Origin of the sequence: Deinococcus cellulosilyticus NBRC 106333 = KACC 11606 (genome assembly GCF_007990775.1) — a bacterium.
In the GTDB taxonomy this organism is placed as follows: domain Bacteria; phylum Deinococcota; class Deinococci; order Deinococcales; family Deinococcaceae; genus Deinococcus_C; species Deinococcus_C cellulosilyticus.
Window position 1 is genome coordinate 115,343 of sequence record NZ_BJXB01000001.1, and the last position, 230,686, is coordinate 346,028.

General features: G+C 56.7%; 204 protein-coding genes (2 of these 204 cut by a window edge). 100 read left to right on the top strand and 104 right to left on the bottom strand.

Going from position 1 to position 230,686, the window contains the following annotated elements; genetic code table 11:
* Positions 1-266: the 5' end (the start) of a MerR family transcriptional regulator gene (locus DC3_RS00460; RefSeq protein WP_186815739.1), read on the bottom strand. It extends 727 nt beyond the left edge of the window; the window shows 266 of its 993 coding nt (coding positions 1-266); it begins with the start codon at positions 264-266; its stop codon lies beyond the left edge, outside the window.
* 146 nt (positions 267-412) lie between these two features.
* Between DC3_RS00460 and DC3_RS00465 the strand changes: the two genes are divergently transcribed.
* The gene (locus DC3_RS00465) at positions 413-1,318 is read left to right on the top strand and encodes a DUF2268 domain-containing putative Zn-dependent protease (RefSeq protein ID WP_146881619.1); all 906 of its coding nucleotides are present in this window, start codon (positions 413-415) and stop codon (positions 1,316-1,318) included.
* Between the two features lie 62 nt (positions 1,319-1,380).
* Here DC3_RS00465 and DC3_RS00470 read toward each other — a convergent pair whose 3' ends face one another.
* From DC3_RS00470 to DC3_RS00500, 7 genes are all read right to left on the bottom strand, one after another.
* Positions 1,381-2,055: a response regulator transcription factor gene (locus DC3_RS00470; RefSeq protein WP_146881620.1), complete on the bottom strand. Its 675-nt coding sequence runs from the start codon at positions 2,053-2,055 to the stop codon at positions 1,381-1,383.
* Between the two features lie 3 nt (positions 2,056-2,058).
* The gene (locus DC3_RS28865; protein WP_186815740.1) at positions 2,059-2,589 is read right to left on the bottom strand and encodes a hypothetical protein; all 531 of its coding nucleotides are present in this window, start codon (positions 2,587-2,589) and stop codon (positions 2,059-2,061) included.
* 148 nt (positions 2,590-2,737) lie between these two features.
* Positions 2,738-3,418 carry a prepilin-type N-terminal cleavage/methylation domain-containing protein gene (locus DC3_RS00480; RefSeq protein WP_186815741.1) on the bottom strand — a complete coding sequence of 227 codons (681 nt, stop codon included), beginning with the start codon at positions 3,416-3,418 and terminating at the stop codon, positions 2,738-2,740.
* Between the two features lie 11 nt (positions 3,419-3,429).
* Positions 3,430-3,837, bottom strand: a complete 408-nt coding sequence (locus DC3_RS00485) for a type II secretion system protein (RefSeq protein ID WP_186815742.1) — start codon at positions 3,835-3,837, stop codon at positions 3,430-3,432.
* Positions 3,824-4,285 (bottom strand): prepilin-type N-terminal cleavage/methylation domain-containing protein, encoded by a 462-nt coding sequence (locus DC3_RS00490; RefSeq protein WP_146881623.1) that lies wholly within the window; start codon positions 4,283-4,285, stop codon positions 3,824-3,826. The genes DC3_RS00485 and DC3_RS00490 overlap by 14 nt, the downstream gene beginning before the upstream one ends.
* Positions 4,285-5,904 carry a hypothetical protein gene (locus DC3_RS00495; RefSeq protein ID WP_146881624.1) on the bottom strand — a complete coding sequence of 540 codons (1,620 nt, stop codon included), beginning with the start codon at positions 5,902-5,904 and terminating at the stop codon, positions 4,285-4,287. The genes DC3_RS00490 and DC3_RS00495 overlap by 1 nt, the downstream gene beginning before the upstream one ends.
* 322 nt (positions 5,905-6,226) lie before the next feature.
* A complete protein-coding gene (locus DC3_RS00500; RefSeq protein ID WP_186815743.1) occupies positions 6,227-7,954 on the bottom strand; it encodes an NAD-dependent malic enzyme in 1,728 nt (575 codons plus the stop codon).
* A gap of 370 nt (positions 7,955-8,324) precedes the next feature.
* On the opposite strand from DC3_RS00500, the gene DC3_RS00505 reads away from it, so the two are divergent.
* The 6 genes from DC3_RS00505 to DC3_RS00530 all read left to right on the top strand — a co-directional run bounded on the left by DC3_RS00505 (position 8,325) and on the right by DC3_RS00530 (position 13,740).
* The gene (locus DC3_RS00505) at positions 8,325-8,576 is read left to right on the top strand and encodes a hypothetical protein (RefSeq protein ID WP_146881626.1); all 252 of its coding nucleotides are present in this window, start codon (positions 8,325-8,327) and stop codon (positions 8,574-8,576) included.
* A complete protein-coding gene (locus tag DC3_RS00510) occupies positions 8,557-9,378 on the top strand; it encodes an HNH endonuclease (protein ID WP_146881627.1) in 822 nt (273 codons plus the stop codon). The genes DC3_RS00505 and DC3_RS00510 overlap by 20 nt, the downstream gene beginning before the upstream one ends.
* Positions 9,379-9,583: 205 nt before the next feature.
* A complete protein-coding gene (locus tag DC3_RS00515) occupies positions 9,584-10,210 on the top strand; it encodes a recombinase family protein (RefSeq protein WP_146881628.1) in 627 nt (208 codons plus the stop codon).
* A 346-nt stretch (positions 10,211-10,556) separates the two neighbouring features.
* Complete coding sequence (locus tag DC3_RS00520; protein ID WP_186815744.1) at positions 10,557-11,924, top strand: sensor histidine kinase; 1,368 nt, start codon at positions 10,557-10,559, stop codon at positions 11,922-11,924.
* Positions 11,921-12,598 (top strand): response regulator transcription factor, encoded by a 678-nt coding sequence (locus DC3_RS00525; protein ID WP_146881630.1) that lies wholly within the window; start codon positions 11,921-11,923, stop codon positions 12,596-12,598. The genes DC3_RS00520 and DC3_RS00525 overlap by 4 nt, the downstream gene beginning before the upstream one ends.
* Before the next feature lie 35 nt (positions 12,599-12,633).
* Entirely contained in the window at positions 12,634-13,740 is a 1,107-nt protein-coding gene (locus DC3_RS00530; RefSeq protein WP_146881631.1) for a cellulase family glycosylhydrolase, read from the top strand.
* Between the two features lie 54 nt (positions 13,741-13,794).
* Here DC3_RS00530 and DC3_RS00535 read toward each other — a convergent pair whose 3' ends face one another.
* Positions 13,795-14,313 (bottom strand): hypothetical protein, encoded by a 519-nt coding sequence (locus tag DC3_RS00535; RefSeq protein ID WP_146881632.1) that lies wholly within the window; start codon positions 14,311-14,313, stop codon positions 13,795-13,797.
* A 370-nt stretch (positions 14,314-14,683) separates the two neighbouring features.
* Between DC3_RS00535 and DC3_RS00540 the strand changes: the two genes are divergently transcribed.
* The 6 genes from DC3_RS00540 to DC3_RS29910 all read left to right on the top strand — a co-directional run bounded on the left by DC3_RS00540 (position 14,684) and on the right by DC3_RS29910 (position 20,503).
* Positions 14,684-15,577 (top strand): DUF1206 domain-containing protein, encoded by an 894-nt coding sequence (locus DC3_RS00540; RefSeq protein ID WP_146881633.1) that lies wholly within the window; start codon positions 14,684-14,686, stop codon positions 15,575-15,577.
* A gap of 96 nt (positions 15,578-15,673) precedes the next feature.
* A complete protein-coding gene (locus DC3_RS00545; protein WP_146881634.1) occupies positions 15,674-16,585 on the top strand; it encodes a diacylglycerol/lipid kinase family protein in 912 nt (303 codons plus the stop codon).
* Entirely contained in the window at positions 16,578-17,336 is a 759-nt protein-coding gene (locus tag DC3_RS00550; RefSeq protein ID WP_246130494.1) for a PHP-associated domain-containing protein, read from the top strand. The genes DC3_RS00545 and DC3_RS00550 overlap by 8 nt, the downstream gene beginning before the upstream one ends.
* Before the next feature lie 199 nt (positions 17,337-17,535).
* Positions 17,536-17,943, top strand: coding sequence for a hypothetical protein (locus DC3_RS00555; protein ID WP_146881635.1), 408 nt, complete (start codon positions 17,536-17,538; stop codon positions 17,941-17,943).
* A 319-nt stretch (positions 17,944-18,262) separates the two neighbouring features.
* Complete coding sequence (locus DC3_RS00560; protein WP_146881636.1) at positions 18,263-18,736, top strand: SRPBCC family protein; 474 nt, start codon at positions 18,263-18,265, stop codon at positions 18,734-18,736.
* Positions 18,737-19,012: 276 nt separating this feature from the next.
* Positions 19,013-20,503 carry a chitosanase gene (locus DC3_RS29910; RefSeq protein ID WP_146881637.1) on the top strand — a complete coding sequence of 497 codons (1,491 nt, stop codon included), beginning with the start codon at positions 19,013-19,015 and terminating at the stop codon, positions 20,501-20,503.
* A gap of 65 nt (positions 20,504-20,568) precedes the next feature.
* Here the strand turns inward: DC3_RS29910 and DC3_RS00570 are convergent, their stop codons facing one another.
* Positions 20,569-20,832, bottom strand: coding sequence for a hypothetical protein (locus tag DC3_RS00570; protein WP_146881638.1), 264 nt, complete (start codon positions 20,830-20,832; stop codon positions 20,569-20,571).
* 155 nt (positions 20,833-20,987) lie between these two features.
* Here DC3_RS00570 and DC3_RS00575 point away from each other — a divergent pair, with 155 nt between their 5' ends.
* A complete protein-coding gene (locus DC3_RS00575; RefSeq protein ID WP_146881639.1) occupies positions 20,988-21,464 on the top strand; it encodes a GNAT family N-acetyltransferase in 477 nt (158 codons plus the stop codon).
* 50 nt (positions 21,465-21,514) lie between these two features.
* On the opposite strand, the gene DC3_RS00580 is transcribed toward DC3_RS00575, so the two are convergent.
* Together DC3_RS00580 and DC3_RS00585 are read right to left on the bottom strand one after the other, a co-directional pair.
* Positions 21,515-23,233: a PRC and DUF2382 domain-containing protein gene (locus tag DC3_RS00580; RefSeq protein WP_146881640.1), complete on the bottom strand. Its 1,719-nt coding sequence runs from the start codon at positions 23,231-23,233 to the stop codon at positions 21,515-21,517.
* A 348-nt stretch (positions 23,234-23,581) separates the two neighbouring features.
* Positions 23,582-24,664, bottom strand: coding sequence for a YihY/virulence factor BrkB family protein (locus DC3_RS00585; protein ID WP_146881641.1), 1,083 nt, complete (start codon positions 24,662-24,664; stop codon positions 23,582-23,584).
* Between the two features lie 144 nt (positions 24,665-24,808).
* Between DC3_RS00585 and DC3_RS00590 the strand changes: the two genes are divergently transcribed.
* The 3 genes from DC3_RS00590 (at position 24,809) to DC3_RS00600 (ending at position 29,123) form a co-directional block, all read left to right on the top strand.
* A complete protein-coding gene (locus DC3_RS00590; RefSeq protein ID WP_146881642.1) occupies positions 24,809-25,039 on the top strand; it encodes a hypothetical protein in 231 nt (76 codons plus the stop codon).
* A 76-nt stretch (positions 25,040-25,115) separates the two neighbouring features.
* Positions 25,116-28,382 (top strand): PAS domain S-box protein, encoded by a 3,267-nt coding sequence (locus tag DC3_RS00595; RefSeq protein WP_146881643.1) that lies wholly within the window; start codon positions 25,116-25,118, stop codon positions 28,380-28,382.
* Between the two features lie 117 nt (positions 28,383-28,499).
* Positions 28,500-29,123, top strand: coding sequence for a DUF2382 domain-containing protein (locus tag DC3_RS00600; RefSeq protein ID WP_146881644.1), 624 nt, complete (start codon positions 28,500-28,502; stop codon positions 29,121-29,123).
* A 58-nt stretch (positions 29,124-29,181) separates the two neighbouring features.
* On the opposite strand, the gene DC3_RS00605 is transcribed toward DC3_RS00600, so the two are convergent.
* The 5 genes from DC3_RS00605 to DC3_RS00625 form a co-directional block, all read right to left on the bottom strand.
* Positions 29,182-29,385 carry a hypothetical protein gene (locus tag DC3_RS00605; protein ID WP_146881645.1) on the bottom strand — a complete coding sequence of 68 codons (204 nt, stop codon included), beginning with the start codon at positions 29,383-29,385 and terminating at the stop codon, positions 29,182-29,184.
* A gap of 10 nt (positions 29,386-29,395) precedes the next feature.
* On the bottom strand, positions 29,396-29,851 hold the full coding sequence (locus DC3_RS00610; RefSeq protein ID WP_146881646.1) for an SRPBCC family protein: 456 nt from the start codon (positions 29,849-29,851) through the stop codon (positions 29,396-29,398).
* 116 nt (positions 29,852-29,967) lie between these two features.
* A complete protein-coding gene (locus DC3_RS00615) occupies positions 29,968-30,438 on the bottom strand; it encodes a GNAT family N-acetyltransferase (protein ID WP_146881647.1) in 471 nt (156 codons plus the stop codon).
* Positions 30,439-30,444: 6 nt separating this feature from the next.
* Complete coding sequence (locus DC3_RS00620) at positions 30,445-32,037, bottom strand: sensor histidine kinase (protein WP_146881648.1); 1,593 nt, start codon at positions 32,035-32,037, stop codon at positions 30,445-30,447.
* Positions 32,034-32,723, bottom strand: a complete 690-nt coding sequence (locus DC3_RS00625) for a response regulator transcription factor (protein WP_146881649.1) — start codon at positions 32,721-32,723, stop codon at positions 32,034-32,036. The genes DC3_RS00620 and DC3_RS00625 overlap by 4 nt, the downstream gene beginning before the upstream one ends.
* A gap of 72 nt (positions 32,724-32,795) precedes the next feature.
* On the opposite strand from DC3_RS00625, the gene DC3_RS00630 reads away from it, so the two are divergent.
* Together DC3_RS00630 and DC3_RS00635 are read left to right on the top strand one after the other, a co-directional pair.
* Positions 32,796-34,151, top strand: coding sequence for a serine hydrolase domain-containing protein (locus DC3_RS00630; protein ID WP_146881650.1), 1,356 nt, complete (start codon positions 32,796-32,798; stop codon positions 34,149-34,151).
* Positions 34,148-35,323, top strand: a complete 1,176-nt coding sequence (locus DC3_RS00635; protein WP_146881651.1) for an alpha/beta hydrolase family protein — start codon at positions 34,148-34,150, stop codon at positions 35,321-35,323. The genes DC3_RS00630 and DC3_RS00635 overlap by 4 nt, the downstream gene beginning before the upstream one ends.
* A gap of 45 nt (positions 35,324-35,368) precedes the next feature.
* On the opposite strand, the gene DC3_RS00640 is transcribed toward DC3_RS00635, so the two are convergent.
* Positions 35,369-36,514 (bottom strand): S1C family serine protease, encoded by a 1,146-nt coding sequence (locus DC3_RS00640; protein WP_186815745.1) that lies wholly within the window; start codon positions 36,512-36,514, stop codon positions 35,369-35,371.
* A 288-nt stretch (positions 36,515-36,802) separates the two neighbouring features.
* Here DC3_RS00640 and DC3_RS00645 point away from each other — a divergent pair, with 288 nt between their 5' ends.
* Positions 36,803-37,468 carry a response regulator transcription factor gene (locus DC3_RS00645; RefSeq protein ID WP_146881653.1) on the top strand — a complete coding sequence of 222 codons (666 nt, stop codon included), beginning with the start codon at positions 36,803-36,805 and terminating at the stop codon, positions 37,466-37,468.
* Positions 37,465-38,766 carry a sensor histidine kinase gene (locus DC3_RS00650; protein ID WP_146881654.1) on the top strand — a complete coding sequence of 434 codons (1,302 nt, stop codon included), beginning with the start codon at positions 37,465-37,467 and terminating at the stop codon, positions 38,764-38,766. The genes DC3_RS00645 and DC3_RS00650 overlap by 4 nt, the downstream gene beginning before the upstream one ends.
* A gap of 6 nt (positions 38,767-38,772) precedes the next feature.
* On the opposite strand, the gene DC3_RS00655 is transcribed toward DC3_RS00650, so the two are convergent.
* From DC3_RS00655 to DC3_RS00665, 3 genes are all read right to left on the bottom strand, one after another.
* Positions 38,773-40,014 carry a sensor histidine kinase gene (locus DC3_RS00655; RefSeq protein WP_146881655.1) on the bottom strand — a complete coding sequence of 414 codons (1,242 nt, stop codon included), beginning with the start codon at positions 40,012-40,014 and terminating at the stop codon, positions 38,773-38,775.
* Positions 39,999-40,691, bottom strand: a complete 693-nt coding sequence (locus DC3_RS00660; protein ID WP_281292425.1) for a response regulator transcription factor — start codon at positions 40,689-40,691, stop codon at positions 39,999-40,001. The genes DC3_RS00655 and DC3_RS00660 overlap by 16 nt, the downstream gene beginning before the upstream one ends.
* A gap of 122 nt (positions 40,692-40,813) precedes the next feature.
* Complete coding sequence (locus DC3_RS00665; protein ID WP_146881656.1) at positions 40,814-44,191, bottom strand: PKD domain-containing protein; 3,378 nt, start codon at positions 44,189-44,191, stop codon at positions 40,814-40,816.
* A gap of 221 nt (positions 44,192-44,412) precedes the next feature.
* Here DC3_RS00665 and DC3_RS00670 point away from each other — a divergent pair, with 221 nt between their 5' ends.
* The 4 genes from DC3_RS00670 (at position 44,413) to DC3_RS00685 (ending at position 50,310) form a co-directional block, all read left to right on the top strand.
* A complete protein-coding gene (locus DC3_RS00670; protein ID WP_146881657.1) occupies positions 44,413-44,832 on the top strand; it encodes a globin domain-containing protein in 420 nt (139 codons plus the stop codon).
* Positions 44,829-48,035, top strand: a complete 3,207-nt coding sequence (locus DC3_RS00675; RefSeq protein ID WP_146881658.1) for an ATP-binding protein — start codon at positions 44,829-44,831, stop codon at positions 48,033-48,035. The genes DC3_RS00670 and DC3_RS00675 overlap by 4 nt, the downstream gene beginning before the upstream one ends.
* 20 nt (positions 48,036-48,055) lie before the next feature.
* Entirely contained in the window at positions 48,056-48,775 is a 720-nt protein-coding gene (locus DC3_RS00680; RefSeq protein WP_146881659.1) for a DUF3159 domain-containing protein, read from the top strand.
* 95 nt (positions 48,776-48,870) lie between these two features.
* Positions 48,871-50,310 carry a hypothetical protein gene (locus DC3_RS00685; RefSeq protein ID WP_146881660.1) on the top strand — a complete coding sequence of 480 codons (1,440 nt, stop codon included), beginning with the start codon at positions 48,871-48,873 and terminating at the stop codon, positions 50,308-50,310.
* Positions 50,311-50,364: 54 nt separating this feature from the next.
* Here DC3_RS00685 and DC3_RS00690 read toward each other — a convergent pair whose 3' ends face one another.
* Positions 50,365-51,213, bottom strand: coding sequence for an MBL fold metallo-hydrolase (locus DC3_RS00690; protein ID WP_186815747.1), 849 nt, complete (start codon positions 51,211-51,213; stop codon positions 50,365-50,367).
* Positions 51,206-51,763: a flavodoxin family protein gene (locus DC3_RS00695; protein WP_146881662.1), complete on the bottom strand. Its 558-nt coding sequence runs from the start codon at positions 51,761-51,763 to the stop codon at positions 51,206-51,208. Before DC3_RS00695 ends, DC3_RS00690 begins: the two co-directional genes overlap by 8 nt.
* Before the next feature lie 141 nt (positions 51,764-51,904).
* Here DC3_RS00695 and DC3_RS00700 point away from each other — a divergent pair, with 141 nt between their 5' ends.
* Positions 51,905-52,612 carry a GntR family transcriptional regulator gene (locus DC3_RS00700; protein WP_146881663.1) on the top strand — a complete coding sequence of 236 codons (708 nt, stop codon included), beginning with the start codon at positions 51,905-51,907 and terminating at the stop codon, positions 52,610-52,612.
* A 43-nt stretch (positions 52,613-52,655) separates the two neighbouring features.
* On the opposite strand, the gene DC3_RS00705 is transcribed toward DC3_RS00700, so the two are convergent.
* On the bottom strand, positions 52,656-53,894 hold the full coding sequence (locus DC3_RS00705) for an MFS transporter (protein ID WP_146881664.1): 1,239 nt from the start codon (positions 53,892-53,894) through the stop codon (positions 52,656-52,658).
* Positions 53,895-54,150: 256 nt separating this feature from the next.
* Positions 54,151-56,070 carry an RICIN domain-containing protein gene (locus DC3_RS00710; RefSeq protein WP_146881665.1) on the bottom strand — a complete coding sequence of 640 codons (1,920 nt, stop codon included), beginning with the start codon at positions 56,068-56,070 and terminating at the stop codon, positions 54,151-54,153.
* Positions 56,071-56,479: 409 nt separating this feature from the next.
* Between DC3_RS00710 and DC3_RS00715 the strand changes: the two genes are divergently transcribed.
* The 4 genes from DC3_RS00715 (at position 56,480) to DC3_RS00730 (ending at position 61,647) form a co-directional block, all read left to right on the top strand.
* Positions 56,480-58,495 carry a beta-galactosidase gene (locus tag DC3_RS00715; protein ID WP_146881666.1) on the top strand — a complete coding sequence of 672 codons (2,016 nt, stop codon included), beginning with the start codon at positions 56,480-56,482 and terminating at the stop codon, positions 58,493-58,495.
* A 10-nt stretch (positions 58,496-58,505) separates the two neighbouring features.
* Positions 58,506-59,771, top strand: a complete 1,266-nt coding sequence (locus tag DC3_RS00720; RefSeq protein WP_146881667.1) for an ABC transporter substrate-binding protein — start codon at positions 58,506-58,508, stop codon at positions 59,769-59,771.
* 143 nt (positions 59,772-59,914) lie between these two features.
* Positions 59,915-60,778 (top strand): carbohydrate ABC transporter permease, encoded by an 864-nt coding sequence (locus tag DC3_RS00725; protein WP_146881668.1) that lies wholly within the window; start codon positions 59,915-59,917, stop codon positions 60,776-60,778.
* Positions 60,775-61,647 (top strand): carbohydrate ABC transporter permease, encoded by an 873-nt coding sequence (locus DC3_RS00730; RefSeq protein ID WP_246130495.1) that lies wholly within the window; start codon positions 60,775-60,777, stop codon positions 61,645-61,647. The genes DC3_RS00725 and DC3_RS00730 overlap by 4 nt, the downstream gene beginning before the upstream one ends.
* Positions 61,648-61,710: 63 nt before the next feature.
* Here the strand turns inward: DC3_RS00730 and DC3_RS00735 are convergent, their stop codons facing one another.
* Both DC3_RS00735 and DC3_RS00740 read right to left on the bottom strand, forming a co-directional pair.
* Entirely contained in the window at positions 61,711-62,730 is a 1,020-nt protein-coding gene (locus tag DC3_RS00735; protein WP_146881669.1) for a LacI family DNA-binding transcriptional regulator, read from the bottom strand.
* A gap of 107 nt (positions 62,731-62,837) precedes the next feature.
* Positions 62,838-63,053, bottom strand: a complete 216-nt coding sequence (locus DC3_RS00740) for a hypothetical protein (protein ID WP_146881670.1) — start codon at positions 63,051-63,053, stop codon at positions 62,838-62,840.
* A 50-nt stretch (positions 63,054-63,103) separates the two neighbouring features.
* On the opposite strand from DC3_RS00740, the gene DC3_RS00745 reads away from it, so the two are divergent.
* A complete protein-coding gene (locus DC3_RS00745) occupies positions 63,104-63,592 on the top strand; it encodes a GNAT family N-acetyltransferase (protein ID WP_146881671.1) in 489 nt (162 codons plus the stop codon).
* Positions 63,593-63,594: 2 nt separating this feature from the next.
* On the opposite strand, the gene DC3_RS00750 is transcribed toward DC3_RS00745, so the two are convergent.
* The 9 genes from DC3_RS00750 to DC3_RS00785 all read right to left on the bottom strand — a co-directional run bounded on the left by DC3_RS00750 (position 63,595) and on the right by DC3_RS00785 (position 72,061).
* A complete protein-coding gene (locus DC3_RS00750; protein WP_146881672.1) occupies positions 63,595-64,029 on the bottom strand; it encodes a type III secretion system chaperone family protein in 435 nt (144 codons plus the stop codon).
* Between the two features lie 108 nt (positions 64,030-64,137).
* The gene (locus tag DC3_RS00755; RefSeq protein WP_146881673.1) at positions 64,138-64,542 is read right to left on the bottom strand and encodes a helix-turn-helix domain-containing protein; all 405 of its coding nucleotides are present in this window, start codon (positions 64,540-64,542) and stop codon (positions 64,138-64,140) included.
* Complete coding sequence (locus tag DC3_RS00760; RefSeq protein WP_146881674.1) at positions 64,539-64,934, bottom strand: hypothetical protein; 396 nt, start codon at positions 64,932-64,934, stop codon at positions 64,539-64,541. The genes DC3_RS00755 and DC3_RS00760 overlap by 4 nt, the downstream gene beginning before the upstream one ends.
* A gap of 190 nt (positions 64,935-65,124) precedes the next feature.
* The gene (locus tag DC3_RS29500) at positions 65,125-65,484 is read right to left on the bottom strand and encodes a DUF4180 domain-containing protein (RefSeq protein WP_222594659.1); all 360 of its coding nucleotides are present in this window, start codon (positions 65,482-65,484) and stop codon (positions 65,125-65,127) included.
* Positions 65,465-66,031 (bottom strand): PadR family transcriptional regulator, encoded by a 567-nt coding sequence (locus DC3_RS29505; protein WP_222594660.1) that lies wholly within the window; start codon positions 66,029-66,031, stop codon positions 65,465-65,467. Before DC3_RS29505 ends, DC3_RS29500 begins: the two co-directional genes overlap by 20 nt.
* Before the next feature lie 138 nt (positions 66,032-66,169).
* Positions 66,170-67,888, bottom strand: coding sequence for a putative glycosyl hydrolase (locus DC3_RS00770; protein WP_146881675.1), 1,719 nt, complete (start codon positions 67,886-67,888; stop codon positions 66,170-66,172).
* Between the two features lie 73 nt (positions 67,889-67,961).
* A complete protein-coding gene (locus tag DC3_RS00775; RefSeq protein ID WP_146881676.1) occupies positions 67,962-68,759 on the bottom strand; it encodes a DUF6544 family protein in 798 nt (265 codons plus the stop codon).
* 235 nt (positions 68,760-68,994) lie between these two features.
* Positions 68,995-70,560 (bottom strand): choice-of-anchor I family protein, encoded by a 1,566-nt coding sequence (locus DC3_RS00780; protein ID WP_146881677.1) that lies wholly within the window; start codon positions 70,558-70,560, stop codon positions 68,995-68,997.
* 49 nt (positions 70,561-70,609) lie between these two features.
* Positions 70,610-72,061 (bottom strand): pyruvate kinase, encoded by a 1,452-nt coding sequence (locus DC3_RS00785; protein ID WP_146881678.1) that lies wholly within the window; start codon positions 72,059-72,061, stop codon positions 70,610-70,612.
* A gap of 134 nt (positions 72,062-72,195) precedes the next feature.
* Here DC3_RS00785 and DC3_RS00790 point away from each other — a divergent pair, with 134 nt between their 5' ends.
* Positions 72,196-72,420: a hypothetical protein gene (locus DC3_RS00790; protein ID WP_146881679.1), complete on the top strand. Its 225-nt coding sequence runs from the start codon at positions 72,196-72,198 to the stop codon at positions 72,418-72,420.
* A 5-nt stretch (positions 72,421-72,425) separates the two neighbouring features.
* Here the strand turns inward: DC3_RS00790 and DC3_RS00795 are convergent, their stop codons facing one another.
* Positions 72,426-73,025, bottom strand: a complete 600-nt coding sequence (locus tag DC3_RS00795) for a ParA family protein (RefSeq protein ID WP_146881680.1) — start codon at positions 73,023-73,025, stop codon at positions 72,426-72,428.
* A gap of 155 nt (positions 73,026-73,180) precedes the next feature.
* Here DC3_RS00795 and DC3_RS00800 point away from each other — a divergent pair, with 155 nt between their 5' ends.
* From DC3_RS00800 to pdxY, 12 genes are all read left to right on the top strand, one after another.
* Positions 73,181-73,501 (top strand): hypothetical protein, encoded by a 321-nt coding sequence (locus tag DC3_RS00800; RefSeq protein WP_146881681.1) that lies wholly within the window; start codon positions 73,181-73,183, stop codon positions 73,499-73,501.
* A gap of 496 nt (positions 73,502-73,997) precedes the next feature.
* The gene (locus tag DC3_RS00805) at positions 73,998-74,999 is read left to right on the top strand and encodes a phosphotransferase enzyme family protein (protein WP_146881682.1); all 1,002 of its coding nucleotides are present in this window, start codon (positions 73,998-74,000) and stop codon (positions 74,997-74,999) included.
* 197 nt (positions 75,000-75,196) lie between these two features.
* Positions 75,197-76,057, top strand: coding sequence for an AfsR/SARP family transcriptional regulator (locus tag DC3_RS00810; RefSeq protein WP_186815748.1), 861 nt, complete (start codon positions 75,197-75,199; stop codon positions 76,055-76,057).
* A gap of 469 nt (positions 76,058-76,526) precedes the next feature.
* A complete protein-coding gene (locus DC3_RS00815; RefSeq protein WP_186815749.1) occupies positions 76,527-77,759 on the top strand; it encodes a DUF4388 domain-containing protein in 1,233 nt (410 codons plus the stop codon).
* A gap of 204 nt (positions 77,760-77,963) precedes the next feature.
* Entirely contained in the window at positions 77,964-79,277 is a 1,314-nt protein-coding gene (locus DC3_RS00820) for a TolC family protein (protein WP_146881685.1), read from the top strand.
* Complete coding sequence (locus DC3_RS00825) at positions 79,274-80,317, top strand: TolC family protein (protein WP_146881686.1); 1,044 nt, start codon at positions 79,274-79,276, stop codon at positions 80,315-80,317. The genes DC3_RS00820 and DC3_RS00825 overlap by 4 nt, the downstream gene beginning before the upstream one ends.
* The gene (locus DC3_RS00830; RefSeq protein ID WP_146881687.1) at positions 80,314-81,681 is read left to right on the top strand and encodes an efflux RND transporter periplasmic adaptor subunit; all 1,368 of its coding nucleotides are present in this window, start codon (positions 80,314-80,316) and stop codon (positions 81,679-81,681) included. Before DC3_RS00825 ends, DC3_RS00830 begins: the two co-directional genes overlap by 4 nt.
* Positions 81,678-82,367 carry an ABC transporter ATP-binding protein gene (locus DC3_RS00835; RefSeq protein ID WP_146881688.1) on the top strand — a complete coding sequence of 230 codons (690 nt, stop codon included), beginning with the start codon at positions 81,678-81,680 and terminating at the stop codon, positions 82,365-82,367. The genes DC3_RS00830 and DC3_RS00835 overlap by 4 nt, the downstream gene beginning before the upstream one ends.
* Positions 82,364-83,659 (top strand): ABC transporter permease, encoded by a 1,296-nt coding sequence (locus DC3_RS00840; protein ID WP_146881689.1) that lies wholly within the window; start codon positions 82,364-82,366, stop codon positions 83,657-83,659. The genes DC3_RS00835 and DC3_RS00840 overlap by 4 nt, the downstream gene beginning before the upstream one ends.
* A gap of 12 nt (positions 83,660-83,671) precedes the next feature.
* Positions 83,672-84,289, top strand: a complete 618-nt coding sequence (locus tag DC3_RS00845; protein ID WP_146881690.1) for a hypothetical protein — start codon at positions 83,672-83,674, stop codon at positions 84,287-84,289.
* A 256-nt stretch (positions 84,290-84,545) separates the two neighbouring features.
* Complete coding sequence (locus DC3_RS00850; RefSeq protein WP_146881691.1) at positions 84,546-85,325, top strand: DUF6683 family protein; 780 nt, start codon at positions 84,546-84,548, stop codon at positions 85,323-85,325.
* A gap of 18 nt (positions 85,326-85,343) precedes the next feature.
* On the top strand, positions 85,344-86,243 hold the full coding sequence (pdxY, locus tag DC3_RS00855) for a pyridoxal kinase PdxY (protein ID WP_146881692.1): 900 nt from the start codon (positions 85,344-85,346) through the stop codon (positions 86,241-86,243).
* A gap of 52 nt (positions 86,244-86,295) precedes the next feature.
* On the opposite strand, the gene DC3_RS00860 is transcribed toward pdxY, so the two are convergent.
* A complete protein-coding gene (locus DC3_RS00860) occupies positions 86,296-86,874 on the bottom strand; it encodes a cupin domain-containing protein (RefSeq protein WP_146881693.1) in 579 nt (192 codons plus the stop codon).
* Between the two features lie 278 nt (positions 86,875-87,152).
* Here DC3_RS00860 and DC3_RS00865 point away from each other — a divergent pair, with 278 nt between their 5' ends.
* The 3 genes from DC3_RS00865 to glpK all read left to right on the top strand — a co-directional run bounded on the left by DC3_RS00865 (position 87,153) and on the right by glpK (position 91,806).
* Entirely contained in the window at positions 87,153-87,512 is a 360-nt protein-coding gene (locus DC3_RS00865) for a hypothetical protein (protein WP_146881694.1), read from the top strand.
* Positions 87,513-87,635: 123 nt separating this feature from the next.
* Positions 87,636-89,954 carry a glutamine--tRNA ligase/YqeY domain fusion protein gene (locus DC3_RS00870; protein WP_146881695.1) on the top strand — a complete coding sequence of 773 codons (2,319 nt, stop codon included), beginning with the start codon at positions 87,636-87,638 and terminating at the stop codon, positions 89,952-89,954.
* 358 nt (positions 89,955-90,312) lie between these two features.
* A complete protein-coding gene (gene glpK, locus DC3_RS00875; protein ID WP_146881696.1) occupies positions 90,313-91,806 on the top strand; it encodes a glycerol kinase GlpK in 1,494 nt (497 codons plus the stop codon).
* 114 nt (positions 91,807-91,920) lie between these two features.
* On the opposite strand, the gene DC3_RS00880 is transcribed toward glpK, so the two are convergent.
* From DC3_RS00880 to DC3_RS00895, 4 genes are all read right to left on the bottom strand, one after another.
* The gene (locus tag DC3_RS00880; protein WP_146881697.1) at positions 91,921-92,895 is read right to left on the bottom strand and encodes an ABC transporter permease; all 975 of its coding nucleotides are present in this window, start codon (positions 92,893-92,895) and stop codon (positions 91,921-91,923) included.
* Between the two features lies 1 nt (position 92,896).
* Positions 92,897-93,895 (bottom strand): ABC transporter permease, encoded by a 999-nt coding sequence (locus DC3_RS00885; protein WP_222594661.1) that lies wholly within the window; start codon positions 93,893-93,895, stop codon positions 92,897-92,899.
* On the bottom strand, positions 93,882-95,423 hold the full coding sequence (locus DC3_RS00890; protein ID WP_146881698.1) for a sugar ABC transporter ATP-binding protein: 1,542 nt from the start codon (positions 95,421-95,423) through the stop codon (positions 93,882-93,884). The genes DC3_RS00885 and DC3_RS00890 overlap by 14 nt, the downstream gene beginning before the upstream one ends.
* Positions 95,424-95,488: 65 nt before the next feature.
* Positions 95,489-96,442: an ABC transporter substrate-binding protein gene (locus DC3_RS00895; RefSeq protein ID WP_371863429.1), complete on the bottom strand. Its 954-nt coding sequence runs from the start codon at positions 96,440-96,442 to the stop codon at positions 95,489-95,491.
* 651 nt (positions 96,443-97,093) lie between these two features.
* Here DC3_RS00895 and DC3_RS00900 point away from each other — a divergent pair.
* Positions 97,094-98,056, top strand: a complete 963-nt coding sequence (locus DC3_RS00900) for an ArsR/SmtB family transcription factor (protein WP_146881700.1) — start codon at positions 97,094-97,096, stop codon at positions 98,054-98,056.
* An 11-nt stretch (positions 98,057-98,067) separates the two neighbouring features.
* On the opposite strand, the gene DC3_RS00905 is transcribed toward DC3_RS00900, so the two are convergent.
* The 4 genes from DC3_RS00905 to DC3_RS00920 all read right to left on the bottom strand — a co-directional run bounded on the left by DC3_RS00905 (position 98,068) and on the right by DC3_RS00920 (position 101,196).
* Positions 98,068-99,057, bottom strand: coding sequence for an NAD(P)-dependent alcohol dehydrogenase (locus DC3_RS00905; RefSeq protein ID WP_146881701.1), 990 nt, complete (start codon positions 99,055-99,057; stop codon positions 98,068-98,070).
* Between the two features lie 53 nt (positions 99,058-99,110).
* Positions 99,111-99,830 carry a DUF4386 domain-containing protein gene (locus DC3_RS00910; protein WP_146881702.1) on the bottom strand — a complete coding sequence of 240 codons (720 nt, stop codon included), beginning with the start codon at positions 99,828-99,830 and terminating at the stop codon, positions 99,111-99,113.
* A gap of 30 nt (positions 99,831-99,860) precedes the next feature.
* Entirely contained in the window at positions 99,861-100,085 is a 225-nt protein-coding gene (locus tag DC3_RS00915; protein ID WP_222594662.1) for a DUF8691 family protein, read from the bottom strand.
* 232 nt (positions 100,086-100,317) lie between these two features.
* Positions 100,318-101,196 (bottom strand): SDR family NAD(P)-dependent oxidoreductase, encoded by an 879-nt coding sequence (locus DC3_RS00920; RefSeq protein ID WP_146881703.1) that lies wholly within the window; start codon positions 101,194-101,196, stop codon positions 100,318-100,320.
* A gap of 87 nt (positions 101,197-101,283) precedes the next feature.
* Between DC3_RS00920 and DC3_RS00925 the strand changes: the two genes are divergently transcribed.
* Entirely contained in the window at positions 101,284-101,880 is a 597-nt protein-coding gene (locus DC3_RS00925; RefSeq protein ID WP_186815750.1) for a CGNR zinc finger domain-containing protein, read from the top strand.
* Positions 101,881-101,897: 17 nt separating this feature from the next.
* Here the strand turns inward: DC3_RS00925 and DC3_RS00930 are convergent, their stop codons facing one another.
* Entirely contained in the window at positions 101,898-104,519 is a 2,622-nt protein-coding gene (locus tag DC3_RS00930) for a winged helix-turn-helix domain-containing protein (RefSeq protein WP_146881705.1), read from the bottom strand.
* Between the two features lie 183 nt (positions 104,520-104,702).
* Between DC3_RS00930 and DC3_RS00935 the strand changes: the two genes are divergently transcribed.
* From DC3_RS00935 to DC3_RS00950, 4 genes are all read left to right on the top strand, one after another.
* On the top strand, positions 104,703-105,443 hold the full coding sequence (locus tag DC3_RS00935; RefSeq protein WP_146881706.1) for a hypothetical protein: 741 nt from the start codon (positions 104,703-104,705) through the stop codon (positions 105,441-105,443).
* A gap of 184 nt (positions 105,444-105,627) precedes the next feature.
* Complete coding sequence (locus tag DC3_RS00940; RefSeq protein WP_146881707.1) at positions 105,628-106,311, top strand: response regulator transcription factor; 684 nt, start codon at positions 105,628-105,630, stop codon at positions 106,309-106,311.
* On the top strand, positions 106,312-107,655 hold the full coding sequence (locus tag DC3_RS00945; RefSeq protein WP_146881708.1) for a sensor histidine kinase: 1,344 nt from the start codon (positions 106,312-106,314) through the stop codon (positions 107,653-107,655).
* Positions 107,656-107,904: 249 nt separating this feature from the next.
* A complete protein-coding gene (locus DC3_RS00950; RefSeq protein ID WP_146881709.1) occupies positions 107,905-109,167 on the top strand; it encodes a GGDEF domain-containing protein in 1,263 nt (420 codons plus the stop codon).
* Here the strand turns inward: DC3_RS00950 and DC3_RS00955 are convergent.
* The 10 genes from DC3_RS00955 to DC3_RS01000 form a co-directional block, all read right to left on the bottom strand.
* Positions 109,147-111,015 (bottom strand): hybrid sensor histidine kinase/response regulator, encoded by a 1,869-nt coding sequence (locus tag DC3_RS00955; protein WP_146881710.1) that lies wholly within the window; start codon positions 111,013-111,015, stop codon positions 109,147-109,149. The two genes, DC3_RS00950 and DC3_RS00955, sit on opposite strands and share 21 nt — an antisense overlap.
* Positions 111,003-111,440, bottom strand: a complete 438-nt coding sequence (locus DC3_RS00960) for a response regulator (RefSeq protein ID WP_146881711.1) — start codon at positions 111,438-111,440, stop codon at positions 111,003-111,005. The genes DC3_RS00955 and DC3_RS00960 overlap by 13 nt, the downstream gene beginning before the upstream one ends.
* Positions 111,441-111,443: 3 nt before the next feature.
* Positions 111,444-113,708, bottom strand: a complete 2,265-nt coding sequence (locus DC3_RS00965) for an ATP-binding protein (protein WP_146881712.1) — start codon at positions 113,706-113,708, stop codon at positions 111,444-111,446.
* The gene (locus tag DC3_RS00970) at positions 113,705-114,283 is read right to left on the bottom strand and encodes a biliverdin-producing heme oxygenase (RefSeq protein ID WP_146881713.1); all 579 of its coding nucleotides are present in this window, start codon (positions 114,281-114,283) and stop codon (positions 113,705-113,707) included. The genes DC3_RS00965 and DC3_RS00970 overlap by 4 nt, the downstream gene beginning before the upstream one ends.
* Positions 114,284-114,511: 228 nt before the next feature.
* Complete coding sequence (locus DC3_RS00975) at positions 114,512-115,189, bottom strand: hypothetical protein (RefSeq protein ID WP_146881714.1); 678 nt, start codon at positions 115,187-115,189, stop codon at positions 114,512-114,514.
* A 104-nt stretch (positions 115,190-115,293) separates the two neighbouring features.
* A complete protein-coding gene (locus tag DC3_RS00980) occupies positions 115,294-117,426 on the bottom strand; it encodes a hypothetical protein (protein ID WP_146881715.1) in 2,133 nt (710 codons plus the stop codon).
* A 1-nt stretch (position 117,427) separates the two neighbouring features.
* The gene (locus DC3_RS00985; protein WP_146881716.1) at positions 117,428-117,829 is read right to left on the bottom strand and encodes an ExbD/TolR family protein; all 402 of its coding nucleotides are present in this window, start codon (positions 117,827-117,829) and stop codon (positions 117,428-117,430) included.
* The gene (locus tag DC3_RS00990; RefSeq protein ID WP_146881717.1) at positions 117,826-118,527 is read right to left on the bottom strand and encodes a MotA/TolQ/ExbB proton channel family protein; all 702 of its coding nucleotides are present in this window, start codon (positions 118,525-118,527) and stop codon (positions 117,826-117,828) included. Before DC3_RS00990 ends, DC3_RS00985 begins: the two co-directional genes overlap by 4 nt.
* Before the next feature lie 264 nt (positions 118,528-118,791).
* Positions 118,792-119,298, bottom strand: a complete 507-nt coding sequence (locus DC3_RS00995; RefSeq protein WP_146881718.1) for a hypothetical protein — start codon at positions 119,296-119,298, stop codon at positions 118,792-118,794.
* A gap of 253 nt (positions 119,299-119,551) precedes the next feature.
* Complete coding sequence (locus tag DC3_RS01000) at positions 119,552-120,046, bottom strand: hypothetical protein (protein ID WP_146881719.1); 495 nt, start codon at positions 120,044-120,046, stop codon at positions 119,552-119,554.
* 290 nt (positions 120,047-120,336) lie between these two features.
* Between DC3_RS01000 and DC3_RS01005 the strand changes: the two genes are divergently transcribed.
* Positions 120,337-120,705 carry a hypothetical protein gene (locus DC3_RS01005; RefSeq protein WP_146881720.1) on the top strand — a complete coding sequence of 123 codons (369 nt, stop codon included), beginning with the start codon at positions 120,337-120,339 and terminating at the stop codon, positions 120,703-120,705.
* On the opposite strand, the gene DC3_RS01010 is transcribed toward DC3_RS01005, so the two are convergent.
* Positions 120,702-120,950, bottom strand: coding sequence for an HPr family phosphocarrier protein (locus DC3_RS01010; protein ID WP_186815751.1), 249 nt, complete (start codon positions 120,948-120,950; stop codon positions 120,702-120,704). The genes DC3_RS01005 and DC3_RS01010 overlap by 4 nt on opposite strands.
* Positions 120,947-121,681 (bottom strand): DeoR/GlpR family DNA-binding transcription regulator, encoded by a 735-nt coding sequence (locus DC3_RS01015; protein ID WP_146881722.1) that lies wholly within the window; start codon positions 121,679-121,681, stop codon positions 120,947-120,949. The genes DC3_RS01010 and DC3_RS01015 overlap by 4 nt, the downstream gene beginning before the upstream one ends.
* Positions 121,682-121,904: 223 nt before the next feature.
* Between DC3_RS01015 and DC3_RS01020 the strand changes: the two genes are divergently transcribed.
* The 3 genes from DC3_RS01020 (at position 121,905) to ptsG (ending at position 125,828) form a co-directional block, all read left to right on the top strand.
* On the top strand, positions 121,905-123,398 hold the full coding sequence (locus tag DC3_RS01020) for a putative PEP-binding protein (protein WP_146881723.1): 1,494 nt from the start codon (positions 121,905-121,907) through the stop codon (positions 123,396-123,398).
* Positions 123,395-123,802, top strand: a complete 408-nt coding sequence (locus tag DC3_RS01025) for a PTS-dependent dihydroxyacetone kinase phosphotransferase subunit DhaM (RefSeq protein ID WP_146881724.1) — start codon at positions 123,395-123,397, stop codon at positions 123,800-123,802. The genes DC3_RS01020 and DC3_RS01025 overlap by 4 nt, the downstream gene beginning before the upstream one ends.
* Positions 123,803-123,878: 76 nt before the next feature.
* On the top strand, positions 123,879-125,828 hold the full coding sequence (gene ptsG, locus DC3_RS01030; RefSeq protein ID WP_146881725.1) for a glucose-specific PTS transporter subunit IIBC: 1,950 nt from the start codon (positions 123,879-123,881) through the stop codon (positions 125,826-125,828).
* A gap of 94 nt (positions 125,829-125,922) precedes the next feature.
* Here the strand turns inward: ptsG and DC3_RS01035 are convergent, their stop codons facing one another.
* Both DC3_RS01035 and DC3_RS28870 read right to left on the bottom strand, forming a co-directional pair.
* Entirely contained in the window at positions 125,923-126,969 is a 1,047-nt protein-coding gene (locus DC3_RS01035) for an NAD(P)/FAD-dependent oxidoreductase (protein WP_186815752.1), read from the bottom strand.
* A complete protein-coding gene (locus DC3_RS28870) occupies positions 126,957-128,858 on the bottom strand; it encodes a LodA/GoxA family CTQ-dependent oxidase (protein ID WP_186815753.1) in 1,902 nt (633 codons plus the stop codon). Before DC3_RS28870 ends, DC3_RS01035 begins: the two co-directional genes overlap by 13 nt.
* Positions 128,859-129,064: 206 nt before the next feature.
* On the opposite strand from DC3_RS28870, the gene DC3_RS01040 reads away from it, so the two are divergent.
* The 4 genes from DC3_RS01040 to DC3_RS29510 all read left to right on the top strand — a co-directional run bounded on the left by DC3_RS01040 (position 129,065) and on the right by DC3_RS29510 (position 134,533).
* Positions 129,065-131,233 carry a heavy metal translocating P-type ATPase gene (locus DC3_RS01040; RefSeq protein WP_146881727.1) on the top strand — a complete coding sequence of 723 codons (2,169 nt, stop codon included), beginning with the start codon at positions 129,065-129,067 and terminating at the stop codon, positions 131,231-131,233.
* A 66-nt stretch (positions 131,234-131,299) separates the two neighbouring features.
* Entirely contained in the window at positions 131,300-131,812 is a 513-nt protein-coding gene (locus DC3_RS01045; protein WP_146881728.1) for a thioredoxin-like domain-containing protein, read from the top strand.
* A 218-nt stretch (positions 131,813-132,030) separates the two neighbouring features.
* Positions 132,031-132,393: an ArsR/SmtB family transcription factor gene (locus DC3_RS01050; protein WP_146881729.1), complete on the top strand. Its 363-nt coding sequence runs from the start codon at positions 132,031-132,033 to the stop codon at positions 132,391-132,393.
* Entirely contained in the window at positions 132,380-134,533 is a 2,154-nt protein-coding gene (locus tag DC3_RS29510) for a helix-turn-helix transcriptional regulator (protein ID WP_222594663.1), read from the top strand. Before DC3_RS01050 ends, DC3_RS29510 begins: the two co-directional genes overlap by 14 nt.
* On the opposite strand, the gene lpdA is transcribed toward DC3_RS29510, so the two are convergent.
* Positions 134,517-135,938 carry a dihydrolipoyl dehydrogenase gene (lpdA, locus tag DC3_RS01060; protein ID WP_222594664.1) on the bottom strand — a complete coding sequence of 474 codons (1,422 nt, stop codon included), beginning with the start codon at positions 135,936-135,938 and terminating at the stop codon, positions 134,517-134,519. The two genes, DC3_RS29510 and lpdA, sit on opposite strands and share 17 nt — an antisense overlap.
* 266 nt (positions 135,939-136,204) lie before the next feature.
* On the opposite strand from lpdA, the gene DC3_RS01065 reads away from it, so the two are divergent.
* A complete protein-coding gene (locus DC3_RS01065; protein WP_146881730.1) occupies positions 136,205-136,594 on the top strand; it encodes a hypothetical protein in 390 nt (129 codons plus the stop codon).
* A 4-nt stretch (positions 136,595-136,598) separates the two neighbouring features.
* Here the strand turns inward: DC3_RS01065 and DC3_RS01070 are convergent, their stop codons facing one another.
* Positions 136,599-137,819 carry a DUF790 family protein gene (locus tag DC3_RS01070; RefSeq protein ID WP_146881731.1) on the bottom strand — a complete coding sequence of 407 codons (1,221 nt, stop codon included), beginning with the start codon at positions 137,817-137,819 and terminating at the stop codon, positions 136,599-136,601.
* Between the two features lie 138 nt (positions 137,820-137,957).
* On the opposite strand from DC3_RS01070, the gene DC3_RS01075 reads away from it, so the two are divergent.
* Entirely contained in the window at positions 137,958-138,188 is a 231-nt protein-coding gene (locus DC3_RS01075) for a hypothetical protein (RefSeq protein ID WP_146881732.1), read from the top strand.
* Between the two features lie 2 nt (positions 138,189-138,190).
* On the opposite strand, the gene DC3_RS01080 is transcribed toward DC3_RS01075, so the two are convergent.
* The 4 genes from DC3_RS01080 to DC3_RS01095 form a co-directional block, all read right to left on the bottom strand.
* Positions 138,191-139,636 carry a DEAD/DEAH box helicase family protein gene (locus DC3_RS01080; protein ID WP_146881733.1) on the bottom strand — a complete coding sequence of 482 codons (1,446 nt, stop codon included), beginning with the start codon at positions 139,634-139,636 and terminating at the stop codon, positions 138,191-138,193.
* Between the two features lie 156 nt (positions 139,637-139,792).
* Positions 139,793-140,200 carry a hypothetical protein gene (locus DC3_RS01085; protein WP_146881734.1) on the bottom strand — a complete coding sequence of 136 codons (408 nt, stop codon included), beginning with the start codon at positions 140,198-140,200 and terminating at the stop codon, positions 139,793-139,795.
* Entirely contained in the window at positions 140,197-141,159 is a 963-nt protein-coding gene (locus tag DC3_RS01090; protein ID WP_146881735.1) for a cytochrome-c peroxidase, read from the bottom strand. The genes DC3_RS01085 and DC3_RS01090 overlap by 4 nt, the downstream gene beginning before the upstream one ends.
* 1 nt (position 141,160) lies before the next feature.
* Positions 141,161-141,880 (bottom strand): MbnP family protein, encoded by a 720-nt coding sequence (locus DC3_RS01095; RefSeq protein WP_146881736.1) that lies wholly within the window; start codon positions 141,878-141,880, stop codon positions 141,161-141,163.
* A 296-nt stretch (positions 141,881-142,176) separates the two neighbouring features.
* On the opposite strand from DC3_RS01095, the gene DC3_RS01100 reads away from it, so the two are divergent.
* From DC3_RS01100 to DC3_RS01110, 3 genes are all read left to right on the top strand, one after another.
* Complete coding sequence (locus DC3_RS01100; RefSeq protein WP_146881737.1) at positions 142,177-143,151, top strand: GlxA family transcriptional regulator; 975 nt, start codon at positions 142,177-142,179, stop codon at positions 143,149-143,151.
* A gap of 25 nt (positions 143,152-143,176) precedes the next feature.
* Complete coding sequence (locus DC3_RS01105) at positions 143,177-144,439, top strand: DJ-1/PfpI family protein (RefSeq protein WP_146881738.1); 1,263 nt, start codon at positions 143,177-143,179, stop codon at positions 144,437-144,439.
* Positions 144,440-144,563: 124 nt separating this feature from the next.
* On the top strand, positions 144,564-144,857 hold the full coding sequence (locus DC3_RS01110; protein WP_146881739.1) for a hypothetical protein: 294 nt from the start codon (positions 144,564-144,566) through the stop codon (positions 144,855-144,857).
* Between the two features lie 105 nt (positions 144,858-144,962).
* Here DC3_RS01110 and DC3_RS01115 read toward each other — a convergent pair whose 3' ends face one another.
* The 5 genes from DC3_RS01115 to DC3_RS01135 form a co-directional block, all read right to left on the bottom strand.
* The gene (locus DC3_RS01115; RefSeq protein ID WP_222594665.1) at positions 144,963-148,457 is read right to left on the bottom strand and encodes a DEAD/DEAH box helicase; all 3,495 of its coding nucleotides are present in this window, start codon (positions 148,455-148,457) and stop codon (positions 144,963-144,965) included.
* A 90-nt stretch (positions 148,458-148,547) separates the two neighbouring features.
* Complete coding sequence (locus DC3_RS01120) at positions 148,548-149,108, bottom strand: DUF4384 domain-containing protein (RefSeq protein WP_146881740.1); 561 nt, start codon at positions 149,106-149,108, stop codon at positions 148,548-148,550.
* 140 nt (positions 149,109-149,248) lie between these two features.
* Positions 149,249-150,193 carry an ABC transporter substrate-binding protein gene (locus DC3_RS01125; protein WP_146881741.1) on the bottom strand — a complete coding sequence of 315 codons (945 nt, stop codon included), beginning with the start codon at positions 150,191-150,193 and terminating at the stop codon, positions 149,249-149,251.
* A 31-nt stretch (positions 150,194-150,224) separates the two neighbouring features.
* Positions 150,225-151,223, bottom strand: a complete 999-nt coding sequence (locus tag DC3_RS01130) for an ABC transporter permease (protein ID WP_146881742.1) — start codon at positions 151,221-151,223, stop codon at positions 150,225-150,227.
* Positions 151,210-152,715 (bottom strand): sugar ABC transporter ATP-binding protein, encoded by a 1,506-nt coding sequence (locus DC3_RS01135; protein ID WP_146881743.1) that lies wholly within the window; start codon positions 152,713-152,715, stop codon positions 151,210-151,212. Before DC3_RS01135 ends, DC3_RS01130 begins: the two co-directional genes overlap by 14 nt.
* A gap of 181 nt (positions 152,716-152,896) precedes the next feature.
* Here DC3_RS01135 and DC3_RS01140 point away from each other — a divergent pair, with 181 nt between their 5' ends.
* Complete coding sequence (locus tag DC3_RS01140; protein WP_146881744.1) at positions 152,897-153,928, top strand: AraC family transcriptional regulator; 1,032 nt, start codon at positions 152,897-152,899, stop codon at positions 153,926-153,928.
* Positions 153,929-153,933: 5 nt separating this feature from the next.
* Here the strand turns inward: DC3_RS01140 and DC3_RS01145 are convergent, their stop codons facing one another.
* Both DC3_RS01145 and DC3_RS01150 read right to left on the bottom strand, forming a co-directional pair.
* Complete coding sequence (locus DC3_RS01145; RefSeq protein ID WP_146881745.1) at positions 153,934-154,953, bottom strand: LacI family DNA-binding transcriptional regulator; 1,020 nt, start codon at positions 154,951-154,953, stop codon at positions 153,934-153,936.
* 101 nt (positions 154,954-155,054) lie between these two features.
* Positions 155,055-156,743, bottom strand: coding sequence for a glycoside hydrolase family 26 protein (locus tag DC3_RS01150; protein WP_186815754.1), 1,689 nt, complete (start codon positions 156,741-156,743; stop codon positions 155,055-155,057).
* Positions 156,744-157,270: 527 nt separating this feature from the next.
* Between DC3_RS01150 and DC3_RS01155 the strand changes: the two genes are divergently transcribed.
* Positions 157,271-158,197: a LamG domain-containing protein gene (locus DC3_RS01155; protein WP_146881747.1), complete on the top strand. Its 927-nt coding sequence runs from the start codon at positions 157,271-157,273 to the stop codon at positions 158,195-158,197.
* A 57-nt stretch (positions 158,198-158,254) separates the two neighbouring features.
* Here the strand turns inward: DC3_RS01155 and DC3_RS01160 are convergent, their stop codons facing one another.
* Entirely contained in the window at positions 158,255-159,031 is a 777-nt protein-coding gene (locus DC3_RS01160; protein ID WP_146881748.1) for an alpha/beta fold hydrolase, read from the bottom strand.
* 81 nt (positions 159,032-159,112) lie between these two features.
* Between DC3_RS01160 and DC3_RS01165 the strand changes: the two genes are divergently transcribed.
* Together DC3_RS01165 and DC3_RS01170 are read left to right on the top strand one after the other, a co-directional pair.
* Entirely contained in the window at positions 159,113-159,559 is a 447-nt protein-coding gene (locus DC3_RS01165; RefSeq protein WP_146881749.1) for a hypothetical protein, read from the top strand.
* A 23-nt stretch (positions 159,560-159,582) separates the two neighbouring features.
* Positions 159,583-160,281 carry a hypothetical protein gene (locus DC3_RS01170; protein ID WP_146881750.1) on the top strand — a complete coding sequence of 233 codons (699 nt, stop codon included), beginning with the start codon at positions 159,583-159,585 and terminating at the stop codon, positions 160,279-160,281.
* Between the two features lie 22 nt (positions 160,282-160,303).
* Here the strand turns inward: DC3_RS01170 and DC3_RS01175 are convergent, their stop codons facing one another.
* Positions 160,304-160,708, bottom strand: coding sequence for a hypothetical protein (locus DC3_RS01175; protein WP_146881751.1), 405 nt, complete (start codon positions 160,706-160,708; stop codon positions 160,304-160,306).
* Positions 160,709-160,717: 9 nt separating this feature from the next.
* The gene (locus DC3_RS01180) at positions 160,718-161,257 is read right to left on the bottom strand and encodes a BON domain-containing protein (protein WP_146881752.1); all 540 of its coding nucleotides are present in this window, start codon (positions 161,255-161,257) and stop codon (positions 160,718-160,720) included.
* A 250-nt stretch (positions 161,258-161,507) separates the two neighbouring features.
* Between DC3_RS01180 and DC3_RS01185 the strand changes: the two genes are divergently transcribed.
* Together DC3_RS01185 and DC3_RS01190 are read left to right on the top strand one after the other, a co-directional pair.
* Complete coding sequence (locus DC3_RS01185; protein WP_146881753.1) at positions 161,508-162,476, top strand: ParA family protein; 969 nt, start codon at positions 161,508-161,510, stop codon at positions 162,474-162,476.
* A complete protein-coding gene (locus tag DC3_RS01190; protein WP_146881754.1) occupies positions 162,473-163,357 on the top strand; it encodes a ParB/RepB/Spo0J family partition protein in 885 nt (294 codons plus the stop codon). Before DC3_RS01185 ends, DC3_RS01190 begins: the two co-directional genes overlap by 4 nt.
* Before the next feature lie 126 nt (positions 163,358-163,483).
* Here the strand turns inward: DC3_RS01190 and DC3_RS01195 are convergent, their stop codons facing one another.
* Entirely contained in the window at positions 163,484-164,197 is a 714-nt protein-coding gene (locus tag DC3_RS01195; RefSeq protein ID WP_146881755.1) for a hypothetical protein, read from the bottom strand.
* A gap of 41 nt (positions 164,198-164,238) precedes the next feature.
* Between DC3_RS01195 and DC3_RS01200 the strand changes: the two genes are divergently transcribed.
* The gene (locus tag DC3_RS01200; protein WP_146881756.1) at positions 164,239-164,847 is read left to right on the top strand and encodes an HD domain-containing protein; all 609 of its coding nucleotides are present in this window, start codon (positions 164,239-164,241) and stop codon (positions 164,845-164,847) included.
* Between the two features lie 30 nt (positions 164,848-164,877).
* Here the strand turns inward: DC3_RS01200 and DC3_RS01205 are convergent, their stop codons facing one another.
* The gene (locus DC3_RS01205; RefSeq protein WP_146881757.1) at positions 164,878-167,121 is read right to left on the bottom strand and encodes a diguanylate cyclase domain-containing protein; all 2,244 of its coding nucleotides are present in this window, start codon (positions 167,119-167,121) and stop codon (positions 164,878-164,880) included.
* A gap of 203 nt (positions 167,122-167,324) precedes the next feature.
* Between DC3_RS01205 and DC3_RS01210 the strand changes: the two genes are divergently transcribed.
* Together DC3_RS01210 and DC3_RS01215 are read left to right on the top strand one after the other, a co-directional pair.
* Positions 167,325-168,296, top strand: a complete 972-nt coding sequence (locus DC3_RS01210; RefSeq protein WP_146881758.1) for an aldo/keto reductase — start codon at positions 167,325-167,327, stop codon at positions 168,294-168,296.
* A 324-nt stretch (positions 168,297-168,620) separates the two neighbouring features.
* The gene (locus DC3_RS01215) at positions 168,621-168,872 is read left to right on the top strand and encodes a hypothetical protein (protein WP_146881759.1); all 252 of its coding nucleotides are present in this window, start codon (positions 168,621-168,623) and stop codon (positions 168,870-168,872) included.
* Positions 168,873-168,928: 56 nt separating this feature from the next.
* On the opposite strand, the gene DC3_RS01220 is transcribed toward DC3_RS01215, so the two are convergent.
* The gene (locus DC3_RS01220; RefSeq protein WP_146881760.1) at positions 168,929-169,360 is read right to left on the bottom strand and encodes an ester cyclase; all 432 of its coding nucleotides are present in this window, start codon (positions 169,358-169,360) and stop codon (positions 168,929-168,931) included.
* 114 nt (positions 169,361-169,474) lie between these two features.
* On the opposite strand from DC3_RS01220, the gene DC3_RS01225 reads away from it, so the two are divergent.
* The gene (locus DC3_RS01225) at positions 169,475-170,278 is read left to right on the top strand and encodes a helix-turn-helix transcriptional regulator (RefSeq protein WP_146881761.1); all 804 of its coding nucleotides are present in this window, start codon (positions 169,475-169,477) and stop codon (positions 170,276-170,278) included.
* Here the strand turns inward: DC3_RS01225 and DC3_RS01230 are convergent.
* Both DC3_RS01230 and DC3_RS01235 read right to left on the bottom strand, forming a co-directional pair.
* Positions 170,256-170,840: a helix-turn-helix domain-containing protein gene (locus DC3_RS01230; protein WP_146881762.1), complete on the bottom strand. Its 585-nt coding sequence runs from the start codon at positions 170,838-170,840 to the stop codon at positions 170,256-170,258. The genes DC3_RS01225 and DC3_RS01230 overlap by 23 nt on opposite strands.
* Positions 170,837-171,247 (bottom strand): RidA family protein, encoded by a 411-nt coding sequence (locus DC3_RS01235; protein ID WP_146881763.1) that lies wholly within the window; start codon positions 171,245-171,247, stop codon positions 170,837-170,839. Before DC3_RS01235 ends, DC3_RS01230 begins: the two co-directional genes overlap by 4 nt.
* 60 nt (positions 171,248-171,307) lie before the next feature.
* Between DC3_RS01235 and DC3_RS01240 the strand changes: the two genes are divergently transcribed.
* A complete protein-coding gene (locus DC3_RS01240) occupies positions 171,308-172,105 on the top strand; it encodes an ATP-grasp domain-containing protein (protein WP_146881764.1) in 798 nt (265 codons plus the stop codon).
* Between the two features lie 33 nt (positions 172,106-172,138).
* Here the strand turns inward: DC3_RS01240 and DC3_RS01245 are convergent, their stop codons facing one another.
* The 3 genes from DC3_RS01245 to DC3_RS01255 form a co-directional block, all read right to left on the bottom strand.
* On the bottom strand, positions 172,139-173,092 hold the full coding sequence (locus DC3_RS01245) for a PrsW family intramembrane metalloprotease (protein ID WP_186815755.1): 954 nt from the start codon (positions 173,090-173,092) through the stop codon (positions 172,139-172,141).
* Positions 173,093-173,456: 364 nt separating this feature from the next.
* Positions 173,457-174,830, bottom strand: a complete 1,374-nt coding sequence (locus DC3_RS01250) for a replication initiator protein A (protein ID WP_146881766.1) — start codon at positions 174,828-174,830, stop codon at positions 173,457-173,459.
* Between the two features lie 1,023 nt (positions 174,831-175,853).
* Complete coding sequence (locus tag DC3_RS01255; protein ID WP_146881767.1) at positions 175,854-176,711, bottom strand: AraC family transcriptional regulator; 858 nt, start codon at positions 176,709-176,711, stop codon at positions 175,854-175,856.
* Positions 176,712-176,970: 259 nt separating this feature from the next.
* On the opposite strand from DC3_RS01255, the gene DC3_RS01260 reads away from it, so the two are divergent.
* The 4 genes from DC3_RS01260 to DC3_RS01275 all read left to right on the top strand — a co-directional run bounded on the left by DC3_RS01260 (position 176,971) and on the right by DC3_RS01275 (position 181,052).
* Entirely contained in the window at positions 176,971-177,690 is a 720-nt protein-coding gene (locus DC3_RS01260) for a ThuA domain-containing protein (protein WP_146881768.1), read from the top strand.
* Entirely contained in the window at positions 177,690-178,715 is a 1,026-nt protein-coding gene (locus tag DC3_RS01265) for a Gfo/Idh/MocA family protein (protein ID WP_146881769.1), read from the top strand. Before DC3_RS01260 ends, DC3_RS01265 begins: the two co-directional genes overlap by 1 nt.
* A 196-nt stretch (positions 178,716-178,911) precedes the next feature.
* Positions 178,912-179,913 carry a sugar phosphate isomerase/epimerase family protein gene (locus DC3_RS01270; RefSeq protein ID WP_146881770.1) on the top strand — a complete coding sequence of 334 codons (1,002 nt, stop codon included), beginning with the start codon at positions 178,912-178,914 and terminating at the stop codon, positions 179,911-179,913.
* 5 nt (positions 179,914-179,918) lie between these two features.
* Positions 179,919-181,052 carry a Gfo/Idh/MocA family protein gene (locus DC3_RS01275; RefSeq protein WP_222594668.1) on the top strand — a complete coding sequence of 378 codons (1,134 nt, stop codon included), beginning with the start codon at positions 179,919-179,921 and terminating at the stop codon, positions 181,050-181,052.
* A gap of 59 nt (positions 181,053-181,111) precedes the next feature.
* On the opposite strand, the gene DC3_RS01280 is transcribed toward DC3_RS01275, so the two are convergent.
* Positions 181,112-182,344 carry an aminopeptidase gene (locus DC3_RS01280; protein ID WP_146881771.1) on the bottom strand — a complete coding sequence of 411 codons (1,233 nt, stop codon included), beginning with the start codon at positions 182,342-182,344 and terminating at the stop codon, positions 181,112-181,114.
* A gap of 72 nt (positions 182,345-182,416) precedes the next feature.
* Positions 182,417-184,807: a transglycosylase domain-containing protein gene (locus tag DC3_RS01285; RefSeq protein ID WP_146881772.1), complete on the bottom strand. Its 2,391-nt coding sequence runs from the start codon at positions 184,805-184,807 to the stop codon at positions 182,417-182,419.
* Between the two features lie 202 nt (positions 184,808-185,009).
* Here DC3_RS01285 and DC3_RS01290 point away from each other — a divergent pair, with 202 nt between their 5' ends.
* Positions 185,010-185,999, top strand: a complete 990-nt coding sequence (locus tag DC3_RS01290; RefSeq protein ID WP_222594669.1) for an SDR family oxidoreductase — start codon at positions 185,010-185,012, stop codon at positions 185,997-185,999.
* 46 nt (positions 186,000-186,045) lie between these two features.
* Here DC3_RS01290 and DC3_RS01295 read toward each other — a convergent pair whose 3' ends face one another.
* A complete protein-coding gene (locus DC3_RS01295; protein ID WP_146881773.1) occupies positions 186,046-189,084 on the bottom strand; it encodes a starch-binding protein in 3,039 nt (1,012 codons plus the stop codon).
* 275 nt (positions 189,085-189,359) lie between these two features.
* Positions 189,360-189,569, bottom strand: coding sequence for a helix-hairpin-helix domain-containing protein (locus tag DC3_RS01300; protein WP_146881774.1), 210 nt, complete (start codon positions 189,567-189,569; stop codon positions 189,360-189,362).
* Between the two features lie 360 nt (positions 189,570-189,929).
* On the opposite strand from DC3_RS01300, the gene DC3_RS01305 reads away from it, so the two are divergent.
* Positions 189,930-191,000: a GGDEF domain-containing protein gene (locus tag DC3_RS01305; RefSeq protein WP_146881775.1), complete on the top strand. Its 1,071-nt coding sequence runs from the start codon at positions 189,930-189,932 to the stop codon at positions 190,998-191,000.
* 12 nt (positions 191,001-191,012) lie between these two features.
* Here the strand turns inward: DC3_RS01305 and DC3_RS01310 are convergent, their stop codons facing one another.
* The 3 genes from DC3_RS01310 to DC3_RS28875 form a co-directional block, all read right to left on the bottom strand.
* Positions 191,013-191,366 (bottom strand): hypothetical protein, encoded by a 354-nt coding sequence (locus DC3_RS01310; RefSeq protein ID WP_146881776.1) that lies wholly within the window; start codon positions 191,364-191,366, stop codon positions 191,013-191,015.
* A gap of 216 nt (positions 191,367-191,582) precedes the next feature.
* On the bottom strand, positions 191,583-192,611 hold the full coding sequence (locus tag DC3_RS01315; RefSeq protein ID WP_146881777.1) for a helix-turn-helix transcriptional regulator: 1,029 nt from the start codon (positions 192,609-192,611) through the stop codon (positions 191,583-191,585).
* Positions 192,612-192,810: 199 nt separating this feature from the next.
* On the bottom strand, positions 192,811-192,972 hold the full coding sequence (locus DC3_RS28875; RefSeq protein ID WP_186815756.1) for a hypothetical protein: 162 nt from the start codon (positions 192,970-192,972) through the stop codon (positions 192,811-192,813).
* A gap of 478 nt (positions 192,973-193,450) precedes the next feature.
* Here DC3_RS28875 and DC3_RS01320 point away from each other — a divergent pair, with 478 nt between their 5' ends.
* Entirely contained in the window at positions 193,451-193,852 is a 402-nt protein-coding gene (locus DC3_RS01320; protein WP_146881778.1) for a hypothetical protein, read from the top strand.
* Positions 193,853-193,995: 143 nt separating this feature from the next.
* Here DC3_RS01320 and DC3_RS01325 read toward each other — a convergent pair whose 3' ends face one another.
* Entirely contained in the window at positions 193,996-194,913 is a 918-nt protein-coding gene (locus DC3_RS01325) for an NADP-dependent oxidoreductase (protein WP_146881779.1), read from the bottom strand.
* A 90-nt stretch (positions 194,914-195,003) separates the two neighbouring features.
* Here DC3_RS01325 and DC3_RS01330 point away from each other — a divergent pair, with 90 nt between their 5' ends.
* Together DC3_RS01330 and DC3_RS01335 are read left to right on the top strand one after the other, a co-directional pair.
* Positions 195,004-195,657 (top strand): TetR/AcrR family transcriptional regulator, encoded by a 654-nt coding sequence (locus DC3_RS01330; RefSeq protein ID WP_222594670.1) that lies wholly within the window; start codon positions 195,004-195,006, stop codon positions 195,655-195,657.
* Positions 195,658-195,697: 40 nt separating this feature from the next.
* Entirely contained in the window at positions 195,698-196,543 is an 846-nt protein-coding gene (locus DC3_RS01335; RefSeq protein WP_146881781.1) for a fumarylacetoacetate hydrolase family protein, read from the top strand.
* 60 nt (positions 196,544-196,603) lie between these two features.
* On the opposite strand, the gene DC3_RS01340 is transcribed toward DC3_RS01335, so the two are convergent.
* Positions 196,604-198,265, bottom strand: coding sequence for a tetratricopeptide repeat protein (locus DC3_RS01340; protein ID WP_146881782.1), 1,662 nt, complete (start codon positions 198,263-198,265; stop codon positions 196,604-196,606).
* An 85-nt stretch (positions 198,266-198,350) separates the two neighbouring features.
* Positions 198,351-198,683 carry a thioredoxin gene (gene trxA, locus DC3_RS01345; protein ID WP_146881783.1) on the bottom strand — a complete coding sequence of 111 codons (333 nt, stop codon included), beginning with the start codon at positions 198,681-198,683 and terminating at the stop codon, positions 198,351-198,353.
* 248 nt (positions 198,684-198,931) lie between these two features.
* On the opposite strand from trxA, the gene DC3_RS01350 reads away from it, so the two are divergent.
* Positions 198,932-200,035: a kanamycin nucleotidyltransferase C-terminal domain-containing protein gene (locus DC3_RS01350; protein WP_146881784.1), complete on the top strand. Its 1,104-nt coding sequence runs from the start codon at positions 198,932-198,934 to the stop codon at positions 200,033-200,035.
* Position 200,036: 1 nt separating this feature from the next.
* On the opposite strand, the gene DC3_RS01355 is transcribed toward DC3_RS01350, so the two are convergent.
* Positions 200,037-201,407, bottom strand: coding sequence for a sensor domain-containing diguanylate cyclase (locus tag DC3_RS01355; RefSeq protein WP_146881785.1), 1,371 nt, complete (start codon positions 201,405-201,407; stop codon positions 200,037-200,039).
* Positions 201,408-201,447: 40 nt separating this feature from the next.
* Positions 201,448-202,731, bottom strand: a complete 1,284-nt coding sequence (locus DC3_RS01360; RefSeq protein WP_186815757.1) for a phosphotransferase — start codon at positions 202,729-202,731, stop codon at positions 201,448-201,450.
* 225 nt (positions 202,732-202,956) lie between these two features.
* Between DC3_RS01360 and hrpB the strand changes: the two genes are divergently transcribed.
* The gene (gene hrpB / locus DC3_RS01365; RefSeq protein ID WP_146881787.1) at positions 202,957-205,446 is read left to right on the top strand and encodes an ATP-dependent helicase HrpB; all 2,490 of its coding nucleotides are present in this window, start codon (positions 202,957-202,959) and stop codon (positions 205,444-205,446) included.
* On the opposite strand, the gene DC3_RS01370 is transcribed toward hrpB, so the two are convergent.
* Together DC3_RS01370 and DC3_RS01375 are read right to left on the bottom strand one after the other, a co-directional pair.
* Entirely contained in the window at positions 205,443-206,039 is a 597-nt protein-coding gene (locus DC3_RS01370) for a hypothetical protein (protein ID WP_146881788.1), read from the bottom strand. The two genes, hrpB and DC3_RS01370, sit on opposite strands and share 4 nt — an antisense overlap.
* Positions 206,026-206,697, bottom strand: coding sequence for an ankyrin repeat domain-containing protein (locus DC3_RS01375; protein ID WP_146881789.1), 672 nt, complete (start codon positions 206,695-206,697; stop codon positions 206,026-206,028). Before DC3_RS01375 ends, DC3_RS01370 begins: the two co-directional genes overlap by 14 nt.
* 116 nt (positions 206,698-206,813) lie before the next feature.
* Between DC3_RS01375 and DC3_RS01380 the strand changes: the two genes are divergently transcribed.
* From DC3_RS01380 to DC3_RS01400, 5 genes are all read left to right on the top strand, one after another.
* Positions 206,814-207,188, top strand: a complete 375-nt coding sequence (locus DC3_RS01380; protein ID WP_186815758.1) for an ACT domain-containing protein — start codon at positions 206,814-206,816, stop codon at positions 207,186-207,188.
* A 259-nt stretch (positions 207,189-207,447) separates the two neighbouring features.
* Positions 207,448-208,398, top strand: coding sequence for a quinone oxidoreductase family protein (locus DC3_RS01385; RefSeq protein WP_246130496.1), 951 nt, complete (start codon positions 207,448-207,450; stop codon positions 208,396-208,398).
* Between the two features lie 74 nt (positions 208,399-208,472).
* Positions 208,473-208,952, top strand: a complete 480-nt coding sequence (locus tag DC3_RS01390) for a MarR family winged helix-turn-helix transcriptional regulator (protein ID WP_146881792.1) — start codon at positions 208,473-208,475, stop codon at positions 208,950-208,952.
* Positions 208,953-208,971: 19 nt separating this feature from the next.
* Positions 208,972-209,931, top strand: coding sequence for a ring-cleaving dioxygenase (locus DC3_RS01395; RefSeq protein WP_146881793.1), 960 nt, complete (start codon positions 208,972-208,974; stop codon positions 209,929-209,931).
* An 86-nt stretch (positions 209,932-210,017) separates the two neighbouring features.
* A complete protein-coding gene (locus DC3_RS01400) occupies positions 210,018-210,635 on the top strand; it encodes an alpha/beta hydrolase (RefSeq protein WP_146881794.1) in 618 nt (205 codons plus the stop codon).
* A 285-nt stretch (positions 210,636-210,920) separates the two neighbouring features.
* Here the strand turns inward: DC3_RS01400 and DC3_RS01405 are convergent, their stop codons facing one another.
* From DC3_RS01405 to DC3_RS01420, 4 genes are all read right to left on the bottom strand, one after another.
* Positions 210,921-211,898: a ring-cleaving dioxygenase gene (locus DC3_RS01405; RefSeq protein WP_146881795.1), complete on the bottom strand. Its 978-nt coding sequence runs from the start codon at positions 211,896-211,898 to the stop codon at positions 210,921-210,923.
* A gap of 72 nt (positions 211,899-211,970) precedes the next feature.
* Positions 211,971-212,432 carry a MarR family winged helix-turn-helix transcriptional regulator gene (locus tag DC3_RS01410; RefSeq protein ID WP_146881796.1) on the bottom strand — a complete coding sequence of 154 codons (462 nt, stop codon included), beginning with the start codon at positions 212,430-212,432 and terminating at the stop codon, positions 211,971-211,973.
* 197 nt (positions 212,433-212,629) lie between these two features.
* Positions 212,630-213,409: an inositol monophosphatase family protein gene (locus DC3_RS01415; RefSeq protein WP_146881797.1), complete on the bottom strand. Its 780-nt coding sequence runs from the start codon at positions 213,407-213,409 to the stop codon at positions 212,630-212,632.
* Between the two features lie 84 nt (positions 213,410-213,493).
* The gene (locus DC3_RS01420; RefSeq protein WP_146881798.1) at positions 213,494-213,937 is read right to left on the bottom strand and encodes a hypothetical protein; all 444 of its coding nucleotides are present in this window, start codon (positions 213,935-213,937) and stop codon (positions 213,494-213,496) included.
* 429 nt (positions 213,938-214,366) lie between these two features.
* On the opposite strand from DC3_RS01420, the gene DC3_RS28880 reads away from it, so the two are divergent.
* From DC3_RS28880 to DC3_RS01445, 6 genes are all read left to right on the top strand, one after another.
* A complete protein-coding gene (locus DC3_RS28880; RefSeq protein WP_186815759.1) occupies positions 214,367-214,513 on the top strand; it encodes a hypothetical protein in 147 nt (48 codons plus the stop codon).
* A 71-nt stretch (positions 214,514-214,584) separates the two neighbouring features.
* Positions 214,585-221,004, top strand: a complete 6,420-nt coding sequence (locus DC3_RS01425) for a beta strand repeat-containing protein (protein ID WP_146881799.1) — start codon at positions 214,585-214,587, stop codon at positions 221,002-221,004.
* A gap of 375 nt (positions 221,005-221,379) precedes the next feature.
* Positions 221,380-222,546, top strand: a complete 1,167-nt coding sequence (locus tag DC3_RS01430; RefSeq protein ID WP_146881800.1) for a HEAT repeat domain-containing protein — start codon at positions 221,380-221,382, stop codon at positions 222,544-222,546.
* A gap of 7 nt (positions 222,547-222,553) precedes the next feature.
* A complete protein-coding gene (locus DC3_RS01435) occupies positions 222,554-223,963 on the top strand; it encodes a glycosyltransferase family 2 protein (RefSeq protein WP_146881801.1) in 1,410 nt (469 codons plus the stop codon).
* Positions 223,964-224,152: 189 nt separating this feature from the next.
* Positions 224,153-226,012 (top strand): HD domain-containing phosphohydrolase, encoded by a 1,860-nt coding sequence (locus DC3_RS01440; RefSeq protein WP_146881802.1) that lies wholly within the window; start codon positions 224,153-224,155, stop codon positions 226,010-226,012.
* 253 nt (positions 226,013-226,265) lie between these two features.
* Positions 226,266-227,639 (top strand): LLM class flavin-dependent oxidoreductase, encoded by a 1,374-nt coding sequence (locus DC3_RS01445; RefSeq protein WP_146881803.1) that lies wholly within the window; start codon positions 226,266-226,268, stop codon positions 227,637-227,639.
* Positions 227,640-227,707: 68 nt separating this feature from the next.
* Here the strand turns inward: DC3_RS01445 and DC3_RS01450 are convergent, their stop codons facing one another.
* Positions 227,708-229,936, bottom strand: a complete 2,229-nt coding sequence (locus tag DC3_RS01450) for a tetratricopeptide repeat protein (RefSeq protein WP_146881804.1) — start codon at positions 229,934-229,936, stop codon at positions 227,708-227,710.
* A 237-nt stretch (positions 229,937-230,173) separates the two neighbouring features.
* On the opposite strand from DC3_RS01450, the gene zwf reads away from it, so the two are divergent.
* Positions 230,174-230,686, top strand: the beginning of a protein-coding gene (gene zwf, locus DC3_RS01455) for a glucose-6-phosphate dehydrogenase (protein ID WP_222594671.1). Its footprint extends 924 nt past the window's final position; the window shows 513 of its 1,437 coding nt (coding positions 1-513); the start codon lies at positions 230,174-230,176; its stop codon lies off the right edge, out of view.

Sequence of the window (230,686 nt, forward strand, 5' to 3'; positions counted from 1 at the left end):
TCCAGGGTTTCCATGTGGAGGCGCAGGGCCTCTGAAATCGCATCTTCCTGCTGCATCAGTTTCTGGATGGTCTCCAAACCCACACCCACATCCCTGAGGCTGCGGATGGCTTCCAGACGGGCATGGTCTCCATCGGTGTACCAGCGGTGCCCGGTCTCACTCACCCCACTGGGCGGCAAAACACCCAGATCTGAATAATAACGGACCGTTTTCACTGGAACCCCACTCAACTGGGCCAGTTCACCGATCTTGTACCGTCTTTCCATACAGAGCATTTTAGCCAATGATGCTCCGCAGGGCTTCCACTTCCTGCCTGTTCAGCTTGATCACCCAGAGGGCTCAGGCAAATGGCTTAAGCATCTTGAATCTCCAGTTGCTGGAGGTTCTAGGGTAGAGGCAGAAAGGAGTCGACATGAACATTCACATCGCACCCACCCTTGAAGGCCTCAGGGCCGCCCTGAAAGCAGAACCCAGTCAGCAGATGCCCATTTTCCTGCAGGAGGTCATGGAACCCATCCGGCCCTGCTGGGAACCTTCCCTGAGGTTTTTGGGCGCGCCTCAAAGTGACCAGAATCCAGCGCAGATTGCGGCAGAACGCTTTTTGTTCTACACCCCCACCCAGGGGACCGATCGAGGCCTGGATGCCCTGGACCGCATCGAAGCCTCCGGGGCAGCTCAGGAGAGCCTTGAGGGATTGCAGAAGGCCATTGAGCTGCTGCAACCGGCAAACCACGGCATTGGCTTGCAAGTCATGAACTTCGTCTTTGTGCTGGGAGATCCAGACCGCATGACTCCCCCCTATTACACCGGTGTGGGCAATGTCCCAGGCTGGATTCTGCTGATGGCCTTCCCCACAGCAGACAACCTGTCCAGGCTGTCCCCCATCACCGTGCATGAATTCCATCACCAGATTCGCTTCCAGTACGAACCGTTCTTTCCTCTGACCCTCGGAAAATACCTGGTGGCAGAGGGTCTCGCAGAGTGCTTTGCCGCCCACATGTATGGCGAGGAGAAACTGGGTCCGTGGGCCACCACCCTCCGTCCAGAAGAACTGGAAGCCATCAAACCCAGATATGCAGACGCCCTGATGCTCTCCGATTTCACAGAAGTGCGCGGCTACATCTTTGGAGACTGGGCTGCAAAAGACTGGGGCACGCCTGCAATGGGCATCCCTGACTTTGCAGGTTACGCCATCGGATACCGCATGGTGGAAGCCTTCCTGAAGCGCACAGGCAAAAGCATTGTGGAAGCCACTTACCTCCCCTGGCAGGAAATCGTGCAGGGCAGTGGGTATCTGGACACCCAGGTTTTGCAGTAACGTGCAGCAGGTCAACCACCACAAAAAAGAGCCACCTGAGTGGCTCTTTTCTCTTTTTTCGATCAGTCTTCCACAAAAAGAGCGTAACCGGCTTTCCTGAGGGCCCGGATGTTGAGCTGGCTGCCGATCTGGCGCAACTTCTTGCGCAGCAGGGACACCCGCACCTCGAAACTGTTGGAGGCTGGAGAGTAATACCCGTACACATGCTGCTCGAGCACCTCCCGGCTCACCACCCGGGAGGCGTTCTGCATCAGGTACTCCATGATCCGCACTTCATGGTCGGTCAGCAACACATTGCCCTGATCCGTACCAAGCTGGCACTTGCTGGTGTCCAGGGTGGTGCCAGACAGAAAAAGCACCTGCTCCTGCGGATGAACACGGCGGAGCAACGCTTTGATGCGGGCATCAAATTCATCCATCGCGAAGGGTTTGATCAGGTAATCATCCGCTCCCTGGTTCAGTCCCTGCACCCGATCACCAACCGAACCTCTGGCTGTGATCACCAGCACAGGCAGGTTTCCAAGGCTCTGGATGGTGGGGATCAGGTCCAGTCCATCCCCATCAGGCAGGTTCAGATCCAGCAGCACCAGATCGGGTGTGTTGTCTTCAAGGTACCCATATGCCTCTTCCAGGGTGCTGCAGGGCTGAACCTGGTAACCCGATTTCTGCAACTGGGCTGCGAGCAATTCTTGCAAGCTGGGGTCATCTTCGAGGAGGAGAATGTGCCATTTGCGCATGTTTTATTTGTTCTTGCCTTTTTCTGGAGGAGGATTTTTGCCACCAGTGTTGTTGGAATTTCCTGAATTGCCGTTGTTCCCAGCATTCCCGGGAGGGTTGCCTCCAGCGTTTCCTGAATTGCCATTGTTGCCAGCATTCCCGGAAGGGTTGCCTCCAGCGTTTCCTGAATTGCCGTTGTTCCCAGCACCTCCAGGATTGTCTCTGGCATCCACATCAAGCTTGGGTGCTTTGACCACAGTCAGCTTCAGGTCCACCCCAAGGCTGTCAAGCAGGTTTGAAAGGGTGGTGGAACCATTTGTGGTGCTGAGCGTCAGCTGTCCTCCCACCAGAACCCCCTGAACACTGGAGACTTTGTTCTGCAGAACCATGGCGACCACAGGGCCACTGTAACCATCGAGCAATTCCACCCTGAGCTGGTTGCCGGATTGCTTGCCGTAACCCACCACCCGCTGGAGGCTGCTGTCAAAAACAATCACCTCCACAGGTGAGACACTGTAAATCAGGGCGGTCAGGAACAGGGCTGCAGGCAACATGTCTAATCCCATTCTAAAAATGAAGCTGATTGCAATCTGACGGGCATCTGGCCTGAATCCATGCCCAGAACATGGGCATCAAAACAGATCAAGGGCACCAAAAAACAGCCACTGCTGGTGGCTGTTTTCGTGCTCATCCATGCTGGCCTCAGAGGTTTCTCGCCACCACTCTGGCTTGATACGTGTTGGTGTAGATGCTGCTGGTTCCTGCTTTCTTGTATCCCCGGAGGCTCAGAGAAATGCCTTTCTGGGTTCCCTTGACACTGTCAATGTAGGGGGTGACCACAAAGCCGTCGCTGGCCAGGGAAGGATGCAACAACCGAAGCTGGGTGAGGGCAGGGTAGCTGGAGGTGCAGGTGTAACTGCTGGCTGTTCTGGCTTCAATGAGGCTGTAGGCCCCTGTGGTGGGATTGTTGAGCCTGCGTTGCACAGGGAGGGCAGAAGCGCTCAGGTTTTCGGAAGGCACCACATAGTAAGCAAAGAGGTCACACAGGCTGGCACTGTTTTTGGTGGGAACCCGGATGATCACGATCTGGGTGCCAGTCAGAGACGGCGAAGGCAGATAGGCCGTCGCTCCAGAGGTCTGGGCGTCTTGAATGGTCACATCTGTGGTGCTCAGAAAACGGTCTGCTTCCTTGATGCGGCTGAGCATCAGCTGCTGAACCTTCTGGGTTTCCGTGTCCAGATCAGCCCGTGCGGAGGACCGCATTGAAGTGTCCAGACTGGAACTGAACAGCTGGTAAATGGACACGAAGAGGATGGAGAGCAGCGCCATGGCGACCAGCAATTCCAGCAGGGTAAAGCCATTTGTGGCTTGAGATCTACTCATGCTGATCCTCCTCATGTGGGTTTCGCGATGTCCAGAAACACAGTGATGGTCTTGTTGTTGGTGCCCGTGACCACCAGTTTTACCCGTTTCAAGTAGGAGGCACCCACGCATGCACTGCTGAAACTGGTGGGAGCACTGGCGAAGTTGGTCCAGTTGGCACAGGAGAAAGCCACCTGGGTGTTGCTGGGCGTGTAAACCCCCAGTTCCCAGCTGGACAGCTGGGACCAGGACTCTTTGATGTTCTCCAGTTCGTTGGCAGCCAGGGTATTGACGGACAGCACACTGGTGTTCTGTCGGTTGGTTTTGAAGAGGTTGGAGACCTGTACAACTGTGGTTCCCAGAATCAGGCCCACAATCAGCAAAGCCATCAGGATCTCCACCACGGTGAATCCCTGTTGGGAGCGCTTATTTGAGGTCACGGATCGCAGCATAACCGAAGACTCCTTGGAACACGAGATTGGCTGAAAAGGTGTTGCGGGTGAACGTGACGTAAGCGTCGCTGCTGGTGCAAGCAGAACTCCAGCACATTTCCCCGTGGGGGGACTTGTAGGTGACCTGGGCAGTGGTGCCACAGGCAGATGGAACACAGAAAGCCAGGTTGGTGAACCTGCGCGTGGTGGTGCCATAGGTGAGGGTCACCACATTGCCACTGCTTGAGATCTGCACGGTCTGGTCGGTTGAGGTTTTGACACTGGTGGACCGGGCCTGATCGAAGGTGTAGGTCAGCGAGGTGAGCTCCTGATAGAACTGGCGTTTCTGGGCTTCACGGATGTAGTTGCTGATCCCCAGACTGAGCAGAATGCCCAGCAGGGTGATGGCCACCAGAATCTCGATCAGGGTGAATCCCAGAAGACCTTGTTTGTTCATCAGAGGTCCCCGTGGGCCAGTTGAATCCAGCGTCCTTTGAACATCAGGTCTCCGTTGGTGGAGATGGGCTGGAACTGGTAACCTCCGATGGAGGTGCGTGTGGTGGCAGGTACCGTTTGGTTGATGATGTCGTAGATGTTGCTGGAAGAGGCTTCGCTGCAGAAGTCACTGGGCATGGTCAGTCCCGTGGTGATGTCGCTGTCTCCACTGTTGCCGTTGCCATTCCCATTGCCCACAAAACGCTGTTCGTAGGCAGCAGCAAAGTACAGACCTGGGGTTGTGGGGGCAGAAGCGTTGCCGACACCTTTGCAGTCCCCGATGAAGATCATTTTGCTGATGTGGTCTGCGTTCCCTGAATCGATCAGACCGAGGTTGTTGCCGTCTGTCTGCCAGCGTGCAACCGTATCATTGCCAGTGGTCTTTCCACCCAGGATGAACACCAGGTCGTTGTTCTTGTCTCTGATGAAGTAGATGTAGTCGTTGTGGCTGGCAGCGTTGGATTGTGAGCGCACCTGGCAGTAATACAGGGTGTTCTGCAGGGCAAGATTCACGGTGATGTCTGTGCCGGAACTGTTCTGCAGGCAGCGCACAGAGTAAGCAGAAGATCCAGCGAAATTGTAGGTGATGGTGTAATCCCTGTTGTTGCCACATGCCCCGGAGTTTCCGTTGCTGGTCTGTCCGCACATCTCATAGGTGACAGAATTGGAGTCCTGACTGACTTTCTCAATCCCCACAGCACCAGCGATGTTGTCGACATCAATGCCAGAAGTGATGGGAGGGGTGGTGGTGGTGCTGGGAACGCCGACCACATCCACTTCAATGTAGTTGCGGTTGGGGTCTGTTGCATCTCCTGTCCCACTTCCACTGCCTCCTGCCCCTGCACTGGCAGCAGCAGGGCATTTGCTGTCTGTGCTGGCCTGGCCTGCCTGTGGGAACTGTCCAACCACGCGTGAACCGTTTTTGTTGGTGGTGCCTTTCGAGACGTAATATCCCACGTCATAGCAGAAACGGAAATTGTTCATCAGGTTGAAGGTCTGACCCTGGTAGGTTTCATCGGCATAATCCCACTCAAGACGGGTGACCGAAAAGAGGGGTTTGCTGGAAGTCACACCATTGGCCTTGTACACGTTGTACACAGTGTATTGTTGTCCTGATCCCAGGTTGATGGTGTGCTGGGTGTCCGAAAAGACCCCAGACCAGAAGGTGTCTGTGGTTGGAGCACCTTCCCAGGTTTTGAAGAACGTGGAGATGGCATTTCTGGCATAGGTGGCATCGGGTTCTGTGGTGGGGAGGTTGCATCCACTGGTCACAGCAACATTCTGTCCACTGCCACACACGGCTGAGACCAGATTGATGAAATCGTCTTTGCTTTTGCTGGTGGGAGGCAGGGAAGAAAACCTGGACTTCAGTTGCAGGACATAAGCCTTGGCCCATGCCAGTCCTGACTCACTGACATACTGGGCCTCCAGGGTGGTGGACTGGTCACCCACTGTTCGCATCCCTTTCAAGGTGTACTGGCTTGCGATCAACAAAACCACCACCATGATGAGCATGATCCCAAGGGTCATCACCAGGGCCGCTCCAGACTGACGCTTGCGGAGAGATTTAGGGGTATCCATATTACCATCAATTATACACCCAAAACAGAAGAAAATATCATCCAGCACAGTTGTTTTTTTGTTACATTTGGGTAACAGTGATGATTTTTTGTCAGATTCATGAAGATTTTCACCCTCATGAGAAAACTGTGAAACTTCTCAAGCTTAAACACAATGGGCTCATTGTTGGGTCCAGAAACCTGTTTCTCCAGAAGTCCAGCAAAAGCGCCAGAACTCTGGTCCCTGAACTTGTGAACACCCAGCTGAAGTTTTGTACCGGGTCCAGACATGCTGACCCGGTACAAATGGCATCTTGAAAAGGGGAGGCTCCAGAAAAAGCGCTTCAAGTGACTGGATTATAGGTGCGGTACACCGGAGCCCACTCCGGTTCCAGCAGGGCCTGTTGCATCTCTTCAGGTGTGCGGGTTGCCAGACCCATTGCTGCTGCTTTTTCAGCCACCCGAATGGCAACCTGCTGATTGGCCTGGAAAAGATCGGCGATGCGGGGAAAAACAGCCCCATCTGCCAGACGTTCAGGGGTCACGGCAGCAGCAAGGGCAAACGCTGCGGCTGTGAAGAGTTCACTGGGAATGGATGTGGCCCCTGCCGCCTGCACGCCCCAGCCCACCCCCGGGAAAATGAAGGTGTTGTTTCCCTGCCCGATCTTGAAGATCCTGTCCTGGTGGTACACATCTGGGAATGGGCTGCCCGTGGCCACAATGGCCTGACCATCGGTCCATTGAAGGGCCAGTTCGGGTGTCACCTCTGCCAGATGGGTGGGATTTGAGAGGGCGAAGATGATGGGTCTTGAGGTGTTGGCATGCACCGCCTGAACAATCTCCTCACTGAATGCACCTCCTGCACCAGACAGGCCCAGCAACACGGTGATTCCTGCCTGCTGAATGGTTTCCAGCATGCTGGGGATGGTGCCTGAAAAAGTCCAGCCTGCGATGTCCTCTGGTGTCTTCGCAAAAAATTGATGGTGAGGTTCAACCCTGGGGTGGCCCTGCATCATCAGGCCATTTCTGCCCATCAGGTGGATGCGGCTCCGGGCCTCTTCTGAGGTCAAACCCAGCTGAACCAGACCATGGTAGACCTGCCAGGCCACTCCCATCCCCCCAGCACCTGCCCCGAGAATCAGGAATTTCTGCTCTGTAAGGGTCCTTCCATGATCTGTGGCTGCAATCAGACCAGCAAGGGCAGTCGCTCCTGTACCCTGAATGTCATCATTGAAACTGGGAAGCTGATCCTGGTACCGTTCCAGAACAGCAAAAGCATTTCCACGGCTGAAATCCTCCCACTGGATGATGGCCTGCGGGAAACGTTTCTTGAAGGCCGTCACGAATGCATCCAGGATTTCAAAATAGGCTTCTCCCCGGAGGCGTGGCTCACGGATTCCAAGGTAATAAGGATCATTCAGGAGATCCTGGTTGTCTGTACCCACATCAAACACCACAGGAAGGGTGCGGGCAGGATCAAAACCTGCCACCAGGGTGTACAGGGTCAGTTTGCCAATGCTGATCCCAATGCCTCCAAAACCCTGGTCCCCGATGCCCAGAATGCCCTCTGCATCTGTGGCCACCACCAGTTCGGTGTCATCATATTCCTCAAGCATTGCATCCAGTCGGGTGTAATTTTCGCGGGTCACCACCAGACCACGGGGTTCACGAAAATTGGTGCTGTAGGTCTGGATGGCTTCACCCACCGTTGGGGTGTAGACGATGGGGAGCATCTCCTCCACATGGCGGTTGAGGAGGGCGTAATAGAGGGTGCGGTTGTACTCCTGCAGGGACCTCAGGAACAGGTGTTTTTCCAGAGGGGTGTGGTTCTCCCGGTACTGGGCATACATGCGCTCCACCTGCTCTTCGAGGGTTTCCACCCTCGGGGGCAGGCGGCCTTCGAGATGAAACAGAATGCGCTCTTCTGGCGTGAAGGCCGTTCCTTTGTTTAAAAAAGGGTCCTGCAGCAGGGCGCGGCCTTGAAGGGAAACAGTCAGCTTTGTTTTCACATCCACCTCCGGGCGGGCTCCAGAGTGGCTGACGGCGGTCAGGAGAAGAGACGGTGTTGCCATGCGGCTGCAGAACATCTCGTGCCGGGGTCAGAAAAAACGCTCTGGGCGAAAGGTTGCAACACAATACCTTTTTAGGGGCAAAAGGCAAAACCGTGTAGTGACACATGACTACACGGCTCCAGCACTGAAGGTGGAGTGTCCTGGCCACCACATCTTTTTCATTCTGTCTTGAGGCACCAGGGGATTCAACACAACTACCGTTTTGCACAGGATTCTTCACAACAATGGTTGTGAACACAGGGACTGGTAATTCTGTTAAAAACATAATATAATGGTTGTACTTCGCAAGGAGGCCCGACTCTGGCCTCCCCCAAGACCTCTACACAACTCGACCCAGTACCGCACTGGGAACACCATTCAGGAGAACTGCATGACCCAGTTGGCCACCATTGATGCTTTTTCACCCCAGCGCTTCCAGGTGATGTGCCAGATGGCAGAAGTCTTCATTCGCTCCCGCATGCTGCCCCCCTCCATCCAGACACCCGAACAGGCCATTGTGATCATGGTCAAGGGTCAGGAACTCGGGCTGCAGCCCCTGCAGGCCCTCAACGGCATCAACGTGATTCAGGGGATATTGGGGGTTACCAATGGTAAAATGAGCCATGCCCATTCCTTTCCATGATTCAGAGAACAATCCAAGTGATTTAGATAATATTTACTCGAAACAATGCAGACGCTGCCAAGAAGAAAAATCATTAAACGAGTTTAGTCCCAACAAGAAACGGCGAGATGGCAGACAAAGTTATTGCCGAAAATGTACCAGGGAATATATGAATAAGAAAAATCATGAAAATCTCGAACAAACTCGACAAAAACACAGAGAATACTATCAGAAAAATTCAGATTCTCGCCGCGCTTCAGCCAAACGTTACGCCGATAGCAATCGAGAGCAAATCCGCTTTAAGGCAAAAACAAAGCGCTCAGAGAATTTAGAGCTTTTCAGATCTCAAGAACGCATTCGCTACTGGAAGTGTCCAGAAAAACACCGCATGGCCAAACTCGCATATTGGCACAACAATGAAAGCACTCGATTAGCACGCCAAAGAAATAGACAAAGACCAGAAATAAAAGCAAAAGGCAGACAAGCCATTAAACAATGGAGATTACGAAATCCCCATATAGTCAAGAGACAAACCCAAAACAGGCGTGCTCTATTACTTAAAGCAAATGGATTCTTTAGCAATCAGGATGTTATTTCTATATATAATCAGCAAAATGGGTTATGTTTATATTGCTATAAGGAACTACATGGGAAGTATAGCTTAGATCATAAAATTCCTCTTAGTCGCGGCGGCACCAATTGGCCTAGCAACCTAGCCTGTACCTGCATGCTCTGTAATTACTCGAAGGGGAACAAGACCCCCGAAGAATACATCCTTTATCGCCAATCTCTCAAGGAGGAATCACATGAAGCAAAACCCTAACATCATCGAGGTCATCTCGAAGCTCGAAAATTTCCACGCCTTTGGTCGTCTGCTGATCAATAGTGGCCTTTTGTCGCCAGCAGTTAATACTCCAGAGAAAGCTGTAGTGATTATTCTTAAAGGTGCAGAGTTAGGAATTGAGCCATTAGCAGCTCTAAACGGTATCTCTATTATTCAAGGAAAGCCTGTTGTTTCACCCCAGCTGATGCTGTCTCTGATCAACCGCAGCGGAAAACTTGAAGACATCAAGTTCGAGATTGGGGCAGATTATGTGTCCTGCACCATGAAACGCTGGGACCGCACACCGCACACCGAACGTTTCGGAGCCAAAGAAGCCCAGATGATGGGTTTGATCGGCAAAGACAACTACAAACGCCAGCCCCTGGTGATGTACAAATGGCGAGCAGTGGCCGCATGTGCCCGTGTGAGCTTCCCGGACATCATCGACGGCCTGTACACCCCCGAAGAGATGGGCGCAGACGTGGTGGTTGATGAAGAAGGCACCATGACCATCCAGACTCCACAGGTTCAGGAAAAAACCCTGAGCCCAGAAGCTGCCCAGCGACTGACCGCCGCCCTGGTGAAATTCGGGGTGGAGGATGCCGCAAAACTCGCCACCTCTGTGCTGGGACGCGACATCAGGGAACTGACCAGCCTCACCAAAACCGAGGGCACCCAGATCTTCGAGTTCGCCAAACAGAACTTCGAGACCGCCCAGAAGGCCCTGGAAGAGCAGGCCAGCGAAGAGAAACCTGAAGCAAAGGCCCCAAAAGCCAGCAAAAAGACCAAAGAAGACAAGGCTGAAGACAGCGAAAACCTCAAAGCAGGCTGATCCCTCATCTTGCCCCTCTCCCCTGTTCATCAGGGGAGTTTTTTTGTTCCCCGATCAGGGTCAGCGCAAAGTCGCTGATGGGTCGTTGTCGCCTGAAAAAGCCGTCAGCCCTCAGCGGTCAGCGCAACAACACCTGTATGCTCTCACTTCAGCCAGACACTATGGCTGCTTTGTCCTCCAGTACAGTTCAAAATCTTTCATTGGCCTCTTGCAAGAGCATCAAAACCTCTTGTGCTGATGGCTGAGCGCTGAACGCTGATCGCTCCACGCCATCTGCATGGCCGGACTTTGCTCTGACCTGTGCCCCCGATTGACATTCCTCTCTGCGACCCTGCATGGTAAGGCGATGTGGAGCATCCAGAACAAACTGCTGCTGCTCTGTCTGGGCGTGGTGCTCAGCGGGTTTGCTGTGGCTTCTGTGCTGACCGGGGTGTTCTACCAGCGGATGGTGCAGCAGTACAGCCAGGAACGGGCCACCCGACTGGTCACTTTCATGTCGGGGGTCATGCAGTGGTGGTTTGATGGAGACGAAGCCCCGGAGCCTGGAGATGAGGACTGGCTCCGTCAGGAACTCGGACCTGCCCAGGCCATGGTTTACCGCCTCAACCTCACCACCCGAAAATACAGTGAAATTCCGGTGTGGAAAAGCATGCAGGCCAGGCTGCCCCCCATGGACCCACAGGGCCTCAGGAAGGTTGCCCTGGACCCCAGTGTTTCCGATGTGATGTGCACCTGCGGGGAATACCGGGTGGCCACCCGCCGTGAGTGGAAATACATTGTTCAGGTGGCCTTGCCCCTCCGCCTGGACCGGGAGAACATGGCTGGTTTCCGCCAGACCACCCTGCTGGTTGGCGGAGGGATCTTTCTGCTGGTCGGGCTTCTGGCCTCTCTGGTGGCCCGCAGCATCACCCGGCCTCTGGTGGAACTTGCTGCACAGGCCAGATTGCTGCAACAGGCCCCGAATTTCTCTCACAGAGACCGGCAAGATGAGGTCGGTGTGCTGTCCCGTGCCCTGCAGGAAGGAGTACAGGAAGTTCAGCAGGCAAGGGCCAGAGAACAGCAGTTTCTGGCGGCGGCTTCCCATGAGCTGAGAACCCCCATCACGGCGCTTCTGCTGTCCATCGAGCAGGACAGCAGGCGGGCCAGAAATCTGGAAGACCACCAGAGCATCTTGCAACGGGTGCATGCCACGGCCCTGAGGCTGAGGGCGCTGAGCAGCAACCTCCTGACCCTGGTCAAACCGCAAACCGATCTGAAGGTGAAGGTCGACCTGACTGAACTCACTGCATCGGTGGTGGATGAACTGATGCCCCTGGCAGCAGAAAAAAGCCTGTGGCTGGAATTCACCGGAGAGCACGTCCAAATGACCGGGGACCCCCATGCACTCAGGCAGATGGTCACCAACCTGGTCTCCAACAGCATCAAATTCACCTCTGAAGGGCAAATCACCATTCATCTGCATGCGGAGGGGCAGCAAGCCCACCTGACCATTGAAGACACGGGGATCGGTCTGCCAGAGCACCATCAGGACCTGTTCCAACCCTTCAAAAGGGGACGTGGAGCCGCACAGCACACCCCTGGCTCCGGTCTGGGTCTGGCCGTGGTGCAGGAGGTTGTACGGTCCCACCACGGAAAGGTGGTCTTGCAGAACAGGCCCCAGGGAGGCACCAGAGCTGTGGTTTCCCTGCCGTTGACCCCTCAAGGAGCACCATGAAAATCCTGATTGTTGAAGATGATCCTGACATTCGCGAAGCTCTGGGAGAAGCCCTGCAACATGCCCACCACCAGCCTGAACTTGCCGCTTCTGCGCAGGAAGCCTGGGGGCTTCTGGAACTCTATCCTTTTGATGCCATCATCTGCGATGTGGGGCTGCCAGAAGGAGAACGGGCAGGTTTTGAACTGGTCCGTGAACTGAGGCACCGGGGGATTTTGACACCTGTTCTGTACCTCACAGGCCTGGACAGCCTGGAAGACACCGTGAAAGGACTGGACGCTGGAGGGGACGACTACATCCTCAAACCTTTCCGTGTCCCTGAAATCCTGGCAAGGCTGCGGGCCCACCTGCGCAGGGCCAGACCGGCCAGCATGGTGGATCTTGAGCAAGACGGTCTGACCATCGAATGGAAACACCAGAAGGTCTGCAAGGACGGAAAAGAGGTTCGGCTGACGCACAAGGAGTACCAGTTGCTGGAACTGCTCGCCTCGAATCAGGGGAGGATCTACAGCCGGGATGAACTGCTGGACCGGATCTGGGATGGCGAGTTTCAATCTTCCACCAATCTGGTGGACGTGTACGTGAGCATGCTGCGCAAGAAGATCGGAGAGGAATTCATCGAGAACGTGCGCGGCAGAGGGTACCGGTTCCCCGATGGAGCATCAGGCATTTAAGTTTTTTTTAAGTTCATCCCTGCACACTGACAGCCATGAAGAAACTGTTATCTGCAACAATCTTCTCAGCTGTTTTGCTGGCCTCCTGCGGGACCCTTCAGGCCCCCAGCATCAATCAGGCCGCTTCCATCCAGCCCCAGGCAACGGGATTCACGGTTCAGGGAGACCAGATTCTGGACCCCTCAGGCCAGCCTTTCACGGTCAAAGGGATGAGCGTGGCTTATCAGACGTTCATCTTCAATGGTCAGAACCACGGCGGTTATGACCGCGCCAATTTCAAATACCTGGACCAGATGCTGGATGACCTGAAGGCCCGTGGGGTCAATCTGGCCCGCATCTTCGTCACGCAGCCCATCGTCAGCAGAACCGCCTCCTGGAATGGAGGCAAGGGTTACCTGACCATGCTGGACGAGGTGGTCTCCAAAGTGAATGCCAGAGGCATGGTGGCCCTGGTGACCAATTCCTACCGCTCTTTTTCCAGCACAGACCTGAACTTCGTGTCCACCCTGGCCTCCAGATTCAAAAACAACCCTCTGGTGTGGCTCACCCCGATGAATGAGCCCAACTGCGCCGGGAACACCTACTCTGAAACCAAATGCGAGAACTGGGCAGTCTGGAAAAAAGAACAGAACCAGTACATCCAGACCATTCGCAATGCTGGCTTCACAGGTCCCATCCTGATCAACAGCATCCGCTACTCCTGGGACCTGACGCAAGTCCTGAATCCCACTTACAAACTGTCCGATCCTTTAAATCGCCTGATCTACGGTGCACACCGTTACGGAAATGAAAACGAAACGTGGGACGCAGATCAGGCTGCAGATGCAGATGCCCTGTGGGCCAACCTCGCCAGCACAGTCCCTGTGGTGCTTGATGAGGTCGGGGCAGACAACGGTGAGGGGGAATTCGACACGCCCTTTGTGAACAGCCTTCAGTGGGCAGATGGATTCATGCAGTACGTGAGCCAGTGGATCATGAACCGTGGGGGAGATGGGGTCATTGGCTTCACCAGTTACACCTCGGATGGGAACACCATCTATCAGGACGCAGGTTACATCACGGGCAACGTACCTCAGCCTGTCTTGCCGCTGAAACTGACCCGATGGGGAGAGATTTTCTTCAGCAGGCATCCCTTCCTCTGAGTCAGGGACATGAAAGACCGGGCATCTCGCTGCCCGGTCTTTTTGTGGGTTTGTTTAATGCAACAGTTGAGGAGGTGGGGGAGCAGTGACCGGCAGCAGGGTGGTCACCAGTTCTCCACCCAGTGTCTTGAGCAGGTCCTGGACTTTCAGGACATCCTCGGGGGTGTGGGTGTCCACGGCGATCATCAATTTGCCTTCATACTCAGAGCTGGCCTGCACGGCCTCCTGGTGAACTTTGCACCGGAGATCGTAGGCTGTACCGATCATGCTTCCCACAACTCCTCCCAGAACGGCCCCGACCAGGGCGGTGATGGACGTTCCAATCCATCCTGTGAACAGCAGGGGACCAAAGGAAGTCCAGAGGGCAACAGCCACACCCAGCAAGATGCCCAGAACCGTGCCCATCATGATGCCTCTGGTGCAGCCTTTTGAGATGTCCTGTTGCAGGATGCTCATGACTTTGCTGTTCTTGACGGTGGTGAGGGTGGCATCCGTGATCCCCACACTGCGCAGCTTGTCCATGGCGCATTCTGCGGTTTCGATGGATTCAAAAATTGCGGTGATGCGTTCCACTGTGAACCTCCTCTGCTCAGAGATGTGTTGCAGGGTGATGCCTTTGACCTGCGGTGCTTTGACAGGGGGTGCTTTTCGCGGTCCCTCAAAGTCCATTCAGAACGTTCTTTCAGGCAGCCTACAGTCTTGTGAGCATTCAGACTGATCAAGATTGACTTCATTGTAGAGGGGGCTTCAAGCAAATGGTTCAGAAAATTCATCAAAAAACTGAGCATGCCTCCATCAAACCATCAGTTCATGAACAGGTGTTTTTCAATTGATCTTCAGCTTGCTGACAATTCGTCAGAAAAATCCGAAGGAGACAGGGTGCCTAAACAAACGTTTATTTTTTCCATATCTTCCCCTCTTCCTCATCAATCACCATGAAAACATGACCCCTGAACATCTGGAACCTGATTTAAAATCTGACATCAAATCCCATGCCAGAAAAACCAAAGCGCAAGTGGAAGCCAGAGTCGAGGAGGCTGCCCCCTGGCTGGTGAGGCTCGCCCGTTTCGGTTATTTCTGCAAGGGCCTGATGTACCTGACCATCGCCTTCCTGGCCATCCGGGGTGCCCTGCACCTGGGAAACAACCAGACCGATCCCAGAGGAGCCCTGGATTACCTTGGCCGCAACACGGCTTCAGATGCCCTGCTGATCACCCTTGCTGTCGGACTGGTGGGCTACAGCATCTGGCAACTCATCCGGGCCTTTGTTGATCCCGAGCAGCAGGGGCACAAAGCCAAGGGGATGATGAAACGCATCGGGTACGGCATCAGCGGCATTGCCTACCTGACCCTGGCCTGGGCCGCGTTGCGGGTTTCGTGGCTTGAAGACAGGGTTTCCAACCCACAGTCAGAAGAACAGTGGGTGGCCCGCATCTTCGAGTGGCCTGCTGGGCGGGAACTGGTGGCTGTGGTCGGAGTGGTCTTCCTGGCCGTTGCCCTGAACCAGCTGTATGTTGCCATCCGGGCTTCTTTCATGAAGCGCATCAAGAGCTGGCACCTGAAACCCCAGGAACAGGCCCTGGTGGTGGGCATTGGCAGAATTGGCATTGCAGCCCGGGGACTTGTCGCAGGCATGGTGGGCTGGCTCCTTTTGAGAGCGGCCTGGTATGTGGATGCCAGTGAAGCTGGAGGCATGTCTGAAGCCCTTCGAAATTTCGAGAAGGCTCCTGGAGGGGCCATCACTTTCCTGATGATTGCCATTGGCATGCTGCTTTACGGTCTGTACGCCTGGATTCAGGCCAGATACCGGAAAATCCCCATTGGTCAACACGATTGAGCCTGCAGGAAACCCCACTCTTGACACACAGACGCAGCTCATAGATCCGGTATTTTGATTGCATCTCCTGAAGTTCACAACTGAAAAGGACCCTTTATGGAAGCAACCCTGATTTTCAACCAGAACGCTGGAGGCAGCAACAGAGTGACGCCGGAAAGGCTGATTCAGGCCCTCGAAGGGATTGGATACCATCCCGTCTATGAGGCCACAAGCAGTGAAGCAGACCTGGAGAAAGCCCTGGAAAGAGCGCAAGGAACGGTCTTTGTGGCGGGTGGAGATGGCACCATCCGTGCCACAGCCCTGCACCTCATCGGACGGGACCTGCACCTGGGCATTTTGCCGATGGGCACCGCCAACAACATTGGACGGACGCTGGGCATTGTGGGTGAGCCACTGGATGTGATTGACCAGTATTCAAAATCCATCTCCCTCCCTTTCGATGTGGGGCATGTGCGTGCCCCCTGGGGAGAGGATTACTTTCTGGAAGCCTGCGGGTGCGGCCTGTATGCTGACATGCTGGCGGCCTACAACCCGGAGAATGGCAAGAGCCCCATGCGGGCCTTGCAGGTGATGAGCACCACCCTGGCAGGCTACCAACCCCTGCCCGTGGTGGCGTGTCTGGACCACCAGGACATCTCAGGCAGTTACCTGATGGCCGAGGTGCTGAACACGCAAGCCACCGGTCCCCGCATGCGCCTTGCCCCGGAAGCCCACCCTGGAGATGGCCTGTTCGATGTGGTCACCGTCAATCCTGAGCAGCGAGACAGCATGTTCAGTTATCTGGGGGCCCTGATCGGAGGCAGTTTCACAGACCTTGCCAGTGTGTCCCACCAGCAGGGCAGACTTGTGGAATTTCACTGGATGGGGCAGCCTTTCCATGTCGATGGAGAGGTCCGGCCACAGGGTGCCACAGGCCCTCTGGAAGGTGCAGAAGGGCAGGTGGTGATCGAGTTGCTGCAGGGGGCCCTGCACATGCTGGTTCCGGCAAGAGAGGAGCACCATGTCTGACCCGACCATTCACACACCTTCGGGCAAAGTGAGACCCACCATTGCACCGGTCATGCGGGAAGGTGTTCCCGTGATGCGCATTGATCTGCACTGCCATTCCGAGGCTTCCCACGATTGCAAAACCCCTCTGAAACTGATGCCTGGTGCGTGCCTCACCAGCAACATTCGGGTGCTGGCCGTCACCGACCACGATCAGGTGTGGGGCGGGCTGGAGCTGCAGAAAATCGTGCGGGAGGAAGGCCTGGAAGACGACTTCTGGGTGATCCCTGGCGAGGAGGTCACCACCAGGGAGGGGGAACTCAATGCCCTGTTTCTGAAGGAACGCATTCCTCCCAACCTCACCCCCGAAGAGACCGTCAAAGAGATCAAGGCCCAGGGAGGCCTGGTGATGTTGCAACACGGCTTTGATCCGCTCAAACGGCACCGCCTGAGGCCCGAGGCCACCCTGCGCATTGCAGAATCCATCGACATCGTGGAGACTTTCAATTCCCGTCTTTCTCGGAGACGCTGGAATGCAGCTGCGGTGGTGTGGGCCAATGAACGGAACCTTCCGCAAGCTGCAGGCTCAGATGCCCACACCATCCAGGACATTGGAGAGGCCTGGGTGGAAACGCCCCTCCGGCCCGTGAAGACCCCGGAAGACCTCATTGCGGCCCTGCGGGCAGGCACCGTGGGTGGAGCATGGACCCATCCGGTGGAAGCCTACCTGAAGAAACAGTGGCGGCAACTGAAGCAGAAATACCGCTGGTGATCCACAGGCAAAGCCATGTAAAGCTGCCTCATCTCATGATGGATGGCTGGCTTCCATTGGAGGGAACCCCTTCTGCTGGGCAGGCACAGTCATTGTATTGGCCTGACTTAAGTCAAACTGTTGAATTCATGAACGTCAGAAGATCGGGGGCAGGTGTTTTTCTCCAGTGCACTTCAGTTTGATTCCTTACACTTCTGACATGCACCACCTGAACACACCTTCCCACGGAGATGAATTTCAGAGTTTCCTTCCCACCCGTCATGTGTATGGAGTCACCTCTGGAGCTGCACAGGAGCTGTGTTCAATTGCGGACTTTTATTATGCTTTTGGACCCAGGGACATGCCTTTCAGCCAGTCCAACCTGGCCCATGCTGCGAGGCTTTTCGAGGTGGATCTGGCTCCACAGCCTCACCTGACCGCTTCCCAGTACCCTTTTTCGCTGGAAGCAGCCATACTGCAGAAAGCTGCGCTGGGACAGGGACACACCCTTTACGTGCTGCAACGTTTTGGTGGCTTTGACTCGGGCTGGAGGTGCCTGATCCCCAACCACCGCACCCCTGGATTCCTGCGGATCATGGAACTGTATCGCTTGCATCTGGAGGATTGATCTCTGCAGTTTCCTGCAATAAAAACGTTTTATGACTGCACATCAAGCAGACTCTGATTCTGTATTTATGCCCATTGTTCTGCGTCCTGGTGAACAGGTTTCCACGTGGCAGAGGTGCATCTGAGCATGTGAAATTCTGAACAGCCCGTTTGCTTTTCGCGGAAGCTGGAAACGCTTTTTGCTGTAATACTTCAGAAAGATTGGCACTGCTATCCTGACACCACTTGTCCATCCACAGGAAGTCTGTTTCTCTGTGCCCCCTTTTCCTGCGCCCACGAGCAGGAAACAGATCCTCTTTGTTGTCACCTGAAGGAGCACCATGAACATCAGCACCTATACCGCCACCACCACTGCTTCTCCTCAGGCCATCTGGCAGCTCTGGACCAATCCCAAACAGTGGCCCGTCTGGGACCCTGCCCTGAAATCTGCTGAACTGCATGGACCTTTCCGGCAGCATGTCAAAGGCACGTTCACCTATCAGGATGGGAAAACCGTTCCCTTTGAAGTGGTGGCCTGCCACATGCTGGAAAACTTTGTGCTGGCTGTTCCCTACCTGCAGGGCACCCAGTTGCTGATCAAGCGTTCCCTGAAAACCCACGGTGAATCGGTGGAGATTGAACAGGAAGTGACCCTGCAGGGGTCGCCTCTGGCCAAATTGATGCTGAAAGGCAAGAAAGATGCCCTGGTCAAAGAGACCGGAGTTCAGATCACCAGATTCTTTGAACTGCTGGAAGGCATTTCCAGTCAGGACAAAGGACGGGTGGATGTGGCAGCATCAAGACAAGCCTTCTGAGTCACCTTTGATTTCTGACCCTGGTCCATCCTGACCAGGGTTTTTTGATGCCCCACCAGGATCAGGGGCTGGATGAACACCTGGGGTTCTGCCTGACTTGAATTTATTAATAAACAAACTTAATATATTGAAAGTTCTCCCCTTCCCTGCTGGACCAACCCACAAGATGGCCCATCGTCCCAGACCCTTGCTGCATCTGGGCTGTTCGGGTTGTTTCTGGCCTCTGCACCCAGAGAACGGTCAAACCAACTTACCCGATTCATACAAGGAGGACGGATGTTTCGATTCAGCAGAGGATTCAGCCTGATGGCCCTGGCCATCACACTTGCTGCCTGTGGAGGGAACAGCAACAAAGAATTCACCCCCCAGGCCACTTTTGATGCCTTCAGCCAGATTGAGGCTGAACAGTATGATGCGCAAACGGGCACCCAGCGGGAAACCACCCGGGACACCGGCCTGGGTGAAAACGTGGGATACATCGACCCCGGAGACACCCTGACCTACAACAGTGTGAGTTTCAGCAGCACAGCCACCCGCATGCAGTTCCGTGTGGCGAGTGCCTCAAGCGGTGGAACCATTGAGGTGCGTGAGGGATCTGCCACAGGCACCCTGCTGGGCAAAGTCACGGTTCCCAGCACCGGAGACTGGCAAAACTGGACCACGGTCTCCTCCACCGTGAACATCTCCCCTGCCACCCGCAAACTGGTGCTGGTCTTTCGGGGAACAGAGCTTTACGGCCTGATGAACATCAACTGGTTCAGATTTCTGAAGGCAGACACCACTGCGCCCACCAGACCTGCCTCACTCGCGGGCAGCAATGTCACCTCAAGCAGTGTGAAGCTGAGCTGGAGTGCCTCGACAGACAATGTGGGGGTCACCGGGTACAACATCCTGAAAAATGGCAGCCATGCAGGAAGTGCTTCTGGAACCAGTTTTACAGTCACTGGCCTTGCAGCGAACACCTCTTACACCTTCAGTGTGAAGGCCAGAGATGCTGCAGGCAACCTCTCGGTGTCCTCAGATGCAGTGACGGTCAAAACACTGCCTTCCTCTTCTGGAGCAGACCTCACCGACCCCGGAAAGAAAGACATCGCCATGCAACTGGTGTCCAGTGCAGAAAACTCCTCACTGGACTGGCGTGCGCAGTACAAATACATCGAGGACATTCAGGATGGACGGGGATACACGGCTGGAATCATCGGATTCTGCTCTGGAACCGGAGACATGCTGGAGCTGGTGGAGGCCTACACACGCATGAAGCCTTCCAATGTGCTGGCAAAGTACCTCCCTGCACTCAGACAGGTCAATGGCACCGACTCCCATGCAGGTCTGGACCCCAATTTTCCGGCAGACTGGAGAACGGCAGCCCAGGACACCACCTTCCAGCAGGCCCAGGACAGTGAAAGGGACCGGGGGTATTTCAATCCGGCCGTTGGGCAGGCCAAAACAGATGGTCTCCGTGCCCTCGGGCAATTCATTTACTACGATGCCATGGTGATGCATGGTCCCGGCACAGACCCGGTGAGTTTTGGCGGCATCCGGGCCACCGCCATGAGGAATGCAAAAACACCTGCACAGGGGGGCAGTGAGGTCACGTATCTGCATGCTTTCCTGAATGCCAGAGTGGCCGCAATGAAGACCGAGGAGGCCCACAGCGACACTTCACGGGTGGACACTGCCCAGAGGGTGTTTCTGAACAATGGCAACCTGGACCTGAACACCCCCCTGACCTGGCAGGTGTATGGAGACACCTACAACATTCCCTGATAGATCAGGTTGCTGGCCTTTACAGCAAAATTCAGCAGAACCCGCGCATGGTGCGCGGGTTCTCTTCATTGTGTGGTGGAATTCAGGGGTTCCACTTTGAAGTGTTGACGCAAGACCGAAAGAAATTCCCTGGCCTGCTGACCTGTTCCTTCAAAAGAGAGTTCAAAGGTCATGACCTTCTTGACCACAAACCAGGAATTGCGGGTTACGTCCGTCACCTGCACAGGATGCCCGGTCAGAACCTCCACCCAGGACGCCAGCGATTGGGCAGTCCACTGGCTGCTTCCTGCCCGTGAAGTCAACCTGAATTGATGAACACTCAGCACCATGCGAAAAGTGTGCCAGATCCAGATGATGTGAAAGTGAAGTGCAGGGCATTCTCCTGACCCACACTTCAGAGCTTTCCCTGAAGACTGAAGTTCAAACATACGTTTGTCTATGCAGAACGGGTTCTGATGTGAGCACTCCCGGAGCACACTGAACCATGACACATCCCATTCATCTGGCACGCCCTGACTGCGCAGCAGAACTGCTGGCCCTGCAACGCCTGTGCTTTCAAAGTGAATCCGATCTGATTGGTGGGAGGCCCATTCCACCCCTCACCCAGACCCTGCAAAGCATGGAAGAGGACCTGAAGCACCAGACGGTTTTGCTGATTCAGGACATCTCTGGTCGCATTGTGGGATCGGTGCGTGCATTTCTCAAAGCGGGCACCTGTCATGTGGGCCGCCTGATGGTGCATCCAGACCTGCAAGGCAAAGGACTCGGCAGGGCCCTGATGCAGGCCATCGAACAGCACTTTCCTCATGCAGAACGCTATGAACTCTTCACAGGCAAGGTCAGCACCCGCAACATTGCCCTCTACCAGAAACTGGGGTACAGCATCTTCAAAGAGCAGGACGTTGCAGAAGATGTCACACTGGTTTTCATGGAAAAACCCGGTCTTCAGGCAGCCCTGTAAAACCAGAAAAAACCACCAGTGAATTTCACTGGTGGTGATTTGAAATCAGATCACTTGCGGCCGAGGTTGTCGTCGCGCAGGGTGCTCTGGCGGGTGTCGATTTCCTCTTCTTCAGCAAGGCGGGTGCCTTCGGGGAGGCCAGAGGAAGCAGGGCGGTCAGCACGCACATCCACTTCACCCGTTTTGTTGACTTCCAGCACTTCTTTGCCCACCTGCTCAGTGAAGGTCTGGCGCTCGGTTTCGGTGCGTTTTCCCACCTCGACCTCTTCGGTGACGTAGGCGCGTTTCTCCACATCGGCACGCTCTGCTTCGAGGTCCACGCGGATGGTTTCGCTGTCTGCACCCAGACGCACATCCCCTTCCACAGGACGGGTGTCGCTGACGCGGTGGCGTTCAATCACCACTTCTTCGCGTTCCAGTTCAACGTTCACATTCTCGGTGCGGGTTTCAACGCGTTTGCCCACTTCCACGGTGCCTGCACGGTAGCGCTCTTTGTCCACAAACAGGCGCTCTTCCAGAAGCTGCAGGCGGTGAGGGCTGTTGTACAGGCCTTCTCTGCGGAACTCGGTTCCGGTCTCACGGTAGGCGGTGTTCTCGGTGCCTGCGTGGGCGTGATTCCCGGGATGCAACCAGGTGCTTTCATCGGCAAGCTGGGCGTCGTAGGTGAATTCCTGTCCTGGGGTGTAAGCACGGAGGTTGTGGACCTGATCGCGGCTCAGGGTGTCGAAGAACACCCCATCGTCTTCAATGCGGGCAAGTCCCACAGGAATCGCGACAATCTTGTTGCTGGTCCAGTTGCCCACATCCACCAGCAGGTAGCGGATGCGGCCATTTTCCTGGGCCAGGGCTTCATGCACTGTACCCACTTTTTCGCCACCCTGCCCGTAAACGGTCTGGCCCACGGGATTGTACACGCCAGAAATATCATGTCTGTGGGTGCTCACCAGATCCCCGAGGGGAAACAGGCGGGGACGGCCCGGGTGGTGGCTGTCTCCAGTGGTCTGCATTCCAGAATTCACGGTTCCAGCGTTGTAGCTGTCCTCGCTGCGGTCATGGCTGCTGCCAGATGTGGTGCTGCCCCTCAGGGAGGTGTCTCCCCGACTCGCACCGGACAGGCTGGAAGCCAGGCTGCCCTGACCGGAAACACCAGAGCTGATCTGGCCATTGTCCTGACGGTCATCGGTGCGGCTGTAGTCACTGGAGGCCACCTGTCCCAGTGAAACGGGATTTCCGGTGGTGGTGCCCATGTCCGTGCCTGCACTTGCACTCAGCGTACCGCCATGGCGGCGCAGGATCTCGGTGACTTCACCCCGATGGATGGTATCTGGAGCGTTCACCGCAACCAGCACACCCCCTTCGTTCAGGCGACTTTCGTAGTAGGCAGCTTCTTCACGGTCATAGCCAGCGTCAGCGAGTGCCCCTGCCAGGGTTCCGGTGACCCCACCAATGATCGCTCCGGCCACTGCACCCCCTGCTGCGGCCCCCAGAGAAGTCGCCAGGAAGCCTGCAGTGATGAAAGGTCCCACACCGGGGATCAACGCTGCAGCCAGACCAAAAATGGCCCCTGCGCTGGCTCCAACGGCCAGACCACGGGCTGCGCCCTTCCCATCGTCATGCACATCGGCTCCGGTGCCTGTGGTCACTTCGTTGTCATTGTGACGGGCAATAAAGGAGAGGTCATTGTCACTGATCCCTCTGGATTTCAATTCGTTGACTGCGTCCTGGGCTTGCTGTTGGCTGGGAAATACGGCAGAGATTCGATAACTCATGATGTTCCTCCATGGTCCTGCTTTTGATCAAGCAGACCTGATGTGGTGTTGTTGCAATCTCAATCTAGATCTTTCAGTGAAAAGAGACTGGACGATATATTCCTTTATGGCCCTCTCAAAAAACTGTCAGGTTTCGTGCACATTTGCTACAATTCCACTGGAACTCAAAATCATCAGACCCTTTTCATTTTGCTCATGGAAATCAAGCAGGTTTCTCCAGTGTCTGGTGAAATGGGCAATAGAACTGTACTCTGACGGAGCGGTTTCCCAGCATGCATGAAAAAGTGATGAGGTGCAAAAACCGGAACGCAAATGCGTTCCGGTTCAAACCCACCTGTCAAAGGGAGATCAGGTGCTGTGTTTGCGAATCTGGTTTTTGACCGCGCGGGTGAGCCCAATGGCAGCCGCCACGGGAAACGTCAGGGCTGTGATGACAATGCCTCCGATCAAACCAGCAACGCCACTGATCACCTGCATGATCAGCGAAGTGGCAGGTCGTTCCTGAACCACTTTCGTCTCCGGGTGCATCTCCGACTGAACAGCAGCATCTGCCTGGGTCACCAGCACCTTCTCTTTTTCTGCCAGGGTGCCATACCTGTGGCTGTAGGCCCAGGTGACTTCTGCTCCAAAGAAAAAGATCTGGCCACTCAGGTACACCCACAAAATGAAGACCACCAGGGTTCCGGCTGCCCCGAAACTCCCTGCAGGTGAAAAATGGGCCAGATACAGACTGATCAGGTACTGTCCTATCACGAACAGCACTGCCGTCATGAAAGCCCCGAACTTCACATCTTCCCAGTCCAGATGCACACTGGGCAGGAAACGGTACAGCAGCATGAACAGGCCCGTGAAAATCCCAATGCTGATCAGGAAACTGACCAACTTGAGGAGCATGCTGAGCAGCACGGCCCCACCAAAAAGCTCATCGGCCTGCACAGACAGGTAAACGTTCAGACCCAGGAAGGCCACAATCACCACACCAAGCACAATGGTCAACAGGGCAGCCACCAGACGGCCAATGATCATTTTCACCAGGCCAGTCTTCTCGGGTTCCACCTCCCAGATCTTGTTGATCATGTCCCGGATCTGCACAAAGAGGCTGGAAGCCGTCCAGACCAGCAACAATGATCCAAACACTGTGGCCCCCACGCCCGTGCTCTGCGTGCCATTCATGAAGTCCATCAGGCCAGGGAGGGCATCGGTACCGAATCGGGAAGCCACCTGCTGCTGGATGCTGTTTTCAATGTCGGTGCGGCTCAGGAAGAGGCCTGCAATCCCCACTGCCAGCAGCAAGAGAGGGCCAATGGTGAAAATCGTGCGGTAGGCCAGTGCTGCTGCCATGGTGGGCACATCGTCTGATTTGAAGGCCTGAAAAGCATCCCGGAACACCGGGAGCACCTTTTTGAATCCGGTGGGCTGCGTGTCTTTCATGGCTCTGATTGTAGAAAGGGCACACTGTCACTGACGTAAGGATTGCTACGGGTTCGACAAGAGCAAAGGAACACTAAAACTGTTTTAAATCCAGCAGAACCCTTCATGACTTTGACGCAAGATGCAAAACCAGAAGGAGGCCCCATGGACATCCATCCCAGAGACATTGAAACCACCACCGGAGGATCACAGGACGGAACGACGCCTGCAGGTGACCTCAGCCTGCCTGACCACACCCCCGGTATTGGAGGCAGTGTGGGCAATCCCAGTCCTGCGCCTCTACCCGACACTCCAGATGTGGATGGAGACCTTGAAGAGGGGTCACGTACAGGCCGTCAGGTGGATGTGCCCTCTGGCCCGGACCACGGCGTCTGAACCCGCCACAGGCTGCTGAATGCTGCCTGAGGAAGCCCTGTTTTTCGCATCAAGGACTGAATACACTGGATGAGACATGGACCCTTCCAGGCTTGAAAAGGATGCACCTGTACTGCCCGATTTGCGTGCCCTGGGACGGGCCATCCGGCAGAGCCTGACTGCACAAGAAGTGCTGGACAATGTACAGCGTGCCCTGACCCCTCTGGATGCAGGGGGGTGGCTTTTGCTGTGTTCCTCACGTCAGACGGTTCTGGCCTCGACAGGGCACGCTCCAAAAGGCCCCCTGAACCTCCCAGATGGAGGTTTTGCGGCAGCTGAAGTGACCCAGGTCCTCCGAACACCCTGGCTTCTCTCGTTGCTCCCTTTGGGCAACTGTCTACTTGTGGCAGGAAGCACCCCGGAAGCCGCCCCTGAGCTGGCAGCGGTCCTGGAGGTCATGCAACCGCACCTTCTGGTGGCCCTGCAACGCATGGAACAGCAGAAAAGGCCAGAGCTGCGGCCTGAATTTATGGACACCCTGTTCGCCCACATGCAAGAAGGTGTGGCCATCTGTGATGCCACAGGCACCCTGCAAACCTTCAATCCTGCCCTCAGGCACCTGCACGGGGGCAATTCCGGTGCAGTGTCCCATGCACAGTGGCCAGAGAAATTTCACCTGCACACTCCAGATGGCAGCCGCATGCTGACACCAGAAGAAGTGCCCCTCTACCGGGCCTGGAAAGGAGAGGTTGTGGACCAGGCCCTGCTGCTGATTCGACCTCCTGGATTGCCTGACCGCTACGTGCAATTTCAGGGGGGTCCAGTGCGGTCTGCGCAGGGTGAACTGCTGGGAGCTCTGGTGACCGGAATTGACATGACGGGCACCTTCCAGCAGGAACAGCAACTGCACACCCAGCACCGCCTGATCCAGCACGAGCACCACGCCCGGGCCAGCAGTGAGCACACGCTGAGGTACACCTCGGCCCTGCTGCGCATCTCTGAGGCCCTGCTGGAAGGCAACTCTCCAGCGGAGATGGGACAGGCGGTGCTGTCGGAGAGCAGAGAAATTCTCGACGCCCTCACTGCAAACATCTACGTCACCGACCCGGACCACAGGGAGTTGAAGCTGTTCTCCTCACTGAACGTCCATGCGAGCCTGGAAGAAAAGATCAGAACCTTCCCCCTGGAAGGTCACAATCCTGTTTCAGAAGTGGCCCGCACAGGCAAACCTCTGATTTTTTCCAGCAAAGAAGCCCTTTGTGAGGCCTATCCTGACCTGCTCCCCCTGAAAGAGGACATTCAGGGTCCGGTGATCGTGCTGCTGCCTCTGGCACTTCGAGAAGAGGTGCTGGGTGTGCTGCACTTCGGCTTTGGTCCCGGACGCAGACTGGCTGAAGAAGAGCATTCCCTGATGCGCAACATTGCAAAGCAGGTGGCCCAGGCCCTGGAGCGCACCCGCCTGTACCAGCAGCAGGATCGCCTGATCCACCAGCATCAGGAAACCCTCGCCATGCTGCAGGCCCTGATGCACAATGCACCCATCGGTCTGGCCTTCCTGGACGATCAGCTCTCTTTCAAGATGGTCAACCGTCCCATGGCCCGCATGCTGAACAGCACCATAGACGATTTCCTGGGGGCAAGGCCCACCGAGCGCTTCCCCCTTTTCGGGCAGCTGATCGAACACCAGTTGAAAAAAGTGCTGGACTCAGGCGAATCCCTGCTGAATCTGGAATACAGCATGCCCCCCGGGATGGGCAGGCCCCTTCAGGACTGGCTGGTCAATTATTTCCCTGTGCGCACCCCCGAAGGTGAGACCCTGGGGATTGGGGCCACCATCCAGGACATCACCCACCAGAAGGCTTCAGAGCGCATCCTGCAGGAATCGCAGCTGTTCCGGGAAAAGATCATGCAGACGGCCCCGGTGGTCATCTACCTGATGGATCTGCAGGCCCAGCACATTGTTTATTCCAACCAGCACATGGCAGAAGTGCTCGGGTACACCCCGCAGGAAGTGGAGCACATGTCCATGCGCAACATGCTCTCTCTGGTGCATCACGAAGACCTCGCACAGACACGTGAGGTGCTCTCCCAGATGCAGGACCTGCAAGGTGGAGATGTGATCAGCCTGGAAGCCCGCTTCCGGCACAAGAGTGGAAGCTGGCGCTGGTTTTTCGTGAAGTACACCCTGTTTTCCAGAACCGAAGAATCCCTGCTGGTGCTGGGGCTTGCCCTGGACATCACAGAACAAAAGCAGTTTCAGGAGGCCCTGAACGAGAGCGAACAGCGCTTCAAAGATGTGTCCAACAGCGTGCCCATCCTGATCTGGATGAGTGACGCACAACGCAACCGCACGTTCTTCAACCGCACCTGGCTGGAATTCACCGGAAGCACCACGGCAGAAAGCGCCGGAACTGGCTGGACCGCCCTGGTGCACCCCGAGGACATTGAACGATACCTGCACATTTACCACCAGAATTTTGAGGCCCGCACAGAATTCCAGATTGAATACCGACTGAAGCGCTTTGATGGACAGTACCGCTGGATTCTGGCCCGGGGCGTGCCACGCTTTGACCTGAATGGGAATTTTCTGGGATTCATCGGGGGCTGCATCGAGATGCATGACCGCAAGGTGGCCGAGGAAGCCCTGAAAGAGCGGGAAACCGAGTTGCAGCAGGTCATGAACGTCCAGAAACGCTTTGTGGCCGATGCTGCCCATGAGCTGAGGACCCCCCTGACGGCCATCCAGGGGAACCTTGACATTCTGATCCGGCACCCCCACATTCCAGAAGACGAGAAGAAGGAAATCGTGCAGGATGTGCAGCGTGAAGCCACCCGCCTGGGCCGACTGGTCAACGACATGTTGCAACTCGCCCGTGGGGACTCCGGCCTGGCCTTCAAGGAAGAGGAGGTGGACCTGCATCGGGTCCTGCATTCTGCCTTCAGGGATGCCGAGCGCTTCTCTGAAGACCACCATCTGGAACTGGGCAAGGTGGAAAATGTGACCCTTTACGGAGACCGGGACCGCCTGAAGCAACTGCTGCTGATCCTGCTGGAAAATGCAGTGAAATACACCCCTGCTGGTGGCACCATCAGAGGCACCCTGGTGTGCAGTGATTCCCGGGCAGAAGTGCGCATTTCAGACAATGGGATTGGCATTGCCGAAGAAGACATTCCCAGGGTCTTCGAGCGATTTTACCGGGTGGACAAAGCCAGACAGCGCAGTGAGGACCCTGGTGGTACAGGGCTTGGCCTCCCGATTGCCCGCTGGATTGTGGACCAGCACGGTGGAAAAATCTGGATTGAAAGTGAAGTGGGCAAAGGCACCACAGTGGTGGTGCAGCTTCGGGCAGAGCCTGTGACCTGAGCTGCGAAACGGGCCTTTCGCTGTTTTTCACATTCAAAGATTTCGTACATAACCCACTCTGGTGGGCTTTTATGCTTGAATTGAACGCCATACAATCCTTTCAAATCGAGGACAACCATGTCAGATTTCAAATCTTCAGAACTGCAAAACAACAGCGACACCCGCACCGACATCACCCCCACCGAGAATGAGCAGCAAATCGTGGTCTCTGCCCATCCCCACCTGACTGCATCCCAGGAGTCCGTCACAGAAACCGAACACCATCATGAGCACAGGCAGCGCAACATCGACCAGACGGTGGCCTTTCAGAGTGCCCTGGAACAGGACCTGAAACAGAAACTGGTGGGCACCCTGGAACTCCGTGAAGAAGTCCCTGAAGTGCACATCCTGCGTGAAAAACTGGGTGCAGTGACCGTTCGTCGGGAACGCCGGGTGCGTGAGGAAACCGTCACGGTGGATCTGGTCACCGAAGTGCTGGTCATTGAGACGGTCTCTGGACAGCCCAGCGTGAAATTCCTGGGTGTGGACCTGCCCGTGGGACAGACCATGGAACTGGAAATCTACAGGGAAGAAGCTGACGTTTCCAAGAAAGTCGTTCGTGCTGAACACATCGAGATCTACAAGGATCAGGTGGTGGAGCAGGTCAGCATCCCTGTGGAACTGGCCCGGGAGGAACTGGTGGTGGACCAGCACACCCATGTGGTCCCTTCAAAAAGCGAGGACCTGGATCATTCTTCCTGAACGAAAATTCCTGAAACCAGAAAACACCGGGAGTTCCCGGTGTTTTTCATTGTGGGGCTCAGAGGGCCGGTTCGGGGTTGACGTTCACGTTCAGGCGGTGGGCATTCCACTGCAAAAGCAAGGGCAGGGGGAACCAGAATTCCCGGCGGGCGTCTTCTGCGACAACCTGCACGTACTGGCCATCGGTTTTTTGCACCGTGCCCTGAACAAAGCCGGGACACATCACCAGGGTTCCTGCGGGAATGAACAACAGGTCGTTCATCTCATCTCCTTCAGGTGAATTGGGGCCTGGGGGCGGTCTGGAGGGAAGCTGTCCCTTCCAGTTGCTGCTTGAGATTGGAGAGGGCCGTGTCGGTCATGGCACGGAAGGTCTCGCGGCGCAGACGCAGGGTCAGGGCAGACATGGGACCGATCAGCGTGACCTCCTGGGTGATCCTGACGCCGTCGGAAACTTTCTCCCAGCTCCTTTTGATGTTGATCTCTACTCCAATGTTATATTGAAACGCCAGCATCAGGCTGGAAGAGGGATCACAAAGGAGCACTTTGAAGGTCCGGTCTCCCCGGTCGCGCGTGGTGAGTGTTCCTGTGGTCCCGATGCGCAGATGCGACTCACTGGAAGCCTTTACAACCTCAGGGTCCCAGCTGGACCAGGTGGCAGGATTCACCCATTGTGCCCAGATCTCCTGAGGTGAGGCCTGGACAATCAGGCTGTTCTGGTAAGCATGCATGTGGTACCTCTTTCCTTCAGAGGATACCTTTTCAAGTCTTAAAGCATCCTTACGGCTGCTGAACAGAAACTGAAACGCTTTCGCCACAGCACATGCATTTTTTTGAAATGCAGCATTTACTTGCCAGGCCCGAGCATGCGATGATCCACCACCTGAAAACCGTTCCTTTCATACACCCGCACTGCAGCAAGGTTGGCTGCGGTCACGAACACTTCCCTTCCAGCCACCTGCTGCTCTGTGAACCAGTGCAGCAAACCCTGGATCATTTGATCGGCCACCCCGAGGCCCCTGCTGGCGGGGTCCACATAAATCCAGGAGAGTTGCCCAATGGGAAGGCCCAGGTAAGGGTCCTGCCTGATGCGGCCATAGATGATCCCCAGGGGTTTTTCTCCATACACCATTACATGCTGGTCCTCACGGGCACTGGCCTGCATCAATTCATCCCAGTCTTTTTCAGCCACCATTTGAGGGGTGTTTTTCGCGGTGGTCTGGTAGGCTTCTTCCCACCAGGCAATGTGCTGGGCCACGTAATCTTCCTGCCACACCTTGATGGTGTCACGGTCCTCTGGGGTCAGGTTTCGGAGCATGAGGCATCATACCTGAGGTGAATTCCCAGGGGATATAGGCAAAAAAACGGAGAAGGTGCTGCCCTCCCCTTTCACGCTGTTGACCGTGATGCTGCCCTGCATGCGCTGAATGAGCTCACGCGAGATGGTGAGCCCGAGCCCGGCATGGCGTTCTGCGCGACTGGCCTCTGCACGGTAAAACCGCTCAAAGACATGTGGGAGGTGCTCTGGTGAAATGCCACTTCCCGTGTCCTGCACCTGAACCTCTGCCTGCCCATCTTTGCGCTGAACGGTCAGGCTGATGTTGCCCCCTTCCGGGGTGTGCTGCAGGGCATTGTTGATCAGGTTCGAGAGCACCTGCCTCAATCTGTCTGGATCGGCCTGCACCAGCAGGGGCTCAGCGGGCAGAACGAACAACCTGATGCCCTTCTCCTGGGCCTGTTTTGCAAAAGAAAGGGCACAGGAAGTCACCACCGTGTCCAGCTGAACAGCCTGCAACTGGAGTCGAAACCCGGGGTGCTCAAAACGCAACAGGTCGAACAGGTCATCCACCATGCGTCCCAGTGCCAGGGCTTCCCGGTGGATGATGCGGGCTTTTTTCAGGTGGGCCTCCTGCTCCAGACGGTGTGAGAGGTCCTCACTGAAGGCCAGAATGTGACTGAGGGGCGTTCTCAGATCGTGCGAAATGCTCTGCAGGAAATCTTTCTGGTGGTCCAGCGCATCTTGCAATTGCTGCATGCTGCGGGACAGGTTCTCGCTGATGGTGTTGATGTCCCGGGCCAGGTCCTGCAGTTCGCGGGGTCCCTGCGGTTCCACCCGGGTTTTCAGGTTTCCTGCAGCGATGCTGCGGGCCACTTTAGACAGGGCTTCAATGGGCCTGCTGAGCGTGCGGGCCTCCCGTCCTGCATACACCGACGAAACCACCACTGATCCCAGTGTTGCAGGGAGGGCAATCAGAAAGGCCCACGTCAGCAGAATCACCAGATACAGCAGGACCATCACGGCAGTGAGAATTTCCGAGCGGGGCTGGAATGCAGTGACCGCCAGAAACTGCTCCCTGCCCAGTGGGGTGATGAGCGTCGCTGCATTGAGGCTCTGGGACACCCAGGCTGGAACATCTTTGAGCAGCCTGCGGATCACCTGCGGGTCCTGTTCCTGAAAAGTGACGGCATGTGAGGTCTGAAGGTGCGGTTTCCATCCCTCGGGGACCGGACCTTTCTGGAGGCCCTGGCTCCAGATCACCCGTCCATGGTCGATCAGGGTCACCTGATCGTTCTGGGTGAACACATCCACCTGAAAAGCACCAATGTAGATCTGACCGGCATTCTGCGGAGAGTCTTTTTTGAGGAGTTGCATCTGGCCGCTGTTGAGTCCTTCCAGCACCTCTGCTTGCTGTTCCAGCGGGAGGTTCTTCAGGAGGGAAATGATGCTGCTGGCGTCCTGCTGCACCACCTGCAGATGCTCTTCAAGGGTGGACTGCAGCAGACGTCCAATCAGTGGAGGCACGCTCAGCAGCATGAACAGCACCACCGTGGACATCAGGGTCACCCGGAAAAAGGACCTGCGCAGGGTCCCCTGAATGGAAAGGGGAGCACGCTTTTTTCGCCAGAATCCCTTCATGCCTGGAAACGGTACCCCACGCCCCGCACCGCCTGAATGGCCTTTGCCACCTCGCTGTCCTTGCCGAGTTTTTCCCTCAGGCGTTTGATGTGGGTGTCCACGGTGCGCTCGAACCCATCGAAATCATCTCCCCAGACCTGCTCAATCAGGGTGTCCCGCGTGAGGACCCGCCCGGGGCGTTGCATCAGGTGGCAGAGCAGGTCAAACTCCCTGCGGGTCAGGTCCACAGGAGCGCCCTGAACCTGCACAGTGCGTTCCTCTGGGTGCAAGGTGCAATCCAGCAAGGTGATGGACGAAACGACTGGAACGACTGCAGTGCTCTGCAGGGCTTCCTGCCTGCGAAGCTGCGTGCGGGCACGGGCCACCAGTTCCCGGATGGAAAAGGGCTTGGCCACATAATCATCCGCACCGAGTTCCAGACCCACGATGCGGTCTGCCTCTTCGGTGCGGGAGGTGAGCATGATGATCGGGGTGAGGCTCTCCTGCCGGATCTTGCGGCACAGGGTGAATCCATCCACTCCGGGCAGCATCACGTCCAGAATCACCAGATCGGGATGAAAGGCCTGGAAGACCTCCAGAGCCCCTGTTCCAGTGCCCCACCATTTCACTTCATAACCGTATTCTTCCAGGTGCTCCTGAATGAGCTCCCCGAGGTCTTTTTCGTCTTCAATGATCAGCACCCGCATGAGCAAGATTATGACACCGGATGGACATCAAACGGTCTTCAGGAGGTCACAGCGTTTTTCTAGACTCTGGCCATGAAAAGGATTCTGATGCTGACTTCGCTTTTGACTTGTGGGTTTCTGTCCTCTGGTGCCCTTGCCCAGGAAGCCCCAACACCTCCCGATTACCCTGGCATTGTTGAGGCGTTCGCAGAGGCCCGTGGTTTCATGGGCACGGTGATTCTGGAACACGACCAGAAACTGCTCTTCAGAAAATCTGTGGGGAAAGCGGACCTTGAAGGGCCCCTGTCTTTTGTGAACCGCTCTGTTTTTCCCATCGGGTCCCTGACCAAGAGCTTCACTGCTGCGGCCATCCTCAAGTTGCAGGAAGATGGGAAACTGAACGTCACCGACACCTTGAGCAAATTCCTGCCTGATTTTCCTGGAGGGGAGAAAATCACCCTGCAGCACCTGCTCACCCACACTTCAGGCATTGGTGGGCTGCAGGACATCGAGAACTTTGACAACGTGCAACGGCATGCCCTGACCCTGGACCAGACCATTGCCCTGTTCAGCAGCAAGCCTGCCCATTTTGAGCCCGGTGCCCGTTTTGAGTACAGCAATGCTGGGTATCTGCTGCTCAGCAAAGTGGTGGAGGTCACGTCAGGACAGCCTTTTCCACTGTATGTGCAGAGCCAGATTCTGCAACCTCTGGGCTTCAAAAGCACAGGTTTTCCCACCCGGACAGGCATCATTCCCCGTCTGGTGAAAGGGTACCTCTTTGATGGCACCACTCACCAGAAGGCCCCTTATGTGGACCCAGAGTTGCCCTCTGGAGGGGGAGGCATGGCTTCCACAGGGCCAGAACTTGTACGGTGGCTTCCCCTCTTGCTCTCAGGCAAGGTGCTCAAACCTGAAACGGTGCAGGAACTCATCACGCCCAGGGTCCCTGTGGGCGAGGGCATCCATTACGCATATGGTCTTCAGGTGGGCTCCCAGGACGGCAGAGACGTGGTGCTGCACGGAGGAATCATCAGCGGGCACCACGCTCTGACCCTGTACTTCCCGAAAGAGAAACTCAGTCTATTGATCCTGTCCAATGTGGAAAACGCCCCTGTGGAGGAACTGGGCAAGACCCTGGAGAAAGCCCACTTTGGCGAGCCCTACACCCTGCCCCAGAAAAAGACTTTCGTTGAAGTGGACCCTGCAGTGCTGCAGAAACACCTGGGAACCTACACCCTGCCAGACATCGGCCTGACCCTGACGGTGGTGCTCAAAGACGGTCAATTGATGATGCAGGACCCTGCGGGCAACCTCTACCCCCTGAGAGCAGAAAACGCCAACACCTTCTATCAGGGAGAAGCAGGAATCCAGATCCGGTTCACGGAAGACGGAAACATCGAATTGATCGATGGGGGTCAGACGGTTCCAGGGAAGAGGGTGCAGCCATGAAAAGGCTGCTTTTCGGTCTCCTGCTGCTGAACGCCTGCCAGAGGGCTCCTGTGCAGGCAGAAGCCCTGCAGTTCCCTGAGCCAGATGGACCGTACAGCGTTGGACGGACCGAACAGCAGTTTCAGGACCCTTCCCGACCAGAGATGTTCACGAAAGATCCCAATGACGTGCGGACCCTTCCTGTGACGTACTACTATCCAGTGTCTGGTGCAAAAACGCTGCATCCCTGGGTGTCCGGAAAAGTGCTGGATGCCCTGGTTCAGAGCAGTGGTCTGGACCGAACCCTGCTGTCCAGAATTCAGAGTTACGCCCTCAGAGAAGCCCCCATCGCTCAGGGACAGTTTCCGCTGGTGGTGCTCTCACACGGAATGGGAACCACCCCTTACCTGAACACCACCCTGGCAGAAGAGGTGGCAAGCCAGGGGTTCATTGTGGCGGCGGTCAGTCACACCCACAGTGCACTTTTTGCGGTCACAGATGCAGGGACCATCTACCGGAGTGATGCCGCAGACACCCAGGTGCCAGACTCACCCGCAACAGACCCCATTCAGATCACCCGTGCACTGCACGAAAAATCCCTGAGGGTTCAGGACATCTGGGCTAAAGACCTGCAGTTCCTGCTGAGGAGCATCCCTGAACAAAGCCCACTCAAGGATCACCTGAACACCCATTTCACTGCTCTGATGGGCCACTCTTTTGGTGGGGCCACCACCATGAAAATCTCCGGGCAGGTGCAGGCCGCAATCAATCTGGATGGGAGCCTGTGGGGAGAACTGAAAGACCACCTCAATTCCACCCCCTCCCTTGTCCTGGTTGAGGAGGGAACCCCGAGAGAGATTCAGGTGCCTCCCCAACTTGAAGAGATCCGGCCCCTGATTGAGATCACCAGCATCGGGAACTGGCAGAAAGCCAAAGCCTCCACCTCTTACGCAGGATACGCCGAGGTGAAGGGCAGCAAACACGACAACTTCACCGATCTGAATGTCCTGGGCACCCTGATTCCTGATCTGAAAGAAAGTCCTCTGGTGTCTCTGGGCACCGCAGACCCCCTGAAAACCCAGAACCTGATCAACCGCATGGTGGTTCATTTCCTGAAATCCGTTCACGCTGGGAAGACCCCGGACCTGAAAGCCTTAAATCTGGACGCGCAATTCAACTTCCTCTATCCATGAAAAAACGCCCCCTGAGGGGCGTTTTTGAAGCAGGTGTTGTGTGGCTCAGACTTTGTGTTTCGCGGTCAGGGTGACTTTCAGGGTGAGGGTCTGCTCTCCTCGCCTGACCTTCAGGGTGACCTGATCTCCGGCTTTCTTGCTGCGCAGCACACCGATCAGGTCATCTGAATCGTTGACGTTCTTGCCTTCCACCGCAACGATCACATCCGCACCACTGATCTCCTGGCGAACCCGGCCAGAGTCGTCCCGGTACTCGCGGATCTGGGGGTCTTTGATGCCCGCTTTGTGGGCACCGAGACCGGGCACCACTTCGGTGACGAGCACCCCCTCGGCATCCAGGTAATCCCGGGCATCGGCAATGCTGACACCAATGATGGGCACGGATTTCTTCAGGCCTGCCTGGAGGTCTTTGACAATCTGGCTGCTGGTGGTCAGGGGCACAAAGTAACTGCTGAAATGCCCAGCACCACTGCTGATGGCGGTGCTGACCCCGACCACTTCACCCCTGTCGTTGAGCACCGGGCCACCCGAGTCACCGGGAGCCAGCGGCATGCTGGAAGCCACCATGTTGCTGGGGAAAGAAGCGCTCAGGCTTGCCCCCAGACGGGTCACCTTGCCTGCACGGCCTCCATCGAAAGATCCTCTGGAGTTGCCAATGGCAACCACACCATCACCCACTTTGGGGGTGGAGGAAGAAAATTGCAGGGTTGGGAAGTTGTTTCCCTTGACCTTGATGATGGCCAGATCCTTCAGTTCGTCGTAGCCCACCAGGGTTGCAGGGTACTCTTTGCCCTGGGAGGTCAGCACAGAAAGGGGTTCGCTGGTGTCCCCGAGGGCCACATGGGCGGCGGTCATGATGTAGCCATCACTGGTGATGAAAAAGCCCGTTCCGAGCCCGGCGTTGCCGATGATCACCCGCACCGCTCCAGGAATGGATTTCTCGTACACCTCTTCCAGGGTGCTGCTGGCAATGAGGCTCCTGCGCTCCTGCCAGGAGTTGTAGGGGGTCTGGTCTGACAGTTCACTGCGGAAAGGGGACTCGGATGGCCCTTTGTCAGGAACAGAGGCTGGCCTCCAGGGCTGCTCCTGTTGAGCCTGAACCTGTGGAATCACCGGGCTCTGGTGGGAAAAGTAGGGCACGGCGGCCAGGGCTGCGGTGACGGGAATCAGCAAAAGGGGGAGTCTGCGCACAAAACTTCTCCTTGTAGAAGTGAAAGAGGATGGAAGCCAGACCACACCGCCTGAGCGGAGCAGCCTTGCTGTTTTCTGCTGAAATTGAAACGGGGAGATCAGGCACCCAGAGGGTGGAATCCTTGCGATTCTGCACTGCATTATGGTGGAAGGCAGTTATCTGGCAGTTATGTCCTCCATAACCCCCCCTTAACCCCAATCGGGTAAAATGCAGCCACCAGATGAGTTTTGCTCACCTCTTTCACAGGGTGAACTCAGAAATCCAGATCTGCCCAGAAAGGGTGACCCTTGCGCCTGCTCCTCGTGGAAGATGAAATCAACATTGCACGCCCCCTGATCCGTGCCCTGGAAGCACAGGGGCACCTTGTTCAGCATGGACCGGACCTCACCACTGCCCGTGCACTTCTGCTGGAATCTGAGCCCGACCTGATGCTGCTCGACGTGCGTCTTCCGGAAAGTGAAGATGGAGGGTTCATTCTGGCCCGCGAGGCCCGCAAAGCGGGTTACAGTGGCCCCATCCTCTTCATGACCGCCCGGGATGCCCTTGAGGACCGGGTGATGGGCCTCGATGAAGGGGGCGATGATTATGTGGTCAAACCTTTTGATCTGCCTGAACTCCTCGCCCGGGTGCGCGCCCTGCTCAGACGGGTCCATGAGGTGCGCACCAGTGTGATCCAGCGTGGAGGCCTGGAAATGGATCTGGCGAAACGCAGCGTACGCTGGCAGGGCACCCTGGTGGAACTCTCCAGCCGGGAATACGCCCTGCTGGAACGTTTCATGATGTCCCCTTCCAGGGCATACACCCCGAACGAACTGGTGGATCTGGTGTGGGGCGATGAGGCCAGTGATGCAGGGGTGGTGAAAGTCTACGTGCACCACCTGCGCAGCAAACTTGCTCCACAGGTGGTCAAAACCATACCAGGAGGGTACCGTCTGGGGCTGGAGGAAGTGTGACCCTCCGCCAGAGGCTTGCAGTGTTCATCGCGGTCACGACCCTGGTTGCTCTGGTCATTCAGGGGGGCCTCGGGTACTTCAGTTTGCAGCATCAGGTGTATGCCAGTCTGGACCGTGACCTCAACATCTATGTGCAGCGCCTGACTGGACTGTTGCGAAAAAAGGGCCTCAGCACCGATCCCCGTTTTTATCAGGACATCAACGCAGGCTACGAGGGTTACATCACCCGGGTCAGGCTGGTGCACGAGGGGCAGGTGATCTGGCAGTATGGACAGTTTCCTGATGACATCCCGATGCCGAACCTCACCCAGTATGCCCGGAATTATGGCCAGTGGCGGGTGGGCACGTGGACCATCCATCCTTCTGAAGGGGAGGAAGTGGATTTCTTCATTCAGGGGGCCATTCTTTCCAGAGAGCTGAATTCGAGCCTGAGCAACTACCAGCAGACGATGCTGCTCACCACCCTGCTGGTGACCCTGCTGGGGGTCATCTTTGCCCTGCTGCTCAGCCGACCCGCCCTGAAACCCCTGCAGCACCTGCTGGACACCACCCGTAAAATTGCCAGTTCTGGAGACCTGTCCCTCAAGGTGCCCCAGGAAGGGGGAGGGGAACTGGGCGAACTCAGTGCCACCTTCAACCACATGCTGGACCGACTGGCGGGTTTCAGAAAACGGGAAACCGAATTCACCCGCAATGCCTCCCATGAACTGCGCACCCCCCTCACCGCAATGAAATTGCATCTGGGCAATTGGAAGGCAGGTTACGCCACACCAGAAGAAACCCTGGAGATCATCTGTGAGGAGGTGGACCGCATGGCCCGCCTGAGTGAGTCCCTGCTGACCCTGGCCCGTGAAGGCCGCACCCAGAAAACAGAGTTCGATCTGGCGGAACTCGTGCAGGAGATCACCGGCGCCAGAGACCTCCCCTACTCTGGCCCAGAACATTGTCAGGTGTGTGGTGATCCATTGCTGCTCAGGCAAGCTTTGCTGAACCTCCTCACCAATGCCCAGCATCACGCACCAGCCGCCTCCGTGGGGGTCTCCCTGCACACCACCACAGAACACAATCAGACCTTTGGGGTCCTCAGGGTGGCAGACACAGGCCCGGGCATGGGAGAAGAAGCCCTTTCCAGAGCCACCGAAACCTTCTACCGTGCCCCAGGCACCCGCGCTCCGGGAAGCGGCCTCGGGCTCAGTGTGGTGGCACAGGTGGCCGAACTCCATGGGGGCAAGGTGGTGCTTTCACAGAATACACCGCATGGTCTGGTGGTGGAATTGTGGGTGCAGAGCCAGGGCTAGGGGGATCTAACCCCGCAACTCCACCTGAAACACCGCCCCTGAGCCCTGCTGGTTCCAGGCGTGCACCCGCCCACCGTGAAGTTCGGTGAGGGTGCGTACGATGGCGAGACCCAGACCTGTGCCTCCGGTGACCCGCGTGCGGGAGCCATCTGCCCGGTAGAAACGTTCAAAGATGTGTGGAAGGGCGTGCTCTGGGATGCCGTGTCCAGTGTCTTGCACCTTGAGGGTCACCAGATCGTTTTTGCGGCTCACGTGAACATCAATGCGCCCCTGGGGTGGGGTGTAGCGCACGGCGTTTTCCAGCAGGTTGTTGATCACCTGGGCCAGACGGTCCGGGTCGCCTGGGATCAGGATGGTTTCCTCGCTGGTTTCCACCTGCACCTGCACCTTTTCGCGGGCGGCCACGGCCTGGTACTCACTGACCACATTTTCGACCAGGGCGGCGATGTCCACCACCTGGGTGCTGAGTTCCAGCTTTCCAGCATCTGCAAGGCTGAGGGTGCGGAGGTCATCCACGAGCCTGCTCAAGAGGTTGGTCTGGGCCTGGAGTCGCTGGACCGAGTGCTGGTCCAGCGGAACAATGCCATCTTCCAGTGCGTCCAGCTTGGCCTTCATGACCGCGATGGGGGTGCGCAGTTCGTGTGCAATGTCCGCAATCATGTTTTTGCGTTCCTGCTCCTGACGTTGCAGGGTTTCGGCCATCATGTTGAAATGCTGGGTGAGAAAGTAAAGCTCATCTTCACGGCCTGCAGGTGCGGCAGGCAGGTCCACGCGGGTGCTGAGGTCCCCTTCACTGACCCGCGCCGCAGCGTGTGAGATGGATTCCAGGGGTCGGGCCAGCCGTCTGGAGAAGAAAACGGACAGTGCAGCTCCGATCAGGCACCCCAGCAGGGTGGAGACCAGCAGCGAGTTTTGCAGGTCGTCCCTGAGGCGCAGGCCACGCGGAATGCGGATGGTGCGGGGTTGTTCAGGAAGGGGTGGAAAGGGCTGCAAGGTGGTCACATTTGGGGCCATCTGGACAGTGAATTCCTTGTAGGCAGGCTGAGGGCCAGGACGGGCAGTGTCCTGCTCCCATCGCTGTTGCAGCACCTGCTTGAGGTTGGGCGGCAGGTTCTCGAAGCGCTGCCAGGACTGGTACTGCATGAAGCCCACCGTGATCAGGTTGGTGAGCAGCACCACAGCGAGGGTCATCAGACTGAGGCGTCCTGCAATGCTGTAAATGGATGGTCTGCTCAGTTTTCGAGCCACAGTCGGTACCCCACACCGCGCACGGTTTCCAGCATGCCCATGGCACCTGCGTTTTCCAGTTTACGCCTCAGGTTTTTCAGGTGTGTGTCCACCACACGTTCCAGTGCGTCTGAGTTTGGAAGAGAGGCTTCGAGCAGTTCCTGTCTGGAACAGGCCCTTCCCGGATGCCTGGCGAGGTATTCCAGCAGACGAAATTCTGCTGGGGTGAGGTCCAGGCGGAACGTGCCCACCCGGGCCAGCATGGCGTTGGAATCCACTTCAAGGTCACCAATGCGCACCACAGTCTGCATGTGCTGCTGTGTGCGCCGGAGCACGGCTTTGACCCGGGCCACAACTTCTCTGGGAGAGAAAGGTTTGACCACATAATCGTCTGCACCGAGTTCAAGCCCGAGCAGTTTGTCCAGGTCCTCTGCGCGCGCCGTCACCATGATCACCGGCGTGAGGTGTTTCTGGCGGATGCTTTTCAGCACATCAAAACCGCTGATTCTGGGCAACTGGATGTCCAGCAGCACCAGATCGGGCTGGGCCACCCGGAAGAGTTCCAGGGCACGTTCCCCATCCAGGGCGTGTTCGGTGCGGTAACCATCCCGTCTCAGGTAAGCTTCCATGAGTTCCAGCATTTCAGGTTCGTCTTCCACCACCAGGATCAGGGGGTTGGTCTTGCCAGTCGTCTGCACCCCTGTATTGTGCTACGCCGTTGTGAAGAACCGGAACAGGAAATGTGGAGATTTGATGGAGATGCACTGAAATGCCGTGAAAGGGGGACAGCAAGGCATGCTGTCCCCCTTTCTTCTTCACTTCAATTGGAGATCTGGTTGCCCTGATTGTCAATGCGTTGCAAATTCAGGAGGAGGCCTCTGGCCGTTGGAATGTACAGGATCATGTAACTGTGGTTGCCGATGGTCACCAGGTCCCGGGTCACTTCTGGCAGTGTATCGGCACTGTACTGAACTGTGAACATGGTTTCTCCCGATAGGCTGTATTTTCTGAGGAAGGGATCGGTTTCTCCCTGTGGAGCAGCGTCCAGTGCCATGCTGCTGTAACCCAGAACGAAAACCTGTCCATCGGGGCTGGGAGCCATCCCGGTGATGTGTGTGACGTCTTCAAGGGTCCCCAGGGTGTCTTGAGAAAGGATGCCCCCTGCTGTGTTGAGCAGGAAGACACTGGCCTGGGTCTTGTCGTTCAGGCTGGCTTCGGTGCTGAGAACCAGCATGTTGTTGTGTGCCAGCAGGTGCATTTCGCTGTTCAGAGACCAGCCTCCTCGCACCAGGGGCAGGTTTTGCTGCCAGATCAGGTTGCCAGCACCATCCAGGCTCAGCAGCACAGGATGAGCCGTGCTGCCTGCAGGCGCACAATCGGTCTGCTGAATCTGACTGGAGGCCCCTGCGATCAGGAGGCTTCCATTGCCGTCCAGGGTCACAGCATTGAACTGCAGCTGGTTCTGGGTGTCACAGGTTTTGCTGGGTGTGCCAAAGAACTTCGTCCAGCTGACCGTTCCATTTTGAATTTTTTGCACGAATCCCAGCTGAACACTGGTGCTGGCATCAATGCTGGCAGACGTGTTGCCCACCAGATACACGCTGTCCCTGCTGACCGCCAGATGGGTGGGGATCAGCGGGCTGCTGGTGGTGGTCGAAAATTCTGCCACAGGCAGACTGGAGGGCAAAGTCAGGCGCCATCCGGGGGTCCCATCGGCCCGAACCTGCAGGACACCCCGGGTTTTCTGGTCATTTGCGTCCGCGACCACAGATTCGGTCACAAAGTGACGGTTGCCCTGGGGGTCCACAGCCATCTGGAGCCGCTTCAGGTCCTGAGGGGTGGGGGTGTGGATGTATTCTTCCTGGTTCCAGTTGAAGGTCATCCCTTCAGCAGATGGAACAGCAGAAACATTCACCACAGCCATGTCACATGTGGTGGTGCAGGCAGTGGCCTCATAAGCCAGGTGCAGGTTGCCTGCTTCGTCACGACCCAGCATCGGGAGCAGGAGGTCGCTGGCACCACTGCGGCTGTAATCAAGAAACCCGTAATCAAGAACCTGACCGGGAGCACTGCCCACTGTGATGGGCAGTGTGGTGGTGGCCTCTTCTCCATCCCTGGATTTGATGGTCAATTTCGCAGTATAGGTCCCAAATTTTCCGTAATTTTTGCCCACCGAAGAAAATGGGTCAGAACTGCTGATTTCCGGGCTGCCGTCTCCAAAATCCAGAAACATTGCAGCAATACCGCTGTCATCGTTGGATTTGGTTGTATCAAACACCACCCCCAGCTGGGTGGCCGTGTGCAAGGAACTGGCTTCAAGGACAGCCACAGGCTTGGTGCTGACCTGCACGGTGACTTTGAAGGACACTTCTGCAGACGCTCCTGCCTGATCGGTGGCACGCACTTTCAGTTGCGTGGTTCCGGTCTTGAGTGCCATGACGGTCATCTGGGCTCCAGAGAACTTCACATCCACGACCCCTGGAACGCTGTCTGCAACCACACTGTATGTCAGACCTGCAGCGCCATCTTCAGGATCACTGAAGACTTTGGAAAGGTCCTGCACAAAAGGATTCAGGCCCAGCGTGAGGGTCTGGTCGGCAATGGTGGTGGCCACAGGAGGAACATTGCGGTGCAAAACAGTGAATTTGAAGGTGTTGTCTGTGCTCAGGCCACCTCTGTCAGTGGCTCGCACTTTCAGGGTGGCTGTGCCTTCCTTGAGGTAGCCCAGTTTGAGCTGGTCACCGGTCAGACTGGCAGAAAGCGCAGCCGGGTTGCTGTTTTCCAGCAGGCTGTAGGTCAGGGTGGCACTGCCCTGTTCCCGGTCCTGGAAATAGGTGCTGACCCTGAGGGTGCTTTCGGGATCACCTTCGGTGGGGGTGTCGGTGGGGAAAGTCAGGGCAATGGGAGCAGTGTTGGGCTTTTCATTCACCGTGACCTTGATGGTCGCATCGGTGTAAAGCCCGCCCACGTCGGTGACCCGCACTTTCAGGGTGCTGGTGCCCGTTTCCCCGAAGACCAGGTCCAGGACAGACCCGTTCAAGGTGGGCTTGACCACTGCAGGATTGCTGTTTTCCAGCAGGTTGTAATAAAGGGTGGAGCCACCTTCTGGATCACTGAAGTGTTCCTGCAGGTAAATCACCTGATGGCTCGCCCCCTCGACCCCCACCACATCTGGAATGGGCTTCAGCACTGGAGGCTGGTTGCCGTCATCGGTCACCGAAACCTTCAGAGGCGCAGTGACCAAGAGGCCCTCGGAGTCGGTGGCCCTCAGAACAAGTTCAGCCGTGCCCAGCCCCAGAAAAGTCAGGTGCAACTGAGAACCTTTCAGCTCTGGAATGACCACGGCAGGGGCACTGTTGCTGACCAGGGCATAGGTCAGGGAGCTGTCCTGCACATCACTGAAGTACTCAGGGAGGTTCAGGATTTGTGGAGCCGAACCCTTGCGGATGACCACATCTGGAATGGGTTTTGCTGCGGGAGGGGTGTTGTTGTTGTTGACCGTCACTGTGAAAGTGCTGCTGACCATCAGACCCCCCGTATCTGTGGCTGTGACCGTGACGGTGGCCTCCCCTGCAGCCAGAAACTTCAGGGTCAGCACACCACCGTCCAGGGTCGCAGAAGCAACATCTGGCCTGCTGCTCAGAGCAGCGAATCTCAGTGCAGTGGCAGCATCCTCCTGATCACTGAAAATGGTTTTGAGATCAATGGTCTGGTTCTGGCTGCCTCTGGGGGCTGTGAGGTTCTGAATGCCCTTGCTGGTGGGTGCACTGTTGACGGGAGCCGCCACAGGGCCACTGGCAACCTGGTCAGAGTTGGCTTCTGCTCCACGAACGGCCACAGCATAACGGTAGGACGTGCCGGGTTGCACGGTTTTGTCCTGATAGCTGCAGAGGGTTTTTTCAGCATTGGTGCAGGCATTTTTTCCCACCCGGGTCAGCAGGGAGAGGGCCTGGGGTTTCACCTGATTGGTGCCCACCTTGGCCAGGGTTTCACGGTAGATTTCGAAACCCAGGATGTTGCTGGCGGTGTTTTCCCAGCTGATTTCCACATAACCAGCTTTGGCCTGTACGGTGACCCTGGTGGGATTCGCTGGTTTGACAGGTGCAGGGACGCTCGAAGTTTCCCCGCAGGCCACCAGCAAGGAGCCGAGCACGAGGGGCAGAAACAAAGCTTTCCATTTCATAGGGACTTTTTGCATGGTTCTCCTATAGAATCAATCTCATTGACTCAGATGCAGTACATTGATCTTATCACTTACACATCCTTTACACACTTGAGGTGTCCTGACAGGTGATCCTGAAATTCAAAGCCCCGACAGAGTTCAATAAGAGCGAGAACAGGGCGATGGCAGTACACGGGAATTCACGAACACCACCCTGTTGCCTTTTGGGAACAGGACACCGATCATGAAAGTGACGTATGGCTTTCACCTCATCGCATGTCGCCCTGATCCGCAGAACGTTTGAAGAACTGATCCCCCATGACCTGGAAATGGAAGTGTTCTTCGGAGACATCTTCTACCAGAGGCTGTTTGCACAGCATCCAGAGTTAAAACCGCTGTTTCATACGGACATTGCAGAACAGGCCCACCGTCTGGTGACCATGCTTCGCTGGATGGTGGAGCACCTCTCCTCAATCGATGAATTCCAGACCGAAGTGAAAGCCCTTGGGGAAAGGCATGTGAAATACGGCATCCTGCCCGAGCATTACAACCACGTTGGAGAGGCCCTGATCTGGGTCTTTCAGCAAACACTGGGAGAGGATTTCACTGAAGAGGTGGCAACCGCCTGGAAAGAAACCTTTCTGCTGATCAGTGAAACCATGCGGGGTGAGAAATGACCCTGAAGGTGCAGCTTCTGGGGCCTTTCAGGGTGTGGTTTGGAGAATCCTTGATGCCCGAGAAAACCCTGTCCCGCAAGAAGGTGCGCTCGGTGTTCAAGATGCTGGCCTTGCATCCCTCGCACCGCCTGCAGAAAGAAAGCCTGATCGATCAACTGTGGGCAGACCTGGAGCCCGAACAGGGCGCAGCGCAGCTTTACAATGCCCTTTACAACCTCAGGAAGGCCTTTCAGCCGTATGGTGGCGTGGAAGTGGGACTGAACAGGGGTGAGATTGTGCTCAGTGCAGAGGGTGGCGTGCGGGTGGACGCGCTCGACTTTGAGAAGAACACCCTCACCGCTCTGAAGTCCCGTGCCTTTGAGCAGTTGCTTGGTGCCCTCAACCTGTGGACCGGGGATTTCAGCCCTGAAGACCTGTACGACGACTGGAGCGAACCGTACCGCAACCGTTTCGGAGAACTGCGCCTGCAGTTGCTGCTGGTCTTTGCAGACGAAGCCCTGAGGGCAGGTCAGGTGGAGCGGGCACAGCAAGCGTATTCCAATGTGCTGGAAGTCTTTCCGGCCAGTGAAGGGGCACATGTGGGCCTGATGCGACTGGCCGTTCTGCTGGGCAACAAAGAGGGCCTCTCCCGCCAGTACGAGCGTTACACTGCTGCCACTTTTGAGGAACTGGGAGAGGGTCCGGCTCCCCAGGTCCAGGCCCTGTACCAGCAACTCAGGGCTGAGCTGGAAAAATCTGTTGTGGTGGTGCCACAGCCCACCCTCACTGAATTGCCGGGACGCAAAATGGAACTTCAGCACCTGCAGGGCCTCTTTGCTGAAGGGGCCAGACTGATCTCCATCGTCGCCATGGGAGGGCAGGGGAAGACCCGACTTGCACAGGTGTTTGCAGAGCAGTGCGGCATCCCGCACATCCTGATTCCTGCCCACCAGAGCAGCAATGTGGCAGCCCTGCTGGACCGCCTGCGTCTGGAATTGCAGGCTGGAGAAGAACAGGTGCCTGTGCTGGACGTGCTGGCCGCCCGTGGACAGGTGCTGTTGGTGCTGGACAACACCGAACAGGTGGAAGGCCTTGAAAACTGGATTTCGCAGGCCCTTGGACGGGCACCCGGATTGCGGCTCCTTTGCACCTCCCGCAGGCCCCTGAACCTTCCCGGAGAGCACCTGCTGGAACTGTCTGGTCTTCGCCCGGAAGATGCCATAAGGCTCTTTTGCGAACTTGCCCGGAAGACCGATCCTGATTTTGTCTGCACCGAAACAGATCAAAACCTGATCCGGGAGATCAGTGAACAGGTGGGAGGGTCTCCCCTGGCCCTGGAACTTGCCACAGGATGGGTGCGTCTGATGACCCTCCCGGAAATCCTGAGCGAGGTCAGGGACAATGTGGCCTTTCTGGACCAGGGGCCACAAAAAAGCCTCTCTCAGGTCCTGAACAGCACCTGGGACAGGCTCACCCCCTTCGAGCAGGACAGCCTGAAAGCCCTGAGCACTTTTGCAGGAGGGTTCACGGTGCTGCAGGCCCGCAACACCTTTCAGATCCGGCCCCAGGTGCTGCTCAGCCTTTCGCAGCTCGGACTGGTGCAGAAAAATGGTGCCCTGCTGGGTCTCCATCCCCTGATCCGTCAGCTGGCCCTGGCCCATCTGGAGAAAAACAGCCCCCATCTGGAGGTGCATGCACGGCACCACCTGGATCTGCTGAGGCGCAACCACAGCATCCTGAACGGCAGTGAACGTGCTGCCTACTCGACAGCCCTGGAGCACAACCGCCAGATCATGCCAGATGTGCTGCTTGCCATGAAGTACAGCCTGCATCACCGGCCTGCGGGGTTCAGTGAAGCCTGCCCTGCATTCACAGAAGCGTGCATGTTTTCCTTCCTGATGTCCGAGGGCGTGGCCCTTTTGAAGGAAGCCACAAACCACCCGGACCCACAGGTGAGGAGCGTGTCCCTGCTGTGCCTCGGTGAGGTGCATGTCTGGCAGGGCGATCTTGCAGCAGGCCTGAATTGCCTGAAAGCCTGCGACCTGCAGTTGCTCAACCCTGCCCTGCAAGCCCTGTGGTACAGGCACCACGGCCTGATCGCTGAACGGCAGGGACAGTTCGAAGCCAGCCTTGAGGACCTGAGGCGTGGTCTGGAGGTGGCCCCCACAGAGGACGCCATCGCCCTGCTGCACCTGCAGATGGGAGATGCGTATGCCGCCAAAAGCATGTTTCCAGAAGCGTCGGAAGCTTACCGCAAAGCAGGACTCCTGACCATCACGCAGAACAACCCGCGTTTCTATGCCACCCTGATCATGCGGCTTGGAACCCTGGCCGGGCGCACCGAGCAGTGGGGACCTGCAGAGGAACGCTTCCTGAAAGCCATCGCCGCCTTCCGGGAATTGCAGGACACCGGAAACCTCAATCGGGCCGTCAACAACCTCAGCCTGGTGTACCTGAGCACCGGGCGTTACAGCGAGGCAAAAGAACAGATCCAGAGCAGCCTGCTGAGGGCCAGACTCTTTCACAGCCCTGGAACCCTCACGGCCCTGCTGAACAACCTCGGGGTGGCCTGCCTTGCCATCGGTGACCTGAAAACAGCGCTGGAGAGCGTGCAGGAATCCCTGAAAATCTGCCGGGACAGCGGGTTCACCCGGCGCATTCCCTCGTGCCTGCTGCACCTGGGAGACATTCATCTGGCTGCGCGGGAGTTTGAGCTGGCACGCATGGCTTTTGAGGAAGCCCACAACCTCTTTCAGGGCTGGAATCCACTGGGGCAGCTGGACAACCTCTGTGGGGCGGCCTGGATCGCCACCGAGCTGCAGGATTTCACCACAGCCCGAACCCTGCTGGAAGAAGGCAGGGAACTGGTGCAACGCCATCCTTCCAGACGGGTGCGTTTTCTGGCCACACAGGCCTTTTTGCTGTCCAGATCAGGTCAAAGTTTTGACGCCCAGAAAACCCTGCTGGAAGCCCTGCAGGCCTGCCGGAATCCTTCGGATGAACTCTCGGTGGGATGGTTGATGCCTTCCATGAAGGTCCTGCCCGATGACACACTGACCCGTCAACTTGCCGCCCGGGTGGCAGGGTCATCCAGAACCCATTGGCTGCACCACCAGTGGGCTCAGGCGCATGGGGTTCAGGCCGTGCAGGGAGACCTGCTGGTGTGGGCCAAAGATGCCAGCGCTGCCCTCGCCAGAGCCCTTGAAGGTTTTACTTCCGAATAAAGTTCTGCCATCATCAGCAGGTGTCTGCAGCTCCCCTGAACCTCCTGCTCAACCTGCTGATGACGGCCCTTTTTCCCCTGGTGGCCCTGCAGAAGAAACTGCCCGGTCTGGACTGGGGCCTGCATGAACTGATCACCCCAGCGGGGGCCTTCATGGTGGCTGCACTGGTGCCTGCCACTTACCTGCTGGTGCAGCGCTGGCAGTCCAGAAAGACCTCTGTGCTGTGGTTGCTGGTGACCGTCTCCACCCTGCTGAATGCATTGATGGGATTCTGGTGGGTTTCAGGGCTGCTTTTTGCCCTCAAGGACTCCAGCGGTTCCCTGTTTCTGGCCACCTGCACGGGCCTGTCCCTGGTGCTCAGGAGGCCGCTTTTTGGTTTCATTCTGTGGGAGTTTCTGCAGCCCCAGGGTGAGGTGCAACAGCAGGTCCTGAGAGACTTCATGGAGAAAGGCAGGGGACGGCAACTGGTCTGGTTCAGCACCTTTCTGCTGTGTGTTAAAGGGCTCACGGTGGCCGGACTCAACATCAGCATCAAATTTCAGCTGGTGAAAAGCCCCTTTGGAACCCCTGACTTCAACGCACAACTGGCAGAGGCCATGACCCTGATGATCCCCATTGCTTACCTCGCCACCCTGGTCACCTACAGTGTGCTCTTTCTGGTGTGGTTCTTGCACCTGAGGCCTTCTTTAAAACTGGTCCTGCACAGGAAACACTGGTTCGAGGTTTTGCAGCACAGGTGAAGGCAAATCCCAATCATCCTTCAATCACCCCTCTTTCTGTAAGGTGCAGGCATCCCGGTGAGGGACCTGACCCTCACCCGCTGAAGGAGAAGACGATGCTTCACATCCACAAATCCCTGCCCATCCTGATGCTCAGCAGCCTGCTCGGTTCTGCCGCTGCCGCATCTGTCCCTGAAACACTGGTGGCCGAATGGCTTGCTGGTGAACCCTACCCCGCAGAGTACTTCAACATTGCCACCACCGATTTCCGCAGTGCCAGCACCGGGGCTGAACGTCTGGTGATCCGCAAAGACGGCACTTACGAGTTTGCCCAGCTGAAAACAGGAGCCACTCCTGGGTACTTCGGCAGCCTGCTGATTGCCTGTGAAACCATCGACCTCTACTGGGAAAAGGGAACCGTCAAGGTGAATGGCAGCCAGCTGGTCCTGCACCCCACCTCCAGCAAGAGCCGCACCGGAGCCACCCCTGTGCGCCACAACAATGGCTGCACGGTCTACAAAGGCTTTGAGAACACCCGCACCCCCCAGGACCGCACCCTGAAATTCAGTGTTCAGGGCGGTACCCTGAAGCTGACCTCCGGGCAGAGCACCTCTTCCTACAACACCCGCGCACCCCAGGCCAGCAAACCCAGTGCCACCCCCAGCAAACCCACCAGAGCACAAACCCAGACCAGTTCTGGAAGCAAACTCTCCAGCAACCTGCAGGGGGAATGGTACAGTGGCACGGTTTCCCCGATGGAGTATTACAACGTCACCACGGGACTGTGGACCAACGCCAGTGGCACCAGCACCATCCTGAAGCTGAACGGGGACGGCACATACATGAAAACCGGACTGCTGACGATCTCCACCTTCGGGTGCAACTCCAAACTGTTCGTGCAGGAGCAGGGCAAAGTGGCACAAAGTGGCAACCAGTTGAATTTCACCCCCACCAGCAGCCTGTCCCAGGGGTACACCTGCAGCCCGGACCACAGCTACAAACAGGAGAACACCGCCAAACCCAGCAGCGTGAAATACAGCCTGGAGCAGCGGGAATACGGCCTGACCCTGAGCCTCACCACTGCAGATGGCACCACCATCTACCGTCCCTCTGAGGGAACGGGAAGCACCCCTGCCAACACCTCTTCCAGCAACACTGCCTCCAACTCTGGTTACAGCAACAGCACTCCTGTGCAACAGCAGGTGAAACCCATCCGCACCGATGCCAGTGGCAACTGGAATGTGCTTTTGAGCGCGGGGGGCGAAACCCTGGAACTGACCATCAGTGTGGATGAGGATGACCGGGGCATCATGGGCAACGTGTACATGCAGGGCGAGTACGTGGGCTACGTGATGGGCAACCGCAACACGGGCGTGCTGAGCCTCACCCTCAACGACGACGATGAAACCACCTTCAAAGCCCAGGGCAACTTCAGAAACAACCCTGACAACGCCAGATACCCCATTGATTACTATCTGGGCGAGTTCGAGGCCACCAACGTGCGGGGGGAGAGCCTGGGCAATGGAGCCCTTGAACTGAGCCGTCCGCAAAATTGAATTCCATAAGCAAAAACAGGGCCGCTGGCCCTGTTTTCTTTAGTTGTCCCAGTTTTACTTTTGCTGAAGCATGGAGATGATGTTCAGGTCATGGAAGTGCCTGTAGAATTTCGGGAATTCCTCTCCTGCAAGCCCGAGGTCCTGCATGGCCTGATCGAAGGACCACTGGACCTGCTCCTTTTCAGTCAAACCAGCGGTTTTCTCTTTCAGAAGCTGGTAGTACTTCAGGTTTCTTGCCAGCAGGTCAGGGCTGGAGGTGCCTCCATGGCAGGCGAAGACCACCTGAGCGTTCAGGCTGTGCATGCGTTCCAGGGAGTCAATCAGCACCGGAAGTTCCGCAGGGTCGGCGGTATAGGGGATGGGGTGCTCTGCTGCGTCTCCGGTGAGGAGGGTCTGGATTTCGGGAATCCAGACGGCCAGGTGGTCTTTCAGGTGCCCCGGGGTGTGAATCAGGTGCAGGGTGAGGTCTCCACCGTGGATTTTCATTTCTCCCGTGAAAGTGACAGTGGGAGGGATGATCTTCACCTGGGCAAAGCGGGGATTTTTTTCCTGCTGGGATTTCAGGTAGGTTTCTGGTTCTCCACCTGAGAGAAGCTGCGCTGAAACCTCATGGGCGATGATCGGCGCAGGGTACGGTCCTGTGGATGTGAAAATGGCATTGCCCCAGGTGTGATCCGAATGCTGGTGGGTGTTGATGACCAGGAGGGACCTTCCAGACAGGTCTTCCTGAACGGCAAGCATGATTTTGAGGGCCTGTTCTGGTGTGCTGGTGGTGTCCACCAGCACCAGATGCCGTTCGGTGGTGATGACGTAGGCGTCCACCTCTCCTGCAGTGTCAAAGACACGGATTCTGGCATCCCAGCCGGTGTTGGGGCGTTCTGTCAGGGGAAAGGTTTCAGTCATGATTTGCTCCTGTGAAAAAGGTCTTTGCCTGCTCCAGGGCATGCTGATCCTGCAGCACATCACCAGGGCGGGAAACCCAGCCCACCAGTGCGCCCCTGTAATGCATTTTCATGTATCTGGCTGTGTGTTGCAGGGAGAGCAAGAGAGGCTGAACCTCTTCCTTTTCTCCGGTGTGCACGGTGATGGCGTGCAGGTTCCTGCCTTCCATTTGGGCCTTGAAATTCAGGTCTGGAACGCGCATCCAGCCACTCCACTCGTCGAGGTACCGCTGGGCCAGGGTGGGAAGGGAGTACCAGTACAGGGGGGCCACCAGCACCAGATCGGTGGCTTCCAGTGTGGCCTCCAGCAGCACACGGGCAGCACCTTCTGGAGGTGGATAGGTTCCAACGCTGTGCCGCACATCCTCAAACATGGGCAGTGGATGGTCTTTGAGGTCGATCCAGGTTTGTTTTGCATGTGCAGGCAGGGCTTCAGCAGCTTTGCGGGCGAGTTGCTCGGTGTTGCCGCCTCTGCGGGCACTGCTGAGCAGGAAAAGGTGATGGGTGGACATGGCTCCTCTTTCCAGACACGCCATGTGGGTGCTGGCGTCGCCTTGCTGTGATCTTATACAATCTGGATGGCTTAAACGTGAAAAAGGAACTTTTGCTCTCCAAAAGCTTTTTTCACCTCTGAAAGGTAAAGTGGAACCAGCATGAACCTCCGAGAGATTGCCCTTCAGGTGCCCCAGACCACCACCACACCAGAACATGTGGTGCTGGTTTTGCGTGAGGCCATCACCTCTGGGGTCCTGAAAGCAGGTCAGGCGCTTCCTGCAGATGCCATTGCTGCAGAGCTGGAGGTCAGCCGAAGTCCGGTGCGAGAAGCCCTCAGGCAACTGGAAACCGAGGGACTGATTCAGTACTATCCCCACCGGGGTGCAGTGGTGGCCGCCCTGACCGAGCGGGACATCCTGCAGATCTTCGAAATCCGCCAGATTCTGGAACTCGGTGCCCTTGAACTGGCCTTTCCTCACCTCGGCCCAGCAGATCTGCAAAGCTTGCAAGACATCTCTGAACGCTATGAGGCAAGCACCGATCTCAGCGAGATGAAACAGCTGGATGTGCAGTTCCATGAAACGCTCTACCAGCTTCACAGGAACCCGCAGCTCAGGGACCTGATCTCTTCCTTGCGCATGAAGGTGGATGGTTACTGGCACATGTACATGAGGCTGGTGCGGCACAAATCCCGTTTCGAGAAAGACCACCGGGACCTGCTGCTGGCCTGTGAATCAGGGGACCTGCAAGAGGCCCGGGCCGTGCTGAAGTGCCATCTGGAGCAGACCGCCCTGATGCTGATGGAGCAACTGAAAGCAGAAGCACATCCGCCTGTCCGCAAACGACGGGTGCGGCCTGATCAGTGACAATAAAAAACCCGGCAAAAGCCGGGCTGTATGGAGTGGACCTTCAGGTGGATGAAGTCTGTTCCTGCCTTGCAGGCTGGGGACGGGTCACGAGCCAGCTGTACAGCATCCAGCTGAAGACCAGCAAGAGGGCTGCACTGAAAAACGCGATTCCAGGAATGGAGGTCTGGGCAGATGGGGTTGCGTAGTGGGAGAACAGTGCAGTGGACATCAGGGGTCCCACCACTCCCGTCAGGCTGTTCAGTCCACCCATGTTGCCCTGCACCACACCCTGCGCTTCTGGGGGCACTTTTGAGGCAAGTTGGGCCTGGAGAGCAGGACCGCCCACCCCCATCAGGACCGACAGGGGCATGGAGGCAAAGAACATCCAGGGAAGGCTGGAAAGACCGTACAGCACATAACCCACAATCCCCAGCACCAGGGCCACCTGCACGGTGCGCACGGTCCCAAAGCGTTTGAGCACCGGGGAAACCAGAAGCGTCTGCACCGGAATGCCCAGCACCCCTGCCACGGTCAGGGCCAGACCGCTCTCTCCGGGTCCCCAGCCGTAGCGGGCCGCCCCGTGCAGCACCCAGGTGCTGGTCATGAACTGCAGGGCCAGAGCAGTGAGCACGTTCACCCAGGCCAGACCGGTCAGTCCGGGATACTTTCCAATCACACCGAGGGAACGCAGAGGGATCAGGTTCTGAAGCGCAATGGGGCCATTGCTGCGCCTGTGGTGCGACTCGGGAAGCACCAGCAGTCCGTACAGGAAGTTCAGAAAGGCGAAACCTGCAGCAAAGATGTAAGGCAGGCGGATGTCATGCTGCCCGAGCAAACCCCCGAGGGCAGGACCGATGATGATGCCCAGGCTGAATGCTGCCCCGACCATCCCAAAATTGCGTGCCCGGGTCTCAGGGGTGCTGATGTCTGCGATGTAGGCGTTGGCCACTCCTGCACTCGCAGCAGCAGCACCACCAAGAAAACGCGCGACGAACAGCCAGATCAGGCTGGGACTGAAAACAGCCAGGGCGTACGAGAAGGAAGCAAGCAGGGCCGATCCCAGCAGCACCGGCTTGCGGCCATACCGGTCACTGAGGGCACCCAGAATGGGGGAAGCCAGCAACTGGGCGAGGGAGTAGAGCCCGATCAGCACACCGAAACTCTGGCTGGCTGTGGCAGGATCATGGGTGAGGGAGGCAACCATCTGGGGCATGACCGGAATCAAAACCCCGAGACCCAGCATGTCGATCAGCAGGGTCACAAAAATGAAGGAAACAGCGGCCTGACGGCGGGTGGACATGGCGACTCCATGAAAAAAAGATCATCCCAGGACTGGGCATGACGGACGGGAACCTGATTGCAGGCTCGGTTGATGGGTGGGAAAAGTCAGGGCATGGATGGTCCTGAGCACAGAAACCCAGAGACCTCCGAATATTACCCGGATAAAAATCTGGCGTCAATATCACCCGGGTAGAATAGGCCATCATGCGGAGATGGGTTGACAAAGAAGCCAGAGGGGATCTGCCCTCTGGCTTTAAAGCAAATGTTTCAGCGGCTCAGTCTGCCCGCACCATCAACCACTGCTGGTTGTCTCCCCCATTGTCGTCCCACTGGATGGCCCGTGCCTCTCCAGTGGAGGTGGTGTTGTTGATGGATTCCCCGTTGATGTCCAGCACTTTCAGGCTGTTGCGGTTGATGATCTTGACGTAACCTCCAGAGGTGGCCTGCACTTTCCATTGCTGGTTGGCTTTGCCGGTGCTGGTGTACTGAATGACGTTGGCTCCACTCTCGATTTTTTCACCCACGACATCGAGCACCTTGCCGCTGTTCTTGTTGGTGATTCTGTAGTACCCATTCCCCAGATCCGTGAAAATCCAGCGCTGGTTGTTCCCTTCATTGTCTTCATACTGTCCGACGATGGCCCCATCTGTGGTGGCCGCCCCGTACACGTCCAGGGCTTTCCAGCTGTTCTTGTTGAGCACTTTGTAACTGGCCCCGGAAGTGATACTGGTGTTTGCTGCTGGAGCCACCACACTGCCGATCACCACGGTGGTGATGGACTGGGCTGGCAGGCTCAGGTTTACGCTCTTGTTGCTGACCGTTGCAGAAGCCAGTTGCACCAGGTTCTCTGTGGCGGAGGTCCTGTAAAGCTGCGCAGTGCTGCCCACCGAACTGAATCCACTGAGGTTGAGGGTCAGGCTCTTTGCTGCAGTGGTGTCGTTGATGCTGACGATCACCAGCTGACCGTTGCTGTTGAGGGCAGCCACACTTCCCACATTGCTGACCGGAAGAATCTGGGCTCCAGGCCGGATGAACCTGCTGAATTGCCCCATCGCGTAATAGCCTTTGGTGTAGCTGAAACCCTGTCCGGAAAGGAAATTGGCTTTCAGCAGGCCCCAGGTGTGGTTGGTGGAGGTGCTGCCATCACTGTTTTCCACCGCCTGCCAGTACACCCAGGCCCGCACCTGCATGTCATTCAGGTCCATGCGGATGGTGTTGGCAAGTTTCAGGGCCGTGCTGAGCTGGTTTGCAGAGGTGTTGCTGGTGTCGCAGCACCCATACTCGGACATCCACAGCGGCTTGTTGTACTTCTGGGCGGTGTTTCTCAGGAGGCTGCGCTGGCTTCCCTTGTACGCGTGGGTGTTGATCTGGCTGATCTGGTTTTTCACCGCATCCGGATAACTCAGGAATTCGGTGCGGGTCAGGTCGATGTCGGTGGTGTCCATGGCAGAAACCGGGGTGGTCACGCCCTGGGCCTGCAGTGCATTTGCCACCTCACCGATGATTTTGGGCTGCTCTGCACGGCTGACATTCATGCCTTCCTGTTTCCCTGTGGAGGACCAGTACCCCGAGTCAGGCTCGTTGAGGGGCGCCACCGTGGTGAAGGTGATCCCGTCCACATCCCTGAAATGTTTGAGCACGTCTGCAACATACCTGCCGAAGTCGTCGTACATGTCAGTGCGCAGGTTGTTGTAGGTCGGGGAGGTGGCCCCGGCGGTGCAGTGGTTGGTCAGCATGAAAGAGGGAGCAGAGTTCACAAAGGCTTCCAGCAGGTTGGCTCCCCGGTTGATGGCAGCCCGGAGCACCCAGCGCTGGTTGGCATCCCGGCTCCAGTCGTACACGCCCAGACTGGTGGCAAGGCTTTGCACGTTTCCTCCAGGACGCATCTGGTTGCGGCACACGTTGTCTGGGGCATCTGCACCGAGGTTGTACCGGGCAATGTTGAACCTCAGTCCTGCATCGCCGTAAAGGGCATCCATGACCTGGTTTCGACTGGTGTCGGACCAGCCTCCAATGACGTTTGCAAACCAGGCAAGAGATGTGCCCCAACCCTGAAAGGTCTGGTAGCGAATGCGGGGGTCAACAATGGCTGTTCCGACGGCCTGTTTGCTGATCTGGGTGGATGAGACATTCTGGATGGCATTGCAGCCGACCATGAGCAGGGTCAGGCTGCCAAGCAGGGTGGCGTGTTTCATGGGCTCTCCTGTGACACTTGAACGAGGGAACGAAAGGTTTGAAACCTCCGAAAGTCACGGTTTTGCTCAGGGTATGAGCAACATCCTCCTTTTGATCAAAATTTACAAGAATGATTTGAGTATAGCCAATGGCTCTCACTGCCGCAACCCTTAAGCAGAGCATCTGCATCCAGAACAGAAAATCGCAGTTGGAGTTCAGTTGCGGCATCACAGGGCCTTCTCAGTCGCTGCTCAGGGGTTCTGGCAATGCTTTCTTGCTTCTGTATGCACAACGGGTCTCTGCGCATATGTTGACAGTGACGCCAGATCGGCCTATACTCCTCTTGTAAAGTCTTACAAAAGAAATGAAAGTTACGCAGATTTGATTGCCTTTTGCAAACAAGTTTGCATCCTTCTCAGAGGAGTCAACGTGAACATCCTGAACACGCTTGGGCAGCATGTGCTGTTTGGCGGCGACTACAACCCGGAACAGTGGCCAGAGCACATCTGGCATGAAGACGTGCAGCGCATGAAAGAGGCCGGGGTCAACCTGGTTTCGGTGGGCATTTTCGGCTGGGCAAAACTGGAACCCAGTGAAGGCCAATATGAATTTGACTGGCTGGACCGGGTGCTGAACCTGCTCCAGGAACACAACATCGGGGTCAATCTTGCCACGGCCACGGCCTCTCCTCCGGCGTGGTTTGCACTGAAGTACCCCGAGAGCCTTCCGGTCACCAGAGATGGGGTCACCCTGGGGTTCGGAAGCCGGCAGCATTACAGCCCAGCCAGTGCTGTTTACCGTGAAAAAGCTGCACAATTGGTGCGCAAACTGGCCGGGCGCTACGGCACCCATCCTGCAGTGAAGATGTGGCACATCAACAACGAATATGGCTGTCACATCTGGGAATGCTTCAGTGAAAGCACCGCACAGGCCTTCAGAGGATGGCTGCAGAAAAAATACCAGGCCCTCTCTGAAGTCAACCGCGTGTGGGGCACAGCCTTCTGGAGCCAGACTTACCACCAGTGGGAGGAAATCCAGCCTCCCAGAGCCATGCCAGGGTTCTACAACCCCACGCAGTACCTGGACTGGCGCAGGTTCTCCAGCGACATGATGCAGGAATGCATGCAGCTTGAAGTGGACATTCTGCGGGAAGTGACTCCCCACATCCCGGTCAACACCAATTTCCTCAGTGTGGCCAAGAACCTCAACCAGAGGGAACTGGCAAAGCTGGAAGACATTGTTTCCATTGACATCTATCCTGATCCTGCAAGTGAGGACGCCGCTCTGGAGGTGGCCATCCAGGGAGACTGGGCCCGTTCCATGCGGGACGGTCAGCCGTGGATCTTGATGGAGCAGGCTCCGAATCAGGTGCAATGGCGCCACATCAACGCCATCAAAAAACCCGGCCAGATGCGCCTCCTCAGTTACCAGCTGATGGCCCGAGGCGCGAGGGGCATCCTGTACTTCCAGTGGCGTCAGAGCGTGAGCGGTTCTGAGAAATACCACTCGGGAATGCTGCCGCACACAGGGGTGAAATCCCGCACCTGGCAGGAGATCAAACAACTGGGTCAGGAATTGAAAGGGCTTCCTCTGCTCAGTTATCAGCACACCGCAGAAGTGGCAATCATTGTGGACTGGGACAGCTGGCAGGCCCTGGAACAGGAGTCCCACCCTCACGTCCAACTTCGCCTGATGCAGCAGGTCCAGCAAATCTACAGGACCCTGCACCGCAGAAACATTGCTGTGGATTTCACCACCAGCCATCATGACCTGAGCAAGTATCGTCTGGTCTACCTGCCCAGCACCCCCCTGATGGACCAGGCTTCTGCCGGGAACCTGAAGAATTACGTGCGACAGGGCGGATGTCTGGTTTCTGCGTTCTTCTCTGGCATCACCGATGAGCATGACCACATCCAGCAGGGCACCGATCAGGGCAGTTACAGCCCGGGCCTCAAGGAACTCCTGGGGGTAAACATCCTGGAGTTTGCTCCCCAGCAGGACGGCACCGTGCTGCAACTCAGCAATGGCTGGGAAGGCAGCATGTGGGCAGATGTGCTGGAACTGAACGGAGCCACAGCCCTCGCCACCTACCAGAGAGAAATCTCAGGCCCGGCCATCACCTGCAACCTGTACGGAGAAGGTCAGGCCTACCACATGGGCACGCAACTCACCAGTCAGAGCCTGCAGGTGTTCACCGATCTGCTTCTTGAGAACCGCAACCTGAAGGCCCCACTGGACGTTCCCGAAGGCATCGAAGTGGTGCGCTGGCAGGACGGCACCCTCTTCCTGACAAATCCCACAGATGCACCGTGCAGCATTTCCCTCCCCTCAGCCATGACTGCACTGGTGGGAACAACAGAAGGCCACACTCTGCAGCTCGCCCCGATGGGCGTTGCTGTCCTGCAACCCCAGAGCCACCCCACCGAAGTTCTGACCCCTCAATAAGGAGAGCACCATGAAGAAGACCATCCTGTTCACCCTGACCCTGGCCCTCAGCAGCGCCGTTGCCGCCCCCAAAGGAGAAATCACGGTGTGGAGCTGGGACGTGGCCGCCAAAGCCCTGGAAGCCACCATCCCGAGTTTCAACAAGAAGTACCCGGATGTGAAAGTCAAAGTGGTCGACCTCGGCAACCAGAACGTCTATGACCGTGGCCTCGCTGGGTGTGCCGCAGGGGGAGCAGACCTCCCTGATGTGTACAGCGTCGAAAACGGTGAAGCTGAAGTGTTCTGGGCCCGTTTCCCCGACTGCTTCACCGACCTGACCACCCTGGGGGCAGGCAAGTACCTCAAGAGCTTCCCCGCCTTCAAATGGACGGAACTCAGTGTGGGCAACAAGCGTTACGCCATGCCCTGGGACTCCGGCCCGGTGGTGATGTTCTACCGCCGTGACCTCTACAAACAGGCTGGAGTCAGTGTCTCTTCCATCAAAACCTGGGATGACTTCATCAAGGCAGGCCAGAAGGTGAATGCCAAGTTTGGTGGCAAGGTCAAGATGGGTGTGATTGGCAACGGAAGCGACGATGAATGGTTCCGGATGCTGGCCAACCAGAACGGCTGCTTCTACTTCGACAATGAAGCCAGTGAAGTCACCATCAACAAGCAGGGTTGTGTGGACGCCCTGACCACCATCAAGAAGCTGATGGACGCCAAACTCCTCTCTGTAGGCGACTGGGGCGGCCAGATCACGGCCTTCAAGAAAGGTGACATTGCCACCTCGATGTTCGGGGCCTGGTACGAAGGCACCATCCGCAGCAACGGTGCAGACCTGAGCGGCAAGTGGGGCGTGTACGCCATGCCTGCCAGCAAAAAAGGCGGCGTGCGTGCAGCCAACCTGGGAGGTTCTGCCCTGGCCCTGCCCGCGAGCAGCAAGAACAAAGAAGCTGCGTATGCCTTCATCGAGCACGCCCTGGCGACCAACGAAGGCCAGATTGCCATGCTCAAACAGTACGGACTGGTGCCTTCCCTGCTGAGTGCTGCCAAAGATCCTTACGTGGCGCAGGGCCAGAAGTACTGGGGGAACCAGAAGGTGTGGAAGACCATCCTGGACACCCTGGGGGATGTGCCTGCTGCACGTGGAACCCAGTTCTTCCAGGATGCCCGTCAGGTCATGATCGTTGTTCAGGCAGATTTCCTGGCCGGAAAATACAAAACCGCCAAAGAAGCACTGGATGCTGCCGCCAAGCAGATCAGCAGCATCACCGGACTGCCCATCGCGAAATAAAGGTTTGCCGGAATGACACAAGTGCAGGCACCTGTCCCATTTCGGGTGCCTGCATTGTGCTGTTTTTAGATCCACCCTGACCTGCGCATCAGGACAGAAACACACCGGGCCTGCCTTTTGCCCAGGTCCACAGGAGGCCTTTGATGTTGAGACTCAGACAGAACCTTGTACCCTATGGGTTCTTATTGCCTTACCTTTTGATTTTCCTGCTGTTCTGGGCATACCCCCTGATCCGCAGCCTGCTGGACTCTTTTGACGATTCCCGCATTCTGGGCTTTGGTTTCACCCCTGCAAACTGGACTCGACTTTTCTCTGATCCTTTTTTCATGACCGCCCTGAAAAACACCCTGGTCATCCTGGCCATCCAGGTGCCTTCCATGCTGGCCCTGGCGATTGGCCTGGCCATTGCCCTCAATTCTGAAGTGCTGAAGGCCAAAGGGTTTTACCGTTTTGCATTTTTTGCTCCTCTGGTGGTGGGGACCACCGCCTACTCGGCGATCTTCCGCCTGATTTTCAACACCCAGTACGGTGCAGTGAACCACGGCCTGAACGCTCTGGGCCTGCCTTCTGTGGACTGGCTCAACCAGGGCACGCCCGCCCTGATCGTGATCATGCTGGCCATCACCTGGCGCTGGACCGGATACAACGCCATCATCCTCCTCGCTGGCCTGCAATCCATTTCCAAAGACGTGTACGAGGCTGCTGCAATTGATGGAGCCTCGAAATGGACCACGTTCTGGAAAATCACCCTGCCCCTGATGCGTCCAAGCATTCTGTTCTGTACGGTGCTGTCGGTGTTCGGGACCCTGCAACTGTTCACTGAGTCTGCCCTGATCACGGCCGGCGGTCCGGGGAATGCCACGATGACGCTGGGGACTTACCTGTACCAGCAGGGCTTCAGAAGCTTCAACTTCGGATACGCCAGTTCCATTGCCTACGCAGTTGCCATCCTGGGTGCCTTCGTGAGCTGGATTCAACTCCGCCTCCTCGGAAGGGACAACACATGAGCACGCCCAGACCCCTGCAAAAAGAACAGGCCATGATACAGAATCCTGTGCGTTCGAGCGTCCTGCAATCCACCCTGCTGCATGTCTTTCTCACCATTCTGGCTCTGCTGTTTCTGGCCCCGCTGTACCTGATGCTGGTGTACGCCACCCACCCGGACAACGGCATCTACTCGGGAGCCCTGTGGTTCGGCAGTGAAGCAGTGAACAACTTCAAGAACCTGCAGGCCGACACCAACTTCCTGCGGGCGATGGGCAACTCCATCATCATTGCGGTGCTGTACACTGCCGTGAGCCTGATGCTGACCAGCATGGCCGGGTTCGCGTTCACCAAGTACGAATTCTGGGGCAAGAACTTCTGGTTCGGGGTGATCCTGGCAACATTGGCGATTCCAGTGTTCGTGACGATCATCCCGCAGTACATCCTGATGGCTCGAAACTTTCACCTGACCAACACCTACTGGGCCGTGATTTTGCCCACACTTGCAAATACCATGGGCATTTTCTACATGCGACAGGCGTTTCTGACGGTCCACACGGACCTTTTGAACGCTGCACGGATTGATGGAGCCAGTGAGTGGCGGGTGTTCTGGCAGATTGCCCTGCCTGTGGTGCGCCCAGCAATGGCTGCTCTGGCGATCCTCCTGTTTCTGTCGAGCTGGAACGATTACCTGTGGCCTCTTCTGGTGCTGAACAACAAGGATGCCTACACCATTCCGGTGGCCCTGGGAACCCTGGTGGGTCTGACCCGCGTGTCATGGGGTGGGATCATGATGGGCACCGCACTGTCCACCGTTCCTTTCCTGATCCTCTTTGTGATTGCCCAGCGTCAGATCATTTCTGGCGTTGCAGGAGGCTCGGTCAAAGGCTGAGTTTCTTTCAAAGCAAACCCTGCCAGCATCTGGCAGGGTCTTTTCATTTCAAGAGTTCAGGCTCTATTTCACTTTGCCCGTGGACCCCCGCACCACCAGATGGGTCTGCAGTGGAGGCCTTGCTGTGGGTTCTTCCTCCCCCAGCAGGGACACCACCAGTTGAGCGGCCTGGGTACCGAGTTCCTCACTCGGGAAATGCACTGCGGTGAGGCCCTGCAGCACCGTTCTGGCAAAAGTCCGGTCATCAAAACTCACCACTGAAACATCTTGTGGGACACGCAGACCTGCAGCCTGCAATGCTCGAACGGCACCCAGAGCAAGCCAGTCGTTGCTGGCAAAGAGCGCCGTGAAATGGGTGCGGGCCAGCAGACGCTGGGTGAGTTTTTCCCCTTCGGCTTCTGCCCAGTCCTGACCATTGGCCGAGGCAAACAGGGCAGGATCTGCAGGAACACCTGCGGCTTGCAGGGCACGGATGTATCCGGTGTACCTGCCCAGGGTATCGGGTCGGTTCAGGGGACCGGTGATGTGGGCGATGCGGGTATGACCGAGGTCCAGCAGGTGCCGGGTGGCCTGTTCCCCGCCCATCTCATTGTCCACATAAAGGCAGGTGGAGGCGGCTTCCGGGATCAGACGGTTGAGGATCACCATAGGAACCCCTTCCTGCATGAGTTCAAGCAGATCTTCGTCTGGCAGCAGGTCGGTGAAAAGGATATAGGCGTCCAGATGGCGGCTCTTGAAGGTCTGAATGGCCTGTTTTTCTTTGCGAGGGTCGTCATGGCCCAGAGAACACATCATGTGCAGGTCGTGTTCCAGCAGGTGCTGTTCGATGGTGTTGACGATGACCCCATAGAATTCGTCTTTGAGGTTGGGCACAAGCACACCCACTGTCTTGAGGTCCTCGGTGAGGAGGCTTCTGGAAAAGGGGTTGGCCTTGTATCCGAGGCGCTCGATCACTTCACGCACACGCTGAACTTTTTCCGGGCTGACTTTTCCGGTGCCGTTCAGAATTCTGGAGACGGTGGCTGTGGACACTCCGGCTTCTCGGGCGACATCCTGAATGGTGAGGTTGTGGTGCTGGCGCATGACGGTCTCCCGGGTCTGAGTTCAGCAGACCTGTCAGAAGGATCAGGTGCTGCCCATCAGGATCAAATTTTACAAAGGCTTGCGTTGAATGCCTTCTCTGATGCACCTCATTCTACATGATTTTCACGTTCTGGCAGGGTTTTTTGATGGAATGTTCCCCAGGGCAATGTAAATGGTTTCAAGAGCTGTAGATCCTCCAGGTGACAGCTCCATCCTTTCATCGTGGAAGCCTGCTGCGCCGGCGCAGCAAACACCGGAAACGTTTCTGAAACAAAAATTTCTCGCGTTTCTTGTGAAGGACAAAACAGCCATGTTGCAGGCATCCTATCTGCTCACAGCAGAACCAACAAGCCCGACTCTGGTAAAATAGAGCATGTCTCAGATTTCAAGCACCCACATTTTATTGAGAGCCGTTGAACCCTCTGATCTGGACCCGTTTTTTGACCACCAGCGTGATCCTGAAGCCTGCCACATGGCGGCTTTCACCCGTGCAAATCCCGGTGACCGTCAGGCTTTTGATGCGCACTGGCAAAAGATCCTGCATGATCCAGACATTGACAACTGGACCATCGAGCATGCCGGACAGGTGGTGGGGCATGTGTCGTCTTTTGTGTACGACTCAGAGCGGGAAATCACGTACTGGATTGACCGGGCACACTGGGGCAAAGGGCTGGCCACCAGCGCGCTGCAGACTTACCTGAAACAGCAGCCCAGAAGGCCTTTATACGCCCGGGCTGCTGCTGACAATCACGGTTCACGCCGTGTGCTGGAAAAGTGTGGGTTTCAGGTGATCGGGGAGGACCAGGGCTTTGCCGAGGCCAGAGGTCAGGAGATCCCCGAATTCATTTTCAGGCTGGACTGAAATCAGCTCTTGATGGTGTGCTGTTCCAGGGTGGCGTAATCGTCCTGGAAGTGCATCAGCACGCCACTGAACAGGGTGTCGAAGGTGGTCTGGGGGAATTCGCTGAGGGTGGGGTAGAAGCCCACGTACTCCAGCCACACGTTGCCATCGCTGTCCAGTGAGCGGGAGAAGGCACGTTCGCGGTTGCGGGCATTGAGCAGGTTCAGCACTTCACCCTGGCGGTGCTCATAGGTTTTCTGGGTCACGCAGGTGATTTCCAGACGACTGGTGTCCTCTCCGGTGTCTGCAAGGCTGACCAGAACGGCAGCGTCGCCCATCTCGAACTTCCAGCCCATGCGGATGAAACGCTGGCCATTGTTGTCCTGCAGTTCCAGGTGCACTTCTTTTTCTTTCAGGTACTTCACGATGGTGTCAAGGGTGAGCAGGGGGGTGGTCATGTGGGTCCTCCAGAGGAATGTGCCAGTGAAGTGGCAATGAGAGGTCTTGCCCTGATGTGAGTCAATCAGAGTGAAATAAAGGCCAGTGTTGAAGTGTTGAAAAAGGGTTCAGGTGGCCCGGATGGGCTCCCCTCCCTCTTCGGGGATGAGTTCGATGACCACCCGGTAACCGAGGGCCGTGGCGAATTTCACCAGGGTCTGGATGCCCAGCGTTTCACCGGAAGCCTGGATCTGCACCACACGCGGCTGAGAAACACCCACCCTGGCGGCCAGTTCGCGGGTGGACATGCCACGCAGTTCTCTGGCTTTCTCGATGAGCCTTCCCGCTTCACGCAGGGTGATTTCGGTCTGCACGGTTTCGCGGAGTTCTGTGGGCGTCCAGGAACGGAGCTGGGACATCTTGGGAAAATCCGAGGGCTGGGCCTGACTGAACAGGGACATCAGCTCCAGACTTGGGTTTTCGTCCAGATCGGCGATGTCTTTGAGGCGGCGCACGATGTCCTCGGTGCTCACAGGGACCGTGCTCCGTCCAGCACATCTCTGCCCTGCAAATCTGCACTGCGCACTGCTGCACAGCCATTGAGCAGTTTCATGCTGGCCCGTCCGTGGTCGCTGGTCTCGGCGTGAACCAGTACCACCTCTTCAGGGTTGCGCCAGTAGAAATACACCCGGGCGCAGGCCTTCTGGTTTTCTGCGTCGGTGCGCAGTTCAAACAGTGGAGAGCCCTGAATGGAATGCACATAACGACTTTTGGAGCCGTTGATGTACAGGTCCTCGCACATGGCGAGGCAGGCATTGACCGCTTCGTGCTTGCTTGCCTCTGCCATTTTCAGCAGGTCCTCGATGATCAGAGGCTGGCTTCTGCGCTGTTGCGGATGCCGGGCAAGGAAAGAGCGAATGGTCATGCGATAAGCTTACTCTTATCGGGGTGATAAGTCAATCCTTATCAGAAGTGGTCAGCAGTCAGCCCTCAGCAGTCAGCAAAAACAACGACAACTGCAGTTTCTCTGAAGAACTTCAGCATGAAGTCACAGAAAAACCCTGTCTCAGCAGGTTCAGGCTGGACAGGGTTTCTGGCTTGAATTGTGCCTCAGGTTAGCCCAGCAGCCAGTTTTCTGCTGCCTCACGGGTCTCAAACACCCGAAAAGCCTGCCCTTTGTTGGCTTCAGAGACCATTTCACGGAAGCGCAGGTGCTGTCCCTCCTGGTCTGCCAGAACCACTGCTGTTTTCATGTGGTAATTGATGAATTTCTGCAGCATGGCTCCCGCCACTCCAGTCTTAAGCTGAAAAAAGTCTTCTGATAAGGCTTCTGCATGGAGCAGGAGCAGGCCTGTCTGCTGTTCCATTCCGAGCGCCACCAGATCCAGTGCATCTTGCTCTGAACCCAGCAGAGGGCTGGAAGAAGTCACTTCGATGTATTTCTGGTTTTTGTGTTCAATCACCTGATGGTTCATGGGGGTTCTCCTTGAGGTTGAGCAGGTTCTTTCTGACCCGACTGACCCAGTCGAGTTCGTTGTGGTACGAGGTGATCAGGCTGTCACGCATCATCTCCCACAGCAGTTTTTCTCTGGAGGTTCTGGCGGGAACATCGCTGTTTCTGCGCATCTGTTCCTGCACGGTGCGCAGCCCGACTTCCAGTTCGTCTTCGTAACGCTGGATCAGGTTCAGCAGTTCCTGGTCTTCAAGCTGGTCTGCCCAGGCCAGTTGAACCAGAAAGGGTTTTTTGAATTCTGGCAGTTCGATGTCGCCCAGCACCCACTTTCGCAGGGCTTGCTGTCCCTCTTTTGTGAGGTGGTAGAGCTTTTTCGAGGGTGCCCCTTCCTGATGCAGGGTTTCGCTGGTCACCAGCCCCTCTGCCGAGAGTTGAACCAGGGCTTTGTAAATCTGGTTGTTGTTGCCCGACCAGTGCATGAGCGTGGAGCCTTCAAAGAATTTCTTCAGGTCGTATCCTGTACAGGGTTTCCAGCTGAGCAAACCCAGAATGGCATGGTTGATCGACATGATGCCCTCCTAACATATGTTAAGAGTAACATATGATTCTCTGAACTGCCTACGTCATGTGGCGGGTGAGGTCAGCCCAGCACTGCCATCAAAAAACCAGGAAGGGAGAACTTTCCTGGCTGCACTGCAACACAAACCTCAGCTTTTCCAGCCAATCCTGAAGGCCTGAAAACGAGATGGAGGAAGTCGGACTTCAAAAACAGCCACATCCCCTTCCATGCCCTGTGCATGCAACATGCTGCCCGAGAGGAGGTCGGTCAGGGTCTCCCCTCCTGGCACGCGCACCCTCCAGCTTTCAGGACGTCTGGCAAACGATTCCAGCACAAAAACCCCACTGTCATAACAGAAGAGGCCCACATCACCGGGGCCATCCAGTTGCACAGGCAGACCTTGACCCAGCACCTCCCTGAGGGCACCCAGCACCAGAGGGGGCAATTTTGGCAATTCGGCAATGTGGTCTGGCACCGTCAGGGTGTACAGTTTTCCACGGGAATAATTGTCATACATCAGGAGGGAAATGTTGTTTTCCCCATTGAACCCTGCGATCACCTGCCAGGTTCCGTTGGTGCAGTAATCCAGGACCGGGAACAGCACCCTGTGATCCCCGTTCTGGAAGGTCCTGAAAGTGCAACTGTGCGTGTCTTTTCCGTAAGCCTGCACCTCCAGCTTTTTGCCTGTCGGGGTCAGGGTGGTCATGGATTCAATGCCCCTCCCCTGCATGCGTTCCAGAAATCCAGAGGTCATCACCACATTCCCGCCGTTTTTCAGCAGGGTCTGGATTTTCTGCAGGACCCCACTGTCCTGCGCAGAGGTGGCCGTCACCAGAACACACGCCGCCTGCTCGGGGAAATGGGGGGTGGGTTCAATGGGAATTCCAGCCATCCCGAGGTAATTGTAAAGGTGGTCTTCTCCTTTGCCCTGGTGGGGATGGTAGGCCCAGACGCCCAGAGGCCCTCCAAGTTCAGCTGCAATGTGGTCCAGTTTTTCCAGTTGAAACCCCAGGGGAGGCACATGCACAGAATCCCGAAGCAGCCCGTAACAGAACAGGGTCAGTTCTCTGGCCTTGCCAAAAACCGTGAGGTAGGCCTGTTCCAGATAATGGTCCAGAAAACTGCAGTCGAGGTTGTCAAACCATCCTCCTCCATTCTGACCAGGCTTCAGGTGTTCCATCCAGCGCAGAAGCGAATAGGAGGCGTAACGGGGTATATGCTGCTGGCTTGTTTCAGGGTCGCGGGTTTCCGTTCCGGTGTACACCCCATCAAAAAGCCCTGGCTGGGTGAGGGTGTTGTATCCGGTCCCTTGGTACGACTCGATCCAGTTGGGGTATTTGATGATCATGCGGCTCCGGGGGTTCACCCTCCTGGCCGCCTTCATGACCAGATTTTCCGAGACCTCGGTCATGCGTTCCAGACGAAATTCAGCCCAGCTTCTGTCCCCTTTCTGTTCCAGACAGCTGTCACAGGCGCAATTGTTGAAGAAGAAATCATCGAAGATGACCTCATCGAACACCGAGGCTGCTTTTTCCACCTCTGCCTGAAATTTTGCTCTGGACCGCTCATCGGTGTAGCAGATGCCTCCAAACAGGCGTCCGTAGCCTGCCCGGTAGGTGTCTGGAAGGGTGGGGGTGATGCCTCCAGACACCTCAATGCCCCTCGATTCAAAAAAGGCTTTCAGGTGCAGCAGGTCTGCTTTTTCAAGGCTGATGTCTCCACGGTGGCTCTCCAGATACACCTTGCTGAGTTTCAGGTGGTTCTGGAAAAAGGCCAGATCCTTCTCAAGCTGCTGTTCGGTGATGTGCAGAAGGTCAGGTGCGGGACAGTACAGGGCCAGTTTGAAGTTCTGGTAGGCTGCGGTCATGGTTGCTTCCAGTGTGATCTGAAAAGCCTTTCATGCAGGCAGTTGTCTGGTGGAATGGCCTTTCCAGCACGTTTCAGAGTTCTGCCCCAGGACCTCCAGCAAAAGACAGATTGAATTTGACGTGCTGCACCCGAAACTGTGCCCAGGGCACCCTGTCGTCAAACCAGATCACCTTTCCCACAGTCGGGAAAAGCTGTCCATTCAGGGGTTCCCATTGCACAGATTCATTCAGCCACAACGTTCTGGATGGGCTGTCCGCAGCTTTGTAGCGCATGGACTCCATCAGGGTGAGCAAGCCCGACCCTGGATCAAAGCGCACCACAAAAGTCTCGGTCTGGTCTTCAAAAGGCACCCTGAGCAGGGCAGTGCTGGCATCCACAGGCTCCCACTTCACCCGGGGATCGGTCACCCACAGGGCAGGAAACCAGATGGCCTCGGCCCACAGGGCAAGGTTTGCGCCCTGGTTCACTTTTGGCTCTTTCTCGGTCACCCCAGAGGGGAGTTCCATGCGGCCCTGTCCGTGTGCATACACTTCTTTCACGGTCATGATGCGGATGCCATACCAGGTGACTTCCATGTCGTGACGGTAGCCGTACCCCGTCCGGTGCAAAAAGCGAAATCTTGCCGGAAACCGGATGCCTCCCAGCCGCAGATGGGCCAGACCCGTGATTTCAGCCGTCTGAATCTGCGGGACCTGATTTCCATAAATCTTGCGGAAAAACCGCTCCACAGGAGCAGGAAGGTCTGCAGGCAGAGGCAACGGGTTGACCTCTGTTGCTGCAGAAGAGGCAGGATAAGGCGCAGAAGGCACCAGCAGACCACCGTACAGGAAAGCTCCAAGGACCAGAAGCCAGACCACCACTTTGAACATGGCGTTCACCCTTTCCAGGCGACACCTGCAGCTCTGGATTGGAGCAGGCCGCCCGATTTTTCACCATAAGCCTGCTGTGAAATCAGGAGCAAGGACAATGGTCAGGGATGGCTTCCTCAGAATTCAAGTTGCAAAATCCACATCAAAATCCTTCTTCTGTAGATCAGCCATGAGTCCAGACATCAGGACAAAAAAAGATCGGGCCTTTTAAAGGCCCGATCCTTCAAAACATGCTTTACTGCAGGGTTTTCTGCACGTTCACGATGCTGATACTGCCCTCAGGGTCCACGGTGTAATCGTCACTGGGTTCCGCCTCATTGGCGACCAGAACGTACTTGCCGTCCGGTGTGAAGGTCAGCATGTCTGGCAGGGCACCTACAGTGGCCTGTCCCTTCAGGTTGCCCTCGGCATCAAAGAAGACCACCTTGCCTGCGTCGGTTTTGACTTTGGCCTGAACCGCCACGGCCACCAGCCCACCCCGCACGGCCACACTGTTGGCAGATTCACCGTAGGTGTCCAGTGCCCATTGTTTCAGGGCACTGGGTTTGCCGGGGTCTTTGAAGTCCAGCACATCAATGGTCTTGCTGTACCCATTCACCACAAAAAGGCGTTTGCTGGCCTTGTCGTAGGCGACAATTTCCGCTGCACCTTTGTCCAGCACAGATTTGCCGTTCTCTGTGAAGATGTGGCGGCCTTTCAGAGTCAGTTTGCCTGCATCTGAAACGGTGTAGGCGGTGGTGCTGCCACTGACCTCATTTCCCACCACCAGCAGGTTTTCACCATTGGGGCTGTCTGCAGCAGGGATGAAAAGCACCCCTTCTGGACCCAGGTCACTGGTGCCTGCGAAGTTCTTCAGGTCCTCATTGAAATCCCGGTTGTTGGTGTGGTCCACAAAGACAGGTCTGGTGGGGTCGCTCACATCAAAGGTCATGATGCCCCCCTGACGTTCCAGACCCACGAAAGCAAAGGTCTTCCCGGCAATCTCTGCAGTGGTCACCCCTTCTGGTTCGGCGCCTTTGTTGTCACTGCGGTTGTCGATGGTGTTGCTGGTGTGGTTGGCATTGAAGTTGGCAGCATGTTTGAGGGCCACCTGCTGCTCGATGGTGTCTCCGGTGTCACTGACCTGTTTGCCCTCTGCGTTCCAGATGCTGATGCTGCGGGCCCCAAAAGCATAAAGGGTGCTGTATTTGCCGTCTTTCTGGCCGAGGGTGGAGGTGACATTCAGACGGGCCAGGGCTGCGGTGTCATCGGCAGTGAAGTTCGCAGGGTCAAGAGCCAGTTTGGAAACAGAGGTTTCCTCCTTGAAATCGCCCCATTCTCTGGCGTCCCCTTCATTCGCGGTCACCAGGTAGGTCTTTCCGGCCACCTGAAAGCTGGCAATGGCGTCTGGCTGGTACATGCCCTTCACCTTCACCTTCTGGATTTTGATGGTTTTGTCGGTGTCGCTGACATCCATGCCTTTCCCGGTCAGGCTGTGGTCCTTGTAGCCCAGCGGCACAATTTCACGGATGGTGCCACTGGGAATGTCCAGCACAGCCAGGGCATTGTTTTCCTGCAGGGTGACCCAGGCGGTTTTTGAGTCTGCACTGACGGCAATGTACTCGGGCTCCAGGTCCTGGGCCACCGTGGGGTCGTTCTTGCCAAAGAGGCGCACCCCGGCGGTCTTCAGGGCTTCTGCCCTGCCATTGAAGCCATTGAATTTCGCGTGGGTGACAGGCTGGGTGTCCACAATGGGCAGGGGAGCATTTTGCTGGCAGGCCACCAGCAGGGACAGAGAAATCAGGCAGTGGGACAGTTTCATACGGGCTTCATGAAACCATGCGTGTGTCAGGCGCGGGTTTGCTGGCACATCATGGGGCCTGCCCGGCCAGCCTGAGTCTGCGAAGTTGCGCAGTTTTCTTGTGCTGATGGGCCTGCATCCGGCCAAAGACATCCTGCAGAACGTCCATGGCCTGCACCACACAGGGGCCTTTGTTGAGCATCACGCATTCGGCACGCTCTGCCATCGCAGCGTCGGTGATCTCGGCACGGGAGGGAACCCCCTCTTTGACCAGACTTTCAAGCACCTGTGTGGCCCACACCACCGGGATGTGGGCAGCCTCGCACAGCCAGAGGATTTCCTCCTGCACCTCGGCCAGACGCTCAAATCCGACCTCCACGGCCAGATCTCCACGGGCAATCATGACACCTGTGGGCTGGTGGGAGGCTGCCTGCACCATCAGTTCCGGGAGGTGACGCACCGCAAGGCCGGTTTCGATTTTCAGGATGAGGCCCAGGTCAGGTCTTTCCAGACGGTTCAGGTGCTGCTGGAGGGACTGCACGTCCTCAGGGGTCTGCACAAAGGAAAAAGCCACCAGATCGGCATGTTCCACCACAAAAGGCAGATCCAGCACGTCTTTGGCGGTCAGGGCTGGAATCAACAGGTCGAGATGGGGGAAATTGATGCCTTTTTCTGCCTTCAGTTTGTACCCTTTGGACCGGGTCTGCTTCACCCTGAGGCAGATGCGGTCTGGCAGGACCTCCTCCACCACACAGCGCATTTTGCCATCGTCAAACCAGACCTCGCTGCCCACCTCGAGGAGTTTCAGGGCCTCGGGCAGACTGCACCAGACGGCAGGTGCAACGGGGTCACTGGCGTCTTTCGCGTACAGGTTGAGGACATCTCCAGATTTCAGGCGTTTCTCTGTGCCTGCGAGGATGCGGCTGGTTCGCAGTTTTGGCCCTCCAAGGTCCATCACAATGCGGCAGGAGCGTCCAAGTTCACGGGCATGGGAACGGACCTGCTCCACCATCTGCAGCCACACGGTTTCATCGTCGTGGGCCAGGTTGATGCGGGCCACATCCATGCCGTGCTCCAGCAGGTCACGAACCAGTTGAGCATCTGTGGCGGCCTCGGTGGGTAGGGTCACCATGAGCCTCACCCCGGTGCCTGTGCTGGCCTCACCGAGCAGTTCAAGGGTGTTGCTGCGCAAGAGTTCAGAGCCCTCGCCCCATGATGCAGAAGCAGGATGGGTGTAAGGTTCTCCCGTCAGGGCATGAAGGGTGGCCAGCACAGCCTGCAGCTGCAACAGAACCCTGGATTCACTGCGGCCCAGGGTGGACAGGCCATAACGGCCCAGTTCCTGTTGCAATTCACGCAGGTCCATGCGCCGCAAAGCCAGATAAGAAGCCAGATTGAGGGCACTGGGCCGGAAATTTTTACGGACCAGATCAGGTTGCCAGTGTTTGAAGGTGCGCTCACCCTCCTGCTGCACCTGCTGGTGCATGTCCTGCAGAACGGCAAGCAAAGTGTGAGGGTTCATGCTCCACAGGTACCATCCGGGTGTCTGCCAGGTGTCCTGTGAAAGGTGCAGAATGCTTGAAAAGCTGCAACTGGCGCATCAGGGACATCTGCGCGCCGCAGCTCTGGTATGGTCCTCTGGGAAAAGGAGGCTGCATGGAAGCATCCCTGAAAATCATCACCGAAGACGGCCCGGAGTGGGTGGAAGCAGACCGCATCTTCGCCCTGGTGGAAGGTGGAAGGCCCCACACCTGTTATGTGCACCTGAGGGCCATCGGAAAGCACAGCCATCCCAGAATGCTGGTGGTCGAGGAGGACCTGCCTGTTGTGGACCGCCGTTTGCAGCGTTGCCTGAACCGGGAGCAGGGTGTTTCGACCTGAAATTTTCACTTCATCTGTTCGTGCAGGAAACGCCCCAGTGCTTCAAAGTCCGACCAGTAGATCCGCTGGCGCACGGCTTTCAGGTCCCGCACCAGACAGCCCTCTGTGGCGGCTTTTTCGTAGGCAGATGACCTGCGGATGCTGATCGGGGCCACAAAGTGGGTGTGCTCCTGAATCACCTGTCTTGCCTGTTCCAGATCCTTTGCAGGTTTGGGGGGTACATTCACGAAAACCACCCAGTAGGTTGCCTCCAGATCTTTCAGGGTTTCGATGGTGTGCAGGGTGCCCTGCAGGGCCAGGGCACTGGGCGTGGTGGGCACCACAAAAAGGTCGGTGTCTCTGGCAATGTCTTTCAGGCTGCGTTTTTTCGGTCTGGCCGAGGTGTCATGGATCAGGGTCTCAAAACGTTTCTTCTTGATGTCCTCGTCGTCTGAAACCACCTGAAAAGGCAGTTTCTTGCGCGAGGCCCAGGCCAGACTGGTGGGGTTCGGGTCCATGTCGATCAGCAGGGTTGGTCCCTGGGTCTGGAAGTATCCAGCGAGATGAATGGCGGTGGTGCTCTTGCCCACCCCACCCTTGAAGTTGCACACGGTGATCTGACGCATGCTGGTATTGTAGGAATTCACACGCTGGCTTTGGTCAGGTGTCAGGGAAATGTCTGCCTGAGGTCAACCCGGAACAGTCGAATCGTTTTGATTTGCATAGACAGGTTCAGAAACGCCACATCCGCCTGACAAAACCCTCAGGGTAAACTCAGCTCATGCTGGATGTCAGAGGAGCCCGCAAGCGCCTGAAAACCGCAAAAGAACTGCTTCATGACCCCACCCCCGAGCATCACCAGGAGGTCCGTGAAGACCTGCTGAATGCCTACCAGACCCTTACCACACTGGCCCATGATGTTGTTGACCTGCCCAGCAAACCCCTTCTGCTGCAGGACTTTCGCCTCAACCACAACTGGTCCAGGGACCTCATTGAAGATGCCCTGCTGTGTCTGGACGATGTGAAAACCCACCGCACCCAGCGCGAAAAACTGCTGATGACGGCAGCTGAATATGTGCGGGAAGCCTATCTGCTGATCTGAGGTGGTGCAGGGCGGTCAGCCATCAGCCGTCAGCAACAGATGACGCTGGGCTGATGCAACAGGCAACAGATCAACTGCTGGATGTGTCTGTCCTGATCTTCACGTGTTGGTTGATCGACGCCAGAAAACTGTACGTTGCTCAAGTGTCTTGACCGTCCCGTTCGCTTTGCTCGGCAAAAAGCACTGCAGTGCTTTTTGTGAACATCAATCATGGCTGATGCCATAGCACCCCAGTGTTTTTTGGGCTGATGGCTGACCGCTGACCGCTGATGGCTCCCTCCATCAACACCGCCCTTCCAGCGCTTTCAGTCTTCCCCCTACCCGCTGGTTCGCAACAGGTTTCACAGATTCTGGCGGTCCCAGGCCCATAAGATGGAGCGTGCCATTTTGCGAGAAGATGAAATTGCGTTTGAAAAAGAAAATCCCCATGCTTTCAAGGGAGCCATCTGGTGGCTGATCGACTGAATTTCTTCCCCATCCCTCTGGAGCCACGACCATGACCTTTTTTCCTGTACAGTCCAGCTTGCTGGATGCCAGAGCCCTGGTGCATCAGGTGCTCTCGGATTATGACCTTCCAGAGCCCATCAGCTGCAAGCTGTATTTGCGTGGGGACAATGACACCTATCTGGTCCAGGCCGGGGACCAGACCCATTACCTGCGGGTCTACACCCACAAAAGCGAGCAGGAATACCACCTGAGAATTGCCACCGAAATTGATCTGCTGGAGATTGCCCATGCTGCAGGTGTTCCGGTGGCCCGTGCCCTTCCTCGCAAAGATGGGAGCTACCTGAACCTGCTCTCTGCCCCGGAAGGCATCCGTCCTGCAGTGCTTTTTGAGGGGGTGCCCGGTGTACCTCCAGAGCGAAACCTCACCCCTGAACAGGCCAGAGCTTATGGGAAAGCCGTGGGGGAACTCCACAAGGCCTGGATGGTGGATCAGGTGCTTCCCCTGCCCGTGTATGACGCTGTGGCCGTGATGGAAGAACCACTCAGAAGGCTGGAGCCTTACCTGCAAGACAGGCCTGAAGATTTTGCATTTTTGCAGCGCACTGCCGATCTGGCCTCCATTTACTTCAGCCAGTTGCCGGATCACGCTGCAGCATATGGGGTGATTCACGGCGATTTGCACAAAACCAATGTGCTCATCACCGAAACTGGAGACCTCCACCTGATTGATTTCACCACCGTTGGCTATGGCTGGCGTGCCCATGAGCTTGCCGTGCTGTTGTGGTCCACCGCCTTGGTCAGTGATTTTGAACCCCGCAAGTTCCCACAGGTGTTTGAGGCCTACCTGGAGGGATACGAGTCCGTGCGTCCCCTGGACGAAGCCGAGAGAAGGGCCCTTCCCCATCTGGCCGCCGCCCAGCACCTGTGGATCATGGGGGTAGAAGTGGATCTGGTGGAAAGTGGGCGCTCAGACACCCACTGGATCACCTCACAGGGATGGCTGGACCAGTGGATCGGGTGGCTCAGGGCCTGGGTGCGCCTGCATGAATGAGCTGAAGTGCGTTTCATCAGGAGGCATCAACAGACACCTCCTGATGAAATGGTCGGTGAAAATGTGAATTTGTCTTAACAATCCTCCGTCAGAGCAGAGAAATCTACCGTTCCGTACAATGGTCTCAGGAATTTACAGCTTTACAGGCTTCTCAGGCTGCCCGATTCATGGCAGCAGACCTCCACGGAAGGTGCGCCATGCACGAATTTCACATTCTGACCCTCGGGACGGCGCAGGTGCAGCATCTGCAGCAGGACGTTTCCTTTCACTCTGAAAGTGCCCGGGACATCCTGTTCTACCTGCTGAGTCACCCAGAGGGGCGCAGCAAAGGGGACCTGCTGAGGGACCTCTGGGAGGAAGAAGCCACCCCCGCAGTCAACAACCGCCTGCGGGTCAACCTGCACCGCATCCGCTCTGCCCTGGGAGCCACAGGGACCCTTCGGGAACAGCAGGGGCGGTTGCAGCTTGCTCCTGAGGTCTTGCAATCCAGTGACCTGCACCAGTTCTACACCCTGGTGAATGAAGCCCAGTTGCTCGGTGGTCAGGCCCGACTGGACAGGCTCCATGAAGCCCTGAAGCTCTGTCAGGGTCCTTTCCTGGCAGGTTTGCAGGGAAGCTGGATGGAAGAGGCCCGCGAACAGCATCAGCAGGCTTACCTGAAGGTGCTGATGGAGGTTTCTGATCTGCACTGCCTCACCCGCGACTGCCTGCCTTCGGTGAATGCTCTCCATCAGGCCCTGAAAACGGACCCGTTTCTGGGGGAAAACCACCACCAGCGCCTGATGGCCTGTCTGGCCGTTGCCCAGGACCGCTATGCAGCAATCGCGCACTACCGCCGCTTCCTGCATTTCCTGAAGCAGGACATCGAAGACACTCCCATGTTGGAGACGGTGCAGCTCGCTGAAAGCATCAAGGCAGGTCAGGGCTGTTGCCCCCGAGATCCTGCTGCTTCTGCAACCCTGCCTCCCCCTGTGAGTTGTCCTTTTGGATTCCAGAATGGCTGTCAGTTCCAGGCTGTGCCGGGTCTGGAACATCTGCAGGAAATCCCCGTCAACTGAACTTCAACCCACCAACTGGCCTTTCCTTTGATCTGGAAGAGGCCAGTTTTTTGCTTTCCCTCTGGGAGGTTGAACACAGAGGTGATGAACTGCAACCTTATGTGGTCCAGGACCTGCTGTCATCCAGAATGGTTTTTGCGTGATTTACAGGACCTGCATCCATCAGAATGGTAACAGTTTGAATGCATATCATTACACTCTTTACGCTTTCATGACATAAGTATTGGGCAACACAATTCAACGGAAACAATCAACCAAAAACCAACTTTTTCATATATAGTGAACCTATAAGATTGACCTCAAATGTCATTAAATGGTAACAGTCAGGGTATCATGTGTAAATTATCACTTACAAGGATTAATTGTAATCACGCTTTCATAACAACTTTGACATCGATTATTTTATCTGATAGTTTCATATACATGAAACGCAGAGGATCAACTGTGAGATCAAATGAAGGGGCAATCGATGTCTAATGCCATCCTGGCTCCTGTTCCTCATCTGCTGTTGATTTCTGAGATTGCCCAGATGCTGCAGGAAAAGCTCAGGCAATCGGTGGCCTCTGCAAGCAAATGGCTGGTCCATTCCTGCACCCACATGGATCAGGCCCTGCAAATGGATTTCCCACAGGGTCCAGACCTGGTGGTGCTGGAAGTGCCCTCCCAGGGCAAGGGGCTGTCTTCCCAGCTGGATCAGGCCCGCACCCTCTGGCCACACAGCGCCTACATGCTCTTCACCTCGAATCCAAAACTGGATGTTCTGGACCTCAAAAATCAATTTGAGGACATCACCATCCTGCAAGCCCCGGACCTGCGCACCCTGTGCTCCAGCATCGAGCAACACATGAAAGCCACCTTTCCCTTCAGCGGGCAGGAGCTTTCCCTCACGGAGGTGCTCAAGCTTCTGGCCCGTCAGAAAAAAAGCGTGATGGTGCGGGTCCATGCTGGACACCACTGGGGCCGCCTCCATCTGGAACAGGGCATCCTGATCGACGCAAAAGTTGAATCCCGACCTGCCCAGGGTTACGAAGCGGCTTTGGAGATGCTGTCCTGGCATGGGATCAAGGTGTTTCTGGAACGCCTCCCCGCCCTTCTCCCGCACCCGATCAACCCTGAACTTGCCACCCTGTTGCTGGAAGATGCGGCACCTTCCGGCACCCCTGATCACGCCGCAATCCCACAGGAGGGCTCACAGGACCCCATGTTCTTCAAACGACCCACCCGACGGGCCATGGACCCACCAGGCCCCGAAACCCCACAGCCACCGTCCCAACCCGAGCAGGAACCTGTTCCGTCTTCTCCTGCTGCAGAAGCAGCCCCTGTCAAAAGTGAGGTTTACAACATGGCCAGCATCAAAGAAACCCTGGAATCTTCCCTGAGCACCATCGACGGAGCCACCGCCGCAGCCCTGGTGGACTACAACAGCGGAATGGCCCTCGGCACTGCCGGAGGGGGCATGAATCTCGAACTCGCCGCCGGAGGCAACACGGACGTGGTCCGTGCGAAACTGCGCACCATGAAAAGCCTGGGCATCCAGGGACAGATCGAGGACATCCTGATCACCCTGGACAACCAGTACCACATCATCTACCTGATTCCCAACACCCCCCTCTTCCTGTACCTCGTGCTGCAGAAAGACCGGGCGAATCTGGCCCTGGCACGGTACAAACTGAAGTCTCTGGGTGGGGAACTGAAAGTTTGATGGCTGGGCATTGATCCCTCTTTTTTGCTGCAGGAGAATTGATTCTCCTGCAGTTTCTGTTGAACCTCTTTTTGCAAGACCCCTGAGAAGGTCTCACCTCAAGCTGCTGTCTTCCGCACATGATTGGACCCTCCATCAAATCTCCACACAGATTCCACTGCCCCTCCACCACCCGGGGCCAGACTGGGACGTGGAGGTAAGAATGTGCGTGTTACACGTCCCCTGACCCTGCTCCTCCTGATGGGGTCCCTTCACAGCCTTGCGGCTCCGGTGACACCGCAGGACATCCTGAACCTGATTCCCGCTTCTCCTGCCGGACAGAACCTGGCGCTCAGTGAACAACAGGCCCAGCAGACCCTCAATGCAGCACAGGCAGCCCTGGATCTGAAAGTCACTGCAGGTGGCAATTATTCGCTGAACACCACAGATTTCACCAGCACCCAGCAGAGCGGGAGTATCAACCTGGGGGTGTCTCTGCCCGTACTGCCCTGGGGAAGTGCTTTTGACAGCCTGAAAACCACCCAGCGCAATTACAAGGCAGCATTGCTGGACGCTCAGGACGCCCGAAACAGCCTGACCAGCAAGTTGATTTCAGGGTATTACAGCATCCTGCTGGCCGAACTGGACCTCAGACTCGCAAAACAGAATCAAAGGCTGGCAGAAGTGCAGCTTCAGGTGGTGCAGCAACAGAAAAATCAGGGCACCGCTGCCCAGGAGGCCTTGCTCCAGGCCCAGCAGAAACTCGGCACCACCCAGGTGAACACCCTGAAAGCCCAGAATGCTCTGGATGCAGCCCGGGCCACCCTCTCGAACACCCTGGGAAGGCCCATCCCTGAAGGGGAATACACGGCAGCAGTCCTCACAGGTCTGCCTGAACGCACCCTGGAGGCGTGGAACGCCCTTGCCCTCTCGCAACGCAGTGACCTCCAGAAAGCAGCCCTCAAGCTGGAAGCTGCCCAGGACGCCCTGAATCATGCCCTGGAAGACCGCTGGAGGCCTGCAGGGACCCTCTCCACTGGACTCAGCAGCGGTGCATTCGGGGTGGATGTCAGCCTGAACGTGCAGACGGGTGTGCTCAGCAGCAGTGCAAGTTATGCGTTTCAGGATGGAGGCCCTGGAGGCTACAAATTCAGCCTGTCCGCAAGCATCCCGATTGTGGACGCCAGCCAGGACGCCACCATTCAGGCCAATCAACTTGCTGTGCAGGTGGCACAGGCCACTGTGGAAAGCACAAAACAGAGCGCCCTGCTGGATGTGGCCCAGAAATACGCCAGCGTGCAGGTGGCGGCCTTGCAGGTCAAGAATGCCAGCGGTGCCCTTGCTGTTGCCGCCGAGCACCTGAAAGTCACGGAGGCACGGGTCAAGGCTGGACTCAGCACCCCACTGGACCTGACGTCTGCCCAGATCGCACTGGCACAGGCTGAAAAAGACAGAACCGCTGCAGAGGTTTCCCTGCTGACCGCCAACCTGGACCTGATGAATGCAGCAGGACAGACCTACCGAGGAGGAGTGTTGTGAGAAAAAGCATTGTGGTGATGGCCCTTCTGGCCAGCGGCTTGGCTGCTGCACAGACAAACACAACCGTGACCTTTCAGAACGTCCTGAAACTGGCCCTGGACCGGGGCACCGATGTGGCGAACCAGAAAACAGCCCTCGCCACCGCACAGACCGACCTGAAGGCCAAAACCGAGGACCCCAGCACCCTGATTCTTCCCCTGACCCAGGCCCAGCAGAGCGTGAAGCTTGAGACATTAAAGCTGGACTTTGTGAAACTGCAGGTGGCCCAGAACGTGCTGAACGCCTACCTGAATGTGCTGGAAGCGCAGGAGAACCTGAACGTCCTCAAAGCCCAGCTTGACCTCGACCAGATGAACCTGGACATCGCAAAAGCCAAGCTGGCCACCAAAAATGCAACACAACTGGACGTCAGCAAGGCCCAGAACACCTTCAACTCCAGCCAGCAGGATCACAAGAACGCCCAGGCGAATTTCCCTGTTCTGAAAGAGAAACTGGACGCATTTACAGGTGGAGCTCTGGCCAACACCTTCACGGTCAGCGAACCCCAGCTGAAAGTCACCTCCTACACCCTCAGTGACCTGCTGAAAAACGCCGAGAGCAAACTGCCCACCCTGCTGCAGAACAACCACAGCGTGACCATCGCCCAGATGAACGTGCAGTTCTCGGACAACGATTACACCCCCAGAAGCACCCTGGACAGTGCAAAAGCCACGCTGGAAACCTCACAGCGTGCCCTGGCCTCCCAGCGCACCAGCACACAGAGCAGCATCAAGGACGCTTACCAGAATGTCAGCAGCACCCAGGAGCGCATCAAGGTGAGCCAGGAGGACCTGAACAACGCCCAGGCGACCCTCAAGCAGGATCAGGCCAGGTACAAAAACGGCACCATTGCCCGCTACCAGCTCAGGCAGTCTGAAGTGGCAGCCCTGAAAGCAGAACAGACCTACCTGCAGGCCAGAGACAGTTATCTGAAAGCTGTGGCGGCCCTGGCTGTGGCCTCGGGAACAGACACCCTGAACACCCTGGGAGGCCCCCAGTGACACCCCGCACCCGGGGCTTCCTGATTGCAGGAGGCGTTGTGCTGGCCCTGGGCGCAGGTGGAGGCTGGTACTGGACCACCCAGAAAAACAAACCTGCCGAAACTGCGGTGGCCCAGATCCAGACCGCGCAGGTCACCACGCAGGATTTCCAGATCACCGTGGAGGGTCCAGGGTCCCTGCAGGCCAGCAACACCTATGCCGTGAAATCCAATGTTTCGGGAAAGGTGCAGCAACTGAAAAACGTGGGGGACCGGGTGGTGCGGGGGCAACTCATCGCCCGCATTGACCCCACCCAGTACCAGCAGGCCGTGACCGACGCCCAGATTTCCCTGCAGAAAGCCCAGCTTCAACTCGACACCCTGAAAACCAACCAGAGCAGCACCATCCTTTCTCAGCAGCAAAGCATCACCAGTGCACAGATCAGCTACGACAATGCGCTCTCCGATTACAACACCGCCGCCGCTGCCCTGAAAGCCAACCAGACCATCTACAACGCTGGAGGCATCAGTGCTCAGGCCCTGCAGGACTCGAAAAACGCCGTGCAGAAAGCAGAGAGCGCCCTGTCAAATGCGAAACTGACCCTGGCGAGTGCAAGGGAAAACCTCTCCACCAAGAGCACCACCGGACAGCAGGACATCAGGAGTGCCCAGCTTGCCGTGGATCAGGCCAGACTGTCCATCAAGACCGCCCAGGACAACCTGGCCCAGACCAAAATCTTTGCCCCCATCTCGGGGGTGATCAGCACCCTGGACAGCCCGGATGGCACCATGGTCTCTGCAAACAGTGGCGTGCTGACCTTACAGGACGACAGCAAAGTCAAGGTACCCGTGCAGGTGGATGAAACCGAGATCAGCAAGGTCAAGGTGGGACAGCGGGTGGAAGTCACGCTGGATGCCCTCCCCGACCAGACCTTTGAAGGGAAAGTCACCCAGGTGGACCCCTCTGCCACCATCTCCAACAACATTGCTGTTTTCAATGCCACGGTCACGCTGGAAAACCCGGATCGGGTGCTTCGTCCGGGCATGAGTGCAGAATCCACCATCATCACCCTGGAAGTGCCTGGCGCAATGATGGTGCCGAAAACAGCGGTGGACACGGTCAGGCGGCGGTCTTACGTCAACGTGCAGAAAGAGGATGGCAGCATCGAGGCCGTGCGGGTCACCACGGGACCCGACGATGGCAGCAACGTGGTGATCGAATCGGGCCTGGAGCCCGGGCAGAACGTGGTTCTGCCCACCACCGCTTCTGCAGCAGGTGGTCAGAACGGTCAGGGAGGACAGAACCGCCAGAACACTGGCAACAATTTCCGGGGCGGAGCAGGCTTCGGGATTCCACTTGGTGGAGGATTCGGGGGCGGCAGATGACCCCCGTCGTCGACATCCGGCAGGTCAAGAAAATCTACAAGATGGGTGAGGACACCTTTGAAGCCCTCAAAGGGGTGGATGTCACCATCGACCCGGGTGAAATGGTCTCCCTGATCGGACCTTCTGGATCTGGCAAAACCACCCTGATGCAGATCATTGGTTTGCTGGACCGTCCTTCTGCAGGTCAGTACCTCCTCAGTGGTCAGGATGTCACCCAGCTCAGCGAAAACCAGCGCAGCGAATTCCGAAACCAGCACATTGGCTTTGTCTTTCAGGCCTTTTACCTGCTCTCCAGAATGAATGTTCTGGAGAACGTCGAGGTTCCGCTGACCTACGCAGGGATGGGAGCCCGGGAACGCAGAGAGATCGCCATGGGTCTGCTGGAAAAAGTCGGGCTTGCAGACAAATGGAGAAACCTTCCCTCTCAGCTTTCTGGGGGGCAAAAACAGCGGGTGGCCATTGCCCGTGCCCTCACCACCAACCCAAGTTTGCTGCTGGCCGATGAACCCACCGGAGCTTTAGATACCCGAACCGGCCATGAAGTGATGAACCTCTTCGAGTCCCTGAACCAGGAAGGGGTGACCGTGGTGATCGTCACCCACGAGATGGAAGTCGCAGAGCGCACCCGGCGCATCATCCGCATCCGGGATGGCAACATCGAGCGTCCGCAGGTGGAACACGCATGAGCAGCACCAGAACCACCTCCAGAACGCACCCCTCAAAGCCTTCCAGACGGAGCATCGGTCCAGGGGTGATTTTCCGCATCGCCTGGAAAGCCATCATCGGGAATCCCCTCAGGTCGGCCCTGACCGTGCTGGGGGTGGTGATCGGGGTGGCCGCCGTGGTCGCCCTGGTGATGATCGGACAGGGCTCGACCAGCAACATCACCCGATCCCTGGAGAGCCTCGGAACCAACCTGCTCACTGTCGGTCCCAACTTTGGGGGCAGAAACACCGGTGGAGGGGGCATTGTTCGATCTGGGGACCGCCAGAGCATCACCATGAAAGACGTGGAGGCCCTGCAGCGGCAACTCGGAACCCAGGTGGCAGGCATTGCCCCGGTCAGCCAGGGACGTTACCAGATCAAATTCGGCAAGAACAACCTGAATGTGCAGGTCACTGGAACCTGGCCCGATTACTCAACGGTGCGCAACTCGGCTGTGGAGAAAGGGGCTTTCTTCACCCAGACAGATGTGGATACCCGCAAACGCACCGCAGTGATTGGATATGGCGTTGCACAGGACCTGCTGACAGATGTGGACCCCATCGGGCAGAAAATCCGCATTGGTGGGATCTCGTTCACCGTGGTGGGCGTGTTGCCAGACAAAGGGGATGCTGGATTCTCCAACGCCAATTACAGCGTGCTGATTCCCCTCTCCACCTTCCAGAAACGCCTATCAAGATCCAGCACCTCCAACCCCACCGTCAGCAACATCTACATTCAGGGACCGGACCAGAAAACCCTCAAGGACCTGCAAAACACCGTCACCGAAATCATGGCCGCACAACATGAGCAGAGTGATCCAACAAGTTACGACTTCCAGGTGCAAAACCAGGCCGATGCTCTGGAAAGTGTGAACCAGGTCTCCCAGACGCTCACCCTCTTTCTGGGCGGTGTGGCTGGAATCAGTCTGCTGGTGGGCGGCATTGGCATCATGAACATCATGCTGGTTTCGGTCACCGAACGCACCCGCGAAATCGGCATCCGCAAAGCCCTGGGGGCCAAACCCAGAGACATCCTCACCCAGTTTTTGACCGAATCCGTGGTGCTCTCCGTGGGAGGGGGCCTGCTCGGGATTGCCATTGGACTGGGACTCGCAAACGGAGTTGGGAAACTCCTGAACATCACCCCCGTGATGTCGCCCACCAGCATGCTGCTGGCCTTCTCGTTCTCGGTGGTGGTCGGGGTCTTTTTTGGATATTACCCTGCCAGCCGTGCCGCACGCCTCGATCCTGTGGATTCCCTCCGGTACGAGTAAGAAAGGAAAACCATGAAAAAACACCTCCTCTTCATCAGCCTTCTGCTCCTCACCACACCCGCCCTGGCCCAGCAGAACCAGGGACAGAATCCGGGAGGACAGGGGCAACGCCAGTTCCAAATTGATCCAGCACAACGGGCCAGGATGCAGGCCTTTCAGCCTGTGCTGGACCTCTCCCGCACCCTGCGTATGCTTCCAGAACTGCACAAGCAGAAAGGGCTGACCATCACCAAAACGCAGGCCAGCAAACTGATCCCCATCATCAAAGACATCCAGACCCGCAAATCCCTGAAACCCCAGGATGCAGACGCCCTGCTCGGCAAGATTGAAGATGTGCTCACCGATCCGCAGCTGACCTGGATCGACAAACAGCAGATCCGCAGACCCGGTCAGGGAGGACAGAACGGACAGAATGGGCAGGGAGGGCAAAATGGACAGAACCGTCAGGGCGGACAATTCCAGGGCAATGGCCAGAATGGGCAGGGAGGGCAGAACAGACAGGGCGGTCAGGGAGGCAACCGTGGCTTCGGGGGCTTCCAGGCCATGATGACCGCTGCAAACCCCTTCACTGTGGACCCGTTCAAAGGACAGGTGACGGCCCTGATGGGTGTGCTGCAGAAGGTCAAATGAGGCCCTGAAACGCATTGCTGTAGGGGCGAGCCGACGGCTCGCCCCTACAGTGGTGGATTGAGATTTCTGCCACGAGGGCGCAGCGTGCTGTCTTGTGCAAAACAGGAGACCGCATCCTGGTCTCCTTGCACGCTGCGCCCCTACATGGGTGGTGACAAGTTTCTGCCTTCTGCCTTCTGCCTTCTGCCTCCTGCTGCGCTGTCACATCCAAACCTCCAAAAAAGATCTAATCTGGGATTGATCTTGTGGAGGTCTCATGAAACGATTCAAAAAAGCCATCACCGCTGGACTGGTCCTGCTGGGCATGTGGTCCGTGGCCCAGGCCCAGTTTGCTGGAGGTCTGGGAGGCAAAATCAACAACCCCATCGGGGCCACGCAGGGGCAGTCTGTGCTGAACAACCTGAACCGGGACAGCCTGTTTGGCAGGCAGGGCCAGACGGAAATCACACGTCCTGCAAACACGGCAGTCACCACGGAGCCGAAAACCGAAAACCCTCAGCTGACTTCTCAGGTGACCCGAAAAGATGCAGGTTTTACTCCTGGACCGCACATCTACCCCCAGAAGCTTGCAGCGACGCTGGACCCTTCAATGGTGGACCAGCAACAGGCAGCGGACATCTTTGAGCAACTGCTGCAGGTGTACGATGAGCAGGTGGCCTCCCAGGACGCCCGCCTGAAAAACAATGTGGTGGGGGCCATGGTGTACTCGACTTACGTCTCTTACTACATCCTGACCGGAATTGAACTGACCGAGCCCCAGCAGGAAGGTCTTTTTGCTGCCCTGAACCGCACCCTCCTTGCCGAACCCAACTTCACTTCACTGGACGACACCACCCGGCAGGAGATGTACGAGGCCCTGGTGATCACAGCCTCCACTGCACTGGGCACCTACAGCAACTCTGCCACCGATGCTTCACAACTGGACACCGCCGAGATGCTCTCGGAGTACCTGATCCAGACGATTTTCCAGCACAGCGCTGAAGAGTTGCAGTTCACGGATGATGGGGTTCAGCTCATTGAAGCGTCTTACATGTGATGGTTTATGCTGGATGCCATGACTGAAGTTTCAAGACAACAGCAGAACATCCTCTCGATTCAGTCCTGGGTTTCTTTTGGACATGTGGGGAACGCCGCTGCAACGTTCCCCCTGCAACGCATGGGGTTCAACGTGTGGGTGGTCAACACCGTGCAGTTCTCCAACCACACCGGGTACGGGAAATGGAAGGGCATGGTCTTCCCTCCCGAGCATGTGCGGGAAATCATTGAGGGCATCTCGGAGCGCACTTCCCTGGCTGAGTGCGATGCGGTGCTCTCCGGTTACATGGGAGATGCCAACACCGTGGCCGCCATTCTGGAAGCGGTGCGGCGTGTGCGGGAGGCCAACCCGAAAGCCCTTTACTGCTGCGATCCTGTGATGGGGGATGTGGGCCGGGGGGTCTTTGTGCGCCCCGAAATCCCAGACGTGATGAAGGCCCTGGCCGTGAAGGCCGCTGACATCGTGACCCCCAACCAGTTTGAACTCGAACTCCTGACCGGACACACCGCAACCACCCTGCAGGACATTCTGGCTGCCGTGGAATTGCTGCGTTCGCAGATTCACCAGGATGGACCCCGCATTGTCATGGTCACCAGTGTGATCCGCGAGGATGCCTCCAAAGACCACATTGAAACCCTGGCCGTTTCAGATGAGGGGGCATGGCTGGTTCAGACCCCCATGATTCCTCTGGACCCGCCCCGAAACGGAACCGGAGATGCCATTGCGGCCCTCTTCCTGGGGAACTACCTGAAGACCCGCGATGTCAAAAGCAGTCTGGAGAATGCGGTGTCTGCACTGTATGCGCTGCTGGACCTTACCCACCAGAGGGGCACCAGGGAGATTCAACTGATCGCTGCACAGGAAGAATACGTGCAACCGAGCCGCAAGTTTGAAGCGACACCTGTTCAGAAGTCCTGAGATTCCTGACCAAAAAGCCCTGTGAATCGTGCAGGGCTCTTTTTTGTTCGGTTCAAATCCCGTATTTCTGCATGAGCTGGTCCAGCACCCCTTTTCGAATGGCACCCTTCGCAATCATTGAAAAGAGCGGAAGCAACATGCCCAGCGGTCCTGCGGGAACGGTCCCAGAAAGGTGCACCAGGACCGCCAGATGCTGCAGGTTGATGGGGATGCCCTGGGCATTGGTCTGACCATCATTTGCCAGTCCATAACCGATCATCAGGGCCTGCTCGAATCCGGTGTGGCCCGGCACCAGTTCCACTTTGAAGGTGCACACTTCATCTGTGGTGTTGAAGAAGCGGTGCAGCACTCCAGGAGGAGCCACGGCCTTTTCTCCTGCCCTGAGGGTCAGGATTTCCTTGCCCACCTGCAGGCTGAGCTGTCCCTGCATGCACTCAAAACGCTCCTCAAAATCCCGGTGGTAATGCAGGCTGTTGCCCCCTCCCACCGCAAGCTCCACAATGACGCGGGTGCTGCTCTGCCCGGTGCGGTCTGCATGCTGCAGGAAAGTGACAGCATCTTTCTGCACAGCGTTGTAAATGCGGCGGTTTCTGGGTTTCAGGTCTTTAAGGGTTGTTGCGGTGATGTCCATGTGTGCCTCCACGGTCAGGGCATGTTCGGGTGCCTGAACTGATCTGGAGTGCAGTGTAAGCAAGGCTGCATGATTGCCTCATGGTTGGGGTTTGCTTCCCCAATGGCCTTGAAAGGCAGGGGACTCTCAAAGCCATCATCTGAAGTCGCTCTGCCTTTCAGGAGTCTGCAAGAGCAAATACAGTTAAAAAGCTTTCATGCTTGGAGGCACGGGTTCAGCAATGGTTCAGGTGGCATCATCAGGTCAGAACCTGCACTGCAGGAACGGAATGGAGACCCATGCAATCCCTCGTGACCCACCATGTGTATGATGTGCCGCTGGAAATCGCAACCAAATGCTGCCAGCTGGCAGATCTGCACCAGCCTTTCGGGCCACGGTTCCAGAGCTTCTCCAGGCGCGAACTGCTGCGAGTGGCCGATGAAGTCTTCGGGTGTGTGCCCGACAACCACGAAGATCTGGAAGAAGAGGACTTGCTGGACTGCATCACCCGCACGGCAGCAGAAAGACAGTCCCACCAGATGTTCGTGCTGCAGCTTTCCGGGAATGTGGTGCAGGGTTTTGTGCTGCTGGTGCCCGTGACAGCCCTGCCCGTGTTTCTCTCCATTCTGGAGAGCTCGAAATTGCGTCTTCAACACTAGGAATCTGTGGATCTCTGGCACCTCAGGCTGTTGATGCTGTTTGAGGGCGAGCCCTCTGCGCACACAGCCTACGGCATATGGCTTTTTCTTCTCTGGCCCGATGGTGGTATCCTGTAACGCACAATGAGCGACCTCACAGACGCCAGACACGTCAGTCCCAATTTCATCACCGAGATCATTGACAGCGACCTCTCTGCAGGGCGCTACAAGAAGGTGGTGACCCGTTTTCCCCCGGAGCCCAACGGTTACCTGCACATCGGTCACGCCAAGGCCATCTGCCTGAACTTTGGCATCGCCCTCGATTATGAGGGGCAGTGCAACCTGCGTTTCGATGACACCAACCCTGAGAAGGAGAACTACGAGTTCGTGAACTCCATCCGTCAGGATGTGGAGTGGCTCGGGTTCAAACCTGCTCAGGTGCTTTTCGCCTCGGACTACTTTGAGAAGTACTACGAGTGCGCCATCCAGCTGATCAAAGATGGGAACGCCTACGTGGATTCCGTCTCTGACGAGGAAATGCGTCAGCTCAGAGGGAATCTGGAGACCCCAGGAACCCCCAGCCCTTACCGGGACCGCAGTGTGGAGGAGAACCTCGACCTGCTTGCCCGCATGCGTGCAGGCGAGTTCCCCGAAGGTGCCCATGTTCTGCGTGGGAAAATCGACCTGGGCAGCCCGAACATGAAGCTGCGCGACCCTGTGCTGTACCGCATCCTGCACTCTGCGCACTACCATGTTGGGGAAGGCTGGCACATCTACCCCCTTTATGACTTTGCCCATCCCCTTGAGGATTTCATTGAGGGGATCAGCCACTCGATCTGCACCCTGGAATTCGAGAACAACCGGGCCATTTACGACTGGCTTCTGGACAGCCTGAAAGGCAAATGCGGCTTCCCCGAGAACCCCCGTCCCCACCAGTACGAGAATGCCCGTCTGGTGCTCGACAACACCGTGCTCTCCAAGCGCAAACTGATCATCATGGCAGAGCGGCGCTACCTGGACGGCTGGAACAAGCCTTTCGAGGCCCCAGTGATCAGTGGCTGGAGCGACCCTCGCATGCCCACCATCTCTGGAATTCGCCGCAGAGGGGTGCGCCCTGAGGCCATCCGCGAGTTCATCCGCCGGGTGGGGGTCTCCAAGACCAATTCCCGTGTGGACCTGAGCACCCTGGATGCAGCGATTCGAGATGACCTGAACTTCATCTCTCCCCGCGTCATGGCTGTCCTGAAGCCCCTGAAGGTGGTCATCGACAACCTGCCTGAAAATCATCTGGAAGAACTCGATGCCCCCTACTGGCCGCATGATGTGCCCAACGAGGGCAGCCGCAAACTGCCCTTCACCCGAGAAATTTACATCGATCAGGACGATTTCATGGAGGAGGCCGCCCCCGGATTCCAGCGCCTGACCCTGGGGGGCAAGGCCCGTCTGCGTTACGCCTACAACATCACCTGTGAGGCCATTGTCAAGGACGATGACGGCAACATCATCGAACTCTTGTGCAGTTACGACCCTGAAAGCAAAGACGGTCCCAGAGGGGTGAAAGGCGTCATTCACTGGGTCAGCGCAGAGAAAGCCGTGCCTGCAGAATTCCGTGCCTATGACCGTCTGTTCACCGTGGCCAACCCTGATGCTGAAGAGGGAGATTTCACCGATTACCTGAACCCCGATTCCCTGAAGGTCTTCAAGGGCTTTGTGGAACCCAGTGTTCTGCAGGACAGCAAAGACACCCGCTACCAGTTCGAGCGTGTGGGGTATTACTGGCAGGACCCCGAGGACAGCACTGCTGAAGGGCTGGTCTTCAACCGCATTGTGACGCTGAAGGACTCTTTTGCGGAGAAAAAAGCCGAGGGCAAGGGGCAAAAGGCAGAAGGCAGAAAGCAGAAGGCAGAAAGCAAGCCTCAGGTGAAAAACGAAGTGGTCCTGACCGCTGAAGAGCAAACCCAGGTGGATGCCTTCAAAGCAAAAGGCCTGAATGACTCTGAGGCCCTGACCCTGACCCGTGACGGGAAGCTGAGGGCTTATCTGGCCGATGCTGGAGACCAGATGTCTGTGCTGGCAAGCTGGGTGATCACCGACCTGTCTGGGGCCATCCGCGAGGGCCGCAACTCGGTGACGCTGGATCAGCTTTCAAATCTGGTCAGCAAAATCCAGAGCGGCGAAATCAGCAACCGCATTGCCAAAGATGTGCTTGCAGAAGCCCTCGAATCAGGCAAAGACCCCAGTGCCATTGTTGAGGAAAAAGGCCTGAAGCAGGTCAGCGACACCGGCGCACTGGAAGCTGTGATCCGTCAGGTGATGGACCAGAACCCCGACAAGGTGGCTGCCTACCGTGGGGGCAAAACCGGCCTGATGGGCTTCTTTGTCGGTCAGGTCATGCGGGAAACCAGAGGGCAGGGCAACCCACAACTGGTGAATGAACTGGTCGGGAAGTTGTTGCAAGGGTAAAATCCCCCTGTTCCTCGCGCTGCTCGGAACTGTCCCCCTTGACAAAGGGGGATTTTTTGTTGTCTGGGAGCACTGAGGCTTAAATCCCCCTGCTTCTCGCGCTGCTCGGAACTGTCCCCTTGTTAAGGGGGATTGCAGGTCGTCTGGGATGGCCTCCAGGTGAGTATCCCAACAACCCCCCAACGCTGACGGGGGGACCGCAGAGCGTCAGCGATGCGCGGGGGGATCTTGCCCACCACCCCCCCGCCCCTTCTGAACAACTGTTCACACCCATTGACGCACTGCTCAACAGGGGGTACTTTCAGAGGAAGTGCAGTTTTGAATTCAGATGTGGACCTGTTTCAGGTGAAGGAGCCCCATGACCTACATTCTTGCTCTTGATCAGGGCACCACGTCCTGCCGCGCCATTGTGTTTGACCATGAAGGCTCGGTGCGAGGGGTGGCCCAGAAGGAATTCCAGCAGATTTTTCCCCGCCCAGGGTGGGTGGAGCATGATGCCCTGGACATCTACAGCACGCAGGTGGGGGTGACCAGTGAGGTGCTGGCCCACCTGGGCATTTCTGCCCGGGATGTTTCTGCCATTGGCATCACCAACCAGCGGGAAACCACAGTGGTGTGGGACCGGGAGACCGGTCAGCCGATCATGAATGCCATTGTGTGGCAGGACCGCCGGACTGCGGGGCGTTGCGATGAACTGCGCCGGCAGAACCAGGCGGAGGTCTTTCAGCAGAAAACAGGTCTGGTGCTGGACGCCTATTTTTCAGGCACCAAGCTGGAATGGATTCTGGACCACGTGGAGGGGGCCAGGGAACGTGCAGGGCGTGGAGAGTTGGCCTTTGGCACCATCGACACCTGGCTGGTCTGGAAGCTGACCGGAGGGAAAGTGCATGTCACGGACCCCAGCAATGCTTCCAGAACACTGCTGTACAACATTCACACAGGCGACTGGGACGATGAACTGCTGGAGATCCTGAGCATTCCCCGCAGTGTGCTGCCTGAAGTCCGGTCCAGCAGTGAGGTGTATGGGCAGACCCTCCCCCATCTGTTCGGAGGCGAGATCCCCATTGCAGGGATTGCCGGGGACCAGCAGGCCGCCACCTTCGGACAGGCCTGTCATGAAGTCGGAATGGCGAAAAACACTTACGGAACGGGCTGCTTCATGCTGCTGAATACGGGAACAGAAGCCATTCCCAGCCAGAACAACCTGCTGACCACAGTGGCCTGGAAGAGGGATGAACAGCTGACCTATGCTTTGGAGGGCAGTGTCTTCATGGCAGGTGCGACGGTGCAATGGCTGAGAGATGGTCTCGGCATCATCCGGGACAGCAGTGAGGTGGAAGCCCTGGCAGCAACGGTGGACACCACAGACGGCGTGTACCTGGTGCCTGCTTTTGTGGGTCTGGGTGCCCCCTACTGGGACCCTTATGCCAGAGGAAGCCTGCTGGGCATGACCCGTGGAACCACCCGTGCCCACATTGCCCGTGCCGCCCTGGAATCCATCTGTTTCCAGACGGCAGACGTGCTGCACGCCATGCAGGAGGACTCCGGGATTGAACTGAAAGAACTGCGGGTGGATGGAGGGGCCTCACGCAACAACCTGATGATGCAGTTCCAGGCCGACATTCTGGGTGTGCCCGTGGTGCGCCCAAAAGTCACCGAAACCACCGCACTCGGTGCAGCTTATCTGGCAGGGCTGGCGGTGGGGTACTGGTCCGGGACATCAGACATCAGCAAACAGTGGCAGGTGGATGAGCGCTTTGAACCGTCCATGCAAAAAGAAACCCGCGAGAAACTTCTCGCAGGCTGGAAGAAGGCTGTGGATCGGGCCAGAAACTGGGAAGAGCACGAATAAAACCTGTTCTACTGGACCCGAAATGGAAATCAGAAGCTCAGGGAAAGCATGCCCGTTGGAAAAGGAACAACAGCAACAAAAAGGGTCAAATGTGTAGGCTCTGCAGGGACCCGATCAAACCCTCTTCCGGCTCAGTCTGCTCTGCAAAATGACCACCAGCAGCAGAAACAAACCCCGGATCACGCTCTGCCAGTAGACCGACAGGTTGATGAACCCCTTGCCGTTTTCGAAATTGAGCACATTGAAGATCATGCCGAGCAGCAGCACGCCCACCAGGGTGCCCCACACGGTTCCGACGCCTCCGGTGAGGAGCGTCCCTCCCACCACCACAGCAGCGATGGCCGAGAGTTCCCAGCCCACCCCCTCGGTGGGTTGACCGGCCCCAAACTGGGAGGCCAGAATCACCCCGGCAAGCCCGGAGAGGGAACCAGAGAGCACATAAACCCAGAATTTGGTGCTGTCCACCGGAAGGCCCATCAGCCTTGCCGCTTCCTCGTTGTCTCCCACAGAAAGGGCGTAACGTCCAAAGCGGCTCTGGGTGAGGGCCAGCCCTCCCATCACAAAGGCCAGCAGCATGATGCAGGCAGGAATGGGAAATCCAAGGAAATCTCCCTGCCCAATCTGGATGAAGCTTCCGGCGACCTCCACACTGATCGACTGGTTGTTGGAAATCAGCAAGGCCAGGCCCCTTGCCCCGAGCAGGGTGGCAAGCGTGACAATGAAAGGTGCAATCTGCAGACGGGTGATCACCGCTCCATTGATGCACCCGATCAGGGCACCCACCAGCACGGGAACCAGCAGCCCCAGGAAAGCACCTTCAGGGCTCAGTTTTGCAGCCACCACACTGCACAGCGCAATCACACTTCCCACCGAGAGGTCAATCCCTCCGGTGATGATCACGAAGGTCATGCCCAGGGCAATCAGGCCAAACATGCTGTTGTACCTCAGGACACTTTCGATGTTGTACTCGCTGATGAAACCCTCATACCGGAACCCACCGAACACCATCAGCAGAACCAGGGCAATGAGCACGCCCTGTCTGCTGATGGCCATCAGGGGTTTGATGGAGGGTCTGCTTGCTGTGGTCATGTCATGCCCTCCTGCTGCGTTGCAGGGCCACAGCACCCACGATGATGCCCGCTTTGACGATCAGGGCCACCGAATCGGGCACCCCTTTGGCGAGCAGGGTGTACCGGATGAGCTGGATGATGAGTGCCCCGATCAGGGTCCCGACAATGGTGGCTTTTCCACCTTCCAGCAGCGTGCCCCCCACCGCTACGGCTGCAATGGCATCAAGTTCCATGTTCTGTCCCACCTGGTTGGCGTCACTGGCCGAATTGATGGCGATGGTGATGAGACCAGCAATGCCTGCCAGCAGCCCACTGATGGCATAAACGGCATACTTGATGCCCTGAATGGGTACCCCGCTCAATCTGGCCGCTTTCTCGTTGCCACCCACCGAGAGGATGTGCCTTCCGAGCACCGTTTTGCGCAGCATCCAGGCCGCAAGCACCACAATCAGGACCATCAGGATCACCTGAAAGGGAATCCCGAAAGGTTTGCCCATCCCGATGTACTGAAAGGCCGGATTGGTGAAGGTCTGCAGGTTGCCCCCTGTGAGCACCTGGGCAATGCCGCGGCCTGCGATAAACAGAACCAGCGTGGCAATGATCGGCTGAAGCTGAAACTTGCTGACCAGCAAACCGTTGAACAGGCCGAGCAGGGTCACTGCAAGCACAGGCAGCACAAAAGCCAGGGCGATCCCGTAAGGGCTGTCCTTCAGTCCTTCTGACATGAAAATCATTGGTGCAAGGGCACCCGCAATCGCCATCAGGGACCCCACTGAGAGGTCAATGCCTCCGGTGGCAATCACCAGGGTCATCCCCACCCCCACAATCACAATGGTCGCCACCTGCGTCAAGTTGATGTTCAGGGTCTGCATCGACAGAAAGTGCGGGGTAAAGATTGCATTGAACACGAACAGCACCAGCAGGGTGATGATGCCACTATACTGCTGCAAGAAGGTTTGCCAGCTGAACTTCCGCTCCGGTCCGTTGTTCTTGGGTTTCATGGTGTTACTGCCCAGCATGCTGTGCCCCTTCTGCTCCGGCCATGGCATGCATGATGTGTTTCTCGCTGAGGTCTTCTCCGTGCAGCTCAGCCACGGTTTCCCCATCCCGGAGGACCACCACCCGGTGGCAGCCCTCGGTGAGTTCTTCGAGTTCTGAAGAGATCATCAGGACCCCCAGACCGTCTTCAGCCAGATCGCTGATCAGCTGCTGGATTTCTGCTTTGGCCCCCACATCAATGCCACGGGTGGGTTCGTCCAGAATCAGCAGATCCGGGTTCATGCACAGCCAGCGGGCCAGCAGCACTTTCTGCTGGTTCCCTCCGGAGAGTTCCCGGATGGGTTGCTCTGGAGAGGAGCATTTGATCCCCAGCCGGGAGATGAATTTGTCCACAATCTTCTGCTGCGCTTTGCTGTCGATGATTCCAGCTTTCGCAATGCGGGGAAGCAAAGCCAGGGTGAGGTTTTCCCTCACCGAGAGGTGCGGGATGATGCCTTCCTGCTTGCGGTCTTCACTGCAAAATCCCATCCCCAGACGAATGGCTCCCTGCGGGGAGCGCACTTTTGAAGGCTGGTTCTTCCAGCGGATGGTCCCCTGGTCTGCTGGATCTGCCCCAAACAGCACGCGGGCGGTCTCTGTGCGACCCGAGCCCAGCAGTCCGGCCACACCCAGAATCTCACCCTTTCGAACACTGAGGTGCACATTCTGCAGTCTGGGCGCGCGTTTCAGCTGCTCCACGGTCAGGATTTCTTCTTTGACGGTGCTTTTCAAGGTCACAAAGCCCGTGCGTCCCTGGCGTTCCATCTCATCAATTTCACGCCCGAGCATTTTGGCGACCAGTTCAAACTTGCCAATGTCCTGGATGGGTCCGGTGTGGACAGTGCGGCCATCTCGCATCACGGTGATCCGGTCCGAGATGGCATACAGCTCATCCAGATAATGGGACACAAAAATCACGGCGACATTTTCACTTTTCAGTTTGCGGATCACCGAAAACAGGGTTTCCACTTCGGATTCGTCCAGCGAACTGGTCGGTTCATCCATCACCACCAGTTTTGCTTTCTGGGAGATTGCTCTGGCAATCGCCACCATCTGCTGCGTCGCGATGCTGTACTCGCCGAGGTCGCGCCTGACATCCAGAGCAAGACCCATGCTTTGCAGGACCTCTTCGGCCTGTCGGTGCATTTCTTTCCAGTCAATCAGACCAAAGCGTCTGGGTTCACGTCCCAGCAGGATGTTTTCGCTGACACTGCGTTTCAGAACAAGGTTCACTTCCTGGTAGATGGTGGCAATGCCACCGTTCTGGGCTTCCAGAGGGGTCCTGAAGTGCACCTCTCTGCCATCAAAATGAATGCTTCCGGAGTCCTTGCGGTAGGCTCCGGTGAGAATTTTGAGGAGGGTCGATTTGCCTGCACCGTTCTGCCCGATCAGGGCGTGCACCTCTCCGGCCTGGACCACCAGTGAGGCGTCTTTCAGGGCCAGGGTGCCGGAAAAAGCTTTGAAAATGCCTTGCATGGTGAGCAGGGGTTCTGACTGGGATGGGGTCATGGTTCTCCTTTGGTCAACCCATCTGGCCTTTAAAAAGGCCAGATGGGTTGAGGAGGGAAGAGGAATCAGTAGGCAGTGTTGAGGAGCTGTTTGGCGTTTCCAGCGTGAAATTCACGGTCCGGGTTGATGATCTTGGCAGGGATTTTCTTGCCTGCAGCATAATCTTTGAGGGTGCTGTAAGCTTTGGGACCAAATTTGGGGTTGCATTCGACCACATAGGCGATCTTGCCATCCACCACCAGTTGCACGGCTTCCTTGCCCCCATCAATGGACAGCACCAGCACGTCTTTACCGGGCTTTTTCCCCGCGGCTTCCAGGGCAGCGATGGCCCCAATCGCCATTTCATCGTTGTGGGCGTATACCACATTCACTTCCGGGTGGGCCTGCAGCAGGGTTTCCATCACCTGGCGGCCTTTATCGCGCGCAAAATCTCCGGTCTGGGAGGCCAGGATTTTCATGCCAGGGTATTTCTTGATCACATTGTCAAAGCCTGTTTTGCGGTCGTTGGCTGGACTTGACCCGGTGGTGCCCTCAAGTTCGATGATGTTGGCCTTGCCGTTGGTCTTTTTGGCGATCCACTCCCCAACCCGTTTGCCTTCTTCAATGAAGTTCGATCCGATGAAGGTCACGTAGTCGGTTCCTGCCTTGGCGAGGCTCTGGTCCACATTGCGGTCAATCAGGAACACCGGAATGCCTGCTTTTTTGGCTTCCAGAATCACCGGAGCAAGGGGCTTTTCCTCACGGGGAGCAAGGAAGATGGCATCCACCTTCTGGGCGATCATGCTGCGCACGTCTGCCACCTGTTTGGCAGCAGAACCTGCAGCATCGGTGTAGACCAGTTGCCAGCCCAGTTTTTTGGCCTCGTCCTGCATGCTTTTGGTCTGGGCAATGCGCCAGGGGTTGTTGCTTTCTGTCTGTGCAAATCCGATTTTGTATTTGGCCTTCACTGCAAGTTTGGGCAGACCCGTGTCTGCGGCCAGAGTGAAAGCGGAAAGGGTCAAACCCACTGCCAAAAACATCAACTTTTGTTGTTTCATGATAGACTCCCCTGCACTGTCCCAGATGGAACAATGCCAGCAATTCCTTTGCAGACAGGGCAAACAGAGGCAGCACATCTGCTGTTCTGCACACCACATGTTTCACAAAAGGCTCAGGTTTTCGTGACCTGTCCGAATGGTACAACCCCGATTGATTCATGTCAACATTTTTAGACTTTAATTTCTGGACCCGTTTCAGATAGAAAACACCTTCTGAAACGCCTTTTTCGACTTTCTGTTTTCTGGTTTCGAAAGAAAGTCTTTCAGGAGACCCTGTAGACTTCCACCAACCACTCTGCTCATTTGATGTCCCACAGAAGATTTTCAATTCATACCAGTTTTCTGGATGTTGTGTAACAATTTGTTACATTTTCAAGCGAAACCACCCAGAATTCTTGATTTTTTCAGAATTTGAAAAATCACATCCGTCAAATTCTGGAGCCAGAAACAGGAAGTTCTTTGTCTGGATCGAAAAAACATCTATTTAGCGAATTTGATCCATTTGGCCAGGAGAGAACACCGTGTCGTTTATGTCAATTCTTTTTGTATAATTACCACAGTTTCGGACACACTCAGAGCACACCCTCAACCTTTCCCGGTCTGAGCACTTCTCAACCCTGTTCAGGAGAATTCATGATCATCGCCCGCAACAAAACCCTGGTGGTCGAGGGAGAAGAAGCCCTCAAAGTCCTCTCTGCCCTCAACTCCGACACCCGGCTTCTCATCCTCAGCCTGCTCTCGCACCGGGCGATGAATGTCTCCGCCCTCACCGAGGCTCTGGGTCTTCCCCACTCCACCGTGAATTTCAACCTCAAACAGCTTGAGGATGCCGGACTCCTGAACATCCAGTACATGCCAGGAACGCGCGGCAGACAGAAAATGATCTCCAAGAACTACGATGAGATCCTGCTCAAGCTGCCCGGCGTGGCCATCGAAGCAGACCAGGACGTGGTGGAAGTCTCCATGCCCATCGGCAACTACAAGAAGTTCGAAGTCAAACCCACCTGCGGACTGGCCAGCGAAAGCAAATACATTGGCCTGATCGATGATCCCAGAAGTTTCTATGAACCCGAGCACGTCTATGCCCAGCTGATCTGGTTCCGGACCGGTTTTGTGGAGTACGACTTCCCCAACAACCTCCCTTACGGCTCGGTGGCCACCGAAGTCGAAATCAGCATGGAAATCTGCTCGGAAGCCCCGGAATACGACCTCGACTGGCCCAGTGACATCACCCTGTGGGTCAATGGCACCGAAGTGGGCACCTGGACCAGCCCTGCAGATTTCGGTGGTGTGAAAGCCAAACTGACCCCGGCCTGGTGGTCTCTGGACCAGACCACCCACGGTCTGCTGAAACGCTGGCGCATCACTTCAGAAGGGGCCTACATCGATGGGGAAAAGATCTCTGCAGTGACCACCACCGACCTGAAAATCGAAGAGGCCAACCATGTGGAGGTGCGGATCGGGGTCAAACCCGATGCCAGACACCCTGGTGGCCTGAACCTCTTTGGCAGACGCTTCGGGAACTATGAACAGGATGTGATCATGCGAACCCGGTATGCGTTCCGGGAAGGCGAAAGGCCTTACAAGATCAAATGACCTGCGGAGGATCAATCCGCCGCCAGACTGCCATGCATGGTGATCACCAGTTTTCCCCGGGTGCGACCCTCACCAAAAGACCGCATGGCCTCCGGGAGTTGAGAGAGGGTGTAGGTCCGGTCAAGAACAGGCCGGATCTCCCCCATTTCCAGTTTCTGCCTGAGGTAGGGCAGATCAGCAGGGTTGGGTTGCAACGTGAGCACCCCGAACTGCTGTCCGTCTTTTCTGGAAAGCCTGCGTCCCTGTAAGAGGGCCTCAAAAATCTGCCTGTCGGAGCCACCCACCATCACATAGCGGCCCTTTTCTTTGAGGGCACGCCGGTAGGCCTGCAGGGGATGGTATCCATTGATGGCCAGAATCACATCGAAACGCTTTCCACTGGTGGTGAAGTTCTCGCGGGTGTAGTCCAGCACATGGTCTGCGCCCAGCCTGCGGGCCATTTCCACGTTGCGAGAGCTGCATACAGCCGTCACCTCCGCCCCAAAGCTTTTTGCCAACTGCACGGCAAATGTTCCCACTCCTCCAGAAGCCCCCTGGATCAGCACCTGCTGGCCCCTTTGCAACCCGCCCATGTCTCTCAAACCCTGAAGGGCAGTGATGCCTGCCAGTGGGGTTGCAGCGGCCTCTTCAAAACTGAGGTTGCCGGGCTTGTGCTCCAGCAGATTTTCAGCCACACAGACGTAATCTGCAAAAGCACCATCGGCAAAATGGGACTGGGTGCCAAAGACTGCATCTCCGGGGCGGAAACGCTGAACCCCTTTTCCCACCGCTTCCACCCGCCCTGCAAAATCCCTGCCCAGCACCTGCCTTCTTGGCCGCCAGAAGCCAGCGTTCAACCGGACCAGAAAGATGTTCGCGGTCAAGAGACGCCAGTCGGCAGCATTGACCGAAGCGGCATGAACCCGGATCAGCACCTCACCCTCGCCCGGGACGGGTCGGGGCACCTCTGCAAGTTGCAACACATCGGGGGAACCATAATTTCTGTAAACCATCGCCTGCATCAACCATCACCTTCCTGAACGCAGCAGAGCACCTGCTGCAGAGAATCAAAGTTTTAGACTGCACTGACCAGACGGGGACTGTCCTGCCAGTTGCGGGTCACCTCGGGGTTGAAACCCCGGACCATGAGCCAGATCGCCAGGCTCATCTCGTACAGGAACACAGGCAGGGCCATAACTGCTCCGACAGATGAGGTCTGCCCGTACAGGCCAAACATCACCAAAATTGAGGAAACAAAGATCAGTGGCCCACCCACCAGACCCAGCACAGCGATGGGACGCGGCACCAGTCGGGTGTGAAACAGCACAAAGCCCATCATCAGGGTGCTGACGCCCAGTGCCGTGTTTGGCCCCATCAGAAAGGTCCAGTCGTGCACGGCCACCAGCATGCGTGCCACCACCAGGTAAGGCCCGGTCTGCTCTGCTCCCATCTGTCCAAAGGCCTGACCGAGGGTCACCGCAGAGAGCATGCACAGGATGCCTACAATGACAATGGTGGACTCCAGGAGTCGAAAACACACATAGCCAATGGCGAGGGTTTCGCTGTACCGTTTCACCACAGGGAACATCCAGATGGAAATCCCGATCATGGACACGGCAAGAATCACCTCCATGAAGGCGGCGGTGGCAATCTGGGCCTGTACGGGTTTTCCAGAAACCACATAATCGCTGTGGTTCAGGATGGGTGCGTAAAGCAAAAGCCCAATGATTGAGGACACAGCGGCAAGAATGAAGAGAAATCCAACAATGCGTGCACGGGTTCGGAGGGGTGACATGAGAACATCCTTTCTGGGCGCAGACCGACTTCAGTCCAGGCGTTGCAGGGCAAGCAAAGGCAAGCCCACATCGCGCAATTTTCTGAGCAGTCCGTAAAGTGCAGCCTGATCCTCGACCACTCCACTGAGCAGGGTTTCTCCAGCACCTGAGGTGAGGGTAAACCCAGGAAACCAGCAGGACCACTCCGGCCCGAGCTGTCCCTGCAGCCGAATCTGGTATTTTCCCATCTGGGAAGCATCTGGAAGGTTCTTCAAGGTTCACCTCAGGGCAGCATGAGACCCTGGTCTGCCCTCCCCTGAGGAAAAGCAGGTCATGTGCCTCTGGGAGAGGGCTGAGACGGTCTGCGCCCGGTAAAACCAGGATAGAAGTCAGGACCAGAAAGCAACAGACACCAAAGTGTTGTTCCGGGTGTTGCTGGGGGTGACAACACTGTTCAAAGAAAGAACCCCTGATCTGCAGATCAGGGGTTCCTGGGTATAGATGACTTCAGACAGGCTGGACTGTTTTTCCTGCGGCAGCAAGGGTGAGGGGCTGCCATTGCTTCAGGTCCTGCAGGCGTCCTTCCAGGGTGGTTTGCACTGCATTCAGGGCTGACTCTCCCAGCACCAGACGTGTGGGTGGGGTGTCCTGATCCAGAGCCATGAGCACAGTCTGAGCAAGCAATGCAGGGTTCAGAAAGGCTGTGGGCGGAAGGGCACCAATGGCCTGCTGGACCTGTCGGACGGTGGCGTCATAGTCTGCAATGGGGGTGGCAACCTGCAGATTGGCCAGAAACGGTGTTGCAGTCATGCCCGGTTCAATCAGGGTGACATGGATGCCCAGAGGGGCCACTTCTTCTCGGAGGGCATCGGTCAGGCCTTCGAGGGCGTGTTTGGTGGCTGCGAGCAGGCCCACCCCTGCATGTGAAGTGAGGCCATACACACTGGACCCCTGCAGGATGTGTCCAGAACGCTGCCCCCTGAGCACGGGCAAAACGGCCCGCAACACGTTGCTTGCCCCAAAAACGTTGGTGTCGAAGATGTCACGCACCTGCTGGTCTGTGGCTTCCTCCACCCCTCCGAACAGGCCGTAGGCGGCATTGTTTGCCACCACGTCAATGCGCCCAAACCGCTGCACCGTTGCCTGCACGGCATCCTGTACGGACGCTTCGCTTCGCACATCGACGGTCAGGGGCAGAACCTGATCTGGAAAATCGGTCAAAAGATCTGTCAGGGCTGCGGTATTGCGAGCAGCAGCGGCCACCTGATCGCCACGCTTCAGGACGGCAAGGGCAAGGTGGTGTCCAATACCGCTGGAGGCACCGGTGATGAACCATGTTCTTGTGGATGTGCTGCTGGATGGTCTGGAAAAGTTTTGTTCAGTCATGGTTATGAGCATAGAGGGTTAGAACATAACTGTCAACCCCGGATGTGCATCACAGTGCCTGCCAGGTCTTTCCGTACAATGAAAGCCATGGTGAGCCCCACCCCCACCTCCTTGCTGCAACCCGATGCAGCAGCAGAACTTGTGCTGTCCTTTGTCAACACCAGACCCAATAAACTGCAGCCAGAACAGTTTGATCACCTTCAAGCCCTGCAACAGTGGCTGGTCCAGCACCAGTTGATTGGTTCCAGTGACCAGATCACCGAAACAGACCTGGAAGAAGCAAAACACCTGAGGTCGGCTCTTGTGGTTCTGCTGCTGTCCCACCTCAACGATGCTGAAATGGAGGCATCTGAACTGCAGCAGGCCACAGAAAGCCTGCAACGCCTCACCAGAAACCATCCCCTGGTGACCCTGATTTCTTCCGGAGATGTGCAGCTTGTGCCTCACAATCAGGGAGGGCGTGCAGCTCTGGGCAGGATTCTGGCGGCCATCACCGAACTGGTGCTCTCAGGACGCTGGAACCGCATGAAAGCCTGCAGAAACGACACCTGCCAGACGGCCTTCTATGACCGGACCCGCAATGGTGCAGGAACCTTCTGCAGCCAGAACCCCTGCGGAGCCATGATGGCCATGCGTGCCTACCGCAAACGCAAACAGGAAATGCAGCAGGACCCTGGTTCCTGAACTGTATGCTCTGAGGATCAGAGCAGTCCCAGTGCCCTGGCACGCACAAGGGCCTCGGTGCGGCTTTTCACCTGCAATTTGCCAAAGATGTTGCGGTTGTGACCTTTCACCGTGTCCAGGGCCAGAAACAGGCGTTCTCCAATTTCCTGATTGGACAGGCCCTGGGCCACCAGTTCCAGAATCTGCTGTTCGCGTTTGCTGAGGGGCTCGAACAGGGCCTCTCCTTGCTGGACGGGGGCAGGTTGCAATGAAGATTTTACAGCAGCAGCAAGAATCTGCTGCACATGGGGTTGCAGGTGGGCAGGCATGCGTCCCTGCATCTGGCGCAGCAGTGATAGCATGACAGGTCCAGCTTCCAGAAACATCTGGATGCTGCCTTCAGGAGCGGTCTGAGCGAGCACAGAGACCAGTGCCTGTTCAGCAGCTTTCTGCTGTCCCAGCTGATGCAAAGCCAGTCCCTCAAGGCAGGTGAGCCTCAGGCGCTCTGTGGTCCAGCCATCAACCTCTGCCTGTCCAGGCAAAGGAGCAAGATGATCCAGTGCCTCAGCAGGTTTTCGCTGGGCCAGAGCCACCTGTGCCTGACTGGGTGCATGGTCGAGCCGATCGGCAAGGCTTTTTGCATCCTCCAGCTTTCCCTGTAACAGCAGGAGCCTCACACGAAGGGCCTGCAGTTCGGCCAATCGGTGCGGAAAACCCTCTGCGGCCTTCTGCTCACACTGCAAAAGTCTCGCCTGGGCACCCTCAAGATCCCTCTGGGCAAGGTGCAACTGGATCAGCACCATTTCACTGAGCAGAAATCGGTCAATCTGCCTGTCGTACTGGTGGGCCAGCACAAGGCTCTGATGGGCGTGCTTCCAGGCCTCCTCCAGATGGTTTCTTTCAAAGGCAATCCGGGCCAGCCCCAGATGGGTCTCTGCTGCATTCGGGAGGGGAGGCTCCCCTGCCAAATGCAGCGCCCGCAGGTAGGTCTCTTTCGCAACATTCAACTGGTGCCTGAGTTCCTGCACCCTGCCCAGGCCATTCACCGAGAGGATCACCGAAAACACATCCTTGACCGATTCACTGAGGTCCAGGGCCTGCTGAAACGTTCTGGCAGCGTCGTTCAGTGCGCCTTTTTCCAGCAGGGCACAGGCGCGTGCCCACAGGGCAGCAGAACGAAACGGAAGGTTTTCTGGAGGGAGCAGTTCAGATGCACGGTCAGCATGCACCATGACCTCATCCAGACGGTAACGGGTCAGGTTGAGGGTGGCCCGCATGGCAGCCAGTTGCCCCAGCATGTTCCGGGATTCAGGGGTTTGATCTGCCTGCAGCATGGCCTTTTCTGCCACTTCCAGACTTTCAGCCACCCCACGGGTCTGCCCCCTCACCAGCAGAAAAGAGGCGTGCATGGCACAGAGCAGGGGTCTCTGGTGCAGCACGGAGGCAGGCAGAGAAGCCATCCAGTCCAGCACCTGATCTACCGCCGTCCGAAAATGCAGCGGGATGGTCCGGCCCAGCACCAGCCTTTCTGCACGGTCCAGATCCTGGGCAGCACACGCATGCTGAAATGCCTCCAGACCGAGGTTCTGTTCCTCAAACCATCCACTGGCCCGCAGATGCAGGGCTGCGGTTTCCGGGTCTCTGGTGTGCTGCAAACGCTGGCGCAACAGTTCACCAAACAGGTGGTGGTAACGGAACCAGCGGCGCTCATGGTCCAGGGGGACCAGAAACAGGTTCGCCTGCTCCAGATGCTCCAGCATGCCCTGGGCACTTGAAGGGTCCATGTCCAGGACCGCTGCGCAGAGTGGCGCGCACATGCGCTCCAGAATGGAGGTCTGCAGCAGAAACTGCTGCACCTCTTCAGGCTGCCCCTGCAACACCTCCTCCATCAGATAGTCCAGCACAAAACGGTGGCTTCCAGAAAACTGGGCCACCCGCTGTTCCAGGTCAGGCTGACCCCGCAAAGACAGGGCCGCGAGTTGCAGACCGGCAATCCAGCCCTCGGTTCGCTCTTCAAGGACAGTCACCTCTGCTGCAGAGAGGGGCAAATCCATGCACTCCCTGAAGTATTGACCGGTTTCTTCCGGCGTGAACCGGAGGTCCGCGAGCCTCAGTTCACTCACCTTCCCCTGAGCCCTGAGGCGACCCAGTGAAAAGCCCGGATCTTCTCGACCCATCAGGACCAGATGGATGTTTGCAGGCAGGTGCTTCACCAGGAAATCCATGACCCGATCCATCTGTGGATCATCCAGCACATGAAAATCATCCAGTACCAGGACCAGAGGTGTGGAGAGGGCAGCAAGTTCATTGACCAGCACCGTGAGCAGCGACTCCAGCACAGGCTGCTGGGGGGCCTGCAACACGGAAAGCAAAGACATCCCAAAATCTGGAACTTGCGTCTGAACCGCAGCGATCAGGTAAGTCAAAAAGCGATTCGGCACGCTGTCGGCAGGTTCCAGGGAAAGCCACGCCACAGGACGGCCACACCCTTCGACCCATCGGCTCACCAGGGTGGTTTTTCCTGAACCTGCAGAAGCAGAAACCACTGTGAGCCTGCATCCAGTGTCCAGCCCAGCCTGCAGTTTGTCCAGCAAACGGGAGCGCTCCACCTGCAGATGCCCGGGATCAGGGCGGTGAAGTTTGGTGTTCAGAATCAGCATGTCTGGCGTTTCCTGTCAGGCATCAAAGTTCCTCCATGGTGCCAGTTCTGGACCAAAAGACCAAGAGGCCCTGATCTACTCAGGATCTTAACAACTCCCAAAAAACCCCTTAAAACCCCCAGTGCATACTTCCCATCAAGGTGAACGGCACCCCAGGGTGCAGCACCTGAAAGGAACACCACCATGAAAACCAACCTTCGCAAATACCTGACCGCATCTCTCCTCGTTCTCGCCAGTGCCAGTTCTTTCTCTCTGGCCAACAGCAACACCACCGCACAAAAACAGTCCCAGAAGCAAACCCAGCAGGTCCAGAAGCCAGGACAGAAGCAAACCCAGAACAGTCCTCAGGCCCAGATCAAACTGGAAGTGTCCTACTACGACGGCGATCCCATGAACGGCGGCAAGCTGATCAGGACCGTCACCTCACAACCCACCCGTGGCACTGCACCTTTCGCCGATGCACCAGACAACGCAAAATTCGCAGTGGTCAAAGACCCCCGTGGCAGCCACGTGATCGACCTCAGCAAACAGCCCGATCCTTCTCAGGGTCCAGATGACCGCCAGGGTGGACCCAGAGGCCCTCAGGGGGACATGAATGGCGGACCCAATGGCCAGGGCGGCAAATGGGACAGCAGAGGCCCAGGTGGACCCAACGGTGGGCAGGGCAAACCCGGCAACCTGCAAAAGCCCCAGCAAGGCCAGCAGGGCATGAAAGCCCCTCAGGAAGGCCGCAGAGGTTTCGGGCTCCTGGGTGGCGGCAAAGTGACCTTCTACGATGGTGACCCCCTGAATGGCGGCAAAGCCACAGCCACCTTTGACAGCACCGCCCAGAAAGCCGAAGTGGACGCCGCAGCCCAGAAAGCAAAATTTGCAGTGGTGGAACGCGGCAGTGGGAAAGTGATCATCGAGCTGGGGGCACGGTAAATCCCCCCTGCCTTGAAGAAGGGGGTTGGTGGTTGTCTCAGCTGGAAACCGTTTCAGAGGCACACCCAGTCCCCCTTCCTTAAGGGAGACAGCTCCGAACGCAGTGCGGCGCAGGGGGATCTGACCTGCAGTGCTCTCAAATGCACACCCTGCGCCTTTCACAGAAAGCGAATAACATCAAGACATGAGGACGATTCTGGTGGTTGAAGACAATGCCGGGGTGCGGGATCTTCTGAAGGAGTACCTGACGGAACAGGGCTACCGGGTGATCTGCAGCAACAATGGGCGGGAGGGGCTGTACACGGCCCGCCACCATCCGCCGGACCTGATTTTGCTGGACATCATGATGCCGGAGATGGATGGTCTGGAGTTTTTGAAGGCGTTCCGCAAAACTTCGGACACCCCGATCATCTTCCTGACGGCGAAGGTGATGGAGCTCGACAAGGTGCTGGGTCTGGAACTCGGTGCAGACGATTACATCACCAAGCCGTTTTCGATGGCGGAGCTTCTGGCCCGCATCCGTGCGGTGATGCGCCGCACCGAGGGAACCCCCAGCAGACAGGTGTTTGAGTTTCCCGGTCTTTCACTGGACCGGGAGGCCCGAGTGGTGAAGGTTTCTGGCAAAACGGTGGACCTGACCCGTTCGGAGTTTGACCTGCTCAGCGTGTTTCTGGAGTCGCCTTCAAGGGTCTTCAAGCGCACAGAATTGCTGGACCGGCTGCAGGAGGAGGACGCCCTGGCCTCTGAGCGGACCATTGATGTGCATGTGCGCAACCTGCGCAGCAAGATTGAGGAGGACCCCAGTCAACCGAGACACATCGTGACGGTGTTTGGGGTGGGGTACCGTTTCAATCCCGAGGAGGGATGAATGCGCATTTCTCTGGTCTGGAAGGTGATGGGGGCCTTTGTGCTGGTCAGTGTCCTGGGCGTGCTGAGCGTGGGTTTTTTTGCCCGGTACGTCACAGGGCAGCAGTTTGGGAAGTTTCAGGACCAGCAGCTTCTGAGCAATTATGCCAGCTTCGTGCAGGAGTATTACCGCCAGAACCAGTCTTTAGAAGGCCTTCCCAGAATTCCCAGGAACGGTCCCGGTCAGGGTCCGGTTTTTGTCGTTGCTGATCCTTCTGGACGGGTGATGGCCGGAAACGAGAAGTACAAACCCGGGGTGGTGCTGCCACCAGATGCACTGAAGCACAGCACAGAACTGCTGGTGGATGGTCGGGTGATTGGTGAACTGGTGCTGCTGCCCAGAGACAGTGTTCTGCGGGACAATGGACCGGGACCCAGGGGGTTTGGACCAGGAGAGCGGGATGTGCTGTCCCAGATTTCCACGGCCATTCTGTATGCCATGCTGGCAACAGTGGTCGGTTCGGTGGTTCTGGGTGCATTGCTTTCACGGGTGCTGCTCGGGCCTGTCAGGAAACTTTCGGAGGCCATTCAACTCATGCGTGCAGGTCAGACCCCTCCTGCCCTGCACTCCCCTCCACAGGATGAACTGGGGGATGTGCTGGTGGCCTTTTCGGACATGAGCCATGAGGTGCACCATGCCAACCACCTGCGCAGGCAGATGACTGCGGACATCGCCCATGACCTGCAGACCCCCCTGACCGTGCTGAGGGGTTACCTGGAGGCCATGCAGGAAGGCACCCTGAAACCCACCCCGGAGCGCCTGAAAACGCTGCATCAGGAGGCTCAGCACCTGTCTGAACTCGTCGCAGACCTGCGCACCCTGTCTCTGGCAGATGCGGGTGAACTGCAACTGCAAAAAGTGCCTCTGGACCCGGCAGAATTGTTGCAGGAGGCCCAGAACACCTTCCATCATCTGGCTGAGACCGCTGGTGTCAAACTGGTCAGTGAAGTGGGCCCGGACGTGACTCCCACCCCGATGGACCCGACCCGCATGCTGCAGGTCATGAAAAACCTCATTGGAAACGCACTCAAGCACACGCCCGCAGGAGGGCAGATCCTGCTCAGGGCACAGAGCACGGACACCACCACCATCCTGACGGTGGAGGACACCGGAAGTGGCATTTCCGGTGAAGCCCTCCCACTGATTTTCGAGCGTTTTTACCGTGCGGATGAATCCAGAAGCGGTCACAACAGCGGTCTGGGTCTGGCGATCTGCAAATCCATTGTGCAGGCGCATGGGGGCACCATTGGGGTGGAAAGCACCCCTGGGGAGGGCACCTGTTTCACCATGACTTTGCCCCGGTAACACACCCCTTCTGGAAACACAACAATGGGAGCGTTCACATCTGTGCGTGATGCTCTGGTTTCTGAAAAATGAAAAACAAAAGCTCTAAAAGGGGCACTTTCTGTGATTTAAAACGCTTCAAATTCCGTAAACATGTTATAAATAAAGACACAGTACGCATTCACTTGCAAACCCCTCCTGACTGGAGGATCTTTCCGATGTTCAAAAGGTGAGGCTGTGGCTCTGGATGGGATTGTCAACTCAGATGGAATGCTCATCTACCAGGGTGAACGCCTGCGCGCTTTGCTGAAGACAGAGCAAGAGGTCCGGGTTCACCTCGGACCAGACCATCAGGTGTCTTTCGAGCACGCCCAACAGAACATCCTCACCGTTGAAGCCTGCATGGTTCCCATTCCCAGCACTGACCTGTGGGGTCTGAAACTGTTGCAGTTCACCTCCTCCTATCAGGCACTGCATGATGCTGCATACACCGACCTGCTGACCGGGCTGGGCAACCGGCGGGCCTTTGAAGAGGCCCTCAAACACTTTGCCCAGCAGGAAGCTCCTCTGGCTCTGGTGATTCTCGATCTGGATGGACTGAAGGCCTTCAATGACCTGCACGGCCATGCACAGGGAGACGCCTTTCTGAAACTGGTGGCAGTTGCCCTGCAATCCCAGTTGCGAACCGGAGACCGCGCCTACCGTATCGGTGGGGACGAATTTGCCCTGATCCTGCAGGGTCTGGAAGCAGCAGAGGTGCACGTGGTGTTTGAGGCCATGCAGGAGATCCGCACCCAACTGAGAAGCAGCCCGTTTCGAGGAGGGGACATCAGTGCAGGGGTGGCTTTCCATCCCAGGGAATCCGCAGGAGATGCCCGCATCCTCACCCGTCTCGCCGACGAACGCATGTATGAGCAGAAACGTTCCCGGGGCAAGTCAGACCACGGGCATCTGGTGGGCACCATCAACCGCCATGCAGTGATCCGGGGCATGGGGGCCACCCTGGATGTGCTGCTGGCAAAACAGGTTCCTGGGCCTGAATACTGGCAACTGATGCTGGACTATGCCATTCAGATGGTTCCAAGCGCCCAGGCCGGAAGCCTGGACTTGTGGGATGGACAGGCTTTCATCAAGGTGGCGCAACTGGGCTTTGAAGATGACATTCTGGGGCTGGAGCTGAGCCCGCAGGCACAACTGATCTGGTATGGCAGCAGCAGAGAACAATGGATGAATGGGGTTCCCCGCATTCTCCGGGAGGTTCCCACCATTTCTTCCACGTCTTTTTTCAGTGCAGAGGTCTCAGGTGATCCTGACCGCATTGAGGTCTTTGAAGAATCCGGGCGGCTTGGTGAAATCCAGTGCACCCTGAATGCACCCATCACCCACCAGGGGAAGGTGTATGGACACCTGAACCTCGACAATTTCGTCAGCAATCAGGCCTTCAACAAGGACAGTTTGCAGGTGACAGTTGAGCTCATTCGCCTGTGCGCCACAGTGTGTTACAACCTCAACCTACCGGCTTATCTCCCCTGAGGGAACAGGGTCTTCTTCGGGATCAAGCAGGGGCAGTTCAATGGACACCGTGGTGCCCTGGCCGGGCAAGGAGGTCAGGTGGATGGTCCCTTCGTGGGCCTCCACAATCCATTTGGCAATCGGCAGTCCCAGTCCGGTCCCCCCAGGATCAGCTTCACGGGAGAATTGCCCCCGATAGAAGCGCTCAAAGACCCTGGGCAGGTCCTCTTCACGGATGCCCATTCCACTGTCCTGCACCCAGATGCATGCGTGCTCATTGTGGATTCTGGCCCCCACAGCCACTGTGCCGCCTGTGGGGGTGTATTTGGCGGCATTTTCCAGCAGAATCACCATCACCTGTTTCAGGCGATCGTAATCCCCCATGACGGTGATGCCCTCCAGCTGAATGGTGACCTGATGGTTCTGCAACTGGAAGGAAACCGCCTGCACCGCATCTGCAATGACCTCCTCAAGGTCGAGAGGATCACGGCGGATCAATGCGCCAGAGTCACCCTTGGCAAGGGCCAGCATGTCCTGCACGAGGCGGCTCAGGCGGGTGGCTTCTCTGGCCACATCTGCAAGGGCTTCTTCTTTGTCCTCATCTGGCATGTTGGAGTAACGGTGGATCAGGTCCAGGTTGCCCTGAATGGCGGTCAGGGGCGCCCGAAGTTCATGGGCCGCATCGTTCACGAAGCGCTGCTGGGCCTGGGAAATCTCCCGCAGGGCAAGTTCAGCCTCTTTCAGATCCGTGATGTCAATCAGGGCACCCGAAATCACCGTGTGATTGGCCCCATGCTCCACCCGTCCCCGGCTCATGATCCAGCGAACCGTCCCCTCCTGACGCAGCACACGCATCTCAAGTTCAAAAGGCTCCCCCTCCCGGATGGCTGCTTTCAGCTGTTCTTTCACCCGGGGCAGGTCTTCCCCATGCACCTGGCTGAGGAAGTGATCCATGCTGGTGTCTCCAGAGTTCCCCCGGAACCCCAGAATCCTGTCGGTCTGTCCAAACCAGCTGATCTTGCGGGTTCGGCTGTCCCACTCCCAGGTTCCAACGCGGGTCGCTTCGAGGGTCATGTTCAATCGGGACTGGCTTTGTTGCAGCAAAATGGAGGTCTGTTTGCTGCGGGTGATGTCGGTGACGGTGATCCCCACCCACTGGACATGCCCGGCCTGGGTTTTCACCGGGTAGACGCTGCACAGCCAGTGCTTCGAGTCGGTCCCCTGCATGGAGTTGATTTCCAGGTCCCGGTAGCTTTTTCCGGAGAAGAGCACCCGCTGGCACATCCACTCCAGTTGCTGGATGAGTGGGCTCTGGATGTCCCGGCAGTGTTTTCCCTGCATCTCTTCAGCCCTGCGGCCTGCAAGCTCTGCCAGGGTGCTGTTCACATGCAGGAAATGCAGCTCTGGGTCCAGCAGGGCCATGCCCACGGGAGCCTCCTGAATCATGGTGCTCAGTTGAGCCTGGGTGCTGAGCAGGGCGGTCTGCAGCTGGTGCCTTTCCAGGGCATTTTTGATGGTGCGTTCCAGCATGCTGGCGTTCAATTTATTCTTGTTCAGGAAGTCCAGTGCTCCTGCCTTCATGGCTGAGACTGCTGTGGTCTCATCGGCGCTGCCCGTCAGGACAATCACAGCAGGCTTTTTCACCATGTCCTGGAGCTGGTCCAGGAATTCCAGACCCGTCATGTCCGGAAGCTGGATGTCCAGAAAGACCAGGTCCACCTCAGCGACCCGCACGCTCCGCAGACCATCGTGTCCATAAGACGCATGGATCACCGTGGGATTCAGGTCTGCAAGACGTTTGAGGTGGCGCTGCAGGATTTCCACATCGGTGGGACTGTCCTCGACAATCAGGATTCTCAGGCCGTCCATGGCTGCACCTGCTCGGGCAGGACCACACGGTCCAGCCAGTAGTCCATCATCACCTGCACGTCTTTCACAAAATTCAGGGTGTCCAGGGATTTCTTCAGGTAACTGTTGACGCCCAGGTTGTAACAGGTGTCCACATCTGTGGGGTGTTCAGAGGTGGTCAGCACGATCACCGGGATGGTCCTGAGCACAGGGTCGGCCTTCATGGTCCTGAGGATCTCCAGGCCGCCCATGCCGGGCAGGTTGAGGTCCAGGACCATCACAAAGGGCCAGTGTTCGGTGGCCTTTTCCTGCAAAAAGGGAATCACCCGATCTCCAGTGGCAATGCGAACCACAGGATTCTTTCGTCCTGAGCGTTTGAGGGCCCAGCAGAACACGTCATGGTCCTGGTCACTGTCTTCAACTGCCACAATCTGCCGTCCCTGCACGTCTTACCCCTGTCCTGTGAGTGTGAAATAGAAGGTGCTGCCCTGTCCCTCGACAGATTCCACCCACAACCTGCCCCCGTGCCGCTCGATGATTTTCTGGGCAATGCTGAGCCCTGCCCCGGTCCCTCCGCCATAGGCATCCTGGGTGTGCAGGCGCTTGAAGAACCTGAAAATGGTCTCAAAGTGCTGGGCTGGAATCCCGATCCCATTGTCTCTGACATACAGCACCGGACCTGTCAGGTCTGCTCCAAAATGTTCTGCAGCTTCCTGCGCTTCAAAGTGGCCCAGTTCCACTGTGGGCACCGGGCTCTGGTTGTATTTCACACCATTGCTGATGAGGTTGTTGAAAACCTCCCCAAGGCGCACTGCATCTGCCACCGCCTCGGGCAGCCTGCGTGGAATCAGCACCTGGGCATTTCTGCGCTCCAGACTGGGTTTCAGCAGGTCAATGGTGTCGAGGGCCACTTCATGAAGGTCCACCTTGCGCACTGCATAGTCCACCCGACCCACCCGGGAGTAGCTCAGCAGTGAATCGATCAGGCTTTCCAGACGCTGGGTGAGGCGCACCATGGTTTCCAGTTTGTGTCTGGCATCGTCTTCCAGCTGGTCCATGTAATCTTCAGAGAGCATCACCGCATAGTGGTGCAGCCCTCTCAGAGGCTCTTTGAGATCGTGGGACGCCACATAGGCAAAGGCATCGAGTTCGGTGTTGGATTTTTCCAGTCTGGCGTTCAGCTGTTGCAATTCCTCGGTGCGGCGCAGCACCACGTCCAGTGACGACCTGTGCAGTTCTCGCACCGCCGAGGTCTCCATGTCCAGCCAGGGTTCACTGCGGCCATGCACTGTCTGCTGCCAGGCTTCGAAAGATTTTCGGGGAGACAGGCGCTCCCCATCTGCAGAAACCATCTTGTCAGGATTTCCCCCCCAGGTGACCTGTTGCACCACTTCTGTGCGGAACCACAGGATCAGCTCTGGATGGCTTCTGGACAGCACCAGAGACAGCACCCCTGCGCTGCTGCCAAAATCCAGTTCAGCCCACTCCTCCCTCAGGTGATCGGTGGCATACACACGGCCTTTTTCGGCGATCAGGGGAATCCAGTCCTTCAGGATTTCCTGCGAGGGCACCATCCCCAGGGTGGTGATGCGTTCCCCACTGACCACCACCAGTCCTTCACAGCGCACCAGGGTGTAAAGTTCCTGGGCGAGGTCATGAAAAGCGTGTTCAACCTGCGGCGTGCTCGCGAGGTACTCCACAATTCTGGCTGCACTGGACTGCATGTTCTTTTCCAGCTGACCATGCTCATGGTCTGCCTTGCTGGACAGTTGCAGGCTCAGCATCTGGCCCAGAAACTCACACATGGCCCTGACGCTGTAACTGAGCACCTTGGGGCTGTTGTGGTGGCAGGCAATCAGGCCCCACAGTTCCCCATCTTTGAGGATGGACACGGACATGGATGCCCCCACCCCCATGTTCCTGAGGTATTCCAGATGAATGGGGGACACACTGCGCAGATAGCAGTAACTCATGTCCAGGGGTTGCGGCCCCTGACCCTGGTACGAGAGCAGAGGAACCGGGGTGTAATCCGAGCTGCCAATCACCCGGATGTGGTTCATCACGTACAATGCACGGGCCTGTTTCGGGATGTCAGAGGCCGGGTAGCGCAGCCCCAGAAAAGACTCCATTCCCTGTGAAAATTCCTCGGCAATCACCTGCCCGGTGCCATCCTGGGCGAACTGGTAGATCATCACCCGGTCATACCCGGTCAGCTGCCGCACCTCTCTTGCCAGACGCTCACAGGCCTGTTGCAGGGTGGGAGCGGCACTGACCCGGTTCATGATGCTGCTCATCTGGCGGTAGCGGTCCGACCATTCTGCAGCGGGTGGAGTGGGCTCCAGCTCCAGAATCACCCAGCCGTCTTTGCGGTGGGCCACGGCATCAAAAAGCACTCCATGGCTGAAACGCAAGGGAAAAACAAAAAGCGGGTTGGTTTCCAGATCGTCCCGGTTCAATGCCTCCTGGAAGGCCCGAAGCTGTTCCTCGCCCATGAATTCCTGAATGGTCACATCCAGCAGTCTCTCGGGAGAAAGACCCAGCAGGGCGTCCACATTGGCACTGACCTGCACAATCCGGAAATCTTCTTCCTGCATGACCAGCATCACACCATGGGGCTGAATCAGACCGGGGGTGTGGATGGGCTCACGGTCACAGTTGGTCAGGTCTATGGGGCTGTCTGGAGGAAGCAGGTCCAGATTTTCAAGGGGTTTCATGCAAGCCCCCGATAAAAGAATTCAAACGTGCGGCGGGCACCCTGCACCATCCGGTCGCTGTCCGTGCACTGGGATTCCAGCAGCTGTCTTGTCTGCTTCCACCTGGCCCCTGTTCTGCCCTGGTACCCACTGAAGAAGCGTCCCCCAGTTTCAGGGGTGATCCCGAGGGTCTGGAGGTGCCTGCTGATCAGCTGGCCTCCCAGGGTGGAGCCTTCCATCACATAAACGGCCCCCAGCACTTCCTGCCAGCCTGAAAGCTGAACGGTGAAATGAGGGGCTGGAAGAGACAGGCCATAGAAACCCAGGTCGGTTTCCAGCCAGGGAAGTTTGCGTTCGGGTTGCAGGTCCTGCAATTGCTGCCATTCCGGTCTCTCATACACCAGGGGTTCCAGCGTCTGGTACAGTGCTGCAAAAGAGCAAAGCAGTTTTTGATAAGCCGCCGGAGATTTCAGTTCAAGCAGGTTCAGCGTGTTTTCGAGTTCGGTGTGGATGTCATGCGTCTGGTTTTTCAGCTGGTAAAGAACAGAGTCACCGGATACAGCGGGGGCTTTCTGTCCCGGTTGAATGGCGGGCATACTTCAGCCTAAAGGTCTGACCCGGGGGGTCGGTAACCTTTCCCACATTTTGCGCACAATTTCAGAACGGTCCAGAAAAATGATAATTTTATGATATTTTGAGCTCTGCGTCAGCATTTTCCTGCAATGGGCTGCTGCAACAATCGTTACACAATGCCAGGTGATCTGACCCGAATGTAACGGGACCTGAGGTGACAAAGTCTCAGGTCCCAGAAAACCATGAAGATCTTAAAGGAAAGTGGAGAGGTCCGCAGTGACTTCAAAAGCACAGTTGTCCTCGGATTCGTTGCGAATCAGGATGGACAGCTTGCCATTGGGGTCCACGCCAGCCTTGCTGACATCAAACTGATACAGCATGCTGCCTTCCCACAGGTTGTTTGCCCCTTTCTGCCAGTCGGTGACCAGGATCTTTTTGGCAGGTGCAGTGGGGGCTCCCTTGCCGTTGCGGATCATCACCGTGTAGGCGTTGCGCAGTTTTTCTTCCTTGAGGCCCGTCATGGTGAGGTACACCCTGAGTTGTCCCCCGGGAAGGGTCTGGGCCTTGATGAGCTCTTCGGGTTTGGGTGGGCTCTTGAACTGGTTGCGTGCATCGGTGGCCGCCAGGAACACATCATCGGCCTGCCCGGTCATGGTGATGGTTTTTGGGTAACTGCCTTTGGAGAAATCATTTGGGGCTTTAAGCCAGTTTGCGAGGCATTGCGGACCACCATCGACCACCTTGACCACATCGCCAGACTTGAATTTGCCCTCGGCAACCGTGAGGTCCAGGGTCTGGAAGGTGCTGACCTCATCAGCACGGCCATACGCACTGTCAATGATGCGTTTGGTGGTGGTGGCGTCCAGGGTGGGGGTCCAGGCCAGCGCAACGCCAGCGAACAGGGAGGTGAGGATCAGAATTTTACGCATAGACACTCCTTGGATGAACATCAGTGAACCGGGAAAAAGGTCCCTGGTCCAGACTTGAAACCTGGTCCAGACAAAAAGGCGGCTCTGTCTGGACCTGACCTGTGTTATTTGAGGTACACCAGACGGCATCTGGTGCTCACCTGAAGGAAACGATTCACATCAGCATCGTTGAGCACAACGTTCTCTTTGATTTTGGAGTAGTAGCCCACAGCTTTTGCAGCTTTGTACCTGTACACGTCTCCATCGAGTGCTCCGTTCTGGCGCGCCTGCTCTTCCGAGGTGAAATACTGCTGCAGGCCTGCTTCCACCAGATCCGTAGAGACCCCCTGCACCAGCACCTTGTCGGGCCAGAGTTGCTGCATCTTGCTGTCAAACACGTAACTTGTGGGGGTGCGCTCCAGCCCCAGACCTCTGGCATCCACCAGGGCCGTGCAGGTGATCTGTTTGGCCGAGGATGCCGGGGCTGCAGTGTTTTTGCCTGTGGTGCTGGGAGCCACTGTACCCTGATTGGTCTGTGGACGGGTGCTTGTGGGATTGTCCACCGTGCCCGAAGGTCCAGAAGAGGTGCCTGTGCTCTTGGGGGCCGTGGTTGCTGTGGAAGTGCTGTCCGGGGTTCCCCCCTGGTTGGGACGGTTCACACTGGAGGTGGTTGAGGTGGAGTTGCCGCCGTTTGGATTTTTGGGGGCCACAGTGGTGGACGTGCCTTCTGGAGTGGAAGATCCTCTGACCCCTGTGCTGGTGGGCGCAGAAGCCGTTTCATTGTTGGGCTGCCCCCGCACACCAGATGGTCCAGGGGTTGTGGTGGTCTCCTGGGTGTTGGAAGGTGTGGTGCGGGTGCCCTGAGCTGTGTTGGGTGCAGTGCCCGTGTTCTGCTGGTTGGTCCCCGGTTTCACAGAGGTGGTTGCCGTTTCAGACGGATTGTTGCCTGAGGGCTTGGCCGAGGTGGTGCCCGTTTCAGCAGCATCCACTGTGGATGTCTTGGGGGCACTGGTGGCTGTGGTGGAACCAGAAGGCTCAGTGCTGGTTTTGGGAGCAGTGGTCGAGATGGTCCCGGCATCTGCAGTGGCGGTTTTGGGGGCAGGACCCGCAGTCTGTCCTTCAGGTTCCTGGGTGGTTTGGGTTGTCGGAGCACTCTGGGTGCCAGAAGGCCCGGTCACAGCGGTCTGGGGTTTCCCGGAGGTGGTTCCAGTTTCCTGGGTGTTCCCCTGCTCAGGTCGGGACTGTGCCTGTCCCTGAGGGGTGTTTTGCCCCACCGTCTGTTTCTGTCCGGTGGTGCCTGCAACGGTGCTGGTGTCGGCATCTGGACGGCTGGTGTTCACGGTGCCGTCTATTCCCGTGCCATCGGTGTTGCTGCGTCCAGCAGTGTTGCCTGTGTCGGTCTGGGATGTTCCCGTCGGACGGTTCGAGGCTGTGCTGCCATTCTCTGTGGTGCTGTTGGGCCGGGTGAAGGACCCGGTGGTGGTGTCCTCTGGAACCTGAGCATTGCGATACCAGGAATTCAGCGCCTCGGTTTCAGCCTGGGTGTTGGGACGGCTGAATCCGGTGGTGGTTTCCGGGGTGGTGCTGCCACTGGTGCCTCTGGCGGTTGTGGTGGAGGTGCCCGTTTCAGGGGTGGAACGGTTCACGGCAGAGGTGCTGCCGGTTTCCGTGCTTTCACGGCCAGGAGCAGACACGGTGCCAGAAGGGGCACTTTCAGCCTGATTGCGACCTGTTGCCGTTTCGGTGCTTGCTGTTTCTCCTGGACGCACCGGAGCCCCTGTAGACGATTGCGTATCTGTCCGGTTCTGGGGCAGCGTGGTGGTCTGTGTGCCTTCTCCTGAAGTCTGAGGATTGGGCCTTGCCGACGTCTCAGGGAGCGTCTCAGGGGCTGGGGTGGTCTCAGGGACAGGCAGACCCGATGAACTTCCCATGGGTGTGGGAGGAGGCAGGTTCTCCAGTTCATCCTCATCTTCTCTGGTTCCAGGGAGGGTTCCAGAAGGAGAGGTGCTGGTCTGTCCAGAAGGGGAGGTGCTGGTTCTGGGTGGGGTGGGCACCTGCACAGGCGTCTTCGGGACGGTCAGTTCAATGATTTCCAGCGGAGGAAGGGCAGATTCCTGGGTGACAGGTTTCTGTTGCTCTGTGGCCCGAAATTGCACCAGCAGAAGGCCAAAGCCAGCCGCGAGGTGCAGCGCGACAGTGATCAGGGCTGCCCTTCTGCGTTCGGTGTCCTTCAGCACTCTGGGGAGAGCGAGGGTCACGTTACTTCTCCTCAGTGGCCAGTGCGATCTTGACTGTCCCCACCTTGCGGATGGTGTCCATCACCGAGACCACCACACCATAGTTGCTGTTCTTGTCGGCCCGCAGGGCCACAATGCCACCACTGCCTTTGACTGCACCCTTGACCCGATCCTGCAGCTGTTGCAGGGTCACCTGCTTGCCTTCCAGAAAGATGGCCCCATTCTGCTGGATGCTGATGGTGGGAATTCTGGAGGCGTCTTTCACACTGCTGGATGCGGTGGGAAGATCAAGCGGCACCGTGCGGTCCTGGCTCATCAGCTGACTGGTCAGCATGAAAAAAATCACCAGCAGCAGCACAATGTCCACCATCGGGGCAAAATCGAAGGTGACCTGTTCTGCCTCACGGCGGCGGGGGCGTCTCATGCCTGAGTCACCTTGCTGGGTTTGGTCACTTTGCGCTCAGGCTCATAGCTGCCCAGAGGCACTCCGGTCAGCACGCCTTTCTGGCGCAGGCGGAACTCTTCCAGCCAGCTGCTGAGGGATTCACGGGAGCGGTCCACCTGCAACATCACAGCGTCGGCCTTGTTGCGCACGATCTGCCTGCCCACGTAGGCCACAATCGCCACAACCAGACCCCCGGCGGTGTTGATGAGGGCCTCACTGATCCCGGTGGAGAGCTGGGTGGGGGTGGGGGCAGTGGTCTGGGCGAACACCAGGAAGGAACGCACCATCCCAATCACGGTTCCCAGCAGACCCAGCAGAGGGGCAATCTGGGCGATCATGCCCAGGGTGTTGATGCCCTGGTACACCCGGTCTTCTTCCAGCATGGTGGCGTCCTGCATGGCGGCCTGTGAGGCGTCCCGGCCTGCAGGGTAACGCTCAAGACCTGCCCGCATCACGTTGCCACTGGGCTGGTCTGCCCTTGCGGCAACATCCACGGCACCTGAAAGGTTGTTCTGCATCAGGGCGGCATGCACCTGCGTCTGAAGAAGTTTGACATTGGGGTCGAGCTTTGCAAGGACCTGAATGCGGTAAACGATCTGGTAGACCACAAATATGGACAGCAGAATGAGAATCCACAGCAGGGGTCCAGCGGCAGTCAGCATGTCTAGCAACGGCATGGCATCATTATGGGAGTAACTTGTGTGAGATGTGTATTTGCCGTGTCACTGCAAAAGCCCAGAAATTGTGCTCCTCATCTGCAAAAACCCGGCTCTTGGAAAGAAAAAACACAAATGTGCCCTTCATCTCATTAACTTTGTATGAATTCCATCGATTAAGAAAAACCAGCACTCAGGTGAGGAAATCCGCCGCAAAAGAGCATGGTCGATGCTGCTGCAAAATGCCCCTCCTGAAGATCAGGAGGGGCACAGGATTGGCTTTGATTAAACGGTGGGGGCAGCGTAGGTGCGGCCACCGAAACGGTTCAGCACGTCACGAACCTGGGTGCTCTGGGCACCATCAGCAACATCCACGGCCACCAGCACGTTGCCTTCATTGACAGAGCGCTCATAGAACTCGGCTTCGTCTTTCTTGTAACCGGCTTCTGCAAAAGCACCTGCCAGGGTTCCGGTGGTTCCACCCACCACGGCACCGGCCACCGCACCACCGGCCACAGAGCCCAGGGTGGAAGCCAGGGCCCCGGCGGTGATGAAGGGTCCCACACCGGGAATCAGGGCTGCAGCAATGCCGAACAGGGCACCTGCAGTTGCACCGATGGCGAGGCCTTTGCCTGCACCGTCATTGACTTCCTGGCCCATCATGTTTTCGGCGTCGTTTTCACCACGGGCCACAAAGGACAGGTTGGTGTCAGCAACACCCAGGCGGCGGAGTTCATTGACGGCCTGCTCGGCCTGAGAACGGTCATTAAAAACAGCGGTAATGCGATCCATGTTTATTCCTCCTTACATAGAGAACAACCGATTCTTTTGATGGTTCAGCTGCCATCCTCTTTCTGGACGGGGTGAACTTGCGATCGGTTGTTTCTAGGCACATTATTGCAGATGATTCATGACAATTATTTAAAGTCTCGTGAGTGATTTATTTTTGTCTTAAGATTATAATAAATCACACCAATCATTTCAGCAGTGATTCAGCCCCAGATCATTTTTGTGAAAGTGCTTCCTGAAAACAAAGTCTGGCAACTCAAATCTTCTGAAGGTTGTAGACTTCACCTCCATATTTGTAAAGCACCTGACTGACCCGTGACTCCTCTTTCAGGCTCGACATCTCCACAGCAATCAATACCCTGTCCCCTTCGAGTTCCTTCTGGTGGTTGCGGTGTTCCTGCTGCCAGGTGCCTTCAACAAGAGCACCGGTGAGTGCACCAGCAATTCCCCCGATCACACCGCCGCTGAGCAGACCTCCCACACCTGCACCCACAAAGGTGGCCCACAGGTCGGCAGGCAAGACAGGGCCCACCTGTGGAATCAGGGCGGCCATTCCACCGAACACCAGACCACTGAGCACCCCCCAGCCCAGTCCCCTTAATGTGCCATGACGGACCTCCTGCTGGCTGATTTTTTCCTGCTGCACCTGAATGTGAAACAAAAGGGTGTCCCAGATGCCCATCTCCCTGAGTTCGGTGATGGCACATCGGGCCTGACGCTGGCTCGGAAACACGGCGGTGAGTCGTTCCATGGTGTCCTCCTCATGTGACACGAATGGGCTTCTGCATGGACGGAAGGGCAGAATGCAAAAAGAAGGAGATATTGAGAAGACTTCTCCATTGTCCTCTCCCCTGTGCAGACATACTGTAAAAGGCCTCACCAACCCTTTGAATTTCTTACAAATCTAACCCGAAACTTGATTTCATTTTCAGCCCCTGCTCAGGAGCAGACACGCCTTGAAACCATCAAATCATTTCTGCAAAGAGCTTTCTTTTGATTCAGACCCCTTGGATGAAATAAACAACTCGAGTAAAGTAAAGCATGAACCTCCTCACTTTTCCCTTTCCCAGAGGGGCAGGCACCATCCATGTGCAGATCCCGGTGAGCAGTGTGGGCCTGGCCCGCGTCCAGATGCTGCTGAACGACCCAGAGCTCCATGAATTGGATTTTTCCATTCAAGGCCTCACCATTTCTCAGGGCCTGATCAGTCCAGTGCTGGCCAACCTGTTCGATCTGGAGCCCGAGGCACGCTTTCAATGCCTGCTGCACCTCAAGGGCAGCGAACCGGGCATTTTCTCCATCACTGCCACCGTCTTTGAAGCAGGGTACGAGGCGCATGCCATCACGTCGCTTCCACTGCAGTGCAAACTGGACGCACAGGGGCAGGTGCTTAACGTCAGTTTGATTTAGAGGTGGGTCTCAAACTCTTGCTGAACGGCCAGCGCCTGTTCTGGTGTGCCCTGCACTTCCACCTGCAGTTCGCTGCCATGCAAAGCCCCCAGTGAGAGCATCTGGATGACACTTCTGGGATCAGCAGTGCGGGTCTGGTGGGTGATTTTCACCCGGGCTCCGATTTTTGACAGTGCAATGGAGAGCAGGGCAGCAGGTCGGGCATGAATGCCTGCAGGATCTCTGACCTGATGCGTGAAAATCAACCGTGCACCTCGATGACCTTCAGACCCTGAGGCACTTGCACCGGGTTTTGCAACTGGTCGGTGTACCAGGTGTCCAGTTCCTCCAGACTGCTGACCCGATAAGGCAGAAAGATGCCATAATTGCGGCCCAGCGCAATCACATTTTTGCGCATGCTGTGTCCCAGAAGTTCCCGTTTGTAGCGGGCAGGTTCTGGACTGGACACCGTGATGCCTGCCTGCGGGTGAATGCCCTCGACTTCAATGAACGCCTGATTGGCGATCAGAAAGCGGATGTCCTGGCTGCTGACTTCCGGCAGGGTGTAGCCTCTGGGGTGCAACTGCCCTCCGAGCAGAATCACATCCATGCTGGTGCCCTGCAGCATCTGGGCGGCCTGCAGGTGGTTGGTGATGATGGTCAGGCGTCTGGGATTGTCCTTCAAAAAGGAGGCCAGGGCAGGGGCGACCCTCTCCCCTTCCAGAATGATCACCTCTCCGGTGCTGATGTCCTGCAGCATGGCCCGGGCAAAATCCTCATCGAGGGGTTCGATCAGGTTGCCCTGGGAACCGATGTCGTTTCTGGGGGTGGTGGCTCCGCCACGCACGCGTTTGAGCATGCCAGACTGCTGCAGGGTGCGCAGGTCCCGCCGCACGGTGGCCGGACTGACCCCCAGCAGGTCGGCGATCTCCTCGACCCGCAGGGCCTTGCGGGTCTCGATCAGTTTGAGCAGATCGTGGTGGCGCTCGGTGAGCATGCTTCAACGGTAGCACAACTCTGATCATTTCGAGCAGAAACTGCGCTGCACATTCAGGTGTTTGGGGGCAAATTGCAGCATCAAGGGCACTTCAATCAGCAGGTGCTGATCTGAATTTGATCGGTTCTGCACATGAATTGACAGTTCTGATCATTTTTCTTTACGCTGAGGTGTTCCCGCCCGAGGGTTTTCCCTGGCACCACGCACTGAAGAAAGGCTCCCCATGCGCATAGAAGGCACCCCGGTCATGCCCGGCATTGCCCACGGCACCCTCTGGTCCCCTGAAAAACCCGACCACCCCGTCACCGGCACCTGGGAGGATTTCCAGGAGGCCCGTGGTGGCTTTCTGAAACGGCTGGAGACCCTGCCAGAAGAATTTCGCGTGACCTATCAGGCCATTGCGCTTGATCCTTCCTGGGACCACTTCGTCCTGAAGCACCTCCAGCATGCCCCTCTGGGGGAGGCCATCGAACGCACTGCGAGGCAGCTGTCTGATCCGCTGTTTCAACTGGATGACCCCTACCTGCGTGCCCGGGGTGAGGACATTTTGCAGGTGGCAGCGACCCTCACCCGCATCCTCCAGGCCCCGATGACTCCCCCAGAGGGCTCCATTCTGCTGGCCCAGGATGTGAGCCTGCTCGAACTCACCGAGTGGAGGGACCGTCTGTCGGGGATGCTGCTGTGTGACATCTCGCCCACCGCCCATGTGGCCATCATTGCCCGCAGTTTCGGGATTCCCACCTTGATCGTGAAAAACCAGCCCTCAGACCCAGAAGCCACCCCCGCCATCCTCAATGCCTTTGAAGGCTGGGTGGAGGTGAGTCCCCAGCAGAACACCTACGAACACTTCCCACCAGAGCAACTGGATCTGGCCGCCAACCGCAGCCCTGTTTTCTACCGGGACCAGAAACGCTCGGTGTGGGCCAACATCAACCGCATTGAAGATGCCATTCTGGCCGCAGAACTGGGGGCAGACGGGGTGGGCCTGATCCGCACCGAATACCTGCACGGCTCTGATGCCAACCTCCTGGGTTTGCATGAAGAAACCGCTCTGTACGAAAAAATCGCAAGGTACCTGCATGGGCTTCCCGTCACAGTGCGCACCCTGGATCTGGGTGGGGACAAGCCTGCCCCCCAGCTTCACACCGGGCTCTTGGACCAGAGCATGCTGGGACTCAGGGGCATCCGGCTCAGCCTGAAAGACCCGTCAAGGTTCCGGCAGCACATCCGGGCCATTCTGAATGGTTTTCGGGGGGTGGACCTGCGCCTGATGTTCCCTTTTGTCACCACCCCTGAAGAGTTTGCCGCAGCCAGACAGCTGGTGCAGGAGGTCGCAGGAAGGGACAACATGCCTGTGCTGGGCATGATGCTGGAGGTTCCCGCTGCAGCATTTGCCCTGCCCGAATTCCGTGCAGAAGGCTGTGAGTTCATCAGTTTCGGCACCAACGACCTGCAACAGTATTTCTTCGCTTCAAGCCGCACCAGCAACGACACCAGTCATTTGCAGAACCCCTGCAGCCCTGCATTCAAACGCCTGATCGAACACACCTCCAAAGAGGCGGCCCGTCTTGGACTGGACCTCAGCGTGTGTGGCGAGGCCGCATTCGACCCCAGGCTCACCTCCTTCTGGTGGGACCTGGGCATTCACGCCCTGTCCGTGCCCCCGGCCCTGATCCCCTGGCTCAAGCACCGAACCCAGACCCTTGGAGGCGCATGATGTCAACCGCAATCGTGGTGGTGGCCCACACCCAGCAACTCGCCCAGTCCGTCCTGGAACTGACCCTGCAGATGACCCGCACCCCACACCAGCTCTGGGCGGTGGGAGGCACCGATCATGGGGGGGTGGGCACCAGTGCCCACAAAATCGAAATGGCCCTGCAAGAGGCCCTGGAAAAACATGAAGGGGCAGTCCTTTTGCTGGACCTGGGGAGTGCCTGCCTCAACGCCCGCATCGCCTCCGAAAAATTCAGGGACAGGCCCGTGTACATCGCGGAGGCCCCTCTGGTGGAAGGCACCATCCTGGCAGGGGTTGCCGCCGCCGCTGGAGAAGTTCCGGAAGTGGTCAAAGCGCGGGCAGAAGAGGCCAGGAATATCCGAAAAGTGATTGGCGGATTAGAATGAAAACAACACCCAAAGTGGATCTCCTTGCCCCTCCACCTGCCTTTCTGATCCACCGCACCGCCTGACCCGGAGGACCATGAAGGACGACACCACTCGGCTTTTTGCGGGACTGCAACAGATTGGCAAGGCACTGATGCTGCCCGTGGCCGTCCTGCCTGCAGCAGGTCTGCTGGTGGGCATCGGCACCCATGCTGCAAGCCACCACTGGCTGCCGCAGGGCATTGCCAGCATCATGCTCAGCTCCGGAGATGCCATCTTGCACAACATCCCCCTGCTGTTCGCCGTTGGGGTCGCCATTGGCCTGACCGCAGGAGAAGGGGTCGCTGCACTGGCTGCACTGGTGGGCTTCCTGGTCATGAATTCCACCATGGGGAGCATCGCAGAACTCATTGGTTTTGATGCCCTCAAAACCAGTTTCGGCAGGAGCTTCATGACCCAGGTGATGGGTGTGAAGACCATCGACACGGGCGTTTTCGGGGGCATGCTGATCGGGATTCTGTCTGCGGTGCTGTACAACAGGTATCACACCATCCGTCTGCATCCGTCGCTGGGTTTCTTTTCAGGCAAAAGGTTCATCCCAATTCTGACGGCCCTTTCTGCTGTCCTGGTCGGAACCATCCTGGCGTACATCTGGGTCCCGATCCAGACCGGGCTCGATGACTTCACCCGCGTGGTCACGGCCAGCAACCCGGAAGTCAGCAGTGGGCTTTTTGGTTTCCTGAACCGCATGCTGATTCCTTTCGGCATCCACCACATCTGGAACAACCCCTTCCTGTACAGCATCGGAGACTATGTGACGGCTTCCGGGGATGTGGTGCGCGGAGACAGTGCCCGCTTTCTGGGGGGCGACCCCAGCGCAGGCCTCTTCATGACAGGTTTTTTCCCGGTGATGATGTTCGGGTTGCCTGCTGCGGCACTCGCCATTGTGCACACCGCGAAGCCCGGCAAAAAGGCACAGGTGGCAGGGATCATGTTCTCTGCAGCCCTGTCCTCTTTTCTGACCGGCATCACCGAACCCATCGAATTTGCCTTCATGTTTGTCTCTCCACTGTTGTACGGCATTCACGCCGTGCTGACCGGTCTTGCTTTCCTGATCATGAACGCCATGGAGGTGAAACTCGGATTCAGCTTCAGTGCCGGGTTCATTGATTATGTGCTGCTGTGGGGACAGGCAAAAAATCCAGTGCTGCTGCTTCCGGTGGGGGCCACCTACGCAGTGCTGTATTACTTCATCTTCCGTTTTGCCATCGTGCGCCTGAACATCCCCACCCCCGGCAGGGACGACGACACCCCACCCCTGCTCCCCACCCAGAGCCCGGCACAGCTTGCCTCAGAAGTGCTCTCCGCGCTGGGAGGAAGCAGCAACATCGAGCACCTTGAAGCCTGCATCACCCGACTGCGCATCCGGGTCAAGAGCATGCAGCATGTGCAGCACCTGCGCCTCAAGGACCTTGGGGCTGTCGGGGTGGTGCGGCTCGGACAGAACCTGCAGGTGGTGTTTGGGGGCCAGAGTGAGCAACTGTCCAACGACATCCATCAACTGATGCACGGGGAAAGGCTGCATCCAGTGACCCCCAGAAAGGTGCAGCAGGTGGGAGGAGGGGTGTTCATCCAGTCCCCCATGCGGGGCCGCATCCTGCCTCTGGCCCAGGTCCCTGATGACGTGTTCAGCCAGAAACTGATGGGGGATGGGTTCGCCATCGACCCGATTGATGGTGAGGTCTATGCCCCATGTGACGGCACCATCGAGGCCCTTTTTCCGACCATGCATGCTGTTGCCCTGCTGGGAGACAGCGGCCACGAAATCCTGATCCATGTCGGAATCGACACCGTGCATCTGGGCGGTGAGGGGTTCAAGGCCCATGTCAAACAGGGAGACCGGGTCAAAGCAGGTGACCTGTTGCTGTCCGTGAACCTGCAGCAGATCCGCGACAAGGTGCCCTCCCTGATCACTCCGGTGGTCTTCACCAACCTGCTTCCGGAAAATCGGGTGCTGCTGGCAGACTCCGGGGTCAGCATCGTTTAGCGGTCAGCAAAAGAGCACTTTCTCTGTCCAGAGTCTGCGGCAGTGAAGGCTGGCAGTGTGCAGACGGCCCGATGAACCAGAACCCACCTGTCCATCATCTGGCCTGAACCCATGTGAACAGTTCTGCCTGCTGCCACCAGGGAAGCTGTACAGATCTCAGGTTGTGCCTCTGCTGCCAGTAAATGGACCCACCAAACCGCTGCTCTGCCTGATAAATCCCTGCCCACTCCCTGAAAAAGCCCTCTGTGGCCTTCAGCAGGGTCAGGGTGTAGGCCAGGATGGCTTCTTTTCTGCCCTGCAACAGGTCTCTGGCAGCACAGGCCGCATAGTATCCACTGGCCAGAGCCTGACTGATCCCCTGCGAAGCAATGGGATCAAAAGTGAACGCTGCATCTCCAACAGCCAGCCAGCGTTCACCTGCAACCTGGGAAAGAAAAGTCACACTGGCAGGGGCCACCTTCCAGCCTCCCTGATGGATTTTTTCGAGGTAGGCAGGAGATTCTGGGAGGGTGAAGAACATTTCACTGCGGGCATGGGGCAACTGGCTGATGTACCACCAGCCCTCCTCAACAGCTGTCACCTGAATCCAGGGGGGTCCATCTGTGCTGTCCACTTCCCGATAAAGAGCCACCTGAGCATCCAGGGAGTGTCGTTTGATCCCAAGCTGCCTTGCGACCCACGCCTGTCTGCCTGTGGCGTCCAGCACACATCTGGCGTGGATTTCGGTGCCCTCCTGCAATTTGAGGGTCCAGCCCTGGGGCGTTTCCTGCAATCCTTCTGGGCCAGAGGTCAGAATGCAGGCCCCTGCCTCCAGAGCCTTCTGTCGCAAATGCTCCTCAAAAACTGGCCTGTTCAGGGCCAGACCAAAACGCCGATGCAGACCTGCGAAAGAGGTGGTTCCAGCGGTTTCACTGCCCCATTGGAATTGTAGCCCTGCTGTGGGAGTGGCCCATGCTGGATCTGGAACCACCCCCAGTTTCTGCAAGATGGGAGCAGCCTGAGGGGGCAGGGCATCCCCTGCTTTTCGGCTTGCAGGGTTGCGGTCTACAACCAGGACCTTCAAGCCCAGGGCAGCCCCGGTGATTGCTGCAGCGCACCCTGCAGGCCCTGACCCCAGAATGAGCAGGTCTACCTGTTCCACTGGTTGTACACGCGGCGGGGCAACTTGCGGCCCTCTGCGGGTTTTGCAGAGAGCAGTTTCATGCGCAGTTTGTGCGGCTGGCTGAAGGCTTCTGCTTTCTCGATCAGTTTCAGGCTGTAGTCGGGGGTTCCGGTCAGGGCTTCGTTGCGTCCGGTTTCCAGCCACATTCTGGAAGGGTAACCTTCGCGCTGCACCTCGGTGGGCTCAATGATGCCCAGTTCCCACCACTCGTGGATCATGTTGTTGATGCGGTCATAATAACTGCTGCCCTGGATGTCCCGGTACCAGTCCTGCCTGTAGGCAAAGCGTTTCATGGCCTGCCTTTCAGGGAGGTCGGACTGGTTCAGGGCCGGGAGGGCAGCGTCACTGAGGATCTGGTTTGGCACCCGTGCGGCCCAGAAACTCGGGGTGGACACGTAGAAGTGCGGATCATACCCGGAAGCGCAGGAGGCCTCATCGGTGTGCCAGGGGACACCCATCCATCGGGTGAGGGAGCCGGGACCATTTGCACTGAGGGGTCCCTGTTCAGGGTTGAGGCACACGGCAGGATAAAGAACCTCGCCATAATCCAGGCTGGGAAGTTCGCCTTCAGGGAGGAGGTTCAGGCGGTAGGGGGCTTTCCACATGTTGGCCCGGCGCATCACCCAGGTCATCTCAATGCCAGGGTGGAAAGGTCCTCCCAGGCAGTCATAAAGTCCGGCCTGATTGAGGGCCTCACATTGTGCAGCAGGTTCCAGACCACTAAAATCCGTCTGTTCCTGCTGGCTCAGGTCAGAAACAAATGCACCCGACGCCCATTTCTGCAGGGTGGCGTACATCAGGGGCGTGAGGGGAAGGTCATTGAGGAAGTCCTCTGCAGTGGCTTCGCCGAACCCATCTCCATAGAAAGGTGGAGCGTAATCTTCCATGCGGTGGTCCGCAGTCGGAGGGCGGAACAGTTCAAAAATCCGCTGTCTGAAAGCCTGGTTCTCTTCACCAGGGTCAGCAAGGCGCTGGATCAGGTTTGCATCCTCGAAGTTGAGGGGAGAGCCATAACCGAAAGCCATGAACACCCCGTTGTTGACCCACTGGTTGGCGGTCAGGCGCTGAAAAATGGGCAGGACATCCCGCTGAAAAGAAGGCTCTGCTGGGGCCACATACCATCCCATGTCCTGGTACAGGTTATGCACCACGTCCAGCATGGTCAAGGGACCATGCAGGCCAGGGGCAAAATTGGGTGGGGTGACCACCACATAACCGGGTTCTGCTTCGAAGGTCTGGTCACCGATCTGCACGGTGGCCCGCACTGGACCATCAGACACGTCATCGCACCAGCCATCGTTGTTGGCAAAGGTGATGGGTCGGGCTCCCGGTACTGCCGAGTAGGCATCTCCATGACCGCCAAGCACCAGCAGTCTTCCCTGGTCGTCGGTGCGCAACTCTCCCATGTACACGTCCTGGGTCAGGTAACTGCCGTGAAATTCGTGGTCTGTCCCGGACTGGTTCACGCCCGAGATGCTTTTGCTGCCAGGCGTCAGGATGATCTGTTTGCGGTCCTCCCCCTGAAAGCCAGAGTTGCGTTTGGGAGCACTCTTGGACAGGCCTCCGAGGTCCATGGCGTTGATGAACTGGTACCATCCGGGCTTCAGGTTGGCCAGTTCCACCCTCCAGGTGATGGTGGCTTCTTCAGCCGTGATTTCTCTGACAGGCACACCATTTTCGTCCAGGCCATAGATGCGGAACCGTGCTGCCTGACGCTTGACCTTTTTGTCCTGCCCCTTGAAGCTTCCTCCTGCATCGGGAAGGGCACCTGGAATTTCTGGGGCAATGAAGTATTCATCCGAGTTGCCGACTCGGGCAATTCCAATTCCTGGGTAGATGGCGACACTGTGAATTTCAGACTGGGTCATGTGGGCTCCTGGGAGATCCCTGCACTTCACAGGGAAAGAGAAGAAATGTTTCGATAAACACGTTGTGGATGGAGCAGGTGTACGCATTCTATGAAATGCTTCGGGCTTTTGAGAAAGGAGGTTTCCAGCTCGCAGATCAGGGTTTTCCCCAGGCTGGCCCAGACCAGGTCTTGATATATGAATAACTGTTCATATATAGTGAGGTCATGAGCGAAGCCCGGCAGACCACCCTCACCTACTTTGTGGATGACATGGACTGCGCCAACTGTGTCAAAAAAGTGGAGGCGGCCACCAGCAGGCTTCCCGGAGCACAGGTTCGCAGGACCAGCTTCACCACCCAGATTCTGGAAGTGGACCTCGATGAAACCCAGACCCCCCGGAGCACCCTGGAGAAAAACCTGCGTGACATGGGTTATGCTCCCAGCCTGAAAGCCGAGAACGGTCAGGAGCAGCGCGTCCAGAGCACAACCCCAGATCTTGCCCACTCCCACGCAGAACACCAGCATGCAGGGCATGTGCATGAACATGAAAAAGGACCCTGGCACCAGACCCGACAGGGAAAACTGGTGATCCAGAGCGGACTGTTGCTGGCTGTGGCCTACCTGCTGGGCTTTGGGCTTCCTGCTTTTTCAAAATGGTTCTACATTGCAGCCACCCTCATTGGCGTGTGGCCCCTGCTCAAAAAAGCCGTGGCCTCTGCACGCCTTGGAGACCCTTTCAGCATCAACATGCTGGTGAGTGTGGCCGCCCTCTCCTCCCTCCTGATTGGCGCAGAGGCAGAAGGGGCCGTGGTGGTCTTCTTCTTCGCCATTGGTGAACTGCTCGAAGGGGTGGCGGCAGGACGGGCCAGACAGAGCATCAAAGCCCTGGCTGCACTGGCCCCAAAAACCGCCACTGTGATGGAAAATGGTCAGGCCAGAGAAGTCCCGGCGGCATCCCTGCAGGTGGGTCAGGTGGTGCGGGTTTCCCCTGGGGGTCGCATCCCCGCAGATGGGACCATTCTGGAAGGGGAAAGCAGCATTGATGATTCTCCGGTGACTGGAGAGAGCATGCCCGTCAACAAAGGGGTGAACAGCCCTGTTTTTGCAGGCTCCATCAATCTGGAAGCCGTGCTGTTGGTCCGGGTGGACAGGGCAGCAAAGGACAACACCATCGCCCGCATCATCCGCATGGTGGAAGAGGCAGAAGAGTCAAAAGCTCCCACGGCCCGCTTCATTGACCGCTTCAGCCGCTATTACACCCCCCTGGTCGTGCTTGCTGCTGCCCTGACTGCACTGGTTCCCCCTGTTCTCATGGGAGAGAACTGGCTCGACTGGATCTACAAGGGCATCTCGATCCTGCTGATCGGCTGCCCGTGTGCCCTGGTGCTGTCCACACCTGCAGCCATCACATCAGGGATTGCTTCTGGGGCCAGAAGAGGACTGCTGATCAAAGGGGGAGCAGCCCTGGAATCCCTCGGAACAGTGAAAACTGTGGCTTTCGACAAGACCGGAACGCTGACCCGCAATCGCCCCCAGGTCACCGATGTGATCCCACTGGAGGGAACAGCAGAACAGAACATCCTTCTGGCTGCTGCGGTAGAGCAAGGCTCAAACCACCCGCTGGCAAAAGCCATCCTTGAAAAAGCTGGAACACAGACGCTGCCTCAGGCACAGCAAGCAAGGGCTTTGCAGGGCAAAGGGGTCTCTGCCCTGCTGGACGGGGTTCTGCATCAGGTCACTTCTCCAAACCATGCAAGCACCCTGACCGACCTGTCTCCTTTCAGGGACCAGATCACCTCTCTGGAAGAGCAGGGCAAAACCGTGGTGGTGCTCCTGCGTGAACAGACACCCCTCGCCCTGATTGCCATTCGGGATGAACCCCGGGAAGATGCCAGGTCTGCCATTCAGGAACTGAAACAGCTTGGGGTGCAGGCTGTGATGCTCACAGGGGACAACACCCGCACAGGTCAGGCCATTGCCCGTGAACTGGACATGGAGGTGCAGGCTGAACTCCTGCCCGAAAACAAACTGCAGGTGATCCGAAGCCGCAAAGAACAGGGTGGGGTTGCGATGGTGGGAGACGGCATCAACGATGCTCCTGCCCTTGCTGAATCCACTGTGGGCATCGCGATGGGTGGAGGCACCGAAGTGGCCCTGGAAACTGCAGATGCTGCCCTGCTCAAAAACCAGGCCCGCGACGTTCCTGCCCTGATTGTGCTGTCCAGACGCACCATGGGAAACATCAAACAGAACATCACCTTTGCCCTGGGCCTGAAAGCCGTCTTTCTGGTCACCACGTTGATGGGGTACACCAACCTCTGGATGGCCATTCTGGCAGACACCGGAGCCACCATGATCGTGACTGCCAACGCATTGCGTCTGCTCAGGAAATAGGCGTCTGACTGGTCTCTCATCCAGTTGAAACCATAATTTTTACACTTCGGGTAAAATGACACTGGAATGAAACGCATCCACAGCACACTTCTTCTGGTCGCAGGCCTGATCGGTCTGGCCGCATGCAACAACAATTCGGGCAACATTGAAGGCGTCGAGAGCTTCAAGGTCGCACAGGGCCACAAAGAGGGACAGCTGTCCTACGAACAGACCCCTCCGGTGGGAGGAGAACACAATCCCATCTGGCAGAACTGCGGCGTGTACGAAAAACCCCTCTACAATGAGTATGCTGTGCACTCTCTGGAACACGGTGCAGTCTGGATCACCTACCAGCCTGACCTTCCAAAAGAAGAAGTGGACAAGCTGATTCAGGCCGCCAAGTCCAACAGTTATACCCTGGTTTCCCCCTTTCCAGGTCTGGACAGCAAGGTTGCCCTCGCTGCCTGGGGAAAAATGCTGAAGCTGGACAGTGCAGATGACAAACGCATTGGACAGTTCATCAGCACCTATGCCCAGAGCAGCACCAACGCCCCTGAACCCGGCGCAGCCTGCTCTGGTGGATACAGCGAAACCCGATAAAACCTGAACCTTACAGAGCAGAGGATTCTCTGCTCTGTTCTTTTTGCTGTAAAAATTGAAAAGGCAACAGGTGGGAGATGCGCTGACAGAAGGTTTGTGCTGACGGCTGAGGGTGGATCGGTTTTCCAGTGACATCGACCCAGCAGAGCCCTGAAATTCCGCTGCCAGGTGCCGCACTGCACTTTTGCTGAACATCTGATCAGGTATACTGGTCTCAAATGACCGTTCCTGCCCAAGAAGACGTGTGTGAAACCAGTTGCGTGCATCCTGACGCCGTTCAGGTCGCCCGGGCTGCCCTGCCACAGGAATCCAGCCTGGAGGCGGCCATTGTGCTCCTGAAGGCTGTTGCAGATCCCACCCGACTGAAAATCCTCTCTGCCCTTTCCAGCACGGAGCTTTGCGTGTGCGATCTGGCACAGGTGGTGGGCATCAGTGAGTCGAATGCCAGCCACCAGTTGCGCCTCCTGCGCACAGCAAGGCTGGTGCGTTACCGCAAGGAGGGCAGGGTGGCGTACTACCAGCTTGCAGACCACCACGTGAGAGAGCTCTTGAGCAGCGCCCTGGAGCATGCCCAGGAATAACCTGCCACGCCATGAATTGCTGAATCGTCTCTCTCAGCGGCAGGCGATTCAGGTGCTCCATGCTCCTGCAGGATATGGCAAAACGGCTGTCCTGAAAGCTTTCCAGATTCTGCATCCGGCTGCCCTGTGTCTGGATGATGCAGACCGGATGGACCCACAGGTGCTGGAACATCAAGTGCTGGGCTGGCCCGCCGAACAATCTGTCCTGCTTGCTGCACGTAACTTTCCTTACACAGCCCTGAGGAGGGTGACGTACCAGCGTGATGTACAGGTCTGGTCCAGCGAAGAACTGGCTTTCAGCGAAGCAGAGGCCCTGGAGTGGGGCCTGCAGTCTGGATTTGCTCCAGAAGATGTTCTGGATGCACAGCAGAAATGGATGGGCTGGATTCATCCCATGCATCTGGATTTGCAGGGCAGTCGCCTGATGCTGCATGAATTTCTGGAACAGGAGGTTCTGCCAGGGAAACAGGGGCTTGCTGAACTCGCTCCACTTTCCGAAATCACCCCAGAAATGGCAGGTTACCTGCTGGGCAGAGAGCAAGCCCAAAGAATCAAAAATTCCAGCTGGGTGCTACAACGCCTGTTTCGCGGCACCGAGGAACACTGGAGGTGGGTTCCCGGCCTGCGGGACCATCTGCTGTTGCTGCAGGCTTTCCAGCACACCTCTCCTGCGTACCTGCAGGACATCCTGAACCTTCTGCTGGATGACCACAAATACCATGAAGCCCTCACCCTGGTGCAGCAGCATTTCACATCAGAGGGTGCCTTGCTGTGGTTGCACACCCACCTGCAGGACCTGCTGCTTGCAGGGTGCAGCGAGCAGATCCATGAGGTTTTTCATGAACTGCTCGGCCAGCCTTGCTCTGGAACACTGGAGGCCAGAAGAATCCTGATCCGCAGCTACATGGCGTTTTTTGGAGGGACCCCATACAGGGCCAGCCTCGGAGAACTGAAAGGGGTCCTCTGTCTGACTTCAGAGGAACAACTCCAGTCTGAAGCCCATGCCCTGCTGTCATGGTGGACCCCAGACCCAGAGCAGGCCACACTCAGCCGCGCGGAGGCCCTGAAGCTCGCAGACCACCGGCATTTTTTCAGGCACCTTGCCCAGGTTGGACTGGGGAGGGAAAAAACCCTGCGGGAAGATTTCGCTGTTGTAGACGCTTATTTCAGAGAGCTGCTGGGGCAGACTTTGCAGGCAGGTCTGGTCTGTGAATCCCTGCTGACCCTCCTGATGCAGGCCCAGGGTCAGGTGCATCACCTGAAACTTCGTCTGGCAGAACAGACCCTCAGGCAGCTTTTTGATCTGGGCAGCCAGCATCCTGATCGTTGCAGGCCCCTGGTCGCCCATGCCAGAGCCCTGCATGCGCAGCTGTGTCTGCTGGCCCTTCGCCCGGAAGAGGCGGTGCAATCTGCGCAGCAGGCCAGAAGGTGGGCAGAAAAGACCTACCATGCCCACCTGTTGCAACAATCTGCAGATGCTTTGCTGCTGGGACAGCATTTTCTGAATGATGCTGTGGCTGCCCTCCCTGAGACTTCACCCAGCATCCAGGCCCAGGTGCGCCTGTTGCAGGGACATCCTCTGCAGGCCCTGGAATTGCTTTCTGGTGCGGCTTCATTCATGGGAGGTGTGCTGCAGGTGCGGTGCAGGCTGGATCTGGGAGACCATCTGCGGGCCTCTGAGGCGCTTCGGCAGCTTGGAGCAGGTTCCGCCACAGAGCAGGTCTACCTGCAAGCCACAAAAGTGGATGTGTTGATGCGCCTGAAGAAGCTTTCTGAAGCCCGTCTTGCAGCGCGGAGTTTCTGGCAGACCGTGCAGTTTGAACCCATTTACCTTCCCCTGGTTGGTCTTTCAGAAGGTGCCCTGCTGCTGCTTTTCCGGGAAGCCCGCAAACAGGGCATCCAGCCTGCAGTTGCACTGGACACCCTGCGGGTTGCTCCTCCTCTGCTTGACCTTTCTGATCGGGAACGCACCATGCTGCAGTTTCTCTCTGCCGGGCAATCCAACCAGCAGATGGCCGAGGCCCTGGGCATCAGTGTGAACACCGTCAAGTACCACCTGAAACACCTTTACGAGAAACTGGGGGTCAGCAGCCGGGAGGCAGCGAGGGACCTGGGTCAAAGGGTCATTTCCGGTTGGTGATGTGAATGGCTTCCTTGTGGCCGTGTTTTGCCGCTTCCATCAGGGTTTCAGACAATGTGGGATGAGGATGCACGCTGAGGGACAGGTCCTGCATGGAACTCCCCATTTCCAGCGCAATCAGGATTTCTCCAATCAGTTCGCTGACTTCTGCCCCCACCAGGGTTGCCCCGAGCAGGCGGTCTGTGCGTTCATCGCTGATGAGCTTCACAAACCCGATCTGGTCTCCCATCGCCAGAGCCCGTCCTGAAGCACTGAGGGGAAAGCGTCCCACCCGCACTGGAATGCCCCTGCTTCTGGCCTGCTCTTCGGTGAGGCCTGCGGTGGCCACTTCTGGATAAGTAAAGGTCACTGCTGGGATCGCCACCCAGTCCCGGGTGGAGGGCTGACCAGCGATGGCCTCTGCTGCAATTTCTCCTTCTTTGCTGGCTTTGTGGGCAAGGTAAGGTCCACCGCTGACATCTCCGATGGCATAGATCATGGGATCATCGGTGCGGGTGCTGGGCTGGGTGAGGATGTGGCCTCGTTCATCAAGCTGTACACCTGTATTTTGCAGGTTTAACCCTTCAGTGTTGGCACGAAATCCCACTGACACCAGAATTTTACCGGTAAATATCTCCAGGTCTTTTGCGCCATGTTTCACGTGCAACACAGGACCTTCAGCAGTGGATGTCCAGCCCTGCGCAGCAGCCTGGGTGAGCAGTGTCCCCCCTCGCTGGGTGAAAATGCGAGCAATCAGGGCTGCAGCCTCACTGTCGTTGCCCGGAAGAATCTGGTTTCCCTGCTCAATGATGGTCACTTCGGCACCAAGAGACTGGTACATCATGCCGATTTCCATGCCAATGACCCCACCACCAATGATCGCCAGACGTTCAGGAACCTCCTGCAAACTGACTGCTTCCTTCGCAGAAAGGATGGTCTGGTGGTCCCATCTGAAGGCAGGAAGCTCAATGGGACGGGCACCGGTGGCCACAATGATCCCTCGGGTGGCCCGCACCCGTTCTGTTCCTTCTCTGGTGGTGACAGTCAGGGTGCTGGAATTTTCAAACGCAGCCATCCCGGACAGGACATCCACCTTGTTCCCCTTCAGCAGCAACGCCACATTGCCCGTCAGTTTGCGCACCACTTCTGATTTGCGCTGCTGGAGCTCCGGGTAATTGATCTTCAGGCCCGACACCTCAATGCCTGCCATCCCAGAACGCAGGTGGTCCACCTGACGGGCAGAGTGAATCAGGGTCTTGCTGGGAATGCATCCCCAGTTCAGACACACACCACCCAGGGTCTCTTTCTCGATCACCAGGGTCTTCAGGCCCAGTTGAGCTGCACGAATCGCGGCCACATAACCGCCGGGACCTCCACCAATCACAATTGCGTCGTAGGTTTTCACGCCTTCTGGGTTCACGTTCATCGCCTCCTCGGGACAAACGTACCTCCAGGGTGGGTAGGCTGGCACCACCCGGGGGTAATGAGCCGAGAGCCCAGGGCCGATGGCCTGGTGCAGAAGGCAGCGACTCAGCGCAAAACGGCGCTTCAGCGGTCCTAAACATTTTGGACCGCGCAACAGGAGCAAGAAGGCCGCGAAAGCAAGCGACTCAGTTTTGATTCGGGCCGTCTCCGAGGCACGCAGGCAGAGTCAAAAAGAAGGCAGAAAAATATTGTCCTACGCTGAGGTCAATGACACTCGATTTTCCACAGGCCATTCCAATATTGATCGGCCTGTTTCTGGTCGCCTTTTTGCTGGTGACGCTGATTTTAAAGCCTCCAGCGCATTTCAATCCACTGCTCTATTTTGGCCTGCTGCTCCTGTGTCTGTTGCCTGTAAACTTCTGGGTGTTTCTGTTCGGCTTGCTGGTCCCTGCTTTCCTCATGTACACAGGCATCGTTGCAGTGGTCGTCTGGATGATCCTTCTGGTGGTCACCCTGGTCCTGTTGGTGCGCAACAGACAGCGAGATGTCGGGACCATCGGGAGGGTCTTTCTGACCCTCTGGATGGCTCTGCTGCTGGGTCCCCTGACCTTCAACGGGATGCTCAAGATTGCCTGTTCCAGCCAGTGCCCCATCTGATGCTTTATTTTTCCAGCAGTTCCAGCACAGCTTTCGGTTGCAGAGACCCTTTGAAGAACACCACCTTCACCGGGAGGTCCTTGAGGTCCACCCCGGTTTCTCCCAGATTCAGGCGGTCTGAGACAGCGATGATCAGGTTCTCGCAGTCCACTTTTCTGAGTTGCTGGAATTTGCGTTTCAGGTACTCTGGACGCCAGTAACCAATGACCTCCAGCACATAACTGCGCCCATCCGGGTGGGTGATGCGGAAATCAGGGATCATCACACTGCCCGGTACAGGCAGGAGGTCCACCTCTTTTTCCAGCACCCACTCGGTTTTGGCTTTCTGCCATTTGGTGGCAAAGGATTCTTCCAGGGCACTGTCAAAGATCTGTCCTTTTTTGTAGTGGCTGCGCAAACCACACTGGGAATCCAGCGAGTAACTGAGGCTGTCTTCTCCGGACATGATGTCCAGAGACCGGGGTTTCAGGGTGGCCGTGAGGTTCCATTTGCTGACATTGAGCAGGGCCGGAAGCAGTTTTGCCATCGAGAGCCCATACCTCGTGCTGGCCGAAAACAGGCTGGTCGGGCCGTCCACGGTGATGGTGAATCCGGTGTCCTGATCCCCTTCGATGTAGGTCATCAGGCCAAAGAGCTTCAAAAACTTGAACAGGTACTTGTATTCCGCCTGAGAATTGCGGAAAGCCGTGAGTTTGAGGTCATAGGCCCGGTAGAAAATCCCCTGGGCCTGCGCGGTGTTGAAGCGGTCCAGCAGGGTTTCAGGGTCCGGTGCCTCAAAGCTGGTGAGGTAGTGGCGTTCTGGCAGGTCTGCATACAGGCCTTCACGGATCTGGTCGGCGGTCAGCACCAGTCCAACTTCCTGCCCAATCTGGTGTGCCAGTTCCTGCAAGGTCTGGTCTGAGTGGGTGTCGATGGGACCCCTTTTTGCAGCATGCAGAAAAACCCTTTCCCTGAGCTGGATGGGCTCAAGGGGGGTGATCGGCTCGAAGGTGGAGTGCTCGGTGCTCAGGATGTGGGCGAGCCCCCGTTTGGTGCGGTAGTCGGTGCTTTCCCCCTCCAGGGTTTGCAGGGCCTCCTGCAGATCGCGGCGCATCAAACCCACATGCTGTTCGAAGATTTCGATGATTTCCCGGGCCAGATCGAGGTTTTTGGGGGTGGCTTTCAGTTGTTTGGGTCGCACCTGCCCGTCTTTCAGGGTGTATTGCAGGAGTTCACTGGTCAACATGGTTGAGGGTTCCTCTCTTTCACTCAGCAGAAATTCGAGATGTTTTCAAATGGCACTCAATATCAACAGGGTTGATTTTGTGAAAATTTAATTGTCATAAGACATCAGACAAATTATTTTATTTTCAAGGAGATGAACATGAAAAAACTGCACACCGTTTTGACTGCAAGCATGGTCCTTTTCGCTCTTGGAACGCCTGCCCAGGCCCAGCTTTATTCATCCATCCAGATCTGGACCCTGATCGGAGAAAGTTATGACATCTATGGGAGTGTGACTGGGCACCTCTGTCACTACCGGTCTCCATCAGGAGCCACCACCACCACAAGCACCTTCCTGCGTTCCACCTGCCCCCGCACGCTGATTCGCTGAATTCACAGGTCCTCCCAGCGCACTGGGGCAGTGAGATCGACGGTTCCCTGTTCCAGCCCTTTGACAGGGGTAGAAGGCTTTCTGGGTTCTTCCACGCCTCTCCTGCGGTCAGACACCCGTTCTTCAGAAGTTCCCTCGCTGATCACTTCGTACAGGATCGCTTCTTTGCCTTCCTTGCGGCGCAGGATTCGCCCGAGACGCTGGATGTATTCCCTCTGCGTGGAGGTGCCTGACAGCACCATCCCAATGGAGGCTTCAGGCACATCCACCCCTTCATTGAGGACCCGGGAGGTCACGATCACCGGGTAATCGCCAGAACGGAACCTTTCAAGTGTGGCATGGCGTTCTTTGACCGGGGTCTGGTGGGTGATGGCTGGAATCAGGAACTGCTCGGAAATCTTGTAAACGGTGGCATTGTCGTCTGTGAAGATCACGGTGCGCTCCCCCTGATGCCTTGTGAGCAGGTCTGAAAGCACCCGCAGTTTTCCCGAAGTTCCAAAAGCAATTTCACGGGCACTGCGGTGGGCCAGCATGGCTGCACGTCCAGCTTTTGAACGGGCGCTCTGCTTCACAAAACGTTGCCAGCCATCCAGCGTTCCCAGACCGATACCCTGATCCCGCAGAAAGCTGTTGCGTTCTGCAATCAGGCGGTCATATTCCTGCCGTTCTTCCGCAGAGAGGGTCACCTTGATCTGCACCTCACGGAAAGGGGCCAGAACCCCACCTGAAAGCTGTTCGGGGGTGCGCTTGTAGACTGTCGGGCCAATCAGGGTCTGCAGCAGTTCATGCCGACCATCTGAGCGTTCCAGTGTTGCCGTGAGCCCCAGACGATATGGAGCAATGCTGTAATCGGAGATGACCTGATAGAACTCGGTGGGAAGGTGGTGGCACTCATCGTAGATGTGCAGGGCAAACTGGCTTCCCAGACGTTCTGCATGAATGGCCGCACTGTCATAGGTGGACACCAGAATCGGGGCTTCATCTCTGCTGCCCCCTCCCAGCAAACCCACCTGGGTTTCAGGGAAGGTCTTGAGGAGGCCCGCGTACCACTGGTGCATGAGGTCCAGGGTCGGGACACAGATCAGGGTGCTTCTGGGAGTGGAGTGCATGGCCAGATAGGCCAGGATGGTCTTTCCAGAGCCTGTGGGCAGCACCACCACACCCCTTCGTCCGGCCTGTTTCCAGGCGGCAAGGGCCTGTTGCTGGTGCTCGAAGGGCTGGATTTCCGGCAAAGACAGGTTCAGGTCCTGAAAGTTGCGGGCCTGGTCTTTGACTTCAATGCCAGCGCTCCGCATGGCTTCCAGGAAGGCACGGTACTGGTGGGCAGGCAGGCGAAATTTCTCGATGCGTTCGTCCCAGTGCACAAACTGAGCCCAGTCATGCCCCTTCGGTGGGGGATGCAGGATCAGGGTGCCCCGGTCAAAAGTCAGGGTGGATGCTCGGGCCATCAAAATCCCTTCCATTCTAGCTTTGTTTTGGATGAATTTACAGTAGCAAATTACGTTTTAAACGAATTTCGGTTCTGGGCAGCAATTTACTGTTCACAGTGGACAGTCAACAGCGGGTTGGCTGCTGTGAACTGTTCACTGTGAATCGACAACTGTCTACTCTGCCATCAGCGGCAGGTACATTTTCAGCACCTGAAAATCATCGTGCTTTGTGGGCTTGGCATCCAGCACCAGCGTGTACACTCCAGACTTAGGAGGGGTGAATTTGAAGAACAGACTCTCTTTGTCCTGCTGGATCTTGCCCACCGCCACAGGTCGCACCTTGGGATCGGGAATGCCGCTGTACACCAGGATGGTGCAACTGCATTCCTTCGCCTGGATCTGGGTCTGGTTCTCGCGGGTGAACAGGAAACGGACCATGCCCTCCTTTGTGGCCTTGAGGGGTGCAGGATCGGTCTTGTAAGACAGCGTGGTGCCCACGCCTGTGAAACCATTGTGGGCAAGTGTCGGGACCGCCGAAACCATCAGGCCCATGAGGACCAGCATTGCCAGTTGTTTTTTCACTTCGCCTCCCTGAATTCGGGGTTCCTGACAAAGTCCTCATCGGTGAGGCTTTCCATGAAGGCCACCAGATCATCGATCTGGTCGTCGGTCAGGCCCAGTGGACGCATCAGGGGATCGGCGTTCAGGTTGCTCTCTCCACCCTTGTTGTAATGCTCCACCGCCTCCCTGAGCGTGGCCTTGCTGCCATCGTGCATGTAGGGGGCAGTCAGGGCGATGTTGCGCAGGGTGGGTGTCTTGAATTTACCAATGTCCTCGTCTTTCAGGGTGAGACGGGCCAGACCCTGGTCTTCATCAAAGACATTCAGGGCAGTGTTGTGCGGAAGTTCATCGGTGAAGTTGCTCCCGGTGTGACAGTGAAAACAATCCGCCTGATCGAAGAACAGTTCCATCCCGCGCTTCTGGGCATCGGTAAGGGCCTTCAGGTCTCCACGCTGGAAGCGGTCAAATGGGCTGTTGTTGCTGATCAGGGTGCGCTCAAAGCTGGCAATGGCCTCCACCACATGCTGCATGGTGGGCGCAGCCTGAAACACCTCTTTGAAGAGCGCAGGATATTCAGGATGTGCCTTCAGTTTTTTCACAACGGAATCCACATCCGAGGCCATCTCATTGTGGTCGGTGAGGGGGCCCATCGCCTGCAGTTCCAGGCTTTTTGCTCCCCCCTCAAAGAAGAAGCTCTTGCGAAAAGCCACATTGGTGAGGGTTGGCGCATTGCGCACCCCCTTGCGGCCCTCCACCCCTGGAGACACAGCCTGATGGTCTGCAAACGCCAGGTCAGGGTTGTGGCAACTGGCACAGGACACTTTCCCATCTGCACTGAGGATGGGATCATAGAAGAGTTTCTTCCCGAGTTTGATTTTCTCGGGCGTCATGGGGTTGTTGGCAGGCACCGGGGGAAGCAGGGTGGGGGCTGCAGAAATGCACACCACCCCCAGCAACACCAGTGGGATCATTCGGTTCATGTCACTCCAGGGTGATGGCACCAAGCAGGTTCAGGTAGGCCGCACCAAACACCGGGCCGCTGTGCACCATCTGGTACCTGGCCTGACTGAAATCATACTGCTCGCCGTTCAATCCTGCCTTAAAAACCTGTGAGACATCCAGTTTCAGCTTCACCACACTGCCTGCTTCAGGCACGTTCAACTGGATTTTTTGCATTTGCACATCGGCAAGGTTGTACTGCAGTTTGTAGGGATCGGTCCCGAGGTGCAGGGAGAAGGGTTGCTGGGCTCCCCCTTTGAGGAATTTCCCTTCCAGCTTGAAGAAGACATAACCCGGGTTCCAGGCCCACGCCATTCCCGAATCCACACCCAGAGGAGCGTCTTGCAGGGTCGGGTCGGTGTGGTTCAGGGCTCTCGGGACACCAATGCTGAACCTCAGGCCCTTGTAAGTGTCTGCAGGAACCTCTGCCCTGAAGATCTCGATGTTCTGGGTGCCGGTTGAGCGGTTGAAATCCAGCAGGCGCAGACCGTCCAGAGGGAGTTCTGAGCCGTCGGCTTTCACCAGGGCGACCTCACTCAGGTAGAACTTCACCTGATCGAAGGTGTATTCGTTGCCAGCAGCATTCTGGTAGGTTTTTGTGAATTCCAGGGGCTCTTTGCCCACATTCAGGGTCAATTGGAGGCTCAGGGGTGCAGCGTGGGCGGTGCAGCCCAGCAGCAGCAGGGAAATGAGTTGCTTCATGATCACAATTGTAACCAAACCAGATGGACATTTATCCCGCACAGCATCAGCTTCCTGTCAAAACCAGGCACTCTCTGAGGAACACACCAGTCCCCGATCAGAAAACACAAGACAGGCTGAAATGGCGTCCCAGCAGGATTCTCCAGAGGTTTCACGGGAGGCGGTCTTGAACAGGTTTCGAACAGCAAGTGTCATCTTGCCCAACCCGGGGTTACGCCCCCACCCGGTGCCTGATCTGTCCGCATCTCAAAAAACAATCCCTTTCAGAAAGGTTTTTACGCACCTACACTGAGAGCATGTCAGGACCGAACCCACAACCCCGCAGAATCCTTTTTCTGCTCCTCAGCAAGGTCAACCTGCTGGATCTGGGCGGACCGGCACAGGTCTTTGAGACCGCCAGGTTCTATGGAGCCCCCTACCAGATCTCGTTTCATGCTTTTGAAACCCAGATCATCAGTGCACAGGGCTTGCCCCTGGGACCCCTCAGCCGACCTCCCACGCCTGAAAAAGACGATCTGGTGATCCTCCCAGGCCCAGAACTGTCTGCTCCTGCTGCTGGACAGCCCTTGTTCAGTGCTGAAACACTGCGCTGGCTGCAACAGGCACATGCGGCAGGAGCACAACTGGCCTCGGTGTGCACTGGAGCGGCCATTCTTGGCGAGGCCGGGCTGCTTGATGGCCGTCACTGTACCACCCACTGGTCCCTGATTGAGCACATGCGGCACAGGTACCCTCTGGCAAAGGTGCAAGACGGTGTGCTTTTCGCGCAGGACGGGAACATCACCACCAGTGCAGGCATTGCTTCTGGCATGGACATGTCGCTCGCCCTGATTGAACAGGAGCATGGTCCCCTCTTCACGGCGCGGGTGGCCCGTTACCTGGTGCTGTACATGCGCCGGGGTGGGAGCCACAGCCAGCAGAGCATCTACCTGGATTACCGCACCCACCTGCACTCGGGGGTGCATCAGGTGCAGGACCACCTGGCCCAGCAACCGGGCCGCAAGACCACCCTCCCGGAACTGGCGACAATGGTCAGGCTCAGTCCCAGAGGGCTCAGCAAAGCCTTCAAGCAGCACACCGGACTCACCCCACTGGAGTACCAGCAAAAATTGCGTCTGGAACTGGCAAAACAACTGATGCACAATCCTCAGTTGACCCTGGAGAGCATCGCCCAGCGGTGTGGTTTTGAAGACGCCCGTCACTTTCGCCGCATCTGGAAAGAACACTTCGGAACTTCACCCTCACTGAGCAGAATGCAATTCCAGCAATAAAGTCACCCCCACCCAAGGAGCCACCATGAAACCGATCTTCAGGGTCAGCCTGTGTCTGCTGGCCGCCGTCCTGCTGCCATTTTCTGTCGGGCAGTACCAGTCCATGAAAGCCCACCAGATGCTGTTTTCCGAAGCCCCCCAGCAGCAGGTCAACCTCACCCCTGCACCCCCACTTGACCCCGACAAACCCACCGTGGTGGTGATTCTGGGAGATGATGTCTCAGAAGTTTCGGACGTGCTGGGACCCTATCAGGTCTTTGCGGCATCTGGAAAATACAACGTGGTCACTGCGGCCCCCGAGCGCAGACCTGTGGCCCTGACGGGAGGCCTGGACCTGCTGCCCCATTACGCCCTGTCGGAACTGGACCAGAAACTGCACCATCCTCCTGCTGTGGTGGTGGTACCCAACATTCCCTTCATCCGGGATCAGGAGAATGCCCCTCTGGTCTCCTGGCTGAAAAAACAGGGAAAACACCCGGACACAGTGATCATGAGCATCTGCTCCGGGGCAGACACCCTGGCCCTGACAGGGCTGCTGGACGGCAAGAAAGCCACAGGCCACTGGAGTGACAGGAGCAGGCTGGAAAAACAGTTCCCGCAGGTGCACTGGACCTGGGATGCCAGATACGTGGATGCAGGACAGCAGGTAACTTCAGCGGGGGTGCTCTCAGGGATTGATGCCAGCCTGCATGTTCTCAAGCGCCTCGCTGGACCAGAAACCGCCCACCAGACAGCCCAGAAGATGAATTACGCTCAGAGCACCCACCTGACCAACCCCCAGATGCAGCCCTTTGACATTGCCCTTTCGGACAGCATCTTCCTGCTGAATGCCTCTTACCTCTGGGACCGCAAAACCTACCAGTTGCCCCTCAAAAAAGGCATGGACGAAATCGAACTGGCCGCCCTGGTGGACACCTTTCCAGCCACCTTCAGTGCAGAGCTGTTGACCACCGCTCCGGTCAAAGGACCCATCCAGAGCCGTTATGGTCTGGATCTGCTTCCCAGAGCCACATCAGAGCAGTCTGAACTTGAAGTCCTCAAGCTCACAGGAACAGGCTTCCCTTTTGATGACACCCTCAGCCAGCTTGCCCTCACACAGAATGTGCCCACAGCTGTGTTCGGGGCTAAGCGTCTGGAATACCGTGCAGGAACCCAGCACTTCGAAGGCAGAGGATGGTGGACGCCAGCCGTGTACAGACCCCTCTATCTGGCCTTGCTGGGTGTGGTGCTGGTGTTGGTGGTGGAATGGGGGATGCGAATGTTGAGAAAACGAAAAGTTTCCTTCTAAAACAATCCATGGCCCTCAGTTCAAGGCTTATTGTAGAATTTTAGCAACCATTCAGATCAAAAAATCTGCTAGTGCTTGAGTGGTTGAAATATTTGAATCTCTGAGAACTACCTTAGGAGACAACATGGATCGGGAAAATAACATTGACTGGGATGATTACACTCCCCCCGATGACATTGTGGCCATCTCATTAGCAGAAATCGCACACTATTTATCAATTGGATTAAATATTAGTTTTGGTGCCGCAGTTGATTTGATGAACTCAACAAATATTGTTCCCTTTACCCTGAAGCTGGATTCCGATACCAGAAAGTGGATTGATCAGGACGCAGAAGGAGCAGCAATAAGAATTGCAGAAAAAGCTGGTTTCAAGATAGAAATCGAAGAATCAATGCAGCATTTGGTTTCTCTTTTTTAATACTACAAATCAAAGGCCATACCTAGAAATCGAACCTTTGCTTTTTAGTAACTACTCAGAATGAACCAGTGGTTCTGAGCAGTTACTACTTAAGAAAGTCCCCCATTAAGACCCGAACAATGCCTGCACATCCTCCAGCGTCAGGGTCTGCCCCTCCCCAAGCCCACCTTCCAGGATGCCCTGTGCCAGTGCGGCCTTTCTGGCCTGCAGATCCAGAATTTTCTCTTCAAGTGTGCCTGCAGTGATGAGTTTGTACACAAAAACGGGTTTGTCCTGCCCGATGCGGTAGGCACGGTCCGTGGCCTGGTTTTCGGCGGCAGGGTTCCACCAGGGGTCATAATGGATCACCGTGTCTGCTGCGGTCAGGTTCAGACCCACTCCCCCTGCTTTCAGGCTGATCAGGAACATATGGGTCTGGCCCGACTGGAATTGCTCGATCTGGGTTTTGCGGTCCACGGTGTCCCCGGTGATTTTGGAGTACGGGATTTTCAGGTCCTTCAGGGTTTCTTCGAGCAGCCCAAGCAGGGTGGCAAATTGCGAGAACACCAGCACCCGACGGCCTTCCTCGATCATGCTGGGCAGTGTTTCCTTGAACCAGTCGAGTTTGATCGAATGCCGCACCTTTTTTGCAGCGTCCAGAGACAGCAGCCTGGGGTCACAGCACACCTGCCGGAGTTTCAGCAGGGCGTCCAGAATGGCAATGTGGCTTCTGGCCAGACCCCTGCTGGCGATCTCCTCCTGCACCCGCTTCTGCACGGAGATGCGCAGGGTTTCGTACAGGTCACGCTGTGCCCCTTCGAGGTCCAGACGGACCACCATTTCGGTTTTCTCGGGGAGTTCTTTTGCCACCTGTTCTTTGGTGCGCCGCAGGATGAAAGGGCGGATGCGTTTTGCCAGGGCTGCCCTGCGGTTCACATCTGCATTCTTCTCAATGGGGTTGCGGTACAGGTGGGCGAATTGCCGCTCATCTCCCAGAAAGCCAGGCATCAGGAAGTGAAACAGGGACCAGAGCTCCCCGAGGTGGTTTTCCAGGGGGGTTCCCGTCAGGCACAGGCGGTGCTGGCTCCTGAGCAGCCCTATGGCCTTGCTGGTGGCACTTTTTGCGTTCTTGATGTTCTGGGCCTCATCCAGAATGATGCTGTGGAAGGTGTGCTGCGAGAGCACCTCGAAGTCTCTGGAGATCAGAGGATACGTGGTGAGGACCAGGTCATGCTCTGAAATGCGTCCAAAGTCCTGCTTGCGGCCCGTTCCCTGCAACACCAGCACTTTCAGGTCCGGGGTGAACCTGTGGGCTTCCGAGGCCCAGTTGTGCATCAGTGAGGTGGGGGCAACAATCAGGGCTGGGCTTTTCAGGCGGCCCTGCTCTTTTTCCAGCAGCAGGTGCGTCAGGGTCTGCAGGGTTTTCCCAAGGCCCATGTCATCGGCCAGAATGCCGTTCAGACCGTATTCCCGCAGGAACTGCAACCAGTTGAGACCTTCATGCTGGTAGGGCCTCAGCTGAGCCTGAAGTCCAGCAGGAAGTGGGGCCACCTGCAGACCTGCAAAATCCCTGAGTTTCTGGCCCAGTTCCCGTGCCCTTGTGCCACCAGACCACTCAGGACTGAGGTCCTTTTCGAGATCTGCAAGCCGGGCTGCGTCCAGCAGAGGCAAACGCACTTTGCCCTGGGGGAGTCCTTCCTGGCTGTACAGTTCCACCAGGGTGCCCAGCAGGGAGCGCACCCTTGAAATGGGCAGGGGCAGCAGGGTTCCATTGTCCAGCCTGGGATAGAGCATGGCATCATTGTCCAGGGAATTGAGCTGTTCGGTCAGCACGTGGGCAGGCATGGAGCGGATCAGGGACATCAGGAGGGGAAGCACACTGATGCGCTTTTCCCCCACCATCACCCCGAGTTCCAGCCCGAACCAGTCGCTTCCCTCTTCCAGATCTGCAAACCAGCCGCCCACCTCGGCCAGCCTGAAATCAAAACCGGGATCAAAGCGGATGTCCCAGCCCTGCTGTTTGAGCATGGGAACCTGCACCGAGATGAAATCCATCCAGACCTGCTCTTCTGCAGCACCTTTTTGCTTCTGGAGGCGAAAACCCCAGCGGTTTTTCATTCGCTCGGGAAGACGGGTTTTGTAGACTTTCTCGGCGTCTTCCAGACCCATTTTTCTGAGCTGCTGCACGCTCTCCTGCTCGGCCAGTGGGTCTCTGGGGAGCGTGACAATCACGCCACCATGCACCTGCTGGATGGCCGGAAGCTCGGGTTCCGTGACCATGTACCCCTGATAGGTCCAGTCGAGTTGCACGGTGTGCATCCGCTGACCCATGCCGTAAGACCCGAGGTTCAGGTTGTCCGAGCAGAGGGTCAATCTGGGCACCATCACCGCCTCAATGGTCTGCGAGGGAAGCACTTTTGGCACAGGAAAACGGCTTCCAAAGCGCTCTTCCAGCAATTCTGCAAAAGCAGAGCTGTGCTCCATGCGCACCGGAGGAATGCTGAGGAAGCGTTGCAAGTCTTTTTCGGGCAGGTCTGCATCCACCGGTCCAAGTTCCAGCGTCCCATAATCCAGGTACCAGGGCTTCGAGAGGGGAAGCACCACACTGGCCTGCGGGTTCACCTGCAACACCGGATGCTGCTTTCCATCCGCAGCTGTTTTCCAGACTGGCAGGCCTTCCCTGGGCGCACCTGCCCGGATCGGTGTGTCCCACTGGTCCTGCAGGTAAAGCCTGCCCGTTTCCAGCAGACTGGTCAGGATGTGCCCTGTGAGGGCCAGATCCCGGAGGCCTTCCCAGTCCTGGATCTGCCCGAGCACCAGAATCAGGGGCAGGTCTGCCACCACGTATTGTGCAAAAGAACTTCCGGGCTGGTAGGGCTTGATGTCCTTGAGGCCCTGTTTGCCTTTGCGGGCCACGAACGTGCGGATTTTGAAGGTCTGCTGCTTCCGGCGGTTGCGCACCACCTCCAGACCGAAGAGCAGCGTGTGGCTGGAAGCACGGGGTTCCTCTGTGCTCTCTTCAAGCCACAGGCGCAGTTCATTGGGCAACTGAAAGGAAGGGGGCAACAGGTCGGTGTCTTTCTTCGGTCCTGCTCCAGAAACTTTCAGCAGAGGCTCCACCTCCTTCCAGACCTTCTCACCCATCGCGGCCACCACGGCCACCGGAGACCGCAGGTACAGTGCACTGAGCTGCGACAGGTAAGGCTCTTTCAGTTCTTTTTTCTGCTCCCAGATGAAGCGGATCATGCCCACCTGCTTCTCGTCCTGGAAAGAGAAAGAGCTGTGCACAGGAGCAGCATCCGGTTCGAACAGCGATTCTTCCGAGTGCTTCTCCTGAAACCACACCATCAGGGCAGCGACCACGTGCTTGCAGTTGTAGCCCACCGGGCAGGAACACTCCCCATCGATCAGCAGGGCGTGCTTCTGGCGGCGCAGCAGGATGTCCTGGGTGTACATTTCACGGTCTGTTGAGCTGCGCACCTCACTGACCAGATGCTCTCTGTCTTCCACCCAGCGGGTGAATTCCACAGCCTCGCCCCGCACCAGCGTCTGGGCACGGGACCAGGTTGCCACAGGAAAAGCTGCCTGCAGTTCCTCCCAGGTGAAATCAGGTGGAGCCATACCGTCAAAGCATAGCCTGTTTTGGGTCTTTTCAAAAGCGAAAACCTGCAGCTGTATAAGCCGCAGGTCCTGAGAGGTCAAGAGACAAAATCAGTAGGCGTTGTAGAACACAGTGTCCGTGACCCAGTCTTCATCCCACACGTCACCCAGCACAATGGACATCTTGTCCACAAACTCATTCTCAGAATCCGCAAAAGCGGTGCGGTACGTGTTGCCAAAACGGAAATCCGCCACCCGATCAAAATCCAGAGGGGTCTTGCTGGCCAGCAAAATCACCTGATTCAGGCCTCTGGGAGGGGCCACTTCAAACTCAAAACCATCGTTCTGGTCAGGGAAAGACACCTGGTACCCACCGCGAACAAATTGCTCTCCGGCAGAAAAACGGTTGGGCAGGATCAGGTCCACGCGCCCGTAGGAATCCACATTGAACAGGTACACATAGGCGTCATCGTTCAACTGGGCAAAGAAACGGATGGTTTCACCCGTGGCGTATTCGGGCATGCTGCCATCACGGTCCAGCCAGAGCTGTGCCTGCAGGTTCGTCTGGTATGGGTTGACAATCACACCCTGAGAGTTGACCATCGGGGCTGCATTTGCAGTCAGTGCACCGGATGCGGTCAGCAGGGAAAAGAGAAGAAGCATCTTTTTCATGGGTTTACGGTAAACCCTGAGGCTTGCCTGAAGATGATACCAGCGGGGAATTTTCTTAACAAAGGGTTTCAGAACCCTTTATGAACGCAAAATTGTAGGGGCGGGCCGACGGCTCGCCCCCATTGGCAGGAAGCGTGATCTCAGAACGGACTGTCTGGATAGTAGTAATTTTTTGCGTTCTGTTTGGTGACCAGCACCGATGGAATGATGGTGGTTTTGGGCATCTTGCTGCCCGTGACCACACTCTTGACGGTCAGTTTCATGGCATCGGCAATCATCGAGGGGGCGTAGGTGACATCTGCGGTGATCAGTTTGTCCCCATCCATCACCTTCTTGATGAATTCCTTCATGCCTGCCCCACCCAGCACGAACTTGATGTCGGTGCGTTTGGCCTGGTCCATGGCCTTGAGGACCCCCACTGCGATGTCATCGTCCTGTGCCCACACTGCATCAATTTTCGGGAAGCGGGTCAGGAAGTCCTGCATGACTTTAAAGCCGTCGTCTCTGTTCCAGTTGGCGAATTTCTTGTCCAGGATCTTGATGTTGGGGTATTTGGACTTCAGGACTGCTTCGAATGCATCCACACGCTGGTTGTCGATCACGGTGGGAATGCCGCGCAGGACCACAATGTTCCCTTTCCCACCGAGTTGTTTCCCGAGGTACTCTGCACTGACTTTGCCCATGCCAGGGTTGTCTCCGGCCACGTAGGCGTCCTGTGCAGATTCATCGGTGAGGCCACGGTCCACCACCGTCACAAAAACCCCCTTGTCATGCAGGTTCTTGATGGGTCTTGTCAGGGGGCCAGACTCGTAGGGGAGCACCACCAGGGTGTCGATCTTGTTGACGGTCAGGAGGTCCTGAAGCTGGTTGGCCTGATCATTGGCATCTTTGGCGGTTTTCACAATGATCTTGATGCCAGGGTACTGTTTCTCCAGTTCGGTTTTGGTGCGATTCGCCCAGTACACCACGCCCCCAGTCCACCCGTGGTCCGCTGCGGGGATGGAAACACCAATCACGGCGTTCTTGTTCTGGGCGAAGGCTGCTGAGGCCATGAGAAGTCCTACGGTCAACAGTGCTTTTTTCATGCTTTCTCCTCCATGTGGAAAGGGTGGCAGGTCATTTGCGGTTGCGCTGCAAGAAGGCCACGATGATGATCACGACCCCCTGAACAGCAGGGTTGAGATATTCGGAAATCAGGCTGGTGATGTTCAGGACGTTGCCAATGGTGGTGAGCAGGATCGCTCCGATCACCGTGCCAAAGATCTTGCCATTGCCGCCCTTCAGGGAAGTTCCCCCGATGATCACGGCAGCGATGGCTTCCAGTTCAAACCCCAGTCCGGTGCTGTTGCTGGCACTGCCCAGCCTGGGCACATACAGAATGGTTGCGATGGTGACACAGAGCGCCTGAAACACGTACACCCAGGTTTTCACCATGTCCACCCGGATCGTGGCATACCGGGCCACCTGTTCGTTGCTCCCAATGGCCTGCACGTACCGTCCAAATGCGGTGCGGTTGAGGATCAGTCCTGCAATCAGGGCCACCCCCAGAAAAACCAGGATGGGCACAGGGATGCCCAGTGGAGCTGCATAATAGACCGGGCTGTACAGGTCTGCGAGTTTGGAGTCCTGAAAGGTGAGGGTTCCCCCCTGGGCCAGTTCGGTCAGAACGGCACGGAAGATGGCTGCCGTACCAAGGGTGACGATGAAGGCCTCAATCCTTCCTTTGGTGATCAGTAAGCCATGCAGGAGCCCCACCACAAATCCCAGAACCACCGTGGCCGCCAGTCCGATCAAGAGGGTCGGGACACTCGCCCCAAAGGTCGTGACCAGAAAATTCAGGGTCAGGATCATCACACCAGATTGCAGGGCCAGCAGGGACCCCACCGACAGGTCAATCCCACCGGAGATGATCACAAAAGTCGCTCCAATGGCGATGATGCCCACCAGGGAGGTGCGGGTCAGCACATTGCTGATGTTGCCCCAGGTTGCGAAATCCGGGTTCAAGGCAGCCCCCAGAATGCCCAGCAGGATCAGGCCCAGCAAGGGCCCGTAACTCAGGACATCAAACCGGAACCTCGGGGCCACCACGGGTTTGTTGACCTCAGGCTGTGACATGCACATCCCCCCTCTTGACGCCAGTGGCATGCTGGATGACTTCAGACTCGGTGAGGTCCTCGCCAGACAGCACCCCCATCACCTCTCCCTGCCGCATCACCACGATGCGGTGACACAGACCCAGCAATTCAGGGAGTTCACTGGAAATCACGATCACACTGCGACCTGCACGGGCGAGTTTTGCCATCAGAAAATAGATCTCCCTTTTGGCCCCGATGTCCACCCCACGGGTGGGCTCGTCCAGAATGATCACCTCGGGGTTGAGTTGCATGATCTTGGCGAGGGCGAGTTTCTGCTGGTTTCCCCCGGACAGGGACCTTGCAGGAATGTCTGCCCGGTCGGCCCGGATGTTGTATTCCATGCGGGCGTTGTCCAGCGCACGCCGTTCTGCCTGAAAGTCCAGCAGGGGCTTTGCGTACAGTTTGAGCACACTGAGGGTCAGGTTGGGCCTTAAAAAAGTGTCCATCAGCAGCCCTTTGCCTTTGCGGTCCTCACTCAGGTACACCAGTCCTGCTCTGGATGCGTCTCTGGGATTGCGAATTTTCAGCTCCTTTCCCCGGTAGATGATCTTGCCTCCGTTGCTGGGCCTGAGGCCCAGCAACCCCTCAAAGAGCTCTGTTCGACCTGCCCCAACCAGCCCGGCAAATCCCAGAATCTCCCCTTCATGAAGGTCAAAACTGACATCTGTAGCCCATCTGGGAACAGTGACGTGCTGCACCTCCAGCACCCTCTTGGTGCTGGGCTCCCCGGGTTTGTCTGGAAACATGTCCTGCAGGTCCCGGCCCACCAGCAGGTTGGCCATTTCCAGCTGGCTCAGGGATGCGGTTTCACGGGTGGTCACAAAACGACCATCCCTGAGGACCGTCACCCGTTCTGTGATCTGTTTGACCTCCTCCAGCTTGTGGGAAATGTAAAGCAGGGTCACTCCACGGGATTTCAGGTCCCGCATGATCGAGAAGAGAATTTCGGTTTCCGAGGGGGTCAGTGTGGCGGTGGGCTCATCCAGAATCAGCACCCTGGCCTGCCTGCCCAGTGCCCTGGCGATCTCCACGAGTTGCTTGTGAGGAATGATCAGGTCCCGCACGCGGGTTCTGGGGTCCAGGTTCAGTCCCACCTGTTCCAGCAGGTGTCTCGCCTCGGCGTGCATGGTGGTGTCATCGAGCAGCATGCCTCTTTTCCGTTCCCGACCCAGAAAGATGTTGTCGGTGATCGTCAGGTCTTCCACCAGATTGAACTCCTGGTGAATCAGGACGATGCCTGCCTGTTCGGCTTCCCGGTTGCTGCGGAAATGCAGGGCCTGACCATCGAGAAGAAGTTGACCTGAAGTTGCCGGGGTGTACCCTGAAAGGATTTTCATCAGGGTGCTCTTCCCTGCCCCGTTCTCACCGATGATGGCGTGGGCCTCCCCCTGTTCCACAGAGAAAGCCACATCGTGCAACACCGGAACCGGACCGTAGGATTTGGAGATGTTCTGAAATTCCAGAAACGACAAGTGAAGCCTCCTGTTTCTGAACGTGAAGTTGCAAGGTGATGCTCTGACTTTAGGCAAACGCAATCAAAAAAGCTTGCACAATACGCAAGTGGTAAATTTTACACATCCAGCACGATTGATTCTTAAGACGAATCCCTTGTGAAAATCCCAATGATCCGTTACTGTACAGATACCCCCGCCCATGACCCCGTACCGCACCGCCACCACCAGGGATGACGAGCGCACGTATTGCCAGCACACGTGTGAGCCCCTCCGTGCGGCCTCAAGGGCAGGGACCCTGGACCTGGTGGCCTGGGGACATGACCTCTATCCGGGGCGGTCTTTTGAAAAACACATGGTTCCAGAAGTGCGCTCGGTGGGCATGTGGAATGCCCCCAGAAAACAGCAGTGGGGCCTGGACTGGCACCACAACACCGGACTGGAATTCGGTTATGTGGAGCGCGGCAAGCTGGGCTTTGCACTGGAAGAGGACAGCTGGCTTCTTCATCCAGGCACCCTGACCCTCACCCGACCCTGGCAGAAGCACCGCCTGGGAAACCCACATGTGGAGGCCTGCACCTACCACTGGCTCCTGCTGGACGTGGGACCTGTCGAAGAAGATTCGTGGAAGTGGCCTGATTGGCTGGTCTGCTCAGCACAAGACCTGAAACACCTCAGGGACCTGCTGGACAGACAGAGTGCTCCTGTGTGGCACGGCAATGCAGAAACGGCCCGTTGTTTCGGACGCATCCGCAGTGCCCTGCTGCTGCCGGAACCAGAACAGGTTGCCGCAAGGCTCAAACTGCATGTGAATGAACTGGTGCTTGCCACCCTTGAACTGCTGTCCCAGCAGGAACACACCAGTCAGGCCCTTCCGGGTGCCTACCGCACAGTGCAGCTCTTTCTGGGCAACCTGATCCACCATCTGGACCAGCCCTGGACGCTGAACAGCATGGCGGAACACTGCCATCTGGGGCGCAGCCAGTTCTCCCATTACTGCCTGAGCATCACCAACATGACCCCCATCGATTACCTGAACCACCAGAGGCTCAACCTCGCCAGACAGTTGCTGGACAGCCAGCCTGAACTGAGCATCACCGAGATCAGCAACAGGTGCGGTTTCAATTCCAGCCAGTACTTTGCGAACAGTTTCAAAGCCAGAGAGGGTTGCACGCCAAGCGAGTACCGGAAAAGGCGGTTTGGTGGTTTGCCTCCCCAGATCTCCATTTCATAGTACGATCACACCCGGTAACCCCGATGCAGCCTTGAGGTGGATTCCCGCACCACCAGTGAAAGTTCAAATTCTGGCATCTCTGCAAGTTCCTCCTGAATCACCTGAAGGACGTGTTTCGCCAGGGCCTGCCCGATGTCGTAAGTGGGCTGGTGCACCGTGGTGAGCGGCGGGGACATGAAGGCCGTTCCAGGCAGGTCATCGTAACCCACCAGTGAAACATCGTCAGGGATGCGCAAACCCTTGCGGTAAAGGGCCAGCCTCGCACCTGCGGCCATCTGGTCGTTGGCAGCAAAAATGGCCGTGAAGGAACTCAGGCTCTCAATCAGTTTCAAAGTGGACAGGTAAGCGGTGCGCTCCAGAAAATCCCCCTGCAGCACCAGTTGAGGCTGAAATGGAATTCCACTGTCTTCCAGAGCGGTCTGGTATCCCCGCAACCGCTCCAGGGCATCCAGATGGTTCTCAGGCCCGGTGATGTGCACGATGTCTCGGTGTCCCAGTTCAATCAGGTGACGGGTGGCAAGATACCCCCCTTTGAACTGGTCCAGGGCCAGACAGCGGTCTTCCAGGCCTTTCACGATCCGTCCAAAGATGAACAGGGGCACCCGTTCTGCGATCTCCAGCAGTTTGGAATCCTCCAGGGTGCTTCCCAGCAGGATCAGGGCATCCACCTTGCGGTAGATCAGGGTCTCAATGGCCCGCAGTTCGTAAGGACTGGACCAGTGGCCGCTGTTGAGGATGGGCTGGTAATCGGTGTCCAGCAGGTGATGCTCAATCCCGCGAATCACATCTGCAAAGTAAGGGCTGACAATGTCCTCGGCGATCACCCCGATGCTCATGCTTCTTCCGCTGATCAGGGTGCGGGCCAGGTAGTTGGGCTGAAACCCCAGCTGTTTCAGGGCGGCCTCGACAGCTTCCCGTTTGTCCTCTGCGACAAAAGCCGTTCCGTTGATGATGCGGGACACCGTGCTGATGGACACCCCAGCGGCTCTGGCGACTTCATTGATGGTGACGTTGCGTTTCTTCATGGGGAGGTCCCTGTCTTGACAGTATATAGGGAGAAAATCACTGCAGGGGTGAGCCATTGGCCCACCCCCACAATCTGTGCAGGCTTACGAATCACTGGACTTTATTCGACCAGCATCACATCATCGACCTGCACATTGCCGCTTGAGGGCACCGTGTCTGCAACCACGTTGATGGTGACGAGGTTTTGCAGCACTTCGGTGGTGGTCTTTTTGGGAGAGGCCCAGTCGGGTTGCGCGAAACTGCTGACAGGCACGTTGATGGTTTTGGCTTCAGGTCCCACATCCACGTACACCTGAGGGTATCCACCATCGGGAATGCCCAGGGATTTGGCTCCGATGAATTCCAGACGCAGTTTGCTGGTTCCGGTGGCTTTGACGGTGAGCCTGAGGGATTTGTAGGCGCTGTAATCCACAGAGACAGGTTGCCCTTCTGCGGTTCTGGGTTTCACTTCGAGGCTCATCAGCACCCCTGCGAAGTCATTGGGGGCTTTGATGTTGAAGTCGAATCCTGCCCGCTGGGTCAGGCCACTTCCAGCCGGGTAGACCACGGCTGCGGGTTCATTGCCCTGATCCTGGTTGCTGAAGGTGCTGGGGTTCTCGGGTTTTTGCTGGAAGCCCGAGAGGAACACCTTGCCCCCCTCTGCAGTGGTGAGCCTGCCTTCTGACAGGGTTTCAAAGCTGGCAATGGTTTTGGTTTTTCCGGTGGGTGGTGGTGGAGCGGTGAAGGTGGAGGGAACCTTCAGAAGGGCTGCACCGTTGCCCCGCACGTCTTTGCTGCGAAGGCCCAGCACCATGCGTTCCTTGCTGATCTGGGAGGAATCGATGCGCCAGTCTTCTTCCTTCTGGATGTCGAACCACACGATGGCCTTGATCTGGGGGAAGAGTTTGGGCAGGTCTGCAAACATGTTCAGAATCCACTGGCCCTTGTCTCCACCCACTTCTGAGGAGGCGAATTCTCCGATGATGATGGGTTTGGAGGGGGCAATTTTCAGGGCACGGTCGTACCCGCTCTTGAACACATCCCTGAAGGAGGCCCAGCTTCCCCAGGAGGGGTTGGTTCCCCAGTTGTAGCCATCAATGCTCACCCAGTCCACGTAGGCATCACCAGGATAGGCTTTTGCCACATCGTTCCAGGCTTCTCCGGGCACATCGGCGTTGTTGAAGCACCAGATCCACTGGACCTTGGTGGCCCCTTCTGCCTTGAAGATGTCATGCACGTGCTGGTAGGCCTTCACGTAGGTTTCGGGGTTCTGGCCGTTGGTGGACACCGCCCAGGGGTACCAGTTGCCGTTGAATTCGTGTCCCCAGCGCAGCATGAAGGGAACATTGACCGCTTTGGCCTCTTTGGCCCAGCTGCGGATGTAGGCGTCCCATTTGCCGTCCAGAATGTCTTTCAGCTTGATCTGTTTGGGGTCATCAACACCGACACTCCAGTCCCAGGGTTCCCAGGTGATGTTGGGCACCACCCCTTGCTGGCTGAGGGCCAGAACTTCTGCTTTGGGGAACGCAGTGTTTCCTTTCCAGGAGCTGTACCACATCACGGTGGCGGGCTTGAACCTGAGGTCTTTTGAAACCTCATCTGGCGTGTTGGCGTGGTTTGGGCGCTCACGGAAGATCCCGAAGAAGACACCATTGGTGCTGTCTGCATTGGTGTCTTTGAGGATGGGCAGACCTGCAATTCCAGACTCAGGTCCAGTGGGGGGTTGTGGCAGCGTCTGGGAGGCACAACTGGTCAGGAGGGCGGTGAGGAGCAGAAAGCGGGGCAGGGTTTTCCGGGGGCTGGGGATCACAGGGCACCTCTCTGGTGATGAAATTCCTCTGAAAAGCTTTTCTTGAAAGAGAAGGCATGTTCGATTCATCCCAGAAAACGAGTCTGGAATCCATCAAAAATACTCACCCTCCCTGGACTGGCCTCAGAGTGAACTTCAGTTGGTTTTGCTGAATTCAGCCTAGCATCTGAAAACCTTTTCTTCAAGGGGGTCTGTGACCTGCGCACTTCCAGATCACCGTCTGCGTTGATTTATCTGGCGGTTTCTTTCAAATGCCCTTCAGCTCCATACTGTGCAGTCCACTGAATTTTCGTCTACCGCACCTTGCCGAAGCCTGCTCAGGATATCCCTGCAAAATTTTCCTCCACCTCTCCCTCTTGCGGAAAGGCTTTTCATGAAGTATGGTGAATCCACAGCCAAAATTCACCTCCAACATTGTGCAGGTCCGCTCTGTCGTGACCCATGGCTTCATGACCCATTCTGCATTCCGCCCTGTCTGGGCCTTGAAGAGAGGCCCGGCCCCCTTCTGCTGCTTCAAGGAGACAACCATGAAAAAAGCCATTCTGCTGACCTCTGCCCTGCTGTTTGTTGCCTGCAATCAGGCCCCTGCTCCCGAGACCTTCCAGAAACAGGCCGACAGTGGCACGCCCGCCGCTGGCACCAGCTGGAACGGAAGCAGTTTCAATGATGACTTCACCCATTGGGGCTTCAACGATTCGCTGTGGGAACGCATCAACAACAACAACGGTAGTCCTTTTGGGTGCACCTTCAACCCCAACAACGCCTACCCGGACGCCTGGGCACAGGCCAGTGGCAAGCTGAACATGCAGATCAACACCAGTGGCACCCGCTGTGCAGAAATGAAAACCAGACAGCGGCTGGCTGCACCCCGCTCCACCATTGGGGGCAGCTTCAATCTGGACAATGTGCCCGGAACCCTGGCATCGATTTTCACCTTCAAACGCTGGGACACCGGAGGCGGAGCCTGGCAGGAAATTGACATTGAGTACATTCCATCCTGGCCCGGAGCAGGCAACCAGCCCAGACTTCACGTTGCAGTCATCTACCAGGCTTCTCCCACCTCAGACAAGTACATCTACGAGGGGTTCATCAATGTGGGCACGGGCATCGTGAGCTCCAACAACTTCACCACCAGCCTCTTCAACTGGGACACCAATTCGGTGCAGTGGAAGTACGGCAACAACGTGATTTTCACCATGTACAGGGGCACCCCTTCGGCAGAATCTTTCAGCTACCAGGAAGGCAGCTACCGGGTGCACGTCTACCGCAACAACACCTACGGGGGCAGCCTGAACGTCAACTCCGCCCACTTCCCGGGCGACCCGACCTACATCTACATGAATTACTGGCGTGGAGACAACTCTTCGGGCATTTCCCAGTTCATGGGCACCTATCCTGGCAACAACCCCACCGCCACCGCACGGTACACCAACCTGTTCTACACCCGCTGGTGAACTTTCAGCCCCCTGAAGCAGAGGCATAAATCAAATGCCTCTGCTTCAGGGGCCAAATCAAAGAAGCCCCTGTAAAAATTCCCTCACCACCCCATTGAAGCCTTCCGGGTCTTCCTGATACACCCCGTGACCGCACTCTGGAAATTCCACCAGTGTGGTGAACGGACGTTTCCGGGCCATCTCGCGGGCCTGGTCGGTGCTGAGCACCCAGCTTTTGTGCCCCTGAATGAGCAGGGTGGGGCAGGAGGTGGCCAGCCAGTCGGACCACCAGTTTCCCAGAACGTGCTGCTGGGAACGGCTCAGGTGGTCGGCCTTGAAACGGAAGCCCCATCCAGATTCATCTTCCATCACGCTTTCACCAAAGTATTTCTCTGAGGTTTTCTGTTCCCTGAGAAAAGCCCTCAGGGCTTCCAGTGTCGGAAAACGCCGGGGCCAGTCCAGAGCGTGGTCGGTGGGAACATCAATCTCTGCGCCCACATCCACAATGACCAGGGCCTGCACACGTTCAGGATGCCTTGCTGCGTACTGGTAGGCATTGACGCCCCCAAGAGAATGCCCCAGCAACACCACCTGGTCCAGTCCCAGATGCAAGATGAACTGATGCAGGTCGTTCAGATAATCTGCGCGGGTGTAGCTTTCTGCATGATCGCTGTATCCGTGGCCCCTCTGGTCCAGACAGATCACCCGCCACTGGTCCTGCAGGGCCTGTTGTAATGGATGAAAGGTGCTGCCCCGCCCAAAATGACCATGCAAACTGATCAGGACAGGGAGGTCGGTTGCAGTGTCGGTGTAGCTCAGCCGCAGGTTTTCACTGTAGAAGAATTTCTTGTGCATATGTTCTGTTCATACCAGAAAACCCCGGGGGCATTCCATAAGCATATTCACCTGTCACGACAGGCCCTGTATTCTGATGGAATGAGCCATGACACGCTGCAAAGGCTGGACCACCTGTTGAAGGCAGCCCGCATTCGAGAAGAACAGAAGCGCCAGGAGGAACTGCTGGCCCAGCAGGCCTTGCTGCGCAGGAATGAAGAGATGTTGACGTTTTTCCGGTCTGAGCTTCTCCCCTTTGCAGAAGAAATCGTGAGCAGGTTGCGTGCTGCAGAGATCCCCTCCCTCCTGTACTTCAACACCAGAGAGCCAAAATACAGCATCAAACTTGAAATTCATCCGATCAAGCAGGGCACCAAATGTTCCGGCTTCATGGAGTTTTCCTACAGCATTCAGAGGGACACCTTGCAGGGCTATTTCGATCACAAGGGTGGGGCCGCCAGAAGTGTGCAGGTCGATGGTGCCAGGGATTTAAAAGAGCAGTTCGGCAACATTGTGCTGCTTTTCCTTGAGGAAGCTTTGAATTCCTGAATCATCAGCAGGAGGATGGAACTGTGACTGCTCTACCGTCTTACTGGCTCAGCCTTCCCTCTCCTGATTGGGATGAGGGCACCTTGCAGGTCTTCGGACAGCTGTACCAGCAGCATGTTGCGTCAGGACAGGGAGGCTGGATGCCCGGTGATGTCCCTGTTCCCCTGTGGTCTTTTCTGCGCTGGATGGAGCAGCATCCTGTGGTCTTTCATGGCTCCGGGAATCCAGACATTGAGGTGTTCGAACCAAGGACACCTCTGGACTTCTCTGCAGATGCCTTCAGCAAACAGCATGCGGTCTTTGCCAGTGGAGACGGAATCTGGGCCATGTTCTACGCCATTCTGAATCGCCCTGTTCGATTTCTGAATGGTGCTTTGCAGGTCAGACAGCAAGCAGGGTGGAGCCCCATGCACTACTTTTTCTCGGTGAATGGGGCAGCAGACCGCACACAACTCTGGAGGGAGGGCACCCTCTATGTCCTGCCAAAATCAGCATTTCAACCCCAACCCCCTTACCTGATGCAGGACAGGGAAATCCTGGAACCGCAGTGGATCTGCCCACACCCCGTCCGGCCCCTGGCGAAAATCCAGGTGAGCCCTCAGGTTTTTCCTCTGTTGTCGCAGGTTCGTTTCCATGACCAGCAGCATGTGGATTTCTGGGCAGCACAGGACCCAGAAGGATTTCCCTGGCTGAATGCAGATGGAACCCCCAGAAGCCTTTGAGCATGTCCTCTGGGGGCAAAGTTTACTGCTTGCGGTTCTCTGTCAAAACTTCAACAGAGGCAGGCTCACGGTACTCCTGATCCAGGGCACTTTCGAAAGCTTCCAGAATTGTCTCAAAACGGCCCACATGCAGGGGTTTTTCAATGCCATCTCGTTGGGGCAGCACCAGGTCCACACTCCAGCTTGCCGAGGTCAGACCCACATCAATGGGGGTGAACCGGAACTCACCCGGGCCAAAGTCCAGAGGAGCCATGATGGCATCTCTGGGGTCCCCAACAATGTTCAGGGAGCGGCGCTCCTGCAAACCTTTCAGGGTGGTTTCCACACACTCCCGGGTGAACTGGTCGTTCAGGTAGATGCCTTCTGTGTCGGTGACCGCCACATCAAAATTGCGGTCTGGTTTGACGATGATGCTCAGGTGCGCCATGGTGGTGCCTCAGGTGCTCTGCTGGAGTGAAGAGCGGTACTTCTGTTTGGCCTGGGGATCAATCACCAGATCGGTGCTGTCCACCATCTCCACTTCCGGGGTTTCCCGGGCAATTTTGATGGCAAGGTTGTATTCGTGCTGGCTGTCCACGGCCCCCTTCAGGACCACTCCATGGCCGGACTGCAAGACTGCAATGGGATCATCTTTGAGTTCTCCGTTGGCTTCCAGCCTTCTGAGCACTTCTCTTGCAATGCTGCTTCTTCTGCGCAGTTCCTGAATTTCTGCCTGGGTGTACTGGGGGCTGGACTGGGAGGCCGTCTGTCTGGCAGCAGATTGCACCTTCAGGTCCGAGGTCTTGACGCTTCTGACCCCTTTGATGCTTTCAGCAATGGTCTCCAGCAGGGATTTGTGGTCCTCCGTGGGAACGTCCCCCTTGAGAACCACCTCTCCATTTCTTTCTTCCACCTGCACAGGCAGGTCGCGAGACACTTTATTCTGTCCAAGCACATCTTTGATCTGTTCAACAATGCCTTTTCCAAAGGGCCACATGGTGTGCCTCCTCCAATTGAATGTCTGTTTCAGCGTAGACACTTTGCAGGCCAGAGACTGCCTGAATCCTCACAGAGGCCAGCGAGGTGAAGAATGGACCAACAAAACCTTTTGCTGCGCCGGCGCAGCAAAGTGATTTCCGTTTTGCAGAACGATCAGAAGGCCATATTTTTGTACTCAGCCCAGCTAAAGTTGGTTTTGTACATTTCTGGACCAGCACAGGGCCAATTCGGTGTATAACTGACAGCATATGGCCAACAAACGGATCGTGCCCATCTCCAATTTCAGGCAGGGTCTCAAAAGGCACTTCGATGAGCTGAAACGTGGACAGAGCGTGCATGTGTCCAGCCATCACAAAACCATCGGTGTGCTGTTGCACCCGAGCGATTACTGGGAACTTGCAAATGGAGGCAAGAGAATGAGTGAAATCATCACGCTGTACAACCACACCGGGGGGTCCGCCAAGACCACCCTCACCCGCGAACTTGCCTTCGGGCTTGCACAGAAAGGGTACCGGGTGCTCGCCGTGGACCTCGACTCGCAGGCCAACCTGACCGAATTTCTGGGTTACCTGATCGATGTGGACATCCGGCCAGAGCACACCGCCCTCAGTGCCATTCTGGAAAACCAGCCCCTGAATCCGATTGAAACCCGTTTTGGCTTTGACCTGGTCCCTGGCCACGAAGACCTCAGACGGGTGCGGCGTGCCGACATTGCCGAACTCCTGAACCTGCGCAAGCACCTGAAGAAAATCGCTGCAGAACGGGGCTACCAGTACATCCTGATCGATGCGAGCCCTGCCGGAGAAACCCTCAGCAGCATTGCCTCTGCAAGTGCCAACAAACTGATCTGCCCGATTCCCAGCACCATCAAGGGCCTCAGAAGCATCCGTTCCACCATCAGTGTGGTGCAGGAGTCCGCCTCCATCAACCCGGATCTGGAGATCCTGATGTACGTGCTGACCCGGGCAGGCAGGACCTCTGGCGTGCGGTACGCCAACGAGCAGATCACCGAGCAACTCGATCAACTGGGTGTTCCCTACTTCAATGGTCTGACCGAACGCAGCACCCCCTTCGAGTTTGCCGCTGCTGAGTGCCGCCCGGTGCTCTCCCTGGAGTACAGCAACCGCAACATGAGCGGCATCGAGACCACCAAAGAAGAACTGAACCAGATTGTGGCCCTGCTCGAATCACTGACCCAGGCTCCGGTGAAATCATGAAGCCGAGGGTTCCCGACACCATCAAGGAAAAACAGCAGGTGCAGATGGGCACCTTGAAACTGGGCAACCAGATCAGCCTGAATGCCATTTTGCCCAGCACCGAGAACCCACGCCGTCACTTCGATGCAGCGGAACTCGAAGCCCTCAGCGAGTCCATCCGGCAGTACGGGGTGATCTCTCCCATCACCCTGCGCAACCATCCTGAGAAGCCCGGTTATTATCGCATCATTGCAGGAGAGCGCCGCTTCCAGGCCGCGAAGGCAGCTGGCCTCAGTGAAATTCCTGCTTACATCAGGAACAACAATGACGCCCATGAAGACCTGGAACGGGCCTTCATCGAAAACGCCCACCGGGAAGACCTCAACGCCTACGAGCAACTGGTCTCCACCTTGCAGATTCTGGAGCGCAGGCTCAGCCGTCCGCAAACGGAAATCATCAAGAGCCTGCAGGAAGCCTACCGCAATGCAGAATCCCAGCCAGAACTGATTGAGGAATACCAGAAACTCACCAGGGTGGTGAAAATCCCAGAGCTCGGCACTTTTGTCACCAAACGCCTTCCCATCCTGAATTACCACCCCAAAGTGCTGTCCCTCTTGCAACAGGGCGAACTGGGCATGAGTTCTGCCGTGGAACTGAACCGCCTGAAAAACCTCCCTGAAGATGAATTCGATGGCTGGTTGAAAAAAGCCCTCAGCGTGAGCTCCAAAGACCTGCGCCAGAAGGTCAACCAGTTCCTGGCCCCACCCAGAAAATCCCGCTCTGTTTCAGAAGTGGTGAAAAAGAACCTGGGGACCACCGTGAAAAAGATGTCTGCAGAGGACCAGCAGCGCCTGAAGACCTTGCTTCAGGAACTCGAAACGCTGACGGCCCGCTACCAGTAAACCCCAACAAAAAAGCCTCTTGCTGCGCCGGCGCAGCAAGAGGCTTTTTGTTTTACAGGACACTGTATTTTTGATTCCGAAAGCAGCGCAAAGTTCCTGGTGTTCCCGATGGATTTGTTCAACACCTCAAGCCTGATGGGACAGCAAGAACAGCCGATACACCCTTGAAGATCGTGTCTGACCCGGATGCTTTGCAAGCAGCAAAGAGAAGGCAGCTCTGACCAGCCCATGCTCCGCAGGAACCCCTGCAGCAAAATAAGCTTCACAAAGCCAGATCAGGTCCTCTTCCTCAAATGAGGACAACTGGTTTTCCATGTGGGCACTGATTTGTTCAAAAAGGACAAAATTCCCCAGACGATGCTGGAGGGAAGCCACAAGCCAGAAGGTCTGCCAGAAGCCCAGATTCAGACCTGCTGCCTGCAAATCCTGAAGCACTTCAGGATGCACTTCTCTTTGCTGCAACGACAGATGGAAGGCACTGTTGGCTTTCAGATAAAGGGTCGAGTGTTCAGAAGGAGCAAGCCAGGGTGGAAGGTGCCCCAGCAACTCACAGGCCTCAGGCGTCCCGGTCCAGTTGCGTTGCAGAAAATCTGCGGCTGCTCTGGCCTGTGGAAAGTGCAGGAGGCCCAGCATCTGCAGATTGGCAAGACGATCACAGGTGGGATCGATGGCAGGCTGTCCAGAAGTCCAGAACCCCTCAAAACCTCCTGTAGCGTGCTGCCCTTGAATCAATTCCTTTACCACATGGGCATCTGGTGCTCTCCCCTGCTGAACGAAAGCAATCTGGGCTTTTTCAATGGCTGTGGCTTCAGAGTCATTCCAATACAATTTCTGTTTCATGATCTCTAGCATAGCCTGTGCCCATCGGTTAGGATCGTTCAATGGAACGCCTTGCTGCCCAGATCCATTTTCTGCTGGTCTGTGATCAACTGAAGACCGTCATCCGCACCACCACCCTCCATGATGGCAGCAGATACGAGAACAGTGCAGAACACTCCTGGCACCTTGCACTGATGGCCGTCACCCTGTCCGAACATGCGCCCAAAGGCACCGACATACAGAAGGTTGTCCGTCTGCTCCTCGTACACGATCTGGTGGAAATCCATGCCGGGGACACCTTCTTCGCTGTTTCCGCAGCAGGTTTGCAGGAACAGTCAGAAAAAGAAGCACAGGCGGCCTCTGCCCTCTTCGGTCTGCTGCCTGCGGACCAGCAACAGGAGTTCCAGACCCTCTGGGAGGAATTTGAGGCACAGGAAACCCGGGAAGCCCATTTTGCAAAGGCACTGGATGCCTTGCAACCCATGCTGCTGACCTGGGGCGGGAATGGGCTGGGATGCACCGAGAGACATCCCGACCTCACCCGTGAAAAATTGCTGGACCTCAAGCAGAAGCCCCTGCAACGGTTCCCCTCGCTGTGGGCCTACGCCCGACAACTTCTGGATCAGGCTGCAAGTCGAGGAACAATTCCTTCCGCAACAGTTCCTGATTGAACTCAGCCACTCCAGGCTCTGGGATGTCCGTCAGTCAACTGCACCCATTTGAGAAGCCCCTTCTTCCCCTTCAAACGCCAGGGAGCGGTTTCTCCCCTGCTGCTTTGCCTGGTACAGGGCCTGATCTGCCCAGTCCACCACCTGATCCGGGTTCAGATCACTGCAGGGCACCACCGTTGCCACACCGATGCTGACGGTCACATGCGGATGCACCCTGGACCCCTGGTGGGGAATTTCCAGCTGACGCACCGCTGCACACAGGCGTTCTGCCACGATCCGGGCTCCTGCTGCATTGGTGGACGAGAGCACCATCACAAACTCCTCCCCACCATATCGAGCCGTAAAATCGCTGCGGTTTCTGCCTGAGGAGTCGAGTGCCCGGGCAATGCGCTTCAGGCAATCGTCTCCCTGAAGGTGACCGTAAAGGTCGTTGTACTGCTTGAAGAAATCCACATCACACAACAGGATGCTGAGGGGTTGTCTGGCAATCTGGTGGTTGATCCACTCCCGTTGCAGGTAGGTGTCAAATGCGGCCCGGTTGAAAATGCCAGTGAGGGCATCGGTCAGGGCAGATTGCTGGAGCTCCTGGTTGGCAATTCTGAGGGCTTTTTCTGCCCTGAGACGCACTGCGATCTCATTTTCGAGTTCACGGGTGCGCTCCTTCACCTGCTGCTCCAGGGTGTGGGTGTAGGCCTGCTGCACCATTGCAGAGCGCACATGGTGGATGGCACTGCTGAGGGTAAAACGCAGGTGTTCGACATCAAAGTGGTCGTCTTCAGGTTTCTCGAAGATCAAGAGACCATGGTGCAGGTCATTGAGAAAGAGGGGAACCACCAGCAGATGCCCGTGCTGCAGTTCATGCTGCAATCCTGCAGGCAGCAATTGAGACGTGGAGAAAACTTCATTTTCAACAGCACCCAACATGGAGGCGCTGAACAGAGAGGCTTGTGCGCAAATCTGAGAGGTACCCTGCTCAAAGAGCACCAGAGCATATCGTTTCACCCCACGGCCTTCGAGGTATCTGGGGATGTCCGCCCGGAAACTTTCCATCTGGTTGTGTGACGTGAGGGAAAGTTCAGATCGGGTGCTCATCTGGTTGGTGCGGCTCAGACCCAGGTATTGTCCTGCTGCAGGGGTTTGCTGGTGCTCTGCCAGCATATGAAGTCCCAGAAAAGTGAGTTCATAAAGGTGCCCCGGGTCGACTCCAAAGGCCCTTCCCTGCTGCTCCAGGGCAAAAAGAAGGCCTCGCAATGCCTCTGCGGAAAGATCCAGCTTCAGGGTCTTTTGCCAGATCTGCAAGAAAGCCATCCTCTTTAGAGGTTCATGCGCAGCCAGATGGTATGCCTGCACCAGTTGTGCGTGCTCCCTGAGGTCTGGTGCAGTCCAGTGCCTCTGCAACAACGATTCAGGCAAGGCTCCACAGGACTTGCGCACCACCAGATGGGCAGGCAACAGCAACAGTTCAGGCCCCTGCTGTTTCTGGTGCTGTTGCAACAGCAGATCCACAGCCTTCTCCCCTGTTTCAACCACAGGTTGTCGGACGGTGGTCAGGGCCGGAGAGGCTTGCTGTGCAGCTTCAATGTCATCGAACCCCACCACTGCAACCTCTGTGGGCACATCGATGCCCTGTTCACCGAGAGCACGCATGACCCCAAGAGCCATTTCATCGTTGGCACAGACCACCACTTCAAAATCCCTGTCAGTTTGCAGCAAGCGGGTCATTTCCTGGGCGGCTTTTGGTCCAAAGAAGTCTCCACGCAGCACATGTTCTGGCTTCAGGGTCAATCCATGATGGTTGAGGGTTTCTCGAACCACTTTTTCTCTGAGTTCACTTTCCGGGTTTCCTGCCATCCCCTGCACATGCACAAACCTGCGGCAGCCCAGAGTCACAATCAGGTGCTCCATCAATTCACGCATGCCAGCAGCATTGTCCACCAGAACTGCAGGAAGATGCCCCACTGGGCGACTGATCGCCACCCCTGGCACTGCACTGAACTGGGCAGCAAAAGCCTGGATTTCTTTCTCTGAGACACTGTTCCCCAGACTTGCAGCACTGAAAATGACGCCCTGGTAACGTTCGGGAGCAATCAGGCGGTAAACGTCATTGGCTTTCTGGTAGGTGGTGTCCACCGGATGCAGGTCTCTGCCCACAAAAGTCACGGAAGCCAGACCTGCACGGTCCAGACCCAGGTGAATGCCACGAAGCACCTTCACCTGAAAGTCATACAAGTAATCGACCACAAGGGCAACGCTGCGAGAAGAAGAAGAGGACATGGGCACTCCTGTTGAGGCTGGGATGGGTTGCTGGAGAATGACCCATTTTAAAAAGTCAGGTCTTACAGCTTTCTTGATTGAGTCCAAGACAAAACTTCGCCTGCTTTCACCTGAGGGTCAGAAAGAGATGTCATTTGCATTCCATACTTTCTGACCCTCAGGGGTTAGAATCCTGGCGAATTCAAAACCCAAAGGAGTGATCCATGCAATACCGCAATTTAGGACGCACTGGCCTCAAAGTCAGCCCGCTCTGCCTGGGCACCATGAACTTCGGTCCCGAAACCACCGAGGAGGACAGTTACCAGATCATGGACGCCGCTCTGGACCGGGGCATCAACTTCTTTGACACGGCAGATGTGTACGGCTGGAAAACCGGAGAGGGCATCACCGAACACATCATTGGACGCTGGCTGGAAAAAAACCCTGGAAAGCGGGACCAGATTGTGCTGGCCACCAAGGTGTACGGGAAAATGGGGGAGGGTCCAAATGACCAGCGACTGTCGGCCTACCACATCCGCAAAGCCTGCGAGGACAGCCTGCGCCGCCTGAAAACAGACCGCATCGACCTGTACCAGATGCACCACATTGACCGCTCCACCCCCTGGGAGGAAATCTGGCAGGCCATGGAACAACTGGTCCGGGAAGGGAAGGTGCTGTATGTGGGCTCCAGCAATTTTGCAGGATGGAACATTGCCCAGGCCAACTCTCTGGCGGCACAGCGGCATTTCATGGGCCTGGTTTCGGAACAGAGCCTCTACAATCTCAATGCCCGCATGATTGAACTCGAAGTCATCCCCGCCTGTCAGGCTTTTGGTCTGGGCCTGATTCCCTGGAGCCCTCTGGCAGGGGGCTTGCTGGGAGGGGTGCTGCAAAAAGTCAGCGAAGGCAGACGGGCCAGCGAACGCATGCAGCAGGCCATTGAAAAACACCGTCCCCAGCTGGAACAGCACGAGGCTTTCTGCCAGGAACTGGGCCATCATCCTGCAGATGTGGCTCTGGCATGGCTGCTGCACAATCCTGCAGTCACCGCTCCCATCATTGGCCCCAGGACCCTGGAGCAACTGGAAGGCAACCTGAAAGCCCTGGACATCACCCTGGATGAGGCGGCCCTGAAACGCCTGGATGAGATCTGGCCCGGTCCTGGAGGTCAGGCCCCTGAAGCCTACGCCTGGTAAAGCCACATGCTGATTTTCCCTTTAAACCCTTTTGCTGCGCCGGCGCAGCAAAAGGGTTTTTCCTCTCCCAGACAAATTTTTCAGATGTTCCTTTTCTGCCGAATTTCTGGTCAGAAACCCACAGAGCCTGCCCGAATCAGGTCCCTTTCAGCCCCATAAGGGGTCTCCCTGTTGTGCGTTGCTGCCAATCGTAAGACTTGTTCATGTCTGGAAACCGACTCCAGCCTACCCTGAAGGCACTGATCAACACATGTGTGTCAGCACCGACACGTGCCTGAAGCTCTCAGGGACACTCAAAACCTTTTTCTGCAAAGGAGCGAGACCATGACCAATCAGAATGGTGGCAATCAAAACGGCAATCAGGGTGGACAGACCGGAGGCCAGGGCGGCAGCAATGGCAACACCGACACAGGCATTGGTGGTGGACAGCACGGCAGCAATGGAGACCAGGGCAGTGGAACTGGCATCGGTGGAGGCACCGGGGGCCAGTCCGGAGGTCAGCAAGGTGGGAACAGTGGGGGTCAGGGTGGAGGCCAGGGCAACAACAGTGGCAGTGGAAGCCAGGGACCCCAGTAATCAAGCCAGCAAACTCAGGAGGCTGTCTTCAGCCTCCGCTTTCCTGAAAAACATCCTTACTGGATCACACCCAGCTGGCGCATCAGGGTGAGGTCGTCGGTCTGTCTCCAGTGGGCCACAATCTGGCCCTCCCTGATCCATTCGATCTGGAACTGCTGCACACGGACCTGCTGGCCCGTCGGGGCAATGCCAAAAAAATCTCCCAGGTGGGTCCCGGTCATGTGCACCCGCACAGCAACCTTTGTGCCAGTGACCACCAGATCCTGGATTTCATAGTGCAGGTCTGGAAAGGCCTGGCGCATGGCAGCGACAATGGGCCTGAGGCCTGCCGGACCGGGAACGGGATCGGGAATGCTGGAACTGTGGTTCTGGTAGTCCGGAGCCATGATCTCATCAAGCACGTCAAGGTGTCCCTGGTTCCAGACCTCTTCGAAGTAGCGGTGAATCAGGTGCTCTGCCACGGAAGTTGCATCAAGGGTCTTTTGCATGGCCTGTATGATAGAGGCAAGGTGAACAGGCAAGAAGACACCAGCTTATCGTGGGATCTCCACTCCCAGTCTGAACCTCAAAACAGGCACACTGCACTGGCAGCCTTTCTGAAAATGAAGCGTCAGAAGCTTTCTCCTGCACAGGCAGGGCTTCCTCTGACCGCACGCCGCCGAACCCCGGGTCTCAGGCGTGAGGAGGTGGCTGAGCTCGCCGGAATCAGCACCGCCTGGTACACGTATCTGGAGCAGGGAAGAGAGGTGCAGGCCTCAGAAGAGGCCATGGAACGCATTGCCCTGGCCCTGCAGTTGACCGCCAGCGAGAAAGCCCACCTGCTGCAACTCGCCCTGCCTCCCCGCATCCACCCTGAATTGCCCACTTCCATCCCAGCAAGTCTGCAGAGCACTCTGGATGGCCTGGATCTCCAGCCGGCTTTTGTGGTGGATGGCCTGATGAATGTTCTGGCCTGGAACGGTTCCTCAGCAGCCCTGTTCCTGGACTTTTCTGATCTCAGGGGCATCAAGCGCAATTTGCTGCATTACGTGATGACCCATCCAGCCCTCAAAGAAATGTACCAGGACTGGGAAGGCAACGCCCGTCGCCTGATTGCGCAATTTCGCAGAGGAAGTGCCCTTTACCAGGACACGGAAGCATTTCAGACCTTGATTCAGGCTCTGAAAAAGAGCAGTCCAGAATTTGGCCTCTGGTGGCCTCTGCAAGATGTGGCCGATCCGGGCTCGGGGATCAAACTCCTGCACCACAGGTCAGCAGGGGAGATGCGTTTTCAGTACACCTCCCTCAGCTGTGATGATGACCCCAGGCTCACCCTGTTCATTCACATCCCACTCGATGGGCAGACCCGCCAGGGACTTCAGCAACTGATCGAAAAGAGGACACTTAATCTGCAGAAGCAGGTTTGATGTCCATCACCAGCAGGAAATCACAGGGTTCGTCAAAAGGATTGGCGTAAATGTGTTCCTGATCGGCCTCGTAGTAGAGCGAGTCTCCCTCATGGAGGGTATGGTCGGTGCCGTTCAGGACCGTCACCATGCTTCCTTTCAGCATCACCATGTATTCTCTGGACCCTCTGGCATGGGGGGTCAGTGGAAGCCCTCTGTAGCCGGGTTCCAGCGTCACCTGAATCAGGGTCAGTTCATTGCGAGGCAGCAGGGGAGAGAGGATGCGACTGGTGACACCAGGGCTGTGGTACAGGGCCTGATGGTCCTTTTTGAGCAGGAACACCCGGTCTTCACGCTCTTCTTCCAGAAAGCGGGCCACGGTGGTGTCCAGGCCTGCAGCGATGCGGCCCAGCATCACAATGGTGGGGACCTTCTGTCCACGTTCCACGTCTGAGAGCATGCTGCGACTGATGCCTGCCCGTTCTGCCAGGGTGTCCAGGGTGATGCCTCTGCGGGTGCGCTCACTGCGAATCCTGGCTCCGAGTTTCACCACATCAAGGTCATCTGGGGTCCTGTCGCTCAAGGGTGGCCTTCTGGAAGGATGGCTTCCACTTCAATCTCCACCAGCATGTCGGGACTGACCAGGGCCTGAATTCCGTACATCGCAGCCACAGGTCGGATGTCCCTGAAGAATTCTCCGTGCGCCCGTCCCACTTCTTCCCAGCGGGAAATGTCCGTCACAAACATGCGGGTGCGCACCACGTGTTTCAGCTCAATGCCTGCCCGACTCAGGGCAGTCTGGATGTTTTCGAGGGTCTGTTTTGTCTGCAGGTACATGTCTCCCACACCGACGATTTGACCTGAACCGTCGGGGTTGGTCGCAGTGGTCCCGGCCACATGCACGATGTTGCCCACCCGCACCACACGGGAGTATCCAATCACAGGTTCAAGGGGAGAAGATCCAGCGTAATTGATCCGTTCGTTCGCCATAGAGGAATTGTTCCACAATAGCGAAAACGTTTCAAGTGTCTGATTCGGTATGCTTGAGCAGTGAGCCTCCGAATCCTTTATCCATGTCAGCCTTTTGATCTGAAAACCACAGACGAGCAATACCTGGAAGAAGCGCAACTGGCTGTCGCCCTGGGTTTTCAGACAGGCAGGCTATCCTTCGAAGATCTGCTGGACGGAAAGCTTAAAGTTTCTCCTCCACTGCAGGAGGGCGAAACAGTCCTGTACCGGGGATGGATGATGGAAGCAAAAACCTACCTGCTGTTCGAAACGTTGCTCAAACAGCAAGGGGTTCAGATTCTCACACCTCACGCAGCCTATCAACGCACCCATCATTTGCCTGAGTGGTATGCACTGCTTCAGGAACACACCCCAGAGACGCTTTTCTTCGCAAATGGAGAGGAGGCCGTGAAGGGTCTGGCCCACGTGTCCTGGCCCGGTTTCTTTGTCAAGGACTGGGTAAAGTCCCTCTCAACAGGTCATGGTCCTGTGGCACAAACCCCGGAGGAAATCCTGACCATTCAGTCCCAGATGATCCAGTACCGGGGCAGCATTGAAGGAGGCCTGTGCATCAGAAAACTGGAGTCCTTTCTCCCTGAAACAGAAGAGCGTTGTTTTGTTGTTCAAGGGATTCCGTATGGCAGAACGCCCTTTGTGCCAGAAGTGGTGCAGCTGGCAGCACAGACCGTGTACAGTCCGTTTTTCTCGGTGGACGTGGTACAGAGGGACGATGGAACCCTCAGAATCGTGGAACTGGGAGATGGCCAGGTCTCTGACCTGAAGCACTGGTCTCTGGAGGAATTCAGGACCGTTCTGCAGGCTTTACCCATGCCTGGCTGATCGATCCACAATCAATCAGCATTTCGTAAACGCTTACGAGATCACGGCACCCTGGGCTTCCACCTGCTCGGTGATCTTGCGGGAAGAGTACACGTACCCCGAGAACATCAGGATGGTGACAGCTGCCATGATGATGCCCAGATAGGAGGTGGAGAAAAAGTCATACAGGCCGTGAATGATGGCTGCAAGTCCCACCCCGAACACAATCCAGGCCCGGTGCCTTTCACGGCTGTACAAAGAAAGTCCCACATAGTACCCCGCAATGCTGCTGAACATGCAGTGCAGGAAGGGCAGGGTGATGAGCCGGACCATCTGCAGGATGATGGTGTTGCCATTGTTGAGGGGTCCTCCATAAACCAGCTGGCCAATGTCCATCAGGCGGTAGAGGTACAGGTAAGAAACCGCTTCAGCAACCCCAAAAGCCAGACCACTGATGCCCGCATAATAGGCCGCCTGCTTGAGGTCTTTTACCTCACGGAGTTTGACCACCAGGTAGACCACTGGCGCAAGTTTCACGGCCTCTTCCAGCAACCCTACACCCAGAATGAAGCCAATGAGCCTGAACGGCGAAAAAGGAGATTCTGTGGCGGCATAAAGCCAGCTGATCACCGGAAATTTTTGCACAAAAAGAACGGTTACAATGCCCAGCAACGTGGTGAAAATCGCCACTCCCAGCGCAGCACTCCAGCGGATGCTCTGGGGTCGGACCATCAGGTGCAGGAGGTAGGCCCAGATGGCCGCAAAATACACACCAAATGCCCACCCAGAGGTCTGAATGGAAGCATTGTTTCCCAGAAAGTAATGGATTCCCAGAGGAAACAGGGCCAGCAGCAGGACCATGCGGGTCAGGGGTTGCCCAATCAGTCCTGCTTTCAGCCAGTCTGAAAAGGGAAAGAGGGCGTTATATGGAAGCGCTTTCAGATCCCGGACAAGGTCGCCAAGTTGCGACTTCGAGGGCCGGGGGGCAGGTGGAGGCAAATCATTCATGGGCATCCTCCAGGGAACAGGTTTCAAATTTCAAAGCTGGTCTGATGTTTGCACAGGCACATGACAACGGTCTGAGTTTGAGGAAACCGGAACTGACAAAGGAAATGCTGTTGCAGCAAGGAAAATGTTTGTGTTCCAGCGCAATTTTCTGCAACACAAACTATCGTACCTTTTGTAGCGTTTTGAGTTGAACACTTTCCAGAACGAGAAATATCTCGATTACACTTCCCGGGAAGCATCAGCAGGCATGCCGATCCTTTCATGCCAGACATCGCTTAAAACGCGTTTTAACCCCCCTCGAATTTTTCTACATACATTTACCGCACCCCAGATTCTACAGGCATCTTGGAGAGGCTTACAGGCTTCAATAGAGCAATTTGCGAATGGCATCAACAAACACATTCAGCTTTTTCTGGATCACAGCGGTGCTGGCTTCCCGGATCAATTGAAAACCATCCACTTCTCCCTGAACCACAGCATCTTGCAACAGGTCATATTCCAGGGGCTTCAGGGCAGAGCGAATCAGCAGGTTGAGGGTCCGCACCACATGCTCTCCACGCTGCTCAGGGGTCATCTGGCTGTACTCCTGACGCAGGCGTTGCTGCTCGGTCTGCTCAGCGGTCGCCACCTGGCGGTCCAGTTCCAGCCTGGGGGTTTCCTGATCAAGGGCCGCCTGGTTCTCTGCGTCCAGAGCGTACTTTCCAGGATTGGTCAGCAAATCCACCAGAAACCCTGCACGGTTGCGCGGACGGAAACCGGATTTCAGCATGTTTTCCATGCGGGTGGAGGCCTCCCGCACCTGCTCCCCGTATTGCCGCACCAGATCCCGGGCACGGCTTTCTGCCACGCCATTTTCGATCAGCAGGTCCACAAATTCCTGCGAGATGGGGTAGGACAGGACCCCCTGGGCGAAAGCGTAGGTGATGTGCTGCTTTTTTCCACGTCCAGAATAAGAAACACTGGCGAGGTAACCTTTGGCGATCAGTTCTTCATGGGCAGGTTCCAGGGCCCGGCGGATGCGGTGGGCGGTGGGAAGCACCAGTTTGCACATTTCGGCCCATTCCAGCAGGTCCACCTGCAGCACCTGCACCGTTCTGGAAGGATCTTCAGGGTCCACACGCTGGGCGTCCAGCAGGCGAAAAAGCGCCCTGGTGGTGGGCTGTTCCAGGGAGCGCATGAATTGCAGGTCCAGGGGTTTGATGTAACCGGCACGGATGCTGTGCACCAGCTCCTTGGGCAACACCACCCGGATGATCGAGCGGCCATCCAGGGTGTCTCCATCTGCAGAGGTGAATTCAATTTTTTCAACGTACCGGAAGCCCACGGTCACCCAGCGGCGCTTGGGATGGTCCCTCCAGCCTTCGGTGATCAGGTAGCTTGAGGAGTACAGGCGCAGCAAACTTTCACGTGCCAGATTGTAATACCTGACGCTGGTGCTGAGCCCGGCAGCCCGCAGCAACTGGTAGGTGGTGAACGTCAGTGCACCATCCTCAGGGCTGCCCGATTCGATGAACAGGTTGATGATGGCAGCGCTGATGTCATTGTCGATGCCGTGTGGGACACCACCATATTCTGTTGTCCCTGCACAGACAACACGAACCACGCGTCCGTCTGTTTCGTGTTCCACTTCCCAGCGGGTGAGGTTTTCTGGAATGGTCCTTTGAACACTGATCAGTCCCAGGCGGGCCAGGTTCAGTTCATCAAAGCGGCGGAGGTTGATGGGTTCTTTCTTGGCCATGACAAATGTTCGAAATCCTTTTCGCTCCCTGTTGTTGTTTTTATTATAAAGATATAAATACTTAAAGATTTGTTGACAACAACAAGGGCGCTCCCCACCTCCGCTCCAGGACGGCAAAAATTTGCCAAAACGCTACAAAAAGTACGATAATTTTGCCCCAAAACGCTACAAAAAGTACGATAATTTTGCCCCAAAACGCTACAAAAGGTACGAGCCTCCGGCTCCAAACGCTACAAAAAGTACGATAGAAATGCTACAAAAAGTACGATACCTCTGGAGGGCAATTTTGACCTGTTTTTTGAGAAACGCTACAAAAGGTACGATAATTTTGCCCCAAAACGCTACAAAAAGTACGATAGGAATTTGTGTTATCCACAGGCTTGCGATTCTCTGATTCTGTGGGAAGTTTAAGCGAATTTGGGGTAAACGCTACAAAAGGTACGATACCCAAACGCTACAAAAAGTACGATACCCCTTCAAACGCTACAAAAAGTACGATGGTTTGGCATCAAAACGCTACAAAAAGTACGATACCTGGTGTGAAAAGGGCTTCGAATTTTCCTCTGCTGGACTTGAATATTCTCTTTTAGGAAAATAGGGACCACCTGCAATTTTGAGATGCCAAATTGTTCGTTGTCCTCTGGGATTTTTGTGCAAGGTTTGTATAAGGTTTTGTGCAGGTTTGTCTGAAAGATCTGTCTAGACACCTGTCCTGACACTGGCACTTTGAAAACGCCCTTCCAGCGAAACGCTACAAAAAGTACGATAGTTGGAGTCTGCAAAAAAGAGAGGTTGCCAGTCTTCCATCTGGGAGCCAATTCTGCCTTTTCAGGTTCTGTGCTGGACCTGCACGTCAAACCCCGTTTGATTTTGCGTGACGTGTGGGACGGAGAAAAAGTCACCAGAGATAAAAACGCTACAAAAAGTACGATAGTTGGCTGCAGACCCTTCAGGCAAAGACCCTTTCCGATCAGTGATTCAATCCATTGGAAGTGCGCGTAGAGCAGGATTTCCAGTGTGGGCTCAGGTGCCCCGCTGGTTCCGGTACTGTCTTGGAGAAATGCCCACCTCGTTTTTGAACACCGCATAAAATCGGCTCAGAGACCCGAAACCTGCTTCCAGGGCCACATCCAGAATGCTGCAGTTTGAAGTGATGAGGAGCCTCTGGGCGTGGGCCAGTCGGTGCTGGGTCAGGTATTCCAGCAGGGTCAGGCCCATGGTTCGCTTGAAAAGCGACATGGCGTAATTGGGGTGCAGGTTCACGCCTCTGGCAATGTCTTCCACCGTGAGGGGGTCGGTGTAGTTGGAAGACACAAAGGTGGCCATCATCTCCACACGGGTGAAGTCCTCGGTGTGGGCCCGGGCAGTGCTCACCTTCTCGGGATTTCTGCCCAGGGCCCTTGCCGCCCGTCTCAGGCGGGCCTGAATTTCCAGATACACAATCTCTTGCAGTTCTGCATGGTCTTCCTCGAACACCTGCAGATGTCTGGACAGCCTTCGGGCTTCCTGGCTCCAGCGCTCGAACAGCATGCGGTCATATTGCGGGTCTTCCCGGTGGACCACCATCTCTCCATGCATGATCGGATGGAGAAGCCTCTGGGGAAGTGCCCAGCGCAAAAAATCAGTGAGTGGGATGTGCACCACCCCCAGTTCACAGCCTTCTTTCAATTCCACGATGCGGTGGGGAGTCACGGCCCAGAAAATGGCAAAATCATCTGCCCTGAGCACCTGCATGTGTCCTCCAATCAGGTAGGTGAGTTCACCAGAACACACCAGGTTGAGCTCAATGTCACTGTGGCGGTGCAGGTGGTCAGGAATGCCTGGCTTTCCCAGCCAGCAAAAATAACCTGAAGTGTAATTCATACTGTCTTGAACGGGCATCGCCTTCAAGAATACCTGAGAACCTGTCTGCCGTTCATGCCAGACGTCACCAAAATGCACTTGAAACGCATCAGGGGCAGGGCAGGGTTCACCTGATGGTGCGGATGCTTAGGATCTGAGAAAAACTCTGCAAAAAACAGAAAGATTTGTTTGAACCCTGAAGATAGACTGATGGCAACAAAAACCTGACCGACCTGCCGTGAACGCTCCCAATCCGGGCAACTGCATCCACGGAAGTCGCATGAACCAAGGAGTGAAGATGATTCGAGTCACCATCTGGAATGAAAACCGTCACGAGAAACGCAACCCCAAAGTGACCGCCATCTACCCTGAGGGCATTCACGGGGCCATCAAGCAGGGGCTGGAAGCCTACGGTTTTGATGCCAGAACGGCCACCCTGGACGAGCCCGAGCACGGTCTGACCGATGAGGTCCTCAGCAGCACCGATGTGCTGGTGTGGTGGGGCCACCTTGCCCACGGAGACGTCAGCGATGAGATTGTCAACAAGGTGCACGAGCGCGTTCTGGCCGGCATGGGCCTGATTGTGCTGCACTCTGGACACTTCTCCAAGATCTTCAAAAAGCTGATGGGCACCACCTGTGACCTGAAGTGGCGAGAAGCCAACGACAAAGAACGCCTGTGGGTGGTCAACCACTCCCACCCCATCATGGAAGGCATCGGCGAGTACGTGGAAATTGACGCCGAGGAAATGTACGGAGAGCCCTTCGACATTCCAGCTCCAGATGAACTCCTGATGGTGAGCTGGTTCTCCGGAGGGGAAATCTTCCGCAGTGCTGTCACTTACCGCAGAGGCCTCGGAAAAATCTTCTACTTCCGTCCCGGTCACGAAACCTACCCCACCTACCACAATGCCCAGGTGATCCGTATCATTGCGAACGGAGTGAAGTGGACTGCACCTGCCCTGCATGATGCCAGAAAATTCGGCAACGCAAAAGCCCTGGAAGCAGGAGTCGAGTGATGACCACAGAGGTGAAACCCTTCAGGGTCGCCCTGATTGGCGCTGGAAACATTGCAGGAGCCCACTACCGTGGATACACCGCTGCAGGAGCCCAGATTGTGGCCTTCGCAGAGCCTTTTGAGGTCACGCGGACACGCCGCACGGCTGAATGGGCTGTTCCCGGTTACGCCACCGTGGAAGAACTGCTGGAAAACGAGGACTTCGAGGCGGTCAGCATCTGCACCCCCAACGCCTACCACCACGACCTGACCCTCAAAGCGGCCCGTGCAGGCAAGCACATCCTCTGTGAAAAACCGCTTTCGATGTCCATTGAACAGTGCGATGAGATGATCGAGGTGTGCCGGGAGGCCGGAGTGGTGCTGCAAACCGGCCATCACCTCAGAAGCAACCTGTATGTGGAGCAGGCCAAGCAGATCATCGAGGCAGGAGGCATCGGCAAGGTGACCTTCATCCGCCTGCGTCAGGCGCACGACTGGAGCGGCAGTGAAACCGTTTCTCCAGCGTTCGGGTCCATTGCCCAGGCCGGAGGTGGCACCATGCTGGACAACGGATGCCACATGTACGATCTGGCGAGGCACTTTGTGGGGGATGTGAAAAGCATCTTTGCCCGCATGGCCACCCTGAAGTACGACATCGAAGTCGAAGATGTGAGTGTGGCCAATCTGGAATTCGTGTCTGGTGCACTTGGCAGTGTTGAAAACTCCTGGACGGCCACCGGATGGGAAGAGGGCTTCTGGATTTATGGCACCCAGGGTGTGCTGGAATGCCAGATCCGCAACGGCATCCCCAGGTACATGAAGCACATCACCCGTGTGGGTGGAAACCGTGACTGGAGCCGCCCCGATGAAGTGACCTACAACTTCACCTCTGAGGGTGGACACCCCAGACAGGTGGTGAACTTCATGCGCAGCATCCGGGACGGTCAGAAGGTCATCTGCACCGGTGAGGACGGACGTGAAAGCGTGCGTCTGGTGCTGCAGGGGTACGAGAGTGCCCGCACAGGTCAGCCCATCACCCTGGTGTGATGTGAAGCCAACTGAAAACCTGATTTGACTGCAGGTTGCAGAGACCAATGGCTTGATGTAATGGCCTTTCAGGGGTAAATTAGTAAGAGCAACTAACTATTTTCCTCTTCACTCACCTGAGCAGCATTTTCAGCAGCGCCTGTCATGATAGGGAGTGCATTCCTGCCCATGATGGGCGCTGTTTTCAAGGAGAACCATGCCAAGACCTGTGACACTTTTTACCGGACAGTGGGCCGATCTGCCCCTCACTGAACTCGCTCCTCTCGCCAAGGCCATGGGTTACGACGGGCTGGAACTCGCCTGCTGGGGCGACCACTTCAACGTGCAAGAAGCCCTCAGCAATCCTGAATACGTCAAGCAGAAACTCGAGCTCCTGCACCAGCACGACCTGAAAGTCTACGCCATCAGCAACCACCTGGTTGGACAGGCTGTGTGTGACCTGATTGACGAGCGCCATAAAGCCATCCTCCCCGAGCACGTCTGGGGTGATGGTGACCCGGAAGGGGTCAGAAGACGCGCCGCAGAAGAAATCATGGACACCGCACGCGCCGCAGAAAAACTTGGCGTGAAAGTTGTGAACGGTTTCACCGGTTCCTCCATCTGGCACTCCATCTACGCTTTCCCCCCAACCACCCAGGAGTTCTGGGAAGCGGGCTTCGAGGACTTCGGCAAGCGCTGGAGTGCCATTCTGGACGTGTTCGACCAGTGTGACGTGAATTTCGCCTTGGAAGTGCACCCCACCGAAATCGCCTTTGACATTGCCACTGCAGAGCGGGCCATCAAAGCCGTCAACAACCACCCCAGATTCGGGTTCAACTATGATCCCTCCCACCTGGGCTACCAGCATGTGGATTACATCCGCTTCATCCGCCAGTTTGCAGACCGCATCTTCCACGTGCACATGAAGGACGTCTGGTGGGGCCATGGAGACGGTGCTGTGGGTGTTTTTGGTGGGCACACCAACTTTGGGGATCACCGCCGTTACTGGGACTTCCGCAGCCTCGGACATGGGGACATCAAGTTTGAAGACGTGATTGTTGCGCTGAATGACATCAACTACTCGGGCCCTCTGAGTGTGGAGTGGGAAGACATCCGCATGGACCGGGTGCACGGGGCATCTGAGAGTGCTGCTTTTGTGCGCAAACTGGATTTTACCCCCTCCAAACTGGCTTTTGATGCCGCTTTCGAAAGGAAATAAAACACATGGGTCTGAAATACGGCATGATCGGGGGCGGCAAAGACGCCTTCATCGGAGGGGTGCACCGCAAGGCCATTGCGCTGGATTCCACCGCAGAACTGGTTGCAGGTGCGTTTTCCAGCAACCCTGAGAAAGCACTGGCTTCTGGCAAAGAACTGGGTGTCAAGAGAAATTACCCGACCTGGGAAGCCATGCTGGAAGGTGAACTGGCCCTCCCTGAGGACGAGCGCATTGATTTTGTGGTGATCGTGACCCCCAACCACATGCACTACCCCACTGCGAAAGCTTTCGCTGAAGCGGGTTTCAACGTGGTCAGCGACAAACCCCTGGTGCACACCAGCGAACAGGCCGAAGACCTGGTGCGCATTGTCAAAGAAAAAGGGGTGGTGTTCGGGGTGACCTACAACTACACCGGATACCCCATGGTCCGTCAGGCCCGTGAGATGGTGCGCAGGGGAGATCTGGGCAAAATCCGCAAGGTGATTGTGGAGTACAACCAGGGCTGGCTTGCCACCCGTCTGGAAGAAACCGGAGCCAAACAGGCCGACTGGCGCACCGACCCCAAACGCTCTGGCATTGCTGGAGCGATGGGAGACATTGGCTCTCACGCCGAGAACCTGATGAGCACCATCACCGGACTGCACATTTCCCACATCTGCGCAGACCTGACCACATTTGTGGAAGGCAGGCAACTGGACGATGACGGCAATGTGCTGCTGAAATTCGACAACAGCGGAAAAGGGGTCCTGATTGCCTCCCAGATCGAGATCGGGATGGAGAACGACCTGAGAATCCGGGTGTTTGGTGAGAAGGGCACGCTGGTGTGGCATCAGGAAGATCCAAATTACCTCGAGTTTCATAAGCTGGGTGAACCGATGCAGATCCTGAAACGCGGGAATGACTACCTGTGTGATGCCGCGAAGAAAGCCACCCGCATTCCATCTGGTCACCCTGAAGCGTTCCTGGAAGCCTTTGCCAACATTTACCGGGGAGTGGCGGAGGCCATTGAAGCCAGAAAAGCAGGCCAGCCTCTGACAGAGTTCGAGTTTCCCACGGTGGAAGATGGCACCATTGGGGTGCGTTTCATTGAGAAAGTGGTGGAAAGCAGCCAGAGTGACCAGAAATGGACCGAGTTCTGAGATGAACCTGTTTTCAAGACCCTGCCTTCTCTGTAAAGGCAGGGTCTTTTTTGAGGAATTCAGAACACAAATTCACCGTGATGCATCACCGGTTCATGGGTGCCGTCAAGCAGGATGCCGTCCACATCCATGTCTTCACTGCCCATCATGAAATCCACGTGGATCAGGCTCCTGTTGCCGCCACGGGCCTGGAAAGCCTCTGGAGACAGGTCCTGGCCGTCTCGCAAATTGCCGGGATACGCCTGTCCAAACGCCAGATGCGAAGCTGCGTTTTCGTCGAACAGGGTGGTGTAAAACAGGATTCCGGACTGCTGGATCGGGCTGGACGCAGAGACCAGTGCCACTTCTCCCAGATGGGTTGCCCCTTCATCCGTGGCCAGCAGTTTACCCAGGGCATCCTCTCCCTGCTTGGCCCTGAAGTCCACGACCTGACCGTTTTTGAAAGTGAGCTCGAACCCGTCAATCAACTGCCCCATGTGGCTGAGGGGACGGGTGTTGCGCACCACTCCATCGACTTTTTCACGGTGGGGAAGGGTGAACACCTCTTCAGAGGGGATGTTTGCAAAAAAGGGAAGCCCACTGGTGGTGTGGTGGAGGGCACTTTCCCAGGAATGGTTTTCAGGCAGTCCCACCATCAGGTCGGTGCCAGCACTCCTGAAATGCAGAGCAGTGTACTGCTTTGCGTTCAGCGCAGCGGCACGCATGCCCAATGCTGCAATGTGCTCTCTCCACAATTCCAGGGCATCTGGCTGGTCTGCCCGTGTTGCAGCAAAAATGGCGTCCCACATTCGGGTGTGCTGTTCTGCTGCAGGCAAATCAGGAAAAACCGAGGATGACCAGCCCGGAATGGGCACAGCGACGATGGACCAGGGAAAAGTGTTGCCATAAACGTGTTTCAGATACTCTTTTCTGGAGGCCTGAACAGCCATCTGGAGGGTGTTCACTTTTTCCGGGTCCTGTCCTTTCAGCAGCCCGGGATCACTGGCCCGGATGGACAGAATGGGGTCCCCGCTCTGGGCATATTCCAGATGAATTTGACCGCGCCACCAGGACACCTCGTCAAAATTCTGAATGCTGGAGTGCTGAAAACGGCTGAGCAGGACCGCATCATCTTCCCAGAGCACCTCCACAATGCAGGCTCCGGCCTGATAGGCCAATTCAGTGACTTTGCGGGCCAGTTGTGCACCGTCTATGGGGCAAGTGATCAGCAGGCGTTGCCCTGGCTGAATTCCAAGGCCTATGTGCAGCGCAATTTCTGCGTAATTGCGCAGTTTCTGTTCAAATGTCAACATAGGTCAGTGTAATTCTGTCAGGACCCCGACAGCGCCAGATGCCCCACATTTCTGCAGGGCATCCAGCAGGGATCAGCGGTGGTTCTGTTTAACGTATTTCCTGTACTGCTTTTCAAAATGCTTGCGGGTTTTGGCATTCAGGAGGCGGGCAATCCTGGCTTTCTGCTGCTGACGTTCAATGAAAGCAGATTGCTTCCGGATCTGTTGTGCCCTCAGGGCACGTCGTCTTTGCTCCAGACGCTGGGTATTCAGGGCAGCCTGTCTCCTGGCCTGGGCCTGCCTGAGCAGTTGCTGCTGTCGTACGACAGTCGCCTGTCTGCGTGCTTCAGCAAGGCGTCTGGCTGCCAGGGTGCTCTGGGAGACTGTTTTGTTTTGAACTGTTCTGATGGTGGTGCTGGAAGCCCGGATTTTCTGAGTGGTTTTCTGAACGGCTTTCTGAACAGGCCTGACAGGACTGGTTTTTGCAGCCGCCAGCAAGGTGGCATCAGGCTGCACCTGCTGGGGCTTCAGGAAGGCCATGTACACCCCGGCCACCTCGCGGGTGCGGATGCTGGAGGGTTTGTTGAACGCCACCCCCCTTTCACCTTTGAGCGCCAGAGCCAGGGCTTTCTGCCAGATGGGTGCAGCAACGGTGCCACTGTAAGCGTTTCTGGGCATGGCGGTGTTGTTGCTTCTGCCCACCCAGACCGCTCCAGCCAGTTTCGGTGTGACCCCCACGAACCACAGGTCCTTCACGTCATTGGTGGTTCCGGTCTTGCCTCCCACTGGCCAGCCCGGAATGCGGGCGTTCCAGCCCAGACCGCCCTGTGCTGGCGTCAGGTCATTCACCACGCCCCGGATCATGTCCAGGCCCATGTAGGCCACAGGCTCGCTCCAGACCCGGACAGGTGTGCTTTGCTTCACCACGGTCAGGACCTCTCCATTGGCAGTGATTTTCTGGATGAACCGGGGAGTCCGGTACATGCCACCACTTGCGAAAGGAGCATAGGCAGCAGCCATTTCCAGCGGAGTGGCCTCCAGCGCACCAATGCCGATGGACAGACCTGCCTGCGGATCAGGATGCAAACCCATCAGGGAAAGCTTCTGCTTGAAAGGAGTCACGCCCACTTTCTGCAGCAGCCTCACGGTGGGCAGGTTCAGGCTGTGGTCCAGTGCAGCCCGCAGCATGATGGGCTTTCCGGTGTAACTGCCGCTGTAATTCTGAGGCTGGTATTTGCCTTTCAGGGGCTGGTCCATCACCATGTCGGTCTGGTTCCAGCCTTTCGAGAGGGCCAGGGTGTACAGCAGGGGCTTGATCGAACTTCCCACCTGCCTTCTGGACCGCACAGCATGGTTCCACTGCTCTGCAATGCCATCGTTCAGTTTCTGTCCCACCAGGGCCTGCACATCGCCTGAGTGTGGATCGATCAGGGCAATGCCCAGGGTGGCCCCTTTCGGGACGTTTGCTTTGATGCTGGCCTGCTCTGCAGCAAGCTGTGCCTTGCGGTTGAGGGTGGTGTACACCTTGATGTCCGAAGTGAAGAAAGCCTCTTTTTTGACGTGCTTCAGCAGTTCCCGTTCCACCTGATCCAGGAAGGCATCCGCATACTGGTACTCGGGTTGTGGGAAGTTCTTCTTGCGGGCTTCTGCATCTGTCAATCTGGCACTGAGCAGGTTGCCGTTTTTGTCGTATTTAACGGTCCAGCCTGCAGGTTTCAGGGGGAACTTCCAGGCCTGATCTGCCTCACTGGGGGTGATGGTTCCATTTTTCACCATGCGGTCCAGAAGGTTTTTCATCAGGGGACGGTACCCTTTGTAATCGTTGTAGCGTGCAGGGGTGGGCAACAGCACGGCCAGATAGACGCTCTCTGCCAGGTTCAGGTCTTTTGCATTCTTGTTGAAGTAGGCCCGCGCAGCATCCTGGGCACCAATCAGGTCTGTGCGCCCCACCCCCCAGTAGATCAGGTTCAGGTAGAGGTTGAGAATCTCCTCCTTGGAGAACTGTTTTTCCACTTCCAGGGCCAGCATCGCCTCTTTCACTTTGCGTTCGGGGGTGCGGGCTCCCCGGAAATCTGCCAGCAGGGTGTTTTTCACCACCTGTTGTGTGATGGTGCTTCCCCCCTCCAGGTCCCCCGAGACGGTTTTCCACAGCGCACGGGAGAGGCCCCGGAAATCCACCCCGGAGTGCTGGTGAAAGCGTTCATCTTCACTGGCCACCACGGCCCTTTGCAGCCAGGGGCTGATCTGTCCTGCAGAGAGGAACTTCCTGGCAGGCTGCACGTGTCCTTCAGGCGACACCGAAACCACCCTCAGAAGACGCCCCTCCTGATCGAGTAGAATGGCCCTTCCCCCGTACTGGAGGTTGCGCAAAGACGGGACTTTGCTCAGGTCTGGTTGCCAGCGGTACAGCAAGATTCCCAGGGCAATGGCGCCCAGCAGCAGCAATAAAAGCATCCATCGAAAAATCAAAGCCAAAACGCGCATAACGCCAGTTTAAAAAGCCTTTTTGAGATGCGTCCCCTGAAGAGCCATCAAAAACCCTGAGACATTCTTGAGAAAAGACACATGTACAGGCAGACTTCTGCTGCTTGTGAAGCCTCCCTTGCCTGACTTTCCACACTCTGTACCATCTCCTCCTGCCTGCCGGGTTCTGTTTTGCCACCATGAACTGCAACAGGAGGACAAAGTGAAACGCAAACCCTTAAACGAACAGGTCATGGTCATCACCGGAGCATCCAGCGGCATTGGACTTGCCACAGCACAACAGGCTGCAAAAGCAGGTGCAAAGGTCGTTCTTGCAGCAAGAAATGGTCAGGTTCTCGAAAAGATCGTTCAGGACATCCAGCAGGCAGGTGGAGAGGCCACTTTCGTGGTTGCAGATGTCTCCCGCCGGGAAGATGTTGAAAAGATTGCACAGCACGCCACCGAGCAGTACGGTGGGTTCGACACCTGGGTGAACAATGCAGGCGTGGGCCTGTGGGGCAAAATCGAGGACATCCCCGAAGAGGACGCAAGACGCCTGCTGGATGCAGATTTCTGGGGCATGGTGCACGGGTCTCTGGTGGCCCTGCCCACACTGAAAGAAAGAGGAGGGGCCCTGATCAACCTGGGCAGTGTGGAATCCGATGTGGCCTTTCCCCTGCAGGCGTTTTACGGGGCCAGCAAGCATGCCATCAAAGCCTTCACACGCTCCCTGAGGATGGAACTCATGCATGACCGGGCACCCGTCTCGGTGACCCTGATCAAACCCTCAGCCATTGCCAGTCCCTTCTTTCAGAAAGCCCGGTATTACACGGGGCTGCAACCCTGGGCTTCCCCTCCCCATTACAGTCCGAAGGAAGTGGCCCATGCCATTTTGACCACTGCCACACGCCCCCACGCAGAAATTCATGTGGGCATGGCTGCCTCTGCGCTGGCAACTTTCGGCATGCTGGCCCCCGGAGTGACCGAATGGATGTTCGCAAAGTGGGTCATTTACAGCGAGTTGCGCCGAAACCCGGGGCAGCCCAGGGCCGGCAACCTGTTTGAAACAGCCTCCGAGGGTGTGGTGGAAGCAGAACAACACCCCGTGCGAACCAGTTATTACACCCGTCTGCGTCTGGTGCCTGGTGCCAAACTGGGGATGATCCTGATTCTGGGCGTGTTGCTGGGGATGGTGGTGGGGAGGAAGAGGTAAAACCCCCTCCAGACCATCCAGAGGGGGGATGTCTTCCTTTCAAATCTCAGGGTTGTGCGTCAAACCACCTGTTCTGGGCCACATCAAACCAGCCTTCTTTGTTGCGGGTCAGGTCAGCGGTTTTCTGGGTGGTGTTGTTTCCGTTCACGAAGAGCAGGTTGGCGGCACTGGCTTTGCTGAAGGTGTACCTGTACCACCCGTTGCCTTCACTGGTCATGGTGACGCCGGGCCAGACGCTGTTGGCAATGGCAGGGGAGGCGGTCACATTCCAGAAGTGGATGTTCACTTTGGTCCAGGTGGAGGGGGGCTTCACGTGCACGGTCAGGTCATCGCTGGGTTTGCTGTCGGACCAGGTGCCTGTGTTGCCGTCGTACCAGCCTTCTTTGTTGCGGGTCAGGTCGGGGGTTTTCACTGTGGTGTTGTTGCCGTCCACAAAGAGCAGGCTTGCAGAGGTGCCTCCGGTGAAGGTGTATTTGTACCAGTCCCCAGTTTCCAGGGTCATGTTCACACCAGGCCAGGTGCTGTTGGCAATGGCAGGGCTTGCGGCCACATTCCAGAAGTGCACGTTGGCTTTGCCCCAGGTTGCAGGTTTCTTGAAGTGCACGGTGAGGCCTGTGGACACACCAGGGGTGGTCCGCACGGTCAGTCCAGTGCTCTGGGAGGTGCCGTTGACAGCCACAATCTGGTAGTCGTAGGTGGTGCCATTGACTGCTGTGGTGTCATTGAAGCCCAGGACTGTGCTGGCAAGGGTGGTGAGGGGTGTGGTGGGATAGGTGGTCTGGCTGGACGTTTTTCTGAAGATTCTGTACCCCGTCACGCACTCTGGGCTTGCGGTCCAATTCAGGGTGACCTGAGCGTTGCCTGCAGTGGCAGTGAAGGACCCAGGATTTGCAGTGGCAGGCTGGGTGTCACTCCAGGTGCCTGTGTTGCCGTCGTACCAGCCGGATTTGTTGCGGATGAGATCGGGGGTCTTCTGGGTGGTGTTGGCACTGTTCACGAACAGCAGGTTCACATTGCTGGCAGCTGTGAAGGTGTACTGGTACCAGCTGGCACAGTACAGGTTCATGGGTTTGCCGGGCCACACGCTGTCTGCAATGGCAGGGGAGGCAGTCACGTTCCAGAAGTGCACGTTGGGGGTGTTCCATGCAGCAGGCTTCTTGAAGTACACGTTGATGCCTGCGGGAACGGCAGGGGTGACGGTGGTGTCTACAGGTTTGTCTCCCCCTGAGCCCCTGGCCGTCAGGCGGAAGGTGTAATTGAGCCCGTTGGTGAGGCCGGACACGGTGTAACTGCTGCTGGTTTTGCTCAGGGTGATGGGTGTGCCAAAACTGGTGGCAGACGTCTGTTTGTATTGCAGGGTCAGTCCGGTCAGGTGGCAGTCGTTGATCTGGTCCCAGCTCAGGAGTGCGCTCTTGTCTGCAGCAGAACCTTTGAAGTTGGTTGGGGTGGGTGTGAAGGCCACAGCTGTGCAGTTGGAGCCTCCAGAAGTCACCGCCAGCACGCTGCGAGCGGGAATGCTGCCGATCAGTCTGCCCTGGGCGTTCAGACTCAGGTTGTTGCTCTTTCCAGTGATTTCGGTGAGGGTGCTGCCTGCAGTGAGCGCAGTTCCAACAGGCACTCCTCCCAGACCTGCGAGGTCAATGGTCTGATCGCTGCCGTTGACCAGCACCACCACCGAGGGTTGCCCAGACAGGTTGCGGGAGAAGGCCAGCAGGTTGGTGCCGCCGTTGGGCTTCCACAGTTCGCTGTAGTTGCCACCCGTGAGGGCTTTGTAATCTTTGCGGGCTTTATTGAGGGCCGTCAGGCGGGCAGCGAGTGGGGAAGAGGAGACCGCTGAGAAATTCATGTCTTCCCGATTGGTCTGGCCCGCTGGGTTGTTGTAGGGGTCCCCTTTGCCTTGCATGTAAATCTCGGTGCCATAGTAGATGCTCGGTGTCCCACGCAGCATGTACATCAAACTGGTGGCAGCATCCAGACGTTCGCGCATTTCGTTTTCTGGAACACCCACTTCAATGCCCTCGCTCATGAAGCGACGCTTGTCGTGGTTGTCCAGGAAGGTGGTGAGGCGGGCAGCATCGGGGTACTTGCTGTCCTGGGCGAGCACACCTGAAACGCTGTCCAGCGATCCACGTTTACCCAGAGAGTTCACCATGGCCTGTTGCAGGGCAAAATCGAACACCGAGGGGCTTCCCAGCCTCATGTATTTTGCAAGGTTGTCCGGGCTGTAATCGAAGACCTCGCCCACCGTCCAGACTTTGCTGGCATCTGCGGGACCCCCACTGGCAAAGTACTGGGGCCAGTAATCGTCATAGACGTGTTTCATGGTGTCCATGCGGATGGCATCAATTCCGGTCTGGTCCACCCAGAAGCGGGTGGAGTTGTTGAGGTAATCGCGCACTTCGCTGTTCTGCTGGTTGAAGTCAGGCAGTCCAGCCAGAGGGCAGGTGATGTCGTTCCAGGTGCTGCACGTGCCACTGTGGAACCAGTGGGGTTTCTGAAATTTCATCTGGGCTTCGTAACCTGCGTGGTTGACCACCATGTCCTGAATCACGTACAGGCCTTTTGCGTGGGCAGCCGTCACCAGATCTTTCAGGTCCTGCAAACTTCCCATGTGAGGGTCCACGTTGAAGAAGTCTTCGGCCCAGTATCCAGCGTATCCAGCGTGCCATTTTCCTGCATTGGGACCGTCTTTTGCCATGACTGGGGGAACCTGCAAGTAGACTGGAGTGAGCCAGATTGCGGTGAAGCCCATCTGGTTGAAGAACCCGGACTCTATTTTCTGTTTCAGTCCTGCGAGGTCTCCACCGTGCCAGCCCATGGGGTTGGAGAGGTCTTTTGCATCGCCGGGTTTGCTGTTGCTGCCATTGTCGTTGCTGGTGTTTCCGTTGAAGAAGCGGTCGGTCAGCACAAAGTAGATGCTCTGTTCTTTCCAGTTGGGCATGGGAAGGGCCTGTCTGGAAACGGTGTCACTGATGGGGTTCTGGTTGGAGGTCGAAACAGGTGTGGAAGTCTGGGTGTTGCAGCCCGCAAGCAGACTGCATGTGAGCAGTGCTGCGGCCACGGTGTGCCGGGTCTGAATTTTCATGTGGCCTCATTGTGAGGAGAGGGTCAGGAAACTGCAAGGACCCCATGGAAGCAATTCCATACAACTCATCTTTCTCACTCAATTGATGGAATTTCATTGTGAAAGATATTTTCCTTTTGTTTGTTTTCAGTCGTCTTTGAGGTTATAGGTGGCACAAAAGGAAAGAAATGAAAAAAAAGCATCTTCCACAAAGCATTTGGCTTCAACTCAAAAAGTTCCGGTTTGTTCTGTAGAAGCATGAAGACCTTTCCACTGGAAAGCCCTGATGCAACGGGTCAGGCCAGGGACCGACCTGTCTGGTGCAGCTCTTCTTTCAGAACACGAACAGCTTTTGGACCCATGCCATGCAGGGCCAGCAAGTCTTTCTCTTTCCAGCGGGTCAGGTGATCCAGCTCGGTGATGCCTGTATGAAGCAGGGCGCGTCGGGCAGGGGCAGAGAGGCCTTTGATGCGGTCCCAGGGACTGGATGTGGGTTCAGCAGACATCTTTTCTCCTTCAGCATGCACATGGTGTAGCGGACAGGGGCTCAGGCCATGGGTTTGCTCCAGCACGTCTTCAGCCATCGGCTGTCAGGGGCCCGTGCCAAAACAAGGATGTGCTTTCACTTCAGCCAGAAAAACGGAAGGTTTGCCTCCATTCTATCTCAAGCCTCCGGGCGACCTGCTGCAAAAGCACCATGGAATTTTTGCTGAGAGCTGAGGGCTGACGGCTTGCTACAGGGACAACGACCCATCAGCGACTTTGCACTGAACCTGTTGCCCCAAAGCCATTTTTTCTGGCATAAATTGCGCTTCACACCAGTATGTAAGTTTTCAAGAAGGCTTTCCCAGATACACTCAGGTGAAATGCCGCCCGTGTTGCCCAGCCCTCCCAGTTCTGTTTTTGTGCAGCGTTTCAAGAAACCGCTGTACCAGACCGTGACGCTTTTTGCGTTCCTGGTGTGCCTGCTGGGTGCTTTTTTTTCAAGGTCCCATCCGCAGGTGTATGGCTGGATGGCGGTGCTGTTTCTGGGTTCCAACCTGTACCTGACCTTCAGCAAGGAGCCCAACATCCGTCTTGCTGAGCGCCTGAACCTTCTCCTGGGAACATTGCTGTGCTGGTACCAGATTTACACCGCTTCCTTTCTGAACCCTGTGGGTCTGGAAGGGTTTTTTGTGATGTTTGCCATGACTTCGCTTTCGGTGGTGGCTTTCTCTTACCACCGTGCTTTGCAGGTGATTGCAGTGCAGGCTGGGGTGGGCATTCTGGCCCCCTGGGTGACAGATCTTTTTTTCAATGTGCTGACCGGCAGGGAGTGGCTTTACATCTTCAGCATGGAGGCCATTGTGCTGGCCTGTGTGGTTTTGCAGACCGCTGTGGCATGGTTCAAGGCCCAGTTTGATCAGGAGGAGGCCCGTCGCCTGATGCTGCAGGAGCAGGCCTCCACTGACCCCCTGACGGGTGCCCGCAACCGACGGGCCATGCTGGAGCAGTTGCAGGCCGCACAGTTTGAGGAGAGCTGCCTGGTTCTGCTGGACATTGATCATTTCAAGCGCATCAACGATCAGCATGGGCACAACACTGGAGACGATGTGCTCCGCGAAATGGCTGTGCTGTTGCAGGCCCATGTACAAGATCCCCACCAGGTTTCCAGATGGGGCGGAGAGGAGTTTCTGGTGCTGTTGCCCCAGACCCCGGTGTCAGACGGCCTGCGGATTGCAGAGCAGATCAGACTGGATCTGGAGCGGCATGACTTTCCAGGGGTGCGTCAGGTCACTGCCAGTCTGGGGGTCGCTGCTGCGCAACCTGCAGAGCCTGTGCGTGCCTGGATTCACCGGGCAGATCAGGCCCTGTATCAGGCAAAAAGAGGAGGCCGCAACCAGGTGAAACTGGCCGGCGAGACCTCAGAGCTGATGGTTTCTGGATTGCAGGTTTAAGAAACAGGTGTGTCAATTCATCAGCTGGTAGGTCTCTGCCAGCGATTCCACACACATGCCCACCAGAAAGGGATTTCCGCGCACTTCCTCAATGCTGAGGGTGTCCAGGACCTCACGGATTTTGCGAATGCAGGCCCGGCGAAAACGAAAAGGGGTGTTCACCTGAAGGGGAGAGGGTGGGGGCAGGGCAGCGTCTCCACTGATCTGGCTGAGCATCCGGTGGGCGGCTGCCACCTGTTCCTGCACTTTAAGGTGGTGGTTCATGTCCCAGCCGTTTTGCAGGCCGTTCAGGGCAGTTTCCAGGCGGTGGATGGCCTGCTCGATGTGTTGTTGGGTGCTGTTCACGGGTTCTCTGGAAGTGGTCATGGTGTGGCCCATCCTTTTTGAGAGGGGCAATCGAAATGATGGCGTTGTTTTTATTTAAGCATACATTCAGTTTAAATTCACGAATTTCTTAAAAATCAAACCGGGTTAAAATTTAACATTTGCATTACATTTTGAAAACATCTGTGGTTTTCCATGATCCGCTGCATCCCCAGAATGAAAAAGAAAGCCCGCAGGCTTTCTGGAGGTCCACAAGGCTCAGGAAGGTTGAACCGAAGAACATGCCCCCCCTGGGTCGATCTGGGAAATCATCGAGAGGGCTTCCTGCAAACAGCGTTCCCGTAAAGAGAGGGGTTCGAGCACCTGCACTTTGGAGCCCCAGGACAGCACCCAGGGCAGAATTTCTCTGGGAAAACCCTCGCTGTCCGTGCCGACCCGGATGGTGGCGATGCTGGACCCATCTGCAAACTCATGGGTGAGGGTCAGGTTGGGATGCCCTCCTTCCTGCAGGCGTCTGGTCGCTTCCGCGTCAAATCGCAATTTGACCTGGACGGGGGTTCCGCTGTGTGCTCCAATGACCCCCCAGGCACCAGAGAGGTATTCGCGCGGGTCAAAAGAGTCCGGGATGGTGTAGGTGGTGGGCTGCACCGTGGCATTCTGCATCCTGGAAAGCTTGAACGTGCGGACCTTCTGGTGGTATTTGCGTTCGTAACCAATCACGTAGGTGGCGAGGTTGGAACGGCTGACCTCCACAAAATACACTTCAAGTTCGTATTTCTGACGTCCAGGCCCTGAAGGGCTGTGATAATCAAACTGCACCACCCGGCCATGGAACCAGGCTCTGGCGATGGTTTCCAGGGTGCGCCCTTCATCAGGGACTGGGCTGGTGCGCTGTTTGAGGTTAAGTGTGCTGCGGTACAGGGTGCTTCTGACAGGCTCACTGAGTTTGGAGGCCAGTTTCTCCAGCACCCGCAGGTAGTGGTGGTTGGGCGAGGTGGCGTGATGGTAAAGCATCCGCACGGCATTGTGGGTGATGAGTGCCTCCACCTCATTGAGTTGTTCAGCGTTGCTGGGCAGGGAGTAGGTGTAGATTCCGGAAATGTTCTTGCCCTGCCTGAGTCCGATCTGCAGGTCCTGAAGGTCACGCAGACAACGCTGCACGCTTCTCTGGGAGATGTTGAGACGCTGGGACAGTTCCTTTGAAGTGCAGGGCCGATCTCTGAGCATCTCGATGATTTCGTAGAGTTTGCGGGCCTTTTTGTGGTGTGCGTTGTCACTGTCGAACATGAGTGAGCCTCCTGCAGACAGGGTAGGCAGGAGGCGTCACCACTTGGTCGATAATTTGATGAAGTGTCCATTGAACTCAATTAACTTGAGTTCAGACCACTCAAGAGTGTGCTTGCTGTGATCTGCAAGCAGCCTACATGGAAAAACCCCCAGGGGCCATTGGGGGTTTTCCTGTAGAAGTGTCGCGTCTGCCTGAACCTCAGCCTCCGGAAGTGATCTTGGGTGGGTCTCCTTCGGCATGGGCCACCGGAGCCACCGTGGCAACAGTCAGCAGGGAAAGCAGACAAATCAGGCTGACTTTGCGAAGAGAGAGGGCTTTGAAGTGCATTGCGGTTTTGGGGGTATGCATGTTCTTTTGCATGCCCACATGTTTGAATTTGAGTGCGACAAATCACGTCGTTTGGAAATAATGAAATCGTCAACTCTTAAATGTCTTGACTGAGTTATATGTTATTTCAGAACTATAAATGAAAGTATTGAATTCGTTCACTGTGCATTTTTATTACAAAGCTTTCGCGACGCTTGTTGACGCAGCAGGAGAATACAGTGGGAGTTTTCCTGCCATCTGGGAGGCAATCCTGATGGATCTTCCCAGAGAAGTTTGCCAATCCTGAAGATTTTTTACGGAACAGAACTGCAGATTTGCAGAGTGACCTGCCCTGACGGATCATCACAACGGGGTGGACAGCGGATGGCTGAACACATGGCATCTGATGTTCATGGCATCTGCTGGAATGTGTCAGGAGCCCTGGCATTGACGGATGAGGTGCAGAATGCAGAGGGTTCCCTGTAAACTGTTCATCATCTGATTTCTATTCCAGTGGAGGAGGCCTTGGAGCATGAAAGCGAAAAAGTTTGTATCAAAACGAAAAAATAAAATTCTGTGGGTGATCCTGGGGCTCGCTCTTGTGGTGTTTTTGATCCCGCCTGCCAGCATTTTGCGCACCATCATCTACCTGCCTGAGGCCAGCTTTCCCTACAGGCAGCAACACATTGGGTCGAATCATAGTTACCATTTTAAAAATCCTTTGATTTCCAAGACTTTGATTATTCTACAGAAGCGCAGTATGAACAATTGGCAGCTGATTGTGTTGAATCCGGAATTCAGTCCCAAAGCCCTGGGGTGCTTCTCAGATGGATGGTGCAACAGTCTGGTGGGACGTGTTCTGGTGCGGACCTCACCGGACAAGACAGGCCTGAGTCTTGATGGTCCTGCATCTTCCTGGAATCCCGAAAAATGAGGCCTGTCTCCAGGATTTGACGTCCTCTTGGCACCCAGTGTGCTCCCTGGAGGTGCTTTCCCTGGTTGAATTGCAGACCCGGAAGCAAAACACCCTGAACTCAGGGGTTCAGGGTGTTGAACACTTCAGAGGATGGTCGGGTTTCAGGGAAGGAGCACCAGTTTTCCCCTCACATGTCCTTTCTCCATGACCCGGTGTGCTTTTGCAGCATCTTTCAGGGGGAAAGCCTCCTGAATGTGGACTTTCAACTGGCCCTTCTCGTAAAACTGCACCAGTTGCTCCAGACGTTCCAGGGAACGTTCCGATCCCACCCAGGCAATGCCAAGTTGTCTTGCCAGCGGATGAAAGGCCAGTGTTCGGATGCGTTCGGGGTTCTTTGTCACCTTCAAGGAAACCCTCAGTGCCTCTTCGTTGCCGACAGCAACAAGTGAAGCTGTCACCCCCTGTGGGGCGAGTTCCAGCACCCTTTCCGCCAGACCTTCTCCGTGGCTCACGGGTTCTGTCCCCAGGCTTTGCAGGTATGCGTGGTTGCCAGGACTTGCTGTGCCAATCACCCTGGCCCCTCTGGCTTTTGCCAGTTGCACTGCAAAACTTCCCACCCCTCCTGCAGCGGCATGGACCAAGAGCACATCTTCTGGCCCCACCTGCAAAGCGTCCAGGGCGGTGAGGGCGGTCTGACCAGAAGCGGTCAGGGCTCCTGCCTCTTCCCAGGGCATCTGGGGGGGTTTGTGGGTGAGGGTGGCTTCTGAAACCAGCACATGCTCGGCGTAGGCGGCAAGAACCACCCATCCCAGCACAGCATCTCCAGACTTGAATCGGGTGACCTCATCTCCAATTTTTTCGACTGTGCCAGCAAACTCGTTGCCGATCTTCTGGGGAAATGAGGCTGGATAACGTTCGGCCATCAGGCCCTTGCGAAACTGCACGTCAAAAGGTTGCACCCCTGCCGCCCTGATCCTCACCAGAACCTGATTCGCAGAGGGTTCTGGAACAGGAAATGTGTGCAATTGAAGGACATCTGGGTCTCCGTACACATGGAACACAATGGCATGGCTGGTCATGGTGGCTCCTTCTGGGCTCAAACCCGTTGGTTGACCCCAGTATCATTCAATCAATTGATTGAAAAACAGGACTGCCCTTACAATGAAGGGGTGAGAAGGCGAAATGCGAAAAAAGAAGAGGTGGCCCCTCTTCCTGAACAGCCAGAAACCACGGGAAGCACCCAGGAAGATGCCCGCGAAAGGCTCTTGCAGGCCGCCCTCCAGGAATTTGGTGCGAAAGGGTATGCAGGTGCCCGCACCGCCCGGATTGCTGCTGTTGCAAAGGTCAACCCGCAACTGATCTCTTATTACTTTGGTGGAAAGCGTGGCCTTCTCGCAGCCCTCAGAACCCGCTGGATGGACACCGAGGAAACCCTGGTCCCACCTGCCTCTGGCTACAGAGCAGCCCTGGAGAAATATTTCGAGCTGACCCTGCAGCATCCCCACTGGGCCAGACTGGTGCTCTGGCAGTCTCTTGATGATGAGTTCACTGATCCGGACAGTCCAGAAGACCACCTGCAGAACCTGCGAAGCCATTACGAGCACGCCATCAGCAGAACCATCCAGAGGCAGCAGAATGGAGAGATCACCTCAGAGGTGGCCCCTGAGTTTGTGCAACTGCTGTCCCATGCGCTGGCTTTTGCTCCGGTGGCCCTGCCCCGAATTGTGGAGGGCATTCTGGGGCACACCCCAACTCCAGAGGAATACCAGAAATGGTGCATCGATCAACTGATGAAACTGCTCTCCGGGTCAGAACAAGCCTGATTTTTGTTCACTGAAAAAAGCAAGGTAGGATGGTCCAACCATGAAACTCTTGAGATTTGGCGAAGCAGGACAGGAAAAACCCGGCCTTCATGACGGACAGGTCATTCGTGACCTCAGTGCGGTGATTTCGGATGTACACCCCGCGACACTGGGCGATTCTGCCCTGCAGAAATTGCGTGACCTGGACCCTTCCAGCCTTCCCGAAGTGCCAGGAAACCCCAGAATCGGTCCCTGTGTGGCTGGAGTGGGCAAGTTCATCTGCATCGGGCTGAATTACAAGGACCATGCGGATGAAACGGGCGCAGCTTATCCAAAAGAACCCATCATCTTCATGAAGGCGACCAGTGCCATTCAGGGGCCCCATGACACCCTGCTGATTCCCAGAAACAGCAGGAAGACCGACTGGGAAGTTGAACTGGGCGTGGTGATTGGCACGGCAGGCAAATACATCCCTGTCGAAGAGGCCCTGAACCATGTGGCAGGATACTGCACCGTCAACGATGTCTCAGAAAGAGAATTCCAGATGGAACGCGGAGGCACCTGGGACAAGGGCAAGGGCTGCGACACCTTTGGTCCCATCGGGCCTTATCTGGTGACCCGCGATGAAGTGCCTGACCCCCAGAACCTGAAGTTGTGGCTGGAAGTGGACGGTCACCGCTACCAGGAGGGCACCACTGCCAACATGATCTTCACTGTGGCCGAACTGGTCAGTTACGTGAGCCAGTTCATGTCCCTCCAGCCCGGAGACATCATCAGCACCGGAACCCCTGCTGGAGTGGGGCTGGGACAGAAACCAGAGCCTGTCTACCTGAAAGAAGGTCAGACCCTCCGGCTTGCTGTGGAAGGCCTCGGAGAGCAGGTCCAGAAGGTGGCCCAGGATGCCTGACTGGGTCGGACACGGACTGACCATGCCGCTGTGCCATGTGTTCTGGATCTGGCGTGACGGTCAGTCGGCCCCCAGGTCCTGCTGGGTTTCCAGCACCCACTCTGAGTACACCCCTTCCAGAAACCCCCGGATGGGTCGTTTTTCCGTTCGGGCCTGTGCAATGTCGTAATCCCAGTTTGCATTCGGGTCCAGCACGAAAGCGCCCCCGGGGGCCAGGATGCTCTCTTCCCATCCCAGCAGGAAACGCAGGCGTTTGACATGGTTCCAGAGGGCCTGCCCGGCTTTGCGGCGGGTGGTGGGTTCATCACGGAAGAGGGCATCCTGCAGGCTGTCCAGGGTGTCCTGTCCTCCTTTTTCAAGAAGGCGAACCAGAAGCTCTGCAGGTTTGCTGGAAGGCTTGAGGGGGATCGGGCGACCATTCACCCGTACCCTCAGCACGCCCTCTGCCTGAACCTGCACGGTGTAAGCTTCACGAATGGGGAAGACAGGAACAGCAGGAAAACCTCTGGCCTCTGCGAACTGAAACAGCCCCTCAAAACACCTGCGGTCCTCCCGGAGGTGCCACTGGCTGAAGTCGATTCTGGACAGGCAGACCTGTGCTTTTTCAGGTTCTCCTCTCAGTCGGTGCAGTTCTGCAAAGACCAGCAGGGCCACCTGGGCAGAGCGCAAACCTGTGTTCAGGTCGATCCGGGCTGCTGCCCCTTCTGCTCCATTCCAATCCTGCAGTCTCAGGTGGGCAATGGCCATGTCTGCATGCAGCCAGCAGGATTCCTGCACCAGATGGGCTTCTTTCAGGTAAGCCAGCCCTTCAAAGGACTGCCCGGCCTGAATCAGGGTGCGTCCGATTCCCCACAGGGCCTGCTCTCTGTCCTCGTCTTCAATGGCGGCTTTCAGGGCCTGGCGGTAACAGCTGAGGGCACGGTTGAGTTCTCCCAGGACGCGCCGGGCAGATCCGAGTCCGCGCAGTGCGGAGGCCAGAAAGTCTTTTGCTTCCTGTCTGTGTCGAAGCTGTTCCAGCTCCAGAAAATGCCGCTCTGCTTCCTCGGTGTGCAGGCCCATGGAGGTGATTCCCAGGTTGTAGCGCAACCATGCATGATAGTGCGCGTCATGCCTGAGGTAGGGCAGGGCTTCAGACCACAGGGTACGGGCCTGCTCGACGTTCTTGACCCTGCTGTGGTGGCTTCCCTGCTCCATGATGCAGATGCCCAGAGAAGGTCCAGTCAGGTGCTGTCTGGCCTGCATGAAAAAAGGTTCCCACCCTTCATGCCCCAGCATGGAGAGGGCCTCTCCAGTGACCCTCAGCCGCATCCCTTCAAACCATCCTGACACCTGACCTTTAAGGGTCTGCGTCAGGTGCAAGGCTTTTTCGATGTTTTCAGGTTTCTGGTTGTACAGCAGGGCCCACGCCTCAATGGCCCGCAGTGCAGGTGAGGGCTGCGCATGTTCAGAAAACCGCTGCAGAAACCCCAGATACTCGCTCTGTTTTCTGGCCCTGCACAGCACAAAAGCGTACTGCTCAGCAATGGGCAGCGCATACAACATGTTTTTGGGCAGCTTCTGGAACACCGCCTCATTGAGCAGGGCAAACTCACTTTGCTTCTGGGCTGTGTCCAGCAGGATTTGCAGGGTCTGGGAAGACAGCTCAGGCTGCAGGGCCTCCCAGAGCATCTGTGCGCTGTTCAGGGTGGTGGTGAGGGCATCGGGATGGAGCGAACGCGACATCTGTTGTCATTGTAGCCATTGTCTGCCTGGTCAGACCAAAAGCGGGAGGTTCTCTGGGAACGGGAGCCTCCCGTGTGAAAGCCTTTCAGACCGGTGTGATGCCCAGATGCCTGTCCAGGACTTGAGTGTACTGGTTCTTGTTGCGGGCACCCACCATGACCTCTACAGGCTCACCGTCTTTGAAGAGGATCACGGTGGGGAGGTTCATGACCCTGTATTTGAGGGCCGTTTGCTGGTTGTGGTCCACATTCAGCTTGGTGGTCCTGATCTGGTCGTCATAACTTTCCGCAAGTTGCTCAATCAGGGGCCCAATGAAGCGGCAGGGGGGGCACCAGGGGGCCCAGAAATCCACCAGGGTGTAGCCGGTCTGGATGTGGCTTGCAAAGTTTTCATCGGTCAGCTCAATTGCTTTTCCCATGCCCGCAGTGTACGCCTGAGGCTTTGGATTTTCAAGATGAGGTATAGATCAAAAAACAAAGTCATATATCTTGTATCTAAATGCGAAACCCGTCTGCCTTGCAAGAGACAGCAGATCAACCTCCAGGGACATCCATCAGGACAGATGGAGGAGCCCAGGGCAAACAGCTTACCCCCCTTCATCCGCCAGAAACCCCATGTGGAAGAGGGCAAGGTCGGACTAAAATTCAGCTGAAACCGGAGGCCCTCATGCTGAATGTGTTTGAAGTGGCAGATGTGCTTGTGCAGCACATCCGCCAGACCTGTGCTGAAGACATCGCTCTGGTGGCATACTATGGCTCTTACGCCCAGGGAACGGCCACCCTGAGGTCGGATCTGGACTTTTTTTTCATCCCTGCAACCGAGAAGGGATACCGGCAGTCATTCCAGTTTGTTGTGGAGGACATTGCTTTCGATTTCTGGCCCATTTCCTGGGAACGCGCAGACAAAATGGCCCGTTTTGAGGAGGGCTTCACCACCCTGATTGCCGACAGCGTGGTGATTCACGTGCGTTCAGAGCACGATCACCAGCGTTTTCTGAAATTGCGGGAGCAGATTGCAGAACGTCAACAGCCAGACAGTGGACATCCCTTTGAGGCACTGGCCCGGCAACACATCAAACAGGTTTTTGAGCCCCTGTACCAGCTCAGGCAGCAGGCTGAAAAGGAGAATCTGGCTGGCTGTGTTGATGCTGCCGCTCAAATTCTGTCTGTGGTTTTGCAGACCCTGGCCCTCCTGAACCGCACGTATTTTCGCAGAGGATGGGGAAAAAACCTGGATCAGGTGCGTGCATTTGTCCAGAAACCCGGGGATCTGGAGGTGCAAATCACGCGGATCATGGAAGCCACCCAGCCTCAGGAGGTTCAGGAACACTGTGAGGGACTGGTGCAGGACACGCTTGACCTCCTCATCAGGGCACATCCTGCAAAGCAGAAAGGGTGCCCTGACCCCTCCCGGGTCACTGGATGGTTTGAAGAAGCCTGTGGTGTGCTGGACAAGTTGCTGACCGCCTGTGAAATGGGAGACCACCAGACCCTCTTTTTTTACCTTGCGCACATCCAGCAAGAAACCTTCCAGATGCTGGGTGCATTGCATCTGGGAGAGTGGAAGGCAGACCTGGGCAGAGGTCTCTACAGGGAACTGCAGTTTCCTGACCTGATGCCCCACCTGATTCAGAGGGATTTCTATGGGCTCCATCATGGCATCGAAAACCTGAAAAAGCAGCTTGAACAGCATCTGGTGCAAAGTGGCGTGACGGTTCACCGCTTCCCTGGGATTCGAGCTTTGCAGGAAGCCCTGAAGTTGAGGACCTGATTCAGGTGGGTGAAAAGAGGCAGGTGGCGTTCTTGTTCTGATGTTTCACCAGATACATGGCCTGATCTGCACATTTCTGCAAGCCAGAGGCAGTCGAGGCATGCTGAGGATACAGACTGATCCCAATGGAGGCAGACACCTGCGCTGCAGTGCCACAGAGCTGCAGCGGAATTTCTATCTGCTCCCTGATTTTCTCTGCGACCTGCAGTGCACCCGTTTCGTTGACTTCCGGCAGCAGGACCATGAATTCGTCTCCTCCCAGACGGGCCACGGTGTCGCTCTGGCGCAACACAGAGCGCAATCTGCAGGCAATTTCAATCAGCAATTCATCTCCAGCGTCATGCCCGAGGGTGTCATTGACCTTCTTGAACCCATCGAGGTCCAGCATCAGCAGAGCGAAGGACTCCTGATTGCGGGAAGCCCGCAGCAGGGTTTGCTGCAAACGGTCCTCAAACAGGGTGCGGTTGGGGAGCCCGGTCAGTGGGTCATGGTGGGCCATCTGCAGCAGTTTCTCATGCAACCTGCGCTGCTCCAGGGCAGTGGCTGCAATGTTTGCCAGAGATTCCAGCCAGTCCACATCCTCTGCGCTGAGGTCCGGTTTGTCAGGCTGTGCAATCATGGTCAGCGTCCCAAAAATCCGGGCTTCCGTCTGGATGGGAAGGACCACAATGCAGCCACAACCGCTGGCTTCCCTGTGTTCTTGCACGGTGCTGCTCTCTCGGGCATCTGTGGTTTCCTTGCCCGAGTAGGCCATTTTGCGTTCACGCATCACCCAGCCGGTCAGCCCGTCTTTCAGTTCCTGCAAGGTCGGATGGACCACCGAGTCATCAAAATCCCCCTCGTACACGTAATGCTTCACTGCGCTCATGTCCTCACTGAAGGTGATGAGAAGGCTCCTGAAGGCCCGCAGCACTGTGCAGGGTTCCAGGGCAATCTGCCGCAGGATGTCCAGGTCGGTGCTGGCACTCGCCAGGGTGCGGGTGATGGTGTAAAGGGCACGGGTGCGCTGCATGGCAGCGCGGTCAGGGAGGCAGGTCACAGCGTGGGCCTGAAGATCGCCCGGCAGGGCAGAGGCCAGCACCCCGACCACCTGGTCGTTTTCCCAGACAGGCTGAATTCTGAAGAGGTAACATTGCTGGTCCAGCACCAGCGCACAGTCTGTGCTGTGCCCCTGCAAGGCCATCTGGTGGGCTGTGAGGGCCAGGCTGTTGTTGCTGTTCCTCAGGAACTCGGCCAGGTTTGTGCAGGACTTCAGGGCCTCACAGCCCACCACGTCCCGGATGCAGAGGTTGAGGTCGGCTGTCCAGCCCAGAAATCCTGCAGTTTGCAGCAGGTGGGCCAGGATCAGGTCAACTGGACGGACGACAGACATACCGTCCAGTATGACCTTGTGGCTGTCACACCACTCTTCTTCAAGTGTTGAGAAGCTTTAACAGATTTTGCAGGTGTTCGATGTGTGCATCTTCCCATTCGCTCCTGTCTGGCACGCCAGGAATGATGTGACGGTGGTAGCTGACTGCCCGGTGGAGTTCACCTGCCCTCACAGCCTTCTTGTGCAGGATGCGCAGTTCTTCCAGGGGCAGCAGGTCGGTCCAGTGCTCCAGATAACTGTCGATCAGGGACTGGTGGGCTGCAGGATCTTCGCTTTCCAGCAGGTATTCGCTGTTCAGGTCCAGAAAGGGATGCCCGAGTGCCCCATCGCTCCAGTCCAGAAACGTGAGGCTGTCCCCTGCAGAGATGACATTCCCGAGATGCAGGTCCCCGTGAATCAGGGTGGTGGGGATGGGGCTGTTGTGCAGGTCATCCAGAAGCTGTTCCAGCCCCGGAAGGGCAGTTTTGAGGGTTTGCTGTTCTTCTGCAGAAAGCAAGTTGCGGATGCCCAGAGCAGCATCATCTGCAAAGAGTTCCCGCACCTGCTCTTTCAGGACCTTGCATCTGCGGTCCAGGCAGCCCACCTCCAGCAGGTGTTCGTGGTGGTGTTCGGTTTGCCTCTGCACTGTGGCAAACAACTTCACTGCAGAAATGGCTTTGTCTGGTCCCACCGGATCATTGCCTGCCCCTGCCATCAGGAAACGGTGATGCTCAGGGTCAAGGGCCAGCACTTCAGGGGCTGCTCCGGCATTGAGGGTATGCAACCACGAGGTGAGCAGACCTTCCCGTGCAAAAAAGGCCGGAACCTGCTTCAGATAGACCGGACCTTCCGAAGTGGGAATCCTGTACAGCACACTGATCTGCCAGGCTTTGATCATCTCGGGTTGACCAGTGCGGGACCGTCCCAGGGCCCCCAGCACCTGATCGGTCCAGTTCAGGGCCTGCTCCATCCAGCCTCTGGCTTGCCAGGGGACCAGTGGACTGGGCTGCAGGGCTCTCTCTGCAAGGGGCTGCAGGTCTTCTGGAAGTTCATCAGGGCTTGCCCAGAAAAAGCCTTCTGGGGCTTCAGGGGACGCGGCCACCAGAGCGAACACATAATGGACGTTCCACTCGTTCTCTGCAAGTTGCTGCCGATTCAGGCTGAGCCTTTGCAGGTACACCAGAGGCCCACAGGAGGCAAAAATGCTTGAAACCAGATTGCCCATGTACAGGCTGCTGGAATGCTCCCTTTCAGGGACTTTCCCGTCCTGCAACAACACCAGATCTCTGGTGGGATGCAGAATGAGGGCACGGGCAAAAAAATGGAGGGTGGGCTGATCGGACATTTCGCCCATCATGCTCAGGTTGCCTTTGGGGCTGCAATCGGGGAAATGGCCCTCAGCTTTCAGGCTTACTGGAGCGGTCAGCGGTCAGCCATCAGCGCTTTTGCTGTGGATTCTGGATGTGTGAAACCATTCAATGCCCCGAGAAGATCTTTGTAAGTCCAGCGGACCTGAGGTTTTTGCTGACTGCTGATGGCTGACCGCTGAAAGCTTATAAGATGTTCGGAAGTGAGCCCGCAAGAATCCCTTCCCATCTCTGACCTGATCCCTGATCTCAAATTGACCCTGCAGAAGACCTCCACGGCGATTGTGGAGGCCCCTCCTGGCGCAGGGAAGAGCACCGTGCTTCCGCTGGAACTGCTGAATGAGTCCTGGCTGGAAGGCCAGAAAATCCTGATGCTGCAACCCCGCAGGCTTGCCGCGAAGGCAGTGGCGGCCCGCATGGCAGACCTGCTGGGTGAGAAGGTTGGTCAGACGGTGGGTTACCGGGTGCGTTTCGAGACCCAGGTGTCCAGCGTCACCCGCATTGAGGTGGTCACTGAGGGCATTCTGACCCGCATTCTCCAGAGTGATCCTGAACTGTCTGGAATCGGCCTGATCATTTTCGATGAGTTTCACGAACGCAGCCTGCAGGCCGATCTGGCGCTCGCCCTTTCCAGAGAGGTGCAACAGGTCCTGCGTGAGGACCTGAAACTCCTGATCATGTCTGCAACGCTGGACGGTGAGGGGTTGTCCCGGCTGCTGGACGACGCCCCCGTCTTGACCAGTGCCGGTCGCAGTTATCCCGTTGCTGTCCGTTACCTGCCCAGAGACCTGGATGGACCCCTGCCTGCCCTGACGGCAGGGGTGGTGTCCAGAGCCCTGGATGAGGAATCTGGAGATGTGCTGGCGTTTCTGCCGGGAAGCTGGGAAATCCAGCGAACCCTGTTCATCTTGCAGGAGCGCCATCCGCAACTTTCCCTGCATGCCCTTTATGGGGAACTTCCGCAGGCTGAGCAGCAGGCCGCCCTGCTTCCTGACCCACAGGGCCGCAGGAAAGTGGTGCTGGCCACCACCATCGCCGAGACCAGTTTGACCATTGAAGGCATTCGGGTGGTGATTGACAGTGGGTACACCCGCATTCCCCGCTTTGATCCCAGAACAGGTCTGAGCCGTCTGGAAACTGTGCGGGTGACGCTGGACGCGGCAATCCAGCGTGCAGGCCGTGCAGGCCGTCTGGGTCCAGGGGTGTGTTACCGGATGTGGTCGGAGGTCACCCAGAACCAGTTGCAGGCGAGCCGTCCACCCGAAATCATGGAGGCTGACCTTGCTCCTCTTGTGCTCGATCTTGCCCAGTGGGGCGTGAAAGATCCGGCAGCCCTCAGCTGGCTTACACTCCCTCCAACTGCTGCCCTCAGGCAGGCCAGGGATGTGCTGGAGAACCTGAGGGCCATCTCTGGGGGCACCATCACCCCGAGAGGGAAATCCCTGCTGAAGTACCCCACCCACCCCCGTCTGGCCCACCTGCTCATGGAAGGAGAGGCTGCAGGACAGGGTGCACTGGCAGCAGATGTGGCAGCCCTGCTGGAAGAACGGGACCCCTTGCCCAGAGACACTGGATCAGACCTGTACATGCGGGTGGAGGCTTTAAGGCGCTGGAGGGCAAAGCAGGGAACAGAGGGGGACGTTGCTGCCCTGAAACGCACCGAACGTCTGGCCCAGCAGTGGCGCAGGCTTCTGAAGGTGCCTGAGGAAAACACCCGCCCCACCCACGAACAGCTGGGCCTGATGCTGGCCTGGGCCTACCCAGAGCGGGTGGCGAAACTCAGGGAAGGGGAACACCTGAGGTACCGTCTGGCCAATGGCCGGGGTGTGCGCCTGAAAGAACATGATCCCCTGCAGGGAGAGCCCTGGCTTGCTGTGGCCCACCTGGACTCCGGCACCGACGAAGGGCGCATCTTCCTGGCCAGCATCCTGAACATCTTCGAGCTCAAGGCAGATTTCCGGGAAGTGGAAACCGTAAGCTGGGACAGCCGTTCCGGGACCCTGGTGGCCCGCAAGGACACCCGTTATCTGGAACTGGTGGTGGAAAGCACCCGCATCTCCCACATCCCGGAAGAGCAGCGCATCCAGGTGCTCTGTCAGGCCCTGCGCTCGGAAGGCCTGCACCTCCTGTCCTGGAATGAGACCAGCCTGCAATGGCAGGCGAGGGTGCAAAGCCTCCATCTGTGGCGCACCTCAGAAGGCTGGCCGGATGTCTCAGATCAGGCACTGCTGGACACCCTGGACTCCTGGCTTGGGCCTTTCCTGCAGAATGTGCGAAAGCGGGATGACTTTCAGAAGCTGGACCTGCCCAGCATCCTGACCGGGCTCCTGCCCTGGGATCTGGCTTCCAGGCTGGATGACCTGGCCCCCCCCAGGCTGGAGGTGCCCAGCGGTTTCAAAGTACAGCTGCAGTACTTCAAGGACGGCAGCACCCCCGTTCTGGCAGTGAAACTGCAGGAGATGTTTGGGTTGCTGGACACCCCAAAAGTGAATGGTGGACGCACCCCTGTGCTGCTTCACCTGCTCTCTCCGGCCAGGCGTCCGGTGCAGGTGACCCAGGACCTCAGGAGTTTCTGGCAGAACACCTACCCCGAGGTGCGCAAGGAACTGCGCGTCCGTTACCCCAAACACCCCTGGCCAGAAGACCCCTGGACGGCAACCGCAACACGTGGGGTCAAACGAAGGGACCCTTAAAGCTCAAAAAGTGCTGAAGCCCGTTCCAGCGCACTTCCCCAGGGACGGACAGGCAGGGTCTTCAGGGAGAGGCGTTCGCATTCGGTTTTGAGCCACTCGCCAAAAAGCCAGCTTGCACGGGCGCGCCCGTGCTGGTCTCTGCCTTCCCGTTGCTGGTAATTCATGCGGATCTGGTCCTCTTCTTCGGTGACAAAGAGTGCCCTGACCCTCCCCAGCGCAGGAACACCATCAAATTCTGCTTTTACAGCAAGTTCTGGCAGTAGAAAATCCCCTTCGATCACAATGGAAGTTCCTGCTTCCAGATGGTGCGCAATCACGGCCTCAATGGCAGGAGAGAAATACTCCCGTGCAACCCGCACAAAATGCTCGACCCGCTGGCTTTCGGGCCACTGGCTGAACTCCTCCCAGTGGGTCCTCCAGAAATGCAGCAGAGGGGCCTGCTCCGGGGTGAGCATCTTTTCCAGCACCGCCTGAATGTCATCCACCTCAAAGACGCTGAGTTGCAGATGCTTTGCCAGAGGGTAACTGAGGCTGGATTTTCCGGTGCCGCTCGGGCCTCCGATCAGGTAAATGCGTGTTTCAGAGGGTTTCATTTTGTTCCTTCAAATGCTGGTGCTGCTCCAGCCAGAACAGGGCTGTTTCTCCATCCTGGTTGGCATGGTTCAGGTCTGCGCCTGCAGCCTGCAGCAGGGTGATCATTTCTGTGCGGTCACACACGGCAGCCCAGATCAGGGCAGTGTTGCCCTTCTGGTCCTGGTGGTGGATGTCTGCCCCTCTGGAGAGAAGCACCTGCAGGGTTTCCAGATGGCCCCGCATGGCCGCAAACATCAGGGCGGTCAGACCGAACACTTCCTCGTGCTCCGGGTCTGCTCCGGCATCCAGCAGCATGTCCACAATCCGGGCGTGTCCACTGTAGGCCGCATAAATCAGGGGGGTGTTGCCCAGGTGGTTCTGGATGTGCACATCTGCTCCAGCGTCCAGCAGGACCTTCACGGTGGCCTGGTGTCCTCCGTAAGCCGCATAGAGCAGGGGGGTGTTTCCGATGCCGTTTTGTTCATTCACCCTTGCCCCGTGTTGAACGAGGAAAGCTGCACCTGCAGCATTGCTGTTCTGGCCTGCAAGCACCAGAGGGGTGTTTCCGTGGGCATTTTTCACGTGCACGTCTGCTCCTCTGAACAGCAGGTGTTGCATCAGGGGAAGGTTGGCGTCTCTCGATGCAAAAAGGAAAGCCTGATCGGTGGTGTAAGACATGGAGCCTCCAATTTCGCTGTATGGTAGGCGTTTCAGGGTGTTTCAACAATCGACCGAAAGGCCTAGCCACGTCCTCCTGTTTTCTGGATACAATTTTGAGAACAGAAAGGACCCGCATGCCACAACTGACCCTGACATTGCTTCCAGAACACTTCAAAATCCTGCAGTTCCCCCCAGAGACCCCACTTCCTGCTTTTCCCAGAGGCTCTTTTGTCACCGTGACCGTCAATGCGGAAGAAGTGTCCATCGTCTGCCCACAGAACGTGGAACTGGACGCTCCACAGGTGAGCCTGGACTGGAGGTGCTTCAAGTTTGAAGGCCCCTTTGCCTTTGACCAGACGGGCATTCTCAATGCTGTGACTGGTCCTCTGGCTGTTGCAGGTGTGGGCATTTTTGCGGTGTCCACCTACAACACCGATTACCTGATGGTGAAGTCCCACCAGCTGGAAGTGACCATTGATGCCCTGAGACAGGCAGGCCATCAGGTCTGACACCCATTTTTTAGATAAAGGAAAGATCAAGCCCATCTCACAGGCGAGTCAGGCTCTCATGCTCTAATGATCCAAACTACCCAAGTTTTGAAACCCTCCGGTCCAAGGACCTGGGGGTTTTGTTTGCCTGTGGTGCTGTGATGTGGTTTGTGTCTCCCATGCCTGCCAGAAGGTTATGATTTCTGGACATGAAGCATGCATCTTCCAGACATTTGATGACGCATCATCCCAGAAAGGGAATAGACCTGTGAAGGCTCTGGTGTTTGACCAATTTGGTCCAAGTTCGGTGTTGCAGTACCGTGACCTGCCCGATCCTGAACCCATCCCAGGGCACGCTCTGGTGCGCACCCGTGCCATTGGCCTGAACTTTGCCGATGTGTACCGTCGGAAAGGAACGTACCATCTGGCAGGAGTGCCGCCTTACATTGCAGGATATGAGGCCGCAGGTGAAATTGTTGCTCTGGGCAGTGAAATTTCTGGTTTTGCTGTGGGGGATCGGGTGGGCTTTGCAGATGCCCCTTTCGCCAATGCTGAGCTGGTGCTGGTCCCCTTTGAGAAATTGATTCCCCTGCCAGAGGCCATCGGCTTTGAGACGGCAGCAGCCGTGCTCTTGCAGGGTCTGACGGCCCAGTATCTGATCCGGGACAGCCATGACCTGAAAGCAGGGGAGACGGTCCTGGTGCATGCTGCCGCAGGTGGTGTGGGTCTTTTGCTGGTGCAGATGGCGAAGGCCAGAGGGGCCAGGGTGCTTGGCCTGACCTCAAGCCCGGACAAGGCACAGGTGGCCCTGGAAGCCGGAGCCCATGAAGTGGCCCTGTATTCGCAGGACTGGGTTTCCGTGGCGAAAGAATTCAGCGAGTACGGCATGGATGTGGCCTTTGATTCGGTGGGCTCAACCCTGATGCAGAGTTTCGAGTCCGTGCGTCCGGGTGGCCATGTGGTGTTTTACGGCATGGCCGGAGGTGATCCACCCCTGATCGATCCCCGCATGCTGATGGACACCTCAAAACGCCTGACCGGAGGGGACCTGTGGAATGTATTGACCACTGCGGAGCGCCGGAGAACCCTTGCCAGAGAACTGTTTCAGTCGATCCTGCTGGGAGAATTGAGTGTTCGCATTTCTGGGATGTACCCACTTTCGGAAGGTGCAAAGGCACATGACCAGCTCGAAAGCCGCCAGAGCACAGGAAAAATCCTGCTCATTCCGTGAAACATCAGGCCATTGTGAGCCAACAGACCAACTGATTTCAATTAAAGATTTAACTTAAGAACGGGAGATGCATCATGACTCAGACGCTTAAAAAACCCATCAAGCATCTGGAGATCCGAACCTACCGCAGGCTGGCCCACATTTACCTGGACAACCAGGAGGACCTGCAGGAGGTGCTTTCGGACCTGGGGATCAGCAACACCGAATTTGATTTGCTGGCCCTGGTGCATGCCAACGCTGGAATTGCCCAGCAGGACCTGGCCGCAGGGCTGCTGGTGAGTGCCCCCAACATCACCTACCACGTGCAGAGGCTCGCTCAGAGAGGGCTTCTGGAACGCACCTCCTCGGGAAAATTCAAGTGCCTGCACCTGACCCCCGAGGGCACCGCCCTGATTGAAAAAGCCCTCCCAAGGGTGATTCAGCACCACGAAGAGCAGTTTTCAGGCCTCTCCCGTGAAGAACAGCTGACGCTGAACCACCTGCTCCAGCGGGTCAAAAAGGATCGGGATCGGCGAAAAAAACAGCGCAAAAACAAAGAGAGCATTTCAACCTGAAACCAGAAAGGAGGGCTGTATGGCTCTGGAACTCAAGGGATTTCACCACCTGACCGCCGTGTCGGCCAGAATCCAGGAGAATTACCGTTTTTACACGCAGACCATGGGCATGCGCCTGATCAAACGCAGCGTCAACCAGGACGACGTGCGGGCCTACCACCTGTTTTATTCCGATGCGGTGGGGACCCCGGGGCATGACCTGACCTTCTTTGACTGGAATGTGCCCAGTGAGCAGCGCGGCACCCACAGTGTGGTCCGCACAGGCCTCAGGGTGAACGGTCAGCAGACCCTGGAGTACTGGAAAGAACGCTTCTCGGAACTTGGCGTCGCAGCCTCAGAAATCACCGAGCGGGATGGCCGTCTGGTTCTCGACTTCGAGGACCCTGAAGGCCAGAGGCTCTCCCTGATCGACGATGGGGGAACAGGAGATCCGGTGGTGCCCTGGGACCGCAGTCCGGTCCCCGCAGAGCATCAACTCAGGGGTCTGGGCCCCATCACCATGAGTGTGCCCAGCCTGCGCTCCACGGACATCATCCTCACCCGGGTGATGAACATGCAGCATGTGCGCCAGTACGCCCTCCCCGAGAGCCCGAAGCACGAAGTGCATGTGTACCAGATGGACGGTGTGGGACCCCACGCAGAACTGCATGTGGCCGTGCAACCCGATCTGCCCTTCACGCAACCAGGAGCAGGAGGGGTGCACCATGTGGCCTTCCGCACCCCCAACGACGATCAGTACGCCCAGTGGATCGAGCGCCTGAACCAGTTCGGCGTGCGCAACAGTGGGGCCATTGACCGCCACTATTTCCGGGCGCTGTACTTCCGGGAACCCAACGGCATCCTGTTCGAGATCTCCACCGACGGTCCGGGCTTTGCGGTGGACGAGGACCCTGCCACCATCGGTGAGAAGCTGATCCTGCCACCTTTTCTGGAAAACCGCCGCGCAGAGATCGAAAAGAACCTCAAACCCATTGAGTAAACAGTAAATCGTGGACAGTGTTGATTGCTGACGCTTTTGCTGTCCTGAGCTGTGAACTGCGAACTGATCAAAAAAGGAAGTGCATCATGCCTGAAAACTTCGGCTGGATTCATCATTATGAAGCGGGCTCAGGAGACCTGACCCTGCTGCTCCTGCACGGCACTGGAGGCAACGAGACATCTTTGCTGCAAATTGGCAGGGATGTGGCCCCCACAGCAAACCTGCTCAGTGTAAGGGGGCGCTCTCTCGACGAGGGAAGCCCGCGCTTCTTCCGCCGCTTTACGGACATCCGCTATGATCAGGAGCACCTGAAATCTGAAGCTGCTGCCCTGGCAGACTTCGTGAAACAGGCTGCAGCACATTACGGTTTCGATGCAAGCAAGGTGGTTGCTCTGGGGTACTCCAACGGTGCCAACATTGCCATTGCGTCCCTGATCCGACACCCGGATGTTCTGGCAGGGGGGGTGCTCTGGCGTCCCGTGATGCCCCTGGAGCACCCTGACCCTGTGTCTCTGCAGGGCAAACCCCTGCTCGTCACGCTGGGTGCAATGGACCATTACCGCAAACATGCTGACGACCTTCTTTCCTACCTGAAAGACAACGCTTCAGACGCACAGATCGAGGAGATCCCCACAGGTCACCAGCTGACCCGCAATGACCTGATCCTGACCCAGAGCTGGCTCAGACAGCATTTTCCCGGCTGAGGACTTTTCGGCATGTGTTAAAAAGCGTTTACGGAAGCTGCAAGAATTTTGTACGAGATCCAGTTCTATACTGATCCCAGCTAAGCACCTGATCCTCCTCCAATGTGATCAGCATCTTCCCTCCACTTCCTGACACAGGTGCTTGGTCTTTTTGTTCCTGGTTTTCTCTCCCTCCTTTTGCAGGAACAAAAAAGGCCACCCTCCAGAATGCGTTCTGGAGGGTTTTTCTGTGGTGATGTGGCAATGCAAAACGGCCCAGACAGGTTCTGGGCCGTTTAAAGGTTTTTACCTGTTGCCAATGGTGATGCCGTACTCGGGGTTCACAATTCTGCGCACATGGTTTTCGATGGCCTCTCTTTTGGGCTCATACCAGGCGGGCAATTTGAGGTGTTTGCCGAGTTCCTGCACATCTTCATCGACATCGAAGCCTGGAGCGTCGGTGGCAATCTCGAAGAGCACCCCCGAGAGGTCCCGGAAGTAGATGCTGTGGAAGTACTGGCGGTCCTGCACCTGGGTCACCCCGTACCCTTTGGCAAAGAGGTATCTCATGTATTCCTGCTGTTCGCTGTCATCCACGGTGCGCATGGCGACATGGTGGATGGTCCCTGCGCCACTGCGGCCTCTGGGTTGACCCGGGCGCTCCACCACATCCACGTACAGCCCCACACCGTCAGAGATCCCCTGATAGCGGTGACGGGTGCCTTCCGGGTCGGTTTCTGCACCGAGGTATCTCATGCCCAGGTGGGTTTCCAGCAGGGCTTTCGAGCTCTGGTTGCTGTCCACCCACAAAGTCACGCTGTGGAATCCGCGCAGTTCATGCTGGGGCTCAATGGGGCTGTTTTCCCAGGCCACCGGGACGGCATCGCTGGGGTTGGTGATGAGCTCCACGATCATGCCGTCTGGGTCTTCAAAGGAGAGCACGGTTTCCCCGAAGCGGGTGCTCTCGGTGTGGGAGATCAGGCTGTCGTTCAGGTGGGTTCTCCAGTAATCGAGGCTTTCCCGCGAGATGCTGTAGGCAGTTGCCACAGCTTCTCCGTTGCCTCTGGTGCCCCTTTTTGCTCCGTACCAGGGGAAGAAGGTGAGGATGGTTCCGGGGGTACCGACCCGATCTCCGTAGTACAGGTGGTAAGTGCCGGGATCATCGAAATTGACGGTGACTTTGACCAGACGCTGACCGAGCAGCCGGGTGTAGAAGTCAATGTTGTTCTGGGGGTTGCTGGCGAGCACGGTGATGTGATGGATGCCCTGGACGGGGTTTCGCATAACGCCCTCCTTATGTCCACATTAAACAGTTTAATGTTAAACCATACTGTAAAAAAAGCACCATTCAGTGCTTCATCCAGACTGCCCCTGAAGCCCAAGGCCCAGTTTGCGGCACAGGCCCGACAGGGTGTTCAGTTCTTCTGGCGTCAGAACGGAAAAAACCCGCTCAATCCCGGCCACATGACCTGGCAGGATGCTGGCAATCAGCTCATGGCCCTCCGGGGTGATGTTCACATGGATGTTGCGGCGGTCCTTTGCACTGCGCTCCCGCACCGCCCAGCCCCGCTTCTCCAGGTTGTCAATCACCATGGTGAGGTTGCCCTTGGACTTGAGGATCTTCTCCCCAAGTTGCTTCTGGGTGAGCGGACCCAGATGGTACAGGGCCTCCAGCACACTGAACTGGCTGAGGCTCAGGTCATGGCCCAGCAGGTGCTGGTTGGCTGCGGTCTCGACGGTGGCAGCCGCCCGGTGCAATTTGATGTAGGCGTTCAGCGCCTGAACCTGACTGTCACTGCCCTGGAATTTGGTGCCCATAACACCAGACATGCTACATCAAATCTCCACGGAAACATTGGGCGAAAGGATTCAACAGGTGGGAAGACAGGAAGCAGAAGGCAGAAGGACATTGTATCCACACCTGTAGGGGCGGGCCGTCGGCTCGCCCCATTCGTTCAGAAATGTTGATCTGGGGTGTAGGGGCGAGGCGTGCTGCGCCCTTGTGGCAAAATCCTTCAATGCACCTGCCCCAGCAACCCCAGCAACTCGGTGTGCAGCAGGCCATTGGTGGCCAGCAGGGAACCTCCAGGCTGGTAGGACTCGCCAGACACCGCAGACACCTGACCGCCAGCCTCCTGCACCAGCAGCATGCCTGCAGCAGTGTCCCAGTGGGCGAGTTTAAGGTCCCAGTAAGCGTCCAACCTTCCTGCCGCCACATAAGCCAGGGTCAGGGTGGAACTGCTGTACCTGCGCACAGACACCCCCATCTGAATCAGTGTGGTGAATTGCCTGAGTGACACTTCTCTGGAACCAGGATGTCTCGAAAATCCGGTGGCAATCGCAAGCGGGTCCTGCATGGAAGCGTAAGTGCTGACCCCGATGGACTCACCATTCAGGAAGGCCCCCTGACCTCTGATGGCAGTGAACAGTTCATCCCGGACTGGATCATAGACCACGCCTGCAGTGGTCACCCCTTCCTGCTCAAAGGCGATGCTGACCCCGCTCATTGGCAGACCCCTGACATAATTGTGCGTGCCGTCCAGCGGGTCCACAATCCAGCGGTTTGAACTGTATCCCACGGTTCCGCCCTCCTCGCCCAGAATTTCATGCTCCGGGAAGTGGGTGAGGATGGTCTGGCGGATGGTGGCTTCACACTCGCGGTCCACTTCGGTGACCAGATCATTGAAATGGCTTTTCTGTTCAAAAGATTTGAGGTTTTTGCGGCCTTCCAGTTGAAGCTGTCCTGCAGCCCTGGCGGCCAGAATGGCAACGGTGAGTGCGTCCTGTGCAAACATGCTCCCATTGTGCCCTCTGGTTCTGAGATTCAGGCACAGACATCTGCAGCACTTCAGTCATGTCTGTGCCCGGCCTCAGCAGGATCAGGAGGGCCTTTTGCAGTAGATCTTGTCTTCAACAGACAGACCTGCATGGGGTCTGGGGGGCCAGATCGGGGTGGCAGCAGTGAAAGGTCCGGCTTTGACCACGGGGCAATTCACCTGTTCACCTCCCCGGGTCACCGGGTAAGTCTCTGTCACATAGAGGCTTTCATCGCCCCACGCACACACCAGCTTTTTGACGGTGTATGTGCCATCGAGGGTCAGGTGGAAGTTTTTCCAGGAGCCATTGGGGGTGAATTCCTCATACACCGCACCCAGGTTCTTTTTGTCGCAGGTTCTGGGTTTGCTGGAAAGGGAACTGCTGTTTTCTGTTGATGTGCGTGTTTCTGTGGTCCGCAGGTGAAATCCAGCTGTTCCAGCGTTCTGGGCGTGGGCCAGCATGGGAAAGGCCAGCAGGGCAAAAAAGAACATCCGTCGGTGATTCATGTGGGTGCTCCTGGGGTGAAATTGAGGGCATTGGAAGTCTGCCAGTGACTGCAACACAGATCACCGCAGTGCCCTTGAATGTCATTTTCTGGAAAGTGCTGAATCGAAAAATCCCGGAACCCTGTGCTGAACCTTAAAATCTGCAGTCCTTCGATTCAGGCCAGTGGTGTCCCACAAGCAAATTGCAGCATCCTGATTCATCATCGGATGGGCTGAACCCTTGAATGTGTGTGTGAGACGGAAAATGGATGCATTTGATGTTTCAGGCTGGGATCAGGTTTGATGTGTCGAAGCAGGCTTTCAGGCCTGAGGCTGAGAAGGTCCTGTGATCAGGATGGGTCTTCATGAATGGCAGCTGTTAACAACCTGTTAACAACTGCACCACATACTGTGACCATGAGATCAGGATGCGCCTGAACGAGGTGAGCCATGAATGCCCAGACCACAGAAAAAACCGAAACCCAGAATCAACTTTCTCTGTTCCGTGCTGCAAAAGTGTCCCCTGTGGGATACGCCAGACCCAGCCTGACCCACTGTGGGCAGTGGCTTCACCTCACCAGAAACAGCCGTTTCTGATCCAGTCCCTGAACCTCTGGACTTCTTTCTGAAGGTGTACCCTTCCGCAACACGGTACACAATGGTGCCCTATGCCTGAACAACCTGAATTTGGCCGCAGCAGGTCCAGAGCCCTCCCTCTGGGTCTGCTGCTGTTGCTTGTGGGCTGCAATCTGTTTGCGCCTCCTGCCCCCAAGACCACTCCTCCGAACCCGAATCCTCCCACACCCCCAACCACTGGAAACCCCACCCCGAAAGGAACCCTCATTGAGATCGGTTTCGAAGGGATTGGCAGCAAGGACCTGATCAGCAAGACCCGTTTCCTCCCTGGGGGATCAACAGGCATCCAGAAGCAGGACAGTGGAGAACTGACCCTGCTGGGTGGGGCTGTGCAGTTCAAGTCGATCAGCAATGGCAGTTTTGACACCGATGGCAGCGAGGTCACAGACTCCAATTGCGATTACAGCAAAGGTGCCCGATACCTTTACTCCACGTTCCTGATCCGCAACGCCACCTCTGCAGGGGTGCCTTACAATGCAGTACAGCACAACCTGACACTGGTGGCGGTGGATGCCAATGGCAGCAGCTATGGAACCAATGCGGTGAGCAACCTCCGCAAATATGACGGTTCCTCCTACAGTGATCCTGCCAGCATTGCCAACTGCATCAAGCCCACCCACGGACTGACCTATGATCCCCTGACAGGCATTTCCCTCAGAAGCAACAGTGCAGACATGCAGGTCTATGAGGAAGACGATCTGCCCACTGCTGCTGCACTCGGGGTGAGTGAAGTCTTCAACTACGGTTTTGTGGTGCGTTCCAGAACCTCCACCACGGACCGGAGCCTTCCAGCAAACCCGGATGCGAACACCTATGACGGGGTGGTGACCATGGCGGTGCGCCTCCCCAAACAGAGCGTCTCCACCGACAACCCCTACAAATTCAGTTTGCTGTTCATGGCTTTTGATGACAGTGTGACCCGCGTGACCGAGTCCCTGGAAGAACAGGCGAGCAGCAAGGTGCAAGACCGGGCCAGCCTGCTGGGCAGTGGAACGCAGGTGCAACTGCTGGGTGGCAGCACCACCCCTGTCTCTGGCTACACCACCCGCACCCTCTGCGACACCCGTGTGGCAGGCAGTCTGAGTGGGACCCCCATCAATCTTACGGATGCCAGTGGGATTTCCTGTTACTCCAATGGTCGGGTTTATGTGGATGCCAGCACCACCAACACCAAGCAGAATGGTCGCACCTGGGCCACAGCCTACAAAAACCTGACGGACGCTCTGGTGGCCGCCAAAGCAGGTCTGGCACCCAGAGAAATCTGGCTGGCCGATGGCACGTATTACCCGGACAGTGGCAGCAAAAGTCTGGACCGCTCTGGAGCGGTTCTGACCAGCCCGGACAACAACACTGCAGCAACGTTTTACCTCTCTGAAGGCTACAAGCTGTACGGAGGGTTTTCGGGAAATGAAACCTCGCTGGGCCAGAGGGACCCCTCAAACAACCTGACCATTCTTTCTGGGGATGTGGATGCCAACGACACCAAGACCAGTGGCGTCACCACCAGTTACAGCAACATTTCTGGCAGCAACAGTCAGCATGTGGTGTGGATTCAGGGCAGCAGCGCTACACCCGTGACCTCTTCCACTGTTCTGGATGGCCTGACCATCACCGGAGGCTCGGCCACCGCATCTGGTGCAGACGCACTGGGAGGAGGCCTGTATTGCAATGGCTCTGCAACAGGCAACCAGTGCAGTCCCACCCTGACCGACCTGACCTTCAAAGGCAACCAGGCGAGCACGGCAGGTGGAGCCCTCTTCATTGCTGCAGATGGCGGAGGCAGCAACCTGCAAATGATTCGTGGTCTTTTTACAGGCAATGCCACCACTGGAACAGACACCTCCAGCAGCAGTGGAGGCGGAGTGCTTGGCGTTTCTGCCCTGTCTGGTGGATATGCCTCTCCGTCGTTCACCAACAGCCTGTTTTACAACAACACCTCCCATCACAATGGTGGTGTGGCCGTGATGTCGACAGGAGGCTCTGGAACGGCCCTGGTGTCCTGGATCAATTCCACCCTCACCGCAAACAGTGCTGCTGGAAACGGTGGAGCGGTGTACAGCGATCAGGGGACCCCGGTGTTCCGCAATTCCATCCTGTGGAACAACACCCTGACCTCCAGCTTCAATCAGGTGGCTGGGAGTGGAGCACAGTTTCAGAGCAGCCTGATTCAGAACTCGGGTGGGAGCAGCAACTGGGACAGCACCCTGGGCATGGACAGTGGAAGCAATCTGGACACCACCCCGCTTTTTGTGAATGCTGCAAGCAACGATTACCGCCTGAAAACCTGCTCCCCTGCCGTGGACGCAGGTCAAAGTGATTTGAATGTCCAGACCACTGACTTTGCAGGCAACAGCCGTTTCCTCAATGACAGCACCGTTACCGACAGTGGGGATGCAGGCAGCAAAGGTGCAGTGATCGACCTGGGTGCTCTGGAACGCACAGCGAACACCGCCGGAGCAGACTGCTCAGTCATCCGTGTGAATCCTGCTGCCACCGGAGAGGGCACTGGAGCCACCTGGAGCGACGCGGCCACCAGCCTGTCTGAAGCCCTTTACATCGCCAACAACACGGGTCGCAAGGAAATCTGGCTGAAATCAGGGGTTTACCTCCCAGATGACGGCAACACCCCTCTGGACCAGAGTGGCAAGGTTCTTTTTGCCCCATCCAACAACACCAGTGCCACTTTCTACCTCACAGAAGGGGTGAAAATTTACGGTGGTTTTGCGGGCAATGAAGCGGCACGCACCTCCAGGAATGCCAGCAGCAACCTCACCATTCTCTCGGGGGACATCGATCAGAATGACACCAGAACCAGTGGGGTCACCCTCACCAATTCTGGAATTTCTGGCAGCAACAGCCTGCACGTTCTGTTCCTGAAAGGGACCTCCAGTTTGCCCATGACCCCTGCCACAGTCCTGGATGGGGTCACCGTGACAGGTGGAGCAGCACTTGCAGCCTCTGGCACAGACTCCCAGGGAGGAGCCCTGTACTGTGATGGCTCTGGAACTGGAAACAGTTGCAGCCCCACCCTCACCAGCCTGACCTTCAGAGGGAATGTGGCCAGAAATGCTGGGGGCGCTCTGTATCTGAATGGAGATGCAGGCACCACCAGTCCGGTGGTCACAGGAGGCCTCTTTTCGGGCAATGCAATCATCGGTGCCAACCAGACCGTGAACACCACGGGGGGTGGGGCTGTGGCCCTGTCTGGCGAAAATGCAGGCACCTCCAGTGCACAGTTCACCAATGCCCTGTTTTACAACAACACCTCTGACCATCAGGCAGGGGCTTTGCTGGTGATCGGAGATGGATCGGGAACGGTCACGCCCATCTTCACCAACGTCACCCTGTCTGCCAACACCTCCGCTGGACCCGGGGGAGCCCTGTACAACCGCAGCGCAACACCTGTGTTTCATAACAGCATCCTCTGGAACAACAGGGTGGGCACCGATCCCAGTCAGGTGAAGAGCATCGACAGTGCGTTGCCTGATTTCAGAAACAGCCTGATTCAGGGCTCAGGGGGAAGCACCGCCTGGGATGCCAGTGTCGGAACTGACCTTGGGAACAACCTCGACCAGATGCCTGCCTTCGTGAGTGAAGCCAGCAATGATTACCGCCTGAAAACCTGCTCTCCAGCCATTGATGCCGGGGACAGCAACCTGACGGCCCTGTCCACCGATTTTGCAGGCAACAACCGTTTCTTTAATGACACCAACACCACCGACACCGGAAATGCAGGAGGTCAGGCTGCAGTGGTGGACCTGGGTGCACTGGAGCGCACCAGCAGCCTTGCAGGAGCAGATTGCTCGGTGATCCGGGTGAATCCTGCAGCCACTGGAGAGGGAAGCGGAGCCACCTGGAGCGATGCAGCCACCAGCCTGCCTGAAGCCCTGTACATTGCCAACAACACCACAGCCCGCAAAGAGATCTGGCTGAAAGGGGGCACCTACACCCCGATGGACGGCAGCACCCAGCTGAGCCGTTTTGGAGTGGCCTTCTTCAACAATGCTCTGGACCGCAATTACACCTTCCCCATGACTGCAGGGGTGAAACTCTACGGCGGTTTCGCTGGCACCGAGTCACTCTCCAGCCAGCGAAACATCAACAGCAATGTCACCATCCTGTCTGCAGACATCGACAACAACGACACCCGCACAAATGGGGTCACCCTCAAGGCCAGCGACATCTCTGGCAGCAACAGCTACCACCTGCTGTACATTGTGGGCAGTTCCAGCAATCCTGTGACCTCCAGCACCGAGATCAGTGGCCTCACCATCACCGGGGCCAAAGGGGATGGTTCTTTCCCCAACAATTATGGTGCTGGATTCTACTGCTTTGGTGAGTTCACGGGCAATGAGTGCAGCCCCACTTTTACTGATGTGAAAGTGTATGGCAACACCGCAGTCTATGGTGGGGGAGGTGGGTATCTGGATGCCTACTATGGGGGAACGAGCAGCCCCACTTTCAACCGTGTCCTGTTCAGTGGAAACACCACTTCAGGGACGGCCACCGCAAATGCCAGTGGGGGAGGAGCCCTGTCTGTGCATGTGTCTGAGAATGGAACGGCAAACCCCTCCTTCACCAATGTGGTGTTCTATGACAACAGCAGCCACAACCACGGTGGAGGGGTGTTGACCTACAGAAAGGACACCTCCCAGGGCACCATCAACTCCACCTACACCAATGTGACCTTCTACAAAGATGTGGCTGTCAATTATGGAGGAGCGATCTACAACTACTACACCACTGGAACGGTGCGCAACTCCATACTGGCCGGAAGCAGTGACAAAACAGGCCAGTGGCCCGTGTGGAACGACAATTCCACCCTGAACATCAGTTACAGTGTGGTGGAGCGCTCCATCTCGGATGCCGGAACGGATGGGGGCAACAATGTGGGCCTGATCTACCCTTACGGCAAGCCCCTGTTCAATGATGCTTCCAGTGGAGACCTGACCCTGGTGCCCTGCTCGGTGGCCACCGATGCCGGAAACGGAAGCCTGCTCACTGAAACCGTGGACCTGAACGGCAACCCCCGCTTCAGTGCAGATGGTGGGGTCAGCGACACCGGAAACCAGGGGGGACAGGTTGCCATGGTGGACATCGGTGCTTACGAGCGCCAGTCGGATTCTTCCCTGTGCAACGTGATCCGGGTGGACAAAGACGCCACCGGAGACAAATCCGGGTCCAGCTGGAAAAACGCCTTCACCAGCCTGGCAGATGCCCTGTACATGACCCGCTTCAGTGGCACCAGCCGCCTGGAACTGTGGATTGCAGACGGCACCTACCGTCCAGACGACGGTTATTTCGTGACCGACCTGAGTGGAAGCGTGCTGGGCACCAAAGACAACAACACCTCTGCCACCTTTGAAATCCGGCCCGGCGTCAAGCTTTATGGGGGCTTCGCAGGCACCGAAACTGCAGAATCCCAGCGTAACCCTTACAGCAACATCACGGTGCTGTCTGGAGACATTGACCAGAACGACACCCGTGACAGCAACAACATCACCCTGAAAGCCAGCAACATTTCGGGCAGCAACAGCTTGCACGTGATGTACCTGAATGGCAATGCAGGGACGTTCAGCAGCAGCACGGTGATCAGCGGTCTGGTGGTCACAGCAGGGAACGCCATTGGCTCGGACTTTTACACCAGGCGTGGTGGAGGCCTGTTGTGCTATGCAGAGAACGGTACCACCTGCAGCCCCACATTCAAGGATGTGCGCTTTGTGGGGAACAGTGCCCTGAACGGAGGAGGGGGTGTCTACCTGACCATGTACAACCGTGGCAACAGCACGGCCACCTTCACCAATGTGGTGTTCAGCCAGAACTCCACCACCAGCGGCAGTTCCACCAACCAGGGGGGTGGAGGCCTGCTCATTGACGGCGACACGGGAGGAACGGTCACACCCACTTTCACCAATGTGGTCTTTGACCGCAACACCACCACGGCTTATGGAGGCGGAGTGCATGTGTATGGTCACAGTGCCAACACTTCCTCTCCCACCTTCCTGAACGCCACATTCTCGGGCAATACGGCTTCTGCAGGAGGCTCTGGCATCTACTTCTTTGCAGGCACCAGCCCTCAGGTTGCCAACAGCGTGTTCTGGGCCACTTCTGGAGCTTCTGGAAGTCCCATTGTCAACAACGGCAGTGCACCCAGCATTTCCTACAGCCTGATTCAGAATGGGTTCTCGGGTTCCACCTGGGTGTCTTCTCAGGGCACCAACGGAGGGAACAACGTGAACCTGACGGCTGATCCTTTCGTGAGCAGCAGTTCACCCACCGGAGCAGATGGGTTGTGGGCCACCAGTGATGATGGACTGTACCTCTCCACTGGAAACAGTGGGCTGAACTCGGGCAGCAACAGTGCTGTGTCTGGCCTTTTAACAGACCTCACTGGGGCGAGCCGAATTCAGGGAGGAACTGTGGATCGGGGAGCCTACGAGCGCCTCCCCTGACCTGAGCTGATTCCAGAGGGACAGACCATCAGGTCTGTCCCTCTTTTGATTGTGTGCTGGGCCAGAAAATGTTCCTCTCTTCTCATAAAAGTCATCTTTGTAACGAAATAAAAATTGTGTTGCTGTACGTAGAAGAGTCAAATCATTTGTATGTGCAGCTGATGTGAACATGAGGAACCTGACGAATTGTATGAAATCTCCATGTGAAAGTGTTTGTGCATCCGATAATGTGGCCTAGTTGGATTGATTTTGAGTAGGGGAAATCCTTTATCCAGAGATCAAAAATCTCAATTTCCGCTCAGTTCATTTCCAGCTTCATTTCAGATTGGCTCTGTTCATCAGAAGGCAGGGCATCATTTGAGGGGGTTGAGTCTTATGTGGAGGCGATTCGGTTTAAATGGACTGAATTATTTTTCTTTGTTTATTGCCGTTGCAGTGGTGGTGAGTCTCGCGGTGCTGGTGTACGTGCTGGTGGTGCCCAACTTCTACCGCCAGCCCGAGGTGGTGTACCGCATGCTGGTGGTCTTCAGCCTGCTCAGTCTGCTGTCCATTGTCAGCACCGTGATTTATCAGGCCAGCTATTTCTCCTACAGCGAGTCGGCCTTCCAGCACAACCGCAGGGAGCGCGAACGCTGGAGGAGTGTCTGGAACGAGGTGCTGTTCAATAAAGCCCCCCTGCCCACCAGAACTGCAGACACGGTGGCCGCAGAAGCGCTTTTGCTGCTCAAAGAGCAAATGGACCCCCAGCAGGCCGAAAAAGCCCGCCACACTTATGAAATGAGTGGCCTGCTGCAAAAGGACATGCGCATCATGCGCAGCATGGGAAATCTGGTGAACAAGGTGCGGGTGATTGAACGCTGGGCCATCCTGTGCGATCCCCGGACCCACAAGGTGCTTTATGATTACTGCTTTGCCCGCAACGACGATCTGCGCAGACTGGCCCTGACCTCCCTGGCACGCTCCATGAGCCTGTCCGGGGTCTCCCGCAAGGAAGTGGCGCAGACCTTCCACAACCTGATCCGCGATGACCGCTTCAGCTCAGGATGGATTGAACAGGTGCTGGTGCTCCTCGGAGAAAGAGGCATTCTGCTGTTGCAGGACCTTTTGCGTGACCCTGACATTGAAATGCAGCGCCGGGCTTTGCGTGCCCTGGTTTTCGTGCGGGCAGATGAATGCCTCGATGAATGCATGGCCCTGTTGCAGTCCGAAAATCCGGACATCCGTGCCTCCAGCCTCAAAGTTCTGGCCACCATGAACCAGGTGCCTGCAGAGGCCGTTCAGGACGTGTACCGCCTGCTGGAAGACCCGGTGTGGTTTGTGCGTGCCCAGGCTGCCCTGGCCTGCGGAAGCCTCAAAGGACCCCAGGTCACCACCCGACTGTATGAAAGCCTCGCAGATGAAGTCTGGTGGGTGCGCCACAACAGCGCACTGGCCCTGATTGAACTTGGCCCTGAAGGCCACCGGACCCTGGAAACGGCTCTGGAAGCCCACCCCGACCGGTACGCCCGTGACATGGCCTACCAGTACCTGCAGGTCTCCTGAGGTCAACATGGAAAACAGTTTTCAGGCCACCCTCCTCCACATCATCGAAGTCCTGATCATCACTTATTTCGCCATCCTCAACAGTGTGTATGCCGTCAGTGTGCTGGTGGCCTCTCGCGTGATGGTCGCCACAGCCCTGCGCGGTGAGCGGGTGCTGATGAAGTCCTACCTGGAAAAAGGCTACTACCGCCCGATCAGTCTGCTGGTGCCTGCCTTCAACGAGGAAGAGACCATCACTGCATCTGTGCATTCATTTCTGAACCTGCACTACCCTGAATTCGAGGTCATTGTCATCAATGACGGCTCACAGGACAACACCCTGCAGAAACTGATGGATGAATTCATGCTGGAAAACACCAGTGAATTCCCCTCACGGGTGCTGGAAAGCAAACCCATCCGGGGCCTGTACCGCAGCATCAAATACCCAAACCTGCTGGTGATCGACAAGGAAAACGGAGGGAAAGCCGACGCACTGAACGCCGGAATCATTCATTCCACCAAGCCCCTGTTCTGCTCGGTGGACGCGGACAGCATCCTGGAAGCCCGTGCCCTCATCCGGGTCAGCAGGCAGTTTCTGGAAGATGACCGTCTGGTGGCGGTGGGTGGAACGGTGCGGGTTCTCAATGGTGCCGTCATCCGTGAAGATGCCATCAAGGAAGTGCATTCACCAAAAAGCTGGCTGGAGCGCATTCAGGTGGTGGAATACACCCGGGCCTTTCTGGCTGGACGCTCCACCTTCAGTGCTTTGCAGGTTCTGCTGATCATTTCTGGGGCTTTCGGGCTGTTTTCTCGCAACGCAGTGATTGAAGTGGGGGGATACCGCACCGACACCGTGGGAGAGGACATGGAACTGGTGGTCCGCATGCACCGTTACATGCGGGACAGGAAGCGCAAATACCAGATCCGCTACACCATGGACCCCATCTGCTGGACCCAGGTTCCCAGTGACATGGGCATGCTCAGAAAACAGCGCAACCGCTGGCAGAGGGGCCTCCTGGAAACCCTGTGGACCCACCGGGGCATGTTTCTGAACCCCAGATATGGCCGGATTGGTCTTTTCAGCATGCCTTACTACCTGCTTTTCGAGGCCCTTGCTCCATTGCTGGAGGTGTTCGGGTATGTCTTCACCCTTTATTTGCTGCTGACCCGCCAGCTCAATGTGGATTTCGCCATCATGTTCCTGGTGATGGCCCTGCTGTATGGGACCCTGGTCAGCATGGCTTCCATTGGCATCGAGGGTTTCATGATCAAGCGCTACACCCGCTTCTTTGATCGGGTGAAGATCATGCTGGCCACAGTGTTCGAACAGCTGGGTTACCGTCAGGTGCTTGCTTTTGAGCGTCTCTTTGCCTTTGTGATGCTTTACAGCAAGAAAGGCCAGTGGGACATCCAGCGCAGGGCCCGCATCCAGCGCTAGAACCCTTCTTCCAGGTCAGGCAGGCTGCTCTTCCACGGGCAGCCTTTTTGTCATGTGAGGTAAGAAACCCGAGAGAACAGACCGTTAAATTGTAAATGAAGCAGATGAAACAGCAGCGAAAAGGGCAGCTCTGTAAAATGCGAACCAGCGTCTTCCCATCCCTTTTCGAGTTTCAGCAAAGGAGGTCACATGCACACCCCTGACTGGCTCAAACTGACCTCCGCAGCTCTGGAGTCGTCGTTTGATGCCATCCTCATCCTGGAGATTCAGGTCCCCGAGGCCACCATCCTGTATGCCAACCGCCGGGCTGAGGAACTGACCGGGTACACCCAGCAGGAGTTGCTTGGCCTCAGCCCACGGATGCTGGAAAGCCACCACATCGGGGAGCAGGACCTGATCCAGCTGGCTGCAGCCATCCGGGAACTGAAGCCTTACCACGGAACCGCCAGATTCATGCGCAAAGATGGCAGCATCTACTGGGCAGAGCTGAACCTGGTTCCCATAGACATTGAACCGCAAGGCAGATACTGGGTGTCTGCACATCGGGATGTCACCCGTGAAATGGAGGCCACCGAGGCCCTCAGGAAAAGTGAATTTCTGCATCGGGTGATCATCGAGAACAGCCCCAGTCTGTACCGCATGTACAACCGGGAAGGGAGATGTGTTTATGCCTCTGCTTCAAGCGTACGGATTCTGGGGTACACCCCGGAGGCGTTGCTGGGACTGTCGAGAGAACTCCTGCACTCCGATGATGCAGATGTCTTTCCAGTTCAGGGGTTCAGGGACCTCTGGGCAGGGTTGAAAGACTTTCATCAGTTTGAATACCGCTTGCAGCACAAAAACGGGCAGATGATCTGGGTTTCGAGCACCATGAGGATGATTGGCAGCCCGGACCACCCGGAAGACCAGCTGCTGCTGGTGGTCACCGAGGACATTTCCGCCCGCAAACGGGCAGAGCAGGAGGCGCAGGAGCAGACCGTTCGCTACACCTCCCTGCTGGACCTCAAATACCGCATTCTGCAGGCCAGTCAGCCTTCAGAGGTCACCGGGCAGGCCATTGAACTGGCCCTTCCCCTCACCGAGTACGAGTTTGGCATGTTCATCAGTTTTCAGGGGGATCAGCTCAGGCTGGAGGGTTTTCATGGCGCAGACCGGGAGCACCTTGAACCCCTGCTTCAACAACTGGTGGCCCGCAACACCAGAGCCACCATCCTGCAGCTGCTGCAGGGGACCGAACCTGTTTTCATTTCTGCGGACCAGACCCGCGTGGGTCGCCTGGAAATCCCCATCCGCAAAACCTTTCGGACTTTTGCTGTGCTTCCCATTCATGCCGAAGGGGAAATTTTTGGGGCCATCAGTTTTGCACACCGGGAGGCGGTGCAGGTCTCAGAGAGCACAAAGCGCCTGCTCAGTGCCATTGAGGAACGGGTCAGTCTGGCCTACAGCAAACTGATTGGTTTTCAGCGTCTGGAAGAGTCCCGCGAGGAAACCATGAGAACACTGGGCCTGGCCCTTGAATACCGGGACTATGAAACCAAGGGGCACACAGACCGCGTCATTGACCTCTGTGACCGGCTGGGACAAGGGCTGGGCCTCGATGAGGACACCCTCAAGGAACTGCGCTGGGGGGCCTACCTTCATGACATTGGCAAGATCTCCACGCCAGATGCCGTGCTGCTGAAGCCTGGCAAACTCAATCCAGAGGAATGGGATGTGATCAAGCAGCACCCTGTGGTGGGGTATGAGCTCACCCGTGCGATTCCCTCCCTGCCCGAACGCACCCTGGACATCGTGCTGTACCACCAGGAACGCTGGAATGGCAGTGGTTACCCGGAAGGCCGCAGAGGGGAGGAGATCCCTTTTCTGGCAAGGGTTTTTGCAGTGGTGGACGTGTACGATGCCCTGACCAGTGAACGCCCCTACAAACGGGCTTTCAGCCATGAGGAAGCGGTGGCGCAACTTCTGAAGGAATCTGGAACGTTGCTTGATCCTGAAATTGTGAGGGTGTTCCTGGGGGTGATGGGAGCAGGACCCGGGTTTGATCCCTGAGCCCATTCAGGTCTTGATGCCAGTCGCGCCCAGTTAATAATTGACAAAACATATCAACTATTCTATGATCAACCCTGACGAGCATCACCTGATTTCTGACCTTACGAACCCGAACCTTTGAAAACCTTTCATTGCCCTCCTGACGACAGGGCAGAGCCCCTTTTTTTCGCAACCAGAACATCCTCAGCTGCTGAAGCCTGCGTTTCAGCAGTGACGGTGTGCTGTGTGAAATTCCATGCAAGGAGACTCTCAAATGTCACATTCTTCCAACCCCCGCCAGATCAAACTGGGTGCTTTCCTGATGACCGATGGACACCACATTGCCGCCTGGAGGCATCCTCAGGCCAATCCGTATGCCCACGTCAGTTTTGAGCACTTCAAAGAACTCGCCCAGAAAGCAGAAGCGGCAAAATTCGACACCATCTTCTTTGCAGATTCTGCTGCTGCCTGGGTGGATGGGGAGGGGGTCTTTGCCCACACCTCCAGAGGGGCACACTTTGAGCCCCTTACCTTGCTTTCGGCTCTGGCCACCGTGACCACCCACATTGGACTGATTGCCACCCAGACCACCACCTACAACGAGCCCTACCACCTTGCCCGGAAATTTGCCTCTCTGGACCAGATCAGCGGAGGACGGGCAGGCTGGAACCTGGTCACCTCTGCCAATGGCCGGGAAGCCTTCAACTTCAACCGCGATGCCCACGTGGTTTTCGAGGAACGCTATGACCGCGCACACGAATTCGCTGAAGTGGTGACGGGCCTGTGGGACAGCTGGGAAGATGATGCCTTCATCCGGGACAAGGAGAGCGGGCTGTTCTCTGACCCTGAAAAATCCCATGTGCTCAGCCATGTTGGGAAGCACTTCAAAGTCAGGGGACCCCTCAATGTGGCCCGTTCCCCCCAGGGACGCCCCGTGATTGTGCAGGCCGGATCTTCTGAAGAAGGCAAGGAACTTGCTGCTGCAACCGCAGAGGTGGTGTTTACCGCCCAGCAGACCCTGCAGGATGCCCAGCATTTCTACAACGACCTGAAAGGCCGTCTGGCAAAATATGGACGCAGCGAAGATGACCTGAAAATCATGCCCGGAGTGCTCCCCTACGTGGGACGCACCCAGCAGGAGGCCAGAGACAAGTTTGACCTGATTCAGTCGCTGGTGCTCCCGAAAGTCGGCCTTTCCCAGCTTTCCAACCTGCTGGGTGCAGACCTGAGCGGTTACGACATTGATGGCCCCGTGCCAGACCTGCCCCTGACCAACAACAACCGCAGCCGTCAGGCTTTGCTGGTCGAGCAGGCCAGAAGGGAGGGCCTCACCATCCGTGACCTGTACCTGTCGGTCACCGGAGGACGGGGGCACTGGCAACTGATCGGCACCCCTGAACAGATCGCAGATGAACTGGAAGAGCGTTTCCTCAACCGTGGCGCAGACGGTTTCAACGTGATGGGTCCAGTGCTCCCTGCAGGCCTCGACGATTTCATTGAACTGGTGATCCCGGAGCTTCGCCGCAGAGGAATGTTCCGCCATGAATACGAGGGCAGAACCCTCAGAGAGAACCTGGGCCTGAAACGTCCCGAGAACAGCTTTAAAGTGAAAGCCAGGCAGCTCAGGGAAGCTGAACTGGTCAGGTAGAACCTCCAGTGGGGGAGGAGAAAAAAGAAACGCCGGAATGTTCCGGCGTTTCTTCTTTTCGAGGTGGATCACTTGCCCGAGATCAGGCTGATTGAACCCTCGTGAAGCGTTTGCTCATATCCCACTTTCACGGCGCCCCCAACCATGGCAGAGTGGGCAATGTCGATTTTGGCTCCAGCGTCATTGATGTCGTAGTTGCCGTCCACGGTCATGTACAGGCCGCCTTTCGCGCCAATGTCCATTTCAATCGGGCCAAGTTCTGCAGGGACAGCAATCTTGGCTCCTGCAAACACCGTCACCTTGCCATCAAAGGCATAACCATATTGCTTGAGCTGCAACACCGCATCAGGGTTTCGTCCAGCCTGGGCTTCAATGAAGCGCTCCTTGGGATCTTTAAGCTTCTTGTAGCGCTGGGAGAACTCGTAGGTCACCTGACCGAACAGGGGCCATTTGCCGTCGGAGCCCACTTCCACTTCCACGGCCTCACAGGTGTAGGTCACTTCGATGATGCCTGCAGAAGCCTTGGGTTTGCGTTTGGGCTTCTCGCAGATTTCGGGATCTTCAGGGTCCTCGGCTTCCAGGTCCGGTGGGGGAACTTCATCCTTGCACATGCTGCCGTAATTTCCAGCGGTGAACACATGCATCCCCACCAGACTCAGGTAACTGTTGTAGTGCTGGAAGTACAGGGCACGGGTCTGGGTTTTTGCGGCCTCAAAGAACTCGGGGTCACTGAATTCACCGGTCAGGCCACTCATGATCTTGTGGAACGGACGGTAGAAGGTCCGGTAAGCCATGTCGTACTTCTGCACGTTGCCGACCAGCACAGAATTCCAGTTCTGTCCCGCGCTGCACATGCGTTGCTCATGCTCGATGCGGGCCCTTTCCTGGCAGGCACCGTTGGTGCCGCAGGAGATCTGCTGGGCGGCATATATTTCTGCACTGCTCTGGGCCTGTTTGAAATAAATGTTGTCGGCACTCTCTCTGGCCTTGCCATACTCCACAAAGGCCTCATCCACCTTCTCGTACAGGGCGTCCAGCTTGGGGTCTTCGGGATCAGCAGAGTTGATGGGCCCAAGCAGGTGCAGGGACACCTCACCAGTCATGCGGGTTCTGGGGTCTTTCAGCATGGCATTGGCTTTGGCCTGGATTTTGGGGAACATCTCCAGGTACTTCTGGGAGAAGGTGGATGCCCCCTGTGCAGCACGGCCCATCTCGGTGCTGACGTAATTCAGGGCCAGGGTTGCCGTTTTGGTGTTGGCTGGAATGGGAATGTGAGGGAAACGCCCCTCGACCCCACGGTCCAGTGCGTAAGCCTCCTGCCAGGGTTTCAGGGTGATGGCATCGGCCTCTTCGGACTCCACAGGGCCCTTGTCGGGTCCCACCATGTCCTTGATGGGCTCCCGGTAAGCTCCCAGGCGGTACCACCGTGCAGCTTCTTCGCACTTGCCCTGTTCACCAAGGGCCTGGGCAAGGTTGCGTTTGGCTTCGGGCAGCAGGGGTTCGAGTTTCACGGCTTCCCTGAGCACCACCTCGGCCTGGGCGGGCTTGTTGATGCCCAGCAGGGCATGGCCCTGGTTGTTGAGCAGCAGGGCCTGCTTGTTCAGGCTCCAGGGGGCAGGAGCCGCGTCCTGTCTGGTTTTCGCAGCGTCCAGCAAAGCCAGACTCTCGTACCAGAATCCATAGAAATTGGCCAGACCGGCCAGATTCACCAGATGGCTGGGGTTCTGGGGTTCAAGCTCATGGGCACGCAAGAGCAGGGCCATTGCAGCAAGGGGCTTGCCGTTTGCCAGGGCCAGAGGCACCGCACTGATCGCTCTCTGTGCCGACTGGTACTCGGGCATGGACTTCAGCACTGTGAAAGCCTCAGGGCTCAGAGAACCTTCCAGGGCAGCCTGCAACATGCCGATGGCCTGATCCAGATTCACTTCCTGCTGGCTTCCCGCCAGTTGTTCAGGTTCCAGTGCCGGACGGGGCTGGGAAACCACCTCGCCGGGCTGTTTTGCAAGGTTGTCCAGCATGCCCTTGAGGATGCTGTATCCGGGGTCGGTGGGAGACATCTCCTTGAGGCGCTCCTGCAGTTGCTTCTGGGCCTCAGACATCTGCTGCTGCAGCACCGCCCCCATGTTGGGCATCAGGGTCAGGCCGCCCTCACGGGTGGGGCACCGCACCTGATCGTTTTTCGGAATGGTCTGGATGTTGGTGAACGAATAGATTTCCGGGGCGGCCTGCGCTCCAAGGCACAGGGTGCTGCCCAGCATTAAGAGTGTTCTGTACACGGGTTGGATGGTTCGTTTCATGTGAGCTCCCTGGCAGAAAGCCATGCCTCCTGCATGTTTTCAACCTTACAGGGCAGGCCGTGATTGCAGCATGATTGTGGTCACAACGCCATCAGGGCTCCCTGTCTGAGGTGGATTGAGCCCGGGACTGGACTTCAAACTCCGTTGCGATTGATACGAAAACACATCCCAAACACGTCTAAGGTGAAAGCAGTGCTCTTTTGACCGAATGAGACACGCGATTCAACCCGAGGAGGCATGATGCAAGTTGAACCTTTGACGCTGGTGATTCTGGGGGCCACCGGAGACCTGACCCGCAGATTGCTGTTTCCTGCAGTTTATCGACTGTTTGCCAGAGGGCGCCTGCCGGAACTGAAGGTGGTGGGTTACGCCACAGAGGAGATGTCCAGCAAAGCATTCCAGCAGCACCTGGAAAAAAGCCTGAAAGAATTCGTTCCAAAATTCTCGCAGGAGGTCTGGGACAGACTGAAAGCACAGGTGGAGTATGTTTCAGGAGACCTGACCCCTGAAAAGATCAGGGCACTTGAGCCTCAGGTGGAGGGGAATGCGCTGTTCTATCTGGCCTTGCCGCCGCAACTGTTCGATGATGCCGCTGTTGGACTGGGATCGGTGGGCCTCCACCGAGAAAAAGGGGGATGGCGCAGGCTGATCATCGAAAAACCCTTTGGCTGGGACCTGGAATCTGCAAGAGGGCTGCGAGAAAGACTGCACCAGCACTGGGAGGAACACCAGCTTTTCCGCATTGACCAC

Excerpts from the sequence above, each read along its gene's own strand:
- DC3_RS00465 (WP_146881619.1), top strand. The coding sequence starts at position 413 with ATGAACATTCACATCGCACCCACCCTTGAAGGCCTCAGGGCCGCCCTG.
- DC3_RS00470 (WP_146881620.1), bottom strand. The coding sequence starts at position 2,055 with ATGCGCAAATGGCACATTCTCCTCCTCGAAGATGACCCCAGCTTGCAA.
- DC3_RS28865 (WP_186815740.1), bottom strand. The coding sequence starts at position 2,589 with ATGTTGCCTGCAGCCCTGTTCCTGACCGCCCTGATTTACAGTGTCTCA.
- DC3_RS00480 (WP_186815741.1), bottom strand. The coding sequence starts at position 3,418 with ATGAGTAGATCTCAAGCCACAAATGGCTTTACCCTGCTGGAATTGCTG.
- DC3_RS00490 (WP_146881623.1), bottom strand. The coding sequence starts at position 4,285 with ATGAACAAACAAGGTCTTCTGGGATTCACCCTGATCGAGATTCTGGTG.
- DC3_RS00495 (WP_146881624.1), bottom strand. The coding sequence starts at position 5,904 with ATGGATACCCCTAAATCTCTCCGCAAGCGTCAGTCTGGAGCGGCCCTG.
- DC3_RS00500 (WP_186815743.1), bottom strand. The coding sequence starts at position 7,954 with ATGGCAACACCGTCTCTTCTCCTGACCGCCGTCAGCCACTCTGGAGCC.
- DC3_RS00505 (WP_146881626.1), top strand. The coding sequence starts at position 8,325 with ATGACCCAGTTGGCCACCATTGATGCTTTTTCACCCCAGCGCTTCCAG.
- DC3_RS00510 (WP_146881627.1), top strand. The coding sequence starts at position 8,557 with ATGCCCATTCCTTTCCATGATTCAGAGAACAATCCAAGTGATTTAGAT.
- DC3_RS00515 (WP_146881628.1), top strand. The coding sequence starts at position 9,584 with ATGCTGTCTCTGATCAACCGCAGCGGAAAACTTGAAGACATCAAGTTC.
- DC3_RS00520 (WP_186815744.1), top strand. The coding sequence starts at position 10,557 with ATGTGGAGCATCCAGAACAAACTGCTGCTGCTCTGTCTGGGCGTGGTG.
- DC3_RS00525 (WP_146881630.1), top strand. The coding sequence starts at position 11,921 with ATGAAAATCCTGATTGTTGAAGATGATCCTGACATTCGCGAAGCTCTG.
- DC3_RS00530 (WP_146881631.1), top strand. The coding sequence starts at position 12,634 with ATGAAGAAACTGTTATCTGCAACAATCTTCTCAGCTGTTTTGCTGGCC.
- DC3_RS00540 (WP_146881633.1), top strand. The coding sequence starts at position 14,684 with ATGACCCCTGAACATCTGGAACCTGATTTAAAATCTGACATCAAATCC.
- DC3_RS00545 (WP_146881634.1), top strand. The coding sequence starts at position 15,674 with ATGGAAGCAACCCTGATTTTCAACCAGAACGCTGGAGGCAGCAACAGA.
- DC3_RS00550 (WP_246130494.1), top strand. The coding sequence starts at position 16,578 with ATGTCTGACCCGACCATTCACACACCTTCGGGCAAAGTGAGACCCACC.
- DC3_RS00555 (WP_146881635.1), top strand. The coding sequence starts at position 17,536 with ATGCACCACCTGAACACACCTTCCCACGGAGATGAATTTCAGAGTTTC.
- DC3_RS00560 (WP_146881636.1), top strand. The coding sequence starts at position 18,263 with ATGAACATCAGCACCTATACCGCCACCACCACTGCTTCTCCTCAGGCC.
- DC3_RS29910 (WP_146881637.1), top strand. The coding sequence starts at position 19,013 with ATGTTTCGATTCAGCAGAGGATTCAGCCTGATGGCCCTGGCCATCACA.
- DC3_RS00570 (WP_146881638.1), bottom strand. The coding sequence starts at position 20,832 with ATGGTGCTGAGTGTTCATCAATTCAGGTTGACTTCACGGGCAGGAAGC.
- DC3_RS00575 (WP_146881639.1), top strand. The coding sequence starts at position 20,988 with ATGACACATCCCATTCATCTGGCACGCCCTGACTGCGCAGCAGAACTG.
- DC3_RS00580 (WP_146881640.1), bottom strand. The coding sequence starts at position 23,233 with ATGAGTTATCGAATCTCTGCCGTATTTCCCAGCCAACAGCAAGCCCAG.
- DC3_RS00585 (WP_146881641.1), bottom strand. The coding sequence starts at position 24,664 with ATGAAAGACACGCAGCCCACCGGATTCAAAAAGGTGCTCCCGGTGTTC.
- DC3_RS00590 (WP_146881642.1), top strand. The coding sequence starts at position 24,809 with ATGGACATCCATCCCAGAGACATTGAAACCACCACCGGAGGATCACAG.
- DC3_RS00595 (WP_146881643.1), top strand. The coding sequence starts at position 25,116 with ATGGACCCTTCCAGGCTTGAAAAGGATGCACCTGTACTGCCCGATTTG.
- DC3_RS00600 (WP_146881644.1), top strand. The coding sequence starts at position 28,500 with ATGTCAGATTTCAAATCTTCAGAACTGCAAAACAACAGCGACACCCGC.
- DC3_RS00605 (WP_146881645.1), bottom strand. The coding sequence starts at position 29,385 with ATGAACGACCTGTTGTTCATTCCCGCAGGAACCCTGGTGATGTGTCCC.
- DC3_RS00610 (WP_146881646.1), bottom strand. The coding sequence starts at position 29,851 with ATGCATGCTTACCAGAACAGCCTGATTGTCCAGGCCTCACCTCAGGAG.
- DC3_RS00615 (WP_146881647.1), bottom strand. The coding sequence starts at position 30,438 with ATGCTCCGAAACCTGACCCCAGAGGACCGTGACACCATCAAGGTGTGG.
- DC3_RS00620 (WP_146881648.1), bottom strand. The coding sequence starts at position 32,037 with ATGAAGGGATTCTGGCGAAAAAAGCGTGCTCCCCTTTCCATTCAGGGG.
- DC3_RS00625 (WP_146881649.1), bottom strand. The coding sequence starts at position 32,723 with ATGCGGGTGCTGATCATTGAAGACGAAAAAGACCTCGGGGAGCTCATT.
- DC3_RS00630 (WP_146881650.1), top strand. The coding sequence starts at position 32,796 with ATGAAAAGGATTCTGATGCTGACTTCGCTTTTGACTTGTGGGTTTCTG.
- DC3_RS00635 (WP_146881651.1), top strand. The coding sequence starts at position 34,148 with ATGAAAAGGCTGCTTTTCGGTCTCCTGCTGCTGAACGCCTGCCAGAGG.
- DC3_RS00665 (WP_146881656.1), bottom strand. The coding sequence starts at position 44,191 with ATGCAAAAAGTCCCTATGAAATGGAAAGCTTTGTTTCTGCCCCTCGTG.
- DC3_RS00670 (WP_146881657.1), top strand. The coding sequence starts at position 44,413 with ATGGCTTTCACCTCATCGCATGTCGCCCTGATCCGCAGAACGTTTGAA.
- DC3_RS00675 (WP_146881658.1), top strand. The coding sequence starts at position 44,829 with ATGACCCTGAAGGTGCAGCTTCTGGGGCCTTTCAGGGTGTGGTTTGGA.
- DC3_RS00685 (WP_146881660.1), top strand. The coding sequence starts at position 48,871 with ATGCTTCACATCCACAAATCCCTGCCCATCCTGATGCTCAGCAGCCTG.
- DC3_RS00690 (WP_186815747.1), bottom strand. The coding sequence starts at position 51,213 with ATGACTGAAACCTTTCCCCTGACAGAACGCCCCAACACCGGCTGGGAT.
- DC3_RS00695 (WP_146881662.1), bottom strand. The coding sequence starts at position 51,763 with ATGTCCACCCATCACCTTTTCCTGCTCAGCAGTGCCCGCAGAGGCGGC.
- DC3_RS00700 (WP_146881663.1), top strand. The coding sequence starts at position 51,905 with ATGAACCTCCGAGAGATTGCCCTTCAGGTGCCCCAGACCACCACCACA.
- DC3_RS00705 (WP_146881664.1), bottom strand. The coding sequence starts at position 53,894 with ATGTCCACCCGCCGTCAGGCCGCTGTTTCCTTCATTTTTGTGACCCTG.
- DC3_RS00710 (WP_146881665.1), bottom strand. The coding sequence starts at position 56,070 with ATGAAACACGCCACCCTGCTTGGCAGCCTGACCCTGCTCATGGTCGGC.
- DC3_RS00720 (WP_146881667.1), top strand. The coding sequence starts at position 58,506 with ATGAAGAAGACCATCCTGTTCACCCTGACCCTGGCCCTCAGCAGCGCC.
- DC3_RS00725 (WP_146881668.1), top strand. The coding sequence starts at position 59,915 with ATGTTGAGACTCAGACAGAACCTTGTACCCTATGGGTTCTTATTGCCT.
- DC3_RS00730 (WP_246130495.1), top strand. The coding sequence starts at position 60,775 with ATGAGCACGCCCAGACCCCTGCAAAAAGAACAGGCCATGATACAGAAT.
- DC3_RS00735 (WP_146881669.1), bottom strand. The coding sequence starts at position 62,730 with ATGCGCCAGCACCACAACCTCACCATTCAGGATGTCGCCCGAGAAGCC.
- DC3_RS00740 (WP_146881670.1), bottom strand. The coding sequence starts at position 63,053 with ATGCCTGCAACATGGCTGTTTTGTCCTTCACAAGAAACGCGAGAAATT.
- DC3_RS00745 (WP_146881671.1), top strand. The coding sequence starts at position 63,104 with ATGTCTCAGATTTCAAGCACCCACATTTTATTGAGAGCCGTTGAACCC.
- DC3_RS00750 (WP_146881672.1), bottom strand. The coding sequence starts at position 64,029 with ATGACCACCCCCCTGCTCACCCTTGACACCATCGTGAAGTACCTGAAA.
- DC3_RS00760 (WP_146881674.1), bottom strand. The coding sequence starts at position 64,934 with ATGACCATTCGCTCTTTCCTTGCCCGGCATCCGCAACAGCGCAGAAGC.
- DC3_RS29500 (WP_222594659.1), bottom strand. The coding sequence starts at position 65,484 with ATGAACCATCAGGTGATTGAACACAAAAACCAGAAATACATCGAAGTG.
- DC3_RS29505 (WP_222594660.1), bottom strand. The coding sequence starts at position 66,031 with ATGTCGATCAACCATGCCATTCTGGGTTTGCTCAGCTGGAAACCCTGT.
- DC3_RS00770 (WP_146881675.1), bottom strand. The coding sequence starts at position 67,888 with ATGACCGCAGCCTACCAGAACTTCAAACTGGCCCTGTACTGTCCCGCA.
- DC3_RS00775 (WP_146881676.1), bottom strand. The coding sequence starts at position 68,759 with ATGTTCAAAGTGGTGGTCTGGCTTCTGGTCCTTGGAGCTTTCCTGTAC.
- DC3_RS00780 (WP_146881677.1), bottom strand. The coding sequence starts at position 70,560 with ATGAAACTGTCCCACTGCCTGATTTCTCTGTCCCTGCTGGTGGCCTGC.
- DC3_RS00785 (WP_146881678.1), bottom strand. The coding sequence starts at position 72,061 with ATGAACCCTCACACTTTGCTTGCCGTTCTGCAGGACATGCACCAGCAG.
- DC3_RS00790 (WP_146881679.1), top strand. The coding sequence starts at position 72,196 with ATGGAAGCATCCCTGAAAATCATCACCGAAGACGGCCCGGAGTGGGTG.
- DC3_RS00795 (WP_146881680.1), bottom strand. The coding sequence starts at position 73,025 with ATGCGTCAGATCACCGTGTGCAACTTCAAGGGTGGGGTGGGCAAGAGC.
- DC3_RS00800 (WP_146881681.1), top strand. The coding sequence starts at position 73,181 with ATGCTGGATGTCAGAGGAGCCCGCAAGCGCCTGAAAACCGCAAAAGAA.
- DC3_RS00805 (WP_146881682.1), top strand. The coding sequence starts at position 73,998 with ATGACCTTTTTTCCTGTACAGTCCAGCTTGCTGGATGCCAGAGCCCTG.
- DC3_RS00810 (WP_186815748.1), top strand. The coding sequence starts at position 75,197 with ATGCACGAATTTCACATTCTGACCCTCGGGACGGCGCAGGTGCAGCAT.
- DC3_RS00815 (WP_186815749.1), top strand. The coding sequence starts at position 76,527 with ATGTCTAATGCCATCCTGGCTCCTGTTCCTCATCTGCTGTTGATTTCT.
- DC3_RS00835 (WP_146881688.1), top strand. The coding sequence starts at position 81,678 with ATGACCCCCGTCGTCGACATCCGGCAGGTCAAGAAAATCTACAAGATG.
- DC3_RS00840 (WP_146881689.1), top strand. The coding sequence starts at position 82,364 with ATGAGCAGCACCAGAACCACCTCCAGAACGCACCCCTCAAAGCCTTCC.
- DC3_RS00845 (WP_146881690.1), top strand. The coding sequence starts at position 83,672 with ATGAAAAAACACCTCCTCTTCATCAGCCTTCTGCTCCTCACCACACCC.
- DC3_RS00850 (WP_146881691.1), top strand. The coding sequence starts at position 84,546 with ATGAAACGATTCAAAAAAGCCATCACCGCTGGACTGGTCCTGCTGGGC.
- pdxY (WP_146881692.1), top strand. The coding sequence starts at position 85,344 with ATGACTGAAGTTTCAAGACAACAGCAGAACATCCTCTCGATTCAGTCC.
- DC3_RS00860 (WP_146881693.1), bottom strand. The coding sequence starts at position 86,874 with ATGGACATCACCGCAACAACCCTTAAAGACCTGAAACCCAGAAACCGC.
- DC3_RS00865 (WP_146881694.1), top strand. The coding sequence starts at position 87,153 with ATGCAATCCCTCGTGACCCACCATGTGTATGATGTGCCGCTGGAAATC.
- DC3_RS00870 (WP_146881695.1), top strand. The coding sequence starts at position 87,636 with ATGAGCGACCTCACAGACGCCAGACACGTCAGTCCCAATTTCATCACC.
- glpK (WP_146881696.1), top strand. The coding sequence starts at position 90,313 with ATGACCTACATTCTTGCTCTTGATCAGGGCACCACGTCCTGCCGCGCC.
- DC3_RS00880 (WP_146881697.1), bottom strand. The coding sequence starts at position 92,895 with ATGACCACAGCAAGCAGACCCTCCATCAAACCCCTGATGGCCATCAGC.
- DC3_RS00885 (WP_222594661.1), bottom strand. The coding sequence starts at position 93,895 with ATGCTGGGCAGTAACACCATGAAACCCAAGAACAACGGACCGGAGCGG.
- DC3_RS00890 (WP_146881698.1), bottom strand. The coding sequence starts at position 95,423 with ATGACCCCATCCCAGTCAGAACCCCTGCTCACCATGCAAGGCATTTTC.
- DC3_RS00895 (WP_371863429.1), bottom strand. The coding sequence starts at position 96,442 with ATGTTTTTGGCAGTGGGTTTGACCCTTTCCGCTTTCACTCTGGCCGCA.
- DC3_RS00900 (WP_146881700.1), top strand. The coding sequence starts at position 97,094 with ATGATCATCGCCCGCAACAAAACCCTGGTGGTCGAGGGAGAAGAAGCC.
- DC3_RS00905 (WP_146881701.1), bottom strand. The coding sequence starts at position 99,057 with ATGCAGGCGATGGTTTACAGAAATTATGGTTCCCCCGATGTGTTGCAA.
- DC3_RS00910 (WP_146881702.1), bottom strand. The coding sequence starts at position 99,830 with ATGTCACCCCTCCGAACCCGTGCACGCATTGTTGGATTTCTCTTCATT.
- DC3_RS00920 (WP_146881703.1), bottom strand. The coding sequence starts at position 101,196 with ATGACTGAACAAAACTTTTCCAGACCATCCAGCAGCACATCCACAAGA.
- DC3_RS00925 (WP_186815750.1), top strand. The coding sequence starts at position 101,284 with ATGGTGAGCCCCACCCCCACCTCCTTGCTGCAACCCGATGCAGCAGCA.
- DC3_RS00930 (WP_146881705.1), bottom strand. The coding sequence starts at position 104,519 with ATGCTGATTCTGAACACCAAACTTCACCGCCCTGATCCCGGGCATCTG.
- DC3_RS00935 (WP_146881706.1), top strand. The coding sequence starts at position 104,703 with ATGAAAACCAACCTTCGCAAATACCTGACCGCATCTCTCCTCGTTCTC.
- DC3_RS00940 (WP_146881707.1), top strand. The coding sequence starts at position 105,628 with ATGAGGACGATTCTGGTGGTTGAAGACAATGCCGGGGTGCGGGATCTT.
- DC3_RS00945 (WP_146881708.1), top strand. The coding sequence starts at position 106,312 with ATGCGCATTTCTCTGGTCTGGAAGGTGATGGGGGCCTTTGTGCTGGTC.
- DC3_RS00950 (WP_146881709.1), top strand. The coding sequence starts at position 107,905 with ATGCTCATCTACCAGGGTGAACGCCTGCGCGCTTTGCTGAAGACAGAG.
- DC3_RS00955 (WP_146881710.1), bottom strand. The coding sequence starts at position 111,015 with ATGGACGGCCTGAGAATCCTGATTGTCGAGGACAGTCCCACCGATGTG.
- DC3_RS00965 (WP_146881712.1), bottom strand. The coding sequence starts at position 113,708 with ATGAAACCCCTTGAAAATCTGGACCTGCTTCCTCCAGACAGCCCCATA.
- DC3_RS00970 (WP_146881713.1), bottom strand. The coding sequence starts at position 114,283 with ATGCCCGCCATTCAACCGGGACAGAAAGCCCCCGCTGTATCCGGTGAC.
- DC3_RS00975 (WP_146881714.1), bottom strand. The coding sequence starts at position 115,189 with ATGCGTAAAATTCTGATCCTCACCTCCCTGTTCGCTGGCGTTGCGCTG.
- DC3_RS00985 (WP_146881716.1), bottom strand. The coding sequence starts at position 117,829 with ATGAGACGCCCCCGCCGCCGTGAGGCAGAACAGGTCACCTTCGATTTT.
- DC3_RS00990 (WP_146881717.1), bottom strand. The coding sequence starts at position 118,527 with ATGCCGTTGCTAGACATGCTGACTGCCGCTGGACCCCTGCTGTGGATT.
- DC3_RS00995 (WP_146881718.1), bottom strand. The coding sequence starts at position 119,298 with ATGGATCGCATTACCGCTGTTTTTAATGACCGTTCTCAGGCCGAGCAG.
- DC3_RS01000 (WP_146881719.1), bottom strand. The coding sequence starts at position 120,046 with ATGGAACGACTCACCGCCGTGTTTCCGAGCCAGCGTCAGGCCCGATGT.
- DC3_RS01005 (WP_146881720.1), top strand. The coding sequence starts at position 120,337 with ATGAACCTCCTCACTTTTCCCTTTCCCAGAGGGGCAGGCACCATCCAT.
- DC3_RS01015 (WP_146881722.1), bottom strand. The coding sequence starts at position 121,681 with ATGCTCACCGAGCGCCACCACGATCTGCTCAAACTGATCGAGACCCGC.
- DC3_RS01020 (WP_146881723.1), top strand. The coding sequence starts at position 121,905 with ATGCGCATAGAAGGCACCCCGGTCATGCCCGGCATTGCCCACGGCACC.
- DC3_RS01025 (WP_146881724.1), top strand. The coding sequence starts at position 123,395 with ATGATGTCAACCGCAATCGTGGTGGTGGCCCACACCCAGCAACTCGCC.
- ptsG (WP_146881725.1), top strand. The coding sequence starts at position 123,879 with ATGAAGGACGACACCACTCGGCTTTTTGCGGGACTGCAACAGATTGGC.
- DC3_RS28870 (WP_186815753.1), bottom strand. The coding sequence starts at position 128,858 with ATGACCCAGTCTGAAATTCACAGTGTCGCCATCTACCCAGGAATTGGA.
- DC3_RS01040 (WP_146881727.1), top strand. The coding sequence starts at position 129,065 with ATGAGCGAAGCCCGGCAGACCACCCTCACCTACTTTGTGGATGACATG.
- DC3_RS01045 (WP_146881728.1), top strand. The coding sequence starts at position 131,300 with ATGAAACGCATCCACAGCACACTTCTTCTGGTCGCAGGCCTGATCGGT.
- DC3_RS01050 (WP_146881729.1), top strand. The coding sequence starts at position 132,031 with ATGACCGTTCCTGCCCAAGAAGACGTGTGTGAAACCAGTTGCGTGCAT.
- DC3_RS29510 (WP_222594663.1), top strand. The coding sequence starts at position 132,380 with ATGCCCAGGAATAACCTGCCACGCCATGAATTGCTGAATCGTCTCTCT.
- lpdA (WP_222594664.1), bottom strand. The coding sequence starts at position 135,938 with ATGAACGTGAACCCAGAAGGCGTGAAAACCTACGACGCAATTGTGATT.
- DC3_RS01065 (WP_146881730.1), top strand. The coding sequence starts at position 136,205 with ATGACACTCGATTTTCCACAGGCCATTCCAATATTGATCGGCCTGTTT.
- DC3_RS01070 (WP_146881731.1), bottom strand. The coding sequence starts at position 137,819 with ATGTTGACCAGTGAACTCCTGCAATACACCCTGAAAGACGGGCAGGTG.
- DC3_RS01075 (WP_146881732.1), top strand. The coding sequence starts at position 137,958 with ATGAAAAAACTGCACACCGTTTTGACTGCAAGCATGGTCCTTTTCGCT.
- DC3_RS01080 (WP_146881733.1), bottom strand. The coding sequence starts at position 139,636 with ATGGCCCGAGCATCCACCCTGACTTTTGACCGGGGCACCCTGATCCTG.
- DC3_RS01090 (WP_146881735.1), bottom strand. The coding sequence starts at position 141,159 with ATGAACCGAATGATCCCACTGGTGTTGCTGGGGGTGGTGTGCATTTCT.
- DC3_RS01095 (WP_146881736.1), bottom strand. The coding sequence starts at position 141,880 with ATGAAGCAACTCATTTCCCTGCTGCTGCTGGGCTGCACCGCCCACGCT.
- DC3_RS01100 (WP_146881737.1), top strand. The coding sequence starts at position 142,177 with ATGTCAGGACCGAACCCACAACCCCGCAGAATCCTTTTTCTGCTCCTC.
- DC3_RS01105 (WP_146881738.1), top strand. The coding sequence starts at position 143,177 with ATGAAACCGATCTTCAGGGTCAGCCTGTGTCTGCTGGCCGCCGTCCTG.
- DC3_RS01110 (WP_146881739.1), top strand. The coding sequence starts at position 144,564 with ATGGATCGGGAAAATAACATTGACTGGGATGATTACACTCCCCCCGAT.
- DC3_RS01115 (WP_222594665.1), bottom strand. The coding sequence starts at position 148,457 with ATGGCTCCACCTGATTTCACCTGGGAGGAACTGCAGGCAGCTTTTCCT.
- DC3_RS01120 (WP_146881740.1), bottom strand. The coding sequence starts at position 149,108 with ATGAAAAAGATGCTTCTTCTCTTTTCCCTGCTGACCGCATCCGGTGCA.
- DC3_RS01125 (WP_146881741.1), bottom strand. The coding sequence starts at position 150,193 with ATGAAAAAAGCACTGTTGACCGTAGGACTTCTCATGGCCTCAGCAGCC.
- DC3_RS01130 (WP_146881742.1), bottom strand. The coding sequence starts at position 151,223 with ATGTCACAGCCTGAGGTCAACAAACCCGTGGTGGCCCCGAGGTTCCGG.
- DC3_RS01140 (WP_146881744.1), top strand. The coding sequence starts at position 152,897 with ATGACCCCGTACCGCACCGCCACCACCAGGGATGACGAGCGCACGTAT.
- DC3_RS01145 (WP_146881745.1), bottom strand. The coding sequence starts at position 154,953 with ATGAAGAAACGCAACGTCACCATCAATGAAGTCGCCAGAGCCGCTGGG.
- DC3_RS01155 (WP_146881747.1), top strand. The coding sequence starts at position 157,271 with ATGAAAAAAGCCATTCTGCTGACCTCTGCCCTGCTGTTTGTTGCCTGC.
- DC3_RS01160 (WP_146881748.1), bottom strand. The coding sequence starts at position 159,031 with ATGCACAAGAAATTCTTCTACAGTGAAAACCTGCGGCTGAGCTACACC.
- DC3_RS01165 (WP_146881749.1), top strand. The coding sequence starts at position 159,113 with ATGAGCCATGACACGCTGCAAAGGCTGGACCACCTGTTGAAGGCAGCC.
- DC3_RS01175 (WP_146881751.1), bottom strand. The coding sequence starts at position 160,708 with ATGGCGCACCTGAGCATCATCGTCAAACCAGACCGCAATTTTGATGTG.
- DC3_RS01180 (WP_146881752.1), bottom strand. The coding sequence starts at position 161,257 with ATGTGGCCCTTTGGAAAAGGCATTGTTGAACAGATCAAAGATGTGCTT.
- DC3_RS01185 (WP_146881753.1), top strand. The coding sequence starts at position 161,508 with ATGGCCAACAAACGGATCGTGCCCATCTCCAATTTCAGGCAGGGTCTC.
- DC3_RS01190 (WP_146881754.1), top strand. The coding sequence starts at position 162,473 with ATGAAGCCGAGGGTTCCCGACACCATCAAGGAAAAACAGCAGGTGCAG.
- DC3_RS01195 (WP_146881755.1), bottom strand. The coding sequence starts at position 164,197 with ATGAAACAGAAATTGTATTGGAATGACTCTGAAGCCACAGCCATTGAA.
- DC3_RS01200 (WP_146881756.1), top strand. The coding sequence starts at position 164,239 with ATGGAACGCCTTGCTGCCCAGATCCATTTTCTGCTGGTCTGTGATCAA.
- DC3_RS01205 (WP_146881757.1), bottom strand. The coding sequence starts at position 167,121 with ATGTCCTCTTCTTCTTCTCGCAGCGTTGCCCTTGTGGTCGATTACTTG.
- DC3_RS01210 (WP_146881758.1), top strand. The coding sequence starts at position 167,325 with ATGCAATACCGCAATTTAGGACGCACTGGCCTCAAAGTCAGCCCGCTC.
- DC3_RS01215 (WP_146881759.1), top strand. The coding sequence starts at position 168,621 with ATGACCAATCAGAATGGTGGCAATCAAAACGGCAATCAGGGTGGACAG.
- DC3_RS01220 (WP_146881760.1), bottom strand. The coding sequence starts at position 169,360 with ATGCAAAAGACCCTTGATGCAACTTCCGTGGCAGAGCACCTGATTCAC.
- DC3_RS01225 (WP_146881761.1), top strand. The coding sequence starts at position 169,475 with ATGAAGCGTCAGAAGCTTTCTCCTGCACAGGCAGGGCTTCCTCTGACC.
- DC3_RS01235 (WP_146881763.1), bottom strand. The coding sequence starts at position 171,247 with ATGGCGAACGAACGGATCAATTACGCTGGATCTTCTCCCCTTGAACCT.
- DC3_RS01245 (WP_186815755.1), bottom strand. The coding sequence starts at position 173,092 with ATGAATGATTTGCCTCCACCTGCCCCCCGGCCCTCGAAGTCGCAACTT.
- DC3_RS01250 (WP_146881766.1), bottom strand. The coding sequence starts at position 174,830 with ATGGCCAAGAAAGAACCCATCAACCTCCGCCGCTTTGATGAACTGAAC.
- DC3_RS01255 (WP_146881767.1), bottom strand. The coding sequence starts at position 176,711 with ATGCCCGTTCAAGACAGTATGAATTACACTTCAGGTTATTTTTGCTGG.
- DC3_RS01260 (WP_146881768.1), top strand. The coding sequence starts at position 176,971 with ATGATTCGAGTCACCATCTGGAATGAAAACCGTCACGAGAAACGCAAC.
- DC3_RS01265 (WP_146881769.1), top strand. The coding sequence starts at position 177,690 with ATGACCACAGAGGTGAAACCCTTCAGGGTCGCCCTGATTGGCGCTGGA.
- DC3_RS01270 (WP_146881770.1), top strand. The coding sequence starts at position 178,912 with ATGCCAAGACCTGTGACACTTTTTACCGGACAGTGGGCCGATCTGCCC.
- DC3_RS01275 (WP_222594668.1), top strand. The coding sequence starts at position 179,919 with ATGGGTCTGAAATACGGCATGATCGGGGGCGGCAAAGACGCCTTCATC.
- DC3_RS01280 (WP_146881771.1), bottom strand. The coding sequence starts at position 182,344 with ATGTTGACATTTGAACAGAAACTGCGCAATTACGCAGAAATTGCGCTG.
- DC3_RS01285 (WP_146881772.1), bottom strand. The coding sequence starts at position 184,807 with ATGCGCGTTTTGGCTTTGATTTTTCGATGGATGCTTTTATTGCTGCTG.
- DC3_RS01295 (WP_146881773.1), bottom strand. The coding sequence starts at position 189,084 with ATGAAAATTCAGACCCGGCACACCGTGGCCGCAGCACTGCTCACATGC.
- DC3_RS01300 (WP_146881774.1), bottom strand. The coding sequence starts at position 189,569 with ATGTCTGCTGAACCCACATCCAGTCCCTGGGACCGCATCAAAGGCCTC.
- DC3_RS01305 (WP_146881775.1), top strand. The coding sequence starts at position 189,930 with ATGCCGCCCGTGTTGCCCAGCCCTCCCAGTTCTGTTTTTGTGCAGCGT.
- DC3_RS01310 (WP_146881776.1), bottom strand. The coding sequence starts at position 191,366 with ATGACCACTTCCAGAGAACCCGTGAACAGCACCCAACAACACATCGAG.
- DC3_RS01315 (WP_146881777.1), bottom strand. The coding sequence starts at position 192,611 with ATGTTCGACAGTGACAACGCACACCACAAAAAGGCCCGCAAACTCTAC.
- DC3_RS28875 (WP_186815756.1), bottom strand. The coding sequence starts at position 192,972 with ATGCAAAAGAACATGCATACCCCCAAAACCGCAATGCACTTCAAAGCC.
- DC3_RS01320 (WP_146881778.1), top strand. The coding sequence starts at position 193,451 with ATGAAAGCGAAAAAGTTTGTATCAAAACGAAAAAATAAAATTCTGTGG.
- DC3_RS01325 (WP_146881779.1), bottom strand. The coding sequence starts at position 194,913 with ATGACCAGCCATGCCATTGTGTTCCATGTGTACGGAGACCCAGATGTC.
- DC3_RS01335 (WP_146881781.1), top strand. The coding sequence starts at position 195,698 with ATGAAACTCTTGAGATTTGGCGAAGCAGGACAGGAAAAACCCGGCCTT.
- DC3_RS01340 (WP_146881782.1), bottom strand. The coding sequence starts at position 198,265 with ATGTCGCGTTCGCTCCATCCCGATGCCCTCACCACCACCCTGAACAGC.
- trxA (WP_146881783.1), bottom strand. The coding sequence starts at position 198,683 with ATGGGAAAAGCAATTGAGCTGACCGATGAAAACTTTGCAAGCCACATC.
- DC3_RS01350 (WP_146881784.1), top strand. The coding sequence starts at position 198,932 with ATGCTGAATGTGTTTGAAGTGGCAGATGTGCTTGTGCAGCACATCCGC.
- DC3_RS01355 (WP_146881785.1), bottom strand. The coding sequence starts at position 201,407 with ATGTCTGTCGTCCGTCCAGTTGACCTGATCCTGGCCCACCTGCTGCAA.
- DC3_RS01360 (WP_186815757.1), bottom strand. The coding sequence starts at position 202,731 with ATGTCCGATCAGCCCACCCTCCATTTTTTTGCCCGTGCCCTCATTCTG.
- DC3_RS01370 (WP_146881788.1), bottom strand. The coding sequence starts at position 206,039 with ATGAAACCCTCTGAAACACGCATTTACCTGATCGGAGGCCCGAGCGGC.
- DC3_RS01375 (WP_146881789.1), bottom strand. The coding sequence starts at position 206,697 with ATGTCTTACACCACCGATCAGGCTTTCCTTTTTGCATCGAGAGACGCC.
- DC3_RS01380 (WP_186815758.1), top strand. The coding sequence starts at position 206,814 with ATGCCACAACTGACCCTGACATTGCTTCCAGAACACTTCAAAATCCTG.
- DC3_RS01390 (WP_146881792.1), top strand. The coding sequence starts at position 208,473 with ATGACTCAGACGCTTAAAAAACCCATCAAGCATCTGGAGATCCGAACC.
- DC3_RS01395 (WP_146881793.1), top strand. The coding sequence starts at position 208,972 with ATGGCTCTGGAACTCAAGGGATTTCACCACCTGACCGCCGTGTCGGCC.
- DC3_RS01400 (WP_146881794.1), top strand. The coding sequence starts at position 210,018 with ATGCCTGAAAACTTCGGCTGGATTCATCATTATGAAGCGGGCTCAGGA.
- DC3_RS01405 (WP_146881795.1), bottom strand. The coding sequence starts at position 211,898 with ATGCGAAACCCCGTCCAGGGCATCCATCACATCACCGTGCTCGCCAGC.
- DC3_RS01410 (WP_146881796.1), bottom strand. The coding sequence starts at position 212,432 with ATGGGCACCAAATTCCAGGGCAGTGACAGTCAGGTTCAGGCGCTGAAC.
- DC3_RS01415 (WP_146881797.1), bottom strand. The coding sequence starts at position 213,409 with ATGTTTGCACAGGACGCACTCACCGTTGCCATTCTGGCCGCCAGGGCT.
- DC3_RS01420 (WP_146881798.1), bottom strand. The coding sequence starts at position 213,937 with ATGAATCACCGACGGATGTTCTTTTTTGCCCTGCTGGCCTTTCCCATG.
- DC3_RS28880 (WP_186815759.1), top strand. The coding sequence starts at position 214,367 with ATGAATGCCCAGACCACAGAAAAAACCGAAACCCAGAATCAACTTTCT.
- DC3_RS01425 (WP_146881799.1), top strand. The coding sequence starts at position 214,585 with ATGCCTGAACAACCTGAATTTGGCCGCAGCAGGTCCAGAGCCCTCCCT.
- DC3_RS01430 (WP_146881800.1), top strand. The coding sequence starts at position 221,380 with ATGTGGAGGCGATTCGGTTTAAATGGACTGAATTATTTTTCTTTGTTT.
- DC3_RS01435 (WP_146881801.1), top strand. The coding sequence starts at position 222,554 with ATGGAAAACAGTTTTCAGGCCACCCTCCTCCACATCATCGAAGTCCTG.
- DC3_RS01440 (WP_146881802.1), top strand. The coding sequence starts at position 224,153 with ATGCACACCCCTGACTGGCTCAAACTGACCTCCGCAGCTCTGGAGTCG.
- DC3_RS01445 (WP_146881803.1), top strand. The coding sequence starts at position 226,266 with ATGTCACATTCTTCCAACCCCCGCCAGATCAAACTGGGTGCTTTCCTG.
- DC3_RS01450 (WP_146881804.1), bottom strand. The coding sequence starts at position 229,936 with ATGAAACGAACCATCCAACCCGTGTACAGAACACTCTTAATGCTGGGC.